The organism is Acidovorax sp. GW823-FHT02H02, assembly GCF_058797075.1.
This window is the reverse complement of the sequence record NZ_JBXAJH010000001.1, coordinates 1-221,468: the sequence shown is the minus strand read 5'-3', so window position 1 is coordinate 221,468 and position 221,468 is coordinate 1. Positions and strand designations below refer to the sequence as shown.

The 221,468-nt window shown below is 65.3% G+C and carries 205 protein-coding genes, 6 tRNA genes, 1 other RNA gene, 2 pseudogenes and 1 riboswitch (1 of these 215 running past the window's edge); of the genes and pseudogenes, 110 read left to right on the top strand and 104 right to left on the bottom strand.

Features of this window, described 5'->3' with window-relative positions:
• From AC1RDS_RS01070 to badH, 10 genes and pseudogenes are all read right to left on the bottom strand, one after another.
• Positions 1–593, bottom strand: the 5' portion of a protein-coding gene (locus AC1RDS_RS01070; protein ID WP_348682752.1) for an FAS1-like dehydratase domain-containing protein. Its footprint begins 298 nt before the window's first position; 593 of the gene's 891 nt are visible here — the first part of the coding sequence; the start codon lies at positions 591–593; its stop codon lies beyond the left edge, outside the window.
• Between the two features lie 8 nt (positions 594–601).
• Complete coding sequence (locus tag AC1RDS_RS01065) at positions 602–1,033, bottom strand: SDR family oxidoreductase (protein WP_348682753.1); 432 nt, start codon at positions 1,031–1,033, stop codon at positions 602–604.
• Positions 1,034–1,130: 97 nt separating this feature from the next.
• Positions 1,131–2,327: an ABC transporter substrate-binding protein gene (locus AC1RDS_RS01060; protein ID WP_422205831.1), complete on the bottom strand. Its 1,197-nt coding sequence runs from the start codon at positions 2,325–2,327 to the stop codon at positions 1,131–1,133.
• 113 nt (positions 2,328–2,440) lie between these two features.
• Positions 2,441–3,305: pseudogene (locus AC1RDS_RS01055) on the bottom strand (IS5 family transposase).
• Positions 3,306–3,371: 66 nt separating this feature from the next.
• Positions 3,372–3,686, bottom strand: coding sequence for a hypothetical protein (locus AC1RDS_RS01050; protein ID WP_348682399.1), 315 nt, complete (start codon positions 3,684–3,686; stop codon positions 3,372–3,374).
• 139 nt (positions 3,687–3,825) lie between these two features.
• The gene (locus tag AC1RDS_RS01045) at positions 3,826–4,605 is read right to left on the bottom strand and encodes an enoyl-CoA hydratase (protein ID WP_348682400.1); all 780 of its coding nucleotides are present in this window, start codon (positions 4,603–4,605) and stop codon (positions 3,826–3,828) included.
• A gap of 22 nt (positions 4,606–4,627) precedes the next feature.
• A complete protein-coding gene (aliA, locus tag AC1RDS_RS01040; RefSeq protein ID WP_348682401.1) occupies positions 4,628–6,268 on the bottom strand; it encodes a cyclohexanecarboxylate-CoA ligase in 1,641 nt (546 codons plus the stop codon).
• 31 nt (positions 6,269–6,299) lie between these two features.
• Positions 6,300–7,457, bottom strand: coding sequence for a cyclohexanecarboxyl-CoA dehydrogenase (gene aliB / locus AC1RDS_RS01035; RefSeq protein WP_348682402.1), 1,158 nt, complete (start codon positions 7,455–7,457; stop codon positions 6,300–6,302).
• Between the two features lie 17 nt (positions 7,458–7,474).
• Positions 7,475–8,257 carry a 2-ketocyclohexanecarboxyl-CoA hydrolase gene (gene badI / locus AC1RDS_RS01030; protein WP_348682403.1) on the bottom strand — a complete coding sequence of 261 codons (783 nt, stop codon included), beginning with the start codon at positions 8,255–8,257 and terminating at the stop codon, positions 7,475–7,477.
• Positions 8,258–8,296: 39 nt separating this feature from the next.
• On the bottom strand, positions 8,297–9,064 hold the full coding sequence (gene badH / locus AC1RDS_RS01025; protein WP_348682404.1) for a 2-hydroxycyclohexanecarboxyl-CoA dehydrogenase: 768 nt from the start codon (positions 9,062–9,064) through the stop codon (positions 8,297–8,299).
• 131 nt (positions 9,065–9,195) lie between these two features.
• On the opposite strand from badH, the gene AC1RDS_RS01020 reads away from it, so the two are divergent.
• Positions 9,196–9,702: a MarR family winged helix-turn-helix transcriptional regulator gene (locus tag AC1RDS_RS01020; RefSeq protein ID WP_348682405.1), complete on the top strand. Its 507-nt coding sequence runs from the start codon at positions 9,196–9,198 to the stop codon at positions 9,700–9,702.
• A gap of 518 nt (positions 9,703–10,220) precedes the next feature.
• A complete protein-coding gene (locus AC1RDS_RS01015; RefSeq protein WP_348682406.1) occupies positions 10,221–11,006 on the top strand; it encodes a MetQ/NlpA family ABC transporter substrate-binding protein in 786 nt (261 codons plus the stop codon).
• Positions 11,007–11,083: 77 nt separating this feature from the next.
• Here the strand turns inward: AC1RDS_RS01015 and AC1RDS_RS01010 are convergent, their stop codons facing one another.
• Positions 11,084–11,710, bottom strand: coding sequence for an ANTAR domain-containing response regulator (locus AC1RDS_RS01010; protein ID WP_092699853.1), 627 nt, complete (start codon positions 11,708–11,710; stop codon positions 11,084–11,086).
• 122 nt (positions 11,711–11,832) lie between these two features.
• On the opposite strand from AC1RDS_RS01010, the gene tsaD reads away from it, so the two are divergent.
• The 5 genes from tsaD to AC1RDS_RS00985 all read left to right on the top strand — a co-directional run bounded on the left by tsaD (position 11,833) and on the right by AC1RDS_RS00985 (position 17,885).
• Positions 11,833–12,876, top strand: a complete 1,044-nt coding sequence (tsaD, locus tag AC1RDS_RS01005; RefSeq protein WP_348682407.1) for a tRNA (adenosine(37)-N6)-threonylcarbamoyltransferase complex transferase subunit TsaD — start codon at positions 11,833–11,835, stop codon at positions 12,874–12,876.
• A 205-nt stretch (positions 12,877–13,081) separates the two neighbouring features.
• Positions 13,082–14,458, top strand: a complete 1,377-nt coding sequence (locus AC1RDS_RS01000) for an efflux transporter outer membrane subunit (protein ID WP_287876972.1) — start codon at positions 13,082–13,084, stop codon at positions 14,456–14,458.
• 75 nt (positions 14,459–14,533) lie between these two features.
• Positions 14,534–15,880 (top strand): efflux RND transporter periplasmic adaptor subunit, encoded by a 1,347-nt coding sequence (locus AC1RDS_RS00995; protein WP_348682408.1) that lies wholly within the window; start codon positions 14,534–14,536, stop codon positions 15,878–15,880.
• Complete coding sequence (locus AC1RDS_RS00990; protein ID WP_092699859.1) at positions 15,877–16,680, top strand: ABC transporter ATP-binding protein; 804 nt, start codon at positions 15,877–15,879, stop codon at positions 16,678–16,680. Before AC1RDS_RS00995 ends, AC1RDS_RS00990 begins: the two co-directional genes overlap by 4 nt.
• Complete coding sequence (locus AC1RDS_RS00985; RefSeq protein ID WP_092699861.1) at positions 16,680–17,885, top strand: ABC transporter permease; 1,206 nt, start codon at positions 16,680–16,682, stop codon at positions 17,883–17,885. The genes AC1RDS_RS00990 and AC1RDS_RS00985 overlap by 1 nt, the downstream gene beginning before the upstream one ends.
• 93 nt (positions 17,886–17,978) lie before the next feature.
• On the opposite strand, the gene AC1RDS_RS00980 is transcribed toward AC1RDS_RS00985, so the two are convergent.
• Positions 17,979–18,368 (bottom strand): Hsp20/alpha crystallin family protein, encoded by a 390-nt coding sequence (locus tag AC1RDS_RS00980; RefSeq protein ID WP_092699863.1) that lies wholly within the window; start codon positions 18,366–18,368, stop codon positions 17,979–17,981.
• 93 nt (positions 18,369–18,461) lie between these two features.
• On the opposite strand from AC1RDS_RS00980, the gene AC1RDS_RS00975 reads away from it, so the two are divergent.
• Positions 18,462–19,808 carry a branched-chain amino acid ABC transporter substrate-binding protein gene (locus AC1RDS_RS00975; protein WP_092699865.1) on the top strand — a complete coding sequence of 449 codons (1,347 nt, stop codon included), beginning with the start codon at positions 18,462–18,464 and terminating at the stop codon, positions 19,806–19,808.
• 52 nt (positions 19,809–19,860) lie between these two features.
• Here AC1RDS_RS00975 and AC1RDS_RS00970 read toward each other — a convergent pair whose 3' ends face one another.
• The 6 genes from AC1RDS_RS00970 to AC1RDS_RS00945 form a co-directional block, all read right to left on the bottom strand.
• Complete coding sequence (locus AC1RDS_RS00970) at positions 19,861–20,622, bottom strand: ABC transporter permease (protein WP_092699889.1); 762 nt, start codon at positions 20,620–20,622, stop codon at positions 19,861–19,863.
• Between the two features lie 5 nt (positions 20,623–20,627).
• Complete coding sequence (locus AC1RDS_RS00965; protein ID WP_492226617.1) at positions 20,628–21,593, bottom strand: ABC transporter ATP-binding protein; 966 nt, start codon at positions 21,591–21,593, stop codon at positions 20,628–20,630.
• A 30-nt stretch (positions 21,594–21,623) separates the two neighbouring features.
• The gene (gene mltB / locus AC1RDS_RS00960; RefSeq protein WP_287880521.1) at positions 21,624–22,724 is read right to left on the bottom strand and encodes a lytic murein transglycosylase B; all 1,101 of its coding nucleotides are present in this window, start codon (positions 22,722–22,724) and stop codon (positions 21,624–21,626) included.
• A 10-nt stretch (positions 22,725–22,734) separates the two neighbouring features.
• Complete coding sequence (locus tag AC1RDS_RS00955) at positions 22,735–24,795, bottom strand: transglutaminase TgpA family protein (RefSeq protein WP_492226616.1); 2,061 nt, start codon at positions 24,793–24,795, stop codon at positions 22,735–22,737.
• Between the two features lie 115 nt (positions 24,796–24,910).
• The gene (locus AC1RDS_RS00950) at positions 24,911–25,966 is read right to left on the bottom strand and encodes a DUF58 domain-containing protein (protein WP_287880496.1); all 1,056 of its coding nucleotides are present in this window, start codon (positions 25,964–25,966) and stop codon (positions 24,911–24,913) included.
• Positions 25,967–25,977: 11 nt separating this feature from the next.
• Complete coding sequence (locus AC1RDS_RS00945; protein ID WP_092699873.1) at positions 25,978–26,898, bottom strand: AAA family ATPase; 921 nt, start codon at positions 26,896–26,898, stop codon at positions 25,978–25,980.
• A 41-nt stretch (positions 26,899–26,939) separates the two neighbouring features.
• Between AC1RDS_RS00945 and AC1RDS_RS00940 the strand changes: the two genes are divergently transcribed.
• From AC1RDS_RS00940 to AC1RDS_RS00910, 7 genes are all read left to right on the top strand, one after another.
• Complete coding sequence (locus AC1RDS_RS00940; RefSeq protein WP_208859743.1) at positions 26,940–27,893, top strand: histone deacetylase family protein; 954 nt, start codon at positions 26,940–26,942, stop codon at positions 27,891–27,893.
• A 143-nt stretch (positions 27,894–28,036) separates the two neighbouring features.
• Entirely contained in the window at positions 28,037–28,828 is a 792-nt protein-coding gene (locus tag AC1RDS_RS00935) for an enoyl-CoA hydratase (protein ID WP_348682415.1), read from the top strand.
• Entirely contained in the window at positions 28,828–30,102 is a 1,275-nt protein-coding gene (locus AC1RDS_RS00930) for a mechanosensitive ion channel family protein (protein WP_287880491.1), read from the top strand. The genes AC1RDS_RS00935 and AC1RDS_RS00930 overlap by 1 nt, the downstream gene beginning before the upstream one ends.
• Positions 30,103–30,338: 236 nt before the next feature.
• The gene (locus AC1RDS_RS00925) at positions 30,339–31,088 is read left to right on the top strand and encodes an electron transfer flavoprotein subunit beta/FixA family protein (RefSeq protein ID WP_492226615.1); all 750 of its coding nucleotides are present in this window, start codon (positions 30,339–30,341) and stop codon (positions 31,086–31,088) included.
• Between the two features lie 12 nt (positions 31,089–31,100).
• A complete protein-coding gene (locus AC1RDS_RS00920; protein ID WP_492226614.1) occupies positions 31,101–32,033 on the top strand; it encodes an electron transfer flavoprotein subunit alpha/FixB family protein in 933 nt (310 codons plus the stop codon).
• A 72-nt stretch (positions 32,034–32,105) separates the two neighbouring features.
• The gene (locus tag AC1RDS_RS00915; RefSeq protein ID WP_348682397.1) at positions 32,106–33,896 is read left to right on the top strand and encodes an acyl-CoA dehydrogenase; all 1,791 of its coding nucleotides are present in this window, start codon (positions 32,106–32,108) and stop codon (positions 33,894–33,896) included.
• 124 nt (positions 33,897–34,020) lie between these two features.
• Positions 34,021–34,974, top strand: coding sequence for an NAD(P)H-dependent flavin oxidoreductase (locus AC1RDS_RS00910; RefSeq protein ID WP_348682398.1), 954 nt, complete (start codon positions 34,021–34,023; stop codon positions 34,972–34,974).
• 919 nt (positions 34,975–35,893) lie between these two features.
• Here AC1RDS_RS00910 and AC1RDS_RS00905 read toward each other — a convergent pair.
• From AC1RDS_RS00905 to AC1RDS_RS00895, 3 genes are read right to left on the bottom strand one after another with little or no spacing between them, the layout of a single operon-like run.
• Positions 35,894–36,904, bottom strand: coding sequence for a cytochrome d ubiquinol oxidase subunit II (locus tag AC1RDS_RS00905; protein WP_092700683.1), 1,011 nt, complete (start codon positions 36,902–36,904; stop codon positions 35,894–35,896).
• A gap of 9 nt (positions 36,905–36,913) precedes the next feature.
• Positions 36,914–38,278: a cytochrome ubiquinol oxidase subunit I gene (locus tag AC1RDS_RS00900; RefSeq protein ID WP_092700685.1), complete on the bottom strand. Its 1,365-nt coding sequence runs from the start codon at positions 38,276–38,278 to the stop codon at positions 36,914–36,916.
• A gap of 2 nt (positions 38,279–38,280) precedes the next feature.
• The gene (locus AC1RDS_RS00895; RefSeq protein ID WP_092700688.1) at positions 38,281–38,862 is read right to left on the bottom strand and encodes a GbsR/MarR family transcriptional regulator; all 582 of its coding nucleotides are present in this window, start codon (positions 38,860–38,862) and stop codon (positions 38,281–38,283) included.
• Between the two features lie 208 nt (positions 38,863–39,070).
• On the opposite strand from AC1RDS_RS00895, the gene AC1RDS_RS00890 reads away from it, so the two are divergent.
• Positions 39,071–40,201 carry an acyltransferase family protein gene (locus AC1RDS_RS00890; protein WP_092700691.1) on the top strand — a complete coding sequence of 377 codons (1,131 nt, stop codon included), beginning with the start codon at positions 39,071–39,073 and terminating at the stop codon, positions 40,199–40,201.
• A 13-nt stretch (positions 40,202–40,214) separates the two neighbouring features.
• Here AC1RDS_RS00890 and rnk read toward each other — a convergent pair whose 3' ends face one another.
• Positions 40,215–40,628 (bottom strand): nucleoside diphosphate kinase regulator, encoded by a 414-nt coding sequence (rnk, locus tag AC1RDS_RS00885; RefSeq protein WP_092700694.1) that lies wholly within the window; start codon positions 40,626–40,628, stop codon positions 40,215–40,217.
• 129 nt (positions 40,629–40,757) lie between these two features.
• Here rnk and AC1RDS_RS00880 point away from each other — a divergent pair, with 129 nt between their 5' ends.
• Positions 40,758–41,909, top strand: a complete 1,152-nt coding sequence (locus AC1RDS_RS00880; protein ID WP_287880198.1) for a PA0069 family radical SAM protein — start codon at positions 40,758–40,760, stop codon at positions 41,907–41,909.
• 46 nt (positions 41,910–41,955) lie between these two features.
• Here AC1RDS_RS00880 and AC1RDS_RS00875 read toward each other — a convergent pair whose 3' ends face one another.
• Positions 41,956–43,035 carry a sodium-dependent bicarbonate transport family permease gene (locus AC1RDS_RS00875; RefSeq protein WP_092700700.1) on the bottom strand — a complete coding sequence of 360 codons (1,080 nt, stop codon included), beginning with the start codon at positions 43,033–43,035 and terminating at the stop codon, positions 41,956–41,958.
• Between the two features lie 86 nt (positions 43,036–43,121).
• Here AC1RDS_RS00875 and AC1RDS_RS00870 point away from each other — a divergent pair, with 86 nt between their 5' ends.
• Positions 43,122–44,021: a LysR family transcriptional regulator gene (locus AC1RDS_RS00870; RefSeq protein WP_092700703.1), complete on the top strand. Its 900-nt coding sequence runs from the start codon at positions 43,122–43,124 to the stop codon at positions 44,019–44,021.
• Between the two features lie 12 nt (positions 44,022–44,033).
• Here the strand turns inward: AC1RDS_RS00870 and AC1RDS_RS00865 are convergent, their stop codons facing one another.
• From AC1RDS_RS00865 to AC1RDS_RS00820, 10 genes are all read right to left on the bottom strand, one after another.
• The gene (locus AC1RDS_RS00865; protein ID WP_092700706.1) at positions 44,034–45,740 is read right to left on the bottom strand and encodes a phosphoethanolamine transferase; all 1,707 of its coding nucleotides are present in this window, start codon (positions 45,738–45,740) and stop codon (positions 44,034–44,036) included.
• 41 nt (positions 45,741–45,781) lie between these two features.
• Complete coding sequence (gene fghA / locus AC1RDS_RS00860; protein ID WP_092700709.1) at positions 45,782–46,642, bottom strand: S-formylglutathione hydrolase; 861 nt, start codon at positions 46,640–46,642, stop codon at positions 45,782–45,784.
• 58 nt (positions 46,643–46,700) lie between these two features.
• Positions 46,701–47,807, bottom strand: coding sequence for an S-(hydroxymethyl)glutathione dehydrogenase/class III alcohol dehydrogenase (locus AC1RDS_RS00855; RefSeq protein ID WP_287880203.1), 1,107 nt, complete (start codon positions 47,805–47,807; stop codon positions 46,701–46,703).
• Positions 47,808–47,933: 126 nt separating this feature from the next.
• The gene (gene gltA / locus AC1RDS_RS00850) at positions 47,934–49,244 is read right to left on the bottom strand and encodes a citrate synthase (protein WP_092700712.1); all 1,311 of its coding nucleotides are present in this window, start codon (positions 49,242–49,244) and stop codon (positions 47,934–47,936) included.
• A gap of 61 nt (positions 49,245–49,305) precedes the next feature.
• The gene (locus AC1RDS_RS00845; protein WP_092700715.1) at positions 49,306–49,620 is read right to left on the bottom strand and encodes an FAD assembly factor SdhE; all 315 of its coding nucleotides are present in this window, start codon (positions 49,618–49,620) and stop codon (positions 49,306–49,308) included.
• A 15-nt stretch (positions 49,621–49,635) separates the two neighbouring features.
• Complete coding sequence (locus tag AC1RDS_RS00840) at positions 49,636–50,340, bottom strand: succinate dehydrogenase iron-sulfur subunit (RefSeq protein ID WP_092700718.1); 705 nt, start codon at positions 50,338–50,340, stop codon at positions 49,636–49,638.
• 20 nt (positions 50,341–50,360) lie between these two features.
• Positions 50,361–52,169: a succinate dehydrogenase flavoprotein subunit gene (sdhA, locus tag AC1RDS_RS00835; RefSeq protein WP_092700720.1), complete on the bottom strand. Its 1,809-nt coding sequence runs from the start codon at positions 52,167–52,169 to the stop codon at positions 50,361–50,363.
• Positions 52,170–52,194: 25 nt separating this feature from the next.
• On the bottom strand, positions 52,195–52,560 hold the full coding sequence (sdhD, locus tag AC1RDS_RS00830; RefSeq protein WP_026436035.1) for a succinate dehydrogenase, hydrophobic membrane anchor protein: 366 nt from the start codon (positions 52,558–52,560) through the stop codon (positions 52,195–52,197).
• A gap of 59 nt (positions 52,561–52,619) precedes the next feature.
• Positions 52,620–53,054, bottom strand: coding sequence for a succinate dehydrogenase, cytochrome b556 subunit (sdhC, locus tag AC1RDS_RS00825; protein ID WP_092700723.1), 435 nt, complete (start codon positions 53,052–53,054; stop codon positions 52,620–52,622).
• A 135-nt stretch (positions 53,055–53,189) separates the two neighbouring features.
• Positions 53,190–53,978 carry a GntR family transcriptional regulator gene (locus AC1RDS_RS00820; protein WP_092700726.1) on the bottom strand — a complete coding sequence of 263 codons (789 nt, stop codon included), beginning with the start codon at positions 53,976–53,978 and terminating at the stop codon, positions 53,190–53,192.
• Positions 53,979–54,194: 216 nt separating this feature from the next.
• On the opposite strand from AC1RDS_RS00820, the gene AC1RDS_RS00815 reads away from it, so the two are divergent.
• The 4 genes from AC1RDS_RS00815 (at position 54,195) to acnB (ending at position 59,471) form a co-directional block, all read left to right on the top strand.
• On the top strand, positions 54,195–55,181 hold the full coding sequence (locus tag AC1RDS_RS00815) for a malate dehydrogenase (RefSeq protein WP_092700729.1): 987 nt from the start codon (positions 54,195–54,197) through the stop codon (positions 55,179–55,181).
• 4 nt (positions 55,182–55,185) lie between these two features.
• On the top strand, positions 55,186–56,226 hold the full coding sequence (locus AC1RDS_RS00810; protein ID WP_287880224.1) for an HpcH/HpaI aldolase/citrate lyase family protein: 1,041 nt from the start codon (positions 55,186–55,188) through the stop codon (positions 56,224–56,226).
• A 22-nt stretch (positions 56,227–56,248) separates the two neighbouring features.
• Complete coding sequence (locus AC1RDS_RS00805; RefSeq protein ID WP_287880226.1) at positions 56,249–56,815, top strand: hypothetical protein; 567 nt, start codon at positions 56,249–56,251, stop codon at positions 56,813–56,815.
• A gap of 70 nt (positions 56,816–56,885) precedes the next feature.
• The gene (gene acnB, locus AC1RDS_RS00800; RefSeq protein WP_348682904.1) at positions 56,886–59,471 is read left to right on the top strand and encodes a bifunctional aconitate hydratase 2/2-methylisocitrate dehydratase; all 2,586 of its coding nucleotides are present in this window, start codon (positions 56,886–56,888) and stop codon (positions 59,469–59,471) included.
• A gap of 119 nt (positions 59,472–59,590) precedes the next feature.
• Here acnB and trhP read toward each other — a convergent pair whose 3' ends face one another.
• The 13 genes from trhP to AC1RDS_RS00735 all read right to left on the bottom strand — a co-directional run bounded on the left by trhP (position 59,591) and on the right by AC1RDS_RS00735 (position 69,985).
• On the bottom strand, positions 59,591–60,970 hold the full coding sequence (gene trhP, locus AC1RDS_RS00795; RefSeq protein WP_287880231.1) for a prephenate-dependent tRNA uridine(34) hydroxylase TrhP: 1,380 nt from the start codon (positions 60,968–60,970) through the stop codon (positions 59,591–59,593).
• A 121-nt stretch (positions 60,971–61,091) separates the two neighbouring features.
• Positions 61,092–62,072 carry a cell envelope integrity protein TolA gene (gene tolA, locus AC1RDS_RS00790; protein WP_092700410.1) on the bottom strand — a complete coding sequence of 327 codons (981 nt, stop codon included), beginning with the start codon at positions 62,070–62,072 and terminating at the stop codon, positions 61,092–61,094.
• A 27-nt stretch (positions 62,073–62,099) separates the two neighbouring features.
• Entirely contained in the window at positions 62,100–62,525 is a 426-nt protein-coding gene (locus AC1RDS_RS00785; RefSeq protein WP_092700413.1) for an ExbD/TolR family protein, read from the bottom strand.
• A gap of 176 nt (positions 62,526–62,701) precedes the next feature.
• Positions 62,702–63,403 (bottom strand): protein TolQ, encoded by a 702-nt coding sequence (gene tolQ, locus AC1RDS_RS00780; protein ID WP_026436020.1) that lies wholly within the window; start codon positions 63,401–63,403, stop codon positions 62,702–62,704.
• A complete protein-coding gene (gene ybgC / locus AC1RDS_RS00775; RefSeq protein WP_092700478.1) occupies positions 63,400–63,816 on the bottom strand; it encodes a tol-pal system-associated acyl-CoA thioesterase in 417 nt (138 codons plus the stop codon). Before ybgC ends, tolQ begins: the two co-directional genes overlap by 4 nt.
• A gap of 8 nt (positions 63,817–63,824) precedes the next feature.
• Positions 63,825–65,009, bottom strand: a complete 1,185-nt coding sequence (locus AC1RDS_RS00770; protein ID WP_092700415.1) for a pyridoxal phosphate-dependent aminotransferase — start codon at positions 65,007–65,009, stop codon at positions 63,825–63,827.
• Positions 65,010–65,082: 73 nt separating this feature from the next.
• The gene (gene nusB / locus AC1RDS_RS00765; protein WP_092700418.1) at positions 65,083–65,646 is read right to left on the bottom strand and encodes a transcription antitermination factor NusB; all 564 of its coding nucleotides are present in this window, start codon (positions 65,644–65,646) and stop codon (positions 65,083–65,085) included.
• Positions 65,643–66,107 carry a 6,7-dimethyl-8-ribityllumazine synthase gene (ribH, locus tag AC1RDS_RS00760; protein ID WP_026436016.1) on the bottom strand — a complete coding sequence of 155 codons (465 nt, stop codon included), beginning with the start codon at positions 66,105–66,107 and terminating at the stop codon, positions 65,643–65,645. The genes nusB and ribH overlap by 4 nt, the downstream gene beginning before the upstream one ends.
• Before the next feature lie 3 nt (positions 66,108–66,110).
• On the bottom strand, positions 66,111–67,232 hold the full coding sequence (gene ribBA / locus AC1RDS_RS00755; protein WP_092700421.1) for a bifunctional 3,4-dihydroxy-2-butanone-4-phosphate synthase/GTP cyclohydrolase II: 1,122 nt from the start codon (positions 67,230–67,232) through the stop codon (positions 66,111–66,113).
• Positions 67,233–67,405: 173 nt separating this feature from the next.
• Positions 67,406–67,690, bottom strand: coding sequence for a 2Fe-2S iron-sulfur cluster-binding protein (locus AC1RDS_RS00750; protein WP_244273732.1), 285 nt, complete (start codon positions 67,688–67,690; stop codon positions 67,406–67,408).
• A gap of 38 nt (positions 67,691–67,728) precedes the next feature.
• The gene (locus AC1RDS_RS00745; protein ID WP_092700427.1) at positions 67,729–68,358 is read right to left on the bottom strand and encodes a DUF938 domain-containing protein; all 630 of its coding nucleotides are present in this window, start codon (positions 68,356–68,358) and stop codon (positions 67,729–67,731) included.
• Between the two features lie 363 nt (positions 68,359–68,721).
• Positions 68,722–69,003, bottom strand: coding sequence for a DUF427 domain-containing protein (locus AC1RDS_RS00740; protein ID WP_092700430.1), 282 nt, complete (start codon positions 69,001–69,003; stop codon positions 68,722–68,724).
• A gap of 97 nt (positions 69,004–69,100) precedes the next feature.
• Positions 69,101–69,985 carry an NUDIX hydrolase gene (locus tag AC1RDS_RS00735; protein WP_092700433.1) on the bottom strand — a complete coding sequence of 295 codons (885 nt, stop codon included), beginning with the start codon at positions 69,983–69,985 and terminating at the stop codon, positions 69,101–69,103.
• Positions 69,986–70,095: 110 nt separating this feature from the next.
• Between AC1RDS_RS00735 and AC1RDS_RS00730 the strand changes: the two genes are divergently transcribed.
• Both AC1RDS_RS00730 and gshA read left to right on the top strand, forming a co-directional pair.
• Entirely contained in the window at positions 70,096–71,004 is a 909-nt protein-coding gene (locus tag AC1RDS_RS00730; protein ID WP_092700437.1) for an SDR family NAD(P)-dependent oxidoreductase, read from the top strand.
• Between the two features lie 70 nt (positions 71,005–71,074).
• Positions 71,075–72,598, top strand: a complete 1,524-nt coding sequence (gene gshA, locus AC1RDS_RS00725) for a glutamate--cysteine ligase (RefSeq protein ID WP_092700440.1) — start codon at positions 71,075–71,077, stop codon at positions 72,596–72,598.
• A gap of 307 nt (positions 72,599–72,905) precedes the next feature.
• Here gshA and AC1RDS_RS00720 read toward each other — a convergent pair whose 3' ends face one another.
• The 3 genes from AC1RDS_RS00720 to AC1RDS_RS00710 all read right to left on the bottom strand — a co-directional run bounded on the left by AC1RDS_RS00720 (position 72,906) and on the right by AC1RDS_RS00710 (position 74,899).
• Entirely contained in the window at positions 72,906–73,946 is a 1,041-nt protein-coding gene (locus tag AC1RDS_RS00720; protein ID WP_139285394.1) for a WD40 repeat domain-containing protein, read from the bottom strand.
• 456 nt (positions 73,947–74,402) lie between these two features.
• Positions 74,403–74,630, bottom strand: coding sequence for an oxidoreductase-like domain-containing protein (locus AC1RDS_RS00715; protein ID WP_167544076.1), 228 nt, complete (start codon positions 74,628–74,630; stop codon positions 74,403–74,405).
• A gap of 14 nt (positions 74,631–74,644) precedes the next feature.
• The gene (locus tag AC1RDS_RS00710) at positions 74,645–74,899 is read right to left on the bottom strand and encodes a hypothetical protein (protein ID WP_092700444.1); all 255 of its coding nucleotides are present in this window, start codon (positions 74,897–74,899) and stop codon (positions 74,645–74,647) included.
• 86 nt (positions 74,900–74,985) lie between these two features.
• On the opposite strand from AC1RDS_RS00710, the gene ylqF reads away from it, so the two are divergent.
• A complete protein-coding gene (gene ylqF / locus AC1RDS_RS00705) occupies positions 74,986–75,936 on the top strand; it encodes a ribosome biogenesis GTPase YlqF (RefSeq protein ID WP_092700447.1) in 951 nt (316 codons plus the stop codon).
• A gap of 22 nt (positions 75,937–75,958) precedes the next feature.
• On the opposite strand, the gene AC1RDS_RS00700 is transcribed toward ylqF, so the two are convergent.
• The 3 genes from AC1RDS_RS00700 to AC1RDS_RS00690 form a co-directional block, all read right to left on the bottom strand.
• Positions 75,959–76,102 carry a hypothetical protein gene (locus AC1RDS_RS00700; protein WP_167544077.1) on the bottom strand — a complete coding sequence of 48 codons (144 nt, stop codon included), beginning with the start codon at positions 76,100–76,102 and terminating at the stop codon, positions 75,959–75,961.
• Positions 76,103–76,255: 153 nt separating this feature from the next.
• Positions 76,256–76,795, bottom strand: coding sequence for a DUF924 family protein (locus AC1RDS_RS00695; RefSeq protein ID WP_092700450.1), 540 nt, complete (start codon positions 76,793–76,795; stop codon positions 76,256–76,258).
• Positions 76,796–76,902: 107 nt separating this feature from the next.
• A complete protein-coding gene (locus tag AC1RDS_RS00690) occupies positions 76,903–77,703 on the bottom strand; it encodes a pseudouridine synthase (RefSeq protein WP_425285672.1) in 801 nt (266 codons plus the stop codon).
• A 108-nt stretch (positions 77,704–77,811) separates the two neighbouring features.
• On the opposite strand from AC1RDS_RS00690, the gene AC1RDS_RS00685 reads away from it, so the two are divergent.
• Positions 77,812–78,735: a DHH family phosphoesterase gene (locus AC1RDS_RS00685; protein WP_092700453.1), complete on the top strand. Its 924-nt coding sequence runs from the start codon at positions 77,812–77,814 to the stop codon at positions 78,733–78,735.
• A 13-nt stretch (positions 78,736–78,748) separates the two neighbouring features.
• On the opposite strand, the gene AC1RDS_RS00680 is transcribed toward AC1RDS_RS00685, so the two are convergent.
• The 3 genes from AC1RDS_RS00680 to AC1RDS_RS00670 form a co-directional block, all read right to left on the bottom strand.
• Positions 78,749–79,183: a thermonuclease family protein gene (locus AC1RDS_RS00680; protein ID WP_244273733.1), complete on the bottom strand. Its 435-nt coding sequence runs from the start codon at positions 79,181–79,183 to the stop codon at positions 78,749–78,751.
• Positions 79,184–79,266: 83 nt separating this feature from the next.
• Positions 79,267–79,686 carry a VanZ family protein gene (locus tag AC1RDS_RS00675; protein ID WP_208859750.1) on the bottom strand — a complete coding sequence of 140 codons (420 nt, stop codon included), beginning with the start codon at positions 79,684–79,686 and terminating at the stop codon, positions 79,267–79,269.
• The gene (locus tag AC1RDS_RS00670) at positions 79,683–80,687 is read right to left on the bottom strand and encodes a ketopantoate reductase family protein (protein WP_431603928.1); all 1,005 of its coding nucleotides are present in this window, start codon (positions 80,685–80,687) and stop codon (positions 79,683–79,685) included. Before AC1RDS_RS00670 ends, AC1RDS_RS00675 begins: the two co-directional genes overlap by 4 nt.
• Positions 80,688–80,903: 216 nt before the next feature.
• Here AC1RDS_RS00670 and AC1RDS_RS00665 point away from each other — a divergent pair, with 216 nt between their 5' ends.
• Positions 80,904–81,431: a DUF2242 domain-containing protein gene (locus tag AC1RDS_RS00665; protein ID WP_092700494.1), complete on the top strand. Its 528-nt coding sequence runs from the start codon at positions 80,904–80,906 to the stop codon at positions 81,429–81,431.
• A 207-nt stretch (positions 81,432–81,638) separates the two neighbouring features.
• On the opposite strand, the gene AC1RDS_RS00660 is transcribed toward AC1RDS_RS00665, so the two are convergent.
• A complete protein-coding gene (locus tag AC1RDS_RS00660; RefSeq protein ID WP_092700460.1) occupies positions 81,639–82,175 on the bottom strand; it encodes a pseudouridine synthase in 537 nt (178 codons plus the stop codon).
• A gap of 258 nt (positions 82,176–82,433) precedes the next feature.
• Between AC1RDS_RS00660 and gltS the strand changes: the two genes are divergently transcribed.
• Complete coding sequence (gltS, locus tag AC1RDS_RS00655; RefSeq protein WP_092700463.1) at positions 82,434–83,630, top strand: sodium/glutamate symporter; 1,197 nt, start codon at positions 82,434–82,436, stop codon at positions 83,628–83,630.
• A 79-nt stretch (positions 83,631–83,709) separates the two neighbouring features.
• On the opposite strand, the gene AC1RDS_RS00650 is transcribed toward gltS, so the two are convergent.
• Positions 83,710–84,639: a M23 family metallopeptidase gene (locus AC1RDS_RS00650; RefSeq protein WP_244273734.1), complete on the bottom strand. Its 930-nt coding sequence runs from the start codon at positions 84,637–84,639 to the stop codon at positions 83,710–83,712.
• 330 nt (positions 84,640–84,969) lie between these two features.
• Entirely contained in the window at positions 84,970–85,110 is a 141-nt protein-coding gene (locus tag AC1RDS_RS00645; protein WP_348704880.1) for a phage virion morphogenesis protein, read from the bottom strand.
• Here AC1RDS_RS00645 and AC1RDS_RS00640 point away from each other — a divergent pair.
• Positions 85,104–85,235 carry a hypothetical protein gene (locus AC1RDS_RS00640; protein WP_280140387.1) on the top strand — a complete coding sequence of 44 codons (132 nt, stop codon included), beginning with the start codon at positions 85,104–85,106 and terminating at the stop codon, positions 85,233–85,235. The two genes, AC1RDS_RS00645 and AC1RDS_RS00640, sit on opposite strands and share 7 nt — an antisense overlap.
• A 321-nt stretch (positions 85,236–85,556) precedes the next feature.
• Here AC1RDS_RS00640 and AC1RDS_RS00635 read toward each other — a convergent pair whose 3' ends face one another.
• From AC1RDS_RS00635 to AC1RDS_RS00595, 9 genes are all read right to left on the bottom strand, one after another.
• On the bottom strand, positions 85,557–86,147 hold the full coding sequence (locus AC1RDS_RS00635) for a DUF4124 domain-containing protein (RefSeq protein ID WP_139285395.1): 591 nt from the start codon (positions 86,145–86,147) through the stop codon (positions 85,557–85,559).
• Between the two features lie 18 nt (positions 86,148–86,165).
• Positions 86,166–86,339 (bottom strand): hypothetical protein, encoded by a 174-nt coding sequence (locus tag AC1RDS_RS00630; protein ID WP_159433798.1) that lies wholly within the window; start codon positions 86,337–86,339, stop codon positions 86,166–86,168.
• Positions 86,340–86,484: 145 nt separating this feature from the next.
• Positions 86,485–86,733 carry a hypothetical protein gene (locus tag AC1RDS_RS00625; RefSeq protein WP_087746685.1) on the bottom strand — a complete coding sequence of 83 codons (249 nt, stop codon included), beginning with the start codon at positions 86,731–86,733 and terminating at the stop codon, positions 86,485–86,487.
• 316 nt (positions 86,734–87,049) lie between these two features.
• On the bottom strand, positions 87,050–87,367 hold the full coding sequence (locus AC1RDS_RS00620; protein WP_092700469.1) for a DUF2322 family protein: 318 nt from the start codon (positions 87,365–87,367) through the stop codon (positions 87,050–87,052).
• Positions 87,368–87,488: 121 nt separating this feature from the next.
• A complete protein-coding gene (locus AC1RDS_RS00615; RefSeq protein ID WP_092700472.1) occupies positions 87,489–87,815 on the bottom strand; it encodes a hypothetical protein in 327 nt (108 codons plus the stop codon).
• Between the two features lie 245 nt (positions 87,816–88,060).
• Positions 88,061–88,378 carry a hypothetical protein gene (locus AC1RDS_RS00610; RefSeq protein ID WP_244273735.1) on the bottom strand — a complete coding sequence of 106 codons (318 nt, stop codon included), beginning with the start codon at positions 88,376–88,378 and terminating at the stop codon, positions 88,061–88,063.
• Between the two features lie 278 nt (positions 88,379–88,656).
• Complete coding sequence (locus tag AC1RDS_RS00605) at positions 88,657–89,997, bottom strand: GmrSD restriction endonuclease domain-containing protein (protein WP_092700475.1); 1,341 nt, start codon at positions 89,995–89,997, stop codon at positions 88,657–88,659.
• A 279-nt stretch (positions 89,998–90,276) separates the two neighbouring features.
• Positions 90,277–91,236, bottom strand: a complete 960-nt coding sequence (locus tag AC1RDS_RS00600; protein ID WP_092701786.1) for an IS5 family transposase — start codon at positions 91,234–91,236, stop codon at positions 90,277–90,279.
• 363 nt (positions 91,237–91,599) lie between these two features.
• Entirely contained in the window at positions 91,600–93,456 is a 1,857-nt protein-coding gene (locus AC1RDS_RS00595; protein WP_092697691.1) for a glutamine--tRNA ligase/YqeY domain fusion protein, read from the bottom strand.
• 173 nt (positions 93,457–93,629) lie between these two features.
• On the opposite strand from AC1RDS_RS00595, the gene AC1RDS_RS00590 reads away from it, so the two are divergent.
• The 6 genes from AC1RDS_RS00590 (at position 93,630) to AC1RDS_RS00565 (ending at position 97,536) form a co-directional block, all read left to right on the top strand.
• Positions 93,630–93,995 carry a hypothetical protein gene (locus tag AC1RDS_RS00590; protein ID WP_092697692.1) on the top strand — a complete coding sequence of 122 codons (366 nt, stop codon included), beginning with the start codon at positions 93,630–93,632 and terminating at the stop codon, positions 93,993–93,995.
• Between the two features lie 104 nt (positions 93,996–94,099).
• Entirely contained in the window at positions 94,100–94,549 is a 450-nt protein-coding gene (gene aroQ, locus AC1RDS_RS00585; protein WP_092697693.1) for a type II 3-dehydroquinate dehydratase, read from the top strand.
• A gap of 17 nt (positions 94,550–94,566) precedes the next feature.
• Positions 94,567–95,421: an alpha/beta fold hydrolase gene (locus AC1RDS_RS00580; RefSeq protein WP_092697694.1), complete on the top strand. Its 855-nt coding sequence runs from the start codon at positions 94,567–94,569 to the stop codon at positions 95,419–95,421.
• Between the two features lie 28 nt (positions 95,422–95,449).
• On the top strand, positions 95,450–95,857 hold the full coding sequence (arfB, locus tag AC1RDS_RS00575; protein ID WP_092697780.1) for an alternative ribosome rescue aminoacyl-tRNA hydrolase ArfB: 408 nt from the start codon (positions 95,450–95,452) through the stop codon (positions 95,855–95,857).
• Between the two features lie 119 nt (positions 95,858–95,976).
• Positions 95,977–96,813: a DODA-type extradiol aromatic ring-opening family dioxygenase gene (locus tag AC1RDS_RS00570; protein ID WP_092697695.1), complete on the top strand. Its 837-nt coding sequence runs from the start codon at positions 95,977–95,979 to the stop codon at positions 96,811–96,813.
• A 51-nt stretch (positions 96,814–96,864) separates the two neighbouring features.
• The gene (locus AC1RDS_RS00565) at positions 96,865–97,536 is read left to right on the top strand and encodes an alpha/beta hydrolase (RefSeq protein WP_092697781.1); all 672 of its coding nucleotides are present in this window, start codon (positions 96,865–96,867) and stop codon (positions 97,534–97,536) included.
• Between the two features lie 92 nt (positions 97,537–97,628).
• Here AC1RDS_RS00565 and AC1RDS_RS00560 read toward each other — a convergent pair whose 3' ends face one another.
• The 5 genes from AC1RDS_RS00560 to AC1RDS_RS00540 form a co-directional block, all read right to left on the bottom strand.
• Positions 97,629–98,462: a M90 family metallopeptidase gene (locus tag AC1RDS_RS00560; protein ID WP_092697696.1), complete on the bottom strand. Its 834-nt coding sequence runs from the start codon at positions 98,460–98,462 to the stop codon at positions 97,629–97,631.
• Positions 98,463–98,504: 42 nt separating this feature from the next.
• Positions 98,505–99,290: a UDP-2,3-diacylglucosamine diphosphatase gene (locus tag AC1RDS_RS00555; protein WP_092697697.1), complete on the bottom strand. Its 786-nt coding sequence runs from the start codon at positions 99,288–99,290 to the stop codon at positions 98,505–98,507.
• A gap of 15 nt (positions 99,291–99,305) precedes the next feature.
• Positions 99,306–99,833 carry a peptidylprolyl isomerase gene (locus AC1RDS_RS00550; protein ID WP_092697698.1) on the bottom strand — a complete coding sequence of 176 codons (528 nt, stop codon included), beginning with the start codon at positions 99,831–99,833 and terminating at the stop codon, positions 99,306–99,308.
• A gap of 22 nt (positions 99,834–99,855) precedes the next feature.
• Positions 99,856–100,440 carry a peptidylprolyl isomerase gene (locus AC1RDS_RS00545; protein ID WP_092697699.1) on the bottom strand — a complete coding sequence of 195 codons (585 nt, stop codon included), beginning with the start codon at positions 100,438–100,440 and terminating at the stop codon, positions 99,856–99,858.
• A gap of 139 nt (positions 100,441–100,579) precedes the next feature.
• Positions 100,580–101,143 carry a tetratricopeptide repeat protein gene (locus AC1RDS_RS00540; protein ID WP_092697700.1) on the bottom strand — a complete coding sequence of 188 codons (564 nt, stop codon included), beginning with the start codon at positions 101,141–101,143 and terminating at the stop codon, positions 100,580–100,582.
• Positions 101,144–101,358: 215 nt separating this feature from the next.
• On the opposite strand from AC1RDS_RS00540, the gene cysS reads away from it, so the two are divergent.
• The 6 genes from cysS (at position 101,359) to AC1RDS_RS00510 (ending at position 107,074) form a co-directional block, all read left to right on the top strand.
• On the top strand, positions 101,359–102,735 hold the full coding sequence (cysS, locus tag AC1RDS_RS00535) for a cysteine--tRNA ligase (protein WP_092697701.1): 1,377 nt from the start codon (positions 101,359–101,361) through the stop codon (positions 102,733–102,735).
• Positions 102,736–102,753: 18 nt separating this feature from the next.
• A complete protein-coding gene (locus AC1RDS_RS00530) occupies positions 102,754–103,455 on the top strand; it encodes a DNA-3-methyladenine glycosylase family protein (RefSeq protein WP_369794845.1) in 702 nt (233 codons plus the stop codon).
• Between the two features lie 82 nt (positions 103,456–103,537).
• Positions 103,538–104,515, top strand: coding sequence for an acetyl-CoA carboxylase carboxyltransferase subunit alpha (locus AC1RDS_RS00525; protein WP_092697702.1), 978 nt, complete (start codon positions 103,538–103,540; stop codon positions 104,513–104,515).
• 135 nt (positions 104,516–104,650) lie between these two features.
• On the top strand, positions 104,651–105,589 hold the full coding sequence (gene tilS, locus AC1RDS_RS00520; RefSeq protein WP_139285338.1) for a tRNA lysidine(34) synthetase TilS: 939 nt from the start codon (positions 104,651–104,653) through the stop codon (positions 105,587–105,589).
• Between the two features lie 80 nt (positions 105,590–105,669).
• Positions 105,670–106,938 carry an aspartate kinase gene (locus tag AC1RDS_RS00515; RefSeq protein ID WP_026435967.1) on the top strand — a complete coding sequence of 423 codons (1,269 nt, stop codon included), beginning with the start codon at positions 105,670–105,672 and terminating at the stop codon, positions 106,936–106,938.
• 43 nt (positions 106,939–106,981) lie between these two features.
• Positions 106,982–107,074 (top strand) — tRNA-Ser (locus AC1RDS_RS00510).
• A 98-nt stretch (positions 107,075–107,172) separates the two neighbouring features.
• Here the strand turns inward: AC1RDS_RS00510 and AC1RDS_RS00505 are convergent.
• From AC1RDS_RS00505 to AC1RDS_RS00495, 3 genes are read right to left on the bottom strand one after another with little or no spacing between them, the layout of a single operon-like run.
• Positions 107,173–107,592, bottom strand: coding sequence for an RNA-binding S4 domain-containing protein (locus AC1RDS_RS00505; RefSeq protein ID WP_092697704.1), 420 nt, complete (start codon positions 107,590–107,592; stop codon positions 107,173–107,175).
• Entirely contained in the window at positions 107,589–109,031 is a 1,443-nt protein-coding gene (locus AC1RDS_RS00500) for a sensor histidine kinase (protein ID WP_092697705.1), read from the bottom strand. The genes AC1RDS_RS00505 and AC1RDS_RS00500 overlap by 4 nt, the downstream gene beginning before the upstream one ends.
• 14 nt (positions 109,032–109,045) lie before the next feature.
• Positions 109,046–109,723, bottom strand: coding sequence for a response regulator transcription factor (locus tag AC1RDS_RS00495; RefSeq protein ID WP_092697782.1), 678 nt, complete (start codon positions 109,721–109,723; stop codon positions 109,046–109,048).
• Positions 109,724–109,849: 126 nt separating this feature from the next.
• Between AC1RDS_RS00495 and AC1RDS_RS00490 the strand changes: the two genes are divergently transcribed.
• The 12 genes from AC1RDS_RS00490 (at position 109,850) to AC1RDS_RS00435 (ending at position 123,357) form a co-directional block, all read left to right on the top strand.
• The gene (locus tag AC1RDS_RS00490; protein WP_092697706.1) at positions 109,850–110,809 is read left to right on the top strand and encodes a Bug family tripartite tricarboxylate transporter substrate binding protein; all 960 of its coding nucleotides are present in this window, start codon (positions 109,850–109,852) and stop codon (positions 110,807–110,809) included.
• A 128-nt stretch (positions 110,810–110,937) separates the two neighbouring features.
• On the top strand, positions 110,938–111,501 hold the full coding sequence (locus AC1RDS_RS00485; protein WP_092697707.1) for a tripartite tricarboxylate transporter TctB family protein: 564 nt from the start codon (positions 110,938–110,940) through the stop codon (positions 111,499–111,501).
• Positions 111,501–113,021, top strand: a complete 1,521-nt coding sequence (locus AC1RDS_RS00480; RefSeq protein WP_092697708.1) for a tripartite tricarboxylate transporter permease — start codon at positions 111,501–111,503, stop codon at positions 113,019–113,021. Before AC1RDS_RS00485 ends, AC1RDS_RS00480 begins: the two co-directional genes overlap by 1 nt.
• A gap of 155 nt (positions 113,022–113,176) precedes the next feature.
• Entirely contained in the window at positions 113,177–114,679 is a 1,503-nt protein-coding gene (locus tag AC1RDS_RS00475) for a sigma-54 interaction domain-containing protein (RefSeq protein WP_026435955.1), read from the top strand.
• 151 nt (positions 114,680–114,830) lie between these two features.
• Positions 114,831–116,015 (top strand): substrate-binding domain-containing protein, encoded by a 1,185-nt coding sequence (locus tag AC1RDS_RS00470; protein WP_092697709.1) that lies wholly within the window; start codon positions 114,831–114,833, stop codon positions 116,013–116,015.
• A 119-nt stretch (positions 116,016–116,134) separates the two neighbouring features.
• A complete protein-coding gene (locus tag AC1RDS_RS00465; protein ID WP_092697710.1) occupies positions 116,135–116,911 on the top strand; it encodes an ABC transporter ATP-binding protein in 777 nt (258 codons plus the stop codon).
• Positions 116,908–117,717 carry an ABC transporter ATP-binding protein gene (locus AC1RDS_RS00460; protein WP_244273641.1) on the top strand — a complete coding sequence of 270 codons (810 nt, stop codon included), beginning with the start codon at positions 116,908–116,910 and terminating at the stop codon, positions 117,715–117,717. Before AC1RDS_RS00465 ends, AC1RDS_RS00460 begins: the two co-directional genes overlap by 4 nt.
• Before the next feature lie 91 nt (positions 117,718–117,808).
• Entirely contained in the window at positions 117,809–118,789 is a 981-nt protein-coding gene (locus AC1RDS_RS00455) for a branched-chain amino acid ABC transporter permease (RefSeq protein WP_092697711.1), read from the top strand.
• A gap of 15 nt (positions 118,790–118,804) precedes the next feature.
• Entirely contained in the window at positions 118,805–119,872 is a 1,068-nt protein-coding gene (locus AC1RDS_RS00450; RefSeq protein ID WP_092697712.1) for a branched-chain amino acid ABC transporter permease, read from the top strand.
• A gap of 35 nt (positions 119,873–119,907) precedes the next feature.
• Entirely contained in the window at positions 119,908–122,097 is a 2,190-nt protein-coding gene (locus AC1RDS_RS00445) for a 3-hydroxybutyrate oligomer hydrolase family protein (protein WP_244273642.1), read from the top strand.
• Positions 122,098–122,222: 125 nt separating this feature from the next.
• Entirely contained in the window at positions 122,223–122,456 is a 234-nt protein-coding gene (locus AC1RDS_RS00440; protein WP_244273643.1) for a hypothetical protein, read from the top strand.
• 37 nt (positions 122,457–122,493) lie between these two features.
• Positions 122,494–123,357 (top strand): alpha/beta fold hydrolase, encoded by an 864-nt coding sequence (locus AC1RDS_RS00435; RefSeq protein ID WP_092697713.1) that lies wholly within the window; start codon positions 122,494–122,496, stop codon positions 123,355–123,357.
• Positions 123,358–123,456: 99 nt separating this feature from the next.
• On the opposite strand, the gene AC1RDS_RS00430 is transcribed toward AC1RDS_RS00435, so the two are convergent.
• From AC1RDS_RS00430 to AC1RDS_RS00420, 3 genes are all read right to left on the bottom strand, one after another.
• Complete coding sequence (locus AC1RDS_RS00430; protein ID WP_092697714.1) at positions 123,457–125,922, bottom strand: Lon protease family protein; 2,466 nt, start codon at positions 125,920–125,922, stop codon at positions 123,457–123,459.
• 86 nt (positions 125,923–126,008) lie between these two features.
• On the bottom strand, positions 126,009–127,118 hold the full coding sequence (gene hemH, locus AC1RDS_RS00425) for a ferrochelatase (protein ID WP_092697715.1): 1,110 nt from the start codon (positions 127,116–127,118) through the stop codon (positions 126,009–126,011).
• An 82-nt stretch (positions 127,119–127,200) separates the two neighbouring features.
• Positions 127,201–127,572: a TraR/DksA family transcriptional regulator gene (locus tag AC1RDS_RS00420; protein WP_092697716.1), complete on the bottom strand. Its 372-nt coding sequence runs from the start codon at positions 127,570–127,572 to the stop codon at positions 127,201–127,203.
• A 156-nt stretch (positions 127,573–127,728) separates the two neighbouring features.
• Between AC1RDS_RS00420 and AC1RDS_RS00415 the strand changes: the two genes are divergently transcribed.
• Genes AC1RDS_RS00415 through AC1RDS_RS00405 form a run of 3 tightly spaced genes read left to right on the top strand, consistent with a single transcriptional unit; the run spans position 127,729 to position 129,558 of the window.
• Positions 127,729–128,484: an HAD family hydrolase gene (locus tag AC1RDS_RS00415; RefSeq protein ID WP_092697717.1), complete on the top strand. Its 756-nt coding sequence runs from the start codon at positions 127,729–127,731 to the stop codon at positions 128,482–128,484.
• Between the two features lie 22 nt (positions 128,485–128,506).
• Entirely contained in the window at positions 128,507–129,349 is an 843-nt protein-coding gene (locus AC1RDS_RS00410; RefSeq protein ID WP_092697718.1) for a DUF2189 domain-containing protein, read from the top strand.
• Positions 129,346–129,558 (top strand): DUF2788 domain-containing protein, encoded by a 213-nt coding sequence (locus AC1RDS_RS00405; RefSeq protein ID WP_092697719.1) that lies wholly within the window; start codon positions 129,346–129,348, stop codon positions 129,556–129,558. Before AC1RDS_RS00410 ends, AC1RDS_RS00405 begins: the two co-directional genes overlap by 4 nt.
• A 204-nt stretch (positions 129,559–129,762) precedes the next feature.
• Here the strand turns inward: AC1RDS_RS00405 and AC1RDS_RS00400 are convergent, their stop codons facing one another.
• From AC1RDS_RS00400 to hpnC, 5 genes are all read right to left on the bottom strand, one after another.
• On the bottom strand, positions 129,763–130,770 hold the full coding sequence (locus tag AC1RDS_RS00400) for a Bug family tripartite tricarboxylate transporter substrate binding protein (protein ID WP_092697720.1): 1,008 nt from the start codon (positions 130,768–130,770) through the stop codon (positions 129,763–129,765).
• Between the two features lie 140 nt (positions 130,771–130,910).
• Positions 130,911–132,236, bottom strand: coding sequence for a hydroxysqualene dehydroxylase HpnE (hpnE, locus tag AC1RDS_RS00395; RefSeq protein WP_092697721.1), 1,326 nt, complete (start codon positions 132,234–132,236; stop codon positions 130,911–130,913).
• Positions 132,236–133,078 carry a presqualene diphosphate synthase HpnD gene (gene hpnD / locus AC1RDS_RS00390; protein WP_092697722.1) on the bottom strand — a complete coding sequence of 281 codons (843 nt, stop codon included), beginning with the start codon at positions 133,076–133,078 and terminating at the stop codon, positions 132,236–132,238. The genes hpnE and hpnD overlap by 1 nt, the downstream gene beginning before the upstream one ends.
• A gap of 128 nt (positions 133,079–133,206) precedes the next feature.
• The gene (locus tag AC1RDS_RS00385) at positions 133,207–134,631 is read right to left on the bottom strand and encodes an L-serine ammonia-lyase (RefSeq protein ID WP_092697723.1); all 1,425 of its coding nucleotides are present in this window, start codon (positions 134,629–134,631) and stop codon (positions 133,207–133,209) included.
• Positions 134,632–134,848: 217 nt separating this feature from the next.
• Positions 134,849–135,751, bottom strand: coding sequence for a squalene synthase HpnC (hpnC, locus tag AC1RDS_RS00380; RefSeq protein ID WP_092697724.1), 903 nt, complete (start codon positions 135,749–135,751; stop codon positions 134,849–134,851).
• A 177-nt stretch (positions 135,752–135,928) separates the two neighbouring features.
• Here hpnC and AC1RDS_RS00375 point away from each other — a divergent pair, with 177 nt between their 5' ends.
• The 13 genes from AC1RDS_RS00375 to AC1RDS_RS00315 all read left to right on the top strand — a co-directional run bounded on the left by AC1RDS_RS00375 (position 135,929) and on the right by AC1RDS_RS00315 (position 148,580).
• Positions 135,929–137,125, top strand: coding sequence for an efflux RND transporter periplasmic adaptor subunit (locus tag AC1RDS_RS00375; protein ID WP_092697725.1), 1,197 nt, complete (start codon positions 135,929–135,931; stop codon positions 137,123–137,125).
• Between the two features lie 8 nt (positions 137,126–137,133).
• Positions 137,134–140,307, top strand: coding sequence for an efflux RND transporter permease subunit (locus AC1RDS_RS00370; protein WP_092697726.1), 3,174 nt, complete (start codon positions 137,134–137,136; stop codon positions 140,305–140,307).
• A 101-nt stretch (positions 140,308–140,408) separates the two neighbouring features.
• A tRNA-Leu gene (locus AC1RDS_RS00365) sits at positions 140,409–140,495 on the top strand.
• Positions 140,496–140,570: 75 nt separating this feature from the next.
• Positions 140,571–141,881 (top strand): trigger factor, encoded by a 1,311-nt coding sequence (tig, locus tag AC1RDS_RS00360; RefSeq protein WP_092697727.1) that lies wholly within the window; start codon positions 140,571–140,573, stop codon positions 141,879–141,881.
• Positions 141,882–142,006: 125 nt separating this feature from the next.
• Positions 142,007–142,615 carry an ATP-dependent Clp endopeptidase proteolytic subunit ClpP gene (gene clpP / locus AC1RDS_RS00355; protein ID WP_026435932.1) on the top strand — a complete coding sequence of 203 codons (609 nt, stop codon included), beginning with the start codon at positions 142,007–142,009 and terminating at the stop codon, positions 142,613–142,615.
• Between the two features lie 99 nt (positions 142,616–142,714).
• Positions 142,715–143,980: an ATP-dependent Clp protease ATP-binding subunit ClpX gene (gene clpX, locus AC1RDS_RS00350; protein ID WP_092697728.1), complete on the top strand. Its 1,266-nt coding sequence runs from the start codon at positions 142,715–142,717 to the stop codon at positions 143,978–143,980.
• A gap of 125 nt (positions 143,981–144,105) precedes the next feature.
• Positions 144,106–146,538, top strand: a complete 2,433-nt coding sequence (lon, locus tag AC1RDS_RS00345) for an endopeptidase La (RefSeq protein WP_092697729.1) — start codon at positions 144,106–144,108, stop codon at positions 146,536–146,538.
• An 87-nt stretch (positions 146,539–146,625) separates the two neighbouring features.
• Positions 146,626–146,701 (top strand) — tRNA-Gly (locus AC1RDS_RS00340).
• 58 nt (positions 146,702–146,759) lie between these two features.
• Positions 146,760–146,833: transfer RNA gene (locus AC1RDS_RS00335), tRNA-Cys, on the top strand.
• Between the two features lie 179 nt (positions 146,834–147,012).
• A tRNA-Gly gene (locus AC1RDS_RS00330) sits at positions 147,013–147,085 on the top strand.
• A 156-nt stretch (positions 147,086–147,241) separates the two neighbouring features.
• Positions 147,242–147,334, top strand: a tRNA-Leu gene (locus AC1RDS_RS00325).
• 13 nt (positions 147,335–147,347) lie between these two features.
• The gene (locus AC1RDS_RS00320) at positions 147,348–147,983 is read left to right on the top strand and encodes a DUF6806 family protein (RefSeq protein WP_092697730.1); all 636 of its coding nucleotides are present in this window, start codon (positions 147,348–147,350) and stop codon (positions 147,981–147,983) included.
• 78 nt (positions 147,984–148,061) lie between these two features.
• Entirely contained in the window at positions 148,062–148,580 is a 519-nt protein-coding gene (locus tag AC1RDS_RS00315) for a M48 family metallopeptidase (RefSeq protein ID WP_092697731.1), read from the top strand.
• 62 nt (positions 148,581–148,642) lie between these two features.
• Here AC1RDS_RS00315 and murI read toward each other — a convergent pair whose 3' ends face one another.
• Together murI and AC1RDS_RS00305 are read right to left on the bottom strand one after the other, a co-directional pair.
• Positions 148,643–149,503, bottom strand: coding sequence for a glutamate racemase (gene murI, locus AC1RDS_RS00310; protein ID WP_092697732.1), 861 nt, complete (start codon positions 149,501–149,503; stop codon positions 148,643–148,645).
• A gap of 98 nt (positions 149,504–149,601) precedes the next feature.
• Positions 149,602–151,170: a fumarate hydratase gene (locus tag AC1RDS_RS00305; RefSeq protein WP_026435711.1), complete on the bottom strand. Its 1,569-nt coding sequence runs from the start codon at positions 151,168–151,170 to the stop codon at positions 149,602–149,604.
• Between the two features lie 204 nt (positions 151,171–151,374).
• Between AC1RDS_RS00305 and fumC the strand changes: the two genes are divergently transcribed.
• Positions 151,375–152,781 carry a class II fumarate hydratase gene (fumC, locus tag AC1RDS_RS00300; protein ID WP_092697733.1) on the top strand — a complete coding sequence of 469 codons (1,407 nt, stop codon included), beginning with the start codon at positions 151,375–151,377 and terminating at the stop codon, positions 152,779–152,781.
• Between the two features lie 110 nt (positions 152,782–152,891).
• Here the strand turns inward: fumC and proX are convergent, their stop codons facing one another.
• From proX to AC1RDS_RS00280, 4 genes are all read right to left on the bottom strand, one after another.
• Positions 152,892–153,905, bottom strand: coding sequence for a glycine betaine/L-proline ABC transporter substrate-binding protein ProX (gene proX / locus AC1RDS_RS00295; protein ID WP_492226613.1), 1,014 nt, complete (start codon positions 153,903–153,905; stop codon positions 152,892–152,894).
• Between the two features lie 71 nt (positions 153,906–153,976).
• A complete protein-coding gene (gene proW, locus AC1RDS_RS00290) occupies positions 153,977–155,248 on the bottom strand; it encodes a glycine betaine/L-proline ABC transporter permease ProW (RefSeq protein WP_092697735.1) in 1,272 nt (423 codons plus the stop codon).
• Positions 155,245–156,501: a glycine betaine/L-proline ABC transporter ATP-binding protein ProV gene (gene proV / locus AC1RDS_RS00285; RefSeq protein ID WP_092697736.1), complete on the bottom strand. Its 1,257-nt coding sequence runs from the start codon at positions 156,499–156,501 to the stop codon at positions 155,245–155,247. Before proV ends, proW begins: the two co-directional genes overlap by 4 nt.
• Positions 156,502–157,084: 583 nt before the next feature.
• Positions 157,085–157,684, bottom strand: coding sequence for a TIGR00645 family protein (locus AC1RDS_RS00280; RefSeq protein ID WP_092697737.1), 600 nt, complete (start codon positions 157,682–157,684; stop codon positions 157,085–157,087).
• 142 nt (positions 157,685–157,826) lie between these two features.
• Between AC1RDS_RS00280 and acs the strand changes: the two genes are divergently transcribed.
• Together acs and AC1RDS_RS00270 are read left to right on the top strand one after the other, a co-directional pair.
• Positions 157,827–159,821 (top strand): acetate--CoA ligase, encoded by a 1,995-nt coding sequence (acs, locus tag AC1RDS_RS00275; RefSeq protein WP_092697738.1) that lies wholly within the window; start codon positions 157,827–157,829, stop codon positions 159,819–159,821.
• A 309-nt stretch (positions 159,822–160,130) separates the two neighbouring features.
• A complete protein-coding gene (locus AC1RDS_RS00270; RefSeq protein WP_092697739.1) occupies positions 160,131–160,598 on the top strand; it encodes a Signal transduction histidine kinase in 468 nt (155 codons plus the stop codon).
• 140 nt (positions 160,599–160,738) lie between these two features.
• Here the strand turns inward: AC1RDS_RS00270 and AC1RDS_RS00265 are convergent, their stop codons facing one another.
• The gene (locus AC1RDS_RS00265) at positions 160,739–161,044 is read right to left on the bottom strand and encodes a c-type cytochrome (RefSeq protein WP_092697740.1); all 306 of its coding nucleotides are present in this window, start codon (positions 161,042–161,044) and stop codon (positions 160,739–160,741) included.
• Positions 161,045–161,160: 116 nt separating this feature from the next.
• Between AC1RDS_RS00265 and AC1RDS_RS00260 the strand changes: the two genes are divergently transcribed.
• Positions 161,161–161,403, top strand: a complete 243-nt coding sequence (locus AC1RDS_RS00260; protein ID WP_026435704.1) for a TIGR04438 family Trp-rich protein — start codon at positions 161,161–161,163, stop codon at positions 161,401–161,403.
• A 76-nt stretch (positions 161,404–161,479) separates the two neighbouring features.
• On the opposite strand, the gene AC1RDS_RS00255 is transcribed toward AC1RDS_RS00260, so the two are convergent.
• The 6 genes from AC1RDS_RS00255 to ilvD (AC1RDS_RS00230) form a co-directional block, all read right to left on the bottom strand.
• Positions 161,480–162,922 (bottom strand): efflux transporter outer membrane subunit, encoded by a 1,443-nt coding sequence (locus AC1RDS_RS00255; protein WP_092697785.1) that lies wholly within the window; start codon positions 162,920–162,922, stop codon positions 161,480–161,482.
• Positions 162,909–166,100 carry an efflux RND transporter permease subunit gene (locus tag AC1RDS_RS00250; RefSeq protein ID WP_092697741.1) on the bottom strand — a complete coding sequence of 1,064 codons (3,192 nt, stop codon included), beginning with the start codon at positions 166,098–166,100 and terminating at the stop codon, positions 162,909–162,911. The genes AC1RDS_RS00255 and AC1RDS_RS00250 overlap by 14 nt, the downstream gene beginning before the upstream one ends.
• A gap of 27 nt (positions 166,101–166,127) precedes the next feature.
• Positions 166,128–167,360, bottom strand: coding sequence for an efflux RND transporter periplasmic adaptor subunit (locus AC1RDS_RS00245; protein ID WP_092697742.1), 1,233 nt, complete (start codon positions 167,358–167,360; stop codon positions 166,128–166,130).
• A 142-nt stretch (positions 167,361–167,502) separates the two neighbouring features.
• On the bottom strand, positions 167,503–168,945 hold the full coding sequence (locus tag AC1RDS_RS00240) for a sensor histidine kinase (RefSeq protein WP_139285336.1): 1,443 nt from the start codon (positions 168,943–168,945) through the stop codon (positions 167,503–167,505).
• The gene (locus AC1RDS_RS00235) at positions 168,942–169,607 is read right to left on the bottom strand and encodes a response regulator transcription factor (RefSeq protein ID WP_092697744.1); all 666 of its coding nucleotides are present in this window, start codon (positions 169,605–169,607) and stop codon (positions 168,942–168,944) included. Before AC1RDS_RS00235 ends, AC1RDS_RS00240 begins: the two co-directional genes overlap by 4 nt.
• Before the next feature lie 21 nt (positions 169,608–169,628).
• The gene (gene ilvD, locus AC1RDS_RS00230) at positions 169,629–171,335 is read right to left on the bottom strand and encodes a dihydroxy-acid dehydratase (RefSeq protein ID WP_092697745.1); all 1,707 of its coding nucleotides are present in this window, start codon (positions 171,333–171,335) and stop codon (positions 169,629–169,631) included.
• A gap of 160 nt (positions 171,336–171,495) precedes the next feature.
• Between ilvD (AC1RDS_RS00230) and ilvD (AC1RDS_RS00225) the strand changes: the two genes are divergently transcribed.
• Positions 171,496–173,355, top strand: a complete 1,860-nt coding sequence (ilvD, locus tag AC1RDS_RS00225) for a dihydroxy-acid dehydratase (RefSeq protein ID WP_092697746.1) — start codon at positions 171,496–171,498, stop codon at positions 173,353–173,355.
• A gap of 192 nt (positions 173,356–173,547) precedes the next feature.
• On the opposite strand, the gene AC1RDS_RS00220 is transcribed toward ilvD (AC1RDS_RS00225), so the two are convergent.
• Positions 173,548–173,985 (bottom strand): helix-turn-helix domain-containing protein, encoded by a 438-nt coding sequence (locus tag AC1RDS_RS00220; protein WP_092697747.1) that lies wholly within the window; start codon positions 173,983–173,985, stop codon positions 173,548–173,550.
• Between the two features lie 119 nt (positions 173,986–174,104).
• On the opposite strand from AC1RDS_RS00220, the gene AC1RDS_RS00215 reads away from it, so the two are divergent.
• The 3 genes from AC1RDS_RS00215 (at position 174,105) to lgt (ending at position 180,162) form a co-directional block, all read left to right on the top strand.
• Complete coding sequence (locus AC1RDS_RS00215) at positions 174,105–176,240, top strand: site-specific DNA-methyltransferase (RefSeq protein WP_092697748.1); 2,136 nt, start codon at positions 174,105–174,107, stop codon at positions 176,238–176,240.
• Entirely contained in the window at positions 176,237–179,194 is a 2,958-nt protein-coding gene (locus tag AC1RDS_RS00210) for a DEAD/DEAH box helicase family protein (protein WP_092697749.1), read from the top strand. The genes AC1RDS_RS00215 and AC1RDS_RS00210 overlap by 4 nt, the downstream gene beginning before the upstream one ends.
• 146 nt (positions 179,195–179,340) lie before the next feature.
• Positions 179,341–180,162 carry a prolipoprotein diacylglyceryl transferase gene (gene lgt, locus AC1RDS_RS00205; RefSeq protein ID WP_092697750.1) on the top strand — a complete coding sequence of 274 codons (822 nt, stop codon included), beginning with the start codon at positions 179,341–179,343 and terminating at the stop codon, positions 180,160–180,162.
• 58 nt (positions 180,163–180,220) lie between these two features.
• Here the strand turns inward: lgt and AC1RDS_RS00200 are convergent, their stop codons facing one another.
• Complete coding sequence (locus tag AC1RDS_RS00200) at positions 180,221–181,018, bottom strand: plasmid replication/partition related protein (protein WP_092697751.1); 798 nt, start codon at positions 181,016–181,018, stop codon at positions 180,221–180,223.
• Between the two features lie 317 nt (positions 181,019–181,335).
• Between AC1RDS_RS00200 and AC1RDS_RS00195 the strand changes: the two genes are divergently transcribed.
• The 5 genes from AC1RDS_RS00195 to AC1RDS_RS00175 all read left to right on the top strand — a co-directional run bounded on the left by AC1RDS_RS00195 (position 181,336) and on the right by AC1RDS_RS00175 (position 186,978).
• A complete protein-coding gene (locus AC1RDS_RS00195) occupies positions 181,336–182,004 on the top strand; it encodes a GntR family transcriptional regulator (protein WP_092697786.1) in 669 nt (222 codons plus the stop codon).
• Positions 182,001–183,482 (top strand): malonyl-CoA decarboxylase, encoded by a 1,482-nt coding sequence (locus tag AC1RDS_RS00190; RefSeq protein ID WP_092697752.1) that lies wholly within the window; start codon positions 182,001–182,003, stop codon positions 183,480–183,482. The genes AC1RDS_RS00195 and AC1RDS_RS00190 overlap by 4 nt, the downstream gene beginning before the upstream one ends.
• A gap of 52 nt (positions 183,483–183,534) precedes the next feature.
• On the top strand, positions 183,535–184,524 hold the full coding sequence (locus tag AC1RDS_RS00185) for a Bug family tripartite tricarboxylate transporter substrate binding protein (protein ID WP_092697753.1): 990 nt from the start codon (positions 183,535–183,537) through the stop codon (positions 184,522–184,524).
• Positions 184,525–184,602: 78 nt separating this feature from the next.
• A complete protein-coding gene (locus AC1RDS_RS00180) occupies positions 184,603–185,406 on the top strand; it encodes an enoyl-CoA hydratase/isomerase family protein (RefSeq protein ID WP_092697754.1) in 804 nt (267 codons plus the stop codon).
• A 6-nt stretch (positions 185,407–185,412) separates the two neighbouring features.
• Complete coding sequence (locus AC1RDS_RS00175) at positions 185,413–186,978, top strand: malonate--CoA ligase (protein WP_092697755.1); 1,566 nt, start codon at positions 185,413–185,415, stop codon at positions 186,976–186,978.
• Positions 186,979–187,084: 106 nt separating this feature from the next.
• Here the strand turns inward: AC1RDS_RS00175 and AC1RDS_RS00170 are convergent, their stop codons facing one another.
• Positions 187,085–187,528 carry a universal stress protein gene (locus AC1RDS_RS00170; RefSeq protein WP_092697756.1) on the bottom strand — a complete coding sequence of 148 codons (444 nt, stop codon included), beginning with the start codon at positions 187,526–187,528 and terminating at the stop codon, positions 187,085–187,087.
• A 104-nt stretch (positions 187,529–187,632) separates the two neighbouring features.
• Here AC1RDS_RS00170 and AC1RDS_RS00165 point away from each other — a divergent pair, with 104 nt between their 5' ends.
• From AC1RDS_RS00165 to AC1RDS_RS00125, 9 genes are all read left to right on the top strand, one after another.
• Complete coding sequence (locus AC1RDS_RS00165) at positions 187,633–190,074, top strand: heavy metal translocating P-type ATPase (protein ID WP_244273644.1); 2,442 nt, start codon at positions 187,633–187,635, stop codon at positions 190,072–190,074.
• On the top strand, positions 190,074–190,211 hold the full coding sequence (gene ccoS / locus AC1RDS_RS00160; protein ID WP_026435694.1) for a cbb3-type cytochrome oxidase assembly protein CcoS: 138 nt from the start codon (positions 190,074–190,076) through the stop codon (positions 190,209–190,211). The genes AC1RDS_RS00165 and ccoS overlap by 1 nt, the downstream gene beginning before the upstream one ends.
• A gap of 64 nt (positions 190,212–190,275) precedes the next feature.
• Entirely contained in the window at positions 190,276–191,715 is a 1,440-nt protein-coding gene (ccoN, locus tag AC1RDS_RS00155) for a cytochrome-c oxidase, cbb3-type subunit I (protein WP_026435693.1), read from the top strand.
• An 18-nt stretch (positions 191,716–191,733) separates the two neighbouring features.
• Positions 191,734–192,366 carry a cytochrome-c oxidase, cbb3-type subunit II gene (ccoO, locus tag AC1RDS_RS00150; protein WP_092697758.1) on the top strand — a complete coding sequence of 211 codons (633 nt, stop codon included), beginning with the start codon at positions 191,734–191,736 and terminating at the stop codon, positions 192,364–192,366.
• 12 nt (positions 192,367–192,378) lie between these two features.
• Positions 192,379–192,516: a cbb3-type cytochrome oxidase subunit 3 gene (locus AC1RDS_RS00145; RefSeq protein ID WP_026435691.1), complete on the top strand. Its 138-nt coding sequence runs from the start codon at positions 192,379–192,381 to the stop codon at positions 192,514–192,516.
• A gap of 24 nt (positions 192,517–192,540) precedes the next feature.
• A complete protein-coding gene (ccoP, locus tag AC1RDS_RS00140) occupies positions 192,541–193,455 on the top strand; it encodes a cytochrome-c oxidase, cbb3-type subunit III (protein WP_092697759.1) in 915 nt (304 codons plus the stop codon).
• Positions 193,456–193,525: 70 nt separating this feature from the next.
• Entirely contained in the window at positions 193,526–194,971 is a 1,446-nt protein-coding gene (ccoG, locus tag AC1RDS_RS00135) for a cytochrome c oxidase accessory protein CcoG (RefSeq protein WP_092697760.1), read from the top strand.
• Positions 194,972–195,045: 74 nt separating this feature from the next.
• On the top strand, positions 195,046–195,318 hold the full coding sequence (locus AC1RDS_RS00130) for a FixH family protein (RefSeq protein ID WP_092697761.1): 273 nt from the start codon (positions 195,046–195,048) through the stop codon (positions 195,316–195,318).
• 57 nt (positions 195,319–195,375) lie between these two features.
• Positions 195,376–195,669 (top strand): hypothetical protein, encoded by a 294-nt coding sequence (locus AC1RDS_RS00125; RefSeq protein WP_092697762.1) that lies wholly within the window; start codon positions 195,376–195,378, stop codon positions 195,667–195,669.
• Positions 195,670–195,691: 22 nt separating this feature from the next.
• Here AC1RDS_RS00125 and fnr read toward each other — a convergent pair whose 3' ends face one another.
• Positions 195,692–196,414 (bottom strand): fumarate/nitrate reduction transcriptional regulator Fnr, encoded by a 723-nt coding sequence (gene fnr, locus AC1RDS_RS00120; RefSeq protein ID WP_092697763.1) that lies wholly within the window; start codon positions 196,412–196,414, stop codon positions 195,692–195,694.
• 190 nt (positions 196,415–196,604) lie between these two features.
• Here fnr and hemN point away from each other — a divergent pair, with 190 nt between their 5' ends.
• The 4 genes and pseudogenes from hemN to AC1RDS_RS00100 all read left to right on the top strand — a co-directional run bounded on the left by hemN (position 196,605) and on the right by AC1RDS_RS00100 (position 201,573).
• A complete protein-coding gene (hemN, locus tag AC1RDS_RS00115; RefSeq protein WP_092697764.1) occupies positions 196,605–197,981 on the top strand; it encodes an oxygen-independent coproporphyrinogen III oxidase in 1,377 nt (458 codons plus the stop codon).
• A 31-nt stretch (positions 197,982–198,012) separates the two neighbouring features.
• Positions 198,013–198,741 carry a sulfite exporter TauE/SafE family protein gene (locus AC1RDS_RS00110; RefSeq protein ID WP_092697765.1) on the top strand — a complete coding sequence of 243 codons (729 nt, stop codon included), beginning with the start codon at positions 198,013–198,015 and terminating at the stop codon, positions 198,739–198,741.
• 247 nt (positions 198,742–198,988) lie between these two features.
• Positions 198,989–199,144 (top strand): annotated as a pseudogene (locus AC1RDS_RS00105) (phosphohydrolase); the annotation flags it as partial.
• Positions 199,141–201,573, top strand: a complete 2,433-nt coding sequence (locus tag AC1RDS_RS00100; RefSeq protein ID WP_303833913.1) for a sensor domain-containing protein — start codon at positions 199,141–199,143, stop codon at positions 201,571–201,573. The pseudogene AC1RDS_RS00105 and the gene AC1RDS_RS00100, both read left to right, overlap by 4 nt.
• A 68-nt stretch (positions 201,574–201,641) precedes the next feature.
• Here the strand turns inward: AC1RDS_RS00100 and AC1RDS_RS00095 are convergent, their stop codons facing one another.
• The 4 genes from AC1RDS_RS00095 to AC1RDS_RS00080 all read right to left on the bottom strand — a co-directional run bounded on the left by AC1RDS_RS00095 (position 201,642) and on the right by AC1RDS_RS00080 (position 203,371).
• Positions 201,642–202,457, bottom strand: a complete 816-nt coding sequence (locus tag AC1RDS_RS00095; protein WP_303833943.1) for a sulfite exporter TauE/SafE family protein — start codon at positions 202,455–202,457, stop codon at positions 201,642–201,644.
• Between the two features lie 74 nt (positions 202,458–202,531).
• Positions 202,532–202,711: non-coding RNA, 6S RNA (gene ssrS / locus AC1RDS_RS00090), on the bottom strand.
• Between the two features lie 82 nt (positions 202,712–202,793).
• Positions 202,794–203,153, bottom strand: a complete 360-nt coding sequence (locus AC1RDS_RS00085; RefSeq protein WP_303833911.1) for a cell division protein ZapA — start codon at positions 203,151–203,153, stop codon at positions 202,794–202,796.
• Positions 203,150–203,371 carry a DUF904 domain-containing protein gene (locus tag AC1RDS_RS00080; protein WP_303833909.1) on the bottom strand — a complete coding sequence of 74 codons (222 nt, stop codon included), beginning with the start codon at positions 203,369–203,371 and terminating at the stop codon, positions 203,150–203,152. Before AC1RDS_RS00080 ends, AC1RDS_RS00085 begins: the two co-directional genes overlap by 4 nt.
• A 36-nt stretch (positions 203,372–203,407) precedes the next feature.
• A riboswitch (cobalamin riboswitch) is annotated at positions 203,408–203,644 on the top strand.
• A gap of 81 nt (positions 203,645–203,725) precedes the next feature.
• On the opposite strand from AC1RDS_RS00080, the gene AC1RDS_RS00075 reads away from it, so the two are divergent.
• The 15 genes from AC1RDS_RS00075 to cobT are packed head-to-tail and all read left to right on the top strand — an operon-like array spanning position 203,726 to position 221,337.
• Positions 203,726–205,624, top strand: coding sequence for a TonB-dependent receptor domain-containing protein (locus AC1RDS_RS00075; protein ID WP_492226612.1), 1,899 nt, complete (start codon positions 203,726–203,728; stop codon positions 205,622–205,624).
• Positions 205,625–205,636: 12 nt separating this feature from the next.
• On the top strand, positions 205,637–207,004 hold the full coding sequence (locus AC1RDS_RS00070; protein WP_303833905.1) for a cobyrinic acid a,c-diamide synthase CobB: 1,368 nt from the start codon (positions 205,637–205,639) through the stop codon (positions 207,002–207,004).
• Positions 207,001–207,594 (top strand): bifunctional adenosylcobinamide kinase/adenosylcobinamide-phosphate guanylyltransferase, encoded by a 594-nt coding sequence (locus AC1RDS_RS00065; protein ID WP_303833903.1) that lies wholly within the window; start codon positions 207,001–207,003, stop codon positions 207,592–207,594. Before AC1RDS_RS00070 ends, AC1RDS_RS00065 begins: the two co-directional genes overlap by 4 nt.
• A gap of 4 nt (positions 207,595–207,598) precedes the next feature.
• Positions 207,599–208,534 (top strand): ABC transporter substrate-binding protein, encoded by a 936-nt coding sequence (locus AC1RDS_RS00060; protein ID WP_092697772.1) that lies wholly within the window; start codon positions 207,599–207,601, stop codon positions 208,532–208,534.
• Positions 208,531–209,616: a FecCD family ABC transporter permease gene (locus tag AC1RDS_RS00055; protein WP_208859701.1), complete on the top strand. Its 1,086-nt coding sequence runs from the start codon at positions 208,531–208,533 to the stop codon at positions 209,614–209,616. Before AC1RDS_RS00060 ends, AC1RDS_RS00055 begins: the two co-directional genes overlap by 4 nt.
• Entirely contained in the window at positions 209,617–210,435 is an 819-nt protein-coding gene (locus AC1RDS_RS00050) for an ABC transporter ATP-binding protein (RefSeq protein ID WP_092697773.1), read from the top strand.
• Positions 210,432–210,899 carry a hypothetical protein gene (locus AC1RDS_RS00045; protein ID WP_092697774.1) on the top strand — a complete coding sequence of 156 codons (468 nt, stop codon included), beginning with the start codon at positions 210,432–210,434 and terminating at the stop codon, positions 210,897–210,899. The genes AC1RDS_RS00050 and AC1RDS_RS00045 overlap by 4 nt, the downstream gene beginning before the upstream one ends.
• Entirely contained in the window at positions 210,896–211,246 is a 351-nt protein-coding gene (locus AC1RDS_RS00040; protein WP_092697775.1) for a DUF2149 domain-containing protein, read from the top strand. The genes AC1RDS_RS00045 and AC1RDS_RS00040 overlap by 4 nt, the downstream gene beginning before the upstream one ends.
• Positions 211,243–215,376 carry a cobaltochelatase subunit CobN gene (cobN, locus tag AC1RDS_RS00035; protein WP_492226611.1) on the top strand — a complete coding sequence of 1,378 codons (4,134 nt, stop codon included), beginning with the start codon at positions 211,243–211,245 and terminating at the stop codon, positions 215,374–215,376. Before AC1RDS_RS00040 ends, cobN begins: the two co-directional genes overlap by 4 nt.
• 29 nt (positions 215,377–215,405) lie before the next feature.
• On the top strand, positions 215,406–215,975 hold the full coding sequence (gene cobO, locus AC1RDS_RS00030) for a cob(I)yrinic acid a,c-diamide adenosyltransferase (protein WP_092697790.1): 570 nt from the start codon (positions 215,406–215,408) through the stop codon (positions 215,973–215,975).
• Between the two features lie 5 nt (positions 215,976–215,980).
• Complete coding sequence (gene bluB / locus AC1RDS_RS00025; RefSeq protein ID WP_092697791.1) at positions 215,981–216,697, top strand: 5,6-dimethylbenzimidazole synthase; 717 nt, start codon at positions 215,981–215,983, stop codon at positions 216,695–216,697.
• Positions 216,694–217,680: an adenosylcobinamide-phosphate synthase CbiB gene (gene cbiB / locus AC1RDS_RS00020; RefSeq protein ID WP_092697777.1), complete on the top strand. Its 987-nt coding sequence runs from the start codon at positions 216,694–216,696 to the stop codon at positions 217,678–217,680. The genes bluB and cbiB overlap by 4 nt, the downstream gene beginning before the upstream one ends.
• Complete coding sequence (locus AC1RDS_RS00015; RefSeq protein ID WP_092697778.1) at positions 217,677–218,744, top strand: aminotransferase class I/II-fold pyridoxal phosphate-dependent enzyme; 1,068 nt, start codon at positions 217,677–217,679, stop codon at positions 218,742–218,744. The genes cbiB and AC1RDS_RS00015 overlap by 4 nt, the downstream gene beginning before the upstream one ends.
• 32 nt (positions 218,745–218,776) lie before the next feature.
• Positions 218,777–220,219, top strand: coding sequence for a cobyric acid synthase (locus tag AC1RDS_RS00010; RefSeq protein WP_208859704.1), 1,443 nt, complete (start codon positions 218,777–218,779; stop codon positions 220,217–220,219).
• 44 nt (positions 220,220–220,263) lie between these two features.
• Positions 220,264–221,337 carry a nicotinate-nucleotide--dimethylbenzimidazole phosphoribosyltransferase gene (gene cobT, locus AC1RDS_RS00005; RefSeq protein WP_092697792.1) on the top strand — a complete coding sequence of 358 codons (1,074 nt, stop codon included), beginning with the start codon at positions 220,264–220,266 and terminating at the stop codon, positions 221,335–221,337.
• The last annotated feature ends 131 nt before the right edge of the window (positions 221,338–221,468 follow it).

Here is a 221,468-nt window from a genome sequence, read left to right as displayed (position 1 = left end):
TCCATGTCGATGTGCAGCGGGTTGTAGTCCCCCGATGCACCGGCATACAGACCCAGCTGGTGTCGGGTGATGGGGCCCGCCGCCACGCGGGGCAGGCCGTCCTCCGCAGCGGGAGCGGTGGCGCGTGGGGCGGGGTGCCCGCTTTCGGGCTGCGGCGGGCGGACGATCATCACGCTGCGCAGATCGGCCACGGGTGTGCCATCGCTGGCCTCGACACGGGTCTCCCAGACCATGAAGCCCAGGGTGCCGTCTTTTTTTTCATAGAGATCGGCAATGCGCGGCTTGAAGTGCAGCGTTTCCCCCGCAAAAGCCAGGCGGTGGTAGACGAAGTGCTGTTCCCCGTGCAACACATGCGCATAGTTGACCTGAAGGCGCTCGTACACCTCCATCGGCCGGGGGCCTGCCATTTCCAGGCAGAACAGGAAGGTGGGCGGCAGCGGCAGCGAAGGGTAGCCACGGGCCTGTGCCACGGCCTCGTCCCGGAACAACGGGTTTTCCTCCCCGGTCACCTGGGCGAACAAGCGCAGACGGTCGCATTCCACCCGGGCGCTGAATGGCGTGAGGTCTGTGCCCTTGAGCGAGATGTCCAGCATGGCGCCCCTTACTGCGCGGTCCAGCCGCCGTCCATGGCCCAGGTCACGCCACGCACATTGGCCGCAGCGGGAGAGCAGAAGAACAGGGCCAGTTGCCCGATGTCCTGCGTCGTCGTGAACTGCATGGACGGCTCCTTTTCACCCAGGCACAGGCGGGTGGCCTCCTGCTCGTCAACGCCCATCGCCTGTGCCCTGTCCACGCCCCCGAACCGGTCGCTGGCGAAGCGCATCAGATCGGCGATATCCGAGGGCCTGGTCAGATCGGCCGGATGGTGTTCAACCCGGCCGCCCAGTGCCGCCACTTCCTGCATGGCGGCCTGCACGTCGCCAAAGCCGTTCATCACCAGGTTGGCGCCCTGTTGGGCCAGGGCCTTGGCGATACCCAGGCCGATGCCGCTGGTGGAGCCCGTCACAAGGGCGGTCTTGTTGTTGGGGTTCATGGTGTTGGTACAAGATGGCCACCACCTGGCGGCGGTGCGGCACATGGAGCGCCCAACGGCGCCACTGCTGCCACCACCCGCCGCGCAGGCGCGGGAGTTACTTCCACAGCGCGCAGCGCGACTCCGCCTTGGTGGTGAAGACCTCTTCGCCCGGCATGGTGGCGATCCGCTTCACATAGTCCCAGGGCATGGTCGATTCGGCGGGCGCCTTGACCTGCATGAGGTACATGTTGTGCACATAGCGGCCATCGGGGCGCACATGGCCCTGGGCGTAGAAGTCCTTGAGCGGGGTCTTCTTGAACCAATCCATGACCTTGTCGGCATCCGTGGTCTTGAGGGCCTGCACTGCCTTGAGCCATTGCATGGTGGCCGAGTAGTTGGCCGCCTGGATGTCGGTGGGCATGCGCTTGGCCTTCTCGAAGAAGCGGCGGCCGAACTGGCGGCTCTCATCGTCCAGGCTCCAGTCCCAGCTGGTGGTGAACAGCAGGCCCTCGGCGTTCTTCAGGCCCATGCTGTGCACGTCCACCAGGAACAGCATCAGGCTGGCGACCTTCATGCTCTTGCCGATGCTGAACTCGCGCGAGGCCTTGAGTGCGTTGATCATGTCGCTGCCACCGTTGGCGATGCCCAGGATCTGCGCCTTGGAGCTCTGCGCCTGCACCAGGAAGGACGAGAAATCCGCGGCACCCAGCGGGTGCTTGACGCCACCTATGACCTGGCCGTTGTGGGCCTTGATCACGCTCGTCGCGTCGCGCTGCAGGGCTTCGCCGAAAGCGTAGTCGGCGGCAAGAAAGAACCAGTTCTTGTAGCCCTGCTTGAGCAGGGCGCCCGCCGTGCCCTTGGCCAAGGCCGTGGTGTCCCAGGCGTAGTGGATGGTGTAGGGCGAGCACTGCTCGTTGGTCAGCGCCGAGGTTCCGGGGCCGTTGGCGATGAACACGCGCTTCTTTTCCTGCGCGAGCTTGGCCATGGCCAGGGCGGCGGCCGAGTTGGTGCCACCCACGAGCATGCTGATGTTCTGGGTGTCCATCCACTCACGCGCCTTGGAGGCGGCGATGTCGGCCTTGTTCTGGTGGTCGGCGCTGAGGAGTTCGATGGGCAGGCCGTTGACCTTGCCGCCGAAGTCGTCGATGGCCATCTGGATGGCCATGGCGCCGTTCTTGCCGTCCAGGTCGGCGTAGGCGCTGGACATGTCGGTCAGAAAGCCGATGCGAATCTTGTCCTGTGCCTGGGCGGGCAGGCTCATCAGGCCAGCCAGGCCGAGCGCGATGGCGAGATGGCGGGAATGCAGGGGCATACTTGTCTCCTTCTTGGGTTGGTGGGTTGGTGGGGGGGAGTGCCGTCACTTCCTTGGAAAACGAGGCGGAGCACGTGTCTGCGCAGCGCCGCCCCGAGGCATGGGCTTAGTATTTATCCGTAAATAACATTGACTGGTAGCTCAATCTTGCGCAGAGCGATGATGGCCGCAGCAAGGTGGTTGAGCGCCAGGAAGGTGTGTTCGAGCTTCTCGTAGCGCACCAATAGTTTCCTGAATCGGTTGAACCAGCCATGGCAGGCCTCGACCACCCAGCGGCGGGCCTTCTTCTTCGGGTCTCGCTTCTTCTGCGCCGCTTCGCTCTTGCGGCTGACCACATGCGGGATATAGCCATGGGCCAGAATCACGGTCATGGCGCCTTTGCCGCGATAGCCCGCATCGGCGCACAGATGCTTGGAGCGGCGCTGCTTGGGAGTCGGACGTTTGACCACGATGGCATTGAGCACGGCCTCAATCTGCGTCACGTCGTGCGCGTTGGCTCCCGTCACGACGAGGGACAACGGGACGCCACGCCCGTCCACCAGCAGGTGGCGCTTGCTGCCATTTTTTCCCCCGGTCCGTCGGATTGGGGCCAACCGCCTCTTGCGCCAGTGGCGCCTTGAACATCGCCCCGTCAATGCTCTGCCAACGCCAGGCAATACCCTGCAGGTCGTCGTATTCGGCCAGGCCCGCCTTCCATAACGACTCAAAGAACCCGGCCCTGGACCATTGCATGAATCTCTGGTGCACCGCGCTGGCACTGCCAAAGCGCTCGGCTGGCAACGCCTTCCATTGGCAGCCCGTCCTCAGGACGTAGACAATGGCCTCGAAGACCAATCGCGGCGCCTTGGGTGGGCGCCCCGCTCCCGCACTGCGCAGGTATTGCTTGTTCGGGTCGCGCACTGGCTGCGGCACCAGGGGCTCTACCCGGGCCCAGAATTCATCCGTCACTTCCCACGAATGGGCATGGGCCTTGGCCATCTGTCTGTCCTGCGCCGAGTGAAGGTCGGCTCAGGTTTGGAGTTTACTTAATTTACGGATAAATCCTTAGAAGGCGTGGCGCAGTCCGACCATCAGGCCGGTCTGGTTCTGGCCCGCGACGGGCGCCAGCGCGGTGTTGCTCACGCCCACCGAGGGCGAGAAGCGCGCGCTGCCGTCGTTGCGCAGGGCGCCCACCGTGGCGTAGGCGGCCGTGCGCTTGGAGAAGGCATGGGTGCCGCGCAGCGCCAGCATCTTGCTGCCGTCGTCGCTGTCCTTGTAATCGACCACGCGCCGCAGGCCATAGATCAGCGCCAGTCCCGAGCGCATCACGATGAGCAGGGCGCCGTACACCAATCGGTTGAAAAGATTGATCGTCAACATGTTCTTGTCTCCTGGTGCGGGTGCTCGGATCCACGTTGTGGCCACCGGCTACCCGTTTGTTGCTATGTTTTTAATAGCTTATAGTGTTTAAATTCATTGGCCTGGATGGAGAAAGCGCTTGGCAAACTATCGGGGCACCTCAGCGGTGCTGGAAGTCCGGCTTGCGCTTATCCAGGAAGGCGTGCATGCCCTCATGCGCATCGCTGCTCGCGAAGCGGCCGTACAGCGCGCGGCGCTCGAACAAGATGCCCTCGGTCAGCGGGCTTTCCCAGGCACGGTTCACCGATTCCTTGATGGCCGCCAGCGCGGGCAGCGAGAACGACGCGATCTGCGCCGCCAGCGCCAGGCTGCGCTCCAGGAGTTCTGCGTCGGGAACGACGCGCGAAACCAGGCCGTAGCGGTCGGCCTCCTGGGCGTCGAGCATGCGCGCCGACAGGCACATGTCCATGGCCTTGGCCTTGCCGATGGCGCGCGGCAGGCGTTGCGTGCCGCCGGCGCCGGGCAGCATGGCGAGCTTGATCTCGGGCAGGGCAAAGCGCGCCGACTCGGCCGCCACGACGATGTCGCAGGCCAGCGCCAGCTCGCAGCCGCCGCCCATGGCGTAGCCCGCCACGGCGGCGATCACGGGTTTGCGGACGGCGCGGATGGTTTCCCAGTTGCGCGTGATGAAGTTGCCCTGGGTGACGTCCATGTACGTCCAGTCGGCCATGGCCTCGATGTCCGCCCCGGCGGCAAAGGCCTTGTCGCTGCCCGTGATGACGATGGCGCCGATGCCGGGGTCGGCATCGAAGGCCAGGAGGGCCGCGCCCAGTTCGTCCATCAGTGTGTCGTTCAGGGCGTTGAGCTGCTGGGGCCGGTGCAGGGTGATCAGGCCTGTGCGGCCGTGCGTTTCCACGCGGATGGGGTGGTCGTCCGTCATGCGGTGTCTCCGGTGGGGCGGATCAGCCCTGGGCGCGCATCAGCTCGCGCAGCTTGAACTTCTGGATCTTTCCGGACGGCGTGGACGGCATGGTGTCGGTGACTTCCAGCCGCTCGGGGATGTACTGCAGGGCCACCTTCTGGTCTTTGAGGTACTCCACCATGGTGGGCAGGTCGAAGGTCTGGCCCGGCTTGGGCACCACCACGGCGCAGGCGCGCTCGCCCAGGCGCTCGTCGGGGTAGGCCACGATGGCAGCCATGGCCACGGCGGGGTGGCGGTAGAGCAGCGACTCGATCTCCACCACCGGGATGTTCTCGCCGCCGCGGATGATCACGTCCTTGCTGCGGCCGGTGATGCGGATGTAGCCTCGCGCGTCTATGCGTGCCAGGTCGCCGGTGTCGAACCAGTCTTCGGCATCGGTCCCGTTGAGGTGCGCGCGGTGCAGATATCCGCCGAAGTTGGAGCACGAGCGCAGCATCAGCCGGCCGGTCTCGCCCACGGGCAGGTCATTGCCATCGACATCGACCACCTTGACCTCCACGCCGGGCAGCGGGCAGCCGTCGGTGGAGAAGGAGCGCTCGTCCTCGTCGTCGAGCTGGGTCAACGTGACGGCGCCGTTCTCCGTCATGCCCCAGGCGGACACGATCTTGGCTCCCAGCGCGACGCGGGCCTGCTCCACCAGCGGACCGGGGATGGGCGCGCCGGCGCACAGGAAGGTGCGCAGCGTGGACACGCCCTGGCCCGTCTCGGTGACGGTCTTGGCCAGGTCGGTGAGGAACGGGGTGGAGGCCATGGTGAAGGTCACGCCTTTCTTCTGGATCAGTTCGATCGCCTTCCTGGGCTCCCAGATGTCCTGCAGCACCACGCTGGCCTTGAGCATGACGGGCATGATCAGCCCGTACATGAAGCCGGTCTGGTGCGCCATGGGCGAGGCCATGAGGATGATGTCCTCGGCGTCCAGGTGCAGGCGCTGGGCGTAGGGGATGATGTTGGCCATCACCGTGTTGGCCGAGTGCATCACGCCTTTGGGCTCGCCAGTGGTGCCCGAGGTGTAGATGAGCTGCGTGATGTCGTCCGGACCCGGGCGGTGGCGCGTCAGGATGTCCTGCGCGTCGGGCGCTTTTTCCCATTCCGGGCCGCTCAGCAGCGCTTCGAAGCTGTTGGCGCCGGTGCCGTCCACCGCCACCAGGTGCTGCAGGTGCGGCAGGCTGGGTCGCAGGTCGGTGACCATCTTTTCGAAATCGAAGCCGCGGAAGGTCTTGGGTGCGATCATGACCTTGGCTTCGCCGTGCTTCAGCATGAACGACAGCTCGCGCTCGCGGAAGATGTGCATCAGCGGGTTCATCACCGCGCCGATGCGGGAGCAGGCCAGGTAGGTCAGCGTGAACTGCCACCAGTTGGGCAGTTGGCAGGCCACGATGTCGTTCTTGCCCACGCCCAGCCGCGTGAGGCCTACGGCGATGCGGTCGGTCATGCGTGCCAGCTCGCCGTAGGTGAAGCGCCGGAATTCTCCCGTTTCCACGCGCAACGCCGTCAGCGCAAGCTTGTCGGGGCAGGTGGCGGCGCAGGCGTCCAGGTCATCGTTGATGGTGCGGTCGTGCCAGAGGCCCCGGGTGATCATGCGCTCGCGGCGCGGGGGCAGCAGTACGGCGTCGAATTGCATGGTTTGTCTCCTTGATTTTGTGTGGGCAGCTTCAGGCGGGTACGTTCTTGCGTCCCGCCCGCGTCCGGGCGATGATGGTTTTCATGATCTGGGCCGTGCCGTCGCCGATCTGGAAGCCCAGCACATCGCGCAGGCGCTGTTCCATCAGGCCGCGGTCGTAGCCGCCGTGGCCAAAGCACAGCAGGCACTGGTGGATCACGTCGTAGGCCAGTTTCGGGCCCCACCACTTGGCCATGCCGGCCTCGGCGGTGTGCGGCAGGCCCTGGTCCTTGAGCCAAAGGCCCTGCAGGCACAACAGGCGCGCGCCTTCGACCTCGGTGTCGTATTGCGCCAGCGGATGCGTCACGCCCTGGAAGGCCGACAGGGGCTGGCCAAACGCCTGGCGCTCGGTGATGTAGCGCCAGGCCTCTTCCAGTGCCACGCGCGCCACGGCCAGGCATTGCAGGCCGATGAGCGAGCGCGAAAAATCAAAGCCGTGCATCACCTGCACGAAGCCCTTGTTCTCGTCGCCCAGACGGTGGCTGACGGGCACGCGCACGTTCTCGAAGAAGATGGAGCCGCGGCCAATGGCGCGCTGGCCGTGGCAGTCGAAGCGGTTGGTGGTGATGCCGGGCGTGTCCATCGGCACCAGCAGGGCCGTGACGCCATGCGCGCCGGATTCGGGCGTTCCGGTGCGGCCGAAGACCACGGCGATGTCGGCCTGATCGGCCGCCGAGATGGAGGTCTTCTCGCCGTTGATGAGGTATTCGTCGCCCACGCGCTCGATGCGCAGACGCAGGTTGGCCGCGTCCGAGCCGCCGCGTGGCTCGGTCAGCGCGATGGCGCAGATGGCCTCGCCCTGCACCAGCTTCTGCAGCCAGGGCTTGACCACTTCGGGCTGGCCGTATTTGGACAGGATCTGCGCGTTCAGCGAAGCCAGCAGGTTCAGGTACGAGAAGCTCAGGTCAGCGCGCGCGATCTCTTCGTGGATCACGCCGGCCGCCAGGCAGCCCATGCCCAGGCCGCCAAACTGCTCGGGCAGTTCGGGCACGATGAAGCCGAGCTCGCCCATCTCGCGCAGCAGTGCGCGGTCCAGCACGCGGGTGCGGTCACGCTCCTGGAAGCCGGGGGCGACCTTTTCCTGCGCGAAGCGGCGCACCGTCTCGGCGAGCGCCTGCAGGTCTTCGTTGATGTACGGGTTCGGGTTCATCGCCATGTCTTCCGTTGTTACTTGGCGTACTTTCGGAACTCGGGCTTGCGCTTGTCCTTGAGCGCGTTCACACCCTCGCGCGATTCCTCGGTGTCGTAGAACAGCTTGAGTGCGTACATTCCCAGGCCCGCAATGCCGGCCTGGTGTGCCGTGTCCATGTTGAAGCTGCGCTTGGCGATGGCGATGGCCGTGGGGCTGCGCTCACAGATGGTCTCGGCCCATTCCTGCACGGTGGCGTCGAGCTGCTCGTGCGGCACGCAGATGTTGGCCAGGCCCATGGCCACGGCCTCCTGGCCCGAGTAGCGCTTGTTCAGGTACCAGATCTCGCGCGCCTTCTTCTCGCCCACCACGCGGGCCAGGAAGGCCGTGCCGTAGCCCGGATCCACCGAGCCCATCTTGGGACCCACCTGGCCGAAGACGGCCTTGTCGGAGCAGATGGTCAGGTCGCAGATGGTGCACAGCACGTTGCCGCCGCCGATGGCAAAGCCCTGCACGCGCGCGATCACGGGCTTGGGCACGTCGCGGATGGCGGTGTGCAGCTCCTCCATGGGCAGGCCGATGGTGCCGCGCCCGTCGTAGTTGCCGTCGTGCGCCGACTGGTCGCCGCCGGTGCAAAACGCCCGGTCGCCGGCGCCGGCCAGCACGATGGCGCCCACGCTCTTGTCATAGCCGGCCTTGTTCAAGGCCTTGATGATCTCGTCGCAGGTGGTGCCGCGGAAGGCGTTCATCTTCTCGGGCCGGTTGATCGTGATCCAGGCCACGCCGTTCTTCACTTCGTACAGGATGTCTTCGAATTGCATGATGTGCTCCTTGGAAAAATGGATGGGACCGGCGCGGGGTCAGCCGTGCATGGTCAGACCGCCGGAGACGCTGATGACCTGGCCAGTGATGAAGGCCGCGTCTGCGCTGCCAAAGAACACAATGGCGTTAGCCAGGTCTTCGGGCTGTCCCAGGCGGCCCATGGGGATGGCGCTCTTGAACGCCTCGATCAGCTTGGCGGGGTCGCGCGCGCCTTCGGCCACGCCTGCCAGCAGGGCGGTATCGGTGGGACCGGGGCACACCACGTTGACGGTGATGCCCTGGCGGGCATGCTCGCGCGCCAGGGTCTTGGACAGCGCCACCAGGCCGCCCTTGCAGGCGGCATAGACGGCCTCGCCCGAAGAGCCGCCCCGCGCGGCGTCGGAGGCCACATTGACGATGCGGCCGGCCTTGCGCTCGACCATGCCTGGCAGCACCGCGTGGTGCATGTGCAGCGCGCCCGTGAGGTTGATGGCGATGAGCCTGTCCCACTCCGCCGGAACCGTCTTGACGAACGGCTTGAACACGTCCCATCCGGCGTTGTTGACCAGCACGCCGATAGGGCCGAGTTGGGACTCGGTGGCGGCCACGGCGGCGTCCACCTGGTCGCGCTGAGTGATGTCGCAGGCAAAGGCGGCCGCCTGGCCGCCTGCCGCGCGGATGTCGGCGGCCACTTTTTCAGCGGCGGCGAGGTTCATGTCAAACACGGCCACCTTGGCACCTTCCGCTGCAAAACGCCGGCAGGTGGCGCTGCCGATGCCACCGCCGCCGCCGGTCACGATGACGGTCTGATTCTTGAGTCCTTGCATGTGCTTTCTCTCCTGGTCAGGGGTTGCTATGCTTGCCGTGTTAGGGATTGCGACAGGCATTTAAGTAAATATGTTGCATATAGTAGGTCTGATATTTCCTGAAAACAAGACCGGAAACCAAGAGGAAAATAATGGAAAACCCTAGACGTAAAAGAGATTATGCGAAATCTGAACTGGCCAACAGGCTTTTCTTCAGACTCTATCAATGTGCAAATATGTTGCATAAAACTGGCTCTCGTGCAGTCGAATCCGAGGGGTTGACAACGCAGCAGTGGGCGGTGCTGGGTGCGCTGTCGCGCGAGCCCGCGGGCATGAGCATCGGGGCGCTGGCGCGCTATCTGATGATGAGCCGGCAGAACCTGGCCGGCCTGATCAGTCGCATGGAGCGCGAGGGCCATGTGAGTAGCGCCCCTGACGGGCGTGACCGGCGTTCACGCCTGGTTGCGATGACGCAGGCAGGGCGCCACACTTGGGAGCATGCAGCCCAGGTCAAGATCGAGGCCTACTACGCGCAGGCGCTGGAGGGTTTTTCGGTCAGCGACCAAGTGCATGCGCTGCACTATCTGCTGAAGCTGTTGGACAACATGCAGCGCATCGATGCCGCGCAGGGTGCGGCAGAGGGAGAGGAGCCCGTTTGAGAAGCGTCAGGCCGCCAGTTCGCCCCCGATGGCGGCAGCGGCAGGCCTGTCTTCGCGCAGGCTGGGGCCTCGCTCACCTTGATGCAGCCCGCCTGGCCCGCACCTTCATCGGTCGAGTGGCAGCTGGCATCACCTGGGGCTTGTTGGTCTCGGAACGTGTTCACGATCTTTTCATGGCCGCGCAAGTGCCTTGCCGGAATGGGGTGCAAGGCGCGGTGCGCAGCCAATAGCCCGTGCTATTGGCAAGCGCCGCAACGCCGCAGACCGCCCGGCAAGGCACTTGCCCGCAGGGTTGGGGCGAAATCGGGCTATTGGACGCCCCGGCATTGCGTCAAGCATCTCCGGCGCAAACGAGATGCGAGCGGATTGCCTTGTATATAAAACCTCATTTTTATATCAAGAAATAGCTAAAGAACCGACTTCCGGCGGCATGGCTGTTTACACTTGCTGTCCAGTTCAGGGTTATCCCGTATTTTTGGGGCCCTGCCGTGTATTCATCCGTTGAAAGAGCCCCCCTCATGTTGAAGAAGACCCTGTCCGCACTGGCCCTCGCCGCCCTGGCCGTCAGCGCCCATGCCGCCGACGTACTGAAAGTGGCCGCCACGGCCGTGCCGCACGCCGAGATCCTGAATTTCGTGAAACCCCAGCTCAAGGCCCAGGGTGTGGATCTGCAGGTCAAGGAGTTCAGCGACTATGTGCAGCCCAACATGGCCGTGGAGGACAAGCAGCTCGATGCCAACTTCTTCCAGCACCAGCCCTACCTGGACAGCTTCAACAAGGACCGCAAGACCAGCCTGGTGCAAGTGCCGGGCGGCAAGGTGCATGTGGAGCCCTTCGGCGCCTATTCCAGCAAGATCAAGAACCTGAAGGACCTCAAGGACGGCGCCACGGTGGCCATTCCCAACGATCCGTCCAATGGCGGTCGCGCCCTGATCCTGCTGGCCAAGCAGGGGCTGATCGGGCTGAAGGACCCCAAGAGCCTCACGCCCACGCCGCTCGATGTGGTCAAGAGCCCCAAGAAGCTGAAGTTCAAGGAACTCGAAGCGCCGCTGCTGCCCCGTGCGCTGGCCGACGTGGACCTGGCCCTGATCAATACCAACTATGCGATCGAAGCCAAGCTCAACCCCACCAAGGACGCCTTGTTCATCGAAGGTGCCGACTCGCCCTACACCAACATCGTGGCTGCCCGTGCCGACCGTGCCAACGACGCCAGCATTGCCAAGCTGATCAAGGCCCTGCACAGCGCCGAGGTGAAGAAATTCATCCAGGAAAAATACAAGGGTGCCGTGGTTCCGGCGTTCTGAGCGCGCCTGCACGATCTCTGCGCAACCTGCAAAGCGCTGCCTTCGGGTGGCGCTTTTTTTCCTGGGCGGTTGGCGCCTCAGCCCAGCAGATCGACCATGTCGAGCATCCGCCTGGCTACTTCGCCCAGCTTCAGGCCCTTGTCCATGGCGGTTTTGCGCAGTTTTTCGTAGGCCGCCTGTTCGGTGAGGCCCTGGCGCTGCATCAGCACGCCCTTGGCGCGGTCGATGGTCTTGCGGTCCTGCAGCTCGGTTCTGGCGTCGGCCAGTTCGGTGCGCAGTGCCTGCTCGTGCGCAAAGCGCGCCATGGCCACATCCAGGATGGGGCGGATGCGCTGGGGCGCCAGCCCGGCCACGATGTAGGCCGACACGCCGGCGGCCACGGCGTCTTTCACATGCGTGGTGTCCTCGTCATTGGTGAACATGACGATGGGGCGGCGTGCGTCGCGGGTGGCCATCACCACATGTTCGAGGGCGTCGCGGGCCTCGCTTTCTGCGTCCACGATGATCAGGTCGGGCTGCAGCTGGGCCAGCCGCTCGCCCAGAAACACATCGGCCGGCAGCGTGGCAATGAGGTTGAAGTTGTTTTCCAGCAGGCCGATGCGCAGCGCCCGCGAGCGTTCCGCCTGTGCGGCGGCGTGTTCGTCGTCGGGGTCGGCAATGGCCAGGTCGGGGGCCACCACCACAATGCGCAGGGCGTCGGTCATGCCGCAGCAACAAGCAAGATTTACGCCACATGTTGGTGCGCCGGGATGGTGCACGCTGTGGGCGTTGGCTGTGAGTTGGCGGTGGACCCGACTGGGCAGGCGCCGGGTTTTACACTCGGGGCATGAGCTTGCTGATCCTGGGTATTGAATCTTCGTGCGATGAAACCGGCGTGGCGCTGGTCCGCTCCACCGGCGGGGTGGCCGTGCCCAGCTTGCTGGCGCATGCCTTGCACAGCCAGATCGAGATGCACCAGGCCTATGGCGGCGTGGTGCCCGAGCTGGCCAGCCGCGACCATATCCGCCGCGTGCTGCCGCTGACCGAGGCCGTCATGGCCGAAGCGGGCCAGCACCTGGCCGACGTGGATGTGGTGGCCTACACCCGCGGGCCGGGCCTGGCCGGTGCACTGCTGGTGGGCGCTGGCGTGGCCTGCGCGCTGGGCGCCGCACTCGACAAGCCCGTGCTGGGCGTGCACCACCTCGAAGGGCATTTGCTGTCGCCCTTTTTGAGTGCCGACCCGCCGGAATTTCCCTTCGTGGCCTTGCTGGTGTCGGGCGGCCACACGCAGCTCATGCGGGTGGACGGCGTGGGCCGCTACGAACTGCTGGGCGAAACCATCGACGATGCGGCCGGCGAGGCGTTTGACAAGTCGGCCAAGCTCATGGGCCTGGGCTACCCTGGCGGGCCCGCGCTGTCGCGCCTGGCCGAGCAGGGCGACCCGGCGGCCTTCAAGCTGCCGCGCCCCTTGCTGCACAGCGGCAACCTTGATTTTTCCTTTGCCGGGCTCAAGACCGCCGTGCTCACCCAGGCCAAGAAGCTCGGGGATGCGCTGGAGGCGCGCAAGCCCGACCTGGCCGCGAGTACCGAGGCGGCGATTGTGGAAGTGCTGGTGAAAAAAACGCTCACGGCCCTGAAGCAGACGGGCTTGAAGCGCGTGGTGGTGGCGGGTGGCGTGGGCGCCAACCGGCATTTGCGCGCCCAGCTCGATGCGGCTTGCGCGCAGGGCAAGGTGCGCGTGCACTACCCCGAGCTGCACCTGTGCACCGACAACGGCGCCATGATCGCCATGGCGGCCGCCATGCGGCTGCAGGCGGGCCAGCAGATGGCCAACCGCGCCTATGCGTTCGACGTCAAACCCCGCTGGCCGCTGGACGCCCTGGGGGGCTGAATTGCGGGGGCGTTGACCGGCGCCGCTACGCAGGGATCGTTCGGGTGCAATGTGCGGCAGCTTTACCCGGGCTTCACTTGGCTGTAGCGGGCAGGACATGACTGAACCGCACAATGGGGCCTGCCATGCACGCTGCCTCTATGCCATGAATGAACGTTCCTTTGCCACCGCAGCGCATCCTGCGCAGCGCGCCCCTTTTCGCCGGATGGGCGCTGTTTCACCCTGGTGGTTGACCTCGGCCGTGGCCCTGCTGGCCGGCTGTGCCAGCCTGGCGCCACCCGACAGCCGGCAGCCGCAGACACCGGTGCCGCCCGCATGGTCCGCGCCAACTGCTGCGGACATGCCCGCCACCTCCCTGGCGCAATGGTGGCAGCGGTTCAACGACCCGCAGCTCACGCAGCTGGTCACGCAGGCCCTGCAGGCCAACACCAGCGTGCGCAGCGCGCAAGCCGCCTTGCAGCAGGCGCGCGCCCAGGTGGATGTGCAGGCTGCCGGCCTGCTGCCCAGCGTGGGGGCTTCGGCTTCGGCGCAGCGCAGCCGGGCCTCGAACAGCACGGGCAACAATTTTCAGGCGGGGTTTGACGCCAGCTGGGAGCCCGATGTATTTGGCCGCCTGCGCAGCGGCGTGAACGCCAGCCAGGCCGATGCCCGGGCCGCCGAGGCCAGCCTGGCCGACGTGCAGGTGTCGCTGGCCGCCGAAACCGCCGTGAACTACGTCGAGCTGCGGGGCCTGCAGCAGCGGCTGGCCATTGCGCGCAGCAACCTGGCGAGCCAGCAGGAGACGCTGCAGATCACCCAGTGGCGCCTGCAGGCCGGGCTGACCACCTCGCTGGTGGCCGAGCAGGCCCGTGCGGCGGCCGAGCAGACGGCAGCGCAGATTCCCGCGCTCGCATCGAGCCTGGCACAGTCGCGCCACAGCCTGGCCGTGCTGACCGGACAGGCCCCGCTGGCGCTCGATGCGCTGCTGGCAGAGCCCGCCGCCGTGCCCCAGCCCGCGCAAGACCTGGCGCTGGCCATTCCTGCAGAAACCCTGCGCCAGCGGCCCGATGTGCGCGCTGCCGAGCAGCGCATTGCCGCCGCTCTGGCCCGGGTGTCGCAAGCCGATGCCGCGCGCTACCCCGACTTCAGCATTTCGGGCAATCTGGGCCTGCGCGCCCTCACGCTGGGCGCCCTCGGCAATGGCAGCTCCGTGGTCAGCGCCTTGCTGGCCAGTGTGTCGGTGCCCGTGTTCGATGGTGGCGCGGCGCGGGCGCAGGTGCGTGTGCAGGAGGCGGCGCTGGCGCAGGCCCGCGTGGCCTATGAAGCCTCGGTGCTCACGGCGCTCAAGGATGTGGAAGACGCCCTGGTGGCCCTGCAAGGGGACCGCGAACGCCTGGTGCGGCTGCAGGCGGCCGCCGACGCCGCGGGCAATGCGGACTTGCTGGCCCGCCAGCGCTACAGCAGCGGCCTGATCGACTTCCAATCGGTGCTGGAAACCCAGCGCACGCTGCTGTCCACCCAGGACAGCGTGGCCGCCACCGTGGCCAGCGTGTCGGCCGACCATGTGCGGCTGTACAAGGCGCTGGGCGGTGGCTGGCAGTAGCGCCGTCCCCTCACGCCCGCAAACCGCGGTTGGACCGCCACCAGATACCTCCAACAGACACCGAATTCGATGGCCATGAACTCTCCTGAAAAGAACGCATCCCCCGCCAGCCCTTCCACTGCCGCCGATCTGCAGGCGCTGCTCGGCGGAGGCAAGCCGCGCCGCTGGTGGCAACGCTCCTCCCTGTGGCTGGGGGTGGCAGTGCTGGTGGCCGCGGGGGGCGGCCTTTATTACTGGCAGAGCCACCAGCGCGCCAGCGCAGCCCCGGTGTATGTGACCGAAGAGGTGGTCCGGGGCAATCTCACGCTCAACGTGTCGGCCAACGGCACCTTGCAGCCGACGCGGGCGGTGACCATTGGCAGCGAGCTGTCGGGCACCGTCAGAAACGTGCTGGTGGACGTGAACGACAAGGTCAGAAAGGGCCAGGTGCTGGTCGAACTCGACACCGCCAAGCTCGATGCGCAGGTGCTGCGCTCGCGCGCCTCGCTGGCGGCGGCGCAGGCGCGGCTGGCGCAGGCGCAGGCCACCACCAAAGAGGCGCAGGCCGGTTTTGCGCGGCTGGAGGAGGTGGCGCGCCTGTCGGGCGGCAAGGTGCCCTCGGCCGCCGAGCTGGATACCGGCCGGGCCACGCTCGAACGGGCCCGCGCCGATGAGGCCAGTGCCCGAGCCTCGGTGGACGACGCCCGGGCGGCGCTGTCCACCGACACCACCAACCTGTCCAAGGCCTCGATCCGCTCGCCCATTGACGGCGTGGTGCTGACCCGTTCGGTCGAGCCCGGCAACGCCGTGGCCGCCTCGCTGCAGGCCGTCACGCTGTTTACGCTGGCCGAAGACCTCACGCGGCTGCGGCTCGATGTCAGCGTGGACGAGGCCGACGTGGGCTCGGTGAAGCTCGACCAGAAAGCCAGCTTCACGGTCAGCGCCTACCCGTCGCGCCGTTATCCGGCCAAGGTCACGCGGGTGTCGTTCGGCTCCACCAAGACCGACAACGTGGTCACCTACATCACCTGGCTGGAGGTGGACAACGCCGACCTGAGCCTGCGCCCCGGCATGACGGCCGCAGCCACCATCACCTCCACCGAGCGCAACGATGTGCTGCTGGTGCCCAACACGGCGCTGCGCTTCACGCCCACCGTTGCGGCAGAGGCGGCGGCGAAGCCTGCGTCGTCGAGTGGCGGCATCATGTCGCAGCTGATGCCGCGCATGCCGCGCTCGGGAACGCGCCGACCCGGCGCTGGCGGCGATGCGGCCGACGGCGCGGGCCGTACCCGCCAGGTGTGGGTGCTCCAGGACGGCGCCGCGCATGCCGTGACGGTGCAGGTGGGCATCAGCGATGGCCGCCGCACCGAGGTCAGCGGCGAAGGCCTGGCCGAGGGCATGGCCGTCATCACCGACCAGCGCGCCACCGGGGCCGCGAAATGAGCGAGGCCGCAAACGCCCCGGGTGAGGGCGGCCGGCTGCCCGGCAATGCGCCGCCGCTGATCCGCCTGCGCGGCGTGACCAAGGTGTATGGCGAGGGCGCGCTGGCCTTCCAGGCGCTGAAAGGGGTGGACCTCGACATCACCCAGGGCGATTTCGTGGCCATCATGGGCCCCAGCGGCTCCGGCAAATCCACCGCCATGAACACCCTGGGCTGCCTGGACCGGCCCACCGCCGGCGAATACCTGTTCAAGGGCGTGCATGTGGAATCGCTCTCGCGCGACGAGCGCGCGCGCCTGCGCCGGCAGTATTTCGGCTTTGTGTTCCAGGGCTTCAACCTGCTGGCGCGCACCTCGGCACAGGAAAACGTCGAGCTGCCCCTGCTGTACCGGGGCGAATCGGCCACGGCCCGCCACGCCGCTGCGGCCCGCGCGCTGGATGCCGTGGGCCTCAAGGGCTGGGAGCACCACACGCCGTCCGAGCTGTCGGGCGGGCAGCAGCAACGCGTGGCCATTGCGCGCGCCATCGTCACCGAGCCGGCCGTGCTGTTGGCCGATGAGCCCACCGGCAACCTCGACACCCAGCGCAGCCAGGAAATCATGGAGCTGCTCTGGCGGCTCAACGCCGAGCAGGGCATCACCGTGCTGATGGTCACCCACGAGCCCGACATGGCCGCCTATGCCCGGCGCATCGTGCGCTTCGTCGATGGCCGGGTGGACAGCGATGCGCCCAACCCGCACCCCGTGGGCTTGCGCGCCCATGCAGCGGTCGAGCCTGTCGTTCCTGCACCCGAGGTTTCCTGATGCTGCTCAACACCCTTTTGCTCGCCCTGCGCTCGATCCGGCGCAACCTGATGCGCTCGTTCCTCACCATCCTGGGCATCGTGATCGGCGTCAGCGCCGTCATCACCATGGTCACGCTGGGCAATGGCGCCACCATGGCGGTGCAAAACCAGATCTCGGGCCTGGGCACCAACCTGCTGCAGGTCCGCCCTGGCCAGCGCATGGGCCCAGGCGGTGGTTCCGGGGCACCCGCATTCAAGGACACCGATGCCGATGTGATTGCCCAGCAGATTGGCGGCATCCTGGCCGTGGCACCCGAGGCGCGCACCAGCGCCACCGTGGTGGCCGGCGGGCGCAACTGGACCACCAGCATCATCGGCAGCACCAATGGCTGGCTCGAAACCGGCAACTGGGCCGTGCGCACCGGACGTGTGTTCACGGACGCCGAGCTGCGCGCCGGTGCCGCCGTGTGCCTGATTGGCGAGACCGTGCGCCGCGAGCTGTATGGCACACGCGATGCCGTGGGCGAGCAGCTGCGGGTGAAGGCGTTTTCATGCGAGGTGGTGGGCGTGCTGGCCTCCAAGGGGCAGGGCGCCTTCGGCAATGACCAGGACGACACCGTGCTGGTGCCGCTGCGCACGCTGCAGCGCCGCGTGACCGGCAACACGCGCGTCAACACGCTGCTGGTGTCCATGCAGGACGGCAGTGACCCCGAGCGCGTGAAGGCCAGCCTCACGCAACTGTTGCGCGAGCTGCGCAAGCTGTCGGATACCGACGAGGACAACTTCAACGTGCTCGACACCAAGCAGCTGGCCGACACGCTCTCGGGCACCACCAAGGTGCTGACCATGCTGCTGGGCGCCGTGGCTGCGGTGAGCCTGCTGGTGGGCGGCATCGGCATCATGAACATCATGCTGGTGAGCGTGACCGAGCGCACCCGCGAGATCGGCCTGCGCCTGGCCATTGGCGCCCTGGAACGCGAGGTGCTGCTGCAGTTCCTGATCGAGGCCGTGGTGCTGGCAGCCCTGGGCGGGCTGATCGGCATCGTGCTGGCCACGGGCGCCTCGGTGGGCCTGTCGGCCCTGATGGATGTGCCCTACCTCTTCAACCCCGGCGTCAACCTGCTGTCGTTCGTGTTCTCGGCGGGGATCGGGGTGGTGTTCGGCTACTTCCCGGCCCGCCGCGCGGCGCGCATGGACCCGATTGATGCGCTGCGGCACGAGTGACGCAGGCGCGGTGATGGATCGCGCCGCTTGATGCTAATTCGTACCGTTTTTTTGTCGAATGGGGAGCAGCCGGAGGCTGCCCCTTGCCGCCGCTCAGTGCACGACCAGCTGCACTGACTTGTCGGCGGGTACCTGCCGCACCAGCGTGAGCGTGAGCACGCCGTTCTCCAGCTTGGCCGTGCTGGCGGCGGCGTCAATGGCATTGGCCAGCTCCCAGGCGCGCTGCAACTGGCGGGGTGCGCCTTCCACGCTTTGCAGCTGGACCACATTGCCGTCGATGCTGATCTGCAATTGCTCGCGCGCCAGGCCGGGCACGTCCAGTTGCAGCGTGGTGGCCTTGTCATCGCGGGCCACGGTGACGCCGGCGGTGCTGGCGCGGGCCGGTGTTGCGAGAGTGCCCATCAGGAAGCGTTGCAGCGCCAGGTCAGAAGAACGGGGTGCACTGGCGTAGGCGGCGCGGCGGATCATGGGGGCGAAAATCATGGGGTGGCTCCTATACACTGCGCGGCTCTCGACGTGGTCGCCGCATGCCAAAGAGGTGTGTGCGGCCCCGCCGCATTTCAAGGAGAAAATGGCATGAATAAATTGCGCTCCCCGGGCTTGAAATCAGGCGCAGCGGCATTACGTCCATCCGTTTGGGCCGTGCTTGCCGCCTTGGCAGGCGTGCTGGCCCCGGTGTCTGCCGGCTGGGCGCAGGCCCCGGCACCTACGGCGGCAGTAGCGCAGGCCAGGCCCGTCAAGATGGCCCTGATCGAAAGCCTCTCGGGCCCGTTCGCCAATACCGGCGAGGCGGTTTTTCGCAACATCTACTGGGCGGTCGAGCGCGTGAATGCGCGCGGCGGCGTGCAACTGCCCGCAGCGGCCGGTGGTGCCCGCCCGCTGGCGCTGGAGCGCTACGACAGCAAGGGCCAGAACGAAGAGGCCCTGTCGGCCCTGCGTGCGGCCATCGATGATGGCGCGCAGGTCATCCTGCAGGGCAATTCGTCGGCCACGGCGGCGGTGCTGATCGATGCCATCAACAAGCACAACGAGCGCGAGCCGGGCAAGCGCGTGCTGTTCCTCAACTACTCGGCGGTCGATCCCATCCTCACCAACGAAAAATGCAGCTTCTGGCATTTCCGCTTTGACGCCCATGCCGACATGCGCATGGCCGCCCTGATGGAGGTGGTGCGCGAGGACAAGGCGCTCAAAAGCGTGTACCTCATCGGGCAGGACTACAGCTTTGGCCAGGCCGTGCTGCGCGAGGCCAAGCGGCAGCTGGCCGCGCAGCGCCCCGACGTGGCCGTGGTGGGCGATGAGCTGCACCCCATCGGCCGGGTCAAGGACTTCGCGCCCTATGCCGTCAAGATCAAGGCCAGCGGCGCGCAGGCCGTGGTCACGGGCAACTGGGGCAACGATCTCACGCTGCTGGTCAAGGCCGCGCGCGAGGTGGGCTTTGACGGCAGCTTCTACACCTTCTATGGCAACGCGCTGGGCGCGCCGGCCGCCCTGGGCGATGCCGGTGTGGGCAAGGTGGTGGCCGTGGCCGACTGGCTGCCCAACGTGCCGGGGGCGCAGAGCGAGGCGTTCTACCAGTCCTTTCGCACGCGCTTTCCCAAACCGCAGGACGACTATGTGCACATGCGCATGCAGCTCATGGTCGAGGCGCTGGCCCAGTCCATCGAGCGCGCGGGCAGCACCGACGTGGTGGCCGTGGCCCGGCAGATGGAAAAAGCCAGCGTGCAGCTGGCAGGCCAGGGCGGCAGCATGCGCGCGTCCGACCACCAGTTCCAGCAGGCCCTGGCCGTGGGCGTGATGGACAAAAAGGGCGCGCCCGGTGTGAAGTTCGATGTGGAAGGCTCAGGCTACGGCTTTCGCGTGGTGCGGCAGATCCCCGCCGCCCGGGCGCAGCAGCCGCACAGCTGCAGCATGCAGCGGTATTGAGCGGGTCTGCGCGGTGGGCGGGGCGCTCCCTGCGCAGGGCGCTGTACCCACCTCAGCGGCGAATCCTGTAGCCTGTCTTGAAGACCCACCACACCAGGCCCAGGCACGCCGCCATGAACACCAGCGTCATGCCCACGCTCACGCCCATGTGCACGTCGGCCGCGCCATAGAAGGCCCAGCGCAGGCCGCTGATGAGATAGACCACCGGGTTGAACAGCGAGACCGTCTGCCAGAACGGCGGCAGCATGCTGATGCTGTAGAACGCACCGCCCAGGAACGTCAGCGGCGTGATGACCAGCAGCGGAATGATCTGCAGCTTCTGGAAGCTGTCGGCCCACAGCCCGATGAGAAAACCGAACAGGCAAAAGGTGATGGCCGTGAGCACCAGAAAGCCCAGCATCCACACCGGGTGGGCGATTTCGTAGGGCACGAACAGCCGCGCCGTGGCCAGAATCAGCGCACCGACCATCAGCGATTTGGTGGCCGCGGCGCCCACATAGCCCAGCAGCACCTCGACCCAGTTGACCGGTGCGCTCAGCAGTTCGTAGATGGTGCCCGACCACTTGGGCATGTAAATGCCAAAGGCCGAATTGGAAATGCTCTCGGAGAGCAGCGACAGCATCAGCAGGCCCGGGATGATGAAGGCGCCATAGTCCACGCCGCCAATGTCGCCCATGCGCGAGCCGATGGCCGAGCCGAAGACGATGAAATACAGCGAGGTCGAGAGCACGGGCGCAATCAGGCTCTGCGCCCAGGTGCGAAAGGCGCGGTGCATCTCGAAGCGGTAAATGGCGCGCACGCCGTGCAGGTTCAGGCCCATCATTGGCTGGCTTTCCGTTCGTGGACGAGGCTGACGAAGATGTCTTCGAGCGAGCTCTCGGAGGAATGCAGGTCCTTGAAGTCGATGCCGTGCTCGCCCAGCGCGCGCAGCAGCGCAGCGATGCCGGTGTCTTCCTGCTGGGTGTCAAAGCTGTAGGTCAGTGCATGGCCGTCGGCCGACAGGGCCAGGGGCCAGCGCGCCAGCGCATCGGGCACGCGTTCCATGGGGTGCTGCAGCGTGAGGGTCAGCTGCTTTTTGCCGAGCTTGCGCATCAGCACGTCTTTGTCTTCCACCACGATCAGTTCGCCCTGGCGGATCACGCCAATGCGGTCGGCCATGTCTTCGGCTTCCTCGATGTAGTGCGTGGTCAGGATGATGGTGGTGCCGGCGCCCTGCAACGCGCGCACCAGGCGCCACATGTCGTGGCGCAGCTCCACGTCCACGCCGGCGCTGGGTTCGTCGAGGAACAGGATTTTCGGCTCGTGCGACAGCGCCTTGGCGATCAGCACGCGGCGCTTCATGCCACCCGAGAGCGCCAGGATCTTGGTGTCCCGCTTGTCCCACAGCGACAGGTCTTTCAGGATCTTTTCGATCAGCGCCGGGTTGGGGGCCTTGCCAAACAGCCCGCGGCTGAAGCTCACTGTGGCCCAGACGGTTTCGAACGAATCGGTGTGCAGCTCCTGCGGCACCAGGCCGATGGCGGAGCGGGCGGCACGGTAGTCGCGCACGGTATCAAAGCCGTCGGCCGTCACGCTGCCCTCGGAGGCATTGGTCATGCCGCAGATGATGCTGATCAGCGTGGTCTTGCCAGCGCCGTTCGGGCCGAGCAGGGCAAAAATTTCGCCACGGCGAATATCCAGGTTGACGTTCTTCAGCGCCTGGAAGCCACCCGCGTAGGTTTTGCCGAGGCCGCGCACGCGCACGATGGCGTCTGCAAAAGGGGTCGAAGGGAGGTTGGCAGACATGCGGTAGGTGAGTGAAAGAGGTGGGGCAGCTTAGCGTGCCCGCGCTGCCGCCACCTCGCGCCCCAGCTCGATCACGGCCATGGCGTAGTAGCTCGACCAGTTGTAGCGGGTGATGGCATAGAAATTTTCGGTGCCCGCCACGTAGCTGGGTGCCTCGTCGCCGTTTTGCAGTTCCACCAGGGCCAGCGGCCCGGCGTGCTGTGCGCCGGCGGCATCCAGCACGGCGCCCTTGGCCTGCATGCTGGCGGCGCTGAAGCTCGGGAGGATGTCGGGGGCCAGCAGCTCGTCGAGCTGCACCCGGGCGGGGTCGGGGTCGAACTGCACGCTGTAGTGCGTGGGCATGCCTGGCTTCCAGCCGTGGGCGATGAAGTAATTGGCCACCGAGCCGATGGCGTCGGCGGGGCTGTTGAACAGGTCCACGCGGCCATCGCCGTCGAAATCAATCGCGTAGCGCACCCAGCTCGATGGCATGAACTGCCCCAGGCCCATGGCGCCGGCATAGCTGCCGCGCGGCTCGAACGGGTCCACGTTGGTGCGGTGCGTGAGGCTCAGGAACTGCTCCAGCTCACGCCGGAAGAACTCGGTGCGCTCGGCGGCGCGCGGGTGCGCGGCGGGGAAGTCGAAGGCCAGCGTGGCCAGCGCATCCATCACCCGGAAGTTGCCCATCTGCTGGCCGTAGATGGTTTCCACGCCGATGATGCCCACGATGATCTCGGCGGGCACGCCGAATTCGCGCTCCGCCCGTGCCAGCGTTTCGGCGTTGTCCTGCCAGAAGCGCAGGCCCGCGCGGATGCGCACCGGGTCGATGAAACGGCTGCGGTACACGCGCCAGTTCTTGGCCGTGCCTTTGGCGGGCGGCAGCATGAGCCTGGGCACCTGGGGCAGAAAGCGGGCCTGCCCGATGGCCTGGCGCACCCATTCGCGGTCGAGGTCGCGGCGCCCGGCCAGGTCGTCGGCAAACTGCAGCGCGTCGGCGCGGGTGGCGTAGGGCGTGCCGTCGTTTGCCGTGGCGCTGCGGGCGGTGGCTGCTGTGCGGGTTTTGCCGGATTTATGGTTTTTTTGGGCTGTGGCGCTTATGGGTATTGCGCAAGCAGCTATTAATAAAAGAGCGGTTGAGGCAGTTTTCAGCATGTGGTTGGGCTCATCGGCGCGCGCTGGGGGCGGGCCAGGAAAGGGTTCGGAATTCGCGGCGCAGGGCGCGGAGCTGGCTGGCAGCGGCAGCGGGCTGGGCGGCATAGCGCCATTGCTCCAGTCGCAGCAGCCAGCCGGCCACGCCCTGCGCGGCATCGCCAAATTGTGCCTGCACCCGTACGGCCATGGCCCGGGGAGGCAGGGTGTCGGGCAGGGTCAAGCCACTGCTGGCCAGGCGCTGGCGGGCGCGGGCCAGCAGGCGCAGCCAGGGGTCGTGCTGGCTGCGCTCCCACAGCGTCCAGCCGGCGCCACCCAGCGCGGTCAGCCCTACCAGCGCGCCCAGCACGGTGGCGAGGTCTTGCCAGCTGGGCGATGCAAACCCCAGTGCCTTGAGCAGGTTGAGCTGGCGGCTTTGCGTGTAGTTGAGCACCCACTGGTTCCAGCCGTTGTTGACGGCTTCCCATAGGGCACGCAGGTTCTGCGCCACGCCGGGGCTCATCACGGTGCCCATGGCGGTGGCCAGCGCACCGCGCGGGGCCTGCAGGCGCTCGAAGGCGCCGGTGCGCCCGGGGGCGACGGCGCTGGTGGGGTCCACGCGCACCCAGCCGCGCCCAGCCATCCACACTTCGGCCCAGGCGTGGGCATCGCTCTGGCGCACGGTCCAGTAGCCGTCCACGGCGTTGCGTTCGCCACCCTGGTACCCGGTGACGATGCGCGCCGGAATGTCCATGGCGCGCATCAGCACCACGAAGGCCGAGGCGATGTGTTCGCAAAAGCCTTCCTTGCGGTCGAACCAGAACTCGTCGGCCGTGTGCTGGCCGTACACGCCGGGCTCCAGCGTGTAGCGGTAGCCACCGGTGCGCAGGCGGGTGAGCGCGGCGTCGATCAGCGCGGGCGTGGCGTCGCGGGCCGGGTCGGGGGCGATGCGCGGGTTGCGGCGCAGTTCCTGGGCCAGTGCCAGCGTGCGCGGGTTGAAGCCCGGGGGCAGCTCGGTGTAGGCGCGCAGCGCGGGGGTGGCGGCGTCGGGCCCGTGGCGAAACTGCGGGTGGCTTTCGGCGCGGTAACGCGTCACGTCGGTGATCGGGCGGCTGGTGAGCCATTGCAGGTCGTCCGTCATGAAGGCGCCCATGCCGGCCACGGCGGGCTTGGCGCGCGCGGCATCCAGCACCAGCAGCCAGGGGCGCTTGTGGGGCTCCAGCGTCACCTCGTAGCGCAGCGCGGCGCCCTGCACCTGCAGCTGGGCCGGGGTGGCAGGGCGCTCCATCGATCGCGTGCCCACGCGGTACGACAGGGGGTGCCACTCGCTGCCGTCAAAGGTGGAGAACACCGGCCCGCGAAAATACAGATCGCTCTGTGGCGGCGCGGCACCGCCGGGGGTGTCGAAGCGCACGCGCAGCGCCACGCTGTCGTCGAGCGCCAGCTCGGCGATGTTGCCCACCTTCATCACGCCCGACAGCCCGCTGCGCCCGGCCAGGGCGTCGCTGGGCATGCCCCACAGCGGCGCCATGCGCGGAAACAGCAGGAACAGCGCCGCCATGATGGGCGCGCCCAGCAGCGCCATGGCGCCGGCCAGGCGAAACACGTGCGCCAGCGGCGGGCGCCCTACCGGCATGTGGGCATTGACCAGGGCCGTGAGCAGCCCCAGCAGCGCCACCAGCATGGCCACGGCCGTGGGCAGCGATTGCGAGAAGAAGAAGTTGCTGAGCATGGTGAAGAAGCCCAGGAAAAAGACCACCATGGCATCGCGCCGCGCACGCAGCTCCAGCGTCTTGAGCGCCAGCAGCATAACGATGAGCGTCACGCCCGCATCGCGCCCCAGGATGGTTTGGTGGGTGAACAGCGTGCCGGCCACCGCCACCGCCAGCAAGCCGGCCACGGCCCAGCGCCCCGGCAGTTGCCGGCCGTTCCAGGCCAGCCAGCCGCGCCACAGCAGCACGGCGCCCGCCATGAGGCTGGCCCACACCGGCAGGTGGGCGACTTGCGGGGCCACCACCCAGGCAATCACCAGCAGCAGAAACAGCGTGTCCCGCGTGTCGCGTGGCAGGGTGGCAAGGGTCTGGCGCAGGGTCATGGGGTGTGGCGTGGCGCCTGCGCAAGCGGCAGGCAATCGCTTTGAAAAGCAGAACCTGCAGCGCTTTCGGGATGGGCGCTGCAGGCCTTTTTGCAACCAATTGACGGGGCGAGGCTCAGCACAGCGCCAGGGCCTCCAGGCAGCGCTGGCGGTGGGCCGCACCGGTGTCCGGGGCCAGTTCCATGCCAGGCAGGCGCAGGCCGTAGTCGATGCCCAGCCGGTCGGCCTGCAGCACCCAGGCCGTCAGGCGCGAGACGCGCGCTTCGTGGCCGGGCAGGGCGGCGTGGGCCAGGTCCAGCCAAAGCTCGTGGCGCTGGGCCTGCTGGGCGTCGCGGCTGACGAGGTCGTCCGTGCCCGTGGCCAGCGATTTGGCGGCCTTCTTCCAGACCACCAGCTTGAGGGGGTCGCCGCGCCGGTAGGCGCGCACACCGTCGAATTCGCCAATGCCCTGGGTGCTGGCGCTGCCCGTGCCGCTGGCACGCGGCTCGCCGGGCGGCAGCGGTGGCGCGGGCACCTCGGGGGCGGGGTACACCAGCACCTGGGCGGCCGGGCGCCAATAGCTCCAGACGCGGAAGGTGCCCAGCGGAAAGCGGGTTTCGGCCACCAGGGTGGGCACGCGGTGCAGGCCCCGGCGCTCGGGGCGAAACGCCACCTGCACGCTGGCGCTGCCTTGCGCGGGCACGTCCGTCAGCGCCCAGTCGTGCGTGCGCTTGCCATCGCCGTGTACCGACAGCGCAATGGCGTGGCGTGCGGTGCGCCGGTCACTGAACAGCTGCACCTCGAACGCCGTGCTGCCGCCCAGGAAGTGCGCATCGGGCGCCTTCAGGTGCAGCGTGATGCCGCGCAGCGTGGCGTGGCTCAGGTGCATGCCCACCACTGCGCTGCCGGCCAGCAAGAAGGTCAGCAGGTAACCCAGGTTGAGCTGGAAGTTGATGGACGCCACCAGCAGCACCAGCAGCGTGCAGGCCAGCATCCAGCCCGCGCCGGTGGGCAGGATGTACACATTGCGCTGCGTGAGGACCAGGGTGTCGGACAGCGGCAGGCGCGCTTCCCACCAGCGCCGAAAGCGCGCCCGCGCCAGGCTCAGCGGGTTCAGGCCGGACAGGCGCGCGGGCGGGGAGGGCACGGCGAGCGTGGGTGCTGCGGCATCGGCGGCAGAGGCGGGCGGCATGGCGTGCAGGCTCAAGGCAGGGGCACCGACTCGACCATCGCACGCACTTGCTCCACCGCGCCGCGCCGCGCATCGCCCACGGGCACCAGGCGGTGCGCAATGGTCTGCGGCAGCACCGCTTGCACGTCGTCGGGTGCCACATAGTCGCGCCCTTCGATAAGCGCCTGGGCCTTGGCGGCGCGCACCAGCGCAATGCCCGCGCGCGGCGACAGCCCCTGCAGAAACCAGCGGCCCGTGCGGGTGGCGGCAATCAGGTCCTGCACATAGTTGAGCAGCGGCTCGGCGGTGTGCACGGCCAGCACCTGGCGCTGCAGTTGCGCCAGCTCGTCCTGCGACAGCAGGGGCAGCAGGCTGTCCACCAGGTCGCGCCGGTCGCTGCCGGCCAGCAGCAGGCGCTCGGCGGCACGGTCGGGGTAGCCGATGGAGATGCGCATCAAGAAGCGGTCGAGCTGCGACTCGGGCAGCGCAAAGGTGCCCAGCTGGTCGTGCGGGTTCTGGGTGGCGATCACGAAGAAGGGGTGCGGCAGGGCACGCGTTTCCCCCTCCACCGACACCTGTTTTTCTTCCATGGCTTCGAGCAGGGCGCTCTGCGTCTTGGGGCTGGCACGGTTGATTTCGTCGGCCAGCAGCACCTGGGCGAACACCGGACCGGGGTGGAAAACAAAGGCCTCCTTGCCGCGCTCGTACACCGACACGCCAGTGAGGTCGCTGGGCATGAGGTCGGCCGTGAATTGCACGCGCGCGAACTGCAGGCCAAACGTGCGCGCCAGCGCGTGGGCCAGCGTGGTCTTGCCCACGCCCGGCACGTCTTCTATGAGCAGATGCCCGCCCGCCAGCAGGCAGGCCACGCAGTCCTGTACCTGGGCGCTTTTGCCCACAATCACCGTGTTAAGCTGGTCCAGAAGAGACTTGATTTTGAGCTGTGCATGCATGGCGCCACGTTATCTGAAAAAAGCGACACGGGGATTTCACTGTGAGCAAGACAGGCTATTTCACCCATCCCGATTGCCGAAAGCACGAAATGGGGCCGGGGCATCCCGAATGCCCCGAGCGGCTGGACGCCATCGAAGACCGCCTGCTGATCACCGGCGTGGCCGATGCCCTGGAGCGCTACGAAGCGCCCGAGGCTTCGCTGGCCGATATCGAGCTGGCGCACAACCGGCTCCATGTGGCGGCCATGCGCGGCCTGTCGGACCTGCTCAACGAAGATCTGATGGCAGGTGGCCCCGCCTACTCGCAGCTCGATACCGACACCTCGATCAATGCGCACACCTGGAAGGCCGCGTTGCGCGCCGCCGGTGCGGCCCTGGCCGCCACCGATGCGGTGATGGCCGGTGAAATCAGCAACGCGTTTTGCGCGGTGCGCCCGCCGGGCCACCACGCCTGCCGTGACAAGGCCATGGGCTTCTGCTTTTTCAACAACGTGGCGGTGGCGGCCAAATACGCGCTGCAGCGCTACAAACTGCAGCGTGTGGCGGTGGTGGACTTCGATGTGCACCACGGCAACGGCACGGAAGACATCCTGGCCAACGAACCGCGCGCACTCATGGTGGGCATCTTCCAGCACCCGTTCTATCCCTACAGCGGCGACCAGAATCCTGCGCCCAACATGGTGAATGTGCCGGTGCCGGCCTACACGCGCGGCATGGATATCCGCGAAATCATCGAGATGATGTGGATCCCGCGCCTGGAAGCCTTCAAGCCCGAGATGATCTTCATCAGCGCAGGTTTTGACGGCCACCGCGAGGATGACATGGGGCAGCTGGGCCTGGTCGAGGCCGACTACACCTGGATCACCCACCGGATCATGGACATCGCCCGGCGCTATGCCAAGGGCCGCATCGTCTCGTGCCTGGAAGGCGGCTACGTGATGGGCCCCCTGGCGCGCAGCGTGGAAGCCCATGTGCGTGTGCTGGCTGATCTTTGAATTCCCCCTGAGCCGCCTGCGGCGTCTTCCCCCTGAGGGGGACGCCATCCGTGGCCTGGCAAAGCCAGTTCCACGGTGGCACTGGCTTGGGGTCCGCGTGGGTTGCGGGCGGCCCAGCTCTTGCGACACATAGGAGTAAAGACATGACGATTTCGAATTCTGATGAATTGCTGCAGACCACCCGCGACGCGCGCGGTGTGGTGACCCTGACCCTGAACGATCCCGCCCGCTTCAACGCGCTGGGCGCGGAGATGCTGGCCGCGCTGCAGCAGGCGCTGGACGCCGTGGCCCGGGATGACAGCGTCCGCGTGGTGGTGCTGGCGGCCGCGGGCAAGGCGTTTTGCGCCGGCCACAATCTCAAGGACATGGCGGCCCATCCCGATCTCGCCTGGTACCAGCAGCTCTTTGCGCAATGCAGCCGCATGATGCTGAGCATCCACAAGCTGCCGGTGCCCGTGGTTGCGCGGGTGCAGGGCATGGCCACCGCGGCCGGTTGCCAGCTGGTGGCGCAGTGCGATCTGGCGGTGGCGGCCAGCAATGCCAGCTTTGCCACCAGTGGCATCCATTACGGCCTGTTTTGTGCCACGCCCAGTGTGCCGCTGGTGCGCAATGTGCCGGCCAAGCGCGCCATGGAAATGCTGCTCACCGGCGACTTCATCGACGCCCCCACGGCGCTGGCGCAGGGACTGGTGAACCGGGTCGTGGAGCCCGAGGCGCTGGATGATGAGGTGGAAAAACTGGTGCAATCCATTGTGCAAAAACCACGCACTGCCGTGGCCATGGGCAAGGCGCTGGTCTACCAGCAGCGCGAGCTGGGCGTGGACGCGGCCTACCAGCTGGCCGGCCAGGCCATGGCTGCCAATATGATGGATGCGGCGGCGCAAGAGGGTGCGCGGGCATTTGCCGAGAAACGTGCTCCCGCCTGGAAGTCCTGATGCCCATGCAGTCTGACGTGCCGATCTTCGACGATGTGCAGCAGTGGTTTCGGGCATTCGCGCAGCCCACCGTTCTGATTGAGCTGGGTACGCTGGCCGTTTGCGTGGCGCTGGCCTGGCTCATGGTGTCTGCCGTGCGCCGCGCGCTGCATCGCAATGAGCCGGGCTCCATCCTGTTTGGGCGCAAGGTGGTAGATGGCGTTCTGTTTCCGCTGACCTTGCTGGGCCTGGGTTATGCCGCGCGGGCGGTGCTGGCACAGTGGGTGCCATTGGCGGCGTTCAAGGTGATCATTCCGGTGCTGATCTCGCTGGTGGTGATCCGCGTGGGGGTCAAGGTGCTGCAGGCGGCCTTTCCGCAGGCCACCTGGGTGCGCCCGATCGAGCGCACCATTTCCTGGCTGGCCTGGCTGGTCATGGTGCTGTGGGTGACGGGCCTGCTGCCGCTGGTGCTGCAGCAACTCGACGAGATCACCTGGAAGGTGGGAGCCACCACGCTGTCGGTGCGCACCATGATCGAAGGCTTTGTCACGGCCTGCGCCGTGCTGATCGTGGCGCTGTGGATCTCGTCGGCGATCGAGTCACGCCTGCTGCGCTCGGTCACGGGCAGCGAGCTGTCGGTGCGCAAGGCGTTCAGCAATGCCGCGCGCGCCCTGCTGATGTTTCTGGGCCTGATCCTGGCGCTGTCTGCCGTGGGCATCGATCTCACCGCCCTGTCTGTGCTGGGCGGTGCCGTGGGCGTGGGCATCGGCTTTGGCTTGCAGAAGCTGGCGGCCAACTATGTGAGCGGCTTTGTGATCCTGGCCGAGCGCAGCTTGCGCATTGGCGACAACGTGCGCGTCGATGGCTTCGAGGGCCGCATCACCGACATCACGGGACGCTACACGGTGATCCGTTCGGGCGTGGGGCGCGAATCCATCGTCCCCAATGAGATGCTGATCACGCAGCGGGTGGAAAACCTCTCGCTGGCCGACCCGCGCGTGTGGATGTCCACGGTGGTCAGCGTGGGCTACGACAGCGATGTCGATCTGGTCACCCGCCTGCTGGGCGAGGCGGCCCTGGTCAACCCGCGCGTGCTGCACGACCCGGGGCCTGCGGTGGCGCTTTCGGCTTTTGGCGTCGATGGGCTGGAGTTCACCGTGGGGTTCTGGATCACCGACCCGGAAAACGGCTCGCTGGGGCTGCGCTCGGACATCAACCGCGCCATTCTTGCGGCACTGCGTGCGCACCGGATCGACATTCCTTTCCCGCAGCGTGTCGTGCACCTGAGTCCATAGGACCGGCCTGCACCGCCGGAGGCCCGCCCAACCCCGGCGGTCGCCTGAATCCCGACCCGCAGGTGACACAGGGGCTGGACAAAGGGTGGACACACTGGCCTATAATCCACAAAAAGCACGATCGTTCGTTTTGTGTCTTTGCATCGCCCGTCGCAGCGATTTCGCTGCAGTGCGGCATAGAATGTTTCGTTTAACGTAAACGTCAATTCAACCAACTCTATTGAGGAGTCGCAGCAATGAAGGTCCTGGTCCCAGTCAAACGCGTGGTGGACTACAACGTGAAAGTCCGCGTCAAATCGGACGGCAGCGGAGTGGACATTGCCAACGTGAAGATGAGCATGAACCCGTTTGACGAAATCGCCGTTGAAGAGGCGGTGCGCCTGAAAGAAAAAGGCCTGGTCGCCGAAGTCATTGCCGTCAGCTGCGGCGTGGCGCAATGCCAGGAAACCCTGCGCACCGCCATGGCCATTGGTGCCGACCGCGCCATCCTGGTGGAGACGAACGAAGAACTGCAGCCCCTGGCCGTGGCCAAGCTGCTCAAGGCCCTGGTGGACAAAGAACAACCGGGCCTCATCATCCTGGGCAAACAAGCCATCGACGACGACGCCAACCAGACCGGCCAGATGCTCGCTGCCCTCGCTGACCTGCCCCAGGCCACCTTCGCCAGCAAGGTTGAACTCACGGCCGACCAAGTCAGCGTCACCCGCGAAGTCGACGGCGGCCTGGAAACCCTGCAGCTTTCGCTGCCCGCCGTCATCACCACCGACCTGCGCCTGAACGAGCCCCGCTACGTCACCTTGCCCAACATCATGAAGGCCAAGAAAAAGCAGCTCGACACCGTCAAGCCCGAAGACCTCGGCGTCGATGTAGCCCCGCGCCTCAAAACCCTGAAGGTGACCGAACCCGCCAAACGCGGCGCCGGCATCAAAGTGGCCGACGTCGCCGCCCTGGTCGACAAACTCAAGAACGAAGCCAAAGTCATCTAAGGAGCACAAGAAATGACCACCCTCGTTATTGCCGAACACGACAACGCCACCATCAAGGGCGCCACCCTCAACACCGTCACCGCCGCAGCCGCCTGCGGTGGCGAAGTCCACATCCTGGTCGCCGGCCACAACGCAGGCGCCGCCGCCCAGGCCGCTGCACAAATTGCCGGCGTCGCCAAAGTCATCCACGCCGACGCCCCCGGCCTCGAACACGGCCTGGCCGAGAACGTCGCAGCGCAAGTGCTGGCCATCGCAGGCAACTACAGCCACATCCTGTTCCCCGCCACCGCAGGCGGCAAGAACGTCGCCCCCCGCGTGGCCGCCAAGCTCGACGTCGCCCAGATCAGCGACATCACCAAGGTGGTGAGCCAAGACACCTTCGAGCGCCCCATCTACGCCGGCAACGCCATCGCCACCGTGCAAAGCGCAGACAGCGTCAAGATCATCACCGTGCGCACCACCGGCTTTGACGCCGCAGCTGCCACCGGTGGCTGCGCCGCAGTGGAAACCGCAACCGCCACCAACGATGCAGGCAAGAGCAAGTTCATGGGCAGCGAAATCGCCAAGAGCGACCGCCCCGAGCTGACCGCCGCCAAGATCATCGTCTCGGGTGGTCGGGCCCTGGGCAGCAAGGAAAAGTTCGACGAAGTCATGACCCCGCTGGCCGACAAGCTCGGCGCTGCTCTGGGTGCCAGCCGCGCAGCGGTGGACGCGGGCTACGCCCCCAACGACTGGCAAGTGGGCCAGACCGGCAAGATCGTGGCGCCGCAGCTGTACGTGGCAGCGGGCATCTCGGGGGCGATCCAGCACCTGGCGGGCATGAAGGACTCGAAGGTGATCGTGGCGATCAACAAGGATCCCGAGGCGCCGATCTTCAGCGTGGCCGACTATGGGCTGGAGGCGGATCTGTTTGCGGCTGTTCCGGAACTGGTCAAGGCGCTTTAAAGCCTGTCCGCCCGCAAAAAGGCATCGCTTGCGATGCCTTTTTTTTGACATTGCATCCTCTCGGAGAACCCCATGAGCTACACCGCCCCCGTCAAGGACATGCTGTTCAACATGCAGCACCTGGCCCATATTGAACAGATCGCGCAGATCCCCGGCTTCGAGGACGCCGGCCTGGACACCGCCGCTGCCGTGCTGGAAGAGTGCGCCAGGTTCACCGAGGGCGTGCTGGCTCCGCTCAACTTCGAGGGCGACAAGAATCCGTCGTCCTGGAAGGACGGCGTGGTCACCGCCACGCCGGGCTTCAAGGACGCGTTTCGCCAGTTCACCGAAGGCGGCTGGCAGGGCCTGCAGCACCCGCAAGACTTCGGCGGCCAGGGTTTGCCCAAGACCATTGGCGCGGCCTGCACGGAAATGCTCAACAGCGCCAACATGAGCTTCGCGCTGTGCCCGCTGCTGACCGATGGCGCCATCGAGGCGCTGCTGACCGCCGGCAGCGACGAGCTCAAGGCTATCTACCTCGAGAAACTCATCTCCGGCCAGTGGACCGGCACCATGAACCTGACCGAGCCGCAGGCCGGCTCCGACCTCGCGCTCGTGCGTACCAGGGCCGAGCCGCAGCCCGACGGCACGTACAAGGTTTTCGGTACCAAGATCTTCATCACCTGGGGCGAGCACGACATGGCCGAGAACATCGTCCACCTCGTGCTGGCCCGCGTGGCGGGAGCGCCCGAGGGCGTGAAGGGCATCAGCCTGTTCGTCGTGCCCAAATTCCTCGTCAACCAGGATGGCAGCCTGGGCGCGCGCAACGATGCACATTGCGTGAGCATCGAGCACAAGCTGGGCATCAAGGCCAGCCCCACGGCTGTGCTGCAGTTTGGCGACCATGGTGGCGCCGTGGGCTACCTGGTGGGCCAGGAGAACCGTGGCCTGGAATACATGTTCATCATGATGAACGCCGCGCGCTATGGCGTGGGCATGCAGGGCATCGCGGTGGCCGAGCGCGCCTACCAGAAGGCCGTGCAGTACGCCAAGGACCGCGTGCAGAGCCGCCCCGTGGACGGCAGCATCAACGCCAGCGCAGCCATCATCCACCACCCGGACGTGCGCCGCATGCTCATGACCATGCGCGCCACCACAGAAGGCTGCCGCGCCATGGCCACCGTGGCGGCGGCTGCCTATGATGCCGCCCACCACCACCCCGATGCCGAGGTGCGCAAGCAGAACGCCACGTTCTATGAATTCATGGTGCCGCTGGTCAAGGGCTACAGCACCGAGATGAGCCCGGAAGTCGCCAGCCTGGGCGTGCAGGTGCACGGCGGCATGGGCTTCATCGAGGAAACGGGCGCGGCGCAGTACTACCGCGACGCCAAGATCCTGACCATCTACGAAGGCACCACCGCCATCCAGGCCAACGACCTGGTGGGCCGCAAGACCGCGCGCGACGGCGGCCAGACGGCCAGGGCGATTGCCGCGCAGATCGAAAAAACCGAAGCCGAACTGCTGGCCAGCGGCACCCCCGCCGCCAAGACCGTGGCGCGCCGGCTTGCGGCGGCACGCCAGGCCTTCCTGGATGTGGTGGACTTCGTCATCGGGGGCGCCAAGGTCAGCCCCAATGCGGTTTTTGCCGGCAGCGTGCCTTATCTCCTGCTGGCAGGCAAGCTCGTGGCGGGCTGGCAGCTGGCGCGCAGCCTGCTGGTGGCCGAGGACCTGTTGCCCAAGGGACAGGACGAAGCCTTCCTGCGCGCAAAAATCACCACGGCGCAGTTCTATGCCGAGCACATCCTGGTCAAGGCACCGGGCCTGCGCGACAGCATTGTCGAAGGCGCCGCCAGCGTGACCGATCTGGCGCTGGACGCCTTCTGAGACTGCCTGCCCTGTGAAAGCTCCCTGCGGTGCAGGGACTGTCTGCTAAAAAATGATAGCTGCTAGCGCTTTTGGAATAAGCGCTAAAGGCATGTTTCATTCATATTTTCGGAAAGTTGTTGCCATGTCGAAACTGCCCCCCGTGTTGCAGAACCTGTCACTGCCCGTGATCGCATCGCCGCTGTTCATCATCAGCAACCCCAAGCTGGTGATCGAGCAGTGCAAGGCCGGCGTGGTGGGAGCCATGCCCGCGCTCAACGCCCGCCCCGCCGAGCTGCTGGACGAGTGGCTGGCCGAGATCACCGAAGCCCTGGCCGCCTACAACCAGGCCCACCCCGACAAGTCTGCCGCGCCCTTTGCCATCAACCAGATCGTGCACAAGAGCAACGACCGGCTGGAGCATGACATGCAGGTCTGCGCCAAGTACAAGGTGCCGATCATCATCACCAGCCTGGGCGCCCGCGAAGACGTGAACCAGGCCGTGCATGCCTGGGGCGGCATCGTGCTGCACGACATCATCAACAACAAGTTCGCGCACAAGGCAATTGAAAAGGGCGCCGACGGCCTGATCGCCGTGGCGGCCGGCGCGGGTGGCCATGCGGGCGTGAAGAGCCCGTTTGCGCTGATCCAGGAGATCCGCCAGTGGTTCGACGGCCCGGTGGCGCTCAGCGGCTCCATTGCCAGCGGCGGCGCGGTGCTGGCCGCGCAGGCCATGGGTGCGGACTTTGGCTACATCGGCTCGGCCTTCATTGCCACGCACGAGGCGCGGGCCTCGGATGCCTACAAGCAGGCCATCGTGGAAGGCAGTTCGGACGACATCGTCTACAGCAACCTGTTCACCGGCGTGCACGGCAACTACCTGGCGCCGTCGATCCGCGCGGCGGGCATGGACCCGGACAACCTGCCCGAGTCCGACCCGAGCAAGATGAACTTTGGTGGCGACGCCAAGAAGGCGTGGAAGGATATCTGGGGTTGCGGGCAGGGTATCGGGGCGATCAATGCAGTGACCAGTACGGCGGAGCTGGTGGCCAAACTGCGGGGTGAGTATGAGGCGGCGCGGGCGCGGTTGAAGTTGTAATTTTGGCTGTGGCGCTTGTGTGTCTTGCGCTGGCAGCTATTGTTTTTGTGGTTTTGACTATGCCTTGGCTGAGGTCGGAGGCCGGGTCTCGGCCCGGCGGCCGACTCACTTTCTTTTGCTTCGCCAAAAGAAAGTAAGCAAAGAAAAGGCGACCCTGCTGTCTGCGACGGGTTTTTGGGGTCAGAGCCCCAATTCACCGAGCCTACGGCTCGCCCCGAAGGGGTGCGGTGCTACGCATCGCAGTGAAATGGGTGTCTGACCCCAAAAACCCGCAACCTGGGGTGCTCGGTCGCGGGGCGCGCCGTGGAACTCACTTCGCTGCTGCACAGCTGCGTTCAGACAACCACGGCGAGTCAGTTGACGAAGCGGGTGTGTCCTGCGGCACACCCGCTCACCCCGCGCCCTGCGCGCCCCAGGCGCAGCCAGAAGGGCTTGGGGCAGCCAAACAACCAACAGCCCCACGGGCCATCGCTGCGCTCGGCCCCCTCTCGCGGGCGCAAGCGCCTCGCGCTGCGCAACCTGGGCCGAGCGCAGCGATGGCCCGAACGGATGTTTGGCCGCTACCCCATCTGGCTGCGCCTGCGGCGGGGCGGTTGCGGGGTGAGCATGGGCGCCAGTGCGCCCATGCCTCGTCAACTGACTCGCCGTGGTTGTCCGAGCGGCGCGCAGCGCAAAGCGAGTTCCACGGCGCACCCCGCAACCGCTCCGACGCAGGTTTGCCCCCACGCATAGCGTGGGGGTCGCAGACTGTGGGTCGCCTTTCTTTTGGGTACGTTTCTTTGGCGAAGCAAAGAAAAGTACCTCGCCCGCCGGGGCGAGACCCGGCCTCCGCCCTCAGCAAACGCACGCAGCAAACTGCAAAAACAATAGCTACGAGCGCAATCCAGCAAATTGCCGAACCCCAATCCAACCCCAAAACTCACAACCCGTAAGTCAACTCCCGCGCCTTCCCCCAGAACACCCGGTACATGAAGATGGTGTACAGAATGATTGCCGGCAGCGTGATCGCCACCCCCACCCCGATCACCGCCAGCGATTCGGTGGCGCTGGCCGCCTCCCACACCGTCAGCCGGTCGATCACGATGTAGGGATAGATGCTGTAGGCCAGCCCGAAGAAGGCCAGTACGAAGATCAGCACGGTGGCCGCGAACACGATCCAGCCATAACCAGCCGCTACCACGCGCGGTGCTGCCAGCACATGGCGGATGGCAAAGAACGCCGCCACGCACGCCAGCGGAATCGGCAGCAGGGCGAACAGCTCGGGCAGCACAAACCATTTGTCGAACACCGTGCGGCTGACCAGCGGCGTGGCCAGCGAGATTCCCATGAGCGCGAAGCCCATGGGCCACAGGGCGCCCTGGCCCCAGCGGGCGGCCTTGCGCTGCAGTTCGCCATCGGTCTTCATGATGAGCCAGCCCACGCCCAGCATGGCGTAGGCGGCGGGCAGGGTGAGCGCGATGCCGGTGGCAAACAGCATTCCCCACAGGTCACGCTGAAAGCCCGTGATGTAGGCGCCCAGCATCCAGCCCTGGGACAGCGTCGTGACCAGCGAGCCGGCGGCGAACACGCGGTTCCAGGTGGCCTTGTGGGCGTCGCGGGCCTTGACGCGAAAGTCGAATGCCACGCCGCGCAGCACCAGGCCCAGCAGCATCACCGCCACGGGCAGGTACAGGGCCGACAGCACCATGCCGTGCGCCATCGGAAAGCAGATCAGCAGCACGCCGATGCCCAGCACCAGCCAGGTCTCGTTGGCGTCCCAGAAGGGGCCGATGCTGGACACCATCACGTCTTTTTCGGCATCGGTGGCGAAGGGCAGCAGCATGCCAACGCCCAGGTCGTAGCCGTCCAGGATCACATAGGCCAGCAGCGCCAGGCCCATGATGGCCATGAAGATCAGGGGCAGGGCCGTGGCCCAGGTCAGCGTTTCCATGGGGGTTCCTCAACTGGCTTGAGCGGGTGCCGGGGGCGCCACGGCGGGCAGGGGCAGGGTCGAGTGCTCGGCCATGTACTTGATCACGCCGACATAGGCCGTGAGCAGCAGCACATAGACCGTGAGATAGGCCGCCAGCGTGCCGGCGACCATGGCGGGTGCGTGCGGTGCCACGGCGTCTGCCGTCCTGAACAGGCCATAGACCAGATAGGGCTGGCGACCGATTTCGGTCACGTACCAGCCGGCCAGCGTGGCCACCCAGCCCGAGAACGCCATGCCCACCAGCGTGTACAGCAAGGGGCGGGGCAGGGTGGCAAGGTCGTGTGCGCGGCGCCGGTACAGCACCCAGGCGGCCACCCAGGCAACGGCCAGCATCAGCAGGCCCAGGCCCACCATCACGCGAAAACCCCAGAAAACGGGCGCCACGGGCGGGTGGGCGCCGGGAAATTCGTTCAGGCCCTTGAGTTCCGCGTCGGCGTCGTGCGCCAGGATCAGACTGGCCCCCTTGGGGATCTGCAGGGCGTAGTCGGTGCGGCTTTCCTTCTCGTTGGGCCAGCCGAACAGTGTGAGGGGAGCGCCTTTTTCGGTGTGCCAGATGCCTTCGATGGCGGCGATCTTGGCGGGCTGGTGCTGCAGCGTGTTCAGGCCGTGCAGGTCGCCCATGAAGATCTGCAGCGGAATCACGAGGGCCACGGCCGTGATGGCGGTGCGCAGTGCCTTGCGCGTGCCCTCGGTGGCCGTGCCCTTGAGGAGCTGCCATGCGCTCACCCCGGCGATCAGAAAGCCTGCCGTGAGGGCCGAGGCCAGCAGCTTGTGGCCCAGGCGGTAGGGGAACGAGGGGTTGAACACGATGGCCAGCCAGTCCACCGCATGGAACTTGCCATCGATGATTTCGTAGCCGGCGGGCGTCTGCATCCACGAGTTCAGGCTCAGGATCCAGAAGGCCGACAGCGTGGTGCCAAAAGCCACCATCAGCGTAGCCACCAGGTGCACACGGTCGGACACGCGGCCGCGGCCGAACAGCATGATGCCCAGGAACGTGGCTTCGAGGAAGAAGGCGGAGAGCACCTCATAGCCCAGCAGCGGCCCGGCGATGTTGCCCGCGTGTTCCATGAAGCCCGGCCAGTTGGTGCCGAACTGGAAGCTCATGGTGATGCCCGAGACCACGCCCATGGCAAAGGTCAGCGCGAACACCTTGGTCCAGAAATAGTAGGCCTGCTCCCAGCCCGCCGCAGCCGGAGTGCCACGCGTGGCGTCGTGGCGCAGGCGGAAGAACACCAGGAACCAGCACAGCGCGATCGTGATGGTGGGAAACAGGATGTGGAAACTGATGTTGGCGGCAAATTGCAGCCGCGACAGCATGAAGGTGTCCATCGTCAAACCCCCTTGTCCTTGGCGGCGGCGCCTTTGCCGGTGAGCCGGTCCTTGAATTCGAGCACGCGGGTGACGGCCGTGCCCATGCCCATCAGCTGCATCGCCGTTTCGGGGGCGAGGCGCTGCACGTCGTCAAACCAGGTCATGAGCCGGTCGATCAGCTCGTGCATGTCGCGCATGCGCTCCTGGGCATGGCGCTCTTCGTCCGACGTGGGCGCTTCGAGCAGCGCCATGCGCAGCATGGACAACGTGGGCTCGATCTCGCGGCGGCGGCGTTCTTCGGCCAGCACGCGGAAGATCTCCCACACATCCTTGGGCGCCTCGAAGTACTCGCGCCGGTCGCCGGGCTGGTGGCTGAGCTTGACCAGGCGCCAGGATTGCAGCTCCTTGAGGCCCATGCTCACGTTGGAGCGCGAAAACTCCAGGGCTTCGGCAATCTCGTCCGCATTCAGCGGGCGGGGCGACAGGAAGATGAGGGCATACATCTGGCCCACGGTGCGGTTGATGCCCCAGCGGCTGCCCATTTCGCCGAAATGGGCCACGAACTGGCGATTCAAAGGAGGTAAATGATTGACATAGGTCATGGACACGCATTGTGCCTGTGATTTATCGAATTTTCAGTAATTACTGAAAATTCGATAAATTCAAGAGATGTTGAAAAAAGCGATGACCTGGGTACCTGCCGAGCGGGTCCCGGTACGGGCTCCAGCACGCGTTTGCCAGAAAGTGGACAATAGAAGGTTTTTCGCCCCGCGCCATGGCAGGCACCCTGCCGCCGCTCTGCTTTTCTGCATGACCTCTGCTCACTCCCGCACGCCGCTGATCGACATGGCCAAGGGCCTTGCCTGCGCCGCCATCGTGTGGCATCACCTTGCTTTTTATGGCCCCATGTCGGACATCGCGCAGCCGCTGGCACCGGATTTGATGGCTTGGCTGTACGAGTACGGGCGCATGGCCGTGCAGGTGTTTCTGGTGCTGGGCGGTTATCTTGCAGCCAGCAGCCTGGCGCCCCGGGGGCTGGCGCGGTTTGACAGCGCCAGCCAGCAGATCGCACGGCGTTTCGTGCGGCTGGTGGTGCCCTATGCCGTGGCGCTGTTGCTGGCCGTGGTGGTGGCGGCGCTGGTGCGCAACTGGACGGATCACCCCTCGGTGCCCGGTGCGCCCGATCTGGCCCAGCTGGTGGCCAATGCGCTGCTGCTGCAGGACATCGTGGGCGAAGAGGCGCTGTCGGCGGGCGTATGGTACGTCGCCATCGACTTTCAGCTTTTCGTGTGTTCCGTGCTGCTGTTCGCGCTGGTGCGGGCGTTTTGCACCGGAGAGCGGACGCACCACGCCGCCTGGGCGGGGCGTGCGCTGGTGGTGGGCGGCACGGCCGCCTCGTTGCTGGCGTTCAATCGCCAGCCGCAAATCGATATGTGGGCCCTGTATTTCCTGGGCGCCTATGGTATGGGCATGATGGCCTATTGGGCAGTGCAGGCACCGCGCGCCGGCGGGTGGATGGCGGCCATTGCCGTGCTGGGTGCCGCCGCCCTGGCGCTGGATTTCCGGGAGCGTATTGCCGTGGCGCTGGTGACGGCGCTCGCGCTGGCATGGGCGCTGCGGTCACCCCGCTGGCGGCAGTGGCCGGGGCTCGCACCGGTGGTGCGGCTCGGGCAGCGGTCGTACTCGGTGTTTCTGGTGCACTTTCCGGTGTGCCTGCTGGTCAATGCGGTGGTCGGCCACCTGTGGCCCGAATCGCCCGCCTGGAATGCGCTGGGCATGCTGGCGGCCTTCGCCTTGTCGCTGATGGCGGGGTGGCAGCTGTATGAGCGTGTGGAGCGCCATGTGCCGTCCTGGAGCACGGCGCTGCGCTGGCAGGCCGGGCTGGTGGGCACCGGCATGCTGGTGGCGGTGACCACCAGCCATTGGGGCCTGATGGCGTGATTGCTCCTGCCGTTCAGCGGTGCAGTTCGCCCGCACTCTCGGGCTGGTAGACGATGCTTTTCACCCGCACGGTCATGGCCTTGCCGCCAGGGCCGGGCCAGGCCAGTTCATCGCCCACCGACAGGCCCAGCAAGGCACTGCCCACGGGGGCAAAGATCGAGATGCGGTCGGCGCTGCCGTCCATGTCGCGTGGGTACACCAGTGTCAGGCAGAACTCCTTGCCGGTTTCCTGCATCGTGAACTGCACCGTGGAGTTCATGGTCACCACATTCGGCGGAATTTCCTCGGGCGCCAGCACATCGGCGCGGTCCAGCTCTGCCTGCAGGTCGGCCTTGCCCGGGAAAACGCTGGTCGGAATCGCCGCCAGCAATGCCTCAATGCGGTCCAGGTCCAGGGATGACAGGATGATCTGGGGTTTGCGCGCCATGCAGTACCTCGAAAGCTAGTTGTAAAGGCCGGGACTGTAGTGGATCGCGAATCTCGCACTGCATAGCGTGGTCAAAGCGGGTGCGGTTTCTTGCATGGATAAGCTAAAAAACTGTATATTTGTACAGTTATGCAAAGTGAAGCCCACCCCGATGATCTGCCCGGCGGCTTGCCGCCCGAAGCGCGCATTTCCATCCACGCCATTCGCGGCCGGGGTGCCGCCACGTTCATGCCCCACCGGTTCATGCACGATACCCGCACGGCAGTGGATGATGGCTGGGATTTCCCACTGGAGGATGCGGGCCAGGCCGTGCCGCCACCCACCCGCGTGCACCTGGAAACCGCACGCAGCGCGCTGTGCGCCAACGACTCTCCCGACATCTTTTTTGACCACTCGGTCAACCCCTACCGGGGTTGTGAGCATGGCTGCGTCTATTGCTATGCCCGGCCCACGCACAGTTATCTGAACCTGTCGCCAGGGCTGGATTTCGAGACGCAGATCATTGCCAAGCACAACATTGCCGCGGTGTTGCGCTCCGAGCTGTCACGCCCTGGCCATGTGCCGCGCCTGCTGAATATCGGCTCGGCCACCGACTGCTACCAGCCGGTGGAGCGCGAGCTGCGGCTCACGCGCGGCGTGATCGAGGTGCTGCGCGATGCGCGGCATCCATTTTCGCTCCTCACCAAGAGCAGTGGGGTCGAGCGCGACCTCGACCTGCTGGTGCCGCTGGCGGCGCAGCGCCTGGCGGCGGTGTATGTGACCATCACCACGCTGGATGCGCAGCTGGCCCGGCGCATGGAGCCGCGCGCGGCCGCGCCGCACCGGCGCCTGCGCACCATCCAAACCCTGGCCGAGGCCGGCGTGCCCGTGGGGGTGAGCGTGGCGCCGCAGATTCCCTTCATCACCGAAGACATGGAGCAGGTGCTGGAGGCCGCGCGCGATGCGGGTGCGCGCAGCGCCTTCTACACCGTGCTGCGCCTGCCCTGGGAGCTGGATGCGCTGTTTCGCGAATGGCTGGCGCTGCATTACCCCCAGCGCGCCGCCCGCGTGATGGCCCGCGTGCAAGATCTGCACAACCTCGACAACGCCCAGCGCGGCGCAGGCAAAACCTACGACAGCGACTACACGACCCGCATGAAGGGCAGCGGCCTGTGGGCCGACCTGCTGCGCCAGCGCTTCACCGGCGCCTGCCGCAGGCTGGGGCTGAACCGCGAGCGCGTGGAACTGGACCTGGACCAGTTTCGCCCGGGGCTGGCTCGGGGGCAGGGCAGCCTGTTCTGAGCCGGCTGCGCGGCTGTGGCGCCGAGAGGGTGAAGGCTGGTGCGAACTATCCTTGCCACAGCCGCTGCACCACCTGCGTGTACAGCGGAATGCCCAGCACGATATTGAGCGGAAACGTCACCCCCAGCGACAGGCTGACATACAGCGAGGGTTCTGCCTCGGGGATGGCAAAGCGCACCACCGCGGGCACGGCGATGTACGACGCGCTGGCCGCCAACACCGCCAGCAGCACGGCGTCGCCCACGGGCACCTGCAGCAGCCAGGCCAGAGCAACCGCCAGGCTGGCATGCAGCAACGGCCCCAGCACCGCATAGGCCAGCAGCCAGGGCGATTGCCGGCGCACGGCGGGCAGGTTGCGCGCGGTAGAAAGTCCCATGTCCAGCAAGAACAGGCACAGCATGCCCTTGAACAGGTCGCCCGAGAAGGGCTGCATGGCTGCCTTGCCTGCATCGCCCGTCACCAGGCCAATCACCATGGCACCCAGCAGCAGCAATTGCGTGCCATCGGTAAACGATTCGTGCAGGATCTTGCCTATCGCCAGGCGCGGCCCCGGTGGGGCCGTTGCTGTGCCACCGTTGCCCATGGCCCCCGCGCCCAGGGTTGCCCCACCCACCGATGCCATCGCCACCACGGGCTGCACGCGGGTGATGGGAATTGCGGCAGTTGCCGGCGCCGCCTGACGCTGCCGCAGTGCATTGGCCAGCATCACTGCCAGGATGATGGCTGGTGACTCCATCAGTGCCATGACGGCCGCCATGTAGCCGCCGTAGGGCACCGATTGCGACTCCAGGTACTGCGTGGCCGTCACAAACGTCACCGCGCTCACCGATCCATAGGTGGCCGCCACGGCCGCTGCGTTGAAGCCCGACAGCACGCGCCGCAGCACCACATAGCCCGCCAGCGGCACCACCACGGCCAGCAGCACCGCCAGCCCCAGGCTGCTGGCAACGCTGGGAGTAAAGCCCGATGCCGCCAGCGCAAAGCCGCCCTTCAGGCCCAGCGCCATCAGCAGGTAGATCGACAAGAATTTCGAGATGGCCGCAGGCATCTCCAGGTTGGAGCGGACCAGGCCCGCAAACACCCCCAGGGCAAAAAATAGGACCGCAGGGTCCAGCAAGCTGTGCATCGTTCAACTCCTTTGGCCGGAATGCTATGCAGTCCATAGTGCAAAGTAAAATCGATTCGAATGCAGTCATCCATAGATAAAAATCGATGAATATCACGTTTCGCCAGTTGCGGCTTTTTCTGGCGCTGGCCGAAACCGGCAGTGTCAGCGCCGCCGCCAGGCGCATGCACGTCACGCAGCCCACGGCATCGATGCAGCTGCGCGAGGTGACGCAGGCCGTGGGCATGCCGCTGTACGAAGTGGTCTCGCGCCGGGTTCACCTTACCGAGGCCGGGCAGGTCCTGGCCCGCACGGCGCGGGCCATTGCCGGCGAGTGGGATGCGTTCGAGCAGCGCGTGGCGGGCGCCAAGGGGCTGACCAGCGGGCGCCTGAAGGTCGCCGTGGTGAGCACCGCCAAATACTTCATCCCCCGCCTGCTGGGCAGTTTCTGCAAGCTGCATCCGCAGATCGACATTTCGCTTGAAATCCTCAACCGCGACCACGTCATCACGCGCCTGCGCAGCAACCTGGACGATCTCTACGTCATGTCCATGCCGCCGGCCGACCTGCCGCTGGAGGACCAGATCCTGATGCCCAACCCGCTGGTGGTCATTGCCGCCGCCACCCACCCGCTGGCGCTCAGAAAGCGCGTCACGCTGGCGCAGCTGCAGGGAGAGCGGTTCATCCTGCGCGAAAAAGGCTCGGGTACCCGCATGGCCACCGATGCGCACCTGCGCCAGCGGGGTTTTACCCCGACCGCTGTGCTGGAGCTGGGCAGCAACGAGGCCATCAAGGAATCTGTGGAGGGGCAACTGGGCGTTTCCATCCTCTCCCGCCATGCGCTCGGTGCGCACCACGAGGGTCTGGCGGTTCTCCCGGTGCAGGGCTTTCCCATCCGGTCGCAGTGGCACCTGGTCTGGCCTCGGGGCAAGCAGCTGTCACCGATTGCCCAGGTGTTTCAGGGGCACTTGCTGAGCGAGGCGATAGGGTGGCAGGGGGCGCGGTGAGGCCGCGCGTTGTCAGCCCGCCGGGCGGCAGCCTGCAAACATGTCCAGCGCGGGGTTGTAGGCGCTGGTCTTCACGTCCATCAGGCCCAGCACCGAATGGAAGTAGTGGTCATGGCTGATGCGCCGCTCGGTCAGGTCCTTTTGCAGGCAGCCCGTGGTCAGATGGGTGCGTGACTGCATGGCGGGCGAGAGCCAGGTGATCCAGGGCACATGCTTTTGCACATCGGGTGCGATGGCATAGGGCAGGCCATGCAGGTAGATGTTGTTCTCGCCCAGAGATTCGCCATGGTCCGCGACGTACATCATCGCTGTTTGCGCTTGCTGGGATTGGGTTGAAAGCCAATGGAGCACGGAATCGAGGAACTGGTCGGTCTGCACGATGCTGTTGTCGTAGGCATTCACCACCTGCTCCTGCGTGCATTCCTGCAGGGCGGTGGCGGTGCATTCGGGCTGGAACTTCTTCAGGGCCTGGGCCGATCGCTTGTAGTAGGCCGGGCCGTGGCTGCCCATCTGGTGCATCACCAGCACGGTGCCGCGGTTGCGCTGCTCGGCGGGCAGTTCAGCCAGGCGCTTGTCCAGGTCCTTGAGCATGATGGGGTCGAGGCACTCGCCGTCAGGGCACAGGGCCGGGTCTGGCAGGGCCGTGGTATGCACCTGGCCGACGCGCTCGCACACGCCCTTGCAGCCGGCCTGGTTGTCCAGCCACAGCACGGCCAGACCCGCGTGGTGCAGCACATCGATCAGGCTTTCATAATTGGCCTTGCGTGACTCGAAGCCGCTGCGCCCCAGGTGCGAGAACATGCAGGGCACCGAGGCCGCCGTGCTGGTGCCGCACGACCACGCGTTGCGCGCCGTGACTAGGTCACTGCGGGCCGACAGCAGCGGCGTGGTGGGGCGGGCGTAGCCGTTCAGGCCGAAGTTCACGCTGCGGCCGGTTTCGCCCAGCACCAGCACCAGCAGGGGCGGCTTTTGCTGGCCTGCGTAGCTGGCGCCCAGCTGTGCGTCGCGGCCCAGGGGCATCAGCGTGCTGGTGTCCAGCCGCAGCGGCTTGGTGGCAATGCTGCCCAGCGCGTACACGCTGTTGAGCGGGTTGATCAGGTAGCGCAGCTTGGTGTGGTTGCGCATGGTGGAGGCGAATTCCTGGAACACCAGCAACAGGCAGACCACGATGACCACGATGGCCCCCACCAGCAGTGCGCCGTTGTGTGCCATGTGGCGAAAGGCATGCATGCGGCGCACCGGCCGGCGGTAGAGCCACAGCAGGGGCGGTGCCGTGAGGGCCAGCACGGTGGCCAGCATGCGCCAGTTGAGCAGGTCGCCGGCCTCTTTCACATCGGTCTGCATCACATTGACCAGCATGCTGGCGTCGATGGCGATGCCATAGGCGAGCATGAAATAGGCGCCGAAGGCGGCCATGAGCAGCATCACGGTGATGGCGGGCTTGAGCGTCCAGCGCCAGGCCAGCAGGCTGAGCAATGCGGCGTTGCCCGCCGCAACAATCACGGCAAACGCCAGCGCAAAGCCCCAGCCGCGCAGCGTGCCCTGGCCGGGCAGCGCCGCCACTTCACGCCACAGCGGCACATTGCATGCGGTGGCCAGCCAGGCGCTGGCCAGCACCACGACCCATGCGGGGTGGATGTCTCGGGTGGCATGAGGAGGGTGGGTGACAGCGCGACGGCCGAACACAAGGCGCTGCAGGCGCTGCAAAGACAAAAGCATGGAAGGATTGTCCGTAGCGCTGCTTAACTGGAAATTAATGCTCAGGCCAGCGCGGTGGCGTGGTGCCGCAGGTGGTCGGCCAGGAAAGTCTGGACGAAATAGTAGCCATGGTCGTAACCCGCGTGCTTGCGCAGCGTGAGCGGCTGGCCGACTTGTGCGCAGGCCTCCTCGAACCGATGCGGATGCAGCTGGGTGGCCAGAAACTGGTCGGCCAGACCCTGGTCGATCAGGATGCCCTGGGGATAGGGCGCGCTGGTTTGCTGGCCCATGAGCACACTCGCGTCATGGGCGCCCCAGGTGCTTTCATCCTGGCCCAGGTACCCGGTGAAGGCGTTGTGCCCCCACGGGCACTGGGTGGGCGCGCAAATCGGCGCAAAGGCCGAGACGCTGCGGAACACACCGGGGTGACGCAAGGCGAGCGTGAGGGCGCCGTGACCCCCCATCGAATGCCCGAACAGGCCCAGGCGCTGGTCGTCGAGGGCAAACTGCGCCGCCACATCGGGCAGCAATTCCTTGACGAGGTAGCTTTCCATGCACCAGTGGCCGGCCCAGGGCATCTCGGTGGCGTCCAGATAGAAGCCGGCGCCCACGCCGAACTCCCAGTGGTTGCTTTCTCCCAGGATGCCCGCACCGCGCGGGCTGGTGTCGGGGGTGAGGAGGGCCAACCCCAGTTCGGCCGCCAGGCGCTGTGCGCCGGCCTTGATCGCAAAGGTTTCCTCGTTGCAGGTCAGGCCGGCCAGGTAGGTCAGCAGGGGCTGTTTCTGCCCGGCCAGCGCCTGCGGGGGCAGGTACAGGCCAAAGCGCATCGGCAAGCCGATTTCGGAGGAGTTGTGCTTGTAATAGCGCTGCACGCCACCAAAGCAGGCGTGTTCGCTGGTCAGTTCAAGGTCAGTGAAGGTCATGGATATCAAATTTGGTAGCTGCAAGCGCTTATGGATAAAACGCTAGCGGCTGATTCCATCAATAAATAACCACGCCGCGGATGGATTCGCCGCGCTTCATCAGGTCGAACCCCTTGTTGATGTCTTCCAGCGGCATGGTGTGGGTGATCAGGTCGTCGATGTTGATCTTGCCCTCCATGTACCAGTCCACGATCCTGGGCACATCGGTGCGGCCGCGCGCGCCGCCGAAGGCCGAGCCTTCCCATTTGCGGCCGGTGACCAGCTGGAAGGGGCGGGTGCTGATCTCGGCTCCGGCCTCGGCCACGCCGATGATGATGCTGCGCCCCCAGCCCTTGTGCGTGCATTCGAGCGCCTGGCGCATCACGGTGGTGTTGCCAATGCACTCGAAACTGTAGTCGGCGCCGCCGTCGGTGAGCTGCACGATGGCATCCACCACGTTCTCCACCTCCTTGGGGTTGATGAAGTGCGTCATGCCGAACTTGCGCGCCATCTCCTGGCGGGCCGGGTTGATATCCACGCCGATGATCTTGTCTGCACCCACCATCCTCGCGCCCTGGATCACATTCAGGCCAATCCCGCCGAGGCCAAACACCACCACGTTGGCGCCGGCCTCGACCTTGGCGGTGAAGATCACCGCGCCGATGCCGGTGGTGACGCCGCAGCCGATGTAGCAGACCTTGTCGAAAGGCGCGTCTTCACGGATCTTGGCCAGCGAGATCTCGGGCGCCACCGTGTAGTTGCTGAAGGTGCTGGTGCCCATGTAGTGGAAGAGGGGCTTGCCGTCCATGCTGAAGCGGCTGGTGGCGTCGGGCATCAGGCCCTTGCCCTGCGTGCCGCGGATCAGCTGGCACAGGTTGGTCTTGCGCGACAGGCAGAACTTGCACTGGCGGCATTCGGGGGTGTAGAGCGGGATGACATGGTCGCCCTTCTTGAGCGTGGTCACGCCCGGCCCCACGTCCACCACGATGCCCGCACCTTCGTGGCCCAGGATGGCGGGGAAGATGCCTTCGGGGTCGGCGCCAGAGAGCGTGTAGTAGTCGGTGTGGCAGATGCCGGTGGCCTTGATCTCCACCAGCACTTCGCCGAATTTCGGCCCTTCGAGGTCCACGGTTTCAATGGTCAGGGGCTGGCCTGCTTGCCAGGCGACGGCGGCTTTGGTTTTCATGGGGGTTCCTCAGGTGACGGTGTCGCAGCACTATACGGGCCACCGGCGGTGGTGACCACAGGCACAAAAAAACCCGCCGGAGCGCGGCGGGCTTTGGGGCTGCCGGGGCGCGCGGGGCGCCGCCGATCAACGGGCCGTCAGGGGCGGAACATCACGGCGCACCGAGCCGGTGAACAGCTGGCGTGGGCGGCCAATCTTGTACTCGGGGTCGCTGATCATTTCGTTGAGCTGGGCAATCCAGCCAACGGTGCGGGCCAGTGCGAAGATGCCGGTGAACAGGTTCACCGGAATGCCCATGGCGCGCTGCACGATGCCCGAGTAGAAGTCCACGTTGGGGTACAGCTTGCGCGAGACGAAGTAGTCGTCTTCCAGGGCGATCTTTTCCAGTTCCTTGGCCAGCTTGAACAGCGGATCGTTCTCCAGGCCCAGCTCTTTGAGCACTTCGTTGCAGGTTTCCTGCATGAGCTTGGCGCGGGGATCGTAGTTCTTGTAGACGCGGTGGCCAAAACCCATCAGCTTCACGCCGGAGTTCTTGTCCTTGACCTTCTCCATGAACTCGCCCACCTTGGACACGCCGCCCTGGCGCTGGATGTCTTCCAGCATGTTCAGGCAGGCTTCGTTGGCGCCACCGTGGGCAGGGCCCCACAGGCAGGCCACGCCGGCCGAGATGGCCGCAAACGGGTTGGTGCCCGACGAGCCGCACAGGCGCACCGTGGAGGTGGAGGCGTTCTGTTCGTGGTCGGCGTGCAGGATGAAGATGCGATCCAGGGCGCGTTCGAGCACCGGGTTGACCTTGTAGTCCTCGCAGGGCGTGCCGAACATCATGCGCAGGAAGTTGCCGGAGTACGACAGGTCATTGCGCGGATACATGTAGGGCTGGCCGACGCCGTACTTGTAGGCCATGGCAACCAGCGTGGGCATCTTGGCGATCAGGCGGATCGCGGCGATGTCGCGGTGCTGCGGGTTGTTGATGTCCGTGCTGTCATGGTAGAAGGCCGACATGGCGCCCACCAGGCCCGTGAGCACCGCCATGGGGTGCGCGTCGCGGCGGAAACCGCGCAGGAAGAACTGCATCTGCTCGTTGACCATGGTGTGGTCGAGCACCAGCTTGTGAAAGTCGGCGCGCTGGGTGGCGTTGGGCAGATCACCCTTGAGCAGCAGGTAGCAGGTGTCCAGGTAGTCGCACTGCGTGGCCAGCTGTTCGATGGGGTAGCCGCGGTACAGCAGTTCGCCCTTGTCGCCGTCGATGTAGGTGATGGCAGACTGGCACGATGCCGTCGACAGGAAACCGGGATCGTAGGTGAACATGCCGGTCTGTGCGTACAGCTTGCGGATGTCGATCACGTCCGGGCCGATGCTGCCCTGGTAGACCGGCATTTCCACGCTGGGGCTGCCGTTGCTGAACGACAGGGTGGCTTTGTTGTCTGCTAGCTTCATTGTTACTTTCCTTTGGGTTTCCGATGATCCGGTCTGGGGCTGTCTATTCAGGGCCAGGGTGCTATTGCACGGCTGCGCTGCCGCCTTGCCGCAGCATGCCCAGCACTTCGTGCACTTCTGCGGTGTCCAGCGGGGCCTGGGGCTCGCGTCGGCGCAGCAGCAGGTCCAGCAGGTCGTTGTCCGCCAGGTCCATCAGGGCCATCAGGCCGTCGGCGTGGCGTTGGGTGAGCTGGGGCTCGAAGCGGGTGAAAAACTGCTCGATGAACAGGTCGTTCTCGAGCAAGCCCCGCCTGCAGCGCCAGTGCAGCCTGCTCAGTGCGCGTTCATCAAGCAGCGGCGAGGCTGCTGCGCAGGCGGTGGTGGAAGTTTCACCCATGGCTTGATGCTCGCTTCAGATGGCGCGACGCACCATCAGTTCCTTGATCTTGCCGATGGCCCGCGTGGGGTTCAGGCCCTTGGGGCACACGTCCACGCAGTTCATGATGGTGTGGCAGCGGAACAGGCGGTAGGGATCTTCGAGGTTGTCGAGGCGCGCGCCCGTGGCGTCGTCGCGGCTGTCGGCGATGAAGCGGTAGGCCTGCAGCAGGCCGGCGGGACCCACGAACTTGTCGGGGTTCCACCAGAAGCTGGGGCAGGACGTGGAGCAGCTCGCGCACAGGATGCACTCGTACAGGCCGTTGAGCTCCTCGCGCTCTTCGGGCGACTGCAGGCGCTCGCGGTCGGGTGCCAGTTCTTCGTTGATCAGGTAGGGCTTGATCGAGTTGTACTGCTTGAAGAACTGCGTCATGTCCACGATCAGGTCGCGGATCACGGGCAGGCCCGGCAGCGGCTTGAGCACGATGGTGCCCGTGAGGGTGTTCATGTTCGTCAGGCAGGCCAGGCCGTTCTTGCCATTGATGTTCATGGCATCGGAGCCGCAGACGCCTTCACGGCAGGAGCGGCGGAACGACAGGGTGGGGTCCTGTTCCTTGAGCTTGATCAGCGCGTCCAGCAGCATGCGCTCATGGCCGTCGAGTTCGATCTCGATGGTCTGCATGTAGGGCTTGGCATCCTTGTCCGGATCGTAGCGGTAGATTTGGAATGTGCGTTTTTGCATGTTTCTTCTCTCGTGACGATTTAGAACGTACGGACCTTGGGAGGAACGCTGTCCACTGTCAAAGGCTTGAGGTTGACGGGCTTGTAGTCGAGGCGGCTGCCTTCGCTGTACCACAGCGTGTGCTTGAGCCATTCCTTGTCGTTGCGGCCCAGCGGGAAGTCGGCGTGGTCGGCGGGGTGCTCGTAGTCGTACACGGTGTGGGCGCCGCGGCATTCCTTGCGGGCGGCGGCCGACACCATGGTGGCCTGGGCCACTTCGATCAGGTTGTCCACTTCCAGCGCCTCGATGCGCGCGGTGTTGAACACCTTGGACTTGTCCTTGAGCGTGACGCCGGCGACCTGCTTGCGGATCTCGGCGATCTTCTTGACGCCCTCGTCCATGCTGGCCTGGGTGCGGAACACGCCGGCATGCTGCTGCATGGTGGTGCGGATGTCGCCGGCCAGGGCCTGGGCGTAGATGCCGTCGCTGGACTTGTCGAGCTGGTTCAGGCGCTCCAGGGTGCGGTCGGCCGCATCCTTGGGCAGGGGCTTGTGCTCCTTGTTCCTGTTGTTGAACTCGACGATGTGGCGGCCGGCGGCCTTGCCGAACACCAGCAGGTCCAGCAGCGAGTTGGTGCCCAGGCGGTTGGCGCCGTGCACGCTCACGCAAGAGCATTCGCCCACGGCATACAGGCCGTTCACCACGGCGTTGTGGATGCCGTTGGCCTGGGTGATCACCTGGCCGTTGATGTTGGTGGGCACGCCGCCCATCTGGTAGTGGATGGTCGGCACCACGGGGATGTCTTCCTTGGTGATGTCGACGTTGGCGAAGTTGACGCCAATCTCGTACACCGAAGGCAGGCGCTTGTGGATGGTGTCCGCGCCCAGGTGGCTGAGCTTGAGCATCACATAGTCCTTGTTCGGACCACAGCCACGGCCTTCCTTGATTTCCTGGTCCATCGAACGCGAAACGAAGTCGCGTGGCGCCAGATCCTTCAGCGTGGGCGCATAGCGCTCCATGAAGCGCTCGCCGTTGCTGTTGAGCAAGATGGCGCCTTCGCCACGGCAGCCTTCGGTCAGCAGCACGCCGGCACCGGCCACGCCGGTGGGGTGGAACTGCCAGAACTCCATGTCCTGCAATGCAATGCCGGCACGGGCCGCCATGCCCAGGCCGTCACCGGTGTTGATGAAGGCGTTGGTGGAAGCCGCGAAGATGCGGCCGGCGCCGCCGGTGGCCAGCAGCACGGTCTTGGCTTCCAGGATGTACAGGTCGCCGGTTTCCATTTCGAGAGCGGTCACACCCACCACGTCGCCGTCGGCGTCGCGGATCAGGTCCAGGGCCATCCACTCGACGAAGAAATTCGTCTTGGCCTTGACGTTCTGCTGGTACAGCGTGTGCAGCATGGCGTGGCCGGTGCGGTCAGCGGCGGCGCAGGCGCGCTGCACGGGTTTTTCGCCGTAGTTGGCGGTGTGGCCGCCAAAGGGGCGCTGGTAGATGGTGCCGTCGGGGTTGCGGTCGAACGGCATGCCGAAGTGTTCCAGCTCGTACACCACCTTGGGGGCTTCGCGGCACATGAACTCGATGGCGTCCTGGTCGCCCAGCCAGTCGGAGCCCTTGATGGTGTCGTAGAAGTGGTAGTGCCAGTTGTCCTCGGACATGTTGCCCAGCGAGGCGCTCACGCCGCCCTGGGCGGCCACCGTGTGCGAACGGGTGGGGAACACCTTGGACAGCGAGGCCACGTTCAGGCCTGCGCGGGAGAGTTCAAGCGCGGCGCGCATGCCGGAGCCGCCGGCGCCGACGATGACGACGTCGAACTTGCGCTTGGTGATGTTAGCGTTGGTGTAGCTCATTGTTTTTTGCCTTCAGTCGCGGGAATCAAAGACGCCACAGAACCTGGATGCCCCAGCCGGCGCAGCCGACCAGCCAGACGATGGTGAAAATCTGCAGCACCAGGCGCAGGCCCAGCGGCTTGATGTAGTCCATCCAGATGTTGCGCATGCCGACCCAGACGTGCCAGATGAGCGCGATGATCACGGAGAACGTGAGCACCTTCATCCACTGGCTGGAAAAGATGGAGGCCCAGCGGTCATAGCCGATGGGGCCCTTGGTCAGGACCAGCTGTGCGAGCACGATCAGTGTGAACAGTGCCATCAGGACGGCGGTGACGCGCTGGCTCAGCCAGTCGCGCAGGCCATAGTGGGCACCTACGACGGTGCGTTTGTAACCGTAGTTTTCGGACATGGTGGGTTTCCTCTCAGTCGTGGCGCGGCACGCCGGAACCGGCGCTGCCGCGGGGTGAATCAATACAGGCCGAACAGCTTGGCTGCCAGTACCAGCGTCAGGGCAATGCTGATGACCAGCGTCGTCAATGCAGAGGTCTTGCCGAACTGCTTGTTGACGGCCTCGTGGCTCACATCCATCCACAGGTGGCGCATGCCGGCAATCATGTGGTGCAGGTAGCCCCAGATCAGCGCCAGCGCGACGAGCTTGATGAACCAGCCAGGAGCGAAACCCAGGCCTGTGTTGAACGCGGCCTTGAAGGTGCCAAAGGAGATTTCGGACGACACCGAGGTGTCGAACATCCACAGGACGAACGGCAGCAGCAGGAACATGACCGCACCGCTGGCACGGTGCAGGATCGAAACCCATGCAGCCGGCGTCATGCGGTAAGTGGTGAGGTCCTTGAAGGCGTTGATGTTGCGGAATTCAGGCCGTTTTTTGGCAAGCTCTGTCATGGCGGGGTGCTTTCGTGGATGTAACGACTTTGTAATTGGGAGATGCAAAGAACGCAAAATTCTATTGCAACGCAACAAGTGGGGTTTTCCATTGGTGCAATATTTTGACGTTTCTGCTCAAGTGCCAGCGTGCTGTCAGCTCAATTCGTTGTGGTAATGATGGGTGTCGGTGCGGTAAAGACCCCGCCGTAACTCCATGGGAACATCGTTGTAGGTGTAAGCGACGCGCTCCACGCTCAAAAGGGGCGTGCCCACGGTGGTTTGCAAAAGCCGCGCCTGCTCGCCATCGGGCAGCACGGCGCGGATTTTTTCTTCGGCCCGGACCATGCGAACGCCATAGTCGAGTTCAAACATGGCGTAGGTCGGGCCCTGGTAGCCGGCCATGTGTTCTGCCGTCAGGCCTTTGAAGGCCTGGCCGGGCAGCCAGATGTCTTCGAGAATGGTGGGTTCGCCTGCAAACGACAGGATGCGCCGCGCCTGCACCACCGGGTCGCCGCTGCGCAGCGCCAGGGCGCGTGCCACGTCGGCACTGGCGCGCACGCGCCGGCATTCCAGTACGGTGCGTTGCGCCGGACCCTCCACCCGGGCATCGCCGCTGTCGGGCAACAGCTTCAGAAAGCGGTATTGCACATGCTGTTCGGCATGGGTGGCCACGAAGGTGCCCTTGCCCTGGCGCCGCACCACGAGATTTTCGGCCGCCAGCTCGTCGATGGCCTTGCGCACCGTGCCCTGGCTGACGCGAAAGCGTGCCGCCAGGTCCATTTCGCTGGGAATGGCTTCGCCGGGCTTCCATTCACCCTGTTGCAGGCTCTGCAGGATCAAGGCCTTGATCTGCTGGTACAGCGGACTGAACGCCGGTGTTACTGCGCCGGCGCCACCGAGGTGTGGCGCTGGTGCATCAACGTTGAATGGAGGCGAGGACATGGCTGGGGGCAGGGTGGATCGGCTTTGCGAGGCGGCTTCGCGGGTGGATAGCCGGGCTCGATCATATCTTATATAAGACATAAGACAAATTGACCTATCGCAGCAATCGGCGGTACACTCCAAGGCTGTTTTGCGGGGCACGGGCTGCTGGTAACAGGCGCTGGTGCTTGCGTTGCACCTTTACCTGTTTTTTTCCCACTTCCTGGAGTTTTCACCATGAGCAAGAAGCCCGTCCGTGTTGCCGTTACCGGCGCTGCTGGTCAAATCGGTTACGCCCTGTTGTTCCGCATCGCCTCCGGCGAAATGCTGGGCAAGGACCAGCCGGTCATCCTGCAGTTGCTCGAAGTGCCCGTGGAAGGCCCTCAAAAAGCCCTCAAGGGCGTGATGATGGAACTCGATGACTGCGCGTTCCCGCTGCTGGTTGAGATGACCGCACACAGCGACCCCATGACCGCTTTCAAGGATGCCGATTACGCCCTGCTGGTCGGTTCGCGCCCCCGTGGCCCTGGCATGGAACGCGCCGAGCTGCTGGCCGTCAATGGCGCCATCTTCACCGCACAGGGCAAGGCCCTGAATGCCGTGGCTTCGCGCGACGTGAAGGTGCTGGTCGTGGGCAACCCCGCCAACACCAACGCCTACATCGCCATGAAGTCGGCTCCTGACCTGCCACGCAAGAACTTCACCGCCATGCTGCGCCTGGACCACAACCGTGCTGCCAGCCAGATCGCCGCCAAGACCGGCAAGGCAGTGGCCGACATCGAAAAACTCACCGTGTGGGGCAACCACTCGCCCACGATGTACGCCGACTACCGTTTCGCCACCATCAATGGCGAAAGCGTCGCCAAGATGATCAACGACCAGGAATGGAACGCCAATGTGTTCCTGCCCACGGTGGGCAAGCGCGGCGCCGCCATCATCGAAGCCCGCGGCCTGTCGTCGGCCGCCTCGGCAGCCAACGCGGCCATCGACCACATGCGCGACTGGGCCCTGGGCACCAACGGCAAGTGGGTCACCATGGGCATTCCTTCGGATGGCCAGTACGGCATTCCAAAGGACACCATGTTCGGTTTCCCCGTCACCTGCGAAAACGGCGAGTACAAGATCGTTGAAGGCCTGGAGATCGACGCGTTCTCCCAGGAGCGCATCAACAAGACGCTGGAAGAGCTGCAAGGCGAGCAAGACGGCGTCAAGCACCTGCTGTGATCCCATGAGTGTTGTGCGCCACCCAGCCCCGCTCACTGCCGCTCAAGGGGGCGGGTCTGCCCATCCCCGTGATGTGCTGCTTGGCGCCCAGGCGGCTTCGGCCGCCTTGCCGGTGTGCGATCACTACAGCGGTGCTCCGGCGCGCATGCTCAAGAGCCTGCAGTTGCAGGCCCAGATGACCGAAGAGTTCGGCGCCTGCGTCTTCGACGTGACGCTCGATTGCGAAGACGGTGCCCCGGTCGGCGACGAAGCGGCGCATGCGGCCCTGGTGGCCCAGCTGGCGCGCGATGCCGCCCCGGCAGCCCGCGTGGGTGCGCGTGTGCACCCCGTGGACCACCCCGCATTTGCCAATGACGTGGCCACCATCGCCGGTGAAGCCGGCCACCGGCTCACCCACATCATGCTGCCCAAGGTCGAGTCGGTGGATGACGTTGTGCAGGCTGAAAAGGCCTTGCAGCGTGCATCGGCCGGCCACCTGCCCCTGCAGGTGCTGATCGAATCGCCCGCCGCGGTACACCGTGCGTTCGAGATCGCCGCGCACCCGCTGGTGCAAAGCCTGAGCTTCGGGCTGATGGACTTTGTATCGGCGCATGGCGGCGCCATACCCGCGTCGGCCATGGCATCCTCGGGCCAGTTCACGCACCCCCTGGTGGTGCGTGCCAAGCTGGAAATCGCCTCTGCCTGCCATGCCCACGGCAAGGTGCCCTCGCATTGCGTGGTGACTGAATTCAGCGACATGGCGGCCATGCAGGCCGCAGCCAGCCGCGCAGCCCGCGAGTTTGGCTACACGCGCATGTGGAGCATCCACCCGGCGCAGATCCGACCCATCCTGGCGGCCTTTGCGCCCACGCAGGATGATATTGAAGTTGCATCAAAAATAATAGCTGCTGCCATAGACGCTGATTGGGCTCCTATCAGTTTTGATGGCGCATTGCACGACCGTGCCAGTTTCCGTTACTACTGGCAGGTCCTGGAACGTGCACACAGCACCGGGCGCAGTTTGCCCCCGGCCGTTTGCGCGTGGTTTGTCCCGTCCCTCCCCTGAACCCCTATTCGCAGGATCTCTGATGAAAACCCTTATCGCTTCTGCCCTGATGCTGCTGGCGCCTGCTTTCGTGCTGGCCCAGACTCCCTCCCAGCCCGCAGCCAAGCAGGCCACCAAGGCCCCTGCCAAAACCAAGACGGTCAAGGCGGAGCCTCCCAGCAGCCGTACCCAGCTCCGGTCCGCCACCGGGCAGGTGGCGGCGGGCATCATGGCCGCCGAGGCGGCCCTGTCGCCCGCCGAGCTGGCCATCGCCGAGCGCGTGCATGTCGGCCGCATCGCCTGCGAGCTGGGTGCCCACGTCACGCTCAAGGCCGACCCTGCCTCGCCCGGCCATTTCGATGTCGAAGGCAAGGGCTTCAAGTACCGCATGGCCCCGGTCGCAACCACCACCGGCACCGTGCGCCTGGAAGACCAGAAGGGCGGCGCTGTCTGGCTGCAGATTGCCAACAAGTCCATGCTCATGGACCAGAAACGCGGGCAGCGTCTGGCCGATGAGTGCATGAGCCCCGAGCAGAGCCTGGTGGCCGAGGCCATCAAGAAGAACCCGCCCCCCAGCGTTCTGGAACCCCTGCCCATCGCCAAGCAATAACGATTGCGGTGTGTCCGGTGTCCGGCACGCACCCGCCCCACTTTGAATAGAACGCAACCGGAGAAAATTGATGTTGAAAGCCTACCGTGACCATGTGGCAGAACGCGCTGCATTGGGCATTCCACCACTGCCCCTGAGCGCCAAGCAGACCAGCGAACTGATCGAGCTGCTGAAGAACCCGCCCGCTGGCGAGGAAGCCGCCCTGGTCGATCTGATCACGCACCGCGTGCCCGCCGGTGTGGACGACGCCGCCAAGGTCAAGGCCAGCTACCTGGCCGCCGTGGCCCATGGCACGGAGGTGTGCAGCCTCATCGGCCGCGAGAAGGCCACGCAACTGCTGGGCACCATGCTGGGTGGCTACAACCTCACGCCGCTGATCGACCTGCTGGACGACGCTGCCGTGGCATCGGTGGCCGCCGAAGCGCTCAAGAAGACGCTGCTCATGTTCGACCAGTTCCATGACGTCAAGGAAAAGGCCGACAAGGGCAACGCCTTCGCCAAGTCCGTGCTGCAGAGCTGGGCCGATGCCGAGTGGTTCACCAGCCGCCCCGAAGTGCCGCAAAGCATCAAGCTCACGGTGCTCAAGGTCACGGGCGAAACCAACACCGATGACCTGTCGCCCGCGCCCGACGCCTGGAGCCGCCCCGACATCCCGCTGCATGCGCTGGCCATGCTCAAGAACAAGCGCGACGGCATCACGCCCGAAGAAGACGGCAAGCGCGGTCCGGTGAAATTCATCGAAGACCTGCGCGCCAAGGGCAACCTCGTGGCCTATGTGGGCGACGTGGTCGGTACCGGTTCTTCCCGCAAGTCCGCCACCAACAGCGTGCTGTGGTTCACCGGCGAAGACATTCCCTTCGTGCCGAACAAGCGCTTCGGCGGCGTCTGCCTGGGCTCCAAGATCGCGCCGATCTTCTACAACACCATGGAAGACGCCGGCGCGCTGCCGATCGAGCTCGACGTGAGCCAGATGAACATGGGCGACGAGATCGAGTTGCGTCCCTATGAAGGCAAGGCCCTCAAGGATGGCAAGGTGATCGCCGAGTTCACGGTCAAGAGCGATGTGCTGTTCGACGAAGTGCGCGCCGGTGGCCGCATTCCGCTGATCATCGGCCGTGGCCTGACCACCAAGGCACGCGAGGCCCTGGGCTTGGCTCCCTCCACGATGTTCCGCCTGCCGCAGGTGCCCGCCGCCACCGGCAAGGGCTTCACGCTGGCGCAGAAGATGGTCGGGCGCGCTTGCGGCCTGTCTGAAGGCCAGGGCGTGCTGCCGGGCACCTACTGCGAACCCCGCATGACCTCGGTCGGCTCGCAGGACACCACCGGTCCCATGACCCGCGATGAGCTGAAAGACCTGGCTTGCCTGGGCTTCAGCTCCGACCTGGTGATGCAATCGTTCTGCCACACGGCTGCGTACCCCAAGCCCGTGGACGTGAAGATGCACCACGAGCTGCCTGATTTCATCAGCACGCGCGGCGGCATCTCGCTCAAGCCCGGCGACGGCATCATCCACAGCTGGCTCAACCGCATGCTGCTGCCCGATACCGTGGGCACGGGCGGCGACTCGCACACCCGTTTCCCCATCGGCATCAGCTTCCCGGCCGGCTCCGGCCTGGTGGCCTTTGCTGCGGCTACGGGCGTCATGCCGCTCGATATGCCTGAATCGGTGCTGGTGCGCTTCAAGGGCCAGATGCAGCCCGGCGTCACGCTGCGCGACCTGGTGCACGCGATTCCGCTGTACGCCATCAAGGCAGGGCTCCTGACGGTGGCCAAGCAGGGCAAGGTCAACATCTTCTCGGGCCGCATCCTCGAAATCGAAGGCTTGCCCGACATGAAGGTCGAGCAGGCGTTCGAGCTGTCCGATGCCTCGGCCGAGCGCTCTGCCGCCGGTTGCACCGTGCGCCTGAACAAGGAGCCGATCATCGAGTACATCAACAGCAACATCGTGCTGCTGAAGAACATGATCGCCCAGGGTTACGCCGACGCGCGCACCATCGGCCGCCGCATCCAGGCCATGGAAGCCTGGCTGGCCAAGCCCGAGCTGCTGGCACCCGATGCCGACGCCGAATACGCCGCCGTGATCGAGATCGATCTGGCCGACATCACCGAGCCCATCGTCTGCTGCCCGAACGACCCCGACGATGCCAAGACGCTGTCGGACGTGGCCGGCGCCAAGATCGACGAAGTGTTCATCGGCTCGTGCATGACCAACATCGGCCATTTCCGCGCGGCTTCCAAGCTGCTCGAAGGCAAGAAGGACATCCCGGTCAAGCTGTGGATGGCGCCTCCGACCAAGATGGACGCGCACCAGCTCACGGAAGAAGGCCACTATGGCGTGTTCGGCGCCGCCGGTGCCCGCATGGAAATGCCGGGCTGCTCGCTGTGCATGGGCAACCAGGCACAGGTGAAGGAAGGCGCTACCGTGATGTCCACCAGCACGCGCAACTTCCCCAACCGCCTGGGCAAGAACACCAATGTGTACCTGGGTTCCGCCGAGCTGTCGGCCATCGCCTCCAAGCTGGGCCGCATTCCGACCAAGGCCGAATACCTGGCCGACATCGGTGTGATCAACGCCAACGGCGACAAGATCTACAAGTACATGAACTTCGACCAGATCGCCGAGTACAAGGACGTGGCCGACGGCGTAGCCGCCTGAGCGGTTCCCGCCCTCCACGGCTGAGAAAAAAGCCCGGTGCTCGCAAGAGCATCGGGTTTTTTGCTATTAATTAAGTAGCTTCTTGCGCTTGGTGCATAAGCGCCATAGCCTGATTTGATCTAAATTTTTTCGCTGGTCAGCACCCGCGCCAGCAATGCGCCTTCGGCCGGCGCTGCCAACGGAATGCGCACGCGCAGCGGGCTGCCCGAAGCCACTTGCATCGGCTCCCCATCCAGGCTCCGCATCTGCGTGAGCCGCAGCGTGCGGTTGCCGCTAGGATGGATGATCTCCAGCATGTCACCCACGGCAAAGCGGTTCTTGGTCTCCACCTCGGCCCAGCCGTCTTGCACGGCCTTGACTTCACCGACGAACTGGCTGCGCTGGTTTTTGGAGCTGCCGGTCTCGTAGTTCTGGTAGTCGTTGGCGGGGCGGCGCTCCAGGAAACCCGCGGTGTAGCCGCGGTTGGACAGGCCTTCGAGCTCGGTGATGAGCGCGGGGTTGAACGGGCGGCCGGCCACGGCATCGTCGATGGCGCGGCGGTAGATCTGCGCCGTGCGCGAGACGTAGTACTGGCTCTTGGTGCGCCCCTCGATCTTGAGCGAGTCGACACCGATCTCCACCAGCCGCTGCACATGCTCGACGGCGCGCAGGTCCTTGCTGTTCATGATGTAGGTGCCGTGCTCGTCTTCCATGATGGGCATGAGCTGGCCGGGGCGTTCTTTTTCTTCGAGCAGATAGACCTGATCGGCCAGCGGGTGGCGCGCGCCGCCGCCGCAGGCGGCAAACGCCGCGTTGTCGTCGTCCTGGGCCTGCTGAAAGTGGAAGTCACCGTCCATGCGCTGGGCCATGGCTTCGCCCGTGTTGGGGTCCACGGCTGCGGGCTGCGTGGCGTAGTTCCAGCGGCAGGCGTTGGTGCAGGTGCCCTGGTTGCTGTCGCGGCGGTTGAAGTAGCCCGAGAGCAGGCAGCGGCCCGAGTAGGCAATGCACAGCGCGCCGTGCACGAACACTTCGAGCTCCATGTCGGGGCATTCCTGGCGGATCCTGGCGATCTCGTCGAGCGAGAGTTCGCGTGACAGGATGATGCGCTTGACGCCCACCTGCTGCCAGAACTTCACCGCCGCGTAGTTGGTGGTGTTGGCCTGCACCGAGAGGTGGATCTCCGCCTCGGGCCAGCGCTCGCGCACCATCATGATCAGGCCGGGGTCGGCCATGATGAGGGCATCGGGCCGCATGGCGATAATGGGCTCGATGTCGCGCAGGTAGGTGCGCACCTTGTCGTTGTGCGGCAGCAGGTTGCTGGTGAGAAAGAACTTCTTGCCGCGCGCATGGGCTTCCTCGATGCCCTGCTGGATCTGCTCCAGGCGGAATTCGTTGTTGCGCGCGCGCAGGGAATAGCGCGGCTGGCCGGCATAGACGGCGTCGGCGCCAAAGTCGTAGGCGGCGCGCATCTTGGCGAGGGAGCCGGCGGGCAGCAGCAGTTCGGGGCTTTTCAGGGTCATAGATCAATTGTGGCCAAGGCCAGGGAAAAGGCTCTGCGTTACCGCAGTAAAGCAGCAGTCTCAGGGCGAGCGCATGCCGGCGCAGCCGAGCCCAAGGGCCCCAGCTTGGGCGCAGGATTTTTCAGTCCTGTGGGCGAAAACCTATTTCCAGCGTGGATGGGACGCGTCCGTCCACATCGCGGGGCAGCGACCCGGTCTTGTCGAGTGCGCGCAGCACGGCATCGTCCCAGGCCTTGTTGCCACTGGACTGGATCAGCTTCGTGCCCACGATGGTGCCGTCGGGGGCGGCGCGCACCTGCACCACGGCGCGCGGGTTGCCTGCTACAGCGTCGGGGTACACGATGTTGGGCCGGACCTTGGCCGCCACCTTGCCGCCATAGCTGCCCGAGGGACCGGAGCTCTGCTTGGCGTTGCCCGTGGCGGTTTCGCCGCCCGTGGCGCCGGCGAGGCCCTGCATGCGGCGGATGTTCTCCTGCCGGCGGGCTTCTGCCGCCTTGGCGCTGGCCTTTTCGGCAGCTTCCTGCTTGCGCAGGTCTTCCTGTTCCTGGCGCTTCTTGTCCTCGGCCAGCTGCTTTTGCTTTTCCTGCTTTTTCTGCTTTTCCTGTTCGGCCTTGTGCTGCTCCAGCTTCTTTTGTTCGGCCAACTGCTTCTCGTGCAGCTCCTTCTCATGCGCCAGGCGTTCGCGGCGCTCTTCTTCCTTGCGCTCGCGTTCACGCTTCTCGCGTTCGAGTTGCTGCTGGTGCACTTTCTTTTCTTGTTCCAGGCGCTTTTTCTCGCGCTCAAGGGCGATATCGGCCTGGCGGGTATCCGGCGCTGCCTGCCGCGGGGGCGGTGGTGGCGGGGCAGGGGTGGGCTGGGGCGGCGCGGGCACCGGCTCGGGCGGTGGTGGCGAGGGCTCGACCGCACGGGGCGCAGCTTGCTGCGGAACGGCCGACCACAGTTCGGCCTCCACGGCCGGCATGTCGGCGCTGCTTTTCCAGTTCACGCCCCATGTCAGCGCGCCAATCAGGATGGCGTGCGCCAGCACGGCCAGCACAATGGCGCGCAGGCGGGCCGGCGGGCGGGGCGGGGCAAACTGGTCGCGGTCGTCGTGAGCGTGCATGCGATTTCTATGGGGGCGGGTCGGCGCTCAGCCGCCGCTCTTGACGGCCAGTGCGACGCGGGGCACACCGGCCTGTTGCAGGGCCGACATGGCCTTCATGACCGATTCGTAGGAAACGTTCTTGTCGGCGCTGATGAGCACGGGCGTGTCCTCGGGCTGGTCCTTGAGCCAGTTCCTGGCCGTGGCGCCCAGGCTTTGCAGCGGCACCGGGCGCTCGTTGCCGTCGGCCTTGAAGCGCACGCTGCCGTCCTTCTCCACGATCACGTCGGCGCGTGTCTTGGGCACCTTGGCACCTTTGCCGACGGAGGGCACATTGACCGAACTGGGCGTGAGCATGGGCGCCGTCACCATGAAGATGATGAGCAGCACCAGCATCACGTCGATGAAGGGCACCATGTTGATCTCGTTCATGGAGCGGCGGCGGCTGCCGTTGCGCGAGGCCATTGCGGGCATTTCAGCTCTCCGTTGCGCTGCGCAGTGTGCGCAGCGGATAAAACTGGCACGCCCGAGGCCGGCAGACGCCGCGCAAGGGCCGCCCCGCCGCGCTGGCGTCGTCCCCCTTCCCGCAGTGCATAGCGCTGCGAGAGAAGGGGGAAGCCGCAAAGCGGCTCAGGGGGATGTACTTCATCTCAGTGGCCCGAGGGCGAGCCTGGGTGGGCGCCCAGGTTGCGCTGCAGGATGTTGGAGAACTCCTCGATGAAGGTCTCCTGGTGGGTGGCCACGCGGTCGATGTCGCGCGCGAAGCGGTTGTAGGCAATCACGGCGGGAATGGCAGCAAACAGGCCCAGGGCGGTGGCCACCAGCGCTTCGGCGATGCCGGGCGCCACGGTGGCCAGCGTGACCTGCTCCATGCCGGCAAAGCCCGTGAAGGCGTGCATGATGCCCCACACCGTGCCGAACAGGCCCACATAGGGGCTGACCGAGGCCACCGAGCCCAGGAAGGACAGGCTGGATTCGACCACGTCCATCTCGCGCTGGAAGCTGGCGCGCATGGCGCGGCGGGCACCGTCGAGCAGCGTGCCGGGGTCGGTGATGCGGCGTTCGCGCAGCTTCTGGTGTTCGCGCATGCCGCTGGCGAAGATGCGTTCCATCGGCCCGGCGCTCTTGGCGTTCTGCGCGGCGCTGGCGTACAGGTCGTTGAGGCTGGTGCCCGACCAGAAGTCGCGCTCGAAATCCTCGTTGAGCGCCTTTACGCGCTTGAGGGCGAACAGCTTGCGAAAGATGGCGGCCCAGCTGGCGACGGAGACGCCCAGCAGCAGCAGCATGACGAGTTGTACCACCCAGCTGGCGTGCAGCACCAGGGAGACGATGGACATGTCTTGGGAATTCATGAAAGTTGTTCCAGAAGGGTGTTCGGGATTCTTGCGGGGCGCATGCTCGCGGCGTCCACCCAGCCGATACGGATGGTGCCTTCGCTCAGCAGAATGGGTGGTTGGCTGGACATTTGCTCATTATTCAATAGCGCCTGCTGCACTATTGTCAAGGATGCACGGCCTGTTTCCTGCAAATGGGCGGTAACAATGAGTGCATCGTCAAGGCGGGCCGGGCGCAGATAGCGCAGGCGGGCATCGGTTACGACGAACATCCCGCCCGTTTGTTCCCGCAATCGCTGCTGGCCCAGGCCCAGCGAGCGCAGCCATTCGGTGCGGGCACGCTCGAAGAACTTGAGGTAGTTGGCATAGAACACGATGCCGCCGGCATCGGTGTCTTCCCAGTAGATGCGGATGGGGAATTCGAACGCCATGGCGGTCATCAGCCCAGCAGCGAGCGCAGGCGCGCCACCGATTCCTGCAACTGCGCCATCGAATTGGCGGTGGAAAAACGCACGAAACGCTGGGGGTCAAAGGTGCCGAAGTCGCGCCCCGGCGTCACGGCCACATGGGCCCGGCGCATGACTTCATACGCAAAATCCCAGCTGCCCTGCACGCCGAGTTTTTCACAGGCGCGAGTGCAATCGGCCCAGGCATAAAAGGCGCCGTCGGGCATCACGGGCACGGCCAGGCCCAGGGCCTGCAGTTCGGGGATGAAGTAGTCGCGGCGGGCCTTGAACTCGGCACGGCGGCGTTCGTATTCGGCGATGCTCTCGGCCTCGAAGCAGGCCATGGCCGCCAGTTGCGACACGGTGCTGGCGCAGATGAACAGGTTCTGCGCCAGGCGCTCGACCACGGGCACCATGGCATCGGGCACCACCATCCACCCGAGGCGCCAGCCCGTCATGTTGAAGTACTTGCTGAAGCTGTTGATGCTGATGACGCTGTCGTCGATGGCCAGCGCCGTCTGGCCGAAGGCGTCGTCGTACGACAGGCCCAGGTAGATCTCGTCGATCATCGTCACGCCGCCGCGCTCCTGCACCACGCCGTGGATGCGGCGCAGCTCGTCGGGTGCAATGGATGTGCCCGTGGGGTTGGAGGGCGAGGCCAACAGGACACCGCGCGTCTTGCTGTTCCAGGCCGCTTGCACCTTCTCGGCGCTCAGCTGGTAGCGTTCGGCGGCGGTGGTGGGGACCAGCACGGCATTGCCTTCGGCGGCGCTCACGAAATGCCGGTTGCAGGGGTAGCTGGGGTCGGGCATCAGCACCTCGTCACCGGCCTCGATCAGTGCCAGGCAGGCCAGGTGCAGCGCCGCCGAGGCGCCCGCCGTGACCACGATGCGGCGGGCCGGCACGTGGACGCCGAAGCGCTGCTGGTACCAGCCGCTGATGCGCTCGCGCAGGGGCTCGTAGCCCAGCGACTGTGTGTACTGCGTGGCGCCGTCGTGCACGGCGCGTGCGGCGGCTTCCTGCACCAGCGGGGGCGCCGTGAAATCGGGCTCGCCAATGTTCAGGAAGATCATGGGCTGGCTGCTGCCCGCCACCTCGCGGGCCATGGCCTGTGCGGCCTTGGCCACTTCCATCACATAAAACGGATCAATGCGCTCGGCGCGCCTGGAAAACTTCATGGGGAGAGGTCCTGCCCGCGCGGGGCGGGGTGGCGAAAGAATGCGGGCCGCAGGCGGCCCCTGGGCTGCCGGTTCAGGCGCTGGCGCTGGTGCCGGCGGCTGCGGGTGCTGCGCCCTTGTCGGCCGCCACCTCGGCTGCGCGCAGGCGGGGTGCCAGGCCGTTGAGCACGGCATTCACATACTTGTGGCCATCGGTGCCGCCAAATTCCTTGGCCAGCTCGATGCACTCGTTGAGCACCACGCGCCACGGCACATCCAGGCAGTGCTGGAACTCGTACACGCCGATCCACATGGCGGCGCGCTCGATGGGCGAGATCTCGGCCATCTTGCGGTCGAGCAGCGGCGTGATCAGGGCATCAAGTTCTGCGGCGGCGTCGATGCAGCCGTGCAGCACGGCGTTGTAGTGCGCGGCATCGGCCTTGTGAAAGCCGGCCAGGTCGCGCGTGAACGAATCAATGGCCTCGGCCTCGTTGCGCCCCACGAGATGCTGGTACAGCGCCTGCAGCACAAACTCGCGGGCGCGGCTGCGGTTGGATTTGGAGGCCGCCTTGCGCACACCATTGCTTTTCAGCCCGGTGCGGGCCTGCTTCGGGGGGCTTGCAGACGGGGGCGCGGCGGGGGTGGTGGGATCGCTCATGACAGTTCTTCCAGCAGATTGGCCATTTCCACCGCCACGCGAGCGGCATCGCGGCCCTTGTCGGTCTGGCGGGCAATCGCCTGCTCCAGGTTCTCGGTGGTGATGATGGCGTTGGCAATGGGCAGCTGGTAGTCGAGCGACAGCCGGGTCACGCCCGCGCCGGACTCGTTGGCCACCAGCTCGAAGTGGTAGGTTTCGCCGCGGATGATGCAGCCCAGGGCGATCAGTGCATCGAAGCGGTCGCTTTCGGCCATGGCCTGCAGCGCCACGGGCACTTCCAGGGCGCCCGGCACCAGCACATGCTGGATGTGCTTTTCGGGCACGCCCAGGGCCAGCAGCTCGTCGAGGCAGGCCTTGGCCAGCGCGTTGGTGATGCCTTCGTTGAAGCGGGCCTGGACGATGCCGATGTGCAGTTTCTTGCCATCGAGCTTGTCCGCTGTTCCTTTGTCTGCGCCAAACATGGTTTATTCCTTCGGGATGTAGCCGGTGATTTCGAGTCCGTAGCCGGCCATGCTGGGCATGCGCCGCGGCTGGCCCATGAGCTGCATCTTGTGCACGCCCACTTCGCGCAGGATCTGGGCGCCCACGCCGTAGGTGCGCAGGTCCATGCGGCCGCGCTCGGGGGCCTGCGAGGCACGTGCCGTGCCTTCGAACTGCTCGAGCAACTGCGCGGCGCTTTCGCCGCAATTGAGCAGCACGGCCACGCCCTGGCCCTGGCTGGAGATGTAGTGCAAGCTGGTGTCCAGGCCCCACGAGTGCATGGAGCGGTTCACCTCCAGTGCATCGAGCACCGACAGTGGCTCGTGCACGCGCACGGGCACCTCGTCGTCGGCGCTCCACTCGCCCTTGACCAGGGCCAGGTGCACGGCCCGGCTGGGCTTGTCGCGGTAGGCGTGGGCGGTGAACTCGCCGTAGGCCGTCTGCAGGGTGCGCTGGCCTATCTTCTCGATCAGCGATTCATTGCGGCTGCGGTGCTCGATCAGGTCGGCGATGGTGCCGATCTTGATGCCGTGTTCGGCGGCAAAGATCTGCAGGTCGGGCAGGCGCGCCATGGTGCCGTCGTCCTTCATGATCTCGCAGATCACGGCGGCGGGGCTGCAGCCGGCCATGGTCGAGAGGTCACAGCCAGCCTCGGTGTGGCCCGCGCGCATGAGCACGCCGCCGTCCACCGCCTGCAGCGGGAAGACATGGCCGGGCTGCACCAGGTCGGCGGCCTGGCTGCCTTTGGCCACGGCCACCTGGATGGTGCGCGCGCGGTCGGCGGCCGAGATGCCGGTGGTCACGCCCTCGGCGGCCTCGATCGAGACCGTGAAGGCCGTGCTGTACACGGTGCCATTGCGCGTGGCCATGGGCGGCAGCTTGAGGTGCTCGCAGCGTTCGCGGGTGAGCGTCAGGCAGATCAGGCCGCGGCCGAAGCGCGCCATGAAATTGATGGCTTCGGGCGTGACATGGTCGGCGGCCAGGACCAGGTCGCCTTCGTTTTCACGGTCTTCTTCGTCCACCAGGATGACCATGCGCCCGGCGCGCATCTCGGCCACGATGTCTTGCACTGGCGAGATGTGTGCGGGGATGAGGGGGGTGTTCATTGGGAGGGCTTTCGTTGGGGGCCGCGGTGAGCGGTCGGGCGGCAGCGCAGGTTCCCGAAGCCAGACGGCTGTGCGGGCCCGCCAGGCCCGCTCCAAAGAACATGCGATGCGGCGCCGCCGCACGGTGCAGAGGCCGGCGTGGTGCGCAGAACTCCGAAGCTGGCGATTTTAGTTCAGTCCGGGCCGGCCTGCAGTTCGATATCGCTCACGGGATAAGCCACACAGGGCAGCACGCAGCCTTCGGCCATTTCTTCGGACGACAGCCCCGGCCACTTCACCTCGTAGCGCACGCTGCCCTGGCGCAGCTGCCCCAGGCAGGTGCGGCAGGTGCCGTTGCGGCAGGAGCTGGGCCAGTCGATGCCGCCCTGTTCGAGCGAGATCAGCAGCGGCTGGTCGGGCCAGGCATCGCATTGCTGGTCGCCGGGTGCGACGCGGGCCGTGAAAAAGGGGGCTGTCATGGGGGAAAGAAAAGAATCGCTCATGGTTCCGTGGCAGGTCAGTGGCTGGGGGCGGTGCGTTGCCATACCAGCAGCAGGTTGTTGGCGGGCAGTGCGTGGCGTGCGGCCAGGTAAAGGCCGGCCTGCTGCGCTTCGCGGGCCACGTCGCCGAGGGCGCGGATGCCCCAGGCCGGGTTCTGTGCGCGCAGGCTGGCATCGAACGCCAGGTTGCCGGGGGCGGTGGGTACGCCGTCTTCGAGATAGGGGCCGTAGGTGACGAGCTGCCCAGTGGGCGCCAGGTGGCGTGCGGCACCCTGCATCAGGCCGGCGCAGCACGCCCAGGGCGCGATGTGCAGCATGTTGGCGCAGTAGATCAGATCGAACGGCGCGGCAAAGGCGGGGCCGGCGCCGGGCCAGGCATCGGACAGCACATTGAGCAGCAGTGGTGCCCGCACGTTCGGGGCGTTGGCGCTCCAGGCGGCTATCGAGGCGAAACCCTGGGGCGTGGCATCCGTGGGCTGCCAGGTCCAGCCGGGCAAGGCTGCGCCAAAACAGGCCGCGTGCTGGCCGGTGCCGCTGGCAATCTCCAGCGCGGCGCCCTGCTGGGGCAGCAGGGCCTGCAGCACCGTCAGGATGGGGCCGCTGTTGCGCTCGGCGGCAGGGCTGTGTGCACGGGCATCGGTGGGCATGATTGGGATCCAAGGAGGCTGCAGCGCTTGTCCAACAAGCGGTCAGAGCTATTGAAACAGGAGCGTGAATGGTGATGGAAAGTGCACGCGGGGATTGCTTAAAAAACGGGCGGTGTGATGGATTTCTTTACGAATCAAGGACTTGGCGTCGCCATACAGGACTTGTCAAAAGTTATCCACACCATTGTCCAGTGCGGGCTGGGATAAACCGGCATTGCTGCGGCCGGTGCTGCCTAAAAAACAGGCAACGCAGGAGATTGCTTTACAAATCAAGCACTTGGCGCTGCCATACAGGGCTTGTCCACACTTATCCACATGATTGTCCAGCGCGGGCAGGGATAACCGGCGCGGCCTGCAGGCGGCTCAGGCGGTGACCTGCACGCCTTTCCAGAACGCCACGCGGCCGCGGATTTCTTCGGCCTCGGGTTTGGGGTCGGCATAGAACCAGGCCGCGTCGGTGTTCATCTCGCCATCGACCAGCAGCGACAGGTAGCTGGCCTGCCCTTTCCAGGCGCAGGTGGTCTTGTGGTTGCTGAACGTGAAGTACTCGCGCTTGAGCGCGCTTTCGGGAAAGTAGTGGTTGCCTTCCACCACCACGGTGTCATCGCTCTCGGCAACGATCACGCCGTTCCAGCTGGCTTTCATGGGGAATCCTTCTTTCAGTAAAAAATGGGCTACTGCGCCTATGGAATCAGCTATGAATTCAATGGCTTGACCTGCGCCACTGGAGCATTTTCGCGCGTCAGTCAAACAGCGCGTCAAAGCCCGCTTCGGGGGTGAAGCGGCGCTCGCGGTAGTGCAGCCGCGTGGGGCCGGGCAGGGCGCGCTCGCGCACCGGGTGCATGGCATCGCCGGGGTAGCAGAGCACGCGCACGCCGTCGTGGTCAAACGGCTCGGGCAGGATGAGCGGCGGGCGCTGGCTGCGTGCGGCGCTCAGCACGCTGGCCACGCTGGCGTGGCGCGCCAGATGGGCCAGGCTCATGATCTGCGGCGGGGCCAGGTCGATGGCGCCGTCGCGGTATTGCTCCAGCGCCTTGCGCGGTGCCAGCCACACGCTGTCGGTGGTTTCCTCGTCATCGTGCCGTGCAGTCTGGCCGGCGGGCGCCTGGGCGACAAAAAAACGGGTGTCAAAGCGGCGCGTGCCCATGGTGGGTGCCAGCGGCGTGATCCAGCGCGACCAGGGCGCGAGATGGCGCGTCTGCAGGCGCAGCCGCAGTGCGGCCAGCACCTGGGCAAAAGGCTGGCCCGCGCGCAGCAGCGCACGCGCCTGGTCGGCATCCAGGGGGGCTCCGGCATCCAGCGGCTCGGCCAGCAGCAGGCCACATTCCTCCAGCGCCTCGCGCAGCGCGGCCACGTACAGGCCGGCGGCGATGGGGCCGTCGGTGTCGGGTTCGTTCAGACTGGCATGCAAGGTGGCGTGCGGCTGGTCGAGGTGGGTGGCTGCATCGAGGGTGGAGTCCTCGGCATCCAGCTTGCCTCCAGGAAACACATAGATCCCCGCCATGTTCGATGCCTTGGCGTGGCGGCGCAGCAGCAGCACTTCGGGGCCGGTGTCGGCCTCGCGCAGCAGCACCACGGTGGCGGCGGCGCGGGGAGTTTCGGAATCAACGGATGCGGCAGGCTGCATGGGGGCTTTCAGTGGACCTGGCAGTCACGGGCCGGACTGGCGGGCGGGGCGTTGTGGCGTAGAGTGCAACCCTATTTTGCACATTCACAGCACAGAGGAGTCATTGCAGCATGGCGATCGAATTCAAGGGCCGCGTGGCTATCGTGACGGGCGCAGGCGGTGGCCTGGGCCGCCAGCATGCGCTGGAACTGGCGGCGCGCGGCGCCAAGGTGCTGGTCAACGACCTGGGCAGCGGCGTGCACGGCGAGGGCGGCTCGGTCAGTCCGGCCCAGGCGGTGGTCGATGAAATCCGCGCCGCCGGCGGCGAGGCGCTGGCCAATGGTGCCTCGGTCACCGACTTTGCCGCCGTGCAGGCCATGGTGCAGCAGGCCATCGACGCCTGGGGCCGGGTGGACATTCTGGTGAACAACGCCGGCATCCTGCGCGACAAGAGCTTTGCCAAGATGGACATGGCGGACTTCCGCCTGGTGATGGATGTGCACCTGATGGGCGCCGCCCATTGCTGCAAGGCAGTGTGGCCGCACATGGTGGCGCAGGGCTATGGCCGCATCGTCATGACCACCTCGTCCACGGGCCTGTATGGCAACTTCGGCCAGGCCAACTACGGCGCGGCCAAGCTGGCGCAGGTGGGCCTGATGCAGACGCTGGCCATCGAGGGGGCCAAGCACCACATCCATGTCAACGCCCTGGCACCCACGGCCGCCACCCGCATGACCGAGGGCCTGATGCCCGAAGAGGTGCTGGCCGTGCTCAAGCCCGAGGCCGTGGTGCCCGCCATGCTGGTGCTGGCGCATGAATCGGCGCCCACGCGCACCATCCTGTGCGCGGGCGCGGGCACCTTCGAGGCGGCGCACATCACGCTCACGCAGGGCATCCACTTGGGGCTGGGCGCCGATGTGCCCGAGCAACTGGCCGCGCGCCTGGCCGAGGCGACCGACCGCACCGGCGAGCAGATACCACAAAGCGGCGCCGCCCAGGGCAGCAACGAAGTGGGCAAGGCCCTGGCCGCAAGGGCTTGATCGGGCGGCAGGCGGTCGGCGCGGCGCCGTGCTAAGTTCCGGGCCGACCCCGAAAATCGGTAACCAAGATATGAGCACCTTGCAGCAACACATCACCGCCTGTCCCCCCGAGGCCCTGGCCGGCATCCGCCGTGGCATCGAAAAAGAGGGTCTGCGCGTGCTGCCCACGGGTGAGCTGGCCCTCACGCCGCACCCGGCGGCGCTGGGCTCGGCGCTCACCCACCCCCACATCACCACCGACTACAGCGAGTCGCAGATCGAGCTGGTCACGGGCGCCCACCGGGGCGTGCAGCAGTGCCTGGATGAACTCACCGAGATCCACCAGTTCGCCCTGCGCGTGCTGCACGAGCAGGGCGACGAGATGCTGTGGGCGTCGAGCATGCCCTGCCGCCTGCCCACCGACGAGACCATTCCGCTGGCGCGCTATGGCAGCTCCAACGTGGGGCGCGCCAAAAGCGTGTACCGCATGGGCCTGGGCCACCGCTATGGCCGGCGCATGCAGACCATTTGCGGCATCCACTACAACTGGTCGATGCCCGGTGTGACGAGCGAACAGTATTTCGCGCTGATCCGCAATTTCCGCCGCCATGCCTTCGTGCTGCTGTACCTGTTTGGCGCCTCGCCCGCGCTGTGCCCCTGCTTTGCGCAGGGGCGCCCGCACGCCATGCAGCGCCTGAGCGAACAGGCGCTGTACCTGCCGCACGCCACCTCGCTGCGCATGGGCCGCCTGGGCTACCAGAGCGACGCGCAGGCCACGCTGGCCGTGAGCTACAACGGCCTCCGTGGCTATGCCGACTCGCTGCACGAGGCGCTGACCAAGCCTTACCCCGCCTACGAGGCCGTGGGCATCGTCAACCCGGGGGGCGACTACAACCAGCTGGGCACCAGCCTGCTGCAGATCGAAAACGAGTTCTACGGCACCATCCGCCCCAAGCGCGTGATCCAGCCCGGCGAGCGCCCGCTGCATGCGCTGCGCGAGCGCGGCGTCGAATATGTCGAGGTGCGCCTGATGGACCTGGACCCGTTCGTGCCGGTGGGCATCACGGCCGAAACCATGCGGCTGCTCGATGTGTTCCTGCTGCACTGCCTGCTGTCCGACAGCCCGCCCGACACGCCGCAAGAGATCACCGAGCTCAAGCACAACCAGCACCTCACGGCCGCGCGCGGCCGCGAACCGGGCCTGTGCCTGGTGCGCAACGGGCGCAGCGTGCCGCTGGTGGACTGGGCCGCCCAGGTGCTGCAAGAGTGCGCGCCGCTGGCCGCCGCGCTGGATGCCACGCACCACAGCAGCGACTACAGCGCCGCGCTGGCCAGCGCCCGCGCCACCTTGGCTCATCCGGAGCAGACACCCTCGGCCCGCGTGCTCGAACGCATGGCGCAAGCGCACGGCAACAGCTTCACCGGCTTCAGCACCCAGCAGTCCGTCCTGGCGCGCGATGCGCTGCTGGCCTTGCCCTGGAGCGCTGCCCAGCAGGCACGTTTTGCCGCACTGGCCGACGAATCCATGGCGGCACAAAAGGCCATCGAGGCAGCCGACACGCTGCCGTTTGAAGAATGGCGCCAGCACTACATGGCGGCGCAGGGGCTGGGCTGATCTGCCGGTCGAACCCTCGCTCTGTTCATTGGGGGGCTACCAGGAATACCGGATTCGCGAGATGCCGCAGGCTTCCTGTACTTTTTTTCGCGTGGGCTTGGTTCTTCGATCGGTTCAGAACATGCCGGGCCCAGGGTGCATGGCTTCAGGCATGGGTCATGTACGAAACAGGGCGCTCTTGGGCATCCCCTCTGATTTTTGTGGGCCAGGCCATGGCCTGGCGCTGCCGCCACTACAGGCGGGCAGCTTGCGACCCATACCAGCCCTAAATTTTCCAGAGGAGCAGACCGACATCGAAATGCTCCATTTAGTTGCGAGGTAGTTGCTGCCCCGTGACGCTATCTCGAATCTGAGGGGCACCTGGGCCGCCAGTGGTGAAAGTCCGACCATCCGGCGAGATCGCGACGTCGCAACCCAAGTCTCGCACGGTCGTTGTCGTGCCGCTATCAAGATCAGTTACGAACATTAGAAAAGCTGGCGCGAGTGTTCCTATGCAATCCGGGCACATCATCAGGTTTGCCGATGATGCGAGATAACGCCCGTCCGCGGAAAATGCTACCTGCGATCCGCAATGAGGAGGAATGGTCCGAGCAGCTTTGGCAAACTTGGATTCAGATCCACCGATAAGAGGTGGCGCGCCTAGAGTCGGAGCCCCGACAATCTGAAAACCTCGAATTGTGCCAAGCAGCCACAGCAGTAGTCCGCCACCTTGTGCTTTATCAAATGTCCCGGCCGCACTGGTTGCGGCAGCAACTGGTAAATCGGATTTCTCGAAGCCCCCCGCCAGACTACGCTGCCAGAGTCGCAAATCGTATCCGCCCGCCGTGCTCGCAAATATTCCGCCTTGTCGCTGGAAAGCCAGGCCGGTAACCGGTGCTTCATGTACTTTTGAGCTGTACAACAGAACGAGTTTTGTTGCATCAAATATCGCAATCTCTCCAGTGGAAAGCCCCACGACCAAAACCGATCCGTCTGGAGACATAGCAGTGGCCGTAGCCTTGGCGCCAAGTGGTAACTGGACCCTGCTTGCCTGTCCGGTATTCTTCATGGGCCGCAAGAGCAAATCCGGCCCGGCGCTGATAAGCACTTGTCCATCAGAAGAAAAGATGAGATCGACAATTTGCCCCCCGGCCGGCGAATGGTATTTCTCCATACCTGAGGCGACGTCCCACACAACAACATTGCCCGAAATGGCACCCACTGCCAGTAGGCTTCCGTCCGGCGAGAACGTGAGTGGTATTGGGCGATAGACCGACGCAATCACATCAAGGTAGCTCCGTCGAATAGGTGTCTTATCAACTTCCCGGGTCAAAAGTCGCCTGAATAACAACGGTTGCGCGTCGAACAAGGCTACCTCTCCTTCGTTCGTGGCGGCAGCGATAGTCCGGCCGTCGGGCGAGAACGCTGTCGAAACGACGTATCCCAAAGGTTGATCGCGCCCTGGAGTAGAAGCGCAACCAGACAGCAACACTGCGAGGAGCAATCCCGTCAGTGCCCGACTAATCATTTTCAGCATGGGTGGCATCATCACGCCTCCTCAAGATCACGATCTCGACAGATTAACCCTTTAGCCATTCGCCATGGCTGCTTTCGGCACAACTGGCCAATGACCGGTAGTGACCGACAGCAGCCGGCCAGATACAGCCCCGTTGATCGTGCGATGACCAATGAAGCGGCCACATGGAAGCAACGGTCTGGCTGCGAGCCATCAGACCCGCTGGACATCCCCATGGGTATCGGGAGCTTGTTGTTGTGAAAAAATGATAGCTGCTTGCGCTTATTCAGAAAGCGCTGCAGGCCTATTTCATGCGAAATTTACAGGATCAATCTGCAGCAGCGCCTCTTGCCTCCAGTATTCGGCCGCATCGAGGTAGCCCTCCCACACGCAGCCATTGCAGCCGCGTCCGCAGCAGGTGGTGGGCTCGGTCGGAGGCTCGCGCAGCGCCAGGCCCTGGGCACGGGCCTGCTGCTGCAGCACTTCGAACATGGCGCGGGCCGAGGGGGCGTCGGTGGCGCGGGCGGGTTCCAGCATCCGCAGGGCCGCCGTCACTGCCGGTCGCGTGCCTTGGCCGCCGCTGCGCGGCGCATGGCATAGCGCACCAGGAACGCGCCGCCCAGCACCAGCGCAAACCAGCCCACCAGTGCCGACTGCGCCATGATGTCCTGCACGCCGGGCGACCGCGCCACATAGGGCGCGATCAGCACCACCAGGCCGATCAGTGCGCAAGTGACCCCCTTGAACAAAAGCTCTTTGTCTGCCTTGTCGGCGGGGCTGGCGGGGCGGCGGGATGGTGCGGGCATGGCAGGCGTGGAACGTGAGGAGACGGGACGCGATTATCCTTGCCTCCCTCAGCCCGCACCCAAACTACAAGAAAGTACCCCCTCGCATGGCCATCCAGTGGTTCCCCGGTCACATGCACCTGACCCGAAAAGCCATCACCGAACGCATCAAGGACATTGATGTGGTGATCGAGGTGCTGGACGCGCGCCTGCCCGGCTCCAGCGCCAACCCGCTGCTGGCCGAACTCACGGGCCACAAACCCACGCTCAAGGTGCTCAACAAGCAGGACGTGGCCGACCCCGAGCGCACCGCGCTGTGGCTGGACTGGTACAACGCGCTGCCCGACACGCGCGCCGTGCCGCTTGATGCATCCGACCCGGCGCCCGCGCGCAAGCTCATCGACGCCTGCCACCTGCTGGCCCCCGGCCGGGGCGGCATGGCCAAGCCCATGCGTGTGCTGATCTGCGGCGTGCCCAACGTGGGCAAGTCCACGCTCATCAACACACTCACCAGCAAGCGCCAGGCCAAGACCGGCGACGAGGCCGGCATCACCAAGCTGGAGCAGCGCATCACGCTGGCCGACGATTTCTACCTTTGGGACACGCCCGGCATGCTCTGGCCGCGCATCAGCGTGGTCGAGAGCGGCTACAACCTGGCCGCCAGCGGCGCCGTTGGCCGCAATGCCTACGACGAGGAACTGGTGGCGCTGGAGCTGCTGCGCCGCCTGCAGAAAAACTATGCCCCGCTGCTGGAGGTCCGCTACAGGCTGGGCCTGCCTGCGGGCGTGGTGGCCGGGATGCACGACGAGGAACTGCTCGAAGCCATTGGCAGAAAACGCGGCGCCATGCTGGGCGGCGGGCGCGTCAACCTGCAAAAAACCGCCGAGATCGTGATGACGGACTTTCGCACCGCCATTCTGGGGCGCATCACGCTGGAAACGCCGGCCGAATTCGAGGCCTGGCGGGCCGCCGCCGCCCTGTTGGAGGCCGAGCGCGAGGCCAGGAAGCAGGCACGGGAAAACCGCAAGAAAAAGGGCAGCGGCACCCGCCAGCCCTGATCAGCCGCCCGCCTGCGGTCGCCTATTTGTTCTTGTCCTTGCCGCGGGGAATGACCGCCGTGACCGGCGGCATGGGGCGGTCGGAACCGTGGCCCTCCTTGGGGGGCGATGTGTCTTTCTTCGGCTTTTTTGCCATCTTGTTGTTGTGCATTTGTCCTTTGGCCATGAATCCTCCTGGGCGGGTCTCGGGATGGGACCACTCGGGGTGATGGTACGTCACAAAACGGCAGGGCCTGCCTGTGCCGGGGCGGCCGCTGGTGGGCCTTGGGAGTGGGACTCGGTGCGGTTCACGCGCCGGTCGTGACGGTGCGGCGCCCGCTCAGAACGACGAGCCGGGCTGGGCCAGAAACGCCAGCTCGCCGGGCGTGGATACGCGCCCCAGCGCGGCGTTGCGGTGCGGGTAGCGGCCAAAGCGCGCAATGATGTCGCGGTGCGCCACTTCGAAGCGCAGGTTGGACTCCAGCCCTGGCTGGTTAAACAGCACCATGGCCTGGGCGTGGATGGCGCTGGATTCGCTGTGCATGTAGGGCAGGTAGGCAAAGGCGCGCTGCGCCGGCGGCAGGGCTGCATCATGGCCGCCGGCCACCAGCTCCTGGGCCAGCACCAGGGCCTGGGCATCCTGTGCAAACGCCAGCGGCGTGCCGCGATGGATGTTGCGCGAGAACTGGTCGAGCACCACGATCTCGGCCAGGCGGCCTTGCGGCGTGGCGCGCCACCGCCACAGCTCACAGCGCTGCGCCGCCTCCCAGGTGGGGCCGAAGCGCACGCGGATCATGGCGTCGATGGCGTCTTCCTGGGCAAAGTGCTGCGCCGGCGAGAGTTCTTCGAACCAGAAATGGAGGATGTCTTCGGCTTGCATGGGGCAGGAGTTCAAATGGGCTTGTAACGCTGGATGATAAAGCGCTACGTGCTCTTAAAGATGTAGCGATAGATTGAGGGCGCTCCAGGCCGGCCTGCGCAGCCAGGCTAGCGTGCGCCGCTTGACGGCTCCCACGGCAGGCGTGCCAGCAGGCGTTGCCAGTCGGTGGTGGGAGAGTCATCGCAGTGCGCTGGCTCCGCAGGGGTGGCATCCCAGGCTGCGCCGGGCTGGTTTCCTGCGGGCCATTGCAGGCCGCTGTCCAACGCCAGGGCCACGCCCGTCACCGGGTGGGGCACCGTGAGCTGCCAGGCATGCAGCCACAGCCTTTGTTGGCCCAGCCGCTCGGCCCACCAGCGGTTGAGCGGGCCCTTGCCGTGGGTGGCATCGCCGATGATCGGGTGCGCCAGGTGCTTGAGGTGGCGGCGGATCTGGTGGCGCCTGCCGGTGGTGGGCACCGCCTCCACCAGCGAGGCGCGGGTGCTGGCAAAGCGTGCGTCGCTGGCCTCGGGCAGCGTGAGCTGCGCCAGGCGGCGAAAACGGGTGTGTGCGTCCTGCACGGCGGCATCCGAAGGGGCGTCGTCGGGCTTGAGCGCATGGTCCACCTCGATGGCGTCAGGTGCCCAGCCGCGCACCAGGGCCAGGTAGCGCTTGGTGGTGGCACCGTGCTCGAAGGCCTGCGACAGCGCGCGGGCCGCATCGCTGTGCAGCGCCATCACCAGCACGCCGCAGGTGCCCTTGTCGAGCCGGTGCACGGGGTACACATGCTGGCCCAGCTGGTCGCGCAGGGTCTGCATCACAAAGCGTGTCTCGCCCGCGTCCAGCCCCGTGCGGTGCACCAGCCAGCCCGCGGGCTTGTAGACGGCCACCAGGTGCGCGTCGCGCCAGAGAATGTGCAAGAGGGGCGTCATGGGGATTGTCATGGTGGCAAGGCTGTGGCTGGGCATTGTGCTGCCTGCGTGGCGTGCATTCGGGTCATGGCGCTTTCGCCATGCACGCACGCGACAATCGCAGGCACCATGAAAACCATTCTCCCTCTGCAACTGCTGGTTGCCCCCGACAAGAACGACCCCGCTCCCCTGGTCCTGTACCACGGCCGCAATTGCCCCGATGGCTTTGGCGCCGCACTGGCCGCATGGCTGTACTACGGCGACAGCGCTGAATACCTGGGGCTGGACCATGGCGACGTGAAGACGGTGGACGACCTGCCCGCCGTGGCCGGCCGCGCCGTGTACATCCTCGATTTTTCGTTCGCGGCCGACATCCTGCAGGCCATCGAAGAGCGTGCCGCCAAGCTGGTGATGCTGGACCACCACAAAAGCGCCGCCGAAAAACTCACCGGCTTTGCCTGCCGCTGCGGCGTGGTGCACTTTGACATGCACAAGTCGGGCGCGCGCCTGGCGTGGGAGTTCTTCCACCCCGGCCAGCCCGTGCCGGAGCTGCTGAAATACATCGAGGACCGCGACATCTGGAAATGGGAGTTCCCCGAAAGCGCGGCCTTTCTGTCGGCCCTCGACATGGAGCCCCAGAGCTTTGCGCGCTGGCGCGAGATTGCTGCCTTCACCCCCGACCAGGTCGCGGCCTTCATGGCGCGGGGCGCGGCCATGGATGAAAAATACCGCAAGCTCGCCGCTGACCTGGCCGAGGGCGCGCAGTCCCTGGTGTTCAACGGCATCGAGGGCCTGATGGTCAACGCGCCCGGCATGTTCCACAGCCTGGTGGGCGACATGCTGTCGGCCAAGACGGGTACCTTTGCGCTGATGTGGAGCGCGGGCGCCAAGGGCGTGAAGGTGGGGTTGCGTGCGCAGCGCAATTTCGACTGCATTGCGCTGGCCGAAAGCATGGGCGGCGGCGGCCATGCGCAGGCCTGCGGCTTCAAGATGGGGGCCGAGCGGCTCACCGAACTGCTCAGCGGCGTTTTCAATGCCCGGCCTGCCGCCTGAAACCCGCCTGCACTCAGCGCTGGTGCCGGTGGCGATAGGCCCACGGCGCCAGCGGGCGCGGCTGTGCCCACAGGCCCTTGCGGCTGGCGCGGGCCTGCTGCTGCAATGGCGCCAGGTGCGGGTGCTGGTCGGCATAGGGCGTGTACACCCACGCCAGGCCTGCGCTGACCTGCGCCGCTGCCACATCGGTGGTGCCGCAGCGCACGTTGGCCACGGTGCGGCCATAGGCATCGTGTGACAGGGCGTGCAGCGTGGCGCGCTGCCGAAAGCAGATCTGCGCCAGGTGCTGCCGTGACTTCTGGCCAAAGGCCTGCTTGCGCTCGGGGGCGTCGATGGCCGCGATGCGCACTTTCACCTGCTGGTAGGCGCCGGGTGTGCCGCAGCGGGCGGTGAGGGTATCGCCGTCGCTGATGGCGACGACCAGGCAGAGCAGGACAGAAACGGGCACGGGTACTGGGGATGGAGCAAATCAGGCCCATGGCGATGGGCGCGTGGCGGCCGGCGCAGGCAGTGCGCGCAGCGAGCAGGCGACTATAAACCCGTCGTACTGCCCCGTGGTGATGCCGCAGGCGGGGCCCTCCGGTGCCGGGAGCGCCATGCCAGCGCGCTTCCCGCCGCCAGGCCCACGGCGTCGGCCAGCCAGTCGCCCCATTCGCCATAGCGCCAGCCGGTGGCGGCCTGCGCCAGTTCGATGGCGCCGCCAAAAGCCAGCAAGCCCACGGCCAGGCGCCAGGGCCGGCGCGGATAGGCCAGCAGGCCCAGTGCGGCCAGCGCGGTAAATGCCAGGGCGTGCTGGGCCTTGTCCCACACGCTGAAGACCGGTGGCGGCAGGTAGGCAACGGGCATCAGCGACAGTACCGCAACGCACAGCGCCAGAGCCCAGAACCCCACCACCAGCCCCCGGTGCAGCCAGTGCGGTGCGTGTGCGAGGTGGCGTGCGACGGCCCTCATGCGGCACCGCCTTGCGCGGCGGGCAGGTTTTTTTCCAGCAGCCGCACCAGCGTGTGCAGCAGCCGGTTGACGGGCGTGGCAATGCCCAGCGCCTCGCCCCGGTGCACGATGAAGCCGTTGAGGTGGTCGATCTCGCTGCGCTTGCCGCGCGCCAGGTCCTGCGCGGTGGAGGACATCTGCGCGGGCATGGTGGCTGCGAGACGCAGTACGGCATCCAGGGTGTCTGCAGGCAGTGCGATGCCGCTGGCCTGCGCCACCTGGCGGCATTCGTCCACGATGTCCTGCATCGCCTGGGGCACGGCCAGGCCGGGGCTGTTCATGATCTCGCCATAGGGCAGCCGGGTGATGGCCGACAAGGCGTTGTAGGCGCAGTTGAGCACCAGCTTGGCCCACAGTGCGCCGGCCACGTCGTCGGAAATCTGCACCGGCACACCCGCTGCCCCCAGGGTGGTGGCGATGTCCGCGCTGGTGGGCGAGGGGGCAATGACCAGCTCGCCGCGCCCATGGTGGCGCACATGGCCGGGGCCGGCCATTTCGGTGGCCACGTACACCACGGCCGGGATGACGGGGCGCCCGATCACGGCCTGCAGGCGCTCGGCGTTGTCCACGCCGTTTTGCAGGCTGAGCACCACCGCGCCCTCGGCCAGGTGCGGGGCCAGCGCGCGGCCCGCGCTTTCGGTGTCGGTGGACTTGACGCACACCAGCACCCACTGCGCGCCGCGCACGGCGCTGGCATCGGTGCCGGCCGCCACGCGCACCCGCTGCGCAAAGGCCTGCGTTTCGAGCAGCAGGCCCTGGGCGTTCACGGCCTCGGCGTGGTGCGCGCGGGCAATCAAGGTGACCTCATGGCCTGCGCGCGCCAGCATGCCACCGTAGTAGCAGCCCACGGCGCCCGCGCCCATTACCGCAATCTTCATGGAACCCCCTCTGTCTGAGGCCCGGCGGGCGCTGGTGGCGGCATCTTGCGACGCTGCACCAGCCCGCCCGGGCAAAATCGCCATTGTGCGATGCCATTGGCCCGGGCCCCGTTGCGGGGAACCAGAGCCCCGCTTTGCTGTCTGAACAGGCTTTGCGCAGCGGGGTGGCATGATTCATGGTTCCGCGATGCCCGAGACAATTTTCATCCCGAGGAGTGCCCGGTTTTGAGTCTGCCCTGGATGCCCCAACGCACCCTTTTTCACACTGCCGCCCATGTGCCCTTGGCGCGCTGGAGCCAGATGATTGCTCTGTGCCTTGTGGTCCTGTCGGCCCTGCTGGCCGGGTGCGCCGCACCGTCCAAGGTGTTCTCGCCGCAGGAAAGCTTTGATTCGGTGGCCACCTATTCGCGCCTGTTCGACGCCTCGCCCGCGCAGACCTGCGAGGCCGCCCGGCGCGCCCTGCTGAGCCAGGGCTACATCATCAACACCCATGTGGCCGAGATGGTGGAAGGCAAGAAGAACTTTCAGCCCGAGGCCGACGCCCACCTGCAGATGATGATCCGTGTGGTGTGCGTTCCAGAAAGCGCCCAGGGCAAGGTCAGCCTGGGGTTTGTGACCGCCGTGCAGGAGCAGTACACCCTCAAGAAGAGCAACAACTCTGCCAGCCTGGGCGTGGGGGGCGTGGGCTCGGTGTCGCTGCCGCTGCTGTCCAGCGACGAAGCCTTGGTCAAGGTGGGCAGTGAAACCATTGCCTCGGACACCTTCTACGACAGCTTTTTCGACCTCATCAAGCGCTACCTGGTCCTGGGCGAGCCCGCGATGGAATAGCGCGGCAAGGCCATATTGTTTTGATGGTGCGCTGCACCACCCGCGACCCATGAAACGGGCATGGCCCAGGCCAGGGCAGCCAAGCAAGGGCCGCCAAGCCGCTGCTGCGGCGCTTCGCTTGCGTGCGAGGGCCGCGTCCCCCTGCCCGCATTGCGCCGCAGTGCGAGAGCGGGGGAAGCGGCAAAGCCGCGCAGGGGGTGTATCACGTCAATCCGCCCAGGTTCCCGGCGCCAGCCCCTGCAGCGTGTAGGGTCCGATGGCCGCACGAATCAGCCGCAGCGTGGGGTGGCCTACGGCGGCCGTCATGCGGCGCACCTGGCGGTTGCGCCCCTCGCGGATGACGAGCTCGATCCACGCGGTGGGAATGGCCGTGCGCTCGCGGATGGGCGGGTTGCGCGCCCACACAGCCGGCGGTGGCTCCAGCAGGCGCGCCTTGGCGGGCAGGGTGGGGCCATCGTTGAGCCGCACCCCGCTGCGCAGTGCGGCCAGCGCGGCTTCATCCGGCACGCCCTCCACCTGCACCCAGTAGGTTTTCTCCATCTTGAAGCGCGGGTCGGCAATGCGGGCCTGTAGCTTGCCGTCGTCGGTGAGCAGCAGCAAGCCCTCGCTGTCGGCATCCAGCCGCCCGGCCACGTACACGCCGGGCAGGGCGATGTAGTCCTTGAGCCCCTGCCATTTGCCCTCGGCCGTGAACTGGCTCAGCACGCCATAGGGTTTGTTGAAACGGATCAGGCGGGCAGTCATGAACGGGGTTCTGTGGCGCGGTGGTGCAGTGGCGGGTGGTCGAGCATAGCGCGCTGCGCTGGTGCTGGCGCCACCAGGCCCGCAAGCCGCAGGCGGGTGGATTCGTCAGCGTCTGGTCGGATGGGAGGGCTGATTCTTGACGGGTAAAATCGCCACGTTGCGCTACTGTTGTTTGCGCCATTTGCTATTTAATCAGTAGCAAAATCATCTGGGCAAGTGTTGCCTGACCCCCCATCAAGGAATCCAGGACGCACCGCCATGGTCACCATTCAGCTCGATATCGCCCAGACCATCGGCATCGCCGCCGTGTTGCTGGTGGTCGGCGAGTTCGTCAAAAAGCGCGTGGACGTGCTCTCGCGTTACTTCATCCCCGGCCCCATCATCGGCGGGCTGGTGTTCTCGGTCATTGCGTTGATCGGGCACCAGACGGGCCTGTTCGCTTTCGAGTTTTACGACAACATGCGCGCGTTTTTGCTGCTGGTGTTTTTCACCACCATCGGCTTTTCAGCCAGTTTTGAGTTGCTCAAAAAAGGCGGCGTGGGTGTGGCGCTGTTTCTTGCAGCAGCGGTAGGGCTGGTGGTGCTGCAGAACCTGCTGGGCGCCGGGCTGGCTGCAGTGCTAGGCGTGCATCCGCTGATTGGTGTGGCGGCGGGGTCCATCTCGCTCACGGGCGGGCATGGCACGTCCGCCGCGTTTGGCCCGCTTCTGGAGCAGGCCGGTGCCGCTGGCGCGCTGCCCGCCGCCATTGCGGCGGCCACCTATGGCCTGGTATCTGGCTGCGTGATTGGTGGCCCGCTGGGCACCCTGCTCATGCGCCGCAATGGTCTGCGCCCCGCCGGATCCGCCGCGGGCGCAGCACCTGCGGTGTCCATGCTGCCAACGTCCGCCTCTGCATCCACCGGCGACACGGTGATGTACGCCAGCATCCTGATCACCGTGTGCATCGGGGCGGGTACGTTGCTGGTCAACTGGCTCAAGGGCATGGGCATCACGCTGCCCTCGTACCTGGGGCCCATGCTGGTGGCGGCTGTGGTACGCAACATCATTGACTGGCGCCAGACCGAGCTGCCGCTGCGCCAGTTCGAGGTGGTGGGCAATGTCTCGCTGGCGTTCTTTCTGGCCATGGCGCTCATGTCGATGAAACTGTGGGAGCTGGCCGAGGTGGCCGGGCCGCTGCTGGTGATCCTGCTGGCGCAGACCGTGCTGATGTTTGCGTATGCCTACTTCGTCACCTTCCGCATGGTGGGGGGCGACTACGACGCTGCCGTCATCGCCGCTGGCCACTGCGGCTTTGGCATGGGCGCCACACCCAATGCCATGGCCAACATGCAGGCGTTCACCGCAGTCAATGGCCCGTCGGTGAAGGCGTTTTTTGTGATCCCGCTGGTGGGCTCGCTGTTCATCGACTTCTTCAACGCGGTGATCATCACCGGCTTCATGAACTACTTGAAGTAGCCCGCCGAGGCGCTGCGCGGCGTGGCGGGCTGCTGTTGTTCATGGCACTGCGCGCCACCCACCGCCGTGAATGCTGAAATCACGCGGGAATGAACAGTGACGGGTCCACCATGGTGCGGTTGAGCATCACGCCCCAGTGCAGGTGCGGGCCGGTTACTCGGCCGGTGGCGCCCACCTTGCAAAACGCCTCGCCCGCCTGCAGCACATCGCCCAGGTGCACGTCCATGCTGCTCAGGTGGCAGTACATGGTCAGCAAGCCCTGGCCGTGGTCCAGCCATACGGTGCCGCCGTTGAAGAAATAGTCGCCCACGTCAATCACCCGGCCCGGCAGTGGCGCCACGATGGGCGTGCCCGTGGCGGCGGCAATGTCCATGCCGCTGTGCGGATTGCGCGGCTGGCCGTTGAACACGCGCCGCAGCCCGAACGAGCTGGAGCGCCGCCCCGGGACCGGCACCCGCATGCGCAGCGAGGGCAGATTGCCGTCCGCTGGCATGCTCCAGGTTGCCATCACCTGCGCCTGGTGGTCGCGTTCGCGTTCGTAGCGGGCCTGGTCCTGGGGCGACAGGTCCACCGTGCGCGGTGGCACCTTGAGGTGCTGCTCCTGGTACTGCTTGGGTGCCACGGTGTAGGGCACCTGCCGCACCTGCCGCACCTCCCGCGCACTGCCGCCATCGGCCTGCACGACGCTGATGTACGCATCGCCCGGCGCTGCCGCCAGCGGTATGCCCACCACACCCGTCCACTCGATGGCATCGCCCACCACCAGCACCGGCACATCGGCATCGCCCTGGCGCACCTGCGCCACCGGCCGCGTGGCCGCCGGGCCCAGCGACAGGCGCGCCACGCCACCGGGCACCTGCAGCGCCTGTGGCCACATGCTGGGGGGCACGGGCTGCGGCCTGGCATCGCGGCCCAGGGCGGGCAGCGCAAGCAGGCCGCCCGCGCCCAGCAGGGCAGCGCGGCGGGTGAGCAGGTGGGGGACGGTGGGGTGAAAGGCAGGGGTGGACACGGTGGTGGCAGATATTCGTTGAGGGGAGTTCAGATAACGAGAGAGTGGGCGGCGCGATAAATCGGGATTTTCGGGGCTATCGCGGGATTGAGTGGGATGGGGCCTTGAAAATCTCTCTCCCAACATGAAAACCAGCGCCAAAGTAGAAAAAGCGCCGTTTTGGGCGCTTTTTGCATTTTGCTGCAGCTAGTTCCCCAGGTCGTTCAACCATACGCCAAGGATGTCCAGCACCGCCGCTTCATCGTCGGGGCTCAGTGCGCCTGCATCAGGATCGGCAAACAGCAACCTGCGCCGTGGAATGTGCTTGGTGCCCCACTCGTGGAACGCCGCCTAGGGCTGGCCGAAGCCAACGCGCGCACTGGTGGTGTTGGCCTGGTGGTTCAGGCTGGCGAGGATGTCGCCGTAGTGATCCAGCAAGCGGCGGTTGCCGTCTTCCAAGTAGCCGTCCACGGTGGACTGCGCCCATGGCACGCACCCACACCGCCACCAGCAAGGTCAGCGTGATGCGGAGTCAGCCGCAAAGGCGCGGAGTTTTGATGCGGGTCGAACGCGTAGGTGTGGGCGTGGTCATGCTGCAACTCCTGTTCATTTGTTGATGTTGAAAAGGCAGAAGGCATTGCTGCTGACCTGCGACCACACGGGGCGCACCGCGCACGCACCAAACCCCAAGTGTGCCAGCGATGCACGCGCCGTTGAAAAGCGTGCGCAGCTGCCGCACCGTGCGGTGCTCGAGCTGTTCAGGGGGAGGGTTTCAATTGTCATGCACGGCCCTGTACCGTGCGCGCGCGGGGTGCGCTAAATGGAGCACGCCATTGTTTGAATTACGAGATGAAGTCTGCAGCTACACGCCGATACCAGGCCGGTAGTGCCACATGATCAGCATTGCCTTAAGGTCCTCTCAATGTTAAAACGAAGTTTCACTTCCCGCAGGCTTGCATCGCCCGAATCGTTTTCCAACGCTCGGCACGCTCAGCATCGGACACCGTCATGCTGGATGCGGATGTGATCGCGTTGTTGATCTCGTGCTGTGTTGGGCAAGGGCCAGTGGCACGAGATGGCGTTGAACCAATTGGAGCTCCTGGCCTGTGTTGGATCGAATCAACCACACCATTGCGCGTGTACACCAGCCAGGTTTCCTGCGGGCGCTCATAGATCACCTGCTCAGACTGGGTGCCGTTGTAGTTATTTGCGTTGACTTTGGTTGCCGGCCCCATCGCCTCCTGGAGCTGAGCCAATGTCATTCCCACCAGTGGCTTGCGCGTACGAATGGCCTCCGCCATCTCGTTGTCGCGTTTCATTTTTTCAAGGCGGGCTTGTGCATCCCCGGTGGCACCGGCACTGGCCGCAGGTGCGGACGTTGATCGAATGTTGAGCCTCTCGCCCTTGCCATCGGCACAAGGCGCATCCTGAAACACCACCTTGCCATCATGCCCTGTGCACTTGTTGATGGCCCAGGCCGGGGTGGCAGACAGCATCACGGCCGTGAGAAGAATGGCTGGTTTGAACATGGCTTCGCTCCCTTGTCTCTACTTTCGGTTGCGTTCAATGCGTTCTTGGCGTGCGGCATGGAATGCCGCCATCGCCTGCGGCCCGCTTTCCAGGGCGTGTTCCCATCCCTTGGTCAACGCAGTCTTATCGGCTGCGGCAGCTGGTTTCAGTTTCTCCAACAAGCGTGGCATACGCGGTTTGTTTTTGCTCATAGTCGGTATGCAGGTCGAGCCGTTTGGCACGCTTGCAAATCAGCATGGCATCTCCGTACAGTCGGGGAAACAAAAAACGGCACTGGTGCGGCGCACCTTGCCTGTGCGGCAGTCCGCCTTGCGCAGCCCCCCGGGTGGCAGGGGCTCAGTGCGTCACAAACTCGTAAGTCACCGCCTCGCTCTCCACCATGTCCAGGATGTCGTTGAGCACATCGTCGTCATCGGTGCTGCTCCAGGTTTCCTCGGGGTTGCTGGCAAACAGCGGCTCGATGGCCACGTCCATGAAAACGCCATTGGGCAGCTTGAGTACCGGCGTGCCTTCGGAGGTGCCCACCAGTTCCCAGTCGTCCGGCACGGACATTTCAAGCTGGATGGTGACATTGAGTTTTTTCATGGCGGGTTCCTTGGGGAATAAGGCGGCGAGGGTAACCCAATTTGGTGACAAATGGGCATTTTGTTCAGCAGGAACAAGCGCCATAAGCTATTAAAAAGAGAGCGTTTGAAGCCCGTCCGATAGGGTGTGAATGCATGGTCCGGCCTGCCAACCCCGCCACGCCCGCGCTATGCGACAGCGGGTATAGCCCACGCTGTGCGCGCCAAAGCCGCAATCCATGGGCACGGACGGCACCCACTCGCCCCCCTTTTTTACGACGAACGGCTGATGACGGGTTCGACGCCGTGCAACGAAACAGGCCCCCGTCGTTGAACCATTACGCAGCGATGGGCTGGGCGCGGTAGCTCTCGCCGCCCTCGGCCCAGGCCAGCAGCCGGTCGATGTTGGGGTGCTTGCCCGGAAACGCCCGCGCATCCGCCACATGTTCGGCATACCACTCCAGCCCCAGGCCGGCCGCCGCAGGCGAAATGCTGCCGCCATACAGCGCCGCCAGCGCGGCATACACCACCAGAGAGCCGGTCTGGCCGGGCTTGTTCTCGATGGTGGCCAGCACCTGGCCATTGGCATCCTGCAGCTGCAGGGCGGCGAAGTGGCTGGCGGAGGGGAGTTGTTTCAGGCGGTCTGCGAAGTTCATGGAGGTATTGAAGAATATTCTGATCAAAATGGCTTCTGGCGCTTTATGGATAAGCGCTAGCAGCTATGAAAACAGGAGTTTTATTGTACTTTCCGTTGCCCGTGCAATGGGCGCTAGCCTCTTACGCCTGCCACACCCCAAACCCCGCCGAGCGCAGGTCGATACCAATCTCGATCTCCCGGTCCACCGCCTCTTCATAGCCCATGGGGTTGAATCCCTCATACAGATCGGGCAGCAGCCGCAGGCCGTATTGCGTGACAAACCGGTTGGCCTGGATGCCCGCCTTGTGCTTGTCAAACCGCACATCCGGGTTCAGGCCCGTCATGCCCACATACACGCAGGGCTTGCCGTCGATGTAGCCGGGGTTGTTCTTGCGAAAGCGGGGGCCGGTCAGCACGTCTTTGGGGAGTTCGACCACGTAGACGTGGTGGTGCGGGCGGCGGGGCATGGTGTGGTTTTAGGTAAAAAATGGCATCACTGCAAGTGGAATCAGCGCAAACAGCTACTAAAAATATAGCGCAGCGCAAGAGCCGATCAGCGCGAAGTGCCCGGCGCACTCAAAACGTCGCCCCATCCGGCTTAGCGCGGTGGCTCACGATGGTCCACCATGACACCCGATGAACCGGGCTGCGGCGCAGACGATCTGTTGTGCTGGTGTGCCCCTGGCGCCCAGCCGGGGGCCTGGAGCCGCTCTTACTGCGCGCTCCCCAGCGTTGCCAGCAGCCGGGCGCTCACCTCGGCTGCATCGGGCGTGGCGAACTGCATGTTGTGCTGCTCCGTCAGCGGGCCGTGGCCGGGCTCCATGCCACCGGCAGCGTCGTAGCCCATGGCCTTGAACTTCCAGACCCCGCCCACTTGTTTGAGCGAGCCCACATGCGCGCCATCGGCCGTGTGCACCGCCACCACACCAGCGTTGACGGGCAACAACCGCAAGGGGCCCGCCAGCGGGCCGGGCGGCACGTGGGCGAAGGTTGGTGTGAAGGTAGGCGTCATGGGCTGGGTCAGAGGCATAGCAATGTTTGTATCTCAAAAGCCCGGTGCCCGCCGCCCAGCGCCATGCTGGCCCCGAGCACTGTCATGAACGACGACGCGCTGTAGGCCATAGGGGGGGCTTATTGGGAACCGATCGAAGTCTGTCTACGGCCAAGAGCTGCCGCTGGCGGTAAATAGAAGCAGGCGCTCAACGAACTAGTTAACTGGCGCCGGAGCCCGAAGGGCGCAGGGCACCAACAGCGGCCAATAAAATGCCGAAGGCATGGCGGCTGTTGGCGTCCACGTTGAACGCCCAGTTATACCGCCTCGTTCCTTGGTCGCGACCAATTGCAATAGCGATGAGTAAGCCTTGCGTTTTCCGGGATTGTCCTTCCTCCCATCCAGTATTGCTTGATGTGGTCTAACGCCGCATCGTCCACACTGCTAATTCTCTGGCCGCATATCGCGCATGTCGCATCCTTTTCTATTAGTTCCTCCTTAAGTTTGTAAGAGAAGCATCTGGGTTCCTTTTGGCCGACGCCAAGAATTCCTTGCAGCGTAGATCGCCACTTGTCGAATCGCACAGTGACTGCTTGTACGGAACTTGTAGACAGTTCTATCGAATCAATAAATGATTGATCCTCTGTCATTAGATGAATTAGGGCTTCCTTGATGGAATCAAGGTTTTGGAAAACCTTGTTTTTGTCCTCTTTTGCAAAAGAGTACATCAGTATGTCGTATAGTGACACATTGAATTTCTTTGGTTCCCAATATCCATTGGGGTCCTCTGGCTTGCCCTTGTAGTATCGCTTGAAAGCGTTTTTATCGAATATTGATCTTATAATTTGGCAGGCATTTTTGAATGCTGCCTTCAATTCTATTAGATCCTTGTCTGATATGTCTTTCTTTTCTTGTGACTCGCTGTTGAGGAATGCTCTTATTGGGGCCTTATAATTGAGATAGGTTTTGTGGTAAAACGCGCAGAATCTCAAAACAAGCTCGACGTCTCTCATCCGCTTGTCTTGTGTCTTTAGGCCGCATAGATACATGAAATCCGGATCAAGTGACATCTCTCGGAGGGCTGTGTTGAGTTTCCCTCTATACAAACAGTTGCGCAACTCTTGGTCATTAAGTTGGACGGAGCCTGTATTTAGTCTCTCAAATATCTCGAACTTAAGATCCTCGCTAGAATCTTTCTGGAAGGTGATGGCGCGAATTTTGTAATAACGAATTTTGTCCTGAATTTCCTCGGAAAGTTCGCTGAATTTCCTTCCGTTCAAGTCGGTGCAGACATTTAGCCCGCCAAGTTTAAATACTTTTCCATCAGGAAAAACCCCCTCGATAAATGAGAAGAAGGATGTGAGCCTTTGCTGCCCATCAATGACGTACTCCTTGCCATCTTTTTCTTCAGATAGGTAGATGATCGGCAGTGGAATGGAAAGGATTGCTGATTCGATGAGCTTGCTTGCCTTTACGGCGTCCCAAACATACTGACGCTGGAAGTCAGGCTGAAGAACTAGCCTGCCCCTTGTTTTTTTGTTGTGCAGCGAATCAATTTCCAGGTCGCCACTGGACGTAAAAATCTTTTTGCTCTCTGCGGGCAACGCTACGTCTTCAGTGTCGTCAGACTCAATAGTTAAATCGAATTCATCTTCCATCTCAAAAAGTCCTTTCTTGGGGGGGGATAAGGTAATGTAGACCGCACCAAGCCGCAGGCCATATCTGGCGCTTGCGGTCTAAACTGGCACGCAGAAAACGCTGCAAGGGGCTTGTAGCCTAGGGATGTCCTGAACAACTCGAATTTGTGAGTGCTAGAAGGCAGCCGCGTTCAGGCAGCGCGATGGAGACCGTTTGGGCAGCACTTGGGCCTTGTTTTCCTGCCCTGTTTCGGCTCTCTTGCACCGCTTTGGCGGCCCTTTGCCCTTTCGCTGGCGCACTCATCCCTGCGCCCCCAGCAATTGGTGGCGCACCATCCACAGATTGGACAGCGCAAACAGCGTCTTGAGTTGCAGCGTGTTCTTCTTCAGCCCCCGGTAGCGCACCTTCGTGTATCCAAACTGCCGCTTGATCACCCTGAAGGGATGCTCCACCTTGGCACGGATGCTCGCCTTGATCTTCTCCACTTGGTCTATCAGCGCGTCAACAGGGTTCTCTTTGTCCAGTGCTTTGCGCTTGCCTGGGCGCATCGCGATGTGCCACCTCACGCCTTCTTTGGCATCAGGGCGTTTGTCCACGCCCTGATAGCCTGCGTCACCAAACCCGTCTGTCTCCTGCCCGTGCAGCAAGCTGTTGCCCTCAACGACGTCTGCCACGTTGCCCGAGGTGCCTATGACGGTGTGCACCAATCCCGAGTCCGCATCCACGCCAATATGTGCCTTCATGCCAAAGTGCCATTCGTTGCCCTTTTGGCTCGAATGCATCTCTGGATCGCGCTTTTTGTCCTTATTCTTGGTGGAGCTGGGCGCTGCGATCAAGGTGGCGTCCACCGCAGTGCCTGCCTTGAGCAGCAAGCCCTGGGCTGCCAACAGGTCGTTGACGGTGGCCAGAATCTGCTCGGCCAGCTTATGTTTCTCAAGCCGGTGGCGAAAGCGCAAGATGGTGCTCTCATCGGGCATTCGTCCATGCGCATCCAGCCCTGCAAACTCCCGGTAGATCGGGGTGTCAAAGAAGGCTTCTTCCATCGCCAGATCCGACAGGGTGAACCACTGCTGCATGCAGTGGATGCGCAGCATGGTCTCCAGTGCAAAGGGTGGGCGGCCGTTCTTGCCTTCTGGGTAATACGGCGCAATGAGCTCTACCAGTGCAACCCAGGGAACCACCCGATCCATCTGGGCCAGCAGGTCTTGCTTGCGCGTCTTCTTGGTGCTCAGATTCAGATCAAGGCTGCTTTGCTTCATGGCTTGGGAGGATGCCATGACTGGGCCGCTTCTATCCGACTGACTGCCAGGTTTTGCAGGATTTCCCTAGCTTTGTGGCACGTGTGCTGTATGAAAAAGCATTACTAAATTCAGCCATGAAACCCGCCGCCCTTCCTGTGTTGCGCGCCACACGGTTGCTGGATTAGGTCCGTGAGCAAATTCGTTCCGAACACTATAGCTTTGCGCACGGGGCTGGGCCACGCCATGGCGCCGTACATCGTCAGACGACGGCTTTGTGGCTATGCACTGACCGACTGCTCTGGGTCGCAAGCCGTCAACAGCCCAAAAGAAAAGGCCAGCAAACCTAGAGGTTTGCTGGCCTTTTCTCCATTCAGGGGTTAATCATTTCCCCCAAGAGTCCTTCAGCCCTACCGCCAGGTTAAACACCGGCTTCCCCGCCGCGTGGTCCACCCGGTCCGCCACGAAGTACCCATGCCGCTCAAACTGGAACTTGTCATCCGGTTTCGCATTGGCCAGTGACGGCTCCACGATGGCGGTCACTACCTTCAGGCTGTTCGGGTTCAGGCTTTCGATGAAGTCCTTGCCGCCCGCGTCGGGCTGGGCGTCGAGGAACAGGCGGTCATACATGCGCACTTCGGCGTTCACGCCGTCGGCCACGCCCACCCAGGTGATGGCGGCTTTGACCTTCACGCTGTCGGCGCCGGGGGTGCCGCTCTTGGTGCCCTCCACCACGGTGGCCAGCACTTCGGTGATGTTGCCTGCGGCATCCTTCGTGCAGCCGGTGCATTCGATGACGTAGCCGCCCTTCAGGCGCACAGTGTTGCCGGGCAGCATTTGACCGTCCGCCCCTGGCCGGGGCGGATAAAGGCGCTTGTAGCCCTTGGGGGGCACTTCTTCAAAGTCTTCGCGCTCAATCCACACTTCCTTGCCGATGGTGAAGTGGCGCACGGGGCTTTCTACGCCCTCGGGCGGGTGGGGCAGGGCGGGCAGGTTGCAAGGCTCCAGGTGGCCGGCGCCCATCACCTCGTCCCAGTTGGTCAGCACCAGCTTGACGGGGTTGAGCACGGCCATGCCACGGTGGGCCTTCAGCTCCAGGTCTTCGCGCAGGCAGCCTTCGAGGGTGCCGTAGTCGATCCAGCTGTCGGATTTGGTCACGCCGATGCGTTCGGCAAAGGTTTGCAGGGCGGCGGGCGTGTAGCCACGGCGGCGCAGGCCGACGATGGTGGGCATGCGGGGGTCGTCCCAGCCGCTGACCTTGTGGTCGTACACCAGCTGGGCCAGCTTGCGCTTGCTGGTGATGACGTAGGTGAGGTTCAGGCGCGCAAATTCGTACTGGCGGGGGGGCGGGGCGGTGAGCAGGCCACCTTCGGTTAAACGCTCCAGCAGCCAGTCGTAGAACGGGCGCTGGTCTTCAAACTCCAGCGTGCACAGGCTGTGGGTGATCTGCTCCAGCGCGTCCTCGATGGGGTGCGCGTAGGTGTACATGGGGTAGATGCACCAGGTGTCGCCCGTGTTGTGGTGCGTGGCCCGGCGGATGCGGTAGATGGCCGGGTCGCGCATGTTGATGTTGGGGCTGGCCATGTCGATCCTGGCGCGCAGCACCATGGAGCCATCCTCGTGCTTGCCGTCGCGCATCTCGCGAAAGATGCGCAGATTTTCCGCAGGGGTGCGGCTGCGGAAGGGGCTGTCCACGCCGGGTTTGCCGAAGTCGCCGCGGTTCACGCGCATCTGCTCGGCGGTCTGTTCGTCCACATAGGCGTGGCCAGCTTCGATCAGGGTTTCGGCCGCGCGGTACATGAAGTCGAAGTAGTCGCTGGCCTGGTAGGGCTTGTCGTTGCCGGGCTGGCTCCAGTCAAAACCCAGCCATTTCACGGCGTCGATGATGCTGTTGACGTATTCGGTGTCTTCTTTTTCGGGGTTGGTGTCGTCAAAGCGCAGATGGCACACACCGCCGTAGTCGCGTGCCAGGCCAAAGTTGATGCAGATGCTCTTGGCGTGGCCCACGTGCAGGTAGCCGTTGGGCTCGGGCGGGAACCGGGTGCGGATCTTGGCGGGGTCGGGCTGGCCGGCCGCGTGGTGGGCGGCATCGCCGGGGCTGCCGGCCCAGCGGCGGGTGGCGTAGATGCCTTTGTCGAGGTCGCTCTCGATGATCTGGCGCAAAAAGTTGCTGGGGCGGGCGGCTTCGGTGGCGGCGGTGCTGGTTGCGGGCGTGGTGTTGGCAGGGGTGGGGGTGCTCATGCGGCCATTTTAGGGGGCGGCTTGTGGCTGCGATGCGCGGGCGCAGATGGGGGGTGTACGTCCAGAAACAATATCGGGCGCGTTTCATGACATCCTTTGGGGGGTGTGGTGCGTTGTGTACCTGTGAGGCCTGTCCAATGGGTTGGTGGCCTCTGCTTCCCAAGGAGATTTCCATGACGAAAACCCGTTCTATCTATGCCATGGCCGCTGCTGCCGGTGTGGCGCTGGCCCTGCTTGCGGGCGCCGGCACCGCCCAGGCGCGCGACGTGTATTGGTCGGTGGGCGTGAATTCGCCAGGCGTGGCGTTGGGCGTCAGCAATGGCGGCTATCCCGTTTACGTGGCCCCCGCGCCGGTGTATGTGGCGCCGCAGCCCATTTATTACCAGCCACCGCCTCCGGTCTATTACGCACCGCCGCGGCCCGTGTATTACGCTCCCTCGACCTACTATGCACAGCCACCGGGCTTTTACTACCGTGATCGCGGACACCGCCATGGGCACCGCGGCCGTGGTGATTGGGGCGACCGCTGGGATCGATGATGCGGCTTCGGCGGTGCGGTCACTGCTGACGGTGACCACCTGGTCGGGCACCGCATAATCCGGCGTCTGGCCTGCCGGTTTGGCAGGCGGACCGCCCGGAGTGCATGCCTGTGAAAACCGTTTTTGTCCTGAATGGCCCCAACCTGAACTTGCTGGGCACGCGCGAACCTGCCGTGTATGGCGCCCAGACGCTGGCCGATGTAGAGCAACTGTGCGCCGCCGCCTGCGCCCGCCACGGGTTTGCGCTGCGCTTTCACCAAAGCAACCACGAGGGCGCGCTGGTGGACTGGATCCACGAGGCGGGCCGCCTGCACGCCGCGGGCGAACTGGCGGGCGTGGTGCTCAATGCTGGCGCCTACACCCACACCAGCGTGGCGCTGCTCGATGCCATCAAGGGCACGGGCGTTGCACTGATCGAGCTGCACATCAGCAACGTGCACGCCCGCGAGAGCTTCCGCCACCACTCCTATATTGCCGCTGCCGCCAAGGCGGTGATGTGCGGCTTTGGCGTCAAGGGCTATGGCCTGGCCATTGACGGCCTGGCCGGGCTGTGAGGGAGCAGGTTTTTCGCATGACCGATTTGTATCTTCCCTCCGAGGTGCAGCGCCTGGCTGCGCAAGCCGAGCGCCACACCACACCCTGCGGCGAGGGCGACATTCTCTGGCATGTCTGGGGCGAAGCCCGCCCGAATGCGCGCCCGCTGGTGCTGCTGCATGGCGGCAGCGGCAGCTGGACGCATTGGGTGCGCAACATCGATGCCCTGGTGGCCGCCGGGCGCCAGCTATGGGTACCCGATCTGCCCGGTTTCGGTGAATCCGCCGCGCCGCTGTCGGGTGGCGATGCCGATGCGCTGGTGGCGCCGTTGCGCGCGGGGCTGCACGCTTTGCTGGGCAACGCACCCTGTGATCTGGTGGGGTTCTCGTTTGGCGGTTTGACGGCTGGCCTGCTGCTGGCGGCCCACCCCGAACTGGCCGAACGGCTGGTGCTGGTGGGGGCGCCGGCCATGGGCGTGGTGCCCCACCGGCAGTTCGAGCTGAAGGCCTGGCGCCACCTGACCGAACTGGACGAACAGCTGGCCATCCACCGCTACAACCTGGCCGCGCTGATGCTGCATGACACGCGCCTCATCGACGGCCTGGCCCTGCAGACCCATGTGGCCAACGTGCTGCGCGACCGCATGCCCCGCCGCCGCCTGGCGCACACCGACATCCTGGCGCGCTCGCTGCCCCAGGTGGCTTGCCCGGTGCATGCCATTTATGGCGAGTACGATGCGCTGTACAAAAGCTGGATTCACCAGCTTGAAGACGCCTTTGCCGCGGCTGCCCCCGATTTTCGGGGCATGCACCTGGTGCCCAATGCCGGCCACTGGGTGCAGTTCGAGCAGCCTGAGGCGTTTGATGCGGCGCTGCTGGCGGCGCTGGCCTGAAAGCCTGCGCGATGCCGCAGGGTGTTCCATGAGCGCCGCCCTGCTGCAGGTGGCCGAAGCCGAGGTGGAATTCTCGGCCATGCGCGCCCAGGGCGCCGGCGGCCAGAACGTCAACAAGGTTTCGAGCGCAGTGCACCTGCGCTTTGCCGTGGGCGCGTCCTCGCTGCCGGTAGGCGTGAAAGAGCGCCTGCTGGCCCTGCGCGATAGCCGCATCACGCAGGACGGTGTGGTCGTCATCAAGGCCCAGCAATACCGTAGCCAGGAGCAAAACCGGGCCGACGCGCTGGCGCGGTTGAACGCGCTGGTGCAATCGGTGGCGCAACCACCCCGCACGCGCCGCGCCACCAAGCCCACCTATGGCTCCAGGCAGCGGCGCCTGGAATCCAAAACCCAGCGTGGTGAGACCAAGGCATTGCGCGGGAAGGTGCGGGACTGAGAGCCTGAACAGTGTGGCCGTGCTATTGGTAAGGTTTTTGGAACGATATGTCTGATGGCAGAGGAATTGAATCGCTGCTTATTAGCTACTACATTCTGGGTATTCACTGAAAGACTGCCATGTCCACTTCTGCCCCTGTCTCCAGCCACGTTCACAACCCCGCCCTCGTTCCGTCTCTCTATGTTTCGCATGGCGCGCCCCTGTTTGCGCTGGATGCGGGCGAAACCGGCCCTGCGCTCACCCGCTGGGGGCAGGAGTTGCGTGCGCAGTTTCCGGCCTTGCGCGGGGTGGTCGTCATGTCGCCGCACTGGATGGCCCGCACCCCGCAGGTCATGACGGGCCCGCAGCCCGCCACCTGGCACGACTTTGGCGGCTTTCCGCCCGCGCTGTACCAGTTGCAATACCCCGCGCCCGGTGCACCCGCGCTGGCGCAAGAGGTGCTGGCCCTGCTGCAGGCGGCCGGTGTGCCTGCCCAGGGCGATGCACAGCGCCCGTTTGACCACGGTGCCTGGGTGCCGCTGATGCACCTGTTTCCCGAGGCCGACCTGCCGGTGGTGCAGGTGGCGCTGCCCGTTGGCGCAGGCCCTGCCGAGGTCTATGCCATGGGCGCGGCACTGCGCGGCCTGCGCAGCCAGGGCGTGCTGGTGCTGGGTTCGGGCAGCATGACGCACAACCTGGGCGAATTTTTTGGTGGGGCGCGCGAGCCTGCGCCTTATGTGATCGAGTTCAGCCGCTGGGTCGAATCGGCCCTGGAGCGGGGCGATCTCAAGGCCTTGCTCAACTACCGCAGCCTGGCGCCGCACGCCGAGCGCGCCCATCCCACGGATGACCATTTCTTGCCGCTGTTCTTTGCACTGGGTGCCGCAGGCGACGATTTGCACGCAAACTACCTCAGCCGCGAGGTGATGTACAGCATGCTGGCGATGGATGCCTTTGCGCTGCAGCCCGCGGTATGACCGTGCCCATCCACCCCGTTTTTTAACCAAAATCACCTCTGGCAATTGACCATGCTTGATCTACCGCTCACTTTTTTGCAGCGTCCTGCCGCTGCGGGCATTCCCAAACCCTGGCTGCTGGTGCTGATGCATGGCGTGGGCAGCAACGAGCAGGATCTTTTCAGCCTGGCTTCGCAGCTTCCCGAGCGCTTTCATGTGCTGAGCCTGCGCGCACCCCACCGCATGGGGCCGGGCTCGCACGCCTGGTTTGATTTCTCGGTGGAGCCCAGTGGCGCCCGCAGCATCAACGAGGCGCAGGAGGCCCACAGCCGTGCCCTGGTGGCGCAGACCATCGAGGCGGCCTCGGCCCAGCTGGGTATTGCACCTGAGCGCGTGGTGGTGGGGGGCTTCAGCCAGGGCGGCATCATGGCCTTGTCGCTGCTGCTGACACGGCCCGAACTGCTGCATGCCGCCATGGTCTGGCACAGCCGCCTGCTGGCCGAGGTGGTGCCGCTGCAGGCCTCGCACGAGGCATTGCACGGCAAGAAGCTGTGGCTGAGCCACGGCACGCACGACAACGTGATTCCGCTCGCCAATGCCCAGGCCATTGCGCACCACATGGCAACGCTGCCCGTGTCGGTGACCTACCGCGAGTTTCCGGGTACGCACGAGATCCGCCCGTCCGAGCTGGCCGCCACGGTGGCGTGGCTGGAGTCACTCTCGACCACGCCCGTGCCCTATTGAGGTATTCGGGTTGCTATCTAACTGATAGCTATTGGCGCTTGCTGGCAAGGCAATGGATCGTTATTTCTTGTGAATCACCAGGTCGGGCCGGGCTATTCCGGCAATGACAGCCCCGGCCGGAAGAACGCATCGAGCACTGGCATCAGCACCGGGAATTCCTGCGCAAACTGCGCCCGGTTCACAAAATACGCCTCGCACGCCACAGCAAAAAACTCGGCCGGTGCCGTGGCGCCATAGGCATCGAGCCAGGGTTGGGTGGCGCCAAAGCGCTCGGCCATGATCACGCGCTCGCGAAAATCCGCATAGACTGGCTCCCATGCTGCCCACCAGGCCTCGTGGGCAGCACGGCCCGTGCGGGTGCCCATGAAGCCTGCCGGCAGGGGTGGGCAGCCGTTGGGGGTACCGCTGCGCATGTCGAGCTTGTGCACGAACTCGTGCACCACCACGTTGGTGCCGCGCGCGGTGTTGTGGCTGGCATCGGCCACATGCTGCCAGCTGAGCATGATGGGGCCGCGCTCCATGGCCTCGCCCAGCAGCACCTCGGTGTGCTCGTGCACTACGCCGGCTTCGTCCATCGTCTGGCGGCGCGCCACGGCTTCGCCCGGGTGCACCACAATGCCCACGAAGTCGTCGTACCAGCCCAGGGCTGCGGCGGCATCGCCCCAGTGCAGCAGTGGCAGGCAGGCCTGCGCGGCGATGTCGATGGCCATGGCATCGGTCACCACCAGACCATGGGCGCCATGGAACTGCTTGTGGTGCAAAAAGAGGGCGCTGAGCGCGCGCAACTTGGCCTGGTCGTGCAGCGGCAGGGCCGCCAGAAACGGGTAGCGCAGCAGGGTTTGCAGCCACAGCGCGGCCGAGATGTCAGGCACGGGCGCCACGGTGGCGCGAACGCGGCTCCAGAGCCGGTCAAGAAAGGGGGGCATGGTGATCGGGCGGCAGGAGGTCGAGTCCCGCGCAATTCAGGATCACTCGCACCTGGGGGCCAAAGCCACGCGTTCCAGGCCCGCGTTAGACAAACGCAGTGTTTCCAGGCGCGGGGGTTGTGCGGCGGCGTCCCAGTCGCTCAGCACCACCCGCTGCAGGCCCGGTGCCAGGGCGTGGTTCGCCGGCTTGTGGGTGTGGCCGTGGATCAGGGTGTGCGCCTGGGCGGCTGTGAGCCAGTCGATGGCGGCGGGGCCGTCCACATCGGCGTAGATGGCGCCCGATCGCTTGTGCGCCTCGCTCTCCTGGCGGATGCTGCGTGCCTGCGCCCGGCGCGTGGCCAGGGGCTGGGTCAGAAATTGCGCTTGCCACTGGGCACTGCGCGCCTGCACGCGAAAGCGCTGGTAATCCACATCGTCCAGGCACAGCAGGTCGCCATGGCTGAGCACGAAGCGCTGGTTGTCGAAAACCAGCACGGTGGGATCAGCCAGGCCGGTGATGCCGCAATGCGCAAGAAACGCCGGCCCCGCCAGAAAGTCGCGGTTGCCGTGCATGAAGTACACGGGCAGGCGCTGCGCTGCGGCCTGCAGGGCCGCGCAGCCCTGGGCCTCGAAGCTGCCGGGCTCCAGGATGGCATCGTCGCCCACCCACACCTCGAACAGGTCGCCCAGGATGAAGAGGGCGTCGGCTGGCGTGGTCTGCAGGTAGTGCCGCCAGGCGGCCACCGTGGCGGGCTCGCTGGCCTGCAGGTGCAGGTCGGAAATGAAATCGACCGTGCGCCAGTGCGAGGGAGCGGCAAGCTCCTCGAACCGGGGCACGGTCGGGGTCACGGGCAGGGCCTGGGCTTAAAGCGCAACCGCCTTGTCGATCACCACAGCGTCAAAAGGCACGTCGTCGTGGAAGCCCTTGCGCGTGGTGCGGACGGCCTTGATGGCGTCCACGACGTCCTGGCCCTTCACGACCTTGCCGAACACGGCGTAGCCCCAGCCCTGGGGGGTAGGAGAGCTGTGGTTCAGGAAGGCGTTGTCCACCGTATTGATGAAGAACTGTGCCGTGGCCGAGTGCGGGTCGCCCGTGCGCGCCATGGCCACGGTGTACTTGTCGTTCTTCAGGCCGTTCTTGGCTTCGTTCTCGATCGGGGCCTGGGTTTCCTTTTGCTTCATGTCGGCCGTCATGCCGCCGCCCTGGACCATGAAGTTCTTGATCACGCGGTGGAACACGGTGCCGTTGTAGAAGCCGCTGTTGACGTAGTTCAGGAAGTTCTCGGCCGACTTGGGGGCCTTCGCGGCGTCCAGTTCGATGGTGATCACGCCTTGGGTGGCGGTTTCGGCCACGTTGATGGTGACGTGGAGTTCAACTTGTGGATTGCTCATTGCAGTGCTTTCTTCAAAAAAATCACTTCACCACGGTGGCGGAGTGGATGGTGACGGGGGTGATGGGCACGTTCTGGTGGCCGCCCTTGTTGCCGGTGGCCACGGCCTTGATCTTGTCCACCACGGCCGTGCCTTCGACCACCTTGCCGAACACGGCATAGCCGTGGCCGTCAGGCTGGGGGGCGTTGAGCATGGCGTTGGCCTTCACGTTGATGAAGAACTGCGCGGTGGCCGAGTTGGGGTTGGCCGTGCGGGCCATGGCGATGGTATAGGTGTCGTTCTTGAGACCATTGGCCGCTTCGAGCGGGATGGGAGCCTTGGTGGGCTTTTGCACCATGTCGGCCGTGAAGCCGCCGCCCTGGATCATGAAGCCGTCGATGACGCGGTGGAATACCGTGCCGTCGTAGTGCTTGTCGTTCACATACGCCAGGAAGTTCTCGACCGTCTTGGGCGCTTTGGCGGGATCGAGCTGCAGCACGATGTCGCCCATGGAGGTGGCCAGTTTGACCTTGGGAGCGTCTTGTGCCTGCACCGGGCTTGCTATTGAAAACACAGCCGATAACGCAATGCCAGTGAGCGCAATGGTCGTTTTTCTTTTGGAAATCATGCAGAACTCCTTGAGTGAATCAGAACCGCAGAGCATTGGGACCTGGTCGCTGCAGCGATGAAAATATGGCGCTGAAGCTACCACCGGCCCGCCAGCGGGGCCGGCCGCATGGCTACAAACCCCTGCCCGCGAACGGTTGTCAGGGGCGTGAAGCCGCGGGCTTGGCCGCAGCGCGGGCAGCGGCGGGCTGGAACAGCTCGCGCAGCTGGGCCTGCTTCAATTTGACGGTGGGGTTGTTGGCCTCCATCTGCTGCGCCTTGGCATAGGCCTGGTAGGCCAGCCGGGCGTAGATGTCGCCCAGGTTCTCGTGCGCCGCCGCGTAGGAGGGGTTGTTGCGCACCGCCATCTCCAGCGCCGTGCGGGCCTTGTCCAGCTGGTTCTGGCTGGCGTAGATCACCGCCAGGTTGTTGTAGGGCTCGGGCAGCTCGGGGTATTCCTGAATGAGCTGGGTGAAGGTGGTGATGGCCGCATCGGTCTGGCCGAGGTCGGTCTGCGCCACGCCGCGCAGAAAGCGCAGCTGCGGATCGCGCGGGGCGGCCGTCAGGCGCTGGTCTGCCTTGCCCAGGGCTTCGGCGGCCTTGCCGCTCTTGAGCAACTGGGTGATCTCGGCGTAGTCGCTGGCATGGGCCATGCCAGCGCCCAGCCATGCGGTCAGGGCCAGCAGGCGCAAAAGTCGGGAAAGGGTGCTGCGGACTTGCTTCATGGAGGGAGGGAGGAGATGGGCACCGTCCGGTGCCGGGCGGGGCTTATACTTCGGCGGATTGTAGCTGAGGGGGTTGCCAGGGCGGTACGCTGTTGCCGCTGGTGATTTTGCCGGGCGCCCAGGGCTGGGCGCATCCCCTTGCGGGGCCCGTACCTTTCGCTACCGGGTGAACCGGCTTCACCCGTCTTCCATCCAGTTCCCGTTACAGAAACCCCATGAGCTTGCGCATCTACAACACGCTGTCGCGTGCATTGGAGGATTTTTCCCCGCTCGAACCCGGCCATGTGCGCATGTATGTGTGCGGCATGACCATCTACGACCTGTGCCATATCGGCCACGCCCGCATGATGATGGCGTTCGATGTGGTGCAGCGCTGGCTGAAAAGCAGCGGCTACCGCGTCACCTACGTACGCAACATCACCGACATCGACGACAAGATCATCCGGCGCGCGCTGGAGCGGGGCATCACCATCCGCCAGCTCACCGACGAGATGATCGTCGCCATGCACCAGGACATCGGCGCTCTGGGCATCGAGCCGCCGGCGCTGGAGCCGCGCGCCACCGAATATGTGCCCCAGATGCTGTCGCTGATCGGCCAGCTCGAAGGCAAGGGCCTGGCCTACCGTGCCACCAATGGCGACGTGAACTACGCGGTGCGCAAGTTTGCGGGCTACGGCAAGCTCTCGGGCAAGTCGCTCGACGAATTGCGTGCGGGCGAGCGCGTGGCCGTGCCGGATGGCAAGGAAGATCCGCTCGATTTCGTGCTCTGGAAATCCGCCAAGGAGGGCGAACCGCCCGAGGCCAAGTGGGACAGCTCCTTCGGCACGGGCCGCCCTGGCTGGCACATCGAATGCTCGGCCATGAGCTGCGCCACGCTGGGCGAGACTTTCGACATCCATGGTGGCGGGGCCGACCTGCAGTTCCCGCACCATGAGAACGAAATCGCCCAGAGCGAAGGCGCCACCGGCAAGCCGCTGGCCAGGTTCTGGGTGCACAACGGCTTCGTGCGCGTGGACAACGAGAAGATGAGTAAGTCGCTGGGCAACTTCTTCACCATCCGCGATGTGCTCCAGAGCTACGACGCCGAAACGGTGCGCTTTTTCATCGTGCGTGCCCACTACCGCAGTGCGCTCAACTACAGCGACGCCCACCTCGACGACGCGCGCCAGTCCCTCAAGCGGCTGTACACGGCGCTGAGCCTGGTAGCCCCGGCCCAGGTTTCCATCGACTGGAACGAGCCCCATGCCGCACGTTTCAAGGCGGCCATGGACGAAGACTTCGGCACACCCGAGGCGATTGCCGTATTGTTCGACCTGGCCAGCGAGGTCAACAAGACCCGTTCGCCCGAACTGGCAGGATTGCTCAAGGCGCTGGCAGGCTGCCTGGGGTTGCTGCAAGGCGATCCGCAGGCCTTCCTGCAGGCTGGGGCGGGCTATGACGAGGCCGCCATCCAGGCGCAGATCGCCGCCCGTGCTGCCGCCAAGGCGGGCAAGGATTTTGCGGAGGCTGATCGCATCCGCAACGCCCTGCTGGCCCAGGGCATCGTGCTCAAGGATTCGGCCGCTGGAACGACCTGGGAAGCCGCACAGTGATTTTTTTGAATATGAAATATGCCCCCAGGGCATACGGGGCGAGCAGTGGTAGCTTCTAAAAATGTAGCGACCGAGGTGCTCGCTTCGTCTGGCCCGGCGTTGGCCACGCCCGATTACTGGGCCGAGGCCTGCAAGCACCTGATGAAGAAGGACCGGGTGATGAAGCGCCTGATCCCCCAGTTTGGCGACGCGGCCCTGCAGACACGGGGTGATGCGTTCACCACGCTGGCGCGTTCTATCGTGGGGCAACAGATTTCGGTGAAGGCGGCGCAAACCGTGTGGGAGCGTTTTGCCGCACTGCCGCGCAGCATGAAGCCCGGCCATGTGCTCAAGCTCAAGATCGACGACATGCGGGCCGCCGGCCTGTCGGCCCGCAAGGTCGACTATCTGGTGGACCTGGCCCTGCACTTCGAGGGCGGCAAGCTGCATGTCAAGGACTGGGCGGCCATGGACGACGAGGCCATCATCGCCGAGCTGGTGGCCATCCGTGGCATCGGCCGCTGGACGGCCGAGATGTTTCTGATCTTTTATCTGATGCGGCCCAATGTTCTGCCATTGGACGACGTGGGCTTGATCAACGGCATCAGCCAGAACTATTTTTCGGGTGATCCCGTCAGCCGCAGCGATGCCCGCGAGGTGGCCGAGGCCTGGAAGCCATGGTGCAGCGTGGCGACTTGGTATATTTGGCGATCGCTCGACCCGTTGCCCGTGGCCTACTGAGGCCCGTTTCATCAGTCATGAACCGGTTGCAACATGGGCCTCGCACCAGAGGCACCCAGGGCGCGACCCAAGGAGAAATACGTTGGCGAAAAAGACCTTTCTGGATTTCGAGCAACCGATTGCCGAACTCGAATCCAAAATCGAAGAACTGCGCTACGTGCAGACGGAAAGCGCGGTCGATATCTCGGAAGAAATTGACCAGCTCAGCAAGAAGAGCCAGCAGCTCACCAAGGACATCTACAGCGAGCTGAGCCCCTGGCAGATCACCAAGATCGCCCGCCACCCCGAGCGCCCCTACACGCTCGATTACGTGCGCGACATCTTCACCGACTTCGTCGAGCTGCACGGTGACCGCCACTACGCGGACGACCTGTCCATCGTGGGCGGCCTGGCGCGCTTCAATGGCCACGCCTGCATGGTGCTGGGCCACCAGAAAGGGCGCGACACCAAGGAGCGCGCCATGCGCAACTTCGGCATGAGCAAGCCCGAGGGCTACCGCAAGGCCCTGCGCCTCATGAAGACGGCCGAGAAGTTCAAGCTGCCCGTGTTCACGTTTGTCGACACGCCCGGCGCCTACCCCGGCATCGATGCCGAGGAGCGCGGCCAGTCCGAGGCCATCGGCCGCAACATCTTCGAGATGGCGCAGCTTGAAGTGCCCATCATCACCACCATCATCGGCGAAGGCGGCTCCGGCGGCGCGCTCGCCATCAGCGTGGCTGACCAGGTGGTGATGCTGCAATACGCTATCTATTCCGTGATCAGTCCCGAGGGCTGCGCGTCCATCCTCTGGAAGACCAGCGAGAAGGCCCAGGAAGCGGCCGACGCCCTGGGCATCACCGCGCACCGCCTCAAGGCGCTGGGCCTGGTGGACAAGATCGTGAGCGAGCCCGTGGGCGGCGCCCACCGCGATCCCAAGCAGATGGCGGCTTTCCTCAAGCGTGCGCTGGGCGATGCCTTCCGCCAGGTGGCCGATCTCAAGACCAAGGATCTGCTCGACCGCCGTTATGACCGGCTGCAAAGCTATGGCCGTTTCACCGACACCAAGGCCGACAGCCGCTGACCCCGTGGTGGTGACGGCGACCGCCTTCACCTTGCACCCGTGCCATGGCCCCGCAAGGGGCCTTTGCATTGATGCGGACGCTTTTGCGTCACGGGCGCAGAAGGGCGCGCAGTGACGCTGCCATTTGACACCGCCATGGCGGCCTTTTCGCCCGCATTGCCATTGGCCGTGGGGCTGAGTGGTGGCGCCGATTCGACGGCGCTGCTGCTCGCCTGTGCGCAGAAATGGCCGGGGCAGGTGCAGGCCATTCATGTGCACCACGGCCTGCAGGCCGCGGCCGATGATTTCGAACAGCATTGCCGCGCATTGTGCAGGCGCCTGCAGGTTCCGCTGACCGTGCAGCGCATCGACGCACGCCACGCATCGGGCGAAAGCCCCGAAGATGCTGCGCGCCGGGCAAGATACAAGGCTTTTGAGGCTGTGGCGCTCGCCAGTAATGCGCAAAATGCCATTCATTCAATAGCATTGGCCCAGCATGCGGATGACCAGGTCGAGACGCTGCTGCTGGCTTTGTCGCGCGGCGCCGGCGTGGCGGGGCTGGCCGCCATGCCCGCTGACTGGGAGCGGGGCGGCGTTCGCTGGCACCGGCCCCTGCTGCGCGTGGCGGGGGTGCAGGTGCGTGACTGGTTGCGTGCGCAGGGGCAGGATTGGGTGGAAGACCCCACCAACACCGACGAGCGCTTCACGCGCAACCGCATCCGGGCGCAGCTGCTGCCCGCTCTGGATGCGGCTTTTCCGGCCTTTCGCGACACGTTTGCGCGCTCTGCGTCCCATGCCGCCCAGGCCGCCGAGTTGCTGGACGAGCTGGCGCAGCAGGACCTGGCCCTCACGGGATCGCCCCCGGAGATTCGGCTATTGCAGGGGCTCAGCCGTGCGCGCCAGGCCAATGTCCTGCGCCACTGGCTGCGCGTGGCGCATGCCACCACCCCCTCCGCCGCGCAGCTGGGGGAGCTGCTGGACCAGCTGGCGGCCTGCACCACGCGCGGCCACCGCATTCACATCAAGGTGGGGCGGGGGTTCGTGGTGCGCTCGGGGCCACGCCTCGATTGGTACAATCCCGAGGTTTTGGTCTAACAACGGCACGAAAAACGGCGGCGCACCAAAACAGTGTTTAACCCGCGCTGCGGCTCCAGTTTCGTCACCCCCAATATCCCATGGCATTGATCGTTCACAAATACGGCGGCACCTCGATGGGCTCCCCGGAGCGCATTCGCAACGTTGCCAAGCGCGTGGCCAAATGGGCGCGGGCCGGCCACCAGATGGTGGTGGTTCCCAGCGCCATGAGCGGCGAAACCAACCGCCTGCTCGCCCTGGCCAAAGAGCTGGCTCCCCCACGCGCCACCCCTGCGTACCACCGCGAACTCGACATGCTGGCGGCCACCGGCGAGCAGGCTTCGTCTGCATTGCTGGCCATTGCGCTGCAGGCCGAAGGCATGGGCTCGGTCAGCTATGCCGGATGGCAAGTCCCCATCCGCACCGACAGCAGCTACACCAAGGCGCGCATCGAATCCATTGACGACCAGCGCGTGCGCGCCGATCTGAACAATGGCAAGGTCGTCATCGTGACCGGTTTCCAGGGCATCGACGACGAAGGCAACATCACCACGCTGGGCCGTGGCGGCTCGGACACCTCGGCGGTGGCCGTGGCGGCCGCCATGAAGGCCGACGAGTGCCTGATCTACACCGATGTGGACGGCGTCTACACCACCGACCCGCGCGTGGTACCCGAGGCACGCCGCCTGCAAACGGTGAGCTTCGAGGAAATGCTGGAAATGGCCAGCCTGGGCTCCAAGGTGCTGCAAATCCGCTCGGTCGAATTCGCGGGCAAATACAAGGTGCCCATGCGCGTGCTCTCCAGCTTCACGCCCTGGGACATCGACATCAACGAAGAAGCCAAGTCCGGCACGCTGATCACTTTTGAGGAAGACGAAAAAATGGAACAAGCCGTCGTATCCGGCATCGCTTTCAACCGCGATGAAGCCAAGATTTCGGTGCTGGGCGTGCCCGACAAGCCAGGCATTGCCTACCAGATCCTGGGCGCCGTGGCTGACGCCAATATCGAAGTGGACGTGATCATCCAGAACGTCAGCAAGGACGGCAAGACCGACTTCAGCTTCACCGTCAACCGCAACGACTACGCCCGCACGGTCGAACTGCTCAAGGAAAAAGTGCTACCCGAACTCGGCGCACAGGAAGTGGTCGGCGACACCAAGATCTGCAAGGTGAGCATTGTCGGTATCGGCATGCGCAGCCACGTAGGTGTGGCCAGCAAGATGTTCCGCACCCTGAGCGAAGAGGGCATCAACATCCAGATGATTTCCACCTCCGAGATCAAGACCTCGGTGGTCATCGATGAGAAATACATGGAACTGGCCGTGCGCACCCTGCACAAGGCCTTCGAACTCGACCAGCCAGCCGCCTGAAACCGCCAGAAATGCCTCGGAAATGAGGCATAATAGCGGGATTGGAAACGTGACCGAGTGGCCGAAGGTGCTCCCCTGCTAAGGGAGTATGGGGTGTAGAGCCTCATCGAGGGTTCGAATCCCTCCGTTTCCGCCAAGCAACAAAGCCCTGCATGTCAGGGCTTTTTTTTTCATCCGGTGTGTGAGGTGGTCATCGGCCCACGCGGCGCTTGCAGAGGCAGCGCTCAGGTGGCGTCATTCATCGATGGATGCGCTCCAGCGGTCGCCCCAGTCCTGGGCGCGGTCAATGTTGCGCCGGTCCCTTTTGGTCGGGCGGCCTTCCTGCAGTGTTGCGGCGGGTTCGGGGGCCAGCCGGCGCTGTTCGGCGGCTTTTTCACGGGCGGCGATGCTGTCGGCGGTTTCCTCATACAGGCGTTGTGCGATGGGGGCGGGGCCGCGTGCGCCACTCAAGCCTCGTACGAGCACCGTGCGTGCGACCGGGCCCTGGCGCAAGGCCACGGTGTCGCCGCAGCGCAGGTCGCGGGCGGCCTTGGCGGGCTGGCCGTTTACGGTGACGCGGCCTTTGCCGATTTCTTCGGTGGCCAGGCTGCGGGTTTTGTAGAACCGCGCACACCACAGCCATTTGTCCAGTCGCATCGTTTCGGGGGCATTCATGGAGAGGATTGTGACGCGGTGGTTGTCGGTAAGGTAGCGGCGGGCGGGGGCAGCGGCAGGTGCACGACGGCATCCAGCCCCGCCACAAGACCCGATTCCATGCGGTTGGTCAGCGCAATGCTGCCGCCCAGCGCCTGCACGATCTCGTGGCAGATGGCCAGACCCAGGCCGCTGCCGGTGCGCACGTCGCCCGCCGAGAAGGGCTGGAAAAGGCGGGCGGCCAGTTCATCGTCGATGCCGCTGCCATGGTCGCTTATGCAGAGCACCGCCTGGTGATCGGTGCAGCGCAGTTCCACCGCCAGCTCGCTGCCTTGCGGGGCATGGCGAATGGCGTTGTGCAGCAGATTGCGGGCCAGCTCGCGCAGCATCCATTCGTGGGCAAATACCGTTGCCGGCTCGGTATGGATGCCAAAGTCGAGGTCGCGCTGCGCGATCAGGGGTGACAGATCCAGCGCCACCGCGCGCAGGAGGTCATCGAACCGGGTCGGCGGTGGTGTGCTTTGCTGGCGCAACTGTTCGACCTTGGCGAGGGCGAGCATCTGGTTGGCCAGTTGCGTGGCGCGGTCCACGGTGTCGCTGATTTCCCGCAGGGCCTGGTGCGGGGGTACATCGCCGTGCAGTGCGGACTGCACCTGTGTCTTGAGCACGGCCAGCGGTGTGCGCAGCTGGTGCGAGGTGTCGCGCACAAACCGTTTCTGGTGGCGCAGCAGATGCTGCAGCCGTTGCATGACCTGGTTGGTGCTGTCGATCAGGGGTTGCAGTTCTCGGGGTGCCGAGCTGGCTGCAATCGGACTGAGGTCGCCATCGGGCCGCGCTTGCAATTGCTGGCTGAGCTGGCGCACCGGGCGGGTGGCCCGCTGCACGACGATGACCACGGTGAGCGCGATCACGGCAATCAGCAGCGCTTGCCGGGCCAGCGTGTTCCACAGGATCTGCAGCGCCAGGGTTTCGCGCACTTCCAGTGTCTCTGCCACCTGGATGACCGCCATCCCGCGGCCGCTGGCACTGGCCACGGGTTGCAGCAGCACGGCCACGCGCACGCGGTCGCCGCGGAATTGGTCGTCATAAAAGTCCACCAGCGCCGCATACGGAGGGCGATCCGGAATGCGCCCCTGCCATGCTGGAAGTTCGGCAAACCCCGAGACCATTGCTCCCTGCAGGGTGGAGATGCGGTAGAACATGTGGCTTTGGTTGTCGGCCTCGAAGGCCTCCAGGGCCGCATAGGGCACGATGGCGCGCAATTGCGCCGCGTCGTCGTAGCCCGACACATCCAGCTGTTCGCTGATGGTCTTGGCCGATGCCAGCAAGGTGCGGTCGTAGGCCGTGTTCAGGGATGTCAGTGTCTGCCGGTACAGGCTGAGCGTGTTGAAGCCGATGAACGCCACCACGGGCAGCAGGATGCCCAGCAGCAACCGCCTGCGCAGCGACGGCGCACGCAAGGCAGCCGTCCTTGTCACGTATCGGCCCTGAGCAGATAGCCCAGCCCGCGCAGCGTCATGAGGGTCAGGCCCGTGTCGGCCAGTTTCTTGCGCAGTCGGTACACCACTACCTCGATGGCCTCGTACTGCACGTCCAGCTGCCCGGGGAACACCAGTTCATAAAGGCGTTCCTTGGTGACGGCATGGCCCGGCTGTGCCAGCAGGGCATGCATCAGCGCCAGTTCGCGGGGTGTGAGCTCCATGACGGAGCCGTTGCGGTACAGCGCGCCGCTGTCCTTGTCGTAGCGTATGGCACCGATCTGCACGAAATGGCCCGCAGAAGGCGCGGCGTCCGTGCTGCGCCGCAGCAGGGCGCGCAGCCTGGCCTCCAGCTCGTCCAGATCGAAGGGTTTGGGCAGGTAGTCGTCGGCGCCGGCGTTCAGGCCCAGCACCCGGTCACCCACGGTGCCGCGTGCGGTCAGGATCAGCACCGGCGTGCGCAGCCCGCGCGCGCGGGCCTGCTGCAGCACCTGCAGGCCATCCAGGCCGGGCAGGGTGAGATCGAGTACCACCGCATCGGGTGGCCGTGCCACCCACTGGTTGAGTGCCGCAGCGCCGTCGCCCGCGGCAGTGACCTCCATGCCCCGGCGTGTCAATGCGCGCTGCAGCGTGATCTGCATGGTGGGGTCGTCTTCAACGAGAAGCAATTGCATGCGCGGCACCATAGCACCGACCACACGCGGTTGCGGCATTGGTGTTTTCCCTGAGTGTGCGGACAGCCGTTTGACAGGCTGCGCGCGCATCATCGGGCGGTTCGCCAACCCTACAAGGAGACATCGATGCGTCGCGACACCTTTCTCAAATCCCTGGCTGCGCTGGCCGCTGCCGGAGCCTTGCCCCTGTCGGCCCATGCCGCCAGCGCCGTCAAGATGATGCTGCCTGCCAACCCGGGCGGTGGCTGGGACTCCACCGGGCGCGCCCTGGGCAAGGCATTGCTGGAATCGGGGGCGGCATCGTCGGTCACCTATGACAACAAGGGCGGCGCCGCAGGCGCCATTGGCCTGGCGCAGTTCGTCAACTCCAGCAAGGGCGACCCGAACGCGCTGATGGTGATGGGCGCCGTGATGCTGGGCGGCATCATCACCGGCAAGCCGCCGGTGAGCCTGTCGCAGGCCACGCCCATTGCGCGCCTGACCAGTGAATACAACGTGTTCGTGTTGCCCGCCAATTCGCCTTACAAGAGCATGGCCGAGGTGATCGCCCAGCTCAAGAAAGACCCCGGCAGTGTGAAGTGGGGTGGCGGCTCGCGCGGTTCCACCGAGCACATCGCTGCCGCGATGATTGCGCGTGAGGTGGGTGTGGACCCGGCCCGGATCAACTACGTGGCCTTCCGGGGGGGCGGCGAGGCAATCGCGGCCATCCTGGGCGGCAACGTGACGATTGGCGGTGGCGGCTACAGCGAAATGGCCGAGTACATCGCCACCAAGAAGATGACGCCCATTGCCGTGACCTCGGGCCAGCGCCTGAAGAACTCGACCGTGCCCACCCTCAAGGAGCAGGGCATCAACGTCGAGATCGGCAACTGGCGCGGCGTGTATGCCGCCCCCGGCATCACGGCCGAACAGCGCAAGGCGCTGACGGAGATGGTGGCCAAGGCCGTCAAGAGCAAGAGCTGGGCCGAATCGCTGGAAAAGAACGATTGGACCCCGGCCTGGATGGCGGGCGATGAGTTCGCGAACTTTGTGGACAACGAGTTCGCCAGTCTGCGCGCCACCATGGTCAAGGCCGGAATGGTCTGAGCACTGCCCCGGTACCGTGCACCGCCGCCGCCGGCGGCGGTGCACGGTTTTTTGCGCGTGCCCATTGCGGTGCGCGCCGTGATGCGCGTACCTTGGACCGGTGTTCGAGGACTTGAGAAAACCCAAGCATGTCTGATCCGACAACTCCCCTTTCTTCTGATCCGGGTGCAATCCCCGGCATTGCCAGCAACCTGCCTGCCGTGCGCATGCAGACCGTGGTCGGCGCCGGCGTGCTGCTGACTGCCCTTGCACTGGCGCTGGGCGCCCTGGATATTCCATCCAACGCGGGCTATGGCGGCGTGGGCCCCAACTTTTTGCCGTGGCTGGTGGCGGCCGTACTGGGGCTGTGCGGCTGCGTCCTGCTGTGGGAGGCCCGCACCGGCGGGTTCCACGCCATGGAGGAGCCTAACGGCGCCGCGCGTGCGGACAAGCCGGCATGGGTGTGGGTTTCGACCGGTCTGCTGCTGAACGCTGCCCTCATCACCACGGTGGGCTTCATTCTGAGCTGCACGCTGTGCTATGTGCTCGCCGTGCAGGGGCTGCGCCGGGCTGCGGGGCAAAACGCAGGCACCGCGCGCACCTGGGCGGTGGACGGGTTGACGGGTGTGCTGATCTCGGCGCCCGTCTATTGGACATTCACGCAGTTCCTGGCCATCAACCTGCCAGGGCTCACGCAAACCGGGTGGTTGTGATGGAAATCTTTGATGCACTGATGGCGGGCTTTGCCACCGCCGCCACGCCCGCCAACCTGCTGTGGGCCCTGGTGGGCTGCGCCTTGGGCACCGCCGTCGGCGTGCTGCCCGGCATCGGCCCCGCGGTGGCGGTGGCGATGCTGCTGCCGATCACGGCCAAGGTCGAGGTCACGGCCTCGATGATCTTCTTTGCCGGCATCTATTACGGCGCGATGTATGGCGGCTCCACCACCTCCATCCTGCTGAACACGCCGGGCGAGACCGCCAGCATGGTCACGGCGATGGAAGGCAACAAGATGGCCAAGAGTGGCCGGGCCGGGGCGGCGCTGGCCACATCGGCCATCGGTTCGTTCGTGGCGGGCACCGTTGCCACCGTGGTCGTGACCCTGTTCGCGCCCTATGTGGCCGACTTCGCCGTCAAGCTGGGTCCGCCCGAATACTTCATGCTCATGGTGCTGGCCTTCACCACCGTGAGCGCGGTGCTGGGCAAGAGCACGGTGCGTGGCATGACGGCGTTGTTCGTCGGGCTGGCGGCTGGCTGCATCGGCATGGACCAGATCTCGGGCGCGGCGCGCTACACCGGTGGCAAGTCCGAACTGCTGGACGGCATCGACATCGTGCTCGTTGCCGTGGGCCTGTTCGCGGTGGCCGAGGTGCTGTATGCAGCGATGTACGAGGGCCGCGTGGTCGAGTCGCGCAACACCATGAGCCGCGTGCACATGACCAGGCGCGACTGGAAACGGTCCATTCCGGCCTGGCTGCGCGGCACGCTGATTGGCACGCCGTTTGGCTGCATCCCGGCCGGCGGCACCGAGATCCCGACCTTTCTGAGCTACGCCACCGAAAAGAAGCTGGCCAAGGGCGGCGACAAGGCCGAGTTCGGCACCGCGGGCGCCATCGAGGGCGTGGCTGGTCCCGAGGCCGCCAACAATGCCACCGTGACGGCGGCCATGATTCCGCTGCTGACGCTGGGCATCCCCACCTCCAACACCACGGCGGTGCTGCTGGGCGCGTTCCAGAACTACGGCATCAACCCTGGCCCGCAGCTGTTCACCACCTCGGCCACGCTGGTGTGGGCGCTGATCGCGTCGCTGTACATCGGCAACGTGATGCTGCTGGTGCTCAACCTGCCCATGGTGGGCCTGTGGGTCAAGCTGCTGAAGATCCCCAAGCCGCAGCTGTATGCCGGCATCCTGATCTTTGCCACGGTGGGAGCCTACGGCATGCGCCAGAGCACCTTCGATCTGTTCCTGCTGTATGGCATCGGCATGCTCGGGGTGCTGATGCGGCGTTTTGACTTCCCTACGGCACCTGTCGTGGTGGGCATGATCCTCGGGCCATTGGCCGAGGCGCAGATGCGCAATGCGGTGTCGATTGGCGAGGGCAGCTGGCTGATCTTCGTGCAGCGTCCGATGTCGCTCACGCTGCTCATCATCGTGCTGGCGGTGCTGGTGCTGCCGCGTCTTTTCAAGCACCTGGCGCAGCGCAAGCTGGCGCGGCTGCGGCAGCTGGACGACTGACCGGCAGTCCATCCCCAGCCACTGAAACGCCTGGCCCTGCCAGGCGTTTTGCCTTGTGCAGAACGCTCGCGAACAAGCGATGCTGCTGGGGAAGGATTCTTTCTGCGGACCACCGATCGATGCATTACCCGTGATGCGCCGGGTACCATTGGCCCATGCCATTGCACTCCGAAGCCTCGCCCCTGCCGCTGGATGCCCAGGGCATTCTGGAACTGGCGGCGCGCTCCATGTTCCAGCTGTTCTCCAGCGTCAGCCAGGGCATGTTCCTGGTGGATTGCAGCGGGCGCATTGTGTGGGTGAATGAGGGTTACCAGCGCTTTCTTCCCGACCTGGGCTTTTCGTCGGTGGACCAGTTCGTGGGCCGCACCGTGGAGGAGGTGATCCCCAACACGCAGATGCGCAGCGTGCTCGAAACCGGCCAGCCGGTGCTGATCGACCTGCTCACCAACAAGGCGGGCACTTTTGTGGTCAGCCGCATTCCCTTGCGCGACGAAGCCGAGCGCGTGATTGGAGCCATCGGCATCGTGCTGTTCGACCACCCCGAGACCACGCTGCAACCCCTGATCGGAAAATTTGCCCTGTTGCAGCGCGATCTCGATGACGCGCGGCGCGAGCTGGCCAGCCAGCGCAGCCGCTCGCTGGCCGTGTCGGGCGACGGTGAGCGGCGCGCCAAATACACCTTTGCCAGTTTCATCGGGTCGAGCCCCGCGGCGGCCGAGGTCAAGCGCCAGGCGCGCCGGGCCGCGCAGTCGTCCAGCCCCGTGCTGCTGCTGGGTGAAACCGGCACTGGCAAGGAACTGCTGGCCCATGCCATCCATGCGGCGTCGAGCCGCGCCAGCGGCCCGTTTGTCAGCGTCAACATCGCCGCCGTGCCCGACACGCTGCTCGAGGCCGAGTTCTTCGGCGTCGCGCCCGGTGCCTACACCGGCGCCGACCGCAAGGGGCGCGATGGCAAGTTCAAGCTGGCCGACGGCGGCACGCTGTTCCTCGATGAAATCGGCGACATGCCCCAGAGCCTGCAGGCCAAGCTGCTGCGTGCGCTGCAGGAGGGCGAGATAGAGCCGCTGGGCTCGAACAAGCTGGTGCCGTTCAATGTGCGCGTGGTGGCTGCCACTTCGCGTGATCTGGGCGCCCTGGTGCGCGACAGCCGTTTTCGCGAAGACCTTTTTTACCGGCTGCATGTGCTGCCGGTGCGCGTGCCACCGCTGCGCGAGCGGCGCGGCGACATCCCCGCGCTGGTGGAGGTGCTGGGCGAAGACCTGGCGCTGCGCAACGGCACGGTGCCGCCCGAGTTGCAGCCCGACGCCATGGCATTGCTGGCGGGCCAGCCCTGGCGCGGCAATATCCGCGAGCTGCGCAATGTGCTGGAGCAGGCCGCCATGCGCAGCGATTCGCAGTCCATCGATGCCTACCAGCTCGAAAGCATCCTGCGCGAAGCAGGGGTGGAACCGGCCGCCCCCGTGCCGGCTGCCGTGGCCGACCCCGGGGCATTGGGCGACGAACATTGCCTGCGCCCGCTGGCCGAACAGGTGGCCGAGCTGGAGCGGCGCGCCATTGCCGCGGCGCTCAAGGCCCATGGCGGCAACAAGCAGGCCACGGCCAGGCAGCTGGGTATTTCGCGGGCCACGCTCTATGCACGTCTGGAAAACCCTGAATAAAAAACAGCCATATGTCTGAATTTCAGGCATGTACTGCGTCTGAAATTCAGACGTTTTCATTGCGTTTGCATCATTTGTTCCTATAAATCAACGCCTTGATGGTTGGCACGAACTGTGCAGTGTGCAGGCAAACCCAAAGGAGACAGTCCCCATGCAACGACGCACCCTGGTCGCGCTGGCCGCCTTGGCCGCCACCCTTTCGGCTCCGGTTTTCAGCCAGTCGGGCGAGATCCGTATCGCCCATGTCTACAGCAAGACGGGCCCGCTCGAAGCCTATGGCAAGCAGACGCAGACCGGCCTGCTGATGGGGCTGAACTACGCCACCGGCGGCAGCATGGCCATCAATGGCAAGAAGATCGTGGTGATCGAGAAGGACGACCAGGGCAAGCCCGACCTGGGCAAGAGCCTGCTGGCATCGGCCTATTCGGATGACAAGGCCGACATCGCCGTGGGGCCCACGTCCTCCGGTGTGGCGCTGGCGCTGCTGCCCGTGGCCGAGGAATACAAGAAAATCCTGCTGGTCGAGCCCGCCGTGGCCGATGCCATCACCGGCGACAAGTGGAACAAGTACATCTTTCGCACCGGCCGCAACAGCAGCCAGGACGCCATCTCGAACGCCGTGGCCATCGACAAGCCGGGCGTGACCATTGCCACGCTGGCGCAGGACTATGCCTTCGGCCGCGACGGTGTGAAAGCCTTCAAGGACGCCATCAAGAATGCCAAGCTGGTGCACGAGGAATACCTGCCCACCAGCACCACCGATTTCACCGCCGGCGCCCAGCGCCTGATCGACAAGCTCAAGGACCAGCCCGGCCGCAAGATCATCTGGATCCTCTGGGCCGGCGCGGGCAACCCATTCAAGATTGCCGACCTGGACTTGAAGCGCTACGGCATCGAGATCGCCACGGGTGGCAACATCCTGCCGGCCATGGCCAGCTTCAAGAACTTCCCCGGCATGGAAGGCGCCACCTACTATTACTTCGGTATCCCCAAGAACCCGGTGAACGAGGCCCTGGTGGCCGCGCACTACAAGGAGTTCAAGACACCGCCAGACTTCTTCACTGCGGGCGGCTTCAGCTCGGCCATGGCACTGGTCACGGCGCTCAAGGTCACAGGTGGTGACACCAACACCAACAAGCTCATCAAGACCATGGAAGGCATGAGTTTTGACACGCCCAAGGGCAAGATGACCTTCCGCAAGGAAGACCACCAGGCGCTGCAGAGCATGTACCACTTCAAGATCAAGGTGGACCCGGTCTTCGCCTGGGGCGTGCCCGAGCTGGTGCGCGAAATCAAGCCCGATGAGATGCAGGTTCCGATCCGGAACAAGCGCTGACGACCAGGGCCCGTCGCGCACCGGCGGGCCTGTTACTCCTGTTTTGATAGCTTGAAGCGCTTTGTCATCAAGCGCCTTGGCTGATTTTTCTTTAAATTTTTGTGGAGTCTCGACCTTCGATGTTGGCGACCCATGACCTGACCATCCGCTTCGGTGGCCATGTGGCGGTGAATGCCGTGACCTGCGCGTTCGAGCCGGGCACGCTCACCGCCATCGTGGGCCCCAACGGGGCAGGCAAGACCACCTACTTCAACCTGATCTCGGGGCAGCTCCGGGCCACCAGCGGCCGGGTGACGCTGGGCGGGCAGGTTCTGTCGGGCCTGTCGCCTTCGGCTCGCACGCGTGCGGGGCTGGGCCGGGCGTTCCAGCTCACCAACCTGTTTCCGGGGCTGAGCGTGCTGGAAAACGTGCGCCTGGCCGTGCAGGCCACGCAGGCCGGCAGCCACCGCCGGGGCCTGAACCTCTGGAGCATCTGGAGCGACCACCGCCAGCTCACCGCGCGGGCTGAAGCCATCCTGCAGTCCGTGGCGATGCTGGAGCGGCGCGACACCCCTGTGGCCAGCCTGCCGCACGGCGACCAGCGCAAGCTCGAAGTGGCGCTGCTGATGGCACTGGAGCCGCAGGTCTACATGTTCGACGAGCCCACGGCCGGCATGGGCCACGACGAGGCGCCCGTGATCCTGAACCTGATCCGCGCGCTGAAAAAAGACAAGACCAAGACCATCCTGCTGGTGGAGCACAAGATGGACGTGGTGCGCGAGCTGGCCGACCGCATCATCGTGCTGACGAACGGCACGCTGGTGGCCGACGGCCCGCCCGCCGAGGTGATTGCCTCGCCGGTGGTGCAGGAGGCGTACCTGGGCGTGGCAAAAGACGCAGACAGGGAGGCCGCATGAGCATGGTTCTGATGACTGCCACCGGGCTGTCCGTTGGGGCCAGTTCCCCCCTGGTGGGGCGTGAAGCACGCGCAGCGGCCAGCGCAGGGGCCTTGCTTGAATTGAAAGGCGTGCATACGCACATTGGGGCTTATCACATCCTGCATGGCGTGGATCTGATCGTGCCCCGGGGCCAGCTCACCATGCTGCTGGGCCGCAATGGTGCGGGCAAGACCACCACGCTGCGCACCATCATGGGCCTGTGGCAGGCCTCGCAGGGCCAGATCGCTTTTGACGGGCGCGACATCACGCGCATGCACACGCCGCAGATCGCGCACCTGAACATCGCCTATGTGCCCGAAAACATGGGCATATTCGCCGACCTCACGGTCAAGGAGAACATGCTGCTGGCCGCGCGCAAGGCCGGCAACGCCGCGCAGATGGACCAGGCGCGCCTGCAGTGGATCTTCCGGCTGTTCCCGGCCGTGGAGAAGTTCTGGAACCACCCGGCAGGCAAGCTCAGCGGCGGACAAAAGCAGATGGTGGCCGTGGCGCGCGCCATGGCCGAGCCGCGCGACCTGCTGATCATCGACGAGCCCAGCAAGGGGCTGGCACCGGCCATCATCCACAACATGATCGAGGCCTTCGATCAGCTCAAGCAAAGCGGCGTGACCCTTTTGCTGGTCGAGCAGAACATCCACTTTGCCCAACGCCTGGGCGACACCGTGGCCGTGATGGACAACGGCCGGGTGGTGCACGCGGGCAGCATGGCCGCGCTGGCCGAGGATGAGGCGCTGCAGCGCAAGCTGCTGGGGTTGTCGCTATGAATTGCATGTCAAAACAACCTGCAGCGCTTGATGGTAAAGCGCTATCAGCCGGCCAAAAAGTAGCATCGGATATGTCCAGGGGAGACCGCGCATGAACAGGCCGCTGGACTGGAAGCCGCTGGTGCTGGTGCCGCTGCTGGCCCTGCTGGTGCTGCCCTTCATCGGCTCGCCCAGCACCTGGCTCACGCTCACCGTGGCGGGGCTGGCCATGGGCATGATCATCTTCATCATTGCCTCGGGCCTCACGCTGGTGTTCGGCCTGATGGACGTGCTGAACTTCGGCCATGGCGTGTTCATTGCGTTGGGCGCCTTCGTGGCCACCGGCGTGCTGGGCGCCATGGGCAACTGGACGGGCTCGGCCGAACTCTGGCGCAACCTCGCGGCGGTGCTGCCGGCCATGCTGGTGGCCATGGCGGTGGCCGGCGCCGTGGGCCTGGCGTTCGAGCGCTTCATCGTGCGGCCGGTGTACGGCCAGCACCTCAAGCAGATCCTCATCACCATGGGCGGCATGATCATTGGTGAAGAGCTGATCAAGGTCATCTGGGGCCCCGCGCAGATCCCGCTGCCGTTGCCCCAGGGCATGCGCGGCAGCTGGCTGCTGGGCGATGCCGCCGTCGAAAAATACCGCGTGGTGGCCGTGCTGGTGGGGCTGATGGTGTTTGCGCTGCTGGCCTGGACGCTGTCGCGCACCAAGGTCGGCCTGCTGATCCGTGCGGGCGTGCAGGACCGCGAGATGGTCGAGGCGCTGGGTTACCGCATCCGCCGCTTGTTCGTGGGCGTGTTCGTGGCGGGCTCGGCGCTGGCCGGCCTGGGCGGTGTGATGTGGGGGCTGTACCAGCAAAGCGTGGTGCCGCAGATGGGTGCGCAGGTCAATGTGCTGATCTTCATCGTGATCATCATCGGCGGCCTGGGCAGCACGGGTGGCGCGCTGATTGGCGCGCTGCTGGTGGGACTCATGGCGAACTACACCGGCTTCCTGGTACCCAAGGTGGCGCTGTTTTCCAACATCGCGCTGATGGTGGTCATCCTGCTGTGGCGCCCACAGGGTGTTTACCCCGTCGCCAACCGTTGAAGAGGAACACCACACATGCTGAACCGACTTCTCTCCGGCGACTACCCGCGCAGCCAGCTGCTCGCGGTCATGCTTGTGGCCATTTTTCTGGGGCTGGCGTTTGCGCCCTTCCTGTTTCCGGGCGTCAAGGCGCTCAATGTCGCCGCCAAGGTGCTGGTCTTCGTGGTGCTGGCGGCCAGCTTCGACCTGCTGCTGGGCTACACCGGCATCGTGAGCTTTGCCCACACCATGTTCTTTGGCATCGGGGCCTACGGCATCGCTGTGGCCAACACGCGTTTGGGGCCCACCTGGACGGCGCTGGGCGTGGGCATGGGCGGCGCGCTGCTGCTGTCGCTGCTGCTGTCCTTGGCCGTGGGGCTCTTTTCGCTGCGCGTGCGGGCCATCTTTTTCGCCATGATCACGCTGGCCGTGGCCGCTGCGTTCCAGACGCTGGCCTCGCAGCTCTCGGACATCACGGGCGGTGAGGACGGGCTCACGTTCAAGGTGCCCGAGATCCTTTCGCCGAGCTTCGAGCCGTTCGAGGAACCCTTCCTGGGAGTCACCATCGACGGGCGCCTGATTTGCTATTACCTGCTTTTCGTGGCCGCCGTGGCCCTGGTGCTGGCGCTGCTGCGCATCGTCAACTCACCCTTCGGCCGCGTGCTGCAGGCCATCCGCGAAAACGAGTTCCGTGCCGAGGCCATCGGCTACCGCGTGGTGGTGTACCGCACCACATCGAGTGTGCTGTCGGCTCTGTTTGCCACCCTGGCCGGTGCCATGCTGGCGCTCTGGCTGCGCTACAACGGGCCCGATACCTCGCTCAGCTTCGAGATCATGATGGATTGCCTGCTCATCGTGGTGATCGGCGGCATGGGCACCATCTACGGCTCGGTCATCGGTGCCGTGCTGTTCGTGGCGGCGCAAAGCTACCTGCAGGACCTGCTGCGCTTGGGGCACGAAGCCACCACCAGCCTGCCGTGGCTGTCTGCCTTGCTCTCGCCCGACCGCTGGCTGCTGTGGCTGGGCGTGCTGTTTGTTTTGTCCGTTTACTACTTCCCCACCGGTGTGGTGGGGCGCCTGCGATCCCTGCGCGCCCAGGCCTGAGCGCGCTTTTCTGTGGCAGTAAAAAAGGAGACAACATGAAAGTGCATCTGCAGGACAAACGCGCCCTGAAAGTGGCCATGACCGCGTTGGCGGGGGCCGTTCTGGCCGCGTGCGGTGGCGGGTCTTCGGCCCCGACCAACCAACTTCCCACCGGCGTGACGCAGGTCAGTGCCACGGTCTATCCAGCGACCACGGTGGGCACGGGCGCCACCGCCGCCACCCAGGACCTGCTGACCGGCGGCATCGGCAAGACCGGCCTGGGCGGGGCCGCACCGGCCTATGCCGATTCCGCCAATCCCACGGCGGCCGAGCTGCGCCGCAACGCGCTGTATTCCAACTATCGCGGCATCCTCGACCCCTCGGTAGGTGGTGGCTACGGCACGCTGTACGGCCCCAACGTCACTGCGGCCGGTGCCGTCACCACCAGTGAAGGCCTGATTCCGGGCCGCGAATACGTGGCTGTGCTCGACGATGGCTCGGGCCGCAAGCGCACGGTGATTGCCGTGCAGGTGCCCGACAGCTTCAACCAGGCCAGCCCCTGCGTGGTGCTGGGCGCATCGTCGGGCTCGCGCGGGGTGTATGGCGCCATTGGAACGGCCGGTGAATGGGGCCTCAAGAAGGGTTGTGCCGTGGCGTTGACCGATGCTGGCAAGGGCGTGGGCCTGTACGACATGATGGATGACACCGTGCACAAGATCGATGGCACGCGCGCCACCCGCACGGCGGCCGGCACCCTCAATTTCTTTGCCGCCAATATCACCGATGCGGCCCGGGCCGCCTACAACGCCCTGTTCCCGAACCGGCTGGCCCTCAAGCAGGTGCACTCGCAGCAGAATCCGGAAAAAGACTGGGGCAACGACACGCTGGCGGCGGGCCGCTATGCGATGTTTGTGCTGAACGATCGCTATGGCACGGTTGCCAACCCGGTGCCGTTCACGCCCGAAAACACGATCGTGATCGCCGGCTCGGCATCCAACGGCGGTGCAGCCTCGCTGGGCGCGGCCGAAAAAGACAGCGGTGGGCTGATCGACGGTGTGGTGGCCTCCGAGCCCGTGACCGAAATGCCCACCGCCAGCGGCTACGGCATCCAGTTCGGCGGTGCGGCCGTCACGGGCTACGGCAAGACGCTGGCCGATTACACGACCTACGGCAACATCTACCAGCCCTGCGCAGCGCTGGCGGCCGGTGCGGCCATGGCTGAAACCTCGATCTTCAATTACATCCAGCTGGTGAGCATGACAGCCCGGGCCACGGCACGCTGCGATGGCCTGGCGGCCAAGGGGCTGGTCAGTGGCGCCGACACGGCGGCCCGTTCGCTGGATGCGCTCAACAAGCTGCGCGCCTTTGGCTGGACGCCCGACAACGACCAGATGCACAACGCCCACTATGCATTGGGCAACGGCCCCATCCTGTCGGCCATGTACCCGGTGAGCTATGGGCGTTTCCCGGTCGAGGCCAATGTCTGCAATACCAGCTTTGCGGCTGTGAATGCCGCTACGGGCGTGCCGGTTGCGGTGGCACCTGCGGCGTTGGCACAGAGCTTTGCCACGGCCAATGGCACCGCCAACGGCACACCGGCCACCGTGGTCTACAACGACTCGGTGGGCGGTGCCAAGGCCTGGCAATTCGCCATTTCGCCCTCGACCGGCGTGGCTGACTTCGGCCTGGATAACGCCCTGTGCCAGCGCGCGCTGGTCACGGGCACCGATCCGGTCAGCGGCACGGCGCTCACGGCCACCACCATGCCCACCAAGGCGCAGAGCGACGCCGTGCGCGCCGGCATCGCCGAGGTGGTGCTCAACGGCAACCTGCGCGGCAAGCCCACCATCATCGTCAGCGGCCGCAGCGACGCCCTGGTGCCGGTCAACAACAACGCGCGTGCCTATGCCGCCTACAACAAGGTGGTGGAAGGTGCCGACAGCAAGCTGCGCTACATCGAGGTGACGAACGGCCAGCATTTCGACGCCTTCCTGCCGTTTTCCGGGTTTGATACGCGCTTCGTGCCGCTGCACCCTTACTTCAACCAGGCCATGGACGCGATGTATGCGCACCTGAAATCGGGCACCGCCTTGCCCGCCAGCCAGGTGGTGCGTACCACGCCACGCGGTGGCAATCCCGGTGCAGCGCCGGCCATCACGGCCAGCAATGTGCCGCCCTTTGTGGCGGCGCCCGTGGTGGCGAATCAGATCGGGTTTGCCGGTACATCGCTGAGCGTGCCCAACTGAGCGCCTGCGAGGCCATCCGCCATGCCCCTGGAGCGTGAACGCATTTTCACGACCCGCTCGGGGCATGGCGGGTTCTTGCCCCTGGCCGAACATGCAACTACTTTCGCAGCGAAATCCGAAGCATCGTGACCCTGATCGCCATCCACAAACCGGCTGCAGCCTTCATCCAGCGCTACCGCGAACAAGGCGGCGGCGCGCAGCTGTACAACAGCTCGGTGGTGGCTCCCACCGAGCTGGTTCAGCGTGCCGGCCAGCAGAATGCGCCGGGCCCGGGCATCCGCCATTCGCCCACCAACCGGGTGGGGTCGCGCTGTGTCGGGGCCACGGTGATCGGCATCCACGGCTGTCTGATGCTGTAGGCGCGGGGCCCCGCTGTTTTTCTCCAGGCTGACCACCATGCTGTTCTCTTCGCGCTACCTGCGTTGTGCCGGTTACGAAATCCACGCCACCGAATGGGGAGCCCCCGATGCACCCGCCGTGATCGCATGGCATGGCCTGGCGCGCACGGGGCGTGACATGGATGAACTGGCGCGGCACCTGGCGCCGCGCTACCGGGTGATCTGCCCCGACACCATCGGCCGGGGTCTGAGCCAGTGGGCGCGCGCGCCGCAGGACGAATACCGCCTGTCGTTCTATGCCCGCATCGCCGCAGACCTGTTCGACCAGCTGGGCATCCGCCAGGCGCACTGGATCGGCACCTCCATGGGCGGCGCCATTGGCACGGTGTGCGCGTCGGGCCTGTTCGAGCCGCAGCTCAAGGGCCGCATCACCCGCCTGCTGCTCAACGACAACGCACCGCGCCTGGCCGATGCGGCGCTGGAGCGCATCAAGGCCTACGCAGGCCAGCCGCCCGCGTTTGACACCGTGATGGAGCTGGAGTCATTTTTCCGGCAGGTGTACCAACCCTATGGCTGGCTCAGCGATGCGCAATGGCGGCGGCTGACCGAAAGCAGCACGCGCCGCCTGCCCGATGGCCGCGTGACGCCGCACTACGACCCGGCCATGGTGCAGCAGTTCACGCACCACGCCAACGACTACCTGATCTGGGAGCACTACGATGCGCTCGACATTCCGGTGTTGTGCCTGCGTGGTGCCGATTCGGACCTGGTGCTTCCCGAGACCACCGCCGAGATGCTCACGCGTGGCCCGGGGGCCAGGGGCCTGGTGCGCGTGGTGGAGGTGCCCGGCTGCGGGCATGCGCCGGCGCTGAACGTGCCGGCGCACTTCGCCCTGGTGGACGGGTTCTTGTCGGGCGCCTGAATTCACGAACCTCAGGGTCTGTGCTGCCGGCAGGCTCCGGCGGGTGGGCGGTTTTGACAGGCAGGCCCTGGCCCGCTCTTGTGCCAGCGCAGCGGTGGCTCAGTGGCCCTGCCCGGGCATGGCGCCGCGCATGACCCGACCCCGCCTGGTATGCCCTGCGCTCTGGCAGGCACGCCGGAAGGCGCGCAGGGTTTGCTCGGCCCGGCTGAGCACCGTGCCCTCGACATCGGCGGCCCGTTCTGGCAATACGCCCGGCACCATGCCCGAAGCCTCGCCTGTCAGCAGCGCAATCCCTTCGCTCACATGGCCCACGGTATGGACATGGAACAGGCCGCGCTCCACCGCCTCCACAATGGCGCGGCTCAGCATCAGGTGGCGCAGGTTGCGGGCGGGGATCAGCACGCCCTGGGTGCCATCGAGCCCGGCCGCTGCGCAGGCGTGGAACCAGCCCTCGATCTTTTCGTTGATGCCGCCCACGGGCAGCACTTCGCCGTGCTGGTTGAGGGCGCCGGTCACGGCAATGCCCTGGCGCAGCGGCAGGCCCGACAGGCTGGACAGCAGCGCATACAGCTCGGCGCACGAGGCCGAGTCGCCCTCTACGCCGCTGTATTCCTGCTCGAAAACGATGGACGCGTTGAGCGCCAGCGGCGCCACATGGCTGAACAGGGCGGTCAGGTAGCTGTGCAGGATCAGCACGCCCTTGTCGTGGATGGGGCCCGACATATCGACTTCGCGTTCGATGTTGAGCAGGCCCTCGTGCCCGGCAAAAGTGCGTGCCGTGATGCGCACGGGGAATCCAAAGCGGTAGTCGCCCAGATCGACCTGCGTCATGGCGTTGACCTGGCCCACCACGGTGCCGTGCAGCGTGATCAGGCGCTCGCCCTCGGCGATGGACTCGTGCAGCTGCTCTTCGGGGTAGTTGTGGCGCAGGGCGTGGGCCTGCAGCGCGGCGTCCACATCGGGCGCCTGCACCAGCGTGCCGCCGCGCGAGCGGCACAGCGCGGCACTCTCGATCACCAGCGCTTCGGTGTTGGCAAACAGCGCGCTCTGGCGGCTCTGGTCGTCGGCCTCGCGGTGGGTCTGTTCCAGCAGGCGCGCCACGGCATCGGGGGCAAAGTGGGGCAGGCCGCGCTTTTGGCAGCTGTGGGCCACAAAGATGGCCGTGGCGTGGCGCGTGGCGGGGCTGGCGGCAAAGCGCTCGGCAAAGTCCACCTTCACGCGAAACCGGCGCGCAGTGTCGGGGTCGGCCTCCTGCAGGGCGTAGTACTCCTCGACCGAGCCGATCAGCACGATCTTCACATCCACGTCCACCGCTTCGGGCTGCAGCGCAATCGGCGCCGTGGGGCCGTGCGCTGCGGCGCTGCCCTCGTCGATCTGCAGGCGGCTGCAGCGCAGAAACCGGCGCAGCCGCGGCCACAGGCCTTCGTCTTCCACCAGGTCGCGCAGGTGCAGCACGATGAAGCCGCCATGGGCCTTGAGCAAGCTGCCAGCGCGAATGCTCGAAAAATCGGCGTGCGGCGGGTCGGTGTCGGTCTGCAGGTCGATGGCGCCAAACAGGCTGCGCATCTGGGGGTTGTCCTCCACGATCACGGGTGCGCCGTCGCGGCCGTCGTTATCGACCGCCAGGTTCACCTGGCAGCGGGCCAGCAGCTCGGCCAGATGTGCCTTGCGCTCGTCCTCGGCATCGTCGTCGGCATCGCCGGCTTCGAACAGTGCCAGCCGCGCCAGCACTTCGCGTGTCACCTGGTCGAGCCACTGGCCCAGCTTGGCGGTGTCCTTGATCTGTTTTTTGAGGCCCTGGCGGATGTCCTGCACCGCATGTTCGAGCAACGGCTCGATGGCCTGGCGGCGCAAGGTGGCCAGGGCCTCGTCGCGGGCGCGTTCCAGCGGGCGCATGGTGTCCAGGAAGCGGGCAATCTCGGCGCGCAAGGCCTGTTCGGCGGCATCGATTTCGGCGCGGCGCTCGCGTGGCAGGGCCAGGGCCTCGTTTTCGGTCAGCGGGTGGCCCTTGTCGCCCGTGAGGGTGAAGACCAGCTGGCCCCCTTCGCGCGACAGCCGGAAGTGGCGGGCCTCGGCGAAAGCGTCAAGCGTGGCAAAGGCGCTGGCTTCTTGCTTTTGCCAGACTTTGTGGATGGTTTCGGCCTCGGCCTTGCAATCGGGGCTGGCCAGGCGCTTGGGGATGTCGGTCTGCAGCATCCTGGCCATCTCCAGCAGGGCCACGCGCAACTGGCGCCCCTGGCCAGCGGGCAGGCGCAGGGCGCGGGGGCGCTCGGGCGCGTCGAAATTGTGCAGGTAGCACAGGTCGGGTGGCACGGCACGCCGGGCTGCCGCGGCCTGCGTGGCCTGGCGCAGCAGCGAAGTGCGCCCGCTGCCCGCCTCACCCAGCACGAACAGGTGATAGTCGGGCTGCTGCAGGCCCAAGCCAAACTGGGTGGCGGCCTGGGCGCGCTCCTGCCCGATCCAGGGCAGGGGCAGGTCCTGCAGCTCGGCGGTGCTGGCAAAGCCCAGCGATTCGGGTGCGATGGTCAGCCGCAGCTGATGGGGTTCAAGGGCAATGGCGGGCATGGGAGATGGCGGTGGCGCCGTGGATATTGGACTCCAATAGTCTCTGGCGCTTGATGGATAGGTGCTGGTAGCTATGAAAATAATAGTCAGTGCGCCACAGGGCAAACCCCCGCAGGTGCACCGCCTGCCAGCGCCTTGGCGCGCGCATCGGCCAGCGCAGCGGCATCGGGCACGCTGGTGGGCCAGCCGGCCAGGTGCTGCTGGGCCACCTGGCTCAGCGCGGTGATCCAGTGGGTGCTGTCGTTCAGGCAGGGGATGTAGTGAAACTCCTGGCCGCCGTGGTGCAAAAAGGCCTCGCGCACTTCCATGTTGATTTCTTCCAGTGTTTCCAGGCAGTCGCTGGTGAAGCCGGGGCACACCACATCCACGCGCCGGGTGCCCGCCTTGCCCAGCGCCTCGACGGTGGGCTGGGTGTAGGGCGTGAGCCACTTGGCCTTGCCAAAGCGCGACTGGAAGGTGATCTGGTAGTGGTCCTTGCGCAGGCCCAGGCGTTCGGCCAGCAGGCGGCCGGTCTTGAGGCTTTCGCAGTGGTAGGGGTCGCCCAGGTGCAGCGTGCGCTCGGGCACGCCATGAAAGCTCATCACCAGCTGGTCGGGCTGGCCGTGGTGTTTCCAGTGGGTTTCGATGGTGCGGGCCAGGGCGTCGATGTAGCCGGGGTGGTCGTGGTAGCGGTTCACAAAGCGCAGCTCGGGCACGCTGCGCGTGCGGGCGGCCCAGCTGTACACGGCGTCGAACACGCTGGCGGTGGTGGTACCCGAGTATTGCGGGTACAGCGGCAGGATCAGGATGCGGGTGGCGCCCTCGGCCTTGAGGGCATCGAGCTGGCTGGCGATGGAGGGGCTGCCGTAGCGCATGGCATGGCGCACCAGCACGCTGTGCCCGGCCTGGCCCAGCCAGCCGCGCAACAGCGTGGCCTGCTTGGCGGTCCATACCGCCAGGGGCGAGCCCTCGGGGGTCCAGATGCTGGCATATTTGGCGGCAGACTTGGCCGGGCGCGTGCGCAGGATGATGCCGTGCAGGATGGGCCACCAGGCCAGCTTGGGGATTTCGACCACGCGCTGGTCACCCAGGAAATCGGCCAGATAGCGCCGCACGGCAGGGGCCGTAGGCTCGTCGGGGGTTCCCAGGTTGCACAGCAGCACGGCGGTGCGTTCGGCCTGGCCGTGGTGAAAGGGTGGTTCGGTTTGAAAAGGCATGCGGCATTTTCACGCAAGGCAGGGCCGGTGCGCCGGCATGGGCTTTGGCCGCAGGCCCGGTTGCGGCCCCGGCGCTGCAGGTTCAGGCGTGCGTCTTGGCGTGGCCCTTGCCCTGTTCCCAGCGCGACTTGCAGGCCACGCAGTGTTGCGTCTGAGGCTCGATCTTGAGGCGCTCGAACGGGATGGCGCAGCCGCATTCGGCGCACAGTCCATAGCTGCCGTCTTCCATGGCCTCCAGGGCGTGGTCGATGCGCTTGACGTCAGCGGCGTCGATGTTGGTGAGCGCCTGGTCCACCTCTCGCACCACATTGCCTTGCTCGATGCCATCCTGGTCGGCGGCGGGCGGCGCGAGGTTCTCGCGGTTTTGCTGCATCTGGGACTCAAGGCTGCGGCGCGCCGCCAGCAGCAGGGCCTTGAGTTCTTCGCGTTGGGCGGCGGTCAGTGTTGTGTTCATGGTTTTCTCCGTTGGGGTTGATCTGTGCGTTCAGGTGCTGGCAGCGGCGCCTGCTTCTATTATGGGCAGAGCGCCAGGGCAAAAAATCTCTTGCACCCTCGCCGGTCCACTCTCGGTGGCTGCGTGGGGTATTCTCTGGCCGGAATTTCCAGGGCAATGCCCGTAACCCCCGCTTTCCCTGCATCGACTGTGCCCGCTTGCTCCCTTGACATCTCCCGCATCCGTGCCGTTACCCTCGACCTGGACGACACCCTGTGGCCCATCTGGCCCACCATCACCCGGGCCGAAGCGGTCTTGCTGCAATGGCTGACCGTGCATGCCCCCGCCACCGCGGCGTTGTATTCCGACACCGCGGCGCTGCGGGCCATCCGCAACCAGATGGGGAGCCTGCGCCCCGACCTGCGGCACGACCTGGGTGCCTTGCGCCGCGAATCCATCCGCCTGGCCCTCACCCAGGCCGGGGATGAAGCGGCACTGGCCGAGCCCGCGTTCGAGGTGTTCTTTGCCGAGCGCCAGCGGGTGGAGCTGTTTGACGATGCACACACCACGCTGGCGTTTCTTGCCGGACGCTACCCGGTGGTGGCCGTGTCCAATGGCAACGCGGATGTGCACCGCGTGGGCATCGGGCATTACTTCCAAGCCAGCATCAGCGCACACGAATTTGGTGTGCCCAAGCCCGACCCGCGCATCTTTCACGCCGCCGCCAGCACCCTGGGAGTCGAACCCCACGAGGTGCTGCATGTGGGGGACGATGCCACGCTCGATGCGCTGGCGGCCATCACCGCCGGCATGCAGGCCGTATGGCTGAACCCGGTGCGCAAGGACTGGCCCCACGACACACCGCCCCATGCCACCGTGGCCAGCCTCACCGAGCTGTGCCGTCTGCTGGACGACCCGGCGACACCCCGTTAAACCGCTTTTGCCGGAAGAACCGATGCGCTTTACCCCGCCCCCCTTGCCCGTCGTCCGTACCATCGGGCTGATGCAACCGCTGGCCTGGCTGGCCCTGGGCTGGCGCGACATGGCGCGTGCCGGCTGGATCAGCTTTGCCCACGGCCTGGCCATCACGCTGCTGGGCGCCGCCATCATGGCCGTGGCCTACAACCGTTTCTGGCTGCTGGCGGGCGCGCTGTCGGGCTTTCTGGTGGTGGCGCCGGTGCTGGCCACCAGCCTGTATGCCCTGAGCCGTGCGCTGGAGCAGCGCGAGAGCGCCAACACCGCCGTGGTGCTGAAAACCTGGCTCAACTGGCAGAACAGCCATGTCAACAAGTGGGGCAATGATTATTGGTGCATGGTGCAGTTCGGCGTGCTGCTGGCGCTGGCCGCCACCGGCTGGGTGGTGACCTCGGCGGCCCTGATCACCCTGCTGGCGCCCGTGCCCATCGAGACGCCGCGAGACTTTCTGCTGCATGTGGTGCTGGCCCGCGAGGGCTGGCTGTTCGAGCTGTGGCTGGCGCTGGGCAGCCTGATGGCCGCGCCCATCTTTTTGTCCAGCGTGGTGGCCATGCCCTTGCTGCTGGACCGGCGCGCCAGCCTTCGCCAGGCCATCCTGACGAGCTGGCAGGCGGTGCTGGCCAACCCGGTGCCGATGGCGCTGTGGGCTGCGCTGATTCTGGGTTTCACGCTGCTGGGGCTGGGTTCGTTGCTGCTGGGGATGGTTGCCGTCATGCCCATGCTGGGCCATGCCAGCTGGCATGCCTACCGCGACCTGGTGGATGCCTCCAGCCTGCCGCCGCGCGATTCGTACAAGGGTCCTGCCCAGGGGGGGCGCTCGTGATTTTTGGATTTACCGAAGCGCAGATTTCGAGCTTCTTCCTCACCTACGGGGTAGGGGCTTTCATCCTGTACATGATTTTCATCATCGGGCAACTGGCCTGGGCTTCCAAGGCCGGCCGGTTTGGCACCTTTGTGCTGTTCCTGGGGCTGGGCGTGGGCTTCCTGGGGTTCCTGGCCAAGGTGGTCATCCAGTGGTGGCTGGAGAAATAACGCGACCCCCCGGCCGGCCAGTGGCCCGGGGCGATCATTAACGCGACTCCCGCAGCAGGCCCAGGCCCGGGCCCCCGCTGCGGGACCTGGTGCGCCCATCATACGGTTTTGAATTCAATCGGATAACTGGGCGGGAAGCCGCAGACAGTGCTGTAGCACGGCAAGGCGAACTAACGACGTTATACGTTTGAAGGCAAAGCCGTATCAGTCGGGCTTGACCTTGGCGCGCAGCAGCACCTTCTTCCAGCGCGCCTGCTCGGCTGCGATGAACTGGGCAAACTGCGCGGGCGTGCCGCCAATGGCTTCGGCCGCATCGGCATTGAGGCGCCTGAGCGATTCCGGTGCCTTGACGGCCTTCATGGTTTCGGCGGCGAGCTTGTCGATGTGCTCCTGCGGGAGGCTGGCGGGGGCCAGCATGCCGTACCACTGCGTCATCTCGAAACCGGGAAAGCCTTGTTCGGCCACGGTGGGCACATCGGGCAGCTGCGGCAGGCGCTGGGCCGAACCGGTGGCGATGCAGCGCACCTTGCCCGACTTGACGAACGGCAGCATGGCGGCGGCGCCCACGGCAGCAGCGTCCAGCCGGCCCGACAGCAGGTCGGTCATCATGGGGCCGGTGCCGCGGTAGGGCACATGCAGCATGAACATGTCGGCCGTCATCTTGAGGTATTCAAACGCCAGGTGCCCCGCGCTGCCGTTGCCCGCCGAGCCGTAGCTGAGCTTGGCCGGGTTCTTCTTGGCATAGGCGATGAATTCCTTGAGGTTCTTCGCCGGCACATCGGGGTGCACCACGTACAGGCTGGGCACCTTGGCCAGCAGGCTCACGGGCTTGAAGTCCTTGTTGGCGTCGTAGGGCAGCTTGTCGAAGATGAAGGGGTTCACCGCCAGCGTGCCGATGTGGCCCAGGATCAGCGTGTGCTGGTCTTCGGCGCGCGCCACTTCCTGCATGGCGATGTTGCCCGCTGCGCCCGGCTTGTTGTCCACGAACACGCTCTGGCCCAGCGTCTTGGAGAGCTCGGCGGCGGTGGAGCGGGCCACGATTTCCGAGCTGCCGCCTGGTGCAAAGGGCACCACGAAGCGCACTGATTTGCTCGGCCAGGGGGTCTGGCTCCACGAAGTCGCGGGCAGCAGACCACCCAGGGCCATCGCGCTGCTGGCGGTCAGCAGCTGGCGGCGGGTGGGGCACAAGGCGGAAGAGGGGTGGGGCGGCATGGTGCAGTCTCCTTGGCAGGAATTACAGTCAAAAATGGGCTGCGGCCATGGTGCACCGCCACGCTGTCGAACGGCTGTCAAACTGCGGTCGGTGGGCTAGGGAGTTTCCCGGGGGCGGTCGCAGAGGCCTTTGCGTTTCCTCAGGCCAGGGCTGCCGCTGCCGTGCCACTCAGCACCGCGCCTTCCAGCGTGGCCGGGTAGGGGCCTTCGATGTAGTCGCCGCAGGCGCACAGGCCGTCCGCCAGTGCCGGCGCGGGCCGCTGCAGGCCGGGCGTGCAGGCAAAGGTGGCGCGTTTTTCAATCACCGTCTGGACGATGCCCAGGCCCTGCAGCCCCAGCTGTTCGCGCGTCTGCTGCAGCACCGCGCGCTCCAGGGTGGCGCGGTCGCCCGCGCTGGCACTGACCACAAAGGCCAGCAAACCCGCCGGGCCGCCCAGCTGGCCCCGGTCGAACACGAACTGCGCGGGCCGGCCCGCGCCAGGGCGCAGCGCCAGCATGGGCCGGCTGAGCAAGTGGCCATGCGATGGCGCCGGCGCCTGGGCGTAGACGGTGGAGATGGCCGTGAAGCGCAGCGCCTGTGCGCTGTCGGCCCAGGCGTGCAGGGCGGCTGCCTCGGGGCCTGGCAACGTGCTTTGTGCCGTCAGCGCCAGGCGGGCCGCCTCGGTGCTGGTGATGGCCAGCACCACGGCTTCAAACGGCAGGCCGTCCACCCGCCAGCCTGCGGCGCCGTGGGGGCCACCCGCAGGGCTGCGTGCCAGGCGCTGCACCCGGTGGCCGGTGTGCAGCGCGCCACCCTGGGCCTGCAGCCAACGCCCGGCCGCTTCAGGAAACAGGGCGCCCAGGTCGGTGCGCGGCAGCAGCAGGTTGGAGCCGCCCCGGCCGCTGAACAGGCTGTCCTGCAGCACGCGCAAAAACACCTGGCCGCTGGCTTCGTGCGACAGGGTGTTGAGGGCCGACACGCACAGCGGATCGATGAACTCGGCCATCAGGCGCGGCGTGAGCCCGGCGCACAGCTGGGCTACCGAAACCTCGGGCGCGCAGCAAAAGCCGCGCCGCTGCCAGTCCGAGGCCGTGCGCAGCAGCGCCAGCTTGTCGCGCCAGCCCCAGCCCCGGGCAGTGGCGATGCCCGCCAGGGCATCCAGCGGCGGCGGCAGATCGGGCAACTGCAGTCCCTGGCCATCGGGGAACTGCAGCGTGAGCGGCAGGCGCAGCAGCGCAGCGTCGGGGTCCACCCCCACCAGCCGCATCAGGCGCAGGCTGGTCGCATAGGCGCCGATCAGGATATGCTGGCCGTTGTCCAGCGTGGCCGCGGTGCCATCGGGCAAGCTGGCGGGCACGGCGCGCGCACGGCCGCCCACGGTGCGCGCCGCTTCAAAAACGGTGACCTGCCGGCCCGCCTGCGTGTGCGCAATGGCGGCGGCCATGCCGGCCCAGCCGGCACCGATCACGGCAACCCGTGCCGCCATCAGGACATGCGCCCGAGCGCCTGCACCTTCCACGCCAGCCAGAACTTGCGCAGCGGCGTCAGACGGATGCGCTGGTGCAGCACCTGAAAGTTCTCGTGTTCGATCTCGCGCAGCAGCGTGCGGTAGATGCTGGCCATCATCAGGCCGGGCTTCTGGGCGCGGCGGTCGGCGTCGGGCAGCAGGGCAAAGGCCTCTTCGTACAGGCGGTGCGCGCGCTCGGCCTGAAAGCGCATCAGGGCGGTGAAGCGGTCGGAATACTGGCGCTTCAAGATCTCGTGCGCCTTCACGTCAAACTGCTGCAGTTCGCTTACCGGCAGGTAGATACGGCCCAGCATGGCGTCCTCGCCCACGTCGCGGATGATGTTGGTGAGCTGAAACGCCAGGCCCAGCCGGTGGGCGTATTCGGTGGTGCGCGGGTCGGTCTGGCCAAAGATGCGCGCCGCCACCTCGCCCACCACGCCCGCCACCAGGTGGCAATAGCCCGAAAGGCCGGCAAAGTCGAGGTAGCGCGTCTGCTCCAGGTCCATCTGGCAGCCGTCGATCACCGCCTGCAGGTGGCGCTGCTCGATGCCGTAGTCCAACGTGTGCGGCATCAGCGCCTGCATCACCGGGTGGGTGGGCTGGCCGGCAAAAGCCTTGGCCACCTCGGCCTGCCACCAGGCCAGCTTGGTGCGGGCCACGCCGGGGTCGGTCACTTCATCGACCACATCGTCCACCTCGCGGCAAAACGCATAAAACGCCGTGATGGCCGCGCGGCGCGGCGCGGGCAGGAAGAGAAAGGCGTAATAAAAGCTGCTGCCCGAGGCCACGGCCTTTTGCTGAACGTACTGCTGCGGTGTCATGGGGCCGGATTGTCCCATGCCGAACAGCGTCTGCCGGGGTGGTGAGGTTTGAAGTATTTTTGGCCGCTGGCGATTGCTGAATAAGCGCTGGCAGCTATTGATTTGAGAGTGACTGGTTTGGTAGCGCTTCAGCACTCCACCACGTTCACCGCCAGCCCGCCGCGCGAGGTTTCCTTGTATTTGACCTTCATGTCGGCGCCGGTCTGCATCATGGTTTTGATGACCTTGTCGAGCGAAACCACATGCTGGCCGTCCCCGCGCAGGGCCATGCGGGCGGCGTTGATGGCCTTGATGGCGCCCATGGCGTTGCGTTCGATGCAGGGGATCTGCACCAGGCCGCCCACGGGGTCGCAGGTCATGCCCAGGTTGTGCTCCATGCCGATCTCGGCGGCGTTCTCGATCTGCTCAGGGCTACCGCCCATCACGGCTGCCAGCGCGCCGGCGGCCATGGAGCAGGCCACGCCCACCTCGCCCTGGCAGCCGACTTCGGCGCCCGAGAGCGAGGCGTTCTCTTTGTAGATGATGCCGATGGCGCCGGCGGTGAGCAAAAAGTTGGCGATGCCGTCTTCGTTGGCCTTGCCGGCGCCCAGCAGAAAGTTGACGTAGTAGTGCAGCACGGCGGGGATGACGCCGGCCGCGCCGTTGGTGGGGGCGGTGACCACGCGGCCGCCGGCGGCGTTTTCCTCGTTGACGGCCATGGCGTACAGGTTGACCCAGTCGAGCATGGCGAGCGGGTCGCGCAGGGCGGCCTCGGGGTGGCTGCTCAGGCTTTTGTGCAGTTCGGCGGCGCGGCGGCGCACATGCAGGGGGCCGGGCAGGTTGCCGGTGCTGCCGCAGCCGCGCTGCACGGCGCTGGCCATGGTCTGCCAGATGGCCAGGAGCTGGCGGCGCACTGCGGCGGCACTGCGCCAGTGCTCTTCGTTGGCGGCCATGAGCTGGGCGGGGGTGAGGCCGGTGGCCTGGCACTGGGCCAGAAGCTCGGCACCGGTGCGGAACGGGTAGGGCAGGCCACGGCCGTGGCCGGCTGTGTCGGCATCGGCGCCGGCGGCAAGGTTGAGCACGCGCTCGCCGGTGGCATCGATCACGAAGCCGCCACCCACCGAGTAGTACTCGCGCACCGCGATCTCTTCGCCCTGCGCGTTGAAGGCGTGAAAGCACATGCCGTTGGGGTGCAGCGGCAGGCTTTTGCGGCGAAACAGCAGGTGCTCTTTTTCGATGAAGGGCACGGTGTGCGTGCCCAGCAGCGCCAGCGTGCCGCTGCTGCGGATCTGCGCAATGGCGGGCGCGATCAGCTCGGGGTCGATGCGGTCGGGTTCGTGCCCGGCCAGGCCCAGCAGCACGGCGCGGTCGGTGCCATGGCCCACGCCGGTGGCCGAGAGCGAGCCGAACAGTTCCACCGCGACGCCGTGCACCGCCGCCAGGCCCACGCTGGCCTGCAGGTGGCAGGCGAATTGCCGCGCGGCAATCATGGGCCCCACGGTGTGCGAGCTCGATGGGCCGATGCCGATCTTGAAGAGGTCGAAAACGCTGACGGAGAGGGGAGAGGTGGTCATGGTGGCGAGGCTAATCGGACGGCAGGGCTGCAGCATGCGCGCAATCCCTGCCCACGATGCGCCGCCCGCGCTGCAACCATGGCGACTGGCAGGTTGATTGCTGCATATTTAATAGCTACTAGCGCTTGTTGGATAAGCCATTGCGGCTGTTTTTGCTTCAATCCTTTTGACCGAGGCCCACCCCGTGTCAGATCGCCTTGCCGCCCATGAATCTTTCTTACATTGCCAGCGCGCGGCCCAGCATCAGGCCCCAGTCCCAGGCGTGGAGCCTGGGGCGCGTGTGCAGGCTGCCGCCTTGCAGGGCATCGACCTTGTCGAGGATGCGCAGGCCGCCTTGCACCACCAGGCGCAGCTCCCAGCCCGCGCGGCCGGGCAGGCGGTGGACCAGGGGGGCGCCGCTTTGCATGCTGGTGCGGGCCCAGCGGGCGCAGTCGGCAATCAGGCGCGCGTTGTCGGGGGTGCTGCGCAGCGCCAGCAGGTCGGCAGGGCCGGCGCCGTGGCGGGCGCAGTCGGCGTGGGGCAGGTAGTGGCGGCCGCGGGGAATGTCCACGCTCAGGTCTTGCCAGAAGTTGATGAGCTGCAGGGCGGTGCAGATGGCGTCGCTTTCTTGGAGGGCCTGTGCGCCGGTCACGCCATACAGGTGCAGCAGCAGGCGGCCGACGGGGTTGGCGGAGCGGCGGCAATAGTCGAGCAGCTCGGCGCGGTCGGCGTAGCCCTGGGCGTCGCGGGTTTTTTCCACGTCCTGGATGAAGGCGCTGAGCAGGTCGTCGAGCAGCGGCACCGGCAGCTGGTGCTGGCGCAACACGGCCTGCAGCGGGCCAAACACGGCGGCCCAGGGCGCCGCAGGGGGCTGGCCTGCGGCCACGCGGGCCAGTTCGGCCCGGTAGGCGGCCAGGTCGGCCAGGCGCTGGGCGGGCGTGGCGTCGCCTTCGTCGGCCATGTCGTCCGCCGTGCGGGCAAAGGCGTAGATGGCGGCAATGGGCTGGCGCAGGTGGGGCGGGCACAGCAGCGAGGCCACCGGGAAGTTCTCGTAGTGCGTGACGGGCGCGGCCACCACCGGCGCGGTCGGCTGTGGTGCTGCGGCAGCATCAGGGTCAGGAGAGTGCGGGCGTTGATTCACAGGCGGGATTGTCGCTTGACATTGCCAGGGCGTCCCTCTAGATTACTAACCGGTCAGTCAGTAAAATTTCGCGGTTTGGTTGCCTTGTCCCGCTGAAAACATGGGAGCACATGGGGCGGCGCTTTGATCGTCGTCACATGGGTGCGGGGCACCTGCCGTTCTTACCCCGGATGTCCCATGCGCACACCCTTCACCCGGCGGCCTTCGCTGCGGTATCTGTTTCTTGTTGTCTCTGCCGCCTCGCTGGCGGCCTGTTCCCGGCCGGCACCGCCCGAGGAGCCCGTGCGCGCGGTCAAGCTGCTCACGGTGGGCGTGGGGGCGCTGCAGTCCAGCCTGGAATATGCGGGCGAAGTGCGCGCGCGCGTGGAATCGCGCCTGGGCTTTCGGGTGGCGGGCAAGATCGTGCAGCGCCAGGCCGAACTGGGCCAGCGGGTGAAAGCCGGGCAGGTGCTGGCGCAACTCGATCCGCGCGATTACCAGTTGGCGGCAGATGCCGCGCGTGCACAACTGGCAGCGGCGACCACGCAGCGTGATCTGGCGGCGGCCGACTTCAGGCGCTACCAGGCCTTGAAGGAACAGAACTTCATCAGCGGCGCCGAGCTGGAGCGCCGCGAGGCCACCCTCAAGGCCGCGCAGGCCACGCTGGACCAGGCGCGCGCGCAGCTGTCTTCGCAAGGCAATCAGACCGGGTACACCACGCTGGTGGCCGATGTGTCGGGCGTGGTCACGGGCATCGAGGCCGAGCCGGGCCAGGTGGTGGCAGCGGGCACGCCCGTGGTGCGCATTGCACAGGACGGCCCGCGCGATGTGGTGTTTGCCGTGCCCGAAGACAAGGTGGCGCACATCGCGCGCGGCCAGGACGTGGCGGTGCGTGGCTGGTCGGGCGGCGCGCCGCTGACGGGCCGCGTGCGCGAGGTGGCGGCCAGCGCCGATGCGGCCACGCGCACCTACCAGGTCAAGGTGGCGCTGGAAGGCGGCGATGTGCCGGCCCTGGGCGCCACGGTGTATGTCACGCCCAAGGCCTTGAGCCACGCGGGCGTTGCGGCCATCAAGCTGCCCACCAGCGCGCTGCGCCAGGAGGGGCAGGCCACGGCGGTGTGGGTGTATGACCCCGCCACCAGCACGGTGCGGTCGCAGGTGGTGCAGATTGCCACGGCCGATGGCAATGACGCCGTGGTGGCGTCGGGCCTTGCGCCGGGCATGCAGGTGGTGGCCACGGGGGTGCATGTGCTCTCGTCGGGGCAGAAGGTCATGGTTTATCGGCCGAAAGTGGTTGTTGCGCCTGTGCCTAAAGCGCAAACAGCTACGCAATCAATAGCGATTCCTCCGGTGCCTGCTGCCTCTGCGGCGGCTGCGGCCTCTTCCGCAAAGTAAGGCAGGCCATGACCCAACGACAACCCAAAGAGGGGTTCAACCTCTCCAAATGGGCGCTCGACCACCCGGCGCTCACCCGCTACCTCATGGTGGTGCTGATGCTGCTGGGCTTTGCAGCCTATTTCCAGCTGGGGCAGGATGAAGACCCGCCCTTTACCTTCCGGGCCATGGTGGTGCGCACCTACTGGCCGGGCGCCACGGCGCAGCAGGTGGCCGAGCAGGTGACCGACAAGATCGAGCGCACGCTGCAGGAGGTGCCCTATGCCGACAAGATCCGCAGCTATTCCAAGCCCGGTGAGTCGCAGATCATCTTTCAGATCAAGGACTCGTCCAAGGCCAGCGAGGTGGCCAACGTCTGGTACACCGTGCGCAAGAAGGTGGGCGACATGCGCTACACCCTGCCGGGGGGCATCCAGGGGCCTTTCTTCAACGATGATTTTGGCGATGTGTATGGCGTGATCTATGCGCTCGAATCCGAAGGCTTCAGCTATGCCGAACTGAAAACCTTTGCCGACGATGCGCGCCAGCAGCTGCTGCGCGTGCCCGATGTGGCCAAGGTCGAGCTGTTTGGCGTGCAGGACGAAAAGCTGTTCATCGAGATCTCGCAAAAGCGCCTGGCCCAACTGGGCCTGGACATGAGCCAGGTGCTGGCCCAGCTGGGGCAGCAAAACGCGGTGGAGAGTGCCGGCGCCTTCCAGACCCCCCAGGACCAGGTGCAGGTGCGGGTGGGCGGGCAGTTCAATGCCATTGAAGACCTGCGCGCCATGCCGATCCGGGGGCCGTCGGGTGCGCAGCTGCGCCTGTCGGACATTGCCGAAGTTCACCGCGGCTATGTGGACCCGGCCACCGTGAAGGTGCGCCACCAGGGGCAGGAGGTGATCGCGCTGGGCGTTTCCATGGCCAAGGGCGGGGACATCATTGCGCTGGGCAAGGCACTGCACGCAGCCACCGACCGCATTGGTGCCAGGCTGCCAGCGGGGGTGAAGCTGGTCAACGTGCAGGACCAGCCCAAGGCGGTGGCCAGCTCCGTGAATGAGTTCGTCAAGGTGCTGATCGAGGCCGTGGTCATCGTGCTGGTGGTGAGCTTCGTCAGTCTGGGGCTGCACAAGCGCCCCGGCAACCAGCCGCTGTGGAAACGCTGGTACATCGACCCGCGCCCCGGCCTGGTGGTGGGCATCACCATCCCCATGGTGCTGGCTGTGACTTTCCTGGCCATGTGGTACTGGAATATCGGCTTGCACAAGATTTCGCTGGGTTCGCTCATCATTGCGCTCGGTCTGCTGGTGGACGACGCCATCATTGCGGTCGAGATGATGGTGCTCAAGCTCGAAGAGGGCTACGACAAGGTGCGCGCCGCCACATTTGCCTATGAGCTCACCGCCATGCCCATGCTCACGGGTACGCTGATCACGGCGGCCGGGTTTTTGCCCATCGGCATCGCCAAATCCATGACCGGCGAATACACGTTTGCCATCTTTGCCGTCACGGTGATTGCGCTGGTGCTCAGCTGGATCGTGTCGGTGTACTTTGTGCCCTACCTGGGCACGCTGCTGCTCAAGGTGCCGCCCCATGTGCTCGCGGCGCAGGCCAGCCAGGGCATTGCCGACGATCCGCACGAGGTGTTCGACAGCCCGTTCTACACCGCCTTCCGTCGGCTGGTGCATTGGTGCGTGGAGCACCGCTGGCTGACCATCGGTGCCACGGTGCTGACCTTTGCGCTGGGCATTGCGGGCATGGGCAAGGTGCAGCAGCAGTTCTTCCCGGATTCGAGCCGCCCCGAGATCCTGGTGGACATCTGGTTCCCCGAAGGCACCTCTTTCGCGGGCAACGAAGAAGTCACCAAGCGCGTGGAGCAGCGCCTGCTCTCCGAGCCGGGCGTCAGCACCGTGAGCGCCTGGGTGGGGTCGGGCGTGCCGCGGTTCTACCTGCCGCTGGACCAGGTGTTCCCGCAGACCAACGTGTCGCAGTTCATCGTGCTGTCGCAGGATCTGAAGGTGCGCGAATCCCTGCGGGTGGCGCTGCCTGAATTGCTGGCGAAAGAATTTCCGGAGGTGCGTGGCCGCGTCAAGCTGCTGCCCAACGGGCCACCGGTGCCATACCCCGTGCAGTTCCGCGTGGTGGGGCCCGATCCGCTGGTCCTGCGCGAGCGGGCGGACGAGGTGAAGGCGCAGCTGCGCCAGAACCCCAACATGCGTGGCGTGAACGACAACTGGAACGAGTCCGTGAAGGTGCTGCGCCTGGAAGTGGACCAGGCCAAGGCGCGTGCACTGGGCGTGACCAGCCAGTCCATCGCCCAGGCGTCCAAGACCATCCTGTCGGGCATGCAGGTGGGCCAGTTCCGCGAGGGCGACAAGCTCATCGACATCGTGCTGCGCCAGCCGCTCGAAGAGCGCAACGCCATCACCGACATCGCCAACGCCTATCTGCCCACGGCCTCGGGCAAGTCGATTCCGCTCACGCAGATCGCCAAGCCCGTGTTCACCTGGGAACCTGGCGTGATGTGGCGCGAGAACCGCGACTACGCCATCACCGTGCAGGGCGATGTGACCGAAGGCCTGCAAGGTGCCACCGTGACGGCGGCGCTGCTGCCGTCCCTCAAGGAGATGGAGGCGAAGTGGCGCACCGCAGGGCAAGCGGGCTATCGCATCGAGGTGGCGGGCGCCGTGGAGGAGAGCTCCAAAGGCTCGGCGTCGATTGCGGCGGGCATTCCTATCATGCTGTTCATCACCTTCACCCTGCTCATGCTGCAGCTGCACAGCTTCAGCCGCGCGATGCTGGTGTTCCTGACCGGGCCGCTGGGGCTGGCGGGCGTGGCGGCAGCGCTGCTGCTGCTCAATCGTCCGTTCGGCTTCGTGGCGCTGCTGGGTGTGATCGCGCTCATGGGCATGATCCAGCGCAACTCGGTGATCCTGATCGACCAGATCGAACAGGACCGCGCCCGGGGCGTGCCCGCCTGGGACGCCATCGTGGAGTCGGCGGTGCGGCGCTTGCGCCCCATCGTGCTCACGGCCGCTGCCGCCGTGCTGGCCATGATTCCGCTGTCGCGCAGCGTGTTCTGGGGGCCGATGGCCGTGGCCATCATGGGCGGGCTCGTCGTTGCCACGGTGCTGACATTGCTGGCCCTGCCAGCCATGTATGCCGCCTGGTTCCGGGTGCGGCGCCCGGTTCCCGAGCTGGCATGAGCGCCGGGATTCAAAGCGCCTGCCGCATCAGGGTAAAATAGAAGGTTGACCGATTTCACACAGGCGGCAGCCCAACTTGCCGCCTGTTTGTTTGTAGAACCGCGCGGGTGGCGAAATTGGTAGACGCACCAGGTTTAGGTCCTGACGCCAGCAATGGTGTGGGGGTTCGAGTCCCCCCCCGCGCACCACCCATGTGAGACTTTGCGGAACACGGCGCCGCTGCGCTGCAGCCAGCACGATCCACATTCATACGAGGAAGAGCGATGTCCGTTACTGTTGAAACCCTTGAGAAGCTCGAGCGCAAGATCACGCTGAGCGTGCCCCTGACCACCATCCAGACCGAAGTCGATTCCCGTCTGAAGCGCTTGGCCCGCACCGTGAAAATGGACGGTTTCCGTCCTGGCAAGGTGCCCATGAACGTCGTCACCCAGCGCTACGGCTACTCGGTGCAGTACGAAGTGCTGAACGACAAGGTGGGCGAGGCCTTTGCCGTGGCCGCCAACGAGGCCAAGCTGCGCGTGGCCGGCCAGCCGCGCATCACCGAAAAGGAAGGCGCCCCCGAAGGCCAGGTCACGTTCGACGCCATCTTCGAAGTGTTCCCCGAAGTCAAGATCGGTGAGCTGGCGGATGCGGAAGTGGAAAAGCTGTCCGCCGAAGTGACCGATGCCGCCATCGACAAGACCATCGACATCCTGCGCAAGCAGCGTCGCAGCTTTGCCCAGCGCGCCATCGACGCTGCGGCACAAGACGGCGACCGCGTGACCGTGGACTTCGAAGGCAAGATCGATGGCGAGCCCTTTGATGGCGGCAAGGCCGAAGACTTCCAGTTCCTGGTGGGTGAAGGCCAGATGCTCAAGGAATTCGAAGACGCCGTGCGTGGCATGAAGTCGGGCGAAAGCAAGACCTTCCCCCTGGCATTCCCCGCCGACTACCACGGCAAGGATGTTGCCGGTAAAACCGCCGACTTCCTGGTCACCATCAAGAAGATCGAAGCCGCCCACCTGCCCGAAGTGAACGATGCCCTGGCCAAGTCGCTGGGCATTGCCGATGGCTCGGTGGAAGGCCTGCGCGCCGACATCAAGAAGAACCTGGAGCGCGAAGTCAAGTTCCGCCTGCTGGCCCGCAACAAGGCAGCCGTGATGGACGCCCTGGTCGCCAAGGCCGAACTCGACCTGCCCAACGCCAGTGTGCAGGCTGAAATCGCCCGTCTGCTGGAAGGTGCCCGTGCCGAGCTCAAGCAGCGCGGCATCAAGGACGCCGATAAGGCGGAAATCCCGGAAGACGTGTTCCGCCCCCAGGCTGAGCGCCGCGTGCGTCTGGGCCTGGTGGTGGCCGAACTGGTGCGCGCCAACGAACTGCACGCCAAGCCCGAGCAGCTCAAGGCCCATATCGACGAGCTGGCTGCCAGCTACGAGAAGCCTGAAGACGTGGTGCGCTGGTACTTTGGCGACCGCCAGCGCCTGGCCGAAGTCGAGGCGGTGGTCATCGAGAACAATGTGACCGATTTCGTTCTGGGCAAGGCCAAGGTCGTTGACAAGGCGGTGTCGTTCGACGAACTGATGGGCCAGGGCTGAGGCCGGGCCATCGGGAGCGCGTTCCTTGCGGATGATCTCGCGGTAACCACCCATCAGGGGCTTGTGCTTTTGTGCACAAGCCCCAATTCATTTCTGGATACAGTATCTGCTTGACTGGAGAAACAATGAGCGCACTGGAAACACAAGGCTTGGGCATGGTCCCCATGGTTATCGAGCAGTCGGGCCGCGGTGAGCGGTCCTACGACATCTATTCGCGCCTGCTGAAGGAGCGCGTCATTTTCCTGGTGGGCGAGGTCAATGACCAGACGGCCAATCTGGTGGTGGCGCAGTTGCTGTTTCTGGAAAGCGAAAACCCTGAAAAGGATATTTCTTTCTATATCAACTCCCCTGGTGGCAGCGTGACGGCTGGCATGTCGATCTACGACACCATGCAGTTCATCAAGCCGGATGTTTCCACGCTGTGCGTGGGCTTCGCCGCCAGCATGGGCGCATTCCTGCTGGCCGCCGGTGCCAAGGGCAAGCGCTTTTCGCTGCCCAACTCCAAGGTCATGATCCATCAGGTGCTGGGCGGCGCACGCGGCCAGGCTACCGACATCGAGATCCATGCGCGCGACATCCTGCGTACCAAGGACCAGATGAACCGCATCCTGGCCGAGCGCACGGGCCAGTCGCTGGAAAAGGTCAAGGCAGACACCGAGCGCGACTACTTCCTCACGGCCGACGAAGCCAAGGACTACGGCATCATCGACCAGGTGATTCACAAGCGCTCCTGAGTCGGCCCCTGGTGGCCGCGCGGCGTTTTCCCACAGGGAAGACGCCGTTTTTTATTTGGTTATCATCCCGACAACTTTCCGAAACAAGGCATTGCCCCCATGGCCGAGAAAAAAGGCTCTTCCAGCGAAAAAACCCTTTACTGCTCTTTCTGCGGCAAAAGCCAGCATGAAGTGAAGAAGCTGATCGCCGGCCCGTCGGTCTTTATCTGCGACGAGTGCATTGACCTGTGCAACGAGATCATCCGCGATGAGCTTCCAGCCGGTGATCTGGCGCGTGAAGGCCGCAGTGATCTGCCCACGCCGGTGGAAATCAAGAAGAATCTTGATAACTATGTCATTGGCCAGGACCAGGCCAAACGCACGCTGGCGGTGGCGGTCTACAACCACTACAAGCGTCTGCGCCACAAGGACAAGGCCCACAAGGATGATGTGGAACTGGCCAAGAGCAATATCTTGCTGATCGGTCCCACGGGTTCGGGCAAGACACTGCTGGCGCAAACCCTGGCGCGCATGCTGGACGTGCCCTTCGTCATGGCCGACGCCACCACGCTGACCGAGGCAGGTTATGTGGGCGAGGACGTCGAGAACATCGTTCAGAAGCTGTTGCAAAGCTGCAACTACGAAGTCGAGCGGGCCCAGCGTGGCATTGTCTATATCGACGAAATCGACAAGATATCGCGCAAGTCGGACAATCCCAGCATCACGCGCGACGTGTCGGGTGAGGGTGTGCAGCAGGCGCTGCTCAAGCTCATCGAAGGCACCATGGCCAGCGTCCCGCCCCAGGGTGGGCGCAAGCATCCGAACCAGGATTTCCTGCAGATCGACACGACCAACATCCTGTTCATCTGCGGCGGCGCGTTCGCAGGGCTGGAAAAGGTCATCGAAAACCGCACCGAAGCCTCGGGCATCGGCTTCGGAGCATCGGTCAAGAGCAAGAAACAGCGCTCGCTGTCCGAGGTGTTCACCGAGATCGAGCCCGAAGATCTGATCAAGTTTGGCCTGATTCCCGAACTGGTGGGGCGCATGCCCGTCGTAACGGCACTGGCCGAACTGAGCGAAGACGCGCTGGTGCAGATACTGACCGAACCCAAGAATGCGCTGGTCAAGCAGTACAGCAAGCTGCTGGCCATGGAGGGTGTGGATCTGGAGATTCGTCCCGCTGCCTTGAAGGCCATTGCCCGCAAGGCGCTCGCCCGCAAGACAGGGGCCCGCGGCCTGCGCTCCATCCTGGAACAGGCGCTGATCGGGACCATGTTCGACCTGCCCAACACCAGCAACGTCGAGAAAGTGGTGTTGGACGAATCCACCATCGAAGAAAACAAGCCCCCTTTGCTGGTGTACCGCGAGGCCGCCAAGAAGGCTTGAGAAGCCCGGAGCGGGCGCCATGCTGCGACCCCCGAATCATCAACCCTTGCAACAGCGCGGCCGCGCGCAAGGGTTGAAAATCCCCACATGTGGACCATATTCCACAGAGCACTTTGAGGATTTCCATGTCCGGACATAACCCCCTGCCAGCCACCCCCATTGATCTGCCGCTGTTGCCGCTGCGCGACGTGGTGGTGTTCCCCCACATGGTCATCCCGCTGTTCGTGGGACGCTCCAAAAGCATCAAGGCGCTGGAGCTGGCCATGGAGTCCGACCGCCGCATCATGCTCGTGGCCCAGAAGGCCGCGGCCAAGGATGAACCCTCGGTCGAAGACATGTTTGATGTGGGTTGCGTGTCCACCATCCTGCAGATGCTCAAGCTGCCCGACGGCACCGTCAAGGTGCTCGTAGAGGGCCAGCAGCGTGCCCTGGTGACATCCATTGCGGATGCCGAGACGCACTTCACGGCCACCGTGGCACCTGTCGAGCAGGACCAGGAAAAGCACAAATCCAGTGAAATCGAGGCGCTTCGCCGTGCCGTGATGCAGCAGTTTGACCAATACGTCAAGCTCAACAAGAAGATTCCACCCGAGATACTGACCTCGATCTCCAGCATCGATGATCCTGGCCGCTTGGCCGATACCATCGCCGCGCATCTGCCCCTGAAACTGGAAAACAAGCAGGTGGTGCTGGATCTTTCCGACGTCAAGGCACGCCTCGAGAACCTGTTCGAGCAGCTGGACCGTGAAGTGGACATCCTGAATGTCGACAAGAAGATCCGTGGGCGCGTGAAGCGCCAGATGGAAAAGAACCAGCGCGACTTCTATTTGAACGAGCAGGTCAAGGCCATTCAGAAGGAGCTCGGTGAAGGGGAAGAGGGCGCCGACGTAGAAGAGATTGAAAAGAAGATCAAGCTGGCCAAGATGCCGGCAGAGGCCCGCAAGAAAGCAGAGGCCGAGTTCAAGAAGCTCAAGCTGATGTCGCCCATGTCGGCCGAAGCCACGGTGGTGCGCAGCTATATCGATGTGCTCACGGGCCTGCCCTGGAGCAAGAAGAGCAAGATCAAGCACGACCTCGGCAATGCCGAAGCCGTGCTCAATGAAGACCATTTCGGTCTCGACAAGGTCAAGGATCGCATCCTTGAATACCTTGCGGTGCAGCAGCGTGTGGACAAGGTCAAGGCGCCCATCCTGTGCCTGGTGGGGCCACCGGGCGTGGGCAAGACCTCGCTGGGGCAGTCGATTGCCAAAGCCACCGGGCGCAAGTATGTGCGCATGGCGCTGGGCGGCATGCGCGATGAGGCGGAAATCCGCGGGCATCGCCGCACCTACATCGGAGCCATGCCCGGCAAGGTGTTGCAGAGCCTGGGCAAGGTGGGGGTGCGCAATCCGCTGTTCCTGCTGGATGAAATCGACAAGCTGGGCACTGATTTTCGAGGTGACCCGTCGAGCGCACTGCTGGAGGTGCTGGATCCCGAACAGAATCACACCTTTGGCGACCACTATGTGGAGGTCGATTTCGACCTGAGCGATGTCATGTTCGTGGCGACATCCAACTCCATGAACATTCCGCCCGCCTTGCTTGATCGCATGGAGGTGATTCGACTGTCGGGTTACACCGAAGACGAAAAAACCAGCATTGCCATGAAGTACCTGCTGCCCAAGCAGCTCAAGAACAATGGGGTCAAGGCTGAAGAACTCCTCATCACCGAAGCCGCCGTGCGCGACATGGTGCGCTACTACACCCGCGAGGCCGGGGTGCGCTCGCTGGAGCGTGAACTCTCCAAGATCTGCCGCAAGGTGGTGAAGGGGCTGCAGTTGAAGAAGCTGACCCCGCAGGTGGTGGTGAATGAGGACAATCTTCCCGACTTTCTGGGTGTGCGCAAGTACACCTATGGCCGTGCGGAGCAGCAGAACCAGGTCGGACAGGTGGTCGGGCTGGCATGGACGGAGGTGGGGGGCGATCTGCTCACCATCGAGGCGGCCACCATGCCGGGCAAGGGCGTCATCACCCGCACGGGTTCGCTGGGCGACGTGATGAAGGAATCCGTCGAGGCCGCCCGCACGGTGGTGCGCAGCCGTGCACGCATGCTGGGCATCAAGGATGAAGCCTTCGAAAAGCGCGACATCCATATCCACGTGCCCGATGGCGCGACGCCCAAGGATGGCCCCAGCGCAGGTGCCGCCATGACCACTGCGTTCGTCTCGGCGCTCACGGGAATTCCGGTGCGCGGCGATGTGGCCATGACGGGGGAAATCACCCTGCGCGGCGAGGTCACGGCAATTGGCGGGCTCAAGGAGAAATTGCTGGCTGCCTTGCGCGGCGGCATCAAGACCGTGCTGATTCCTGAAGAGAATGTCAAAGACCTGCAGGAGATCCCTGATAACGTGAAAAGCGGGCTCGAGATCGTGCCGGTCAAGTGGATCGACAAGGTGCTGGAAGTGGCGTTGGAGCGCAAACCTGTCGCCTTGAGCGAAGAAGAAGCGGCCGTGGTGGTGGCGTCGGCAGCAGAAAAATCAGCCGGAGGCGTGGCCAACGCCGATCCATTGAAACATTGATGCAAAAAATGCTGGCGCACCCCGAAAATTGCGCTACAATTCATTCCATCGCAGCAAACGTTGTACAATGTGAGGCTTCGGTAAAATGCGGGAATAGCTCAGTTGGTAGAGCGCAACCTTGCCAAGGTTGAGGTCGAGAGTTCGAGACTCTTTTCCCGCTCCAATTTCCACAAAAAGGGAAGCAGATGCTTCCCTTTTTTGTCAGGGAAGCGCGATTTTCTGGCGCGGTAGCAAAGCGGTTATGCCCCGGATTGCAAATCCGGTTAGTCCGGTTCGACTCCGGACCGCGCCTCCAGAACACCATTGGTTCAGACCAGTGCATCAAGGTCCTTAGGGGCCTTTTTTGTCGGTTCGGTGGAATCAGAGAAGTGTTTTTGAAAATTTCTCCGAGTTCGCTGAAGAGGCAGAAAATGGCGCTATAATTTGAGACTTGCTGATGCACACTGAAGGTGACTGAAGAGTGCAAAAGTAAATGCGGGAATAGCTCAGTTGGTAGAGCGCAACCTTGCCAAGGTTGAGGTCGAGAGTTCGAGACTCTTTTCCCGCTCTCCAGATATGCAAGGGAAGCTTCGGCTTCCCTTTTTTCTTGGTGGTGGCGATATGTCGGCGGTGCTGGCATGGCCCTCACTGGATACGACAGGGGCATTGCGTGTCCGCGCGCCCCGGGTTACGCTGCGATGCAGGTGTGCGTTGGGCAGCCGGCGCCCCGATGGTGAAATTGGTAGACACTGCGGACTTAAAATCCGCCGCTTTCCTGAAAAGGGGCGTGCCGGTTCGACCCCGGCTCGGGGCACCACTACGATTCAATCATGTCAAGTTACAACGCTCCCTTTGAAATTCATGTCCACGGACAGGTCCAGCTGCGTGCCGACGCGAGCTTCGAGCAGCTCCAGGATGCGCTCAAACCCCTTTGGAAATATGCCGGAGCCCGCTCGCTGGCCGATGGTGCGGCGAGCGCCTACGAAGAAGAGCCCGGCATCAAGTTCGACCCGCAAGAGCACATGCTGCAGATGTGCTGGACGGTGCGTGGCGATGAAGATTTCCGCCAGTCGCTCGATGAGATGTGCATGAGCCTCAACGAGCTGGCCGAACTGGGCGCCGCCATCGAGGTGACGTTCTACGATGCCGATTTCGACGAAGACGAGGAAGACGACGGCACCGAGTCGCGTGACGATTTCGTGATGCTGTTCGTCGGCCCCACGCCGGCGGCCATCATGCAGGTGCAGCGTGACCTGCTGGTGCAGGATGTCGTGAACATGATGGAGCGCCACTTTGACGGCGCCGAGCTCGGTGGTGTGGTGGCCGAGATCGACAAGCTGTTCACACAGCGCTTCGATGCCCTGGTCAATTCACTCGAAATCGGCAAGCCTCCGCGCGGGTCGGGCGGGCCAGGTGGCTCGGGCGGCGGCCACGGTGGCGGGCGCCGGCCACGCCACCTGCACTGAAAACGCAGATTCAGCGGCTGCGGCGGGCCAGAGGCCTTGCCCTGCGCGCTGTGCAGAGCAGTCCCTGCCGGTGATTCCATGACAACCGATCTGCCCTACCTGCGCAGCTACGCCCCATCGCTGCAAGACCAGGCCCGGCATGTGCTGGGCCTGGGGCAGCTGGGCGCGGTGCTGCTGCGCAAATATCCCCAGCCCCACGCGGTGCGCAGCGACAAGGCCTTGTACGACTACGCCACGGAGCTCAAGTCACGCTACCTGCGCAACGCAGGCACGGTGAACAAGGTGGTTTTTGACAGCAAGATCCATGTCGTGCGCCATGCGCTGGGGTTGCATACCTCGGTGTCACGCGTGCAGGGCAACCGCCTGGCGGCCAAGCATGAGATCCGCATTGCGGCGATGTTCAAGCAGGTTCCGGACGAGTTCCTGCGCATGATCGTGGTGCACGAGCTGGCCCATCTGCGCGAAAAGGACCACGACAAGGCGTTCTACCAGCTGTGCGAGCACATGGAGCCGCAATACCACCAGTACGAGTTGGATGTGCGCCTGTACCTCACGCACCTGGAGCATGCGGGCGAGCGCTTGTGGGCGGCGCAATAGCGATCAATTCAATCGCCTCTGGCGCTCCATTCATCGGCGCTACAGCCTGATTGGATCGGCATTCAGGGGATGGCAACGGTGCCACAGCAGTCGGGCGGCAACTGCAGCCAGCGCGCGGCCGCCGCCTGCAATGGTGCGAGGGCACCCGTGGTGAGCAACCGGATGGGGGTGGGTATCTGGGCGGCCGCATCCTCCGGCGCCAGCAGCGCATCCTTGTGCAGCAGGCGCCGTGTCTGCCGGGCCACCGGCTCGCCGGTTTCGATCAGCCGCACCTGCGGGCCCACCAATGCGCGCAGATCGTCCACCACAAACACATAGTGCGTACAGCCCAGCACCAGCGTGTCAATCTCGCCCGGTTCAGTGCCAAACTGGCCCATGGCACTGATGTAGCGTGCGCACAGCGCTCTGGTTTCTGTTGCGGACGGGTCGGTGGCCAGGGGCAGCGCCGTGCTGTGCTCGATGGCGCGGGCCAGGCCATCGCAGGGCTGGACCACGAACTCGGCCTGCCCGGCCAGCGAAGCCAGCAGCCTGGAAAATTTGCCACTGCTCAGCGTGCTCCGCGTGCCGATGACGCCGATGCGCCCGGTTTGGCTCAGCGCGACTGCCGGCTTGAGGGCGGGCTCCAGGCCCACCAGCGGCAGGTCGGGCTGGCTGCTGCGCACTTCATGGATGGCGGCGGCCGTGGCCGTGTTGCAGGCCACCACCAGGGCCTTGATGTGGTGCTGCTCGCGCAGGTAGCGCGTGATGGCATGGGTGCGGGCGCATACAAAAGCGTCGCCACGTGCGTCGCCGTAGGGCGCATTGCCGCTGTCGGCCAGATAGACAAAGCGCTCGTGGGGCAATTCGGCCTGCAGTGCCTGCAGCACGCTCAGGCCCCCGATGCCACTGTCGAAAACGCCAATGGGTTGCGCGGCAAGGTTCATGGTGTCAGGGCGAACAAGAAAAGGCGGCATGGCGGCGGGCACCCGCAGTGCGCGGGTGGCCCCTGTGGGCTACAGGCTCGCCGCCATGCCTGGCGGCATCAGGCGGCCGCGACTTCAATGCCCTTGAATTCACCCGTGGCGATGCGCTTTTGCCACTCGGCCGGGCCGGTGATGTGCGCGCTGGTGCCACCCGAATCCACGGCCACGGTGACGGGCATGTCCACCACGTCGAATTCGTAGATGGCTTCCATGCCCAGGTCTTCAAAGCCCACCACCTTGGCGGTCTTGATGGCTTTTGACACAAGGTAGGCGGCGCCGCCCACGGCCATCAGGTAGGCACTCTTGTGGTTCTTGATGGACTCGATGGCCACGGGGCCGCGCTCGGCCTTGCCGATCATGGCGATGAGGCCCGTCTGTTCCAGCATCATGTCGGTGAACTTGTCCATGCGCGTGGCGGTGGTCGGGCCGGCGGGGCCCACGGCCTCGTCACGCACGGGATCGACCGGGCCCACGTAATAGATCACGCGGTTGGTGAAGTCCACGGGCAGCTTCTCGCCCTTGGCCAGCATGTCCTGGATGCGCTTGTGCGCGGCATCGCGGCCGGTGAGCATCTTGCCATTGAGCAGCAGGGTGTCGCCGGGCTTCCAGCTGGCCACTTCTTCCTTGGTGAGCGTGTCGAGGTTGACCTTCTTGCTCTTGTTGTAGTCGGGCGTCCAGTCGACGTTGGGCCACAGGTCCAGGCTCGGGGGCGTGAGGTAGACGGGGCCCGAGCCATCCATCACGAAATGTGCGTGGCGCGTGGCGGCGCAGTTGGGGATCATGGCAATCGGCTTGCTGGCCGCGTGCGTGGGGTACATCTTGATCTTGACGTCGAGCACCGTGGTCAGGCCGCCCAGGCCCTGCGCGCCAATGCCCAGGGCGTTGACCTTCTCGAACAGCTCCAGGCGCAGGGCCTCAACCTTGTCGAGCGCGGGGCCGCCGGTCTTGGCGGCTTCGGCCTTGGCCTGCAGCTCGTACATGTCCAGGTCGTCCATCAGGCTTTCCTTGGCCATGAGCACGGCCTTCTCGGCCGTGCCACCGATGCCGATGCCCAGCATGCCGGGCGGACACCAGCCGGCGCCCATGGTGGGCACGGTTTTCAGCACCCAGTCGACCACGCTGTCGCTGGGGTTGAGCATGTACATCTTGGACTTGTTTTCCGAGCCGCCGCCCTTGGCCGCCACGGTGATGTCCACGGTGTTGCCGGGCACGATCTCGGTGAAGATCACGGCGGGGGTGTTGTCCTTGGTGTTCTTGCGGTCGAACTGCGGGTCGGCCACCACGCTGGCGCGCAGGGTGTTGTCGGGGTGGTTGTAGCCACGGCGCACGCCTTCGTTGATGGCGTCGTCCAGGCTGCCGGTGAAGCCTTCCCAGCGCACGTCCATGCCCACCTTCAGGAAGACGTTGACGATGCCGGTGTCCTGGCAGATGGGGCGCTGGCCGGTGGCGCTCATCTTGCTGTTGGTCAGGATCTGGGCAATGGCGTCCTTGGCGGCGGGGCTTTGTTCGCGCTCGTAGGCGCGGGCCAGGTGCGCGATGTAGTCGGTGGGGTGGTAGTAGCTGATGTACTGCAGCGCGGCGGCGATGGACTCGATCAGGTCGGCTTGGCGAATGGAGGTCGTGGTCATGGCAGGTGGGGTCCGTGGGAAAAATCGCGAACCCGAATTATCCCCCTGCGGGCTTGCGCGGCGCTGTCAGGGGTTGATGGAGGCTCCCGTGGGCGGAGGCGGTGGCCCAGGGGGGTGGCGCAAAGCCGGGTGAGGTGGGTATGCTGCGCCCTGGTGGCTCGACCCTTTCTTCATTCGCTCGCAGAGCGGCAAGGCACAAGCGTGATGACATCCCGACCTGACGCAACCGCAGTCCGCACCGAAAAAGACAGCTTCGGTCCCATCGACGTGCCCGCCCAGCGCCTATGGGGCGCGCAGACCCAGCGCTCGCTGCAGCACTTTGACATCTCGGGCGAGCGCATGGCGCCGGAGCTGATCCGCGCCCTGGCCCAGGTCAAGCGCGCCAGCGCCTATGTGAACAATGCCCTGGGCCTGCTCGATACCGCCAAGACCACGGCCATCGTGGCGGCGGCCGACGAAGTGATTGCCGGCGGCCACCTGCAGGAGTTTCCGCTGGTGGTGTGGCAGACCGGATCGGGTACCCAGACCAACATGAACATGAACGAGGTGCTGGCCAACCGCGCCAGCGAGTTGCTGGGTGGCCCGCGCGGCGAGGCGCGGCTGGTGCACCCCAACGACGAGGTGAACAAGAGCCAGTCGAGCAACGACGTGTTTCCCACGGCCATGCACCTGGCCGCCGTGGATGCGCTGGTGCACCGGCTGCTGCCCGCCCTGCAGCAGCTGCGCGCCACGCTGGCGGCCAAGGCGGCAGCCTTTGACGGCATCGTCAAGATTGGCCGCACCCACCTGCAGGACGCCACGCCGCTCACCCTGGGCCAGGAGATCTCGGGCTGGGTGGCGCAGCTGCAGCACGGCGAGCAGCATGTGCGCGCCGCATTACCGCATTTGTGCGAGCTGGCCCTGGGCGGCACCGCCGTGGGCACCGGGCTCAATGCGCCTGCCGGCTATGCCGTGGCCGTGGCCCGCGAACTGGCCGACCTGACCGGGCTGTCCCTGGTCACCGCGCCCAACAAGTTCGAGGCCCTGGCCAGCTGCGATGCGCTGGTGCATGGCCACGGTGCGCTCAAGACCCTGGCCGCCAGCCTGATGAAGATTGCCAACGATGTGCGCTGGCTGGCCAGCGGCCCGCGCAGCGGGCTGGGCGAGATCACCATCCCCGAGAACGAGCCCGGCTCGTCCATCATGCCGGGCAAGGTCAACCCCACGCAGTGCGAGGCGCTGACCATGCTGTGCGCCCAGGTCATGGGCAACGACGTGGCCATCAACTTTGGGGGCGCGTCGGGCAACTTCGAGCTGAATGTGTTTCGCCCCCTGGTGATCCACAACTTTCTGCAGAGCGTGCGCCTGCTGGCCGACGGCATGGCCAGCTTCGACCACCATTGCGCCCAGGGCATCGAGCCCCACCGCGCGCGCATGGCCGAACTGGTGGAGCGTTCGCTGATGCTGGTGACGGCCCTGAACACGCACATCGGCTACGACAAGGCCGCGCAGATCGCCAAGAAAGCCCATACCGAAGGCAGCAGCCTGCGCGACGCGGCGATTGCCTCGGGCCATGTCACGGCCGAGCAGTTTGACGCCTGGGTAGTGCCCGAGGACATGGTGGGCCGATAGCTGAGAATACCCAGGACACGGCGTGCCGCTGGGTATGGAGCAATATAAAAAATAGCTCAATGCGCTTGTGGATAAAGCGCTGCAGTCTGGTCTGGCTGAACTTTTGCACGCTACTTCGCCGCCGCAAGCGCCTGCGCGATCCAGCCGTCAAAAGTCTTCTGGTGTGCCTTGATCCAGCCATCGGTGTGGCGCGCCACATCGCTGGCCTTGTTTTCGCCCCGGCCCATGCGCAGGTTCTGGGCGTTGATGTCCGCCACCGGCAGCTGCATCACCTCAAACAGCCGGGCTGCGGCCGGGTTCTGCTCGGCAAAGGCCTTGTTGGCCACGATGTCCTGTTGGTTCACCTTGAAGCCATAGTTTTTGCCGTTGGGCAGGCGTGTGTCCTCGCCTGCCGCAGCGGGGGTGTCGGGCACTTCCAGCCAGACCACATCGGTGCCAGGGCGCAGCACGGCGCTGACCCAGTAGGGCATCCAGGTGTAGTAAAGGATGGGCTGGCCCTGCTTGAAACGGGCGATGGTGTCGGCGATCAGCGCGGCGTAGCTGCCTTGCTTGTGGCTGATGGAGCCGCCCAGCTGGTAGGCCTTGAGGTGGCGTTCGATGGCCAGCTCGCAGCCCCAGCCGGGATTGCAGCCGGTCAGGTCGGCCTTGCCGTCGCCGTCGGTGTCGAACAACTGGGCGAGCTTGGGGTCCTTGAGCTGGGTGATGTGGGTGATCTGGTACCGCTCGGCGGTCTTCCTGTCGATCAGGTAGCCCTGGGCGGCGTTGTCGGAGTACACGCCCTTGCGGTAGAGCTTGGCATCGCCGCCGCTGTTTTGGTAGAAGTCCGCGTGCAGCAGGTTCCAGTGGGTGGCCATGAAGGTGGCGTCGCCACTGGCGATGGCCAGGTGCTCGGTGGCGGGCTCCAGGTCTTTCATGGGCTGGACGTCATAGCCCAGTTTTTCGAGGGCGCGCGCGACCAGCAGGGTCTGGAAGGCCTCTTCGGCGAGCGAGCTCTTGAGGGGCTGCACGCGCACGCCCTTGCCGGGCAGATTCTGTGCATGGGCGGCGCCTACCAGGCCGATGGCCAGCAGGCTGGTGGCGAGGGCGGTCCTGGCGGCGTGGGCGAAAAGTGTGTGGCTGGTCATGGTTGCGGACTCCTTGAATGGGGATCGGAACAATCGGCGGATGGACTTGGCGGGCCAGGCACGGCCGCCTTCTAGCGGCGCGCTGGTGCCAGCCGGGCCGTGGCCTCGGGCGGCGCCGACGTTGCGGGCGCGCTGGTTGCTGTGGTGGTGGGGGCGGTGGCGCGGCGCAGCAGGCGCCAGGCCATGCCGGCGGGGCCGGTCTGCCACCAATGGCGCACGCCCCGGCGCGGCTGGCCCATGGCCTGGGTGATGCGGTCCAGCATGACGGCCAGCAGCACAATGCCCAGGCCGCCCACGGTGGCCAGGCCCATGTCCAGGCGGCCAATGCCGCGCAGCACCATCTGGCCCAGCCCGCCCACGGCGATCATCGAGGCGATCACCACCATCGACAGCGACAGCATCAGCGCCTGGTTGATGCCCGCCATGATGGACGGCAGCGCCAGCGGCAGCTGCACCTTGACCAGCATTTGCCAGGGCGATGCACCGTAGGCCCGCGCGGCCTCGATGAGGTCGGGGCGCACCTGGCGCAGCCCCAGGTTGGTCAGCCGCACCAGCGGCGGCAGCGCGAACACGATGGTCACGATCACGCCCGGCACGTTGCCAATGCCAAACAGCATCACCACCGGCACCAGGTACACAAAGGCCGGCGTGGTCTGCATGGCATCCAGAAACGGGCGCATCCAGCGCTGGGCGCGGTCGCTTGCCGCGAGCACAATGCCCAGCGGCAGACCGATCACGATGCAGAACGCCAGCGAGGTCAATACCAGCGAGAGCGTGACCATGGCATCGGACCAGATGCCCAGCAAGGCCACCAATAGCAGCGCGGCCACGGTGCCCAGGGCGATGGCGCGGCCCGCGAACTGCCACGCCAGCAGTCCCATCAACGCCACCATGGCCAGCGTGGGCACGCTGGTGAGCAGACCTTCCACCCAGGTCAGCGTGCCGTCAATCGGCGCGCGCACGGTCTGGAAGAACGGGCGGAAGTTCTGCACCACCCAGCCCAGACCTTCGTTGATCCACGCCTGCACGGGCAGGGAGCCGTCCCACAGTGGCCCCGCCTGCCAGGCGTCGGTTGCGGCATCGCTGCCGGCCGATGGGATGGTTGTTGCTTGCGCCGGGGCATCCAGCCAGCTGCTGTCGGCTGCGGTGGCGGTGTCCGCCGGGGCGGCGCCCCAGGGGTTGGTGCTGTCGGCGGGGGGGGCCAGGGCAGGCGCATCCAGTGCTGCCGCAGGCTGGTCCCACGGGGTGACGGCCGGACTGGATTCACTGGCCGTCGCCCACGGATCGGTGTCGGCCGGCGGTGGCAGCGCAGAGGTCTCGGGTGTGGACAGTGCATCGTTCATGCGAGGCTCCTTTCTGGTGCAAGGATTGCCACGGGGGGTGGCGAGGGCGGAACCGGCGGGGTGTCGCGGTCCAGAAACTTCAGCAGGGTGGTTTTGCTGACGGCGCCCTGAAAGTGGCCTTGGGGCCCCACCACCGGCAGGGCGCAGGGCGCCTGTGCCACCTGGCCGAACAGGTCGGCCACGGCCGCGTCGGCGGCAATGGGCTCCACGTTGGGCAGAAAGGCATGCTGCAAGCCCAGCGGCCCCACATGGCCGTCCAGCGCGGTGCGCAGCGAGTCGGCCGACACGGTGCCCAGGTAGCGCTGCGTGGGGCTGATCACGTAGGCGAAGTCGCCGTCCTGTTCTTCCAGCTGCTTGAGCGCGGCGCGCGAGCCCCGGTCGCTGTGCTCGGACACCACGGTGAAGCGCTGGCGCGCAATATCGCCCGCCTTGAACACGGCGGCGGCATCCACGCCGCGCACGAAGCTGCGCACGTAGTCGTTGGCGGGGTTGCGCAAAATATCGTCGGGCGTGCCCACCTGCACCACCTGGCCGTCTTTCATGATGGCGATGCGGTCGCCGATGCGCATGGCCTCGTCCAGGTCGTGCGAGATGAAGACGATGGTGCGCCGCTTGACCTGCTGCAGGCGCAGCAGCTCGCTTTGCATCTCGGTGCGGATGATGGGGTCCAGCGCCGAGAAGGCCTCGTCCATGAGCAGGATGGAGGGATCGGACGCCAGCGCGCGCGCCAGGCCCACGCGCTGCTGCATGCCGCCCGAAAGCTCGTCGGGGTAGCTCGCGCCCCAGCTGGCCAGGCCTACCTGTTCCAGTGCCAGCGCGGCCTGCGCCTGGCGTTCGGCCCGGCCCACGCCCGCCAGTTCCAGGCCGAGGGCAGTGTTGTCGAGCACGTTCATGTGCGGCATCAGCGCGAACGACTGGAACACCATGCTGATGTCCTTGCGCCGCAGTGCGCGCAGTTGCCGGCTTGTCAGGCGGCTGATGTCGGTACCGTCCACCAGAATGCGGCCGGCACTGGGTTCGATCAGCAGATTGAGCAGGCGCACCAGGGTGGATTTGCCCGAACCCGACAAACCCATGACCACGAAGATTTCACCGGCTTCGATGGTGAAAGTGGCGTCGAACACGCCGATCGAGTGGCCGGTGCGCTCCAGAATCTCCTGCTTGCTGCAGCCCTGGCGAACCAGTTCCAGTGCCTTGTGCGGCGCTTCGCCGAAGATTTTGAATACATGGTCGATGGTGATTTTTTTTGCCACGCTGGTGGATCTCCCTCGTTGAACGGATGGAACACAGCCCTGTCGCCATGGGCGAGCAGGTTCGGAGCCCAAGCGAAACCCTGATGCGGCGGCCGACCCCGGCTGCGATCAGCAGGGGAGGGCAGGAAAAGGAAGAACCCTGGCAAAGCCAGGTCGGCCCGAATGGCACGCAAGGCGGTGCGCAAGGGCCTGAGGGTGTTCCGCGGGAGCCGGGACAGGGCTCATGGACCACGGCTGCCACCGGGCACAGGCACGGCGGCAGGGCATCAGGGGCGAAACTTCGGCGGGCTGGAGTGACCGCAAGGGCCACGCCAGCGAGACATTCATCCCGGGTTCGGGTGAATTACCTGCGTTGCAGGTGGTTAATCAGCCTTGAAGTATATGAATTTGGTGTTTTTGAGTCAAAACACCGGTTATTTTCAATGTGATAATCGCGAGCGCGGGCACAAACCGATGAGCGCCCCCGCATGCCCCGGGATATCGGTCGGCCCTTTCCGTTATAGGTGTCCTGGTGCTATTAAAAAAATAGCTGCCAGCGCTTTATCTATAGACGCTGGCAGCCGATTGCATTCAAGGCCAGAATTTAATGCCTGTCGTGGCTGCTGTTGAGCAGCTTGTCGGTGTAGGCAATGGCCAGTGCGCTGGCCAGGAAGACCACATGGATGATGGTCTGCCACATCAGCACCTTCACGTCGTAATTGGCGGCGTTGATGAAGGTCTTGAGCAGGTGGATGGAGCTGATGCCGATGATCGACAGACCCAGTTTCACCTTCAGCACCGAGGCATTCACATGTCCCAGCCATTCGGGCTGATCGGGGTGGTCGTCCAGGCCCAGCCGGCTCACAAAGGTTTCATAGCCGCCCACGATCACCATGATGAGCAGGTTGGAGATCATCACCACGTCGATCAGCGCCAGCACGACGAGCATGATCACGGTTTCGTTCAGTGCGGTGATCTGCACCTCGGGCTTGTAGCCGATGCTGGTGATCAGCGCCTGCAGCGCCGTCTGGCTGCCGAACACGGCCTCGACCAGGTGCCACAGTTCCAGCAGGAAATGCCATACGTACACGGCCTGCGCCGCAATCAGCCCGAGGTAAAGCGGCAACTGCAGCCAGCGGCTGGCAAAGATCAGCGCGGGCAGCGGACGCAGGGGAGACGGGGCTTTGGGCGTGGGCGTGGACATGAAGGCCTGTGCAGGAAATGAAATGAGGCCAGATTTTAGGTGGTGCACGGGTGCACAGGCTGTAAGCTGAAGTCCGTCAGTGGCTTGTAAGTGGGGTGGCAGACAGTACCGCCCAGTTCCATCAGACCCAGGAGACAACACCATGAGTTCGCCCAATTCCTCGATCGAGTCCGTGCTGGTTGAAAACCGCGTTTTCCCGCCCTCGGACGCGATTGCCAAGGCCGCCCGCATTTCGGGCATGGCGGGTTACGAAGCGCTGTGCGCCGAGGCCGAGAAGGATTTCGAGGGCTTCTGGGCCCGCCTGGCGCGCGAGAACCTGCAATGGACCAAACCCTTCACCCGCACCCTGGATGAGTCGAACGCGCCGTTCTTCCAGTGGTTTGCCGACGGTGAACTCAACGCGTCGGCCAATTGCCTGGACCGCCACATCGGTACCCCCACCGAGAACAAGACGGCCATCATTTTCGAAGCCGACGACGGCGCAGTGACCCGCATCACCTACAAGGAACTGCTGGCCCGCGTGAGCCAGTTTGCCAACGCCCTCAAGGCCCATGGCGTGGGCAAGGGCGACCGGGTGCTGATCTACATGCCCATGACCATCGAGGGCGTCATCGCCATGCAGGCCTGCGCGCGCATCGGCGCCACGCACAGTGTGGTGTTTGGCGGCTTCAGTGCCAAGGCGGTGCACGAGCGCGTGATTGACGCCGGCGCCGTGGCCATCGTCACGGCCAACTACCAGATGCGTGGCGGCAAGGAACTGCCCCTGAAGGCCATCATCGACGAAGCCCTGGCCACCGGCGGCTGCGACACGCTGCGCCATGTGTTCGTGTACGAGCGCACTCCCACGGTGTGCAACATGGTCGAGGGGCGCGACAAGACCTTTGCCCAGGCACTGGCCGGCCAGAGCACCGAGTGCCCACCCGTGGCCGTGGGCGCAGAGCATCCGCTGTTCATCCTCTACACCTCGGGCTCCACCGGCAAACCCAAGGGCGTGCAGCACAGCACGGGCGGCTACCTGCTGTGGGCCAAGCTCACCATGGACTGGACGTTCGACCTGCGCCCCGACGATATCTTCTGGTGCACGGCCGACATCGGCTGGATCACCGGCCACACCTACGTCACCTATGGCCCGCTGGCTGCGGGCGCCACGCAGATCATCTTTGAAGGCATTCCCACCTTCCCGAACGCCGGGCGTTTCTGGCAGATGATCGAACGCCACAAGTGCTCCATTTTCTACACCGCCCCCACGGCCATCCGCTCGCTCATCAAGGCGGCCGAGGGCGACGCGGCGGTGCACCCCGCGCGCTCCGACCTGTCGAGCCTGCGCATCCTGGGCAGCGTGGGCGAACCCATCAACCCCGAAGCCTGGATGTGGTACTACAAACACGTGGGCGGCGAGCGTTGCCCCATCGTGGACACCTTCTGGCAGACCGAAACCGGTGGGCATGTCATCACGCCGCTGCCCGGCGCCACGCCCCTGGTGCCCGGCAGCTGCACGCTGCCACTGCCCGGCATCACCGCCGCCATCGTGGACGAAACGGGCAACGATGTGGCCAATGGCGCGGGCGGCATCCTGGTCATCAAGCGACCCTGGCCCAGCATGATCCGCACGATCTGGAACGATCCCGAGCGCTTCAAGAAGAGCTACTTCCCCGAAGAGCTCAAGGGCTATTACCTGGCTGGCGATGGCGCCGTGCGCAGCGCCGACCGCGGCTACTTCCGCATCACGGGCCGCATCGACGATGTGCTCAACGTGTCGGGCCACCGCATGGGCACGATGGAAATCGAATCGGCCCTGGTGGCCAAGACCGACCTGGTGGCCGAAGCCGCCGTGGTGGGGCGCCCCGACGACGTGACCGGCGAGGCCATCTGTGCCTTCGTGGTGCTCAAGCGCTCGCGCCCGACCGGCGAAGAGGCCAAGCAGATTGCCAACGAGCTGCGCAACTGGGTGGCCAAGGAGATTGGCCCGATTGCCAAGCCCAAGGACATCCGTTTTGGCGACAACCTGCCCAAGACCCGCAGCGGCAAGATCATGCGCCGCCTGTTGCGAAGCATCGCCAAGGGCGAAGCCATTACCCAGGACACCTCAACGCTGGAGAATCCGGCAATTCTGGATCAATTGGCCCAGACCAATTGATCCAGAAGGCGCCGCAAGGCGCCGGCGCGTAGCGCTTGCCGGATTCGGGGTCACTCATATCGCGCAGCGATGTGATGCGACCACAAAATCCTCGCCGTTCGGTCGCTGCGCATCATCGAAGCGGCTGACCCATTGATCCAGAAGGCGCCGGCACGCGGCGCTTCAGCAAACCCCTCCAGTCCTGCGACGACAGCACATTGCCGGTCGCTTCGAGGTTTCCGGCGCGGGTGGTGCAGCCATGAGGTACAACACGGCATCTGCTCCCCCGCGATCCCGGCTGGGGCGGCACTTGTCCCAAGGAGTACCCCCATGCAAATGCGATCGACCATCCTGCTTTTTATCGTGCTGGCCATCGCTGCCCTGGCCGCCCTGAATTGGGGGCTGCTGGCAGCTTCCACGCAGGTGTCATTGGGGTTGATGACCTTTGAGGCCCCTTTGGGCTTGCTCATGCTGGGCCTCACCACCCTGCTGGGCGTGTTCGGTGTGGCCTACGTGCTTTCCCTGCAGGGCTCGGTGCTGATGGAAGCGCGTCGCCACTCCAAGGAGATGCAGGCCCAGCGCGAACTGGCCGACAAGGCCGAAGCGTCGCGTTTCACCGAGCTGCGCAGCTTCCTGGAGGCACAGCATTTGAAATCCCATGCGGATATGCTGGCACGCCTGGACGGCCTGGAGTCGCATTTGATGGCAAGGGCCGAAGAATCCGACAACACCACGGCTGCCTGCGTGGGCCAGCTGGAACATCAACTGCGGGGGCGTCCCGGCACCAGCGTTGTCTGACATGGTGCGCGACGCGCGTTGTGCGCCGCAAAAACGTGGCGATGGGTGCGTGTGCTACCCAAAACAATGGCCGCGCTTTCCATGGAAAGGCGCGGCCAGAGGATGCAAAGCGTTCGGCTTCGCAGCGGGAATGGGTCGAATTACTTCTGCGTCAGAACCCAGGCGGCCAGCTTCTTGGCGTCTGCTTCATTGACCTGGGTATTGGCAGGCATGGGAACCGGACCCCACACGCCAGAGCCACCCTTGATGATCTTGGCTGCCAGCTTGTCCGCAGCGTCCTTCTGGCCGGCGTACTTGGCGGCCACGTCCTTGTAGGAAGGGCCAACCATCTTCTTGTCAACAGCGTGGCAGGCCATGCAGTTCTTCGAGGTGGCCAGTGCCAGATCGGCCATTGCGGGAGCTGCCACCGACAGTGTCATGGCAAGAGTGATCAGGGTACGCTTCATGGTGGGGTTTCCTCTGGTTGAGTTACAGTGCTTTCAACGAAATTGTAGTGATTCGGGTTGACATTTCCATGCCTTTTGTCAATTCATTCATCGGATTTGTGTTTTTGGAGTTCATCATGTACCTGTTAGGCCTGGGGCTCTTCCTGGCGTTGTTGAAGTACCTCGAAATCGGGCCGGTGGCCGCGTGGTCGTGGTGGTGGGTGCTGTCACCGTTTGCCATCACAGCCCTGTGGTGGGCCTGGGCTGACGCCACGGGTTACACGAAACGCAAGGCCATGGAGAAGATGGACCAGCGCAAGCAAGACCGCATCAACAAGCACAAGGAAGCGCTGGGGATCCAGCCGCGCAAGCCGCGCTGACGCTACCGGTCGCAGCTAAAACGCCCGGGGACAAGGGGGGGCCGCGGGCGTTTTTCGTTTGAGCGGCTGTTGAGGCTCAATCCACCATGCTATCGGCCAACACACCGCCTCCGAGGGCTTGGTAGAGCGCCACGGCGTCGCCCAGCAGGGTGCCGCGTGCCGCGACATGCGCGGCACGCGCCTGCAGCCAGGACTGCTCGGCTGCCAGTGCGGCGGGCTGGGCGCTATAGCCGTGGCGCAGTTGGGACTGGGTGAGATCCCTCGTGGTCAGGCTGACCGTCTCGCTTTCCTCGGCCATGCGCAACGCCCGCGCATCCGTATCGAGTGCATAGAGCGTGTTGGCCACGTCCTGGAAGGCCGAGAGCACGGCGCCGCGGTATTTGGCGGCAGCCGCATCGAGTCCGGCTTCGGCCGCGCGTTGGTGCGCCTGTAGCGAGCCCCCAGCGAAAAGCGGCTGCAGCAGGTTGGCGCCGAGCCCCCAGGTGGTGTTGCCGGCCGCGAACATGCGGTCGAAGCTCGTGGCTCCGCCACCAAGGGCCGCCGTAATGGACAGTTGCGGCAGCCGCGCCGCCTGGGCTATGCCGATGGCGGCGCTTGCCTGCTGCACGTCGGTCTCGGCGGCACGCACGTCGGGTCGCTGCTCCACGAGCGCAGAGGCCACTGTCTGGGGCAGCTCGGGCAGCGTGAACGCCGAAAGGTGGGGCACCATGGGCGCCGCGTCGGGCGTGCGGCCAGCGAGCGTGGCCAGCAGGTTGCGTGTCTGCTCCAACTGCTTGCGCAGTGGCGGCAGGGCCTGTTGAAGCTGGACCAGCAGCGTCTGCTGTGTGGCCACGTCGAGCCCGCTCGCGTAGCCGTTGCGCTGCTGCAGCCGCATGTGCCGCAGCTGTTCCTGGGCGGCCAAGATGGCCTGCTCGATGAGTGCGCTCTGCTCGGCGAACATCGCAGCCTGGAGCATCCCGCCCGTCACATTGCTCGCAAGTGTGAGCCGCGCGGCCTGCAGCTGCAGCCGCTGGCTTTCCTCGGCCGCTTGCAGGCCTTCGACCTGGCGGCGGTTGCTGCCGAAGATGTCGGGTGTGTAGCTTACGCTCAGCTGCGCCGTGTGGTAGGTGTAGAGGGTGTCGCCGCTGTTGAGCGGGGGCGACAGCGACTGGCCCACGTTCTGGCGCGTGCGGCTATAGCTGGCCTGCACTGTGGGGTAGAAGAAGCCGCGTTGGGCGATGGTGTTCTGGCGCACTGCGCGCAGGGTGGCCTGCGCTGCCTCGATGGTGGGACTGTGATCCAGGGCCTCTTGCACCAGGTCATCGAGTTCGCGCGAGCCGAAGGCTTTCCACCACTGGCGTTGCACGGGCCCCGCCGTGCCGGCCGTGGCCAGGGGTTCGCGGGTGAGCGTATGGGGCGCGGGCACAGAGGGCCGCACATAGTCGGGGCCCACGGCGCAGCCCGTGGTGGCCAGGGCCGACAGGCCCAGCAGGCCAATGAACAGGCGCCTGTCCGGCGATTTCAGATTACGCGTGCGCACGATTGCCTCCCAGACCTTCACGCTTCTTGGCGAATTTCACCCGACGTAGAACTGCCAAGCGCAGTGCCGGCACCACGAGCAGCAGGAACAGCGGGCCGATCAACATCCCGCCCACCACCACGGTGGCCAGGGGGCGCTGCACTTCGCTGCCGATGCTGTGCGACATGGCTGCGGGCAGCAGGCCGATGCAGGCCGACAGCGCCGTCATCAGCAGCGGTCGCATCCGGCTGCGGTAGGCCTCCTCCATGGCTTGGAGGTGGTTGTAGCCGCGCGCGCGCAGGTCCCTGAAGTAGCCGAGGATCAGGATTCCGTCCATGACCGACACGCCCAGCAGCGAGATGAAGCCGATCACGGCTGAGATGCTCAGCACCTGTCCCGTGAGGTACAGCGCCAGGATGCCGCCGAACACCGTGAACGGCACGGATGCGAGCGTCAGCAGGCAGTAGATGAAGTTGTTGAACAGCGCATAGAGCAGCGCGAGCACCAGGATCACCGCCACGGGGATGGCGATCATCATGCGCGCCTTGGCCTGCTGCAACGCCTCGAATTCGCCCGCGAAGATGATTCGGTAGCCTTGGGGAAGGCTGACTTCGTGCGCCACGCGGCGCTGGACTTCAGAGACGGTGCTGCCCAGGTCGCGGTCGCGCGCGCTGAACTTGATGGGGATGTAGCGCTCGTTGCTTTCGCGGTAGATGTAGGTCGCACCGGTGTCGAGGGAGATCGTGGCCACGTCCGACAGCGGGATGTACGAGGTATTGCCCCCCGCCGTGGTGTAGCCCACGCGCAGAGCGCGCACTGCTTCGGGCGTGGCGCGGTCGCCCTGCGTGAAGCGCACCGTGAGGCCGAAGCGCCGGTCGCCTTCGAGCACCGTAGTGGCCTCGACGCCGGCGAGCGCGGCCTGGATCGCGTTGGCCACGTCTCCCGTGTTGAGCCCGTAGCGCGCGGCGCGTGCGCGGTCGATCTGGATGTTCATGTTGGGCTGGCCCAGGATGTGGAACACCCCGAGATCGGCCACGCCGTCGATGTGCGTCATCACCTCATAGACCTGCGCGGCCAGTTTCTCCAGCGTGGCGAGATCGGGCCCGATGATCTTCACCGAGTTCGCGCCCTTCACGCCCGAGAGGCCCTCCTGCACGTTGTCCTGGATGTACTGCGAGAAGTTGAAGGTCACGCCGGGGAACTCGGCCTCGAAACGCGCCTGCAGCTCGCGTACCAGTCGTTCCTTGGTCATGCCGGGGCGCCACTTCTCGAAGGGCTGCAATGGCGCGAACAGCTCCACGTTGTTGAAGCCCGATGCATCGCTGCCGTCGTCGGGCCGGCCATGCTGCGAGACCACGGTGATGATCTCCGGGTACTCCTTGATCATCTGCCGCATGCGGTTGGCCTTGTCGCGGCCCGCCTCCAGCGAGATCGTGGGCGGCATGGAAGCGCGGATCCACAGGTTGCCTTCTTCCAGTGCGGGCAGGAACTCGCTGCCCAGGCGGCTGGCCATGAAGCCGCCGGCCACGAGCGCCAGCAGGCCGATGACGAGCGTGGCCCGCGTGTGGTTGAGCACCCAGTGCAAGGCGGGGCGGTAGGCGTTCTGGATTGCGTGGACGATGAAGGTCTCCTTCTCCTCCACCTTCGCCGGCAGCAGGTAGCTGGCCAGCACGGGTGTGATGGTGAAGGTGGCGATCAGCGCTCCCGCGAGTGCGTAGCCGTAGGTGCGCGCCATGGGGCCAAAGATTTGGCCTTCCACCCCCTGCATTGCAAACAGCGGCGTGAATGCGGCGATCGTGATGAAGGTCGAGAACAGCACCGAGCTGTCTACTTGCGTGCCGCTCAGGTAGATCATGCGCAGTCGCGAGGTCCAGCCGTTGCTGGGCTGGGTGCGCGGGCCGTCCGGCCCCTGCGCCATGGCGCGTAGCAGCGAAGCGCGTATGGGCACGGGCCGCTGGAAGTTGCGGAACACGTTCTCGACCAGGATCACCGCCGCATCGACGATGATGCCGAAGTCCACCGCCCCGAGCGAGAGCAGGTTGGCCGACTCCCCTGTAAGCACCAGCATCATGATGCTGAAGAACAGTGCAAACGGGATGTTCACGCTCACGATCACCGCGCTGCGCAGGTCGCCAAGAAACACCCACTGGATGAAGAACACCAGCAGACAGCCGAAGATGAGGTTGTGCAGCACTGTGTGCGTGGTCACGCCCACGAGCACCGCGCGGTCATAGTAGGGCTCTAGTTTCACGCCCTCGGGCAGGGAGCCGTCTGCGTTGATCTTCTCCACGGCCGCCTTCACGCGCGCGATCACGTCGCTGGTGTGCAGCGTGCGATTCATGATGACGACACCCGTGACCACGTCGTTCTGCAGGTCTCGGCCGGCCTCGCCCAGGCGCGGCACCGTGCCGGGGGTGATGCGTGCCACGTCCTTGACCTGCGTGGGAAGGCCGTTCTTCTGGCCCACCACGATGTTGGCGATGTCGTTGATGTCGCGCACCAGCCCCAGGCCCCGGATGTTGACCGACTGGTCGCCCACGCTGATCGCGCGTCCCCCCACGTTGAGGTTGGCGTTGCCGATGGCCTGGATGAGGCTTTGCAACGTGACGCCATGGGCCTCGAGCTGCTTGGGGTCGGCCTCGACGTGGTATTCCTTGGTTGTCCCACCCCAGGTCACTACCTGCACCACGCCGGGAACGGTGAGCAGCCGGCGCTGGATCACCCAGTCCTGCAGCGTGCGCAGATCGGTGAGGCTGTAGGTCGAGGGGCCCTTGACCTGGTAGCGCAGGATTTCACCGACCAGGCTCGATGCCTGGATCTGCGGCTGCACGCCATTGGGCAGGTTCACGTTGGCCTGCAGGTTGTTAGCGATCTGTGTCAGCGCGAAATAGTAGTCCGTGCCGTACTTGAACGTCACGCGCACGAACGACAGGCCATAGAACGAGGTGGTGCGGATGTTCTCGACATCGGGCGTGGTTGCCAGACCCACCTCCATGGGGCGCGTGTAGTAACGCTCCATTTCCTCGGCCGACATGCCGGGAGCCTGGGCCGTGATCTCGAGGATGACCGGAGCGGGGTTGGGGTAGGCCTCGACATTGAGCTTGGAAAAGGCGAGCAGGCCCAGGCCAAGAAAGGCCAGCAGGGCGAGCACAACGATGGGCCTTCGCGAGAGGACGAAGGCCAGCAGGGGACGAAACACGGGTATCTCCTTGGTTCAGAGAGGCGCTTATTGCGCTTCGGTTTCGTAGAGGCTGGAGAGGAACAACGCGTTGTGGCGCGCGATGCGCTCGCTGCCGACCAGCCCCTCGGTAATCTGTACCAGACCGCTCGTGGTCTGGCCGCGCGTGACCTTGCGGCGCGTGAAGCGCGGGCCGCGCTCGTCACTGCCTTCCGCGATCCAGACCACGTCAGCGCCATTGCCCTCGCGCACCACGGCCTCGGCCGGTACGGCGACCGAGCTTTGCGGCGCAGCGACAGTGAACTGGAAGTCGGCCGTCATCTGCGGACGCAGCTCGCGCCGCGGGTCGGCCACTTCGGCGCGCACCACGAAGCGGCGGCTGTCGGCATCGATGCTGTCGCCTACGTAGGAAACCTTGCCCGCGAACACCTTGTCCGGCCAGGCCTGTACGCGCACCTGCACCGGCTGGCCCACGCGGTAGTAGCTGAATTCCGACTCGGGCACATTGGCCACCATCCACAGTGTGCGCAGGTCCGATACCGTCACTGGCGCGGGGTCGCTGCCGGGCTGCACCAGCAGGCCGGGTTGGGCGGCGCGTGCTGTGACGCGGCCGGCGATGGGACTCTTCACCGCCACTTCTTTGTCCACCTGCCGTTCGCGCTCGATGCGCGCGATGTCCGCATCGGCCAGGTCGAACAGGCGCAGGCCCTGTCGCGCCGCGTCGTAGGCGGCTTGGGCCGATTGCTGGTCGGTCTGCGCCTGCTGGAGTTCCTTTTGCGGGATGCTGTTTTCCTGGGCCAGTGCACTGGCGCGGCGCAGGGTCTCGTTGGCCGAGCGCAGCGTGGCGGCGGAAGAGATCAGCGTGGACGCGGCCTGTGCCCTCTCGGGCACCGCGACCGTATAGAGCGTCTGGCCTGCCTTCACATCGTCGCCGGCCTTGACCAGCATCTGCGCGATACGGCCTTGCTGGGCTGAATGCACGCGTGTGGTGCGGTCCTGGTTGAAGTCTATGATGCCGATGGTGCGGCGCAGGTTTTCAAACTGGTGCTCTTGCGAGGTGCCCACGTCGAGGGCTGCGGCCTGGTCAGGGGCCACTCGCACGACGTCGGTCTGCACCTTGCCGGCTATGGACACGGGCTGGGTGTCTGCGTCGGCCTTGGCGTTGTGCGTGCCAACGGCCCAGATGCCACCGGCCACGGCAGTGAAGACGGCAGCTAACGCCACCCAGAGGAGGGCGCGTGGGCGAAGCGGCGCCGATGAAGATTGTTGTGTAGCAGCCATATGACCACGTTCCTTAGAAATTGCACGCACCGGTACCACTTCCGGATACCTTGTCACGGTGCTGAGCAGTCTAGGCAACCCAAGCTTTACGTTGGCTTTACGTAGGGAAATATGTGCCGTGTTGCCGTTGCGGCAACAGGCGCTAGTGGAGCGCGGAGCGCGGCAGATCGATGTCGAAGCAGGTGCCGGTACCGCCCGGCCCGACGCGCACGCTGAACTTGCCGCTCATGCGCTCGACCACACGCTGCGCGATCGACAGGCCCAGGCCCGAGCCTTCGGGTTGGCCGTGTTCGCCACGCCAGAAAGGCAGCAGCATCTGGGCGCGCGTAGGCGCATCGAGAGCCGGCCCGTCGTCGATCACGCGGATGTGGACGCTGCTTTCCTGAGCCACCACGTCCACGGCAACATGTGGTCCGCCGTAGCGCAGTGCGTTGTCGATGAGGTTGGAGATCACCTCGCCCAGCAGCGTGGGCGAGCCGTCCACGCTGCAGTCGCCAGACGACGGGGTCTGCCTGGGCGCCGCCAGCGCCTTACCTGCGGCCGTAGCCGGGCCCTGCCAGCGCTGCGTGACCTGAAGGGCCACGCTGGTGGCGTCGAACACCTGGTTTTCGACCTGCGTCTCTTCTTCGGCCCGCGCGTAGGCCAGCAACTGGCGCACCATGCGCGCGCCGCGCGTGGCCACCTCGTCGAGCTGCGCCAGCACCTCGATGTCCATGGGCTGCATAGGGTCCGCGCGCTGGATACGCCGCATATCGTCCACGAGCAAGCGGATGCCTGCCATGGGCGTCTGCAGTTGGTGCGCCGCATCGGCGACGAAACGGCGTTGCTCGTCGATCGAGGCCTTGAGCCGCTGAAGCAGCGCGTTGGTGTGTTGCACCAGCTCTCGCAGCTCCTCGGGCACTTCTTCCACGCTCAAAGGCGACAAGTCGTTTTCGCCATGCTGCACCACGAGGGCGCTGATGTGCCGCGTGGTGGCCAGTCCGTGGCGGATGCCGTAGTAGAGCAGCGGAATGATCACGAACCCGGCCAGACCCGCGGGCAGAAAGATGGCCAGCGCGATCTCGTTCGTGACCTGCTGGCGCTTGGCTTTGGACTCCGCCACCACCACCCAGGCGGACTCGTCGCCTGAGGTGGGCTGCATGCGCAACGCCACGGCGCGCAGCATCAGGCCGCCCTCGGCCGCGTGGTTGAAGAACAGCGGTGTGTCGGGCGGCGGGGGCGTTTCGGAGGAGGGCAGGGGCAGCACGAGGTCACCCACCAGCTTGCGGCCCGCTGCGGTGCGCACCGTGTAGTGGCTGCGCGAGAGCGAGTCGAACACCAGCGAGTCGGCCGTCTCACGGCTTGCGACGAACTGTACTTCGCCGTTTTCCCAGCGTAGCTGCGCTGCGAGCGCGCGTGCATCGTCGGCGAGCAGGCGGTCGAAAGACTGGTCGGTGGTACGCCCAGCGAACTGGTAGGCCGCACCCGTGGCCACGATGGCCGAGGCCACCCAAAGGCCCACGAGCGGCATCAGTAGCTGGCGCCACAGGCTCGCGCGCAGCCAGCGCGGGGAGGGCGAGGCGCCGGATTTTGCTGTTGTGCTCACCGCACCTCCAACGCGTAGCCTACGCCGCGCAGGGTGACGATATTGACCCCCGCGCCAGCGAGCTTGCGCCGCAGCTTGAGCACGTAGATTTCCACGGCGTTGGCGCTGAAGTTCGATTCCCAGCTAGACATGGTCGAGATGATGCGACTCTTGGGCACGGCCGTGCTGGGCGAGGCCATGAGCAGTTCCACGAGCGCCGCCTCGCGCGGACTCAACGGCAGCCGCTCGTCGCCATTGCGCAGCTCGCGTGTGTCGGTGTTGAAACTGAGGGCGCCGGCCACGAGCAGGTTGCTGCTGCTGCCCCGGCGGCGGCGCGCGATGGCACGCAACCGCGCTACGAGCTCCTCGGGTTCGAAAGGCTTGGCCAGATAGTCGTCGGCCCCATCGTTGAGTCCCCGCAACCGGCTTTGCAGGCCATCGCTCGCGGTGAGAATGACGACAGCCAGGTCCTTGCCTTGGGTGCGCCAGTTGCGTAACACCTCGAAGCCTCCACGGCGCGGCAGTCCGAGATCGAGCACGGCCGCGTCGTAGTGCTCGGTTGCGGTGGCCGTGAGCGCGAATTCGCCATCTGTCACGGCATCGACCTGCCAGCCCTCGGCCTGCAGCATACGGCTGAGCCCCAGGCGCAGGGCAGGGTCATCCTCGACGACGAGTACACGCATCAGCCCCGGTCCTTTGCTGTCTCAGAAGTGGTCCAGCACCGCACCCTTGCTGGCGCTTGATGCATTGAAAGCGAACTTGGCTAGCACACCGCGCGTGTAGCGCGGAGCAGGAGCTTTACAGGCGGCGCGGCGCTTGGCGATTTCTGTTTCACTCACGTTCAGCTCCAGCAGCAGCTGGCGTGCATCGATGGTGATGCTGTCGCCTTCGTTGACGAAAGCGATTGTGCCACCCGCAGCGGCCTCGGGCGCCACGTGGCCCACGACCATGCCCCAGGTGCCGCCGGAAAAGCGGCCGTCGGTGATCAGGCCCACGCTCTCGCCCAGGCCGGCGCCGATCAGTGCGCCGGTGGGGGCCAGCATTTCAGGCATGCCGGGGCCGCCTTTGGGACCCAGGTAGCGCAGCACCATCACGTCGCCGGGCTGAATTTTGCCGTCCAGTATGGCCTGCAGGGCCGACTGCTCGTCGTTGAACACGCGGGCCGGGCCGGTGATCACAGGGTTCTTCAGGCCGGTGATCTTGGCCACGGCGCCCTCGGGGCTGAGGTTGCCCTTGAGGATGGCCAGGTGGCCTTGCGCGTACATGGGGTTGCTGACAGGGCGGATCACGTCCTGGTCGGCTCGCGGCTGATCGGGCACGTCCTTGAGCACTTCGGCAATGGTCTTGCCCTCGATGGTGATGCAGTCGCCGTGCAGCAGGCCGGCGTTGAGCAGCACTTTCATCACCTGCGGGATGCCGCCGGCGCGGTGCAGGTCCACGGCCAGGTATTTGCCACTGGGCTTGAGGTCGCACAGCACGGGGGTTTTCACACGCACACGCTCAAAGTCGTCGATGGTCCATTCCACGCCGGCCGCGTGCGCAATGGCCAGAAAGTGCAGCACCGCGTTGGTCGATCCACCGACGGCCATAATGACAGCCACGGCGTTCTCGATGGACTTCCTGGTCACGATGTCGCGCGGCTTGATGTCCTTCTTGATGGCCTCGATCAGCACCTTGGCCGATTCCTTGGCCGAGTTCATCTTCTCGTCGTGCGGGTTGGCCATGGTGGACGAGTAGGGCAGGCTGATGCCCAGGGCCTCGAACGCGCTGCTCATGGTGTTGGCCGTGTACATGCCGCCGCACGAGCCAGTGCCGGGGATGGCGCGCTTTTCGATTTCCTTCAGGTCGAAGTCGCTGAGCTTGCCCGCAGCGTTCTCGCCCACGGCCTCGAACACGCTCACGATGTTCAGGTCGTGGCCCTGGTAGTGGCCGGGCAGGATGGTTCCGCCATACACATAGATGGCGGGCACGTTGGCGCGCAGCATGCCCATCAGGCCGCCGGGCATGTTCTTGTCGCAGCCGCCCACCACCAGCACGCCGTCCATCCACTGGCCGCCCACGCAGGTTTCGATGCAGTCGCTGATGACTTCGCGGCTCACCAGGCTGTACTTCATGCCTTCGGTGCCCATGGCCATGCCGTCACTGATGGTAGGCGTGCCGAACACCTGGGCGTTGCCACCAGCTTCCTCGATGCCCTGGATGGCGGCATCGGCCAGTCGTTGCAGACCGCTGTTGCACGGCGTGATGGTGCTGTGGCCGTTGGCCACGCCCACCATGGGTTTCGAAAAATCGCTTTCTTCGTAGCCCATGGCGTAGAACATGGATCGGTTCGGCGCACGCGATTTGCCTTGCGTGATGTTGGCGCTGCGGCGGTTGATGGGTTGGATGGGAATGGTTTTTTGGGCTGTCATGGGTCGTCTCACGGTGGGATGGGTAGGAAGTGGGCTGGGCCAGTTTGAACCCGTCAGGGGTGGGGTTGAGGCCGCCGTGTCCATCACCCCACAGACTGGTCGGAGATAATTGCCCGGACACTGCCCCCCGACTCCGAGTAACCCTTTACCCCACATCACGATGCCTGTTTACCGCTCCAAAACCTCCACCGCCGGCCGCAACATGGCGGGCGCCCGTTCGCTCTGGCGTGCCACTGGCATGAAGGACGACGATTTTCAAAAACCCATCATCGCGGTGGTCAACTCGTTTACGCAGTTCGTGCCCGGCCATGTGCACCTCAAGGATCTGGGCCAGCTGGTGGCGCGCGAGATCGAAGCCGCTGGCGGCGTCGCCAAGGAGTTCAACACCATCGCGGTCGATGACGGCATCGCCATGGGCCACGACGGCATGCTGTATTCGCTGCCCAGCCGCGACATCATTGCCGACTCGGTCGAATACATGGTCAACGCGCACTGCGCCGACGCCATGGTGTGCATCTCCAACTGCGACAAGATCACCCCCGGCATGCTGATGGCCGCCATGCGGCTCAATATCCCCGTGGTGTTTGTCTCGGGCGGCCCCATGGAGGCCGGCAAGGTCAACAAGACCGACCCTACCACCCACGCCGTCACCTTCAAGAAGCTGGACCTGATCGATGCCATGGTGATGGCGGCCGACGACAAGGTGTCCGACGCCGACGTGGCCGAGATCGAGCGCTCTGCCTGCCCCACCTGCGGTTCGTGCTCTGGCATGTTCACTGCCAACTCGATGAACTGCCTGACCGAGGCACTGGGCCTGTCACTGCCCGGCAACGGCACGGTGGTGGCCACGCACGCCGACCGCGAACAGCTCTTCAAGCGCGCCGGCCGGCTGGCGGTAGAGCTGTGCAAACGCTATTACGAGCAGGACGACAGCAGTGTGCTGCCCCGCTCCATGGGTTTCAAGGCGTTTGAAAACGCCATGACGCTGGACATCGCCATGGGCGGCTCCACCAACACCATCCTGCACATTCTGGCCATCGCGCAAGAAGCCGAAATCGACTTCACCATGGCCGATATCGACCGCCTGTCGCGGTCCGTGCCGCAACTGTGCAAGGTGGCGCCCAACACCGACAAGTACCACATCGAAGACGTGCACCGCGCGGGCGGCATCATGGCCATCCTGGGCGAGCTCGACCGTGCCGGCAAGTTGCACACCGACACGCCCACAGTGCACGCCAAAACCATGAAGGACGCGCTGGACGAGTGGGACATCGCCCGCAATCCGTCGGATGCGGTCAAGACCTTCTACATGGCCGGCCCTGGCGGCATTCCCACCCAGGTGGCGTTCAGCCAGGCCGCGCGCTGGCCCAGCCTGGACCTGGACCGTAAGGGCGGCTGCATCCGCGCCAACGAACACGCGTTCTCGCAAGAGGGTGGCCTGGCCGTGCTGACCGGCAACATCGCCCTCGACGGCTGCGTGGTCAAGACCGCCGGCGTGGATGCCTCCATCCTGGTGTTCGAAGGCCCCGCCCATGTGGTCGAGTCGCAAGACGAAGCCGTGGCCAACATCCTGGCCGACCAAGTCAAGGCGGGCGACGTGGTCATCGTGCGCTACGAAGGCCCCAAGGGCGGCCCCGGCATGCAGGAAATGCTCTACCCCACCAGCTACATCAAGTCCAAGGGCCTGGGCAAGGCCTGCGCGCTGCTGACCGACGGGCGTTTTTCGGGCGGTACCTCGGGCCTGTCGATCGGCCATTGCTCGCCCGAGGCCGCCGCCGGTGGCGCCATTGGCCTGGTGAAGAACGGTGATCGCATCCGTATCGACATCCCCAACCGCACGATCAACGTGCTGGTGTCCGACGACGAGCTGGCCCGCCGCCGCGCAGAGCAGGACAAGCTGGGCTGGAAGCCCGCCCTGCCGCGCCCCCGCAAGGTGTCCGCCGCCCTCAAGGCCTACGCCAAGCTGGTGATGTCGGCCGACAAGGGCGCCGTGCGCGATCTGTCGCTGCTGGACGACTGACCATCGGCGTGAAGGTGGGGCGATGCCCCGCCCACAAAAAAGCCGCATCCCGAGGGTGCGGCTTTTTTTGTGGATTTTTGCTTTTATTTCGAGAGCATGTTCTGCATGCTGGTCGAGTGCAAAGGCTGGGTTTTTATGGGGAAACAGTGCGCTTGCTGCACAAGCATTGGTGCCAGTGCCAACTATTTTTGACTAGACCAACGGCCGCTCGTCCATGGAGGTGTTTTGTGGCGCGTCTCCTCCTCGGTGCACCTTTGCAAAAGTCAGGATGACCTCACGGATCAACTTGCGCTGAGGGGCAGGCAGCTGAAGGAAAGCATCGAAGGTTTCGCGCTCCAGATAACCCACGCCTTCCTCCCACCGCTGGCGGCGCTCTTGCACCGAGTCACGCACCGCCTTCCCAAAGCGCAGCACCTCGGGCTCGATCTTGAGCACTTCGGCCAAGGTGATGAGCTTGTCCTGCGCTGGAATGGACTCACCCCGCAACCAGCGCGACACCGCCTGAAAGGTGACGGACCGCCCCCAGTAGTGGCCGTTGAACAGTTGGAGCAACACCGCAGGGCGAGGCTCCAGACCCGCAGCCCGCATGGCGGCCTGCAAACGCGCGGCGAATTCCAGCTTTTGATCCATGCTGGAACCCTAAATTTCAGTTCAATTTGCATTGAACTTTGTGTTGTACGATTGATTGAATTATTCATTCAACTATCGATTGAATCGGCTGCCGCCGGGCATCGCCGCGCGCAACACCCATGCCCAAATCCCTGCTTGAACAACTTCCCGACATCGTGGCCCAAGGCCGCAAAGAAGCCGAAAAAATCCTGGAGAGCATCGAAAACCGCCACCGCGTGAGCCTGCAAACCCGCGAGGTGGTGCTGCCCGCCAAGGACAGCGCCGCCACCGACTGGATCACCGCCCAGGCCCGCGCCGACCGGCGCGAGGTATTTGCGCCGGGGCAAGGCAGCTTGCTGGAAAGGGCGCAGCCCGCGCTGGGCGCAGCCCGGGCCGAGGCACCCTGGGCCAACCGCCTGATCTATGGCGACAACCTGCTGGCCATGGCCGCGCTGCTGGCGGGTGATGACACCACGCCCAGCCTGCGCGGCAAGGTGGATTTGATCTACATCGACCCGCCCTTTGACAGCAAGGCCGACTACCGCACCAAGGTCACGCTACCCGGCCTGGAACTGGAGCAACGGCCCACGGTGATCGAGCAGTTTGCCTACTCCGACACCTGGAGCGATGGCACAGCGTCGTACCTCGCCATGATCACGCCGCGTCTGGTTCTGATGCGGGAACTGCTGGCGGATACGGGCTCCATCTATGTGCACCTGGATTGGCATGTGGGGCATTACGTGAAGTTGGTGTTGGATGATGTGTTTGGGAGAGACAACTTCCGCAATGAAATAGTTTGGCAAAAATCCGGCGCGCACAACGACGCGAATAGGTTTGGCAACATCACAGAATCGATCTATTTTTTCAGCAAGGGTGCCAAATTTCATTTCACTACTCTCCATGTTCCATTCGATGAAGATTACATAGAAGAGCGCTACATCAAAGAAGAAGGCACAGGTCGCCTCTTCTACCCAAATACTTTCACCGGCAAGGGAGATGGGCCAGCCAGAATTTTCCGCGGCGTTTCATTGAAGCCCCCCAAGGGAAGACACTGGGCGCAAACACAAGAAAACATTGATCGGCTTGAACAAGATGGTCTGTTCTATTACACCAAGAACGGGACACCATATTACAAAAGCTATCTTGATGAAGACCCAGGCAAGCCAATACAGAATCTCTGGACAGATGCGAGATTGACAAAAAGTGGCGCAGAGAGGTTGGACTACGACACACAAAAGCCAGAGAAACTACTGGATCGGATCATTCGCTCATCCTGCCCAAGTGGCGGTATCGTAGCGGACTTTAACGGCGGCTCAGGAACTACTGCGGCGGCTGCAGAAAAACTGGGCCGCCGCTGGATCACCACCGACCTGGGCAAACCCGCCTGCATGATCATGCGCAAACGCCTGATCGACCTGGAGGCCAAACCCTTTCTGTATCAAGCGATTGGCGACTACCAAGTGGAGGCAGCCAAGGCCACGCTGGGCCGCGACTTCCGCATGGGCGACTTGTCGCACATCGTGCTCTCGCTCTACGGCGCCCTGCCCCTGCCTGCGGATGTGAACCCGCAGCGCAACTTGGGGCAGATTGCGGGTGTGGAACTGGGCGGCAAGCGGGGCAGCAAGACGCTGGTGCTGGCCGATTCGCCCAACAAGCTCACCGGCATGGCCACGCTCAAAAAAGCCATTGCCCAACGCGACAACCTGCTGGGCGGCTGGGACCGCGTGGTGGTGCTGGGCTGGAACTTTGAGCCCAGCATTGGCGACACCATCACCGCGCTGAACGACTCGCGCCTGGAGGTGCTGGTGATCCCGCCCGACCTGATGGACCGACTCAAGAAAAAAGGCGGCATTGACAAGCTGCGCGGCCAAGTTCGCTTTTCCAGCTTGCAGTACCTGACGATTCACCCCATCACGCGCAAGACGGAGGGCGACACCGACACGCTGACGGTGCAACTCAAAAACTATGTGCTGCTCTCGCCCGAGGCCATCAACCTGGACGATGCCAACCGCATAAAGCTGCAGCAGATTGCCAACGCCGAGCCCTTGGCCCTGATCGAATACTGGGCGGTGGACCCGGACTACGATGGCAAGGTGTTCCGTTCGGTATGGCAAGACTACCGGGGCAATACGGCCAACGATGCCGACGCGCTGCGTGTGGTGACTACAGCCACCGTCACGGCACCCATCAAGGCAGGCCCACGCAAGGTGTGCGTGCGGGTGGTGGATGTGTTTGGCTTTGAGGCCGAGGTGGTGACGACGGTGGGTGCCGCATGAGTACCAAGGCCGATGACCAACTGGCCCTGGCCGCAGGCCTGACTGCCAAGACCCAGCAACTGTGCCTGGGCCTGGAATCTGGCGCGGCGGACATTCTGGAGCTGGTGACGCCCACCACCGCCGAGTTGCTGCTGTGGTGGTTTGGTGAAGACATGGTGCTCGCCCGGCAGGGCCTGAACTTCCATGCCGGGCAGAAGCAGGCCATCTTGAATGCCATTGTGGCCCATGAGGTGCTGGGCCAAGAACGCGAGAACTGGACCTTGCTGGACCTGTACCAGGCCTGCGCGCCCGATGCGCTGCTGACCGGTCACCGCATGAACGAGGTGGCATCCAGCAAGCACGCCCACCCCAAATACTGCTTCAAGATGGCCACAGGTACCGGCAAGACCTGGGTGATGCAGGCCTTGATGGTGTGGCAGTTGCTGAACAAGACGGCGGCCTTGGCCGAAGGCCTCGATGATGCGCGCTTTACCCGGCAGTTCATGGTGGTGGCGCCAGGGCTGATCGTGTACGAGCGGCTGCTCGATGCGTTTTGCGGCAAGCTGGTGGCAGGCGGCACGGGGCGTGACTTCAGCAGCTCGGACGTGTCCAAGTTTGCCGACCTGTTTGTGCCCGAGGTGTACCGCGATGCGGTGTTTGCCTTTGTGCGTGGCAATGTGTGCAGCAAGGCCGAGATTGGCCTCAAAGCCACCGGCAACGGGATGATTGCCATCACCAACTGGCATCTGCTGGCCGAAGGCGAGATGCTGGATGACGCGGTGGAGGATGTGGAGGCCTTGGGCGCGCCGCTGGACCCACATCTGGTGGTGGGTGCGGTGCTGCCACTCACACCGGGCCGCGCCACGGGCAACAGCCTGGAGGTGCTGGACCGCCGCTATGCGCGCGGCAATGTGCTGGAGTTTCTGGCGGGCCTGCCAGAGCTGATGGTGTTCAACGACGAGGCGCACCACATCCACGAGTTCAAGCGCGAAGGCGAAACCACCGAGGTGGAATGGCAGAAAAGCCTGAGCCGCATTGCCGCCACCAAGGGGCGGCGCTTTGTGCAGGTGGACTTTTCGGCCACGCCGTACAACGACGTGGGTAGCGGCAAGAACAAGCGCAAGCTGTACTTCCCGCACATCGTGGTGGACTTTGACCTGAAGAGCGCCATGCGTGCGGGGCTGGTGAAGTCGCTGGTGCTGGACCGGCGCAAGGAGATTGGCGCGCTGCCCCTGGAGTTCAAAGCCGAGCGGGACGAGTCGGGCAACCCCACTTTGAGCGAAGGCCAGCGCGTGATGCTGCGCGCGGGCTTGAAAAAGCTGCGCAAGCTCGAAGCGGACTTTGCCAAGATTGACCCGTACCGCCACCCCAAGATGCTGGTGGTGTGCGAGGACACCACGGTGTCGCCTCTGGTGGCTGCGTTTTTGCAAGACCAGGAAGGGCTGAACGAGGAGGAGGTGATGACCATCGACTCCGGCAAGAAGGCCGAGCTGGGCGAGAAGGACTGGGCGCCCGTGCGTGAGCGCTTGTTCAGTGTGGACAGCCACGCCGCGCCGCGCGTGATCGTCAGCGTGCTGATGCTGCGCGAGGGCTTTGACGTGAACAACATCTGCGTCATCGTGCCGTTGCGCTCCAGCCAGGCGCAGATTCTGCTGGAGCAGACCATTGGTCGGGGCTTGCGCCTGATGTGGCGCGATGATGAATACACCGACCTCAAGCGCGAGAACCGCGAGCGCATCAACGCAGGCCAGGAGCCGGGCAGCCTGGTCGACGTGCTTTCCATCGTGGAGCACCCGGCGTTTCAGTCCTTCTACGACGACTTGCTGAAGGAGGGGCTGGCGGGTACCACGGGGGACGACACCGATGACACCTCCAGCACGGGTGATGTGATGGCGGCGGAGCTGCGCGAGGGATTCAAGGCGTTTGACTTTGGCATTCCCTTCATCCTGCAAGAGGCGGACGAAGTGCGTGCCCATGATGGATTGGACGTATCGACACTGCCAGCCTTCAGCGCGATGAGCGTGGAACAACTGACCGGCTTGCTGGGCAAGGGCGACACCTTCATCTCGCAAGACCTGCAAAGCGCCACCCTGTTTGGCGACTACCGGGTGGACGGCGCGGTGATGAATGTAGGCGGTTACAACGAATACCTGTCGCGCCTGACACGGCGTATCAGCCAGGCGCTGAGTGAGCCCATGCCCAAGGGTAACAAGATTGCCACGCACCTGGCCAAACCGTATCTGCAAGTGAATACGGCGGAGCTGACGGCCTGGCTGGACGACTATATCTGGACGGTATTGTTTGGTGGCACTTTCAACCCGCTGGATGGTGAGAACTGGCGTGTGTTGCTGCTGCAACCGGTGGTGGACCACATCACCAAGGTGTTTGCAGTGGCCTTGCTGGAGTCAGAGCAAAAACACACCACTGGGCAAACCGAAGTGCACTTGCGCATGCTGAGCGAGGTGCCCAAGCTGATGCTGCGCGAAAGTCATTCGGTGGAGGTGGGCAAGTGCATCTACACCCGGCTGGGCTGGCCTGCGCGCAACGGGGGGCTGGAGCGGGCGTTCATTCACTGGGCGCAGGCCGATACGCAAGTGCAGGCCTTCTGCAAGATCAGCGAGAACCGGCATACGTTTGCTCGACTGCGCTATGTGAAGGAAGATGGCTTGCCCGCCTTCTATTCACCCGACTTTCTGGTGCGCACGGCAGATGCGGTGTACTTGGCAGAGACCAAGGCGCAACAGCAAACTGCGCACCCCAATGTGCAGCGCAAGCTCAAGGCGGCACTGGCCTGGTGCGAGCGTATCAACGCCCTTACACCGGAACAGCGCGGCGGCCCGCCATGGCACTACGTGTTGCTGGCGGAAGACGTGGTCTATGAATGGCAGGCCAAAGGCGCACGGTTGGCCGAGCTGCTGGACTATGCGCGCTTGCGGCCTTTGGCGCACGTGTCGCTGCAGGCAAGTCTGATTTGAATCGAAGCAATGATTTTCTGAGGTCGATGATCTACGCTGTGGCGCTGCCCATTGTCGGCTTTTTGCATATGTAGGTCGATCAGAGGTGCACGCTTGGTGCGCCGCCTGCCAGGGCCATCCCCGACGCGGGCACAATACCCGGCACCATGCTGACCTACCCCCACATTGATCCCGTCGCCCTGCAGATCGGCCCATTGGCCGTTCACTGGTACGGCCTGACTTATCTTGCCGCTTTTGGCCTGTTCATGCTGCTGGGCATCCGCCGCCTGCGCCATGAACCCTTTGCCTCCATCACCGGGCCGGGCGCCTGGTCGCGCCGGGATGTCGAGGACATTCTTTTTCTGGGTGTGGTCGGCGTGGTGGTGGGCGGGCGGCTGGGCTACTGCCTGTTCTACAAGCCGGGTTACTACCTCAGCCATCCGCTGGAGATCTTTGCCGTGTGGCAGGGCGGCATGAGCTTTCATGGCGGGCTGCTGGGCGTGATCGTGGCCATGCTGTGGTTTGCCCATTCGCGCAAGCGTCCCTGGCTGCAGGTGGCCGATTTCGTGGCGCCCTGCGTGCCCACGGGGCTGGCGGCCGGGCGGGTGGGCAATTTCATCAATGGCGAGCTGTGGGGGCGTTTTGCCAGCCCCGACCTGCCCTGGGGCATGGTGTTTGCGCACAGCGGCTCGATGCAGCCGCGCCACCCGTCGCAGGTGTACCAATTCCTGATGGAGGGCCTGCTGCTGTTCGTGCTGCTGTGGTTGTATGCGCGGCGTGAACACCGCCAGGGTCAGGTGGCGGCGGCATTTCTGGTGGGTTACGGCGTGTTCCGCTTCATTGCCGAGTATTTCCGCGAACCCGATGCCTTCCTGGGCATCCTGTCGCTGGGCATGAGCATGGGCCAGTGGCTGTGCCTGCCCATGATCGTGGGCGGTGTTGCGCTCTGGCTGTGGGCAGAACGCCAGCCCGTAGTGGCTCGAAAATAACGATGCAATTCGCCTTCAGCGCTTTATGTATAAGCACTGGAAGCTATTGAAAGCATAGTTACAGCCGTGCGCTGAGTTCAGCCACCTGCTGGCGCAGGGCGGCGTTTTCGGCCGTCAGCTCGGCCACGCGTTGTTGCAGTGCGACCACGATGTCGGGCGCTGCATCACTGGCTTGCTCCATTGTTTCCTCGCGCGGCGGCTTGCGCCTTGCGTCGCGCACGCGCTTGGCCGCCTGCTTGAGCTCGTCCTTGCCGGCAATCGCTGCCGCCACCTGCTCCTCGGCGGGCAGGCTGGCCACGGCGGCGGCGGCATTGAGCGAGATCGTGCCGGACTTGACCGCAGCCACCAGTTCGGGGGCTGCCTGCTTGCGGATTTTTTCGATCATCACGACCTGGCTGCTGCTCAAGCGCGCCGCCCGGGCAATGGCTTCGCGGCTGTTCAGGGGCTCGGGTGCCGGTTCCGGGGAGGTCGCCGCTGCATCGTGCCCGGCGGGTGCTGGTGCGGGGTCGGCCGCTGCCAGGGCGGCGGCGCGCCGTTCGGCCACGATCTCGCGTTTGCGCAGGGCCAGCACGCCGCGCTGGAAGTCCGACACGCTGCGCCGGCCCAGGTGCTGGTCGATCATCCACAGATGCACGTCTTCCATCGACTGAAAGCGCGTGTTCTGCACCGTCTGGAAGGGCAGGCCATGCTTTTGGCAGATGCCGTAGCGGTTGTGTCCGTCCACCAGCACATCGCCCCACAGCACGAGGGCGTCGCGGCAGCCCTCGGTCAGCAGGCTGCGCTCCAGGGATTCGTGTTCCTCGGGGGTCAGCGGATCGATATAGGCTTTGAGGTCCGGGTTGATGACGATGTTCATGGGGCGCAACAAGGGGAGCAGGGCAGGGGCGGCATTGTAGGTGCAGGATGTGCAGTGCCGGCCGCACTGGGTGGCTTGGGCCTGGTGTAGCGGCAGGCAATGTTGCGTTGCCGCGTCGACCGACGGTTTTCAGGGGGATTGCTGGTAAGCCCTGATGGACTTATGGTGCGTCATTTCCAATAATTATCAGAAATTACATTCAATGCGTTCGTTTGAGATCACATTGAATCCGATTGAACGACGATCAACCCCAGGGTGCCTGGCGCGGTGTATTTCACCCGCAGGTTTCCTGGCCCGCCCAGGAGCCTTTGTTCGCCATGCGCACCGTTCCCAACTCTTTGCACGACGAAGCCGCAACGCGGCTGCGCGAGCAGATCTTTGCGGGTTCGTTGCCACCGGGCAGTTTTCTGGATGAGGCGGCCCTGTGCGAGCGGCTGGCCATTTCGCGCACCCCGCTGCGCGAGGCGCTCAAGGTGCTGGTGGCCGAAGGGCTGCTGCGCCACGAGCCGCGCCGAGGCTGCTTTGTGGCCGAGGTCACCGAACAGGATCTGGACGAGATTTTTCCCGTGATTGCCCTGCTGGAGGGCCGCGCTGCGCATGAAGCCACCTGCCGCGCGGGCGCTGCCGATGTGGCCGCGCTGCAGGTGCTGCACCTGCGCCTGCAGCTGTGCGCGGACGAGGGGCGCATCACCGACTACTACGGGGTCAATCACGCCATCCATGAGGCCTTCATCACGCTGGCCGACAACCGCTGGCTGGCCCAGGTAATTGGCGATCTGCGCAAGATCCTGCGCCTGGCGCGGTTGCAGCAATTGCATGCGCCGGGGCGCCTGCAGCAGAGCCTGGCCGAGCACCTGGCGGTGTTTGAGGCCCTGAAACGCCGCGACAGCGATGCCGCCGAAGCGGCCATGCGCACCCATTTGCTGCACCAGCGCGAGGCGCTGCGTGACGTGGCCCGCCATCACCACTCCAGGTTGAACCCATGACCAACACCACTGAATGGATCACCCGCAGCGTTTCGCGCCTGCGCTCCGTCGCACCCGCCCCCGATAAAGCGCCCAAGGCCGCCAAGGCGGCCATCGACAAACACGCTACCGATGGTGCCGCCAAGGCCCCGGCGCCGCGCTCCACGCACGAGCGCCTGCAGGCCACGCTGCGCCGTGGCAACGAGTCGCTGTCGCCACGCGCCTTGCGCCGCCTGCTGGCCGATCTGCAGGAAGTGGTGGCGCCGCAGGTGAGCGAGCTGGAGGGCGGACGCCGTGCCCAGGCCGTGGCGGCGTGGTACAGCCAGGCCGAGCCCGAAGAACGCCGCGACATGTGGCTGCTGCTGTGCGAGCAGTTCGCGCCCGACGCCACGCGCTTCCAGTCGGCGCGCCAGCGCTACGAGGCCGCCGCCGGCACGGCGGATGAAGGGCAGGCCGAAATCAGCCTGCGCCGGGCGCTGGTGTCGCCGCGCACGCGGTTGATGCAGCGCTTTGCGGTGTTCCCTGAGGGCATGCGCTTTCTGGTGGACCTGCGCGCCGAGCTGCTGCCCCAGCTCAAATCCGACAAGCGCCTGGTGGCGCTCGACGCTGATCTGGAGCACCTGTTCTCCACCTGGTTCGACGTGGCTTTTCTGGAACTGCGGCGCCTGTCGTGGGATTCCCCGGCGTCGCTGATCGAAAAGCTCATCAAGTACGAGGCCGTGCACGACATCCGCAGCTGGGCCGACCTGAAAAACCGGCTCGACAGCGACCGGCGCTGCTACGGCTTCTTTCACCCCCGCCTGCCCAATGAGCCGCTGATCTTTGTGGAGGTGGCGCTGGTGGACCGCATCTCGTCCAGCATCACCCCACTGCTGGACGAGGCGGCGGCCCCCGCCGACCTGGCCAAGGCCACCACCGCCATCTTCTATTCGATCAGCAACACGCAGCCGGGGCTGCGCGGTGTGAGCTTTGGCGATTCACTCATCAAGCATGTGGTGGAAACGCTCGCGGCCGAATTTCCGCGCCTGCGCACCTTTGCCACGCTGTCGCCGATTCCTGGTTTTCGGGCCTGGCTGGGCAAGAATGCGGGCGCCATGCTGCAGCGCCTGGACGATAAGCGGCGCGCCGAACTGGGCCGGGCCGTGGGGGCCGAGCTGCCCGAGGCCGCGCACCTGCTCGCAGCAGCCGACAAGGCGCTGGAGCTGGATGCGCGCTCGCCCGTGCGCCAGATGCTGCTGGAATGCGCCGCGTACTATCTGGGCCGCGCGCTGCACGAAGGCAAGCCCGTGGATGCGGTGGCGCGCTTTCACCTGGGCAATGGTGCGCGGGTGGAGCGCCTCAACTGGGCCGGTGATCCCTCTGCCAAGGGCGTGAAACAATCGTATGGCTTGATGGTGAACTACCTGTACGACCTCAAGCGCATCGACAAGCACCGCAGCCTGCTGGCGCAAGGAAAGGTGCCTATGTCGGGAGACATCGACAGCCTGTGCCGCGCGTGAGGGGCGTCCGGGCTTTATTTTTTCCATTTCTACAACGACGACAGGAGACAAGATGAAAGAACACAGCATGCAACGCCGCACAGTGCTGGTGGGCGCCGCCGCAGGACTCGCGTTGGTGTCTGGCGGTGGCTGGGCGCAGGGCGCATGGCCCTCCAAGCCTGTGACGCTGGTGGTGCCGTTTCCCGCCGGTGGAGGCACGGACGCCTTCGCGCGGCCGCTGTCGGCGCAGTTCTCGAAAATCACTGGCAAGACGCTGGTGATCGACAACCGCGGCGGGGCCGGTGGCACCGTGGGCGCCAGCTATGCAGCCAAGGGCGCGCCCGATGGCTATACGCTGTTCATGGGGGCAGTGCACCATGCCATTGCGCCGTCGATGTATCCGCGTCTCGATTACGACCTGGAGAAAGACTTCATTCCCCTGGCTTTGTTGGCCAATGTGCCGCAGGTGCTGGTGGTCAACCCCAAGGCCGTGCCGGTCAGCAACTTCAAGCAGTTTCTGGAGCACGTCAAGCGCAACCCCGCCAAGCTCAACTATGGCTCGGCAGGGGCCGGCACTTCGCACCACCTGGCCGGTGAGCTGTTCAAGCAGCAGACCGGCACCTTCATCACGCACATTCCCTACCGCGGCGCGGGCCCCGCGCTGCAGGACCTGATCGCGGGCAATGTGGACATGATGTTCGACGGCCTGGGTTCATCGGCCACGCACATCAAGAGCGGCCGCATCAAGGCGCTGATGGTGTCGGGCAGCAAGCGCAACCCGGCGTTTCCCGATGTGCCCTGCGCCGCCGAGCTGGGCCTGCCCGACTACACCGTGACCACCTGGTACGGCCTGTGGGCACCCAAGGGCACACCGGCCGATGTGCAGGCGCGCATCATCGAAGACATCCGCCGCATCGGCACGGCCGACGAGATCAAGACCATCTGGGCCAGCAACGGCGCAGATTACGGCGGCATGACGCAGCCGCAGTTTGCGAGCTTCGTCGGCGCCGAGGTGAAGCGTTGGGCGCAGGTGGTCAAGGCTGCTGGCGCCAAATTGGATTAACCCCCTATGGCGCTGGTTTGCGGGCATGCCTGTTTCACCAACGGCGTGCTGCGCTCAACTTGAAAGGTCATCAACAATATGTCGGGTGAAGTGGTGATGGATGTCGGCGAGCGTGGCGTGGTGCATGTCACGCTGCGCCACACCGGCCGGCTCAATGCAATGTCGCGTGCCATGTGGCGCCAGTTGCGCTCTGTTTTTGAGGGCATCCAGCGCAATCCGCAAGCGCGCTGCGTGCTCATAGCGGGTGCCGACGGTGCTTTTTGTGCTGGCGGCGACATTTCCGAGTACCCGGCCTTCCGCTTCGATGCCGCCGCGCTGCGCGACTTCCACGAAAACGATGTCTGGGGCGGCCTGCAGGCCATGCTCCAGTGCGATGTGCCCATCGTGGCGCACATTGCCGGCGCCTGCATGGGCGCGGGCGTGGAGATTGCCAGCTGCTGCGATATCCGCATTGCCGGCAGCAGCGCGCGTTTTGGTGCGCCCATTGCCCGGCTGGGTTTTCCCATGGCGCCGCGCGAAGCGCAGCTGGTGGCGGGCGCGGTGGGTGACGTCACCGCGCGCCAGATGCTGCTGGAGGCCGCCACTTTTTCTGCGGCCGAGATGCTGGCGCGCGGATTTCTGAGCCGCGTGACCGAACCCGGCCTGCTGGCCGCCGATGCACTGGGCACGGCCTGCCGGGTGGCCGCGCTGGCGCCTGGCGCAGCACGCCTGAACAAGCAGACTTTTCGGGCACTCAAAGTGCCTGTGGCGACCAATGGAAAATCGCCTGATGCTATTGAAATAATAGTGAATGACACACCCGACCCCTATGCCTATGCCGACAGTGCCGAGCACCGTGAAGGCATTGCCGCCTTCCTGGCCAAACGTCCTCCTGTTTTCTGATTTGCCATGAAAAAAACGAACAGCAACTCCAATCTGTTTTGCGCCCTGCGCGCTGCTTTCCCCCGGGATCTGGACCAGATCGCCGTCGAGACCACCTCACCCCAGGGCGAGCCGCTGCACTACACCTGGCGTGACCTCGACCATGCCAGCGCGCGCATCGCCAATCTGCTGGCGTCGCTCAAGCTGCCCGAGGGCAGCCGCGTGGCGGTGCAGGTGGAAAAGTCGGTCGAAGCCATGCTGCTGTACCTTGCCACGCTGCGCGCAGGCTACGTCTTCCTGCCGCTCAACACGGCCTACCAGAGCGGCGAGATCGAATACTTCGTGGGCAATGCCGAACCCGCCGTGGTGGTCTGCACGCCGGGCAACTTTGGCTGGGTGTCCAAGATCGCCTTCAAGGCGGGCACGCAGCATGTGTTCACGCTGGGCGATGACCGCACCGGCAGCCTGCTGGAGCGGGCAGCACACCACAAGGACGAGCATGTCCCCGTGGCGCGCGATGCGGACGACCTCGCCGCCATCCTCTATACCAGCGGCACCACGGGCCGCAGCAAGGGCGCCATGCTGACGCACGGCAACCTGCTGTCGAATGCGCAGGTGCTCAAGGACTACTGGGGCTGGAAAACTGGTGACGTGCTGATCCACGCGCTGCCCATCTTCCACGTGCATGGCCTGTTCGTGGCCATCCACGGCGCATTGATCAACGGCAGCAAGATGATCTGGATGGCCAAGTTCGATCCCAAGGCCGTGCTGGCCGCCATGCCCCGTGCCACCGTGTTCATGGGCGTGCCCACGCTCTATGTGCGCCTGCTGGCCGAGCCGGGCCTGAACAAGGAGTCCGCGAAGAACATGCGCCTGTTCATCGCAGGCTCGGCCCCATTGCTGATCGAAACCTTCACCGAATGGCAGCAGCGCACCGGCCACACCATTCTGGAGCGCTACGGCATGAGCGAGACCATCATGCTCACCTCCAACCCCTATGCGGCCGATACACGTCACAAGGGACAGAGCGAGCGCCGTGGCGCCACGGTGGGCTTCCCGCTGCCTGGCGTGGGCCTGCGCGTGGTGGACGATGCCAACAAGCCGCTGCCCGTGGGCGAGATCGGCAACATCCAGGTCAAGGGCCCCAACGTGTTCAAGGGCTACTGGCGCATGCCCGAGAAAACAGCCGAGGAGTTCACCGCCGACGGATGGTTCAAGACCGGCGACGTGGGCAAGGTGGACGAGCGCGACTACGTGAGCATCGTTGGCCGCAGCAAGGACCTCATCATCAGCGGCGGCTACAACGTGTACCCCGCAGAGATCGAGGGCTTTATCAATGAGATGCCCGGCGTGGCCGAAAGCGCGCTGGTGGGCGTGCCTCACCCCGACTTCGGCGAGGTGGGCGTGGCCGTGGTGATCGCCAAGCCCGGCGCGCCACTCAGTCCCGAGGCCATCGTGGCTGCGCTCAAGTCACAGCTCGCCAACTTCAAGATTCCCAAGAAGTGTTTTGTGGTGCCCGAGCTGCCCCGCAACACCATGGGCAAGGTGCAAAAGAACCTGCTACGCGAACAGTACAAGGGCTTGTTTGCCTGAACGCCCAGCGGTTCGGTCATAAAAAACGGGGCCCTTGCGGCCCCGTTCTGCTTCTATTTTCGTAGCCATAGCGCTTTTCAGCAAAGCGCCAGAGGCCAATTTTTCCTTAACGCAGCACCAGCACCGGAATGTGCGAGTGCGTGAGCACATGCTGGGTTTCGCTGCCCAGCAACAGGCGCTTGATGCCCTTGCGGCCGTGCGAGGCCATCACGATCAGGTCGCACTTGTGCTTTTTGGCGGCCGAGATGACGGCTTCGGCCACCAGATCGGACTTGGCTACTACGGCCTTGACCGTGACGCCTTCAGCGCTGCCCTGGGCCTTCACCTTGTCCACCAGCGCCTGGGCGGCGTCGCCCCACTGCTGCTCGATGCGCTTCACGTCAACCATGTCCACCGGCATGCCACCTTCAAAATAGCTGCGCGGGTACCGTGGGACCACCTTTAGTGCTACAACCGTGGCGCCCGACAGGCCGGCCAGCGACAGGCCGGCCTCCACCGCCTTGTCGGAAAGTGCGGACCCATCAGTGGCCACCAGAATGCGTTTGTACATGCTTGACTCCTTGTAGTAGGGATTGGGAGAGCTTAGAGAGGATCATGTTTTTCGGCTTGATCCACGTCAATGTAAGTGTCATGCTTAGCCGATAGGCTCGCGCCATGTCCACGAACTCCTCTACTTTGCCAGATATGGCGTCCCATGTGCTGCTGGACGACCCGCAGGAGTGGGCGGCCTTCGGGCGGTTGCGTCGGCCTGCGGGCAGCGGGACGCAGGACGCGGTGGCCGGGCAGGCCGTGCATGGGGCGCTCGCCGAGGTTTCGCCCGATGCCGTGTGGGAGTCGAATGTGGTGCTGGAGGGCATGCACTGTGCGGCCTGCGCCCTCACCATCGAAGATGCATTGCGGTCCGTTCCGGGTGTGGAGCAGGTGGATGTGAGTGCCGCCACGCACCGTGCGCGCGTGGTGTGGCGGGCGAGCCGGGTCCTTCCTTCGCAGTGGATGGCCGCGGTGCAGAAGGCGGGCTACCGGGCCTTGCCGGCGATGGATTCCCATGCGCGCGCGCAGCGCCAGCGCGAGAACCGGCGTGCGCTGTGGCGCTGGCTGGTGGCGGGCTTTTGCATGATGCAGGTCATGATGTATGCGTGGCCCGCCTACGTGGCACAGCCGGGGGATCTGACGGGCGAGATGGAGCAGCTGCTGCGCTGGGCCTCGTGGGTGCTGACGCTGCCCGTGGTGTTCTTTGCCTGCGGTCCCTTTTTTACCAGTGCGCTGCGCGACATCCGCCTGCGCCGCGTCAGCATGGACCTGCCGGTGGCCTTGGGCATGGCCATCACTTTCGTGGTGAGCACGGCAGGCACGTTTGACCCCGCAGGAATCTTTGGCCGCGAGGTCTATTTCGACTCGCTGACCATGTTCGTCTTTTTCCTGCTGACCGGCCGATGGCTGGAGCTGCGCCTGCGGGACCGTACGGCCGGCGCGCTCGAAGCCGTCATGAACCGCCTGCCCGACAGCGTGGAGCGGCGCGGCGCCGATGGCGTTTTTGCACGCGTGGTCACGCGCAGGCTGGCCGTGGGGGACACCATTCGCGTGCTGACCGGCGAGGCCTTTCCTGCCGACGGCTGCATCACAAGCGGCAGCACACAGTCCGATGAAGCCTTGCTCACCGGTGAATCCACGCCCGTGGCGCGGCCCTTGGGCAGCCAGGTGACGGCGGGCAGCTACAACCTGCAGGCCCCGGTGGAGGTGCGGGTGGAGGGCGTTGGCGGGCAGACCCGGTTTGCCCAGATTCTGGCCCTGATGGAAAGCGCCTCGCTGCAAAAACCCCGGCTTGCGCAACTGGCAGACCGCATCGCACGGCCCTTCCTGCTGGCGGTTTTGCTGGCGGCGGGTCTGGCGGTGGCCTGGTGGTGGCCGTCAGACCCCGGCCATGCGCTGATGGTGGCCGTGGCGGTGCTCATCGTTACCTGCCCCTGCGCCCTGTCGCTGGCCACGCCGGTGGCCATGCTGACAGCGGCCGGCACGCTGGCCCGCCATGGCGTGCTGGTGCGCAACCTGCAGGGGCTGGAAGCCCTGGCCAGCGTGGACACCCTGGTGTTCGACAAGACCGGCACACTCACCCGGGACGGCATGGCCGTGCAGGCAGTCCGCTGCGCACCGGGCCTGGAGCGTGACGATGTGCTGGCGCTGGCGGCCACGCTGGCGCGGCAATCCATGCATCCGGCATCCCGCGCCATCGTGTCCGCGGCTTCTGGGGCCAGCGCGCGTTGGAACGCGGTGGACCTGCGCGAAGATGCGGGCCTGGGCCTGACGGCCGAAATACACGACGCACGAGGCACCGTGCCACCGCGCATGCTGCGGCTGGGTTCCGCCCGGCATGCAGGCGTGGCTGCGCAGAACGGCGGAGAGGCGCTGCAGGTGGTGCTCTCGGAGCAGGGGAGCGATGGCCAGTTCGCGGAGCTGGCACGTTTCGACATGATCGAAGATGTTCGGTCCGAGGCGGCTGATGTGGTGCGTGCCTTGCAGCAGGCGGGCGTTGCGGTGCAGATTTTGTCGGGCGACCGGCTCGGCGCGGTACAGCGGGTGGCCGCGCAGGCGGGCATCTCCCGGGCAAAGGGCGAATGCAGTCCCCAGGACAAGCTGGCTGCCTTGCAGGATCTGCAGGCACAGGGGCGCCAGGTGGCCATGGTGGGCGATGGCCTCAACGATGGCCCGGTTCTGGCGGGGGCAAACGTGTCGTTTGCCTTTGGCCGCTCGGTGCCGTTGGCCCAGGCGCGCGCTGATTTCGTGGTGCTGGGCGGCAGTTTGTCGCTGGTGCCGCAAACTGTGCTGCTGGCGCGCCGGACCCTGCGTGTGGTGAGGCAAAATCTGGGGTGGGCTGTGGGCTACAACGCGCTGTGTGTTCCCCTGGCGCTGGTTGGCTGGATGCCGGCCTGGCTGGCGGGGCTTGGCATGGCGCTCAGCTCTCTGCTGGTGGTGCTGAATGCCGCCCGTTTGTCGCGCGCCTTGCCCGGTGTGGAGGTGTCGGCGCTGAACCTGCCCGAACAGGCGAAAGCCACCGTCCGCATGACTTCTGCTTCCCCATCTTCTCTGGACCCGGCCTGATGGACATCCTGTATTTGCTGATCCCTTTGTCGGTCATTTTGGTGCTGATGATCCTTGCGGGCCTGTGGTGGGCGATCTACCAGGGCCAGTTCGAGAGCGTGGAGCAAGAGGGTGAGCGCATTTTTCGCAATGATTGACATGCGTCAATGTCGAATAACCCTACTTAAATAAAACTATTCCTGCATTAAAACGAGGTGCCCGATGGATTCTCCAAAAACAATGACTACGCACTACAGCGACACAGTTGTGCGTCAGTTTTCTATCATGGCCGTGGTATGGGGGGTGGTTGGCATGCTGGTAGGCGTATTCATCGCCGCACAGCTGGCGTGGCCAGAACTCAATTTCGGCATTCCCTGGTTGAGTTACGGGCGCCTGCGTCCGCTGCACACCAACGCAGTGATCTTTGCGTTTGGTGGTTGCGGGTTGTTTGCCACCAGCTATTACGTGGTGCAGCGCACCTGCCAGACGCGCCTGTTCGCGCCGGGCTTGGCGGCATTCACGTTCTGGGCCTGGCAACTGGTCATCGTGGCGGCGGCGATCAGCCTGCCACTGGGCTACACCCAGGGTAAGGAATATGCCGAGCTGGAATGGCCGATTGACATCCTGATTGCGGTGACCTGGGTGTCCTATGCCATCGTGTTCTTTGGCACGGTCGGCACGCGCAAGGTCAAGCACATCTATGTGGCTAACTGGTTCTTCGGTGCCTTCATCCTGGCCGTGGCCTTGCTGCACATCGTCAACAGCGCGGCCATTCCCGCTGGCTTCATGAAGAGCTACTCGGCCTACGCGGGCGTGCAGGATGCCATGGTGCAATGGTGGTACGGCCACAATGCCGTGGGCTTTTTCCTGACCACGGGTTTCCTGGGCATGATGTATTACTTCATTCCCAAGCAGGCGGGCCGTCCGGTGTACAGCTACCGCCTGTCCATCGTGCACTTCTGGGCGCTGATCTTCACCTACATGTGGGCCGGCCCTCACCATCTGCACTACACCGCGCTGCCCGACTGGACGCAGTCGGTGGGCATGGTGTTCTCGCTGATTCTGCTGGCTCCCAGCTGGGGCGGCATGATCAACGGCATCATGACCCTGTCGGGTGCCTGGCACAAGCTGCGTGACGACCCCATCCTGCGTTTCCTGATCGTGTCGCTGTCGTTCTACGGCATGTCCACGTTCGAAGGCCCGATGATGTCCATCAAGACCGTCAATGCCCTGAGCCACTACACCGACTGGACCGTTGGCCATGTGCACTCCGGCGCGCTGGGCTGGGTGGGCCTGATCACCATGGGCTCGCTCTACTACATGGTTCCCCGCCTGTTCGGCCGGGAAAAGATGCATTCGATCAAGGCAATCGAGCTGCACTTCTGGATGGCCACCATCGGCATCGTGCTGTACATCGCTGCCATGTGGATTGCCGGCGTGATGCAGGGCCTGATGTGGCGCGCCATCAACCCGGACGGCACCCTGACCTACACCTTCGTTGAAAGCGTGAAGGCGACCTATCCGTTCTATGTCATCCGCGTCGCCGGTGGCCTGCTGTACCTGGGCGGCATGATCGTCATGGCCTGGAATGTGTGGGCGACTGCCATTTCTGGTCGTTCTGTCAAGGTGGCCATTCCCGCCGTGAACGCTGCGCACGCCTGAGCCCGAAGGAGCCCATTCATGTCTGATAACAACCAAAATGCTTCTGGCGGCTTCTCCCACGAGAAGGTGGAAACCAGCAATTTCCTGATGATCGTGCTGATCCTGCTGGTGATCGCGATTGGTGGCCTGGTGGAAATCGTTCCCCTGTTCTTCCAGAAATCCACCACCGAGGCGGTGACCGGCGTGCAACCCTATTCGGCGCTGCAACTGATGGGGCGCGATGTATACATCCGCGAGGGCTGCTACAACTGCCACTCGCAGATGATCCGTCCGTTTCGCGCCGAAACCCTGCGTTATGGCCACTACTCCGTGGCCGGTGAGTTCGTGTATGACCATCCATTCCAGTGGGGCAGCAAGCGCACGGGCCCCGATCTGCATCGCGTGGGTGGCAAGTACAGCGACGAATGGCATCGCATTCACCTGAACAATCCGCGTGACGTGGTGCCCGAGTCCAACATGCCTGCGTATCCATGGCTGGAGAAAAATGCCATTGATCCAGCCGACGTGGCGCCGCGCATGAAGGCCTTGCGGACCGTGGGCGTGCCTTACTCCGACGAGCAGATCGCTGCGTCTGCCGCCGAGGTGAAGGGCAAGACCGAAATCGATGCCTTGGTGGCTTATCTGCAAGTCATGGGCCGCGCGCTCAAGTAAAGGAGATTCGCCATGGACATCACGACCATGCGCATCGTCGCCACATTGGCATCGATGGCCTGTTTTATTGGCATCTGGGTCTGGGCCTACAGGGGCCGCAACAAGTCCCGGTTTGATGAGGCAGCCCGGCTGCCCTTCGAGCAAGATTGACCTTCACCAGAACGAGAACACCCCATGAGTGACTTCACCAGCAATTTCTGGTCGGTCTTTGTGACCACGCTGACCTTGGTCGGCATCATCGCCTGCGGCATTCTGCTTTGGATGGCGGGCCGCAAGAAGGTTATGGCCACGGCCGAGAACACCACTGGCCACGTCTGGGACGAGGACCTGGTCGAAATGAACAACCCCCTGCCGCGCTGGTGGGTGTGGCTGTTCGTCATCACCATCATCTTCGGCCTGGGCTATCTGGCTGCCTATCCCGGTCTTGGCACCTTTACGGGCAAGCTGAACTGGACGCAAAAGGGTGAATACGAGGCTGAAATGGCCAAGGCCAAGACGGAAATCGAGCCGCTGTATGCGCGTTTTGCCTCCATGAAGCCTGAAGATGTGGCCGTGGATCCGCAGGCCCATGCCATCGGCGAGCGCTTGTTCATGAACAACTGCGCCCAGTGCCATGGTTCCGATGCCCGCGGCAGCAAGGGATTCCCCAACCTGGCAGATGCTGACTGGCTGCATGGCGGCACCCCCGAAAAGATCCGCGAAACGCTGGAGAAGGGGCGCATCGGCAATATGCCTCCCATGGCTGCCGCAGTGGGTTCACCGGAAGACGTGCGCAATCTGTCGCACTATGTGCTGAGCCTGTCGGGCAGCCCGCATGATTCGTTGCGGGCGTCGCTGGGCAAGACCAAGTTCGTGGCGTGCGCTGCCTGCCACGGCAACGATGGCAAGGGTAACCAGGCTTTGGGCGCCCCCAACCTCACGGACGACATCTGGTTGCATGGATGGGGCGAAGCGGCCATCACTGCCATGATCAACAATGGCAAGGTGAACCAGATGCCCGCGCAGGCTGACAAGCTGACCGAGGCGCAAATCGGGGTGCTGGCATCGTATGTGTGGGGCTTGTCCAACAAGCCTGCCGCAGCCCGATGAACTCGGGGTGGCTCCAGTTCCGACTGGGGCTGCTTTGAAGTGCTAGTTATCCGCTTCCATAGTCCGCACCATGAAATCATCCGACAAGACGCCGCGCAAGGTCATTCCCATCGCGGCGGCCACATCTGAGCCGTCGGCGGAGGGTGAACTTGTCTCCCTTTACGAGGCCCAGAAAAAAATTTACCCACGATCAATCAGTGGGTTCTTTGCGCGTTGGCGTTGGGTCATGGTGTTTCTCACGCAGCTCGTTTTCTATGGGTTGCCCTGGCTGGAGTGGGGCCAGCGCCAAATGGTGCTGTTTGACCTTGGTGCCCGTCGGTTCTATATTTTTGGGTTGGTCCTGTACCCACAGGATTTCATCTATCTCACGGGCTTGCTGATTATTTCAGCGCTCTCGCTGTTTCTGTTCACTGCGGTTGCGGGTCGTCTGTGGTGTGGCTTTGCCTGTCCACAGACGGTCTATACCGAGATATTCATGTGGATAGAGCACAAGATCGAAGGTGATCGCAGTGCACGTCTGCGCTTGGATGCCGGTCCCTGGACCTTTGAGAAGATTCGCAAGAAATTCTTGAAGCAGACGGTCTGGGTTGCTGTTTCCCTCTGGACGGGTTTCACTTTTGTCGGGTATTTCGTGCCGATTCGGGAACTGGGTCCCGAGTTGTTGGCGTTTGCTGGCACCTGGCAGATTTTCTGGGTGTTTTTCTACAGCTTGGCCACTTATGGCAACGCCGGCTTCCTTCGGGAGCAGGTTTGCAAATACATGTGCCCCTATGCGCGTTTTCAGAGCGCGATGTTCGATCGGGATACCCTCATCGTGACCTATGACGAAACCCGCGGCGAGCCGCGCGGGCCCAGGGTCAAGACGGTGGACTACAAGGCCAAGGGTCTGGGCGAATGCATCGACTGCACCTTGTGTGTGCAGGTGTGTCCCGTGGGCATCGACATCCGCAAGGGTTTGCAATATGAATGCATTGGCTGTGGTCTTTGCGTGGATGCCTGCAATACCGTGATGGACAAGATGCATTACCCCAGAGGCTTGATACGGTATTCAACCCAGAATGGTGTCCAGCGTCGCTGGAGCCAGTCGCAAATCCTGCGACATGTCCTGCGCCCTCGCGTGCTCATTTACACCGCGGTTCTGGTGGCTTTGTGTGTGGGCATGCTGGCCAGCCTGACCACGCGCACACCCCTGAAGGTGGACATCGTGCGTGACCGGGCCGCCTTGTCCCGCATTGTTGCGGGGGGCAAGCTTGAAAATGTCTATCGACTGCAAATCATGAATGCCACAGAGGCTGCGCAGCGCTACCGCATTACTGCGAGCGGGCTGGATGGCTTGGAAGTGGCTTCGGAGCAGGAGGTGGACATTGGTGCTGCAGAATCCCGTTGGGTAGCGGTGCGGTTGCAGATCCCGTATGGATCTGCGGCCCCTGGTTCCCATGCGATTCATTTCGATATATCTGCACTGGAAAGCGGCGGCAAAGTGACAGAGAAATCCATATTCCTGGTGCCACGCTGAGTCAATTGAGTGAAGGTCGCGCTGTGCGCTGCAGGGCGTCTTGTGGTCTATATGCTGATACCTGAGGAGTTTCCATGCCAAACAGCCCCGTTATTACTCCCGGACCCCAGCCATGGTGGAAGTTTGGGCATGTCTGGCTGGTGATTGCCGGACCGGTCATTGTGGTGATTGCCGGCTTCATTACGTTGTGGCTTGCCGTGAGTCGGCCGGACCCCGTCGTCGAGGAGGACTATTACCGCAAAGGGATTGAGATCAACCAGACGCTGGCACAGCCAGAGAAAAGCTTGGCCCCCGCGCTCAAGGGCCGCAACCATGCGGCGACACCTGCCGTGGATCAGCCTCGCTGAACCAGAGTTCCAGCTGGTCGCATACACACGCCCTCCGCAACCCCGAGGAAACACACGATGTGGACACAACGCCTGATGTGGATTGCATGGCCCGCTTTTCTGGTGGCCGGGATCCTGGAAATGCTGGTTTTCGCCATGGTGGATCCACAGGATCTTCATTGGTTTGGTCAGCCATTGACTCTGTCCCGCCAGGGGGTCTATACCCTTGCGTTCTTTGCGTTCTGGATCATTACCATGGTTGCCAGCGCGTTGACAACGCTGCTCTCCATGTCACCCTTTGAACTCAACCGCTGCCCCGTGCCTCCGGATGCTCGACCGGGCGATTGCCACAAGGCATCGTCGTGCCCGTGACGGTTGCATGCCTGAACAGCGATCAGTGACAAGCCTGCTGGTTGTTGACAATGCGCTTGAGTGCATCGGTGTCCAGAATGCGGACATGGCGCTGTTTGACTTCCACCGTGCCATCTTCCACAAACTTCGAGAACGTGCGGCTGACTGTCTCCAGCTTGAGCCCCAGGTAACTGCCGATTTCTTCCCGTGTCATTCGCAATACCAGTTCGGACTGCGAGAACCCACGGGCATGCAGGCGTTGCACCAGGTTGAGCAGGAACGCAGCCAGGCGCTCTTCTGCACGCATGCTGCCCAGCAAAAGCATCACGCCGTGTTCACGAACGATTTCCCGGCTCATGATCTTGTGAACGTGGTGTTGCAGCGCCGTGACTTCGCGCGATAGTTCTTCGATGCGATCAAAGGGCATGACACACACTTCGGCATCTTCGAGGGCGACTGCGTCACAGGTGTGATGATCGTTGACGATGCCATCGAGTCCAATGATTTCACCCGCCATCTGAAAGCCTGTGACCTGGTCGCGCCCATCTTCGGTAGCGACGCAGGTCTTGAAAAACCCGGTGCGAATGGCATAGAGAGAGGTGAACGACTCCCCATTGCGAAAGAGCGTACCTCCTCGCTTGATTTTTCGCCGCACTGCCACGATATCGTCAATGCGTTGCAACTGCTGCTCGTTCAGGCCTACGGGCATGCACAGTTCTCGCAGGTTACAGTTGGAGCAGGCGACTTTGATGGTTTGCGGGTTCATGGGCACTGGGACCTGGACAGGTCTGGGTAATTGGCTTGTATCTGCTGGGACTCCATTGTCCCGCGGTGCACGCGTGGCGGCTGAATTGAATCAAATTGTCCCTCCTGTGCCCATTCGCCTTCTTGATTAAGGTCAAGGACGTGGATCAAAGGGTACGGCACAGTATCGATGCACGCAAGGATATTTTCCCATGACCGCTGTTACCCCAGAACTTCTGCGCCGTTTTGACATACCAGGACCGCGCTATACCTCCTACCCCACGGCTGACCGGTTTGTGGAGGCTTTTGGGCAAGAGGACTATGTGTTGGCGCTGTCACAGCGCCGGCTTGGCGCTACGGCACTGCCGCTGTCGCTGTATGTCCACATTCCGTTTTGCGAATCGTTGTGCTACTACTGTGCCTGCAACAAGATCATCACCAAGCACCATGACCGTGCCGACGTGTATTTGCGCTACCTCAGCCGCGAGATTGATCTGCACACGGCCCACTGCGGCACCGGACAGGTGGTCAGCCAGTTGCACCTCGGGGGTGGCACGCCGACCTTTCTTTCGGATGACGGACTGCGCCAGCTCATGGCAACGCTGCGGCGCAGTTTCACCTTTGCGCCGGGTGGTGAGTATTCCATCGAGGTGGATCCTCGCACGGTCACTTCGGATCGGCTGGCGGTGCTGGCGGAACTGGGCTTCAATCGATTGAGCTTCGGGGTGCAGGATTTTGATGCCGAGGTTCAGAAGGCAGTGCACCGCATTCAGCCCGCAGAGCAGGTGTTTGCGCTGGTGGAAGCGTCTCGTGCGCTGGGCTTTGAGTCGGTCAATGTGGATTTGATTTACGGGCTGCCGCGCCAGACCCCCGAGTCGTTTGATCGCACGCTGGCACAGGTGGCCCAATTGCGCCCCGACCGAATCGCTTTGTATGCCTACGCCCATTTGCCTGATCGTTTCAAGCCGCAGCGGCGCATCATCTCGACAGAACTGCCTGCCGCATCCGCCAAGGTGACCATGCTTTCGCGTTCGCTGGACGCCTTCATTGATGCAGGTTACGTCTATGTAGGCATGGACCACTTTGCCTTGCCTACGGATGCGTTGGCTGTTGCCAAGCGGCAGGGGCGCCTGCACCGCAATTTTCAGGGCTACAGCACCCAGCCCGACTGCGATCTCATCGGCCTGGGCGTATCCGCGATCGGCCGGGTGGGCGCGACCTACAGCCAGAACGCCAAATCGCTGGAGGAGTACTACGACCATCTGGATCAGGGGCGGTTGCCCGTGGTGCGAGGGTTGGCGCTGAATCGCGATGACCTGGTGCGCAGGGCCGTCATCATGGCGCTGATGTGCCAGGGCGAGGTCTTGTTTGAGCCCATGGATCAAGCTTGGCTCATTGATTTTCGGAAGTATTTCGCGCCGGAACTGGAGCAGTTGGAGTCCATGGCCGAGCAGGGGCTCGTTGCATTGAGTGCCGAGGGCGTCAAGGTAACGCCCATGGGCTGGTTCTTTGTGCGCGGCATCGCCATGGTGTTTGACCGCTATTTGCAGGCTGACCGCAATCGGGCCCGGTTTTCGCGCATCATCTGATACCCATCATTCGAGCTGTGCCCCGGTCTTCATGCTTGCACCCCTTGCCGTAACGGCTTTGCTCATGGGGCTCGCTGGCGGGCCCCATTGCTTGGCCATGTGCTCCGCGCCTTGCAGTGCGATCATCGGCCAGGAGGCGGCGTGCTCGCAAGCGGGCAGCCCCGTCTCTCAGCCGGTTCAGTGGTTTCCCAAAGGTGGAACCTCTCGCCGGCTGTTCGCATTTCACTTCGGGCGCCTGGCGGGCTATGCCGGGGCGGGCGCCCTGGCCGCGCTGGCCATGGACAGCCTGGCATGGGTGACCCAGCAAACCATGGCCTTGAGTCCGGTATGGACCCTGATGCACGTGGCGGTCATGGCCTGGGGTTTGATGATGATGGTGCAGGCGCGACAGCCTGCTTGGGTAGAGCAGGCCGGGCGCACGGCCTGGCGCCGCGTGCAACCCCTTGTCCGCGCGCCGGGTGGGCTGCTGGTGGCGGGCGGGCTTTGGGCTCTCATGCCATGCGGATTGCTTTATTCGGCCCTGCTGGTGGCTGCGCTCAGCGGTAGCATGTTGCAGGGCGCTGTGACCATGGTGTTTTTTGGAGTGGGGAGTGGACTGTGGCTGGTGGCCGGACCCTGGCTGTGGGGGCGGCTGCGTTCACGCATCAACGCGGTGCGAGCCAGTTGGGGAACCCGGCTGGCGGGTGCGCTGCTGGTCGGGGTGGCGGGGTGGGCATTGTGGATGGATCTGGTTTACAAACCCTCTCTGTGGTGCAGATAACTTCAGCGGGAAGTGCCTTGGGTCACTCGGGCGGGTGGCGTCACGCCAGAATTTCATCGTTGGGATTGCGGGGCGCAATGGTCTGGACGGCGGCGATAATCCTTGTCACCAAGGGTGGTGCGCATGTCGCCATGTTTCTCCATGCATGCCGTGAAACTCCGTGAATTCTTCCCTCCTTATTGATACCGGTCAGCTTCGCATCGGCATGTATGTCCAGCCCGGCGTGGGCTGGATGCATCACGCATTCAACGACCGTTACGGCATCGTCGTGTCCGTCAATTCGACCAGACCGCTGAGGCCCGAGGTGTCGCGCGATGCGCTCGACTATCTGTCTCCGCGCCAGCGGATCTGCTATTTCTTTGAGCGCGCTGTAGATCCTGGTCCTGACGAGGTGCACGCATGAACCCGCTACCACCGCAGTCTTGGCTGGATGGCCTGCAGGAAGCGGTGTGGCTCGTGGATGGCGGCAGCTTGAGCATCGTCCAATCGAACAAGGCGGCAGAGCGACTGGTGGGCATGTCCGGGGAGGACATGGTCGGCAAGGCGGTGACAAGCCTGGCGGCAACACCCCAGGACTGTGCATTCTGGTCCGAGCCATTGGCCACTCTTGCGAAAGGCATTCACTCCCACACCAGCGTATGGCGGGCCGATGGTGTGCTGGTTCCGGTCGATCGGCGTGTGACCTGTGTACAGCACGACGGCGCTCCAGCGGTTTTGATGCTGACGATGCTGGACCGCAGTGCCCAGGAGGCTGCCCAGCAGGAACTGGAGACCCTGCTGTCGGAATTGCGTTCCACCCTGGATTCCGCAGCCGATGGCATGCTGGTGTGTGGGCTTGACGGAGGCGTGCGCGCCTTCAACCAGCGGCTGGCGCACATCTGGAGCATCCCCCGCGAACTGCTGTTGCAGCGCAATGACACGGCGGTGCATGAGCACCTGGCCTCCCGGGTGGTGGATCGCAAGCACTACCAGGAACGTCTGAGTGCCATTGAGCGCGATCCGCTGCTGGAGAGCACCGACATCTTTCAGTTGTACGGCGGCATGACGGTGGAGCGTCGCGTTGTTCCGCAGCTTCACCAGGGCCACCCCGTGGGGCGCGTGTATTCCTTTCGGGATATCACCCGGCAGGCCGAAGCGCAGGCCAGCTTGCGCCTGGCGGCGCGGGTTTTCGATGCCAGCCTGGATGCCATTTTCATTGCAGACAGCAGGCACCATCTGATGCGCATGAACCCGGGTTGCGAGCGACTGCTGGGCCCTTGCGCAGCCGCTTTGGAGGGTTGCATGGCAGCGTCCCTGTTCGGCAGTGGTTCGGATGCCTCCTTCATGGAGCAGGTGCAGGCGGGTTGGGAAAGCGATGGTTTCTGGGAGGGTGAGCTCTGGCTGCCCCGTGACAATGGTGCTTACTGTGCCGTGCATCTGTCGTGGGTTGCCTTGCGCGATGACGATGGCCGGCTGATGCAGAGCATTGGTTTCATGCGAGACCTGACGCAGCAGCACGCGGCCAAAAAACGCATCGAGGAACTGGCGTACAGCGATGTCCTGACCGGTTTGCCCAATCGGCTGCTTCTTTCGCAGAGGGTGGAAACCGCTATCCAGGGCGCTCGCGCCAGCGATACGGGCTTTGCCATCCTTTTCCTGGACCTGGACCGGTTCAAGATCATCAATGACTCGCTCGGCCATCACTTCGGTGATCGCGTATTGCAACTGGTCGCCGAGCGTCTGCAGGCTTGCCTGCGGCAGACGGACATGCTGTGCCGGCTTGGTGGCGATGAGTTCGTGATTTACCTGCATGGCGCCGACGCTGTCGTGGCCGAAAGCGTGGTGCGCCGGATGCTGGAGGGCATGCTGAGCCCCTTCTTGCTGGATGGCATGGGCTTTTCCATCCAGTGCAGCATTGGCATGGCGCTGTATCCGCAGGACGGCACCACCCTGGACGAACTCATCAAGCAGGCCGATACGGCCATGTACCGCGTCAAGGAGCGGGGGCGTGGCAGCTATGGCTTCTACCAACCGCAGATGAACGCCAACCTGCTGTCGCGCATGAAGCTGGAGCACGCCATGCGCCAGGCGCTGGGCGAGCAGCGGATGGCCGTGCACTATCAGCCCCAGGTGAACCTCGCTACCGGCCGGATCGTCGGCGCGGAAGCACTCATCCGATGGACCGACCCCGAGTTTGGCGTGGTATCTCCCGCGCAGTTCGTGCCGTTGGCGGAGGAGTCGGGCTATATCGTGACGCTGGGGGCGTGGGTCATGGAGCAGGCCGTGCGGGAGGCGGCGCAGTGGATGCACGAGGGCATGCCCATTGTGGTGTCCGTCAATGTGTCTGCGCTGGAGTTTCGCCAGGCCGGTTTCGTCGAGCGCCTGACGCGCCTGCTGGCTGTGTACCAGTTGCCGCCGACCTTGCTGGAGCTGGAACTGACCGAAACCATCCTGCTGCAGGACGCGCAGGAAATGGAACTGCGATTGTTCTCACTGGCCGCGCTGGGTGTGGTCCTGGCCATTGACGATTTCGGCACGGGCTACTCCAGCCTGGCCTATCTGAAGAAGCTGCCCATCGACAAGCTCAAGATCGACCAATCCTTCGTGCGGGGACTGCCGGAGGATGACGGCGACCGCGCCATTGTCAGCGCCATCGTCAGCATGGGGCATGCGCTGCATATCGAAGTGGTGGCCGAGGGCGTGGAAACCGTTGGACAGCGTGCCATGCTGCAGCAGCTGCAGTGCGGGCACTTTCAGGGATTCCTGTGCTCACCGGGCTTGCCAGGCGCCGAGTTCCGTCAATTGCTGTTCAACTCCAGCCACGGGCTGGCGCAGTTTGCACCGGTCGAATAATCGGGGTTCACCGGTGGTGCCAGCGGTGGGTGGCTCGCTGACCTTGTTGGTATCGGAGGGGCGTCGTCTCAGAAAGCCGCCACACCCTTCCAGAGCATGTAGGCCGCCAGCATCAGCAGCAGGCTGGCAAAAACACGTTTGAGTTGTTGCACCGGCAGCTGGTGCGCCGCCCGCGCACCCAAGGGTGCGGTCAGCACACTGCAGGTGGCAATGACGGCCAGTGCAGGCAACCAGATGTAGCCCAGCGAGCCCGATGGCAGGCCTGCCACAGACTGACCGCCCACCGCATACCCCACCACATTCGCCAGGGCAATGGGAAAACCCAGCGCGGCGCTGGTGGCAACGGCGTTGTGAATGGCCACGTTGCACCATGTCATGAACGGCACGCTGACAAAACCACCGCCCGCGCCCACCAGGCCAGACAGAAAACCAATCACCCCCCCGGCCGCCAGTTGTCCGCCGGTTCCCGGCATCTGCCGGGACGGCGCAGGCTTCTTGTTCCGAAACATCTGAAAGGCCGAGAAGCTCACGAAAAGCCCAAAGAAGATCGCAAGAAACGCCCCCTTGAGCAACGCAAAAACGCCCAGGCTCGCCACCAGCCCGCCGATCACGATGCCTGGTGCCAGCCTTCGCACGATGTCCCAGCGCACGGCACCTCGCTTGTGGTGTGCGCGAACGCTGGAAACGGAGGTGAACATGATGGTGGCCATGGAGGTGGCAATGGCCATCTTGACCGCCAGGTCGGGGGTCACTTGCTGGTGACCCAGGATGTAGGTCATGAAAGGCACCAGCAGCATGCCGCCGCCAATGCCGAGCAGGCCTGCCAGAAAGCCGGTGCCCAGACCGAGGATTGCGAGTTCAACAACCAGAAGGGGTTCGAGCATCATGCCAAGAAGTCCGGGGGTACTGAATGTGCCGCATCTGCGCAGGGGGTGCCTGCGCCGACGGGAGAGCAAAGAGGGTGTCTGCAAGTGCCACCGGACCGGCATCCTGAACCGGGGGTTCAGGTGGGCGAGGGCAGCCAGGCGTTGGGTTCATCTGACGCGAGATGATCACGCTCACCGGGCGATGTACCAAGCCCGTGCTCAGTGAGCATTGGTTCAAGGAAATATAAAGCCCGGCAGCACCGCAGACGCCTCTATTGTAGGCGTTGACCGCTCGGACTGCAGGTACTGCCCGATGCCAAGGTGGCAACAGAGGGCGCGCTGCACGCCCGTTCCTCAGAGCAGGCGCCCGTCTTCGCCCAGGGCGCCATCCAGGCGCTGCACGAGTGCCTGCAGCCGCAGGGCATCCGCGCTTGCGTTGAAGGGCTGGCTGGCGGGTTCGCTGGGGTGGGGCAGGGCGGCTGGATGAATGTGCGCAGCCGCCAGGTCGGCAGCTTCCCGGTCGGCGATATCAAATGCCAGGTTCAGCGCCGCCAGCACGGCAATGCGTTCGCGTGCCCGCACCTTGCCGGCATCGCGGATGCGCGTCATGGCGGTGTCCACGCGCTCCACCGCTTCCAGCAATCGCGACTCGTGCCCCTCGGGGCAGGACAGCAGATAACTTTGCTGCAGTATCTGCACCTCGATTTGCTTCATTCGGCGTCCTTGGGAGGGGGGGATGGGGGCAGGCGTTCGAGCAATGCATCCACCCGGGCGCGGGCGGCGCTCAGGCGCGATTTGAGGGAGTCGCGCTCCTGCGTGAGGACCGACACTTGGCTTGCCAGCAGGGCATTGGTGCGTTGAAGTTCCGCGTGGCGCAAGAGCAGGCGTTCAACGCGGTCGGCGATCTGGTCGATGGTGGAGGGAGCTTCCATACAGCCCGCAATTGTAGAGGGGTGCACCTGGAATGCCCTTAAAATCACGCCGTTGGTGCTCGCGGTGTGGTTCACATACCGCAGTTCAACGGGAAGCAGGGAGGTTGCACCAGCCATGGTGTGCCCAGCCTGCGCTGCCCCCGCAACGGTCAGCGGACGAATCACTTGATTCCCTCTCCATTCACAAGCCACTGGGCGCCTTGAACAAGCACCTGGGAAGGCATTGGAGGGCGTTCCGCCAGCCCGGATACCGGCCAACACGGTGGTTTCGCGCGCCTTTGGAGGCGTGCAAGGCCTTGTCTCCCACATGCTGGCGGGGAAGCCGGCTCGGGTAGTTTGTTGACGATGATTCCTATGAAAATCCGTACCCCTCGTGCGCGCCGTGTTGCGCCGCTGTGCCTGCGCCCCTGTGTGCTGGCGATCCTGTCTTGCGTGTCCGCCCATGCGGTGCAGGCGCAGCCGCTCGCAGCGCCCGTGCTGCTGGCGCAAAACGCACGCATGCCTTCGCTGCAAGACACGGTGGTGACCGCCACGCGCACCGAGCAGCCCCTGGCCGATCTGGTGGCCGACGTGTCGATCGTGGACCGTGAAACCATTGAAGCCAGCGGTGCCACGGGCCTGGCCGACGTGCTGGCGCGCCTGCCGGGCATCGAGATTTCGCGCAATGGCGGCGTGGGCAATGCCAGCAACGTTTTTCTGCGGGGAGCCGAATCGCGCTTCACGGCGGTCTATATCGACGGCGTGCGCATTGATTCGCAATCCACGGGTGGTGCGCAGTGGGAACAGATTCCGCTGTCGCAGATCGACCGCATCGAAGTGCTGCGCGGCCCTGCCGCTGCGGTGTATGGTTCCGACGCCATTGGCGGCGTGATCCAGCTTTTCACCCGCCGGGGCGAAGGACCCGCCAGGCCCTACGTGGGCGTGGGCGTGGGCAGCCAGGGCACCCGCAAGATCGAGGCCGGTGTGAGCGGCGCGGCCGGACAAGAGGGGGCGTTCGATTACTCGCTGGGCATTGCGCGCGAAATCAGTGATGGCTTTGACGCCAAGGTCAGCGGTTCCCACAACCCCGACCGCGACAACTACCGCAGCACCTCGGGCAACGCCCGGCTGGGTTTTCGCATCGACGCGCGGCACCGCCTGGACGCCACGCTGCTGGCCAGCCGCCTGAACTCGGGTTATGACAATGTGTCCTACAAAGCGGCCCGGCCCGTCGATGACCGCAACCTGAGCCGCTTGCGCACGGCAGGCCTCACCTGGGCGGCGCAATGGTCGGATGCCTACAGCATGCGCGTGTCGGTCACCGATTCGGCCAGCCGCTACGAAACCACGCCATCGCCTTACCTCACCGAGACAAAGCTGCGCGGCTATCTCTGGCAGAACGATTTCCGCTGGGGAGCCCATCGCTTCAGCGCCGCCCTGGAGCGCCGTGAGGACGCGTTGCAGAACGCTCCCATCGACAGCAGCCGGTCGCAGGATGCGCTGGCGCTGGGCTATGGCTACAACGCCGGTCGCCATACCCTGCAGCTCAATGTTCGCCATGACTCCGACAGCGAGTTCGGCGGCAAGGACACCGGCAGTGCGTCCTACGGCTATGCCTTCGCTCCGCACTGGCGCGCCACGGCATCCGTGGGCACGGCTTTCCGGGTGCCCACCTTGTACCACCGCTTCAGCGAATACGGCGTGGCCACGCTGCAGCCTGAAAGCAGCCGCAACGCCGAGCTGGGCCTGCGCTATGCGCAAGACCGCAGCAGCTTCTCGGTGGTGGCTTACCGCAACCGGGTCTCCAACCTGATCTCGTTTGTCGGTGCAGGCACTTGTGCATCGGCTTTCGGTTGCTATGCCAACACCGCCCGCGCGCAGTACGAGGGAGTGACGTTTGCCGGGTCGTACCAGCTGTCGGGTGTGCAACTGCATGGCTCGCTCGACCTGCAGAATCCACGCGACCTGGGCAGCGGCAAGCAGCTGGCCCGCCGCGCCAAGCGCCATGCCACCGTGGGCGCCGATACGCGCATCGCCGACTGGACGCTGGGCGCCGAGGTGCAAGCCTCCGGGCCGCGTTTTGACACCGTGGCCAACACCCAGGTGCTGGGCGGCTACGCCCTGGTCAACCTCTACGCCAGCACCCGCATCGCCCGCGACTACACCCTGCTGGCCCGCGTCGACAACCTGGCCGACAAGGACTACCAGTTGGCCCGCACCTACGCCACGCCCGGCCGCACGCTGTATGTCGGCGTGAAGTGGGCGCCTCAGTAAGTGCAGGTTGCCATGTCTGCCTTTGCCCGTTGCCCCGCGCTCCTGATCGCCGCCCCCGCCTCGGGCCAGGGCAAGACCACGGTAACTGCCGCCCTGGCGCGGCTGTACACGCGCAAGGGCCTGAAAGTGCGCGTCTTCAAGTGCGGGCCGGATTTTCTCGACCCGCACTGGCACCAGCTCGCCAGCGGTGCGCCGGTGCACCAGCTCGACCTGTGGATGACCGGCGCGGCTGACTGCACCCAGCGCCTGCACGCAGCGGCGCAGGAGGCCGACCTTCTCCTCATCGAGGGCGTGATGGGCCTGTTCGACGGCGATCCCAGCGCCGCCGACCTGGCTGAGCGCTTCGGCGTGCCGGTGCTGGCGGTGGTGGACGCCTCCGCCATGGCCGGCACCTTTGGTGCACTGGCGTTTGGCCTGCAGCACTATCGCCCAGGCCTGCCCTGGGCGGGCGTGCTGGCCAACCGGGTGGGCAGCGCGCGCCACGCCGACATGCTGCGGTCCGGCCTGCGGGCACCCGAAGACTGGCTGGGTGCGCTGATGCGGGTGACTGCCAGCGCCGATGCGGGCGCTGCCCGGTCTGCAGGGGCCTTGCTGCCCGAGCGGCACCTGGGCCTGGTGGCGGCGCACGAGCTGTCCGACAGCCAGCAGCGCCTCGATGCCGCCGCCGATGCGCTGGAGGCCACGCCGCTGGGGCAGATGACCGCCCAGGAGTTGCAACGCTGGGCGGTGGATTTCCCCGCGCCCGTGCACTTGCCGGCCGTGCCCGCCTTGCTCGCTGGGCGCACGGTGGCCGTGGGGCGGGATGCAGCGTTCTGCTTCATCTACGACGCGAATATCCAGCTGCTTGAGCAGATGGGCGCGCGCGTGGTGTTCTTTTCGCCCCTGCGCGACACCGCCTTGCCCGCCTGCGATGCCGTGTGGCTGCCCGGTGGCTACCCCGAGCTGCACACCGCGCAGATCGCGGCCAACACCGGCATGCAGGCCAGCCTGCGCGCGCATGTGGCAGCCGGCAAAGCCCTGTGGGCCGAGTGCGGCGGCATGATGGCGCTGATGGAATCGATCACGCTGACCGACGGCAGCACGGCACCGCTGTGGGGGCTGCTGCCTGGCCATGTCAATCTGCACAAGCGGCTGGCCGCGCTGGGGCCGCAGCAGGTGGACGTGGCGGCGCACACGCTGCGCGGCCATACCTTCCACTATTCGACCAGCGACAGCAGCGCGCCAGTGGTGGCTCGCACGGTCCGGCCCGGCGAAGCGCCTGCACCGGCGGCTGGCGAGGCGCTGTACCGGCAGGACAGCCTGCACGCGAGCTACTTCCATGCGTGGTTTCCCTCCAGCCCCGAGGCGGCGGCCCATCTGCTGGGCGGAGTGCCTGCATGACCGTGTCGCCATCGCCCATCACCACCGAACTCATCCTCGGTGGCCAGAAAAGCGGCAAGTCGCGCCGTGCCGAGCTGCTGGCGCGCGACTGGCTGGCGCAATCGGGCGCGCACCGCGCCGTGCTCATCGCCACGGGGCAGGCCTGGGACGACGAGATGCGCGAGCGCATCGCCCGCCACCAGCGCGACCGCGCCCTGCGTGTGCCCGGCCTGCAGACCGTGGAAGAGCCGCACGATCTGGCCGCTGCCGTGGCGCGCCTCGGCACGGCGCACACCCTGGTGGTGGTGGACTGCCTTACGCTGTGGCTGACCCACTGGACCATGCCCATGGGTGCGGAAACCATGGACTTTGAACAGAAACAGGCTCTGGCGCATGGCTGGAAAGCGCAGGCAGCCATGTTTCTGGAAGCAGTTCGGCAATCCCCGGGCCCTGTGGTTCTGGTGGGCAACGAAATCGGCCTGGGAGTCATACCGCTGGGGCGCGAGGTGCGCGCCTTTGTCGATGCCCTGGGCACCCTGAACCAGCGGGTGGCCCAGCTGTGCCCCCGCGTCACCCTGATGGCAGCGGGCCTGCCCTTGACCTTGAAATGAAGCCATGAAACCAACTCCCGTGCGCCGCATCCTGTGGGTGATCGCCATCCTTGTCGCGCTGGGCCTGCTCATGGCGGGCCTCGCACAGGCGCAGGCATCCGCCCAGGCCATCCAGGTCACCGACGACCGGGGCCGCACCGTCACGCTGCCGCGGCCGCCCCAGCGCATCGTGAGCCTGCTGCCTTCGCTCACCGAAACCCTCTGCGCGCTCGACCAGTGCCACCGGCTGGTGGGCGTGGACCGCTATTCCAACTGGCCCGAGGCCGTCACGCGGCTGCCCCAGGTGGGCGGTGGGCTCGATCCGAACATCGAAGCCATCGTGGCCCTGCGGCCCGATGTGGTGGTCATGGCCACCTCGTCGCGCGCGTCGGCCCGGCTCGAATCGCTGGGCCTGACCGTGGTGGCGCTGGAGCCCAGGAGCCACGCCGACGTGCAGCGCGTGATGGGCAAGATCGGCCAGGTGCTGGCCGTGCCCGATGCGCTGCGCGTATGGCGCCACATCGATGCGGCGGTCGAGGCGGCGGCGCAGTCGGTGCCCCCTGCCGCCCGCAACGCACGCGTGTACTTCGAGGTGAATCGCGGGCCGTATGGCGCGGGCACCTCGTCCTTCATCGGCGAGACCCTTGCGCGCCTGGGCGCCCGCAACATCCTGCCGGCATCGCTCGGGCCTTTCCCCAAGCTCAACCCCGAATTCGTGGTACGGGCCGACCCTGACCTGATCATGATCAGCGCACGCAGCGTGGACGGCCTGGCCGAGCGTCCCGGCTGGAGCAGCCTGCGTGCCCTGCGCGAGCAGCGGCTGTGCGTGTTCTCCCCCGAAGAGGCGGACATTCTGGTGCGGCCTGGGCCGCGCATGGCCGAGGGCGCGCGCCTCATGGCACGCTGCCTGACCAGCAAGACGGTGCCTGCCGCCCGGGGCACTGCGGCGGGGCGTCCATGAGCCTGTCTGTGGCACGGCGCGGGCGCTGGCTGGGGTGGGCGCTGGTGGCGGCCAGCATGCTGCTGGTGCCGCTGGGCACGGGCGTGGGCAGCGTGGGGCTGGAGAACCTCTGGCCCGCGCTGTGGGGCGACGGCTCCGACTCCGCCTCCCGCGCTGCCCGTGATATGGCCTGGCAGATCGTGTGGGACATCCGCCTGCCGCGCACGCTGGGCGCCTGGTGCGCCGGGGCCTTGCTGGGCCTGGCGGGCGCCGTGGCGCAGGGGCTGTTTCGCAATCCGCTGGCCGACCCCTACCTGCTGGGCAGTGCCTCGGGTGCCTCGCTGGGCGTGGCCACGGCGCTGGCGCTCATGGGTGGCGGGGCGGGCATGGTGGGCAGCGCCAAGGGCGCGGCGGTGACCCTGGTGTTTTCCGGCCATTGGCTGGTGCGCCTGGGCCTGACGGGTGCCGCGTTCGCCGGTGCCGTGCTGGCGGTGCTGCTCACGCTGGCGCTGGCGCGCGGGGTGCAGCACACGCTGCGCCTGCTGCTGGCGGGCGTGATCGTGGGCGTGGTGCTGGGGGCGTTCACCTCGCTCATCCTGCTGCTGTCGCCCGATTCGCTGCAGGCCATGCAGGCATTTCTGCTGGGCTCCACCGGCTTCGTGGGCTGGACCTCATGCCTGCTGATGGCGGGGGTGTGGGGGCTGTGCCTCGTGGCGGCCTGGGCGCTGTCGCGCGTGCTCGATGGACTGGCGCTGGGCGAATCCACGGCGCACAGCCTGGGCCTGCCGCTGGCGCCGCTGCGCGCCGCTTTGGTGGCGGTGCTGGCGCTGGCCACCGGCACGGCCGTGGCGCAGACGGGCCTGATCGCCTTTGTGGGCCTGGCCGCGCCGCACCTGGTGCGCGCGGTGGCCAAGGTGCCGCACGGCCGCCTCATGGGGCTGGCCAGCCTGATGGGGGCGGTGCTGCTGGCGGCGGCCGACCTGCTCGCGCGCGGGCTCATCGCCCCGCAGGAGCTGCCGGTGGGTGTGCTCACCGCCGTGCTCGGTGGCGGCTACCTGCTGTGGCTCATGCACCGGCGCACGGGGCCAGGGGGGCTGCTGTAAATGGCAAACGCTCCTGAAAAAATAGCTATTGGCGCGGATGGAATCAGTGCCAGCATTGGAAAATCCCCCATATTGCATGGCGTGACGCTGCAGCTGCCGGCGGGCCGCTGGACCAGCATCGTGGGCCCCAACGGCGCTGGCAAGTCCACACTGTTGCGCGCGCTGGCGGGTCTCATGCCCTGCAGCGGCAGCGTGCATCTGCTGGGCCGCCCCCTGGCGCAATGGCACCGCGGTGAGCGTGCACGGGCGTTGTCGTGGCTGGGCCAGAACGAGGTGGCCGCCGATGATCTCATGGTGTACGACGTGGCCATGCTGGGCCGCCTGCCGCACCAGCCCTGGTTGTCACCGCCCAGCGGTACCGACCACGCCGCGGTGGAGCAGGCCCTGCGCGCCACCCAGGCGTGGGACTGGCGCCACCGCGCGCTGGGCCAGCTCTCGGGCGGCGAGCGCCAGCGCGTGCTGCTGGCCCGGCTGCTGGCGGTGCAGGCCCAGGTGCTGCTCATGGACGAACCCCTGGCCAACCTCGATCCGCCGCACCAGGCCGACTGGCTCTTGCTGGTGCGCGCCCTGGTGGCGCAGGGCACCACCGTGGTCAGCGTGCTGCACGAGGTGTCGCTGGCGCTGCAGGCCGATGACATGGTGGTGATGGCCGCGGGCCGGGTGCTGCACCACGGCGCCTGCGACGCCGCCGCCACCCAGGCCGCGCTGGAGCAGGTGTTTGACCACCGCATCCATGTGCGCCAGCTCGACGGCATGTGGATGGCGCTGCCATCCCTGCAGCGCAAGAACAACCAAGGAACCAAGGACGTGCCAGCATGAATATCGAATCGGGTTTTTCGCAGGTGGCGCAGGCGTTGCTGTGGCCGGTGCTGGTGCTGGTGGGGCTGGCGTTCGTTTACGCGCTGTGGTCGGGCGGCGCCACGCTGATGGAGGCCTGGCAGCGCTGGCGCCAGCCGCAATACCGCTCGCTGCGCGTGGCGCCCGGGCTGTCGATGGAAGAACTGGAGCTGCAACTGGTGCGCCAGGTGGAGCCCGTGCGCCTGCTCAGTCGCCTGTCGCCCATGCTGGGGCTGATCGCCACGATGATCCCGCTCGGCCCTGCGCTGCAGAGCGTGGCGGCGGGCAACGGCCAGCAGGCGCTGGCGGTGTTCAGCGGCGCCTTTGCGGGCGTGGTGCTGGCGCTGGCGGCTGCGTCGGTGGGGCTGGTGGTGTACTCGGTGCGCCGCCGCTGGCTGCTGGCCGAGCTGCTGGTGGTGCGCAAGGAGCGGGGGGTGGCGCAATGACCCTGAAGCACCTGAGCGTTCTGGCCGAGGACGACGACGACCCGATGCTGTCCGCCGTGAACCTGGTGGACGTGTTCCTGGTACTCGTCGTGGCGCTGCTCACGGCCGTGGCCGTTCAGTCGCAGACCAGTGCCCAAGAGCGCGTCACCATCATCCGCAACCCCGGCCAGCCCGACATGGAAGTCGTGGTGCGCGAGCAGGGCAAGGAAGTGCGCTTCAAGGGCGCGGGCAGCGCAGCGCAAGGGCAGGGCGTGCGCGCGGGCGTGGCCTACCAGCTCGAAGACGGCAACATCGTCTACATCCCCGAAACCGGCGTGGCACCCGCAGCCGATGCCGCCAGGCCATGATGAAACTGGTGCTGCGCGCGGCACTGTGGTGCCTGCTGCTGGCTGTGCCCCTGGTGCAGGCCGCGCCGTCTGCACCGGTGCTGCTGTGGCTGACCTCCGACATCACCACGGCCACGCGCACGGCCATGGTGCAGCGCCTGGCCACTGAGGCAGGCCTGGGCTTTGCGCACATCGACTACCCGCTCGCAGGCCCGGCGGTGCTGGATGCCGCCCAGTCCCAGCAGTTGGAGCGCGCGCTGGCGGGCGCTGCGCTGGTGTGGGTGGATGTTCCACACGCCAGCGTGGAAGCGCGCCTGCGCCGCATGGTGGGCCCCGCACTGGACGCCCCTGACGCGCGCACGCCCGGCCGCGTAGTCTGGGTGCCTGCGGGCACCCCGGCGGCCGACTTGGCGGGGCTGGATGCGCCTGCCCGCATGGTGGCCTACCTGCAGGCCGGCGGCCCGCGCAACCTGCAGCACGCCATGGCCCTCGCGCGTGCCGTGGTGGCGGGCGCGGCCCTGCCGGCCTTGCCTGCGCCCGAGATCCTGCCCGCCCGCGGCATCTACCATCCCGACGCCCCCGGTTTGCTGCCCCACGCCGCAGCGCTGGAGCAGTGGCGCGCAGGGCAGGGTGGCTTGCGCGGCCTGCCCGCCGTGGCCGTGCTGGTGCATCGCCACCATTTCGTGGACGGCAGCACCGAATGGCTGGATGCCTGGCTGCGTACCTTCCGCCAGCAGGGCCTGTTCGCCTATGCGGCGTTTGGCCAGCAGCTCACGGCGCAGACCCTGACCGACGTGCTGGAGCTGCCCGCCGCCAGTGGCGCCGGCGGCACCGGCCCGGGCCGCCTGCATGCTTCCGCCCTGGTGCTGCACCAGCTCGTGCCCCAGGCCGCCGCGCTGCAGCCGCTGCTGGCGCGCTGGGGCGTGCCGCTGCTGGCCACCCAGCCCTACCGCGCGGGCGATGCGGCGGCGTGGGAGGCCAGCAACACGGGCCTGTCGCTGTCCGACGTGCCGTTCTACCTGGCGCAGCCCGAGGCAGCCGGTGCCATCGATCCGGTCCTGGTCGCCGCCCACGGCGCCGAGGGCAGGGACTTTCATCTCATCGAGCGCCAGGCCCAGGCCGTGGCGGCCAAGGCACGGCGTCTGATCGCGCTGCAGACGAAACCCGCCGCCGACAAGCGCCTGGTGGCCATGGTCTACAACTACCCCCCGGGCGGCACCAACTTCGGCGCTTCGTTTCTCAACGTGCCGCGCAGCCTGGAGCAGGTGTCTGCCGGTTTGGCAGCGGCGGGCTACCGCACGCAGCGCATACCCGAGCAGGGCTGGATCGACGGCCTCAAGCCGCTGCTGGCCGCCTACTACCCTGGCGCCGACCCGCGCGCGCTGCTGCAAAGCGGCCAGGCTGCCGCGCTGCCGCTGGCGCGCTACGCGCAGCACCTGGCCACGCTGCCCCAGGCCGTGCGCGAGCGCATGAACGCGCACTGGGGCCCGCCCGAGAAAAGCCGCTATGTGGTGGACTGGCAGGGCGAGAAGGTGTTCGCCATTCCGCGCCTGCAGATGGGCCGGCTGACCGTGCTGCCCCAGCCCCCGCGCGAAGAAACACTGCGCCTGGGCCAGAACCCCTTCATGCACAAATCCAAGGCGCCGCTCTCGCACCACTACCTGGCGGTGTACCTGTGGGCGCAGCGGGAGGCCGATGCACTCATCCACTACGGCACCCACGGCACGCAGGAGTGGGCCGGCGGCAAGGCGCGTGCGCTGGATGTGCATGACGACGCCTTGCTACCGCTGGGCGATCTGCCCGTGGTCTACCCCTACATCGTGGACAACCTGGGCGAGGCGCTCACGGCCAAGCGCCGGGGCCGCGCCGTGCTGGTGAGCCACCGCACGCCCGTGTTCGCGCCTGCGGGCTTCGAGGCGCGCATGGCCCACATGCACGAGGTGATGCACGAATGGGAGACCGTGGACGAAGGCCCCACGCGCCGTGCGCTCGAAAAGCAATTGGTCGCGCAGTTCGTGGAGCACCAGCTGCACCGCGATCTGGGCTGGAGCGCAGAGCGCATCGCGGCCGACTTCAGCGGCTTCCTCGAAATCCTGCACCCCTACCTGGACCAATTGGCACAAAGCTCGCAACCCAAGGGCCTGGCCGTGTTTGGCCGCGTGCCCGCGCCCGAGCAGCGGCGCGAGACCATCCTGCAGGCGCTGCGCAAGCCGCTGATTGAGGCGCTGGGCGAGGACATCGACGAGGCCTTCCTCATCCAGCACGACGCGGTGCTGGCCGCGCGCCCCGCGCGCTGGCTGGAAGTGGCATTGAAGGATGCGCAGGCTGCGAGCGTGCTGGACCTGCGCCCCGCGCTGCCAGCGCAAGCGGCATCCGACGTGGTGCGCGCCGAAGACCATGTGCCCAACCGCGCCGCGCGCAAGCCCATAGCCACGCCTGCGCTGCTGCAACTGGCCCAGCGCGCGCAGGCGCTGGAGCGCCTGCTGGCCACCGAGGGCGAGATGCCTGGCCTGCTGGCCGGGCTGGAGGGCCGCTTCCTGCCTGCCGCCTACGGTGGCGACCCGATCCGCAACCCCGACAGCCTGCCCACGGGCCGCAACCTCACGGGGCTGGACCCCAGCCGCCTGCCCACGCGCCAGGCCTATGCCGTGGCGCAGACGCTGTTCAACGACTGGTTCAAGGATTACCAGGCGCGCCATGGCGGCCAGGCGCCGCAGCGCATGGCGCTGTCGCTGTGGGCCGGCGAAACCCTGCGCCACCAGGGCATCATGGAGGCCCAGGCCCTGGTGGCCCTGGGCATGCGCCCGGTGTGGGACGACTCGGGCCGGCCGGTGCGCGTGGAGACCATCGCGGCCGATGAGCTCCAGCGCCCGCGCATCGATGTGCTCATGAGCATCACCGGCTCGTACCGCGACCAGTTCCCTGCGCTCATGGCGCTGCTCGACCGCGCGGTGACCCAGGCCGTCACGGCCGAGCCCGGCAATGTGATTGCGCGCAACACCGAGCAGATTGGCCAGGAACTGCGCAGGCAAGGCGTGCCCCGCGCCCAGGCCGATCAGCTGGCGCGCGTGCGCGCGTTCGGCAACGCGGTGGGCGACTACGGCACGGGCCTGTCGGACGCGGTGCAGAGCGATGGCCTGCAGACCAACGATGCGCGCCTGGGCCAGATGTTTTTGGAGCGCATGAGCCAGCCCTACCTGGACGGCGAGCCGGTGACGGGCGTGGCGGGTGGCACGGCGGCCAAGGCCCTGGGCGCGCACCTGCGCCGCACCGACGCCGCCATCCTCTCGCGCAGCTCGCACCTGTATGCCATGGTCAGCTCGGACGATCCGTTCCAGTACCTCGGCGGCCTGTCGGCCGCCGCCCGCGTGGCGGGCCGCACCCAGGGGCTGGAGCTGCATGTGGCCCAGCTGCAGGACGCGGGCGAGCCCACCACCGAGACCGCGCAGCGCGCCATTGCGCTGGAGATGCAGTCGCGCTACCTGCACCCCGGCTGGCTCAAGGCGCAAAAGGCCGAGGGCTATGCGGGCACGCTGCAGGTGCTCAAGGCCGTGCAGTTCGCCTGGGGCTGGCAGGCCGTGGCGCCCGACACGGTGCGCAGCGACCATTGGCAGAGCTTCTACGACGTGCTGGTGCGCGACAAGCACCGGCTGGGCCTGCCCGAGTGGCTCAAGGAGCACCCGCAGGCCTATGCCCAATCGCTGGAACGCCTGGTGCAGGCGCAGCGCCAGGGTTACTGGCAGGCCGATGCCGACACGCAAAAGCAGCTCGCGCAGAGGTACCAGGAACTGACGCGCGCCGCCCCGCTGGCGGCCGAGCTGCCCAGTGTGCGCCGCTGGGTGGAGCAGGCCGCGCAGGGTCCAGCCCGCGCGCCCACGGGCATGGCTGTGGCCACCCCGCCGTCTGCCGATCTGCCTGCGCCACCGCACCAGGCCGAGACTCCCCCGGCCACACCCGCAGCGCCTGCCATGGGCGTGCTGCTGGAGCGCCGGCCCGAGCGCGAAGCCGCCGTGACCCCGACCGCGCCGGTGGAGCGCATGGCCGGCATCGTGGCGCTGCTGGTCATGGCCCTCGTGGTGCTCGCTGGCGCTGTCTGGCAGGCCCGGCGCCCGTTTTCCCTGTCACCACAGCCGCAATTGGCCGGTCTGTGACACCCAACCTGTCTGAAAGAATGCCCACCATGCAGATCGAAACCCCACCCACCGAGAAACGCTACGAAAAGGCCGAGGGCGAGCGCCGGGGCCTGGTCATCGTCAACACCGGCGACGGCAAGGGCAAGAGCACGGCGGCCTTTGGACTGGCGCTGCGTGCGCATGGCCGCGGCAAGGCCGTGAAGATCTACCAGTTCATGAAGGTGCCTACGGCCCGGTTTGGCGAGCACCGCATGTTCGAGCAGATCGGCATTCCCATCGAAGGGCTGGGCGACGGCTTCAGCTGGAAGAGCCAGGATCTGGAGCACTCCGCGCAGCTGGCGCGCGACGGCTGGGAGAAGGCGCGTGCCGCCATCCTCTCGGGCGAGTATTTCATGGTGGTGCTCGACGAAATCACCTACCCGCTGATCTATGGCTGGCTGCCGCTCGACGGCGTGCTGCAGACCCTGCGCGAGCGGCCCCGCGACGTGCATGTGGTGCTGACCGGCCGCCGCTGCCCCGAAGAGATCATTGAACTGGCCGATACCGTGACCGAGATGAAGATGGTCAAGCACGCGTTCAAGGCCGGTGTACCCGCGCAGCGCGGGATCGAGGACTGATGGCGATGGCTGAGCAGGGCGCGGACAGCGCGGATAGCGTGAACCCATCACCCCAGGCCTTTGCGCCCGGCGACGCCCGGGCCGTGTACCGGGCGATCTTCGAGCGGCGCGACATGCGCCACTTCGCCGGTGGCCAGGTGCCGGACGACACGCTGCGCCGCCTGCTGGAGGCCGCGCACCATGCGCCCAGCGTGGGTTTCATGCAGCCCTGGCGCTTTGTGCGCGTGACCGACCGCGCCCTGCGCGAGCAGCTGCACGGGCTGGTCGAGGAGGAACGCGTGCTCACGGCCCGTGCCCTGGGCGAGCGCGAAGACGAATTCATGCGCCTGAAGGTGCAAGGCCTGCTGGAGGCCGCCGAGGTGCTGGCGGTGTCCCTGGCCGATGGCCGCGAGAAGCACATCTTCGGCCGCCGCACCCTGCCGCAGATGGACCTGGCCTCGGCCGCCTGCGCCATCCAGAACCTGTGGCTGGCGGCGCGTGCCGAGGGCCTGGGCATGGGCTGGGTGTCGCTGTTCGACCCCGCTGCCGTGGCCGGCCTGCTGCAACTGCCCGAGGGCGCCGAACCGATCGCCTTGCTGTGCCTGGGGCCGGTGCATGCGTTCTACGCCGAGCCCATGCTGGCCCAGACCCGCTGGGCGCAGCGCCAGCCGCTGCAGGCGCTGGTGTTCGACAATGCCTGGGGCCAGGCGAGCAGCCTGTTTGCAGAAGGGCCGGTGCCATGAATCTGGAGGCTGTGGGGTTGCCTGTATCGTTGGAGGCCGCGTTGTCCGGGGCGTTGGCGTTGTTGCTGGCGGTTTGGCTGGACCGGCTGGTGGGTGAGCCGCCCGAGCGCGCGCACCCGGTGGTGTGGATGGGGCAGGCACTGCGCTGGTGGGGCGAGCGGCTGGCGCCGTTGTCGCCCAAGGCGCAAGACTGGACGTGTTTTTGGGCTGCAGCGCTTGTCTGGTGTGCGCTGGCTGCTGTGGTTTTTGTGATTTTCTGGGGTGCCCAATGGGCCGCGCTGCAACTGCACTGGCTGCTGGCGGCGGCCTTGCTGGCGCTGCTGCTCAAGCCGCTGTTTGCCTGGCGCATGCTGTGCGACGAAGTGCTGGCCGTGGAAGCAGCCCTGGCCCGCTCGCTGCCCGAGGGGCGCGAACGCCTGGCGCGTCTGGTGAGCCGCGATGTGGCACAGCTCGATGCACTTCAGGTGCGCGAATCGGCCATCGAGTCGCTGGCCGAGAATCTCAACGACTCGGTGGTGGCGCCGCTGTTCTGGTTCGCGCTGCTGGGCCTTCCCGGTGCCGCGCTGTACCGCTTTGCCAACACGGCCGATGCCATGTGGGGCTACCCTGGCATGCGCGGCGGGCGCTACTGGCAATGGGCGGGCAAATGGGCCGCGCGGGCGGACGACGTGCTGTCGTGGCTGCCCGCGCGCCTCACGGCGCTGCTGCTGGCGCTGGCCACGCGGGGGCTGTCGCTGCGCGAGCTGGCGCGCCAGGCGCGCAAGACCCCATCGCCCAACAGTGGCTGGCCCATGGCGGCGATGGCGATGGCCCTGGGCGTGCGGCTGGCCAAGCCAGGCGTGTATGTGCTCAACAGAAAGGGCCGGGATGCGGGGCCGCTCGATACGCGGCGGGCCGAAAAGCTGGTGTCCATGGTGGTGATGGCGCTGGTGCCGCTGGCCGCGGTGGCGCATGTCCTGGTGGTGCTGGTAACCGCTGCATGAGCGTTTTTTCCGAAGCCTTGCCCCCCCACGGCGGCCCCGATGCGGCAGGTGTGCCGCTGCACGATTTCTCGACCAACAGCAACGCCTGCGGCCCTTGCCCCGAGGCGCTGCGCGCCGTGCAGCAGGCCGACGCCACCTGCTATCCCGACCCGGCCTACACAGCGCTGCGCGAAAGCCTGGGCGCCTTGCATGGCGTTGCGCCAGAGCGCATCGTGCTGGCCGGCAGCGCCAGCGAATTCATCCACCGCATCACGGCCCTGGCGGCGCAGCAGGGCGCGCGTGCCGTTGCGCTGCCCGCGCATTGCTATGGCGACTACCCGCAGGCGGCTCAGGCACGGGGCCTGGCATTGCTGCGGCCCACGGATGCAGGCAGCGCCAGCGTCGGCCTGCAATGGGCCTGCGAGCCCGGCAGCCCGCAAGGGCTGGCGGACCCCGCGCTGGGCCTGTGGGTGCAGGCCGCTGCCGATGCGGACCCCGCTGCTCCCCCGGTCCTGCGCGTGCTCGACTGCGCCTACGCACCGCTGCGGCTGGACGGCGTGGCGTGGTCCGGGCCTTCCGCAACGTCTGCACCCTGCTGGCAGCTGTGGACGCCCAACAAGGCCCTGGGCCTGACCGGGGTGCGCGCTGCTTACGCCGTGGCTCCGCCGGGCAGCGAGGTGCAGGCGCAGGTGCAGGCGCTGGCAGCGCTGGCACCCTCATGGCCCGTGGGGGCCCATGGCGTGGCCATGCTGCAGGCCTGGGTGCAGCCCGGCGCGCAGCGCTGGCGGGCGGCCAGCCTGGTCACCCTGGCGGCCTGGAAGCAGCGCCAGCTGGCCCTGTGTGAGCGTCTGGGCTGGGCCGTGCAGGGCGGCAGCCTGGCCAACTATTTTTGTGCCTTGCCCCCCGGTGGCATGCACGAGCGCGATGGGGCGCACCTGCGCGCTGCGGGTATCAAGCTGCGCGAGTGCACCTCGTTCGGCCTGCCGGGCTGGGTGCGGCTGGGGGTGCGGTCCCCGGCCGCGCAGCAGGCGTTGGAGATGGCCTGGCGTGCCCGCGCGCCATCGGCAGAAAAGAAGGACGTATGACACAACCCCCCAAGACATTGGCCCGCTGTGTGATGGTGCTGGGCACCACCAGCGGCGCCGGCAAAAGTTGGCTCACCACCGCGCTGTGCCGCTGGTACAGCAACCAGGGCCTGAAGGTCGCGCCCTTCAAGGCGCAGAACATGAGCAACAACGCCCGTGTAGTGGCCGGCCCCGACGGCTGCCTGGGGGAGATTGGCAGTGCCCAGTATTTTCAGGCGCTGGCGGCCCGCGCCGAGCCCGAGGTGCGCATGAACCCGCTCCTGCTCAAGCCCGAGGCCGACACGCACAGCCAGGTCGTGCTGATGGGGCAGGTGAGTGCCGAGCTGACCGCACTGCCCTGGCGCGGGCGTAGCGAAAAGGTCTGGCCGCAGATTGCCGCCGCGCTCGACGCGCTGCGCGCCGATAACGACGTGGTGGTGATCGAGGGCGCGGGCTCGCCCGCCGAGATCAACCTGCACGCCAGCGACATCGTGAACATGCGCGTGGCCCGCCATGCGCAGGCACGCTGCCTGCTGGTGACCGACATCGACCGGGGCGGCGCGTTTGCCCACCTGTACGGCACCTGGGCACTGCTACCCGAGGAGGAACGCGCGCTGATCCACGGCTTTGTGCTCAACAAGTTTCGCGGCGATGCCGCGCTGCTCGCGCCCGCGCCGCAGATGCTGCACGATCTGACCGGCGTGTCCACCGTGGCCACCATCCCCATGCAGTGGCGCCACGGCCTGCCCGAGGAAGATGGCGTTTTTGACGACCGCAGCACGGCAGCGGGTGCCGTGCACACCACCATCGCTGTGGTGGCCTACCCGCGCATCAGCAATCTCGACGAGTTCCAGCCGCTCAAGAACGTGCCCGGCGTGCGCCTGTTGTGGGCGCGCAGCCCGGCCGATGTGGTGGGCGCGGACTGGATCGTCCTGCCCGGCTCCAAGGCCACGGCCGCCGACCTGGCCTGGCTGCGCGCGCAGGGGCTGGATGCAGCCATCGCCGCCCATGCCGCGCGCGGCGGGCGCGTGCTGGGCATCTGCGGCGGCCTGCAGATGCTGGGCGAAGCGCTGATCGACCCGCACGGCGTGGACGGCAACGGCCCAGGCCTGGGGCTGCTGCCGCTGGTCACTGCGTTTGAGCCCGACAAAACAGTGCGCCACACCACGGCCTGTTTTGCCGAGCTGACCGGCGCCTGGGCCGGGCTGTCGGGCGTTGAAGTGTCTGGCTACGAAATCCACCACGGCCAGACCGCCCAGCACCCGGCCATGGCCACCAAGGGCGATGTGGCGCGCGAGGTGCTCGCCGGCCTGGCCTGGCAGAACGCCGCCGGCAACGTGCTCGGGCTGTACCTGCACGGTCTGCTGGAAGACCCTGCTGCGCTGCGCGCGCTGTTCGGGGCCGGTGCGCCCACGCTGGACGCGGTGTTCGACGGCCTGGCCGACGCGGTGCAGGCGCACTTTGCCCCCGGCGTGCTGCGCGCGTTGATCCAGTGATTCCGTCCACCATTTTTCAAGCTGATTCTGAAAGCGGTTTTTTCATGCACCACCCGACCCATTTCACCGTTCCCGCCATCGCCGACATTGGCGATGCCGCCCTCACCGCGCGGCTGCAACATGTGCTCGACCACAAGACCAAGCCGCTCGGCTCGCTCGGCCGCCTGGAGCGCCTGGCCCTGCGCATCGGTCAGGTTCTGGGCAGCGAGGCGCCGCAGCTGGTGCAGCCTCAGATGGTGGTCTTTGCCGGCGACCACGGCCTGGTGGCGCGCGGCGTTTCGGCCTACCCGAGCGATGTCACCTGGCAGATGGTCGAGAACTTTCTGGCCGGCGGCGCCGCCGTGAGTGTGCTGGCGCGCCAGCACGGCCTGGCGCTGAACGTAGTGGACTGCGGCGTGGCCCGTGACATCGCGCCGCGCGAGGCCGCACCCGGCCAGCCCCGCCTGTGGCTGCGCAAGGTGGCGCCAGGCACGCAAGACGCCAGCATCGGCCCGGCCATGAGCGCCGCGCACTGCGCGCAGGCGCTGGCCAACGGCATGGAGGTGGTGCGCGGCCTGCCCGGCAATGCGCTGCTGCTGGGTGAGATGGGCATTGGCAACACCTCGGTGGCCTCGCTGCTGCTGGCGCGCTTGTGCGGTGTCTCGCTGCAGGACTGCACCGGCGCCGGCACGGGCCTGGACGCCGCCGGCATCGCCCGCAAGCGCGCCGTGCTGGAGCAGGCACTGGCCGCCAATGCCCACGCCACGGCGCCACTCGACGCCCTGGCCGCGCTCGGCGGTTTCGAGGTCGCCACCATGACCGGCGCCGTGCTGCAGGCCGCCGCCGAGCGCCGCGTCATCGTGGTCGATGGCTTCATCACCACCGCCGCCGTGCTGGTCGCCGCGCGCCTGCAGCCCGCCGTGCTGCAACGCTGCGTGTTCGCCCACAGCTCGGGCGAGCCCGGCCACGCTCTCATGCTGACACAGCTGCAGGCCGAGCCCCTGCTGGACATGGGCCTGCGCCTGGGTGAGGGCTCGGGCGCAGCGCTGGCCTGGCCGCTGCTGCAATCGGCCTGCGCGATGCTGCGCGAGATGGCGAGCTTTGAGGCGGCAGGGGTTTCGGAGCGGGGTGCGGCGTGATGGCGCCCCGGTGCTGAGCGCGGGGGATGCCGTCGGTCTGTCGGAAGGGAGTGCCAGGGCAATCGCATCTAAAAAATAGAGTCAAATCCAACGACACTGCAGCGCTTGAGTAATCTGCCAAGCGCTGTTTA

What these genes read in the sequence shown, in the direction of transcription:
- AC1RDS_RS01065 (WP_348682753.1), bottom strand. Translation starts at nt 1,033, where the DNA reads ATGAACCCCAACAACAAGACCGCCCTTGTGACGGGCTCCACCAGCGGC.
- AC1RDS_RS01060 (WP_422205831.1), bottom strand. Translation starts at nt 2,327, where the DNA reads ATGCCCCTGCATTCCCGCCATCTCGCCATCGCGCTCGGCCTGGCTGGC.
- AC1RDS_RS01050 (WP_348682399.1), bottom strand. Translation starts at nt 3,686, where the DNA reads ATGTTGACGATCAATCTTTTCAACCGATTGGTGTACGGCGCCCTGCTC.
- AC1RDS_RS01045 (WP_348682400.1), bottom strand. Translation starts at nt 4,605, where the DNA reads ATGACGGACGACCACCCCATCCGCGTGGAAACGCACGGCCGCACAGGC.
- aliA (WP_348682401.1), bottom strand. Translation starts at nt 6,268, where the DNA reads ATGCAATTCGACGCCGTACTGCTGCCCCCGCGCCGCGAGCGCATGATC.
- aliB (WP_348682402.1), bottom strand. Translation starts at nt 7,457, where the DNA reads ATGAACCCGAACCCGTACATCAACGAAGACCTGCAGGCGCTCGCCGAG.
- badI (WP_348682403.1), bottom strand. Translation starts at nt 8,257, where the DNA reads ATGCAATTCGAAGACATCCTGTACGAAGTGAAGAACGGCGTGGCCTGG.
- badH (WP_348682404.1), bottom strand. Translation starts at nt 9,064, where the DNA reads ATGCAAGGACTCAAGAATCAGACCGTCATCGTGACCGGCGGCGGCGGT.
- AC1RDS_RS01020 (WP_348682405.1), top strand. Translation starts at nt 9,196, where the DNA reads ATGGAAAACCCTAGACGTAAAAGAGATTATGCGAAATCTGAACTGGCC.
- AC1RDS_RS01015 (WP_348682406.1), top strand. Translation starts at nt 10,221, where the DNA reads ATGTTGAAGAAGACCCTGTCCGCACTGGCCCTCGCCGCCCTGGCCGTC.
- AC1RDS_RS01010 (WP_092699853.1), bottom strand. Translation starts at nt 11,710, where the DNA reads ATGACCGACGCCCTGCGCATTGTGGTGGTGGCCCCCGACCTGGCCATT.
- tsaD (WP_348682407.1), top strand. Translation starts at nt 11,833, where the DNA reads ATGAGCTTGCTGATCCTGGGTATTGAATCTTCGTGCGATGAAACCGGC.
- AC1RDS_RS01000 (WP_287876972.1), top strand. Translation starts at nt 13,082, where the DNA reads ATGGGCGCTGTTTCACCCTGGTGGTTGACCTCGGCCGTGGCCCTGCTG.
- AC1RDS_RS00995 (WP_348682408.1), top strand. Translation starts at nt 14,534, where the DNA reads ATGAACTCTCCTGAAAAGAACGCATCCCCCGCCAGCCCTTCCACTGCC.
- AC1RDS_RS00990 (WP_092699859.1), top strand. Translation starts at nt 15,877, where the DNA reads ATGAGCGAGGCCGCAAACGCCCCGGGTGAGGGCGGCCGGCTGCCCGGC.
- AC1RDS_RS00985 (WP_092699861.1), top strand. Translation starts at nt 16,680, where the DNA reads ATGCTGCTCAACACCCTTTTGCTCGCCCTGCGCTCGATCCGGCGCAAC.
- AC1RDS_RS00980 (WP_092699863.1), bottom strand. Translation starts at nt 18,368, where the DNA reads ATGATTTTCGCCCCCATGATCCGCCGCGCCGCCTACGCCAGTGCACCC.
- AC1RDS_RS00975 (WP_092699865.1), top strand. Translation starts at nt 18,462, where the DNA reads ATGAATAAATTGCGCTCCCCGGGCTTGAAATCAGGCGCAGCGGCATTA.
- AC1RDS_RS00965 (WP_492226617.1), bottom strand. Translation starts at nt 21,593, where the DNA reads ATGTCTGCCAACCTCCCTTCGACCCCTTTTGCAGACGCCATCGTGCGC.
- mltB (WP_287880521.1), bottom strand. Translation starts at nt 22,724, where the DNA reads ATGCTGAAAACTGCCTCAACCGCTCTTTTATTAATAGCTGCTTGCGCA.
- AC1RDS_RS00955 (WP_492226616.1), bottom strand. Translation starts at nt 24,795, where the DNA reads ATGACCCTGCGCCAGACCCTTGCCACCCTGCCACGCGACACGCGGGAC.
- AC1RDS_RS00950 (WP_287880496.1), bottom strand. Translation starts at nt 25,966, where the DNA reads ATGCCGCCCGCCTCTGCCGCCGATGCCGCAGCACCCACGCTCGCCGTG.
- AC1RDS_RS00945 (WP_092699873.1), bottom strand. Translation starts at nt 26,898, where the DNA reads ATGCATGCACAGCTCAAAATCAAGTCTCTTCTGGACCAGCTTAACACG.
- AC1RDS_RS00935 (WP_348682415.1), top strand. Translation starts at nt 28,037, where the DNA reads ATGACGATTTCGAATTCTGATGAATTGCTGCAGACCACCCGCGACGCG.
- AC1RDS_RS00930 (WP_287880491.1), top strand. Translation starts at nt 28,828, where the DNA reads ATGCCCATGCAGTCTGACGTGCCGATCTTCGACGATGTGCAGCAGTGG.
- AC1RDS_RS00925 (WP_492226615.1), top strand. Translation starts at nt 30,339, where the DNA reads ATGAAGGTCCTGGTCCCAGTCAAACGCGTGGTGGACTACAACGTGAAA.
- AC1RDS_RS00920 (WP_492226614.1), top strand. Translation starts at nt 31,101, where the DNA reads ATGACCACCCTCGTTATTGCCGAACACGACAACGCCACCATCAAGGGC.
- AC1RDS_RS00915 (WP_348682397.1), top strand. Translation starts at nt 32,106, where the DNA reads ATGAGCTACACCGCCCCCGTCAAGGACATGCTGTTCAACATGCAGCAC.
- AC1RDS_RS00910 (WP_348682398.1), top strand. Translation starts at nt 34,021, where the DNA reads ATGTCGAAACTGCCCCCCGTGTTGCAGAACCTGTCACTGCCCGTGATC.
- AC1RDS_RS00905 (WP_092700683.1), bottom strand. Translation starts at nt 36,904, where the DNA reads ATGGAAACGCTGACCTGGGCCACGGCCCTGCCCCTGATCTTCATGGCC.
- AC1RDS_RS00900 (WP_092700685.1), bottom strand. Translation starts at nt 38,278, where the DNA reads ATGGACACCTTCATGCTGTCGCGGCTGCAATTTGCCGCCAACATCAGT.
- AC1RDS_RS00895 (WP_092700688.1), bottom strand. Translation starts at nt 38,862, where the DNA reads ATGACCTATGTCAATCATTTACCTCCTTTGAATCGCCAGTTCGTGGCC.
- AC1RDS_RS00890 (WP_092700691.1), top strand. Translation starts at nt 39,071, where the DNA reads ATGACCTCTGCTCACTCCCGCACGCCGCTGATCGACATGGCCAAGGGC.
- rnk (WP_092700694.1), bottom strand. Translation starts at nt 40,628, where the DNA reads ATGGCGCGCAAACCCCAGATCATCCTGTCATCCCTGGACCTGGACCGC.
- AC1RDS_RS00880 (WP_287880198.1), top strand. Translation starts at nt 40,758, where the DNA reads ATGCAAAGTGAAGCCCACCCCGATGATCTGCCCGGCGGCTTGCCGCCC.
- AC1RDS_RS00875 (WP_092700700.1), bottom strand. Translation starts at nt 43,035, where the DNA reads ATGCACAGCTTGCTGGACCCTGCGGTCCTATTTTTTGCCCTGGGGGTG.
- AC1RDS_RS00870 (WP_092700703.1), top strand. Translation starts at nt 43,122, where the DNA reads ATGAATATCACGTTTCGCCAGTTGCGGCTTTTTCTGGCGCTGGCCGAA.
- AC1RDS_RS00865 (WP_092700706.1), bottom strand. Translation starts at nt 45,740, where the DNA reads ATGCTTTTGTCTTTGCAGCGCCTGCAGCGCCTTGTGTTCGGCCGTCGC.
- fghA (WP_092700709.1), bottom strand. Translation starts at nt 46,642, where the DNA reads ATGACCTTCACTGACCTTGAACTGACCAGCGAACACGCCTGCTTTGGT.
- AC1RDS_RS00855 (WP_287880203.1), bottom strand. Translation starts at nt 47,807, where the DNA reads ATGAAAACCAAAGCCGCCGTCGCCTGGCAAGCAGGCCAGCCCCTGACC.
- gltA (WP_092700712.1), bottom strand. Translation starts at nt 49,244, where the DNA reads ATGAAGCTAGCAGACAACAAAGCCACCCTGTCGTTCAGCAACGGCAGC.
- AC1RDS_RS00845 (WP_092700715.1), bottom strand. Translation starts at nt 49,620, where the DNA reads ATGGGTGAAACTTCCACCACCGCCTGCGCAGCAGCCTCGCCGCTGCTT.
- AC1RDS_RS00840 (WP_092700718.1), bottom strand. Translation starts at nt 50,340, where the DNA reads ATGCAAAAACGCACATTCCAAATCTACCGCTACGATCCGGACAAGGAT.
- sdhA (WP_092700720.1), bottom strand. Translation starts at nt 52,169, where the DNA reads ATGAGCTACACCAACGCTAACATCACCAAGCGCAAGTTCGACGTCGTC.
- sdhD (WP_026436035.1), bottom strand. Translation starts at nt 52,560, where the DNA reads ATGTCCGAAAACTACGGTTACAAACGCACCGTCGTAGGTGCCCACTAT.
- sdhC (WP_092700723.1), bottom strand. Translation starts at nt 53,054, where the DNA reads ATGACAGAGCTTGCCAAAAAACGGCCTGAATTCCGCAACATCAACGCC.
- AC1RDS_RS00820 (WP_092700726.1), bottom strand. Translation starts at nt 53,978, where the DNA reads ATGTCCTCGCCTCCATTCAACGTTGATGCACCAGCGCCACACCTCGGT.
- AC1RDS_RS00815 (WP_092700729.1), top strand. Translation starts at nt 54,195, where the DNA reads ATGAGCAAGAAGCCCGTCCGTGTTGCCGTTACCGGCGCTGCTGGTCAA.
- AC1RDS_RS00810 (WP_287880224.1), top strand. Translation starts at nt 55,186, where the DNA reads ATGAGTGTTGTGCGCCACCCAGCCCCGCTCACTGCCGCTCAAGGGGGC.
- AC1RDS_RS00805 (WP_287880226.1), top strand. Translation starts at nt 56,249, where the DNA reads ATGAAAACCCTTATCGCTTCTGCCCTGATGCTGCTGGCGCCTGCTTTC.
- acnB (WP_348682904.1), top strand. Translation starts at nt 56,886, where the DNA reads ATGTTGAAAGCCTACCGTGACCATGTGGCAGAACGCGCTGCATTGGGC.
- trhP (WP_287880231.1), bottom strand. Translation starts at nt 60,970, where the DNA reads ATGACCCTGAAAAGCCCCGAACTGCTGCTGCCCGCCGGCTCCCTCGCC.
- tolA (WP_092700410.1), bottom strand. Translation starts at nt 62,072, where the DNA reads ATGCACGCTCACGACGACCGCGACCAGTTTGCCCCGCCCCGCCCGCCG.
- AC1RDS_RS00785 (WP_092700413.1), bottom strand. Translation starts at nt 62,525, where the DNA reads ATGCCCGCAATGGCCTCGCGCAACGGCAGCCGCCGCCGCTCCATGAAC.
- tolQ (WP_026436020.1), bottom strand. Translation starts at nt 63,403, where the DNA reads ATGAATTCCCAAGACATGTCCATCGTCTCCCTGGTGCTGCACGCCAGC.
- ybgC (WP_092700478.1), bottom strand. Translation starts at nt 63,816, where the DNA reads ATGGCGTTCGAATTCCCCATCCGCATCTACTGGGAAGACACCGATGCC.
- AC1RDS_RS00770 (WP_092700415.1), bottom strand. Translation starts at nt 65,009, where the DNA reads ATGAAGTTTTCCAGGCGCGCCGAGCGCATTGATCCGTTTTATGTGATG.
- nusB (WP_092700418.1), bottom strand. Translation starts at nt 65,646, where the DNA reads ATGAGCGATCCCACCACCCCCGCCGCGCCCCCGTCTGCAAGCCCCCCG.
- ribH (WP_026436016.1), bottom strand. Translation starts at nt 66,107, where the DNA reads ATGTTTGGCGCAGACAAAGGAACAGCGGACAAGCTCGATGGCAAGAAA.
- ribBA (WP_092700421.1), bottom strand. Translation starts at nt 67,232, where the DNA reads ATGAACACCCCCCTCATCCCCGCACACATCTCGCCAGTGCAAGACATC.
- AC1RDS_RS00750 (WP_244273732.1), bottom strand. Translation starts at nt 67,690, where the DNA reads ATGACAGCCCCCTTTTTCACGGCCCGCGTCGCACCCGGCGACCAGCAA.
- AC1RDS_RS00745 (WP_092700427.1), bottom strand. Translation starts at nt 68,358, where the DNA reads ATGCCCACCGATGCCCGTGCACACAGCCCTGCCGCCGAGCGCAACAGC.
- AC1RDS_RS00740 (WP_092700430.1), bottom strand. Translation starts at nt 69,003, where the DNA reads ATGAAAGCCAGCTGGAACGGCGTGATCGTTGCCGAGAGCGATGACACC.
- AC1RDS_RS00735 (WP_092700433.1), bottom strand. Translation starts at nt 69,985, where the DNA reads ATGCAGCCTGCCGCATCCGTTGATTCCGAAACTCCCCGCGCCGCCGCC.
- AC1RDS_RS00730 (WP_092700437.1), top strand. Translation starts at nt 70,096, where the DNA reads ATGGCGATCGAATTCAAGGGCCGCGTGGCTATCGTGACGGGCGCAGGC.
- gshA (WP_092700440.1), top strand. Translation starts at nt 71,075, where the DNA reads ATGAGCACCTTGCAGCAACACATCACCGCCTGTCCCCCCGAGGCCCTG.
- AC1RDS_RS00715 (WP_167544076.1), bottom strand. Translation starts at nt 74,630, where the DNA reads ATGCTGGAACCCGCCCGCGCCACCGACGCCCCCTCGGCCCGCGCCATG.
- AC1RDS_RS00710 (WP_092700444.1), bottom strand. Translation starts at nt 74,899, where the DNA reads ATGCCCGCACCATCCCGCCGCCCCGCCAGCCCCGCCGACAAGGCAGAC.
- ylqF (WP_092700447.1), top strand. Translation starts at nt 74,986, where the DNA reads ATGGCCATCCAGTGGTTCCCCGGTCACATGCACCTGACCCGAAAAGCC.
- AC1RDS_RS00700 (WP_167544077.1), bottom strand. Translation starts at nt 76,102, where the DNA reads ATGGCCAAAGGACAAATGCACAACAACAAGATGGCAAAAAAGCCGAAG.
- AC1RDS_RS00695 (WP_092700450.1), bottom strand. Translation starts at nt 76,795, where the DNA reads ATGCAAGCCGAAGACATCCTCCATTTCTGGTTCGAAGAACTCTCGCCG.
- AC1RDS_RS00690 (WP_425285672.1), bottom strand. Translation starts at nt 77,703, where the DNA reads ATGACGCCCCTCTTGCACATTCTCTGGCGCGACGCGCACCTGGTGGCC.
- AC1RDS_RS00685 (WP_092700453.1), top strand. Translation starts at nt 77,812, where the DNA reads ATGAAAACCATTCTCCCTCTGCAACTGCTGGTTGCCCCCGACAAGAAC.
- AC1RDS_RS00675 (WP_208859750.1), bottom strand. Translation starts at nt 79,686, where the DNA reads ATGAGGGCCGTCGCACGCCACCTCGCACACGCACCGCACTGGCTGCAC.
- AC1RDS_RS00670 (WP_431603928.1), bottom strand. Translation starts at nt 80,687, where the DNA reads ATGGCGATTTTGCCCGGGCGGGCTGGTGCAGCGTCGCAAGATGCCGCC.
- AC1RDS_RS00665 (WP_092700494.1), top strand. Translation starts at nt 80,904, where the DNA reads ATGATTGCTCTGTGCCTTGTGGTCCTGTCGGCCCTGCTGGCCGGGTGC.
- AC1RDS_RS00660 (WP_092700460.1), bottom strand. Translation starts at nt 82,175, where the DNA reads ATGACTGCCCGCCTGATCCGTTTCAACAAACCCTATGGCGTGCTGAGC.
- gltS (WP_092700463.1), top strand. Translation starts at nt 82,434, where the DNA reads ATGGTCACCATTCAGCTCGATATCGCCCAGACCATCGGCATCGCCGCC.
- AC1RDS_RS00640 (WP_280140387.1), top strand. Translation starts at nt 85,104, where the DNA reads ATGGCACGCACCCACACCGCCACCAGCAAGGTCAGCGTGATGCGGAGT.
- AC1RDS_RS00635 (WP_139285395.1), bottom strand. Translation starts at nt 86,147, where the DNA reads ATGTTCAAACCAGCCATTCTTCTCACGGCCGTGATGCTGTCTGCCACC.
- AC1RDS_RS00630 (WP_159433798.1), bottom strand. Translation starts at nt 86,339, where the DNA reads ATGAGCAAAAACAAACCGCGTATGCCACGCTTGTTGGAGAAACTGAAA.
- AC1RDS_RS00625 (WP_087746685.1), bottom strand. Translation starts at nt 86,733, where the DNA reads ATGAAAAAACTCAATGTCACCATCCAGCTTGAAATGTCCGTGCCGGAC.
- AC1RDS_RS00620 (WP_092700469.1), bottom strand. Translation starts at nt 87,367, where the DNA reads ATGAACTTCGCAGACCGCCTGAAACAACTCCCCTCCGCCAGCCACTTC.
- AC1RDS_RS00615 (WP_092700472.1), bottom strand. Translation starts at nt 87,815, where the DNA reads ATGCCCCGCCGCCCGCACCACCACGTCTACGTGGTCGAACTCCCCAAA.
- AC1RDS_RS00610 (WP_244273735.1), bottom strand. Translation starts at nt 88,378, where the DNA reads ATGCCTCTGACCCAGCCCATGACGCCTACCTTCACACCAACCTTCGCC.
- AC1RDS_RS00605 (WP_092700475.1), bottom strand. Translation starts at nt 89,997, where the DNA reads ATGGAAGATGAATTCGATTTAACTATTGAGTCTGACGACACTGAAGAC.
- AC1RDS_RS00600 (WP_092701786.1), bottom strand. Translation starts at nt 91,236, where the DNA reads ATGAAGCAAAGCAGCCTTGATCTGAATCTGAGCACCAAGAAGACGCGC.
- AC1RDS_RS00595 (WP_092697691.1), bottom strand. Translation starts at nt 93,456, where the DNA reads ATGAGCACCCCCACCCCTGCCAACACCACGCCCGCAACCAGCACCGCC.
- AC1RDS_RS00590 (WP_092697692.1), top strand. Translation starts at nt 93,630, where the DNA reads ATGACGAAAACCCGTTCTATCTATGCCATGGCCGCTGCTGCCGGTGTG.
- aroQ (WP_092697693.1), top strand. Translation starts at nt 94,100, where the DNA reads ATGCCTGTGAAAACCGTTTTTGTCCTGAATGGCCCCAACCTGAACTTG.
- AC1RDS_RS00580 (WP_092697694.1), top strand. Translation starts at nt 94,567, where the DNA reads ATGACCGATTTGTATCTTCCCTCCGAGGTGCAGCGCCTGGCTGCGCAA.
- arfB (WP_092697780.1), top strand. Translation starts at nt 95,450, where the DNA reads ATGAGCGCCGCCCTGCTGCAGGTGGCCGAAGCCGAGGTGGAATTCTCG.
- AC1RDS_RS00570 (WP_092697695.1), top strand. Translation starts at nt 95,977, where the DNA reads ATGTCCACTTCTGCCCCTGTCTCCAGCCACGTTCACAACCCCGCCCTC.
- AC1RDS_RS00565 (WP_092697781.1), top strand. Translation starts at nt 96,865, where the DNA reads ATGCTTGATCTACCGCTCACTTTTTTGCAGCGTCCTGCCGCTGCGGGC.
- AC1RDS_RS00560 (WP_092697696.1), bottom strand. Translation starts at nt 98,462, where the DNA reads ATGCCCCCCTTTCTTGACCGGCTCTGGAGCCGCGTTCGCGCCACCGTG.
- AC1RDS_RS00550 (WP_092697698.1), bottom strand. Translation starts at nt 99,833, where the DNA reads ATGAGCAATCCACAAGTTGAACTCCACGTCACCATCAACGTGGCCGAA.
- AC1RDS_RS00545 (WP_092697699.1), bottom strand. Translation starts at nt 100,440, where the DNA reads ATGATTTCCAAAAGAAAAACGACCATTGCGCTCACTGGCATTGCGTTA.
- AC1RDS_RS00540 (WP_092697700.1), bottom strand. Translation starts at nt 101,143, where the DNA reads ATGAAGCAAGTCCGCAGCACCCTTTCCCGACTTTTGCGCCTGCTGGCC.
- cysS (WP_092697701.1), top strand. Translation starts at nt 101,359, where the DNA reads ATGAGCTTGCGCATCTACAACACGCTGTCGCGTGCATTGGAGGATTTT.
- AC1RDS_RS00530 (WP_369794845.1), top strand. Translation starts at nt 102,754, where the DNA reads ATGCCCCCAGGGCATACGGGGCGAGCAGTGGTAGCTTCTAAAAATGTA.
- tilS (WP_139285338.1), top strand. Translation starts at nt 104,651, where the DNA reads ATGGCGGCCTTTTCGCCCGCATTGCCATTGGCCGTGGGGCTGAGTGGT.
- AC1RDS_RS00515 (WP_026435967.1), top strand. Translation starts at nt 105,670, where the DNA reads ATGGCATTGATCGTTCACAAATACGGCGGCACCTCGATGGGCTCCCCG.
- AC1RDS_RS00505 (WP_092697704.1), bottom strand. Translation starts at nt 107,592, where the DNA reads ATGAATGCCCCCGAAACGATGCGACTGGACAAATGGCTGTGGTGTGCG.
- AC1RDS_RS00495 (WP_092697782.1), bottom strand. Translation starts at nt 109,723, where the DNA reads ATGCAATTGCTTCTCGTTGAAGACGACCCCACCATGCAGATCACGCTG.
- AC1RDS_RS00490 (WP_092697706.1), top strand. Translation starts at nt 109,850, where the DNA reads ATGCGTCGCGACACCTTTCTCAAATCCCTGGCTGCGCTGGCCGCTGCC.
- AC1RDS_RS00485 (WP_092697707.1), top strand. Translation starts at nt 110,938, where the DNA reads ATGTCTGATCCGACAACTCCCCTTTCTTCTGATCCGGGTGCAATCCCC.
- AC1RDS_RS00480 (WP_092697708.1), top strand. Translation starts at nt 111,501, where the DNA reads ATGGAAATCTTTGATGCACTGATGGCGGGCTTTGCCACCGCCGCCACG.
- AC1RDS_RS00475 (WP_026435955.1), top strand. Translation starts at nt 113,177, where the DNA reads ATGCCATTGCACTCCGAAGCCTCGCCCCTGCCGCTGGATGCCCAGGGC.
- AC1RDS_RS00470 (WP_092697709.1), top strand. Translation starts at nt 114,831, where the DNA reads ATGCAACGACGCACCCTGGTCGCGCTGGCCGCCTTGGCCGCCACCCTT.
- AC1RDS_RS00465 (WP_092697710.1), top strand. Translation starts at nt 116,135, where the DNA reads ATGTTGGCGACCCATGACCTGACCATCCGCTTCGGTGGCCATGTGGCG.
- AC1RDS_RS00460 (WP_244273641.1), top strand. Translation starts at nt 116,908, where the DNA reads ATGAGCATGGTTCTGATGACTGCCACCGGGCTGTCCGTTGGGGCCAGT.
- AC1RDS_RS00455 (WP_092697711.1), top strand. Translation starts at nt 117,809, where the DNA reads ATGAACAGGCCGCTGGACTGGAAGCCGCTGGTGCTGGTGCCGCTGCTG.
- AC1RDS_RS00450 (WP_092697712.1), top strand. Translation starts at nt 118,805, where the DNA reads ATGCTGAACCGACTTCTCTCCGGCGACTACCCGCGCAGCCAGCTGCTC.
- AC1RDS_RS00445 (WP_244273642.1), top strand. Translation starts at nt 119,908, where the DNA reads ATGAAAGTGCATCTGCAGGACAAACGCGCCCTGAAAGTGGCCATGACC.
- AC1RDS_RS00435 (WP_092697713.1), top strand. Translation starts at nt 122,494, where the DNA reads ATGCTGTTCTCTTCGCGCTACCTGCGTTGTGCCGGTTACGAAATCCAC.
- AC1RDS_RS00430 (WP_092697714.1), bottom strand. Translation starts at nt 125,922, where the DNA reads ATGCCCGCCATTGCCCTTGAACCCCATCAGCTGCGGCTGACCATCGCA.
- hemH (WP_092697715.1), bottom strand. Translation starts at nt 127,118, where the DNA reads ATGCCTTTTCAAACCGAACCACCCTTTCACCACGGCCAGGCCGAACGC.
- AC1RDS_RS00420 (WP_092697716.1), bottom strand. Translation starts at nt 127,572, where the DNA reads ATGAACACAACACTGACCGCCGCCCAACGCGAAGAACTCAAGGCCCTG.
- AC1RDS_RS00415 (WP_092697717.1), top strand. Translation starts at nt 127,729, where the DNA reads ATGCCCGTAACCCCCGCTTTCCCTGCATCGACTGTGCCCGCTTGCTCC.
- AC1RDS_RS00410 (WP_092697718.1), top strand. Translation starts at nt 128,507, where the DNA reads ATGCGCTTTACCCCGCCCCCCTTGCCCGTCGTCCGTACCATCGGGCTG.
- AC1RDS_RS00400 (WP_092697720.1), bottom strand. Translation starts at nt 130,770, where the DNA reads ATGCCGCCCCACCCCTCTTCCGCCTTGTGCCCCACCCGCCGCCAGCTG.
- hpnE (WP_092697721.1), bottom strand. Translation starts at nt 132,236, where the DNA reads ATGGCGGCACGGGTTGCCGTGATCGGTGCCGGCTGGGCCGGCATGGCC.
- hpnD (WP_092697722.1), bottom strand. Translation starts at nt 133,078, where the DNA reads ATGACACCGCAGCAGTACGTTCAGCAAAAGGCCGTGGCCTCGGGCAGC.
- AC1RDS_RS00385 (WP_092697723.1), bottom strand. Translation starts at nt 134,631, where the DNA reads ATGACCACCTCTCCCCTCTCCGTCAGCGTTTTCGACCTCTTCAAGATC.
- AC1RDS_RS00375 (WP_092697725.1), top strand. Translation starts at nt 135,929, where the DNA reads ATGCGCACACCCTTCACCCGGCGGCCTTCGCTGCGGTATCTGTTTCTT.
- AC1RDS_RS00370 (WP_092697726.1), top strand. Translation starts at nt 137,134, where the DNA reads ATGACCCAACGACAACCCAAAGAGGGGTTCAACCTCTCCAAATGGGCG.
- tig (WP_092697727.1), top strand. Translation starts at nt 140,571, where the DNA reads ATGTCCGTTACTGTTGAAACCCTTGAGAAGCTCGAGCGCAAGATCACG.
- clpP (WP_026435932.1), top strand. Translation starts at nt 142,007, where the DNA reads ATGAGCGCACTGGAAACACAAGGCTTGGGCATGGTCCCCATGGTTATC.
- clpX (WP_092697728.1), top strand. Translation starts at nt 142,715, where the DNA reads ATGGCCGAGAAAAAAGGCTCTTCCAGCGAAAAAACCCTTTACTGCTCT.
- lon (WP_092697729.1), top strand. Translation starts at nt 144,106, where the DNA reads ATGTCCGGACATAACCCCCTGCCAGCCACCCCCATTGATCTGCCGCTG.
- AC1RDS_RS00320 (WP_092697730.1), top strand. Translation starts at nt 147,348, where the DNA reads ATGTCAAGTTACAACGCTCCCTTTGAAATTCATGTCCACGGACAGGTC.
- AC1RDS_RS00315 (WP_092697731.1), top strand. Translation starts at nt 148,062, where the DNA reads ATGACAACCGATCTGCCCTACCTGCGCAGCTACGCCCCATCGCTGCAA.
- murI (WP_092697732.1), bottom strand. Translation starts at nt 149,503, where the DNA reads ATGAACCTTGCCGCGCAACCCATTGGCGTTTTCGACAGTGGCATCGGG.
- AC1RDS_RS00305 (WP_026435711.1), bottom strand. Translation starts at nt 151,170, where the DNA reads ATGACCACGACCTCCATTCGCCAAGCCGACCTGATCGAGTCCATCGCC.
- fumC (WP_092697733.1), top strand. Translation starts at nt 151,375, where the DNA reads ATGACATCCCGACCTGACGCAACCGCAGTCCGCACCGAAAAAGACAGC.
- proX (WP_492226613.1), bottom strand. Translation starts at nt 153,905, where the DNA reads ATGACCAGCCACACACTTTTCGCCCACGCCGCCAGGACCGCCCTCGCC.
- proW (WP_092697735.1), bottom strand. Translation starts at nt 155,248, where the DNA reads ATGAACGATGCACTGTCCACACCCGAGACCTCTGCGCTGCCACCGCCG.
- AC1RDS_RS00280 (WP_092697737.1), bottom strand. Translation starts at nt 157,684, where the DNA reads ATGTCCACGCCCACGCCCAAAGCCCCGTCTCCCCTGCGTCCGCTGCCC.
- acs (WP_092697738.1), top strand. Translation starts at nt 157,827, where the DNA reads ATGAGTTCGCCCAATTCCTCGATCGAGTCCGTGCTGGTTGAAAACCGC.
- AC1RDS_RS00270 (WP_092697739.1), top strand. Translation starts at nt 160,131, where the DNA reads ATGCAAATGCGATCGACCATCCTGCTTTTTATCGTGCTGGCCATCGCT.
- AC1RDS_RS00265 (WP_092697740.1), bottom strand. Translation starts at nt 161,044, where the DNA reads ATGAAGCGTACCCTGATCACTCTTGCCATGACACTGTCGGTGGCAGCT.
- AC1RDS_RS00260 (WP_026435704.1), top strand. Translation starts at nt 161,161, where the DNA reads ATGTACCTGTTAGGCCTGGGGCTCTTCCTGGCGTTGTTGAAGTACCTC.
- AC1RDS_RS00245 (WP_092697742.1), bottom strand. Translation starts at nt 167,360, where the DNA reads ATGGCTGCTACACAACAATCTTCATCGGCGCCGCTTCGCCCACGCGCC.
- AC1RDS_RS00235 (WP_092697744.1), bottom strand. Translation starts at nt 169,607, where the DNA reads ATGCGTGTACTCGTCGTCGAGGATGACCCTGCCCTGCGCCTGGGGCTC.
- ilvD (WP_092697745.1), bottom strand. Translation starts at nt 171,335, where the DNA reads ATGACAGCCCAAAAAACCATTCCCATCCAACCCATCAACCGCCGCAGC.
- ilvD (WP_092697746.1), top strand. Translation starts at nt 171,496, where the DNA reads ATGCCTGTTTACCGCTCCAAAACCTCCACCGCCGGCCGCAACATGGCG.
- AC1RDS_RS00220 (WP_092697747.1), bottom strand. Translation starts at nt 173,985, where the DNA reads ATGGATCAAAAGCTGGAATTCGCCGCGCGTTTGCAGGCCGCCATGCGG.
- AC1RDS_RS00215 (WP_092697748.1), top strand. Translation starts at nt 174,105, where the DNA reads ATGCCCAAATCCCTGCTTGAACAACTTCCCGACATCGTGGCCCAAGGC.
- AC1RDS_RS00210 (WP_092697749.1), top strand. Translation starts at nt 176,237, where the DNA reads ATGAGTACCAAGGCCGATGACCAACTGGCCCTGGCCGCAGGCCTGACT.
- lgt (WP_092697750.1), top strand. Translation starts at nt 179,341, where the DNA reads ATGCTGACCTACCCCCACATTGATCCCGTCGCCCTGCAGATCGGCCCA.
- AC1RDS_RS00200 (WP_092697751.1), bottom strand. Translation starts at nt 181,018, where the DNA reads ATGAACATCGTCATCAACCCGGACCTCAAAGCCTATATCGATCCGCTG.
- AC1RDS_RS00195 (WP_092697786.1), top strand. Translation starts at nt 181,336, where the DNA reads ATGCGCACCGTTCCCAACTCTTTGCACGACGAAGCCGCAACGCGGCTG.
- AC1RDS_RS00190 (WP_092697752.1), top strand. Translation starts at nt 182,001, where the DNA reads ATGACCAACACCACTGAATGGATCACCCGCAGCGTTTCGCGCCTGCGC.
- AC1RDS_RS00185 (WP_092697753.1), top strand. Translation starts at nt 183,535, where the DNA reads ATGAAAGAACACAGCATGCAACGCCGCACAGTGCTGGTGGGCGCCGCC.
- AC1RDS_RS00180 (WP_092697754.1), top strand. Translation starts at nt 184,603, where the DNA reads ATGTCGGGTGAAGTGGTGATGGATGTCGGCGAGCGTGGCGTGGTGCAT.
- AC1RDS_RS00175 (WP_092697755.1), top strand. Translation starts at nt 185,413, where the DNA reads ATGAAAAAAACGAACAGCAACTCCAATCTGTTTTGCGCCCTGCGCGCT.
- AC1RDS_RS00170 (WP_092697756.1), bottom strand. Translation starts at nt 187,528, where the DNA reads ATGTACAAACGCATTCTGGTGGCCACTGATGGGTCCGCACTTTCCGAC.
- AC1RDS_RS00165 (WP_244273644.1), top strand. Translation starts at nt 187,633, where the DNA reads ATGTCCACGAACTCCTCTACTTTGCCAGATATGGCGTCCCATGTGCTG.
- ccoS (WP_026435694.1), top strand. Translation starts at nt 190,074, where the DNA reads ATGGACATCCTGTATTTGCTGATCCCTTTGTCGGTCATTTTGGTGCTG.
- ccoN (WP_026435693.1), top strand. Translation starts at nt 190,276, where the DNA reads ATGGATTCTCCAAAAACAATGACTACGCACTACAGCGACACAGTTGTG.
- ccoO (WP_092697758.1), top strand. Translation starts at nt 191,734, where the DNA reads ATGTCTGATAACAACCAAAATGCTTCTGGCGGCTTCTCCCACGAGAAG.
- AC1RDS_RS00145 (WP_026435691.1), top strand. Translation starts at nt 192,379, where the DNA reads ATGGACATCACGACCATGCGCATCGTCGCCACATTGGCATCGATGGCC.
- ccoP (WP_092697759.1), top strand. Translation starts at nt 192,541, where the DNA reads ATGAGTGACTTCACCAGCAATTTCTGGTCGGTCTTTGTGACCACGCTG.
- ccoG (WP_092697760.1), top strand. Translation starts at nt 193,526, where the DNA reads ATGAAATCATCCGACAAGACGCCGCGCAAGGTCATTCCCATCGCGGCG.
- AC1RDS_RS00130 (WP_092697761.1), top strand. Translation starts at nt 195,046, where the DNA reads ATGCCAAACAGCCCCGTTATTACTCCCGGACCCCAGCCATGGTGGAAG.
- AC1RDS_RS00125 (WP_092697762.1), top strand. Translation starts at nt 195,376, where the DNA reads ATGTGGACACAACGCCTGATGTGGATTGCATGGCCCGCTTTTCTGGTG.
- fnr (WP_092697763.1), bottom strand. Translation starts at nt 196,414, where the DNA reads ATGAACCCGCAAACCATCAAAGTCGCCTGCTCCAACTGTAACCTGCGA.
- hemN (WP_092697764.1), top strand. Translation starts at nt 196,605, where the DNA reads ATGACCGCTGTTACCCCAGAACTTCTGCGCCGTTTTGACATACCAGGA.
- AC1RDS_RS00110 (WP_092697765.1), top strand. Translation starts at nt 198,013, where the DNA reads ATGCTTGCACCCCTTGCCGTAACGGCTTTGCTCATGGGGCTCGCTGGC.
- AC1RDS_RS00100 (WP_303833913.1), top strand. Translation starts at nt 199,141, where the DNA reads ATGAACCCGCTACCACCGCAGTCTTGGCTGGATGGCCTGCAGGAAGCG.
- AC1RDS_RS00095 (WP_303833943.1), bottom strand. Translation starts at nt 202,457, where the DNA reads ATGCTCGAACCCCTTCTGGTTGTTGAACTCGCAATCCTCGGTCTGGGC.
- AC1RDS_RS00085 (WP_303833911.1), bottom strand. Translation starts at nt 203,153, where the DNA reads ATGAAGCAAATCGAGGTGCAGATACTGCAGCAAAGTTATCTGCTGTCC.
- AC1RDS_RS00080 (WP_303833909.1), bottom strand. Translation starts at nt 203,371, where the DNA reads ATGGAAGCTCCCTCCACCATCGACCAGATCGCCGACCGCGTTGAACGC.
- AC1RDS_RS00075 (WP_492226612.1), top strand. Translation starts at nt 203,726, where the DNA reads ATGAAAATCCGTACCCCTCGTGCGCGCCGTGTTGCGCCGCTGTGCCTG.
- AC1RDS_RS00070 (WP_303833905.1), top strand. Translation starts at nt 205,637, where the DNA reads ATGTCTGCCTTTGCCCGTTGCCCCGCGCTCCTGATCGCCGCCCCCGCC.
- AC1RDS_RS00065 (WP_303833903.1), top strand. Translation starts at nt 207,001, where the DNA reads ATGACCGTGTCGCCATCGCCCATCACCACCGAACTCATCCTCGGTGGC.
- AC1RDS_RS00060 (WP_092697772.1), top strand. Translation starts at nt 207,599, where the DNA reads ATGAAACCAACTCCCGTGCGCCGCATCCTGTGGGTGATCGCCATCCTT.
- AC1RDS_RS00055 (WP_208859701.1), top strand. Translation starts at nt 208,531, where the DNA reads ATGAGCCTGTCTGTGGCACGGCGCGGGCGCTGGCTGGGGTGGGCGCTG.
- AC1RDS_RS00050 (WP_092697773.1), top strand. Translation starts at nt 209,617, where the DNA reads ATGGCAAACGCTCCTGAAAAAATAGCTATTGGCGCGGATGGAATCAGT.
- AC1RDS_RS00045 (WP_092697774.1), top strand. Translation starts at nt 210,432, where the DNA reads ATGAATATCGAATCGGGTTTTTCGCAGGTGGCGCAGGCGTTGCTGTGG.
- AC1RDS_RS00040 (WP_092697775.1), top strand. Translation starts at nt 210,896, where the DNA reads ATGACCCTGAAGCACCTGAGCGTTCTGGCCGAGGACGACGACGACCCG.
- cobN (WP_492226611.1), top strand. Translation starts at nt 211,243, where the DNA reads ATGATGAAACTGGTGCTGCGCGCGGCACTGTGGTGCCTGCTGCTGGCT.
- cobO (WP_092697790.1), top strand. Translation starts at nt 215,406, where the DNA reads ATGCAGATCGAAACCCCACCCACCGAGAAACGCTACGAAAAGGCCGAG.
- bluB (WP_092697791.1), top strand. Translation starts at nt 215,981, where the DNA reads ATGGCTGAGCAGGGCGCGGACAGCGCGGATAGCGTGAACCCATCACCC.
- cbiB (WP_092697777.1), top strand. Translation starts at nt 216,694, where the DNA reads ATGAATCTGGAGGCTGTGGGGTTGCCTGTATCGTTGGAGGCCGCGTTG.
- AC1RDS_RS00015 (WP_092697778.1), top strand. Translation starts at nt 217,677, where the DNA reads ATGAGCGTTTTTTCCGAAGCCTTGCCCCCCCACGGCGGCCCCGATGCG.
- AC1RDS_RS00010 (WP_208859704.1), top strand. Translation starts at nt 218,777, where the DNA reads ATGGTGCTGGGCACCACCAGCGGCGCCGGCAAAAGTTGGCTCACCACC.
- cobT (WP_092697792.1), top strand. Translation starts at nt 220,264, where the DNA reads ATGCACCACCCGACCCATTTCACCGTTCCCGCCATCGCCGACATTGGC.